This window comes from Kribbella sp. CA-245084, from assembly GCF_050942355.1.
Taxonomy (GTDB): domain Bacteria; phylum Actinomycetota; class Actinomycetes; order Propionibacteriales; family Kribbellaceae; genus Kribbella.
Map to the genome: position 1 here is coordinate 4,402,694 of NZ_CP192053.1, position 224,791 is coordinate 4,627,484.

Sequence of the window (224,791 nt, forward strand, 5' to 3'; positions counted from 1 at the left end):
GCGCCGGGGCCGGCGCGCGTGCCCGCTCGTTGAAGGGCGGCGTCGGCTCGGCCAGCGTACGGCTCGACGACGGCACGACGGTCGGCGTACTCGTGATCGTCAACGCGGCCGGCTCGACGGTCGACGCCGACGGCAACCTGCACGGTGCGCGCTACGGGATCGGTGACGAGTTCAGCCAGCTGCGGACGCCGGTCGAGCCGCCGCCACCCGCCGCGCCCGGTAGGAACCTGATCCCCGGGCCGTCGATGAACACCGTGATCGCCGTGGTGGCGACCGACGTACCGCTCGACAAGGCGGCGACGAAGCGGATGGCGATGGTCGCGCACGACGGGCTGGCGCGGGCGATCGATCCGATCCACACGCTCGTCGACGGCGACAGCATCTTCGCGGTGTCGACCCGGGTCGCCGACGACGATCGGCCCCGGCTGAGCGTCACCGATCCGATGGCGCTCGGGCAGCTCGAGACGCTCTACGCGGCCGGTGCGCGCACGCTGTCGCGGGCGATCGTGCACGCGATGCTGAACGCCGAGTCGGTGGAGACCCCGGGCGGCACGATCCCGAGCTACCGCGACGCCTATCCGTCAGCCTTCCCGGCCTGACGTACGACTTGAGTCGTACGCCGGCCTGCCGAAAGGCGTCGGAAGGCGAGGGCAAGACCGGTCTGCGGGCCGACGATCGCGGGCGTCATACGCGGAAGGCTCTGGGCTATGAACTTCCAGAGTCCCCAGTCGCAGGTCATGCTCTCCGGTCACGGCCTGGTCAAGTACTACGGCAGCGTGGTCGGCCTCGCCGGCGTGGACGTTGCTGTCCGGTCCGGCGAGGCGCTCGCAGTGATGGGCCCGAGCGGCAACGGCAAGACCACCCTGCTGCATGTGCTGGCCGGGATCCTCACGCCGGACCAGGGGGAGGTGTGGCTCGCCGGTGAACGAGTAGACCAGCTGAACGACGCGGCCCGGACAGTACTGCGGCGGCGGCGGCTCGGGTTCGTGTTCCAGGACAACCAGCTGCTCGCCGAACTGCCCGCCGACGAGAACGTCGCGCTCCCGCTGATGGTGGACGGTCTGAGCCGACGGGACGCGATCGGCCGGGCGCGGAACATGCTCGCCCAGGTCGGCCTGGCCGCTGAGGTCGGCCGTCGTCCGGGCGAACTGTCCGGCGGTCAGGCACAACGAGTCGCGATTGCCCGTGCTCTGGTTGGCGAACCACAGGTGGTGTTCGCCGACGAACCAACCGGTGCTCTGGACGCAGCTACCGGCTCCCAGGTGATCGACCTGCTTGTCGGCGCCGCCACCTACCGAGGTGCTGCAGTAGTAGTCGTCACTCACGACAATGCGGTAGCCGCCCGGTGCCACCGCGCCCTCCACATCGTCGACGGTCGAGTCAGCGAGTCGACGGGAGTCGCACGATGAATCCGATGACTGATCTCGGTCTGCGCTTCGTACGTCGTCCCGGGCCGGGCGGGCGAGCTGCCAACCTCGCCGCGCTCGGAGCGACCGCAGTCGTCGCGTTGCTGGTGACCTTCCTGATCGCGGGCTCACTCGGACTGTCGCACCGGTCGGAGCGGATCGGCTGGCGAAGTGCGGACAAGGCCGATCCGGCGACCGCTATCGGTGCGCTGAATCTCGACGACGACCAGCGCGTTGACGGCCACCGGATGTCCGTCCTCGACCTGGCGACGCTCAAGCCCAACGAACTCCCGCCACCGCCCGGCCTCGACCACACTCCCAAGCCCGGCGAAGTCTTCGTCTCGCCGGAGGTCGCCAAGCACTGGTCCAGCCTCAGCACGAAGTACGGCGTCGCGCAGCCGACCGGTGTGATCAGCGCGAAGGGACTGTCCTCGCCAGAGGAGTTCATCGTCATCCGCGGCGTCCAAACGATCCCGGCCGACGAGCACCCGCAGTACGTGAGTAGCTGGCACGAGAAGGTGTGGGACAGCCGCATGCTCGGCCTGCTGATCGCAGTGGCCTTCGGCATCACCCTGGTGCTGTTCCCGATCCTCAGCCTCGTCGGCCAGGCAGCCGGTGTCGCAGCCAAGCGCCGCGAACACAGACTGGCCGCGCTACGCCTCGCCGGCGCCACGCGAACGCAGGTCCTCTGGCTGAGCGCGGTGGAGCAAGCTGTCCTCGCTCTGGCCGGTGCAGTGGTCGGACTGGTCGGCTACACGATCCTCAGCCCACTGATCGCCCGCATCCCGCTCGGCGGCGGACGCTGGTACGTCGGCGACATCACCGTCAACTGGTGGACGGTCCTCGTCGTGCTGGTCGCCGTGCCCGTCTTGTCTGTGGTGAGCGCACTGATCGGCCTGGGCCGCGTCAGCATCACCCCGCTGGGCGTTGTCCGCGGCCAGACTCGTAAGGGCGTCAGCGTGCTGCGCATCGGCCTGCTGGTGATCGGTCCGCTGATCCTGGCGTACTACGGCATGCAGGCAGCCCTATTGCCCTTGCTGATCGGAGTCGGGTTCGCCGCGCTCGCCGTACGCATCATCGGCCCGTTCGCGGTACAGGTGGTCGGCAAGACGATGGCGAACCTGGCAAACGGACCGGTGACGTTGCTGGCAGGTCGCAGGCTTGTCGACGACCCGAAGGGCGCTTTCCGACCGGTGGCGGCGCTGGTGTTGTCGGGCTTCGTCACCGGCTTCATCTCGGTGTTCATGCCGCCCGGTGACGACGACCCGAGCTTCCACGACATGCGGATCGGTGTGGCTCTTCTGCTTTCTCTGGTCTTCCTGACTGTTGCAGCGTCGACCGCAGCCGGTGCGGTCGGTACTGCGCTCGACCAGGCGGCTCCAGCGCGAGCGCTGCGGCGGTCCGGCGTACCCCTGAAGGTGATCGAGCGGTCGGCGCGGGTAGCCGCCGTCGTGCCGGTGATCGGGGTCGGACTGCCTGTCGTCGGGTTCGGCGCGCTGTGCGGGCTGGCGCTGAGCGGCGGCAAGGTCATCACGCAAGGCAGTTCCGGCGTACTGCTGCTGATCGGGCAGGTCGTGGCCGGGCTGATCCTCGTCGCGGTCGCGGGCGCGGCCGGTGCACCGGTACTGCGGAAGGCGAGTGCGAACTGAGCGTGGTTGTCCACAAGGGTCGAACGCTCGGGCTCGCGATCGTGCAAGGATGAGGGCATGCGTGACCTGAATACACCGGAGCTCGCGGACGCATCCGCAGACCTGCGCGAGGCGATCGATCGGTGCGGCTACTACCCCGACGTGGTGACGGATTCGCTCGAGGTGGCGATCGCCGGCGAGCCGATCCGGGCGTATGTGCTGCAGCACGAGCCGACGTTCGACCGGGACGAGGTCCGGCGGCACATCACGATCCTGGCGCTGACCCCGAGCCGGCTGATCGTCGGCCACACCGACGAACACGCCGCCGACGAACTGATCCGCGCGCCGTACGCTTCGACCTCGACCGAGGCGATCCCGCTGCACCGGGTGAACGCCGTCGTCGTGAACCGCGTCGTCCCGAACCCGGCCGGCTACGCCTCCGGCAAGGCCGACCCGGCGGTGGCCGGCGCGGGTGAGGTCGTGCTGACGATCGGCTGGGGCATGGTCAACCGGATCGACCTCGAGCCGGCCGTCTGCGCCGACCCGAACTGCGAAGCCGACCACGGGTACACCGGGTCGGTCGCGGCCGACGACATCTCGCTGCGGATCAGCGCCGCGGCCGACGGTCCGGCCGGGATCCAGCAGGTGCTCGAGTTCGCCAAGGCACTGTCCTTCGCGACCACCAGGTAGCGCCGTGATCGTCCCGGTGTCCCCGCAGTACGGCGGCGGATCGCTCGCCGACGTACTGCCGTCGGTGGCCGGTGCGCTGTCGGTGCCGGGGGAGACGAATGTCCTCGGCCTGCCCGCCGCCTCGCGGTACGCAGTGCTGCTCCTCGACGGCCTGGGGTGGAATCTGCTCCAGCGGTACGCCGAGGCCGCGCCGTACCTGTCCTCACTCATCCCGGCGAGCCGGAGCCTGACTGCCGGTGTGCCGTCGACGACCGCGGTGAGCCTGACCAGCCTCGGCACGGGGTTGCCGCCGGGCGCGCACGGCATCGTCGGCTACACGTCGATCGTCCCGGAGACCGGCGACCTGCTGAACGCCCTGGCCTGGGACGCACCGGTCGACCCGCGACGCTGGCAACCGCACGGCACGGTCTTCGATCGTGCAGCCGCCGCCGGCGTCGCGACTCGCAACGTGAGCAAGGCGCGGTTCGACTCGTCCGGTCTGACGGCAGCCGCTTTCCGGGGGAGTGCGCACCGCGGCGCGGACACCGTTGAGGATCGGTTGGACGCGACCCGATTCGCGAGTCGGGAGGGCAAGTCGTCGCTGGTCTATGTGTACGACTCACAGCTCGACTACATCGGCCATCAGCAGGGCTGCGACTCGTGGCAGTGGCAGAAGGAACTGTCTGCGGCTGACGACTTCGCTTTGCAGGTTCGCTCGGCCCTCCCGCGAGACGCCGTACTGCTCGTCGTTGCTGATCACGGGATGATCGACATCGCGCCCGAGCAGCGCGTGGATATCGACCTCGAGCCGGCGCTGACCGACGGCGTACGCGTCGTCGGCGGTGAGTCCCGCTTCCGCCACCTGTACTGCGTTCCCGGGGCCGAGCGCGATGTCATCGCGACCTATAGCGAACGGCTCGGCGACAAGGCTTTGGTTTTGTCGCGGTCGGATGCCATCGCGCGCGGGTGGTTCGGGCCGGTCGAGGATCGGGTGGCGCCGCGTCTCGGCGACGTCATCGTCGCGTCGCTGGGTCCGGTCGCGCTCGTCGCATCCCGTCGGCATGCCCAAGAGGCGAACCTCATCGGTCTGCACGGCTCGCTGACCGCCGACGAGATGGAGATCCCGCTGCTCGTCGACGCCGCACAGTAGACGCTAGAAGCTCCAGACGTCCCAGTAGAAGCTCGTCTGGGCGGTCTTGGCTTCGCCGTCACGGGCGATCACGGTGACCTTGTAGCGACCCGAGCCGGGCGTCAGCACGCCGGTGATCCAGCCGCGTTCGGGGTCGATGGACAGGCCGGGCGGCAGGCCGGCGGCGGTGTAGCTGATGTCGCCCGAGCCGCCGGTGCCCTTCATCAGCAGCGGGATCGCGGGGATGCCGCCGACGCCGATCTGCTCGCCCGGTTCGGTGATGGCGATCGCGCCCTGCGGTTGCGCGGGCGCGGCGCCGACCGCCTCGGCGGCGTCGACGAGACCCTCACCGTAGAACGAGTTGTTGGCTGTCGGACCGACGCATTCGCCGGTCGCACCGGGCGGACAGGCGAGGTCGTTGGCCTGCTGGGCGAGTCGAGCGCGTACCTCGGCGACCGTCAGCTTGGGGTCGGCGCTTCGGAGCAGGGCCGCGACGCCGGCGACGTGCGGCGACGCCATCGACGTACCCTCGAGGATCTTGTAGCCGCCGCCCGGCACCGTCGAGTACACGTCCTCGCCCGGGGCGGCCAGGTTGATCTTGTTCACGCCGAAGTTCGAGAACTGCGACTTGACGCTGGTCGGGTCGACAGAACCCACGACGACCACGCCCGGCAGCTCCGTCGGCAGGCTGATGCAGTCGTTCGTGACGGTCCGCGGCGCGGCGGTCGAGTCGTCCGGGCTCGAGTCGTCGCCGGACTTGTTCGCCAGGTCGTAGTCCTCGTTGCCCGCCGCGGCCACGTTCACGACGCCCTTGCTGTCCGAGTACGCGACGGCCCGGCGTACTGCCTCGGCGATCGCGTCCTGGTCCTTGTCGCTCGGGCACAGGAACAGCCACGGGTCGACGTAGTAGCTGTTGTTCGTCACCGAGACACCCTTGTCGGCGGCGAACATGAACGCGCACACCGTGTCCTCCGGGAAGAACAACTGGTTGCCCGCCTCTGCGATCCGGATCGACGAGACCTTCACGCCAGGAGCGACGCCGATCATGCCGACGCCGTTCTTCGCGCCGGCGATCGTGCCGGCGACATGCGTGCCGTGCTCACCGACCGGACGCCACGCACCCGGCCGGGTGTCGGCCTTGCCGTACGCGCAGGACGCCGACTTCGACGCGTCGAAGTTCGCCTTCAGATCCGGGTGCTGGTCGTCCACGCCGGTGTCGAGTACGCCGACAGTCACGTTCTTCGAGCCCTGGTTCTTCTGCCAGGCGCGGTCGGCGCCGATCTGCGTCATGTCGGAGCGATCCGTCTCCGGAGCGGTCGTCGCCGTCTCCGGGACCGCGGACGGGATCGCCGGGTTGTCGACATCGGCCGGGAGGTCCGTCGTACGCGTCGCTCCGGCCTTCTGGACACCGGCGACGTCGCGCATCTTGTTGATGAAGTCGGAGGCCGTCGAGTGCGCCACGATCACGCCGATGGCGTCGTACGTCGCGTAGACCGTGCCGCCGTTCTGCGTGACGGCTCCGGTGACCTTTCCGGTCTGGTTCGGTTCGGTGATCACGAAGTACGCACGCAGCCCCGCCTCGGCCCGGACCGGCGTCGCACTGGCCGGCAGAGCGGCGGTGGCGACCGTGAGACAGGCCGCGAGGATGAGGAGCAGAGCTTTGCGCACGATCCATTCAAACCGCACTGGGGCTCAGAACCAAGCCGCACCGAACGACACACCCCGACGTGCGGTGCGAACCCTTGACTTGGCAGGATGATCGCCCGTGGCTGAGCTCCTCTATTTCACCGGGACCATGGACTGCGGCAAGTCGACGCTGGCCCTCCAGATGGATCACAACCACAAGGCGCGAGGACGGCTCGGCCGGATCTTCACCAGCCACGACCGCGCAGGGGAGTCGGTGCTCTCGTCCCGGCTCGGCCTGTCCGCGGAGGCGGTCGAGGTGCGGGCCGAGTTCGACTTCTGGGACTACGTCGTCAACGAGCTCACCCAGGGCGGACGGATCGACTACGCGGTGTGCGACGAGGCGCAGTTCTACAGCGCGCTGCAGATCGAGCAGCTGGCGCGGCTGGTCGACGAGCTGCAGATCGACGTGTTCTGTTTCGGGATCCTGACCGACTTCCGGGCGACGCTGTTCCCGGGCTCGGCCCGGTTGGTCGAGCTCGCCGACCGGATGGAACTGCTCCAGGTCGAGGCCTTGTGCTGGTGCGGTGAACGGGCCACCCACAACGCCCGTACGATCGGTGGGGAGATGGTGACCGAGGGCGAGCAGCTGGTGGTGGGTGACATGGTGACCCGCGACCTTGAGCCGGCATACGAGGTGCTGTGCCGCCGGCACCACCGCCGCCGACTCACCCAGGCCCGCGCCCGCGCCACCCTGTCCCCAGAGGTCCTGCCGTTCGGAGGAGCTGCTTCATGAGCCCGTTGATCACCGTTGACGAACTGCGCGCGCTGTCGCCTGTGCTCGCGGACGTGACGTGGAACCTCGCCGGTCCGCCCGGCAAGGAGGCGTACGACGCCGGTCACCTACCCGGCGCGTACTTCGTCGACCTCGAGACCGAGCTCGCCGGCCCGCCCGGTCCCGGCCGCCACCCGTTGCCTGACGCAACCACCGTCACCGCGACGTTCCAGCGCCTCGGTATCACGTCTGCTGACACTCCGGTCGTCGTGTACGACGCCGCCAACTCCATGTCCGCCGCCCGCGCGTGGTGGGTTTTCCGGTACTTCGGGTTGACCGATGTCCGTGTCCTCGACGGCGGACTCGCCGCCTGGAAGGCCGCCGGTGGAGAGGTCGCGGTGGAGGCACCCGCCGACGGAGCCGGCACGCTCACCGCAACTCCCGGCCACTTGCCCGTCCTCGACGCCGACGGTGCGGCCGAGGTCGCCGCGAAGGGCATCCTGCTGGACGCCCGCGCTCCGGAGCGCTTCGCCGGTGAGGTCGAGCCCATGGACCCGGTGGCCGGCCACATCCCCGGCGCCACTAACGCTCCGACGACGGCGAACGTCGACGAGACCGGCCACTTCCTGGCAGCCGCCGACCTCCGGGCCCGCTTCGAGAAACTCGGCGTCACCCCGGACGCCGACAGCGCTGTCTACTGCGGCTCCGGCGTGACCGCCGCTCACGAAGCCCTGGCTCTTGAATCGGCCGGTCTGCCTTCGAAGGTGTACATCGGCTCGTGGTCCGAATGGATCACCGATCCGACCCGCCCGGTAGCCACCGGATCAGGGGACTAGTACGACGCGCTCGCCGGGTGCTGCCTGCGTGGTCCACGCCTGCTGCACATCTGCGAGCGGGACCGCACGTGGGTTGATCGCGAGCGTTCCTGACGTGATGAGGGCGGCCAGCTCGGGCAGTTCGGCGAGGATGTCGCGGCCGGAGACCGAGCCTTGGCCGCTGCCGATGATCGTCAGCGCGGCGGCCCTCAGCAGGTAGGACGGGAGCGTCAGCTCACGCGCGGCCATCGAGCCGATCTGGATCCAAGTCAGCGGTTGGGCTCGGTCGGAGCGCGCGTGAAGGATGGCGGACATCGCCTGCTCGGTCGGCTCTCCCCAGAGATAGTCGAGGACCACGTCGACCTCGGCGGCGGTCTCGGCGACTGCATCGAGCGTGACCGCTTCGTCTGCTCCGAGCGACGTGAGCAGTTTCAGCCGTTCAGGGTCGCGGCCTGCGCCGATCACTTCGGACGCGCCGAGGTGCTTGGCGATCTGTACGGCGAGTTGTCCCGCGTTCCCGGTCGCGCCGAGGATCAGGACAGATCCGCCGTGGAAGTGGGCGCGGCGCCGGAGCGCGATCCATGACGACATCGCCGGATTCATCCCGGCCGCGGCCGCCACCGGATCGGTGCCCCCAGGCAGTACGACCGCACGCCGGCGATCCACGGCGGTCCGCTGCGCCATCGTGCCGACCGCGTTGTCGTCGGCAACGAAGTACAGCAACTGACCGTCTGCCGTCCGTGCGACTCCGTCGATACCGGGGACCATCGGCAGCGAGCCCTCCGACGTGTAGTGGGTCCCGTTCGCCGCCGATCGCACCCGCGGATGGAGGCCGGCGGCAATGACATCGAGGACCTCGACGACGTCGGGCCCGGTCGGTTCGGCGAACACGTCGTACGTCGGCGGCTCGTCGAACGACCGCACCACGGCTGCGTACATCCAGCACCTCAGAAAGTAGTTTGTCTCGCGTACTACTGTACGACGATAGTTTGTGCCACGTACCACGTCAACTAGACTTCGGAGCATGAATACCGTGGATGCCCTCGTGCAGCTGTCGTTCCAGATCCAGCGGATCCTCGCCGCGGTCGGCGCTGAGCACGACCTGTCGATCATCCAGATCCGGCTGCTCGGGATCCTCCGCGACCGGCAGCCCGGCATGCTCGAGCTCGGCCAGCACCTCGGCCTCGACAAGTCCTCGATCACCGGCCTGGTCTCGCGTGCGGAGAAGCGCGGCCTGGTCCAGCGCACACCATCGCCGCACGACGGTCGCGGCGTACTCGTGGCACTGACGCCGGCCGGCCGTCGCCTGGCCGAACAGGGCGAACTGCAGATCACCCGCCGGATCACCGAGCTGACCAAGGCGCTGAACGCGACCCAGCGGAAGCAGTTCACCCAGCTGGCGTCCGTGCTGGTCAACCCTTGACATAGACGCGCTGCTGCTGGAGAGTCAGAAATCGATTTCCCATCCTCCAACCGCCCCTGGAGACAGCGATGATGAAGCGATCCACGTTCCTCCGCGCCGCGCTCGGTGCCGGCGTACTCGCCGCCGTACCGTCCAGAGCCTTCTCGAGCACCCAGGCCGTGCTGACGAACAAGGTGGCCGACCTGACCGGGCCGGGTCTGACCGACCGGTTCCGGATGGCGGCGACCGACCTCGGCATTCCGGCGCGCACGCCGGACGGGCGGCTGCTGTTCATGTTCGGCGACACGTTCGAGCAGCCGGCTGTCGGCGGGGGATGGTGGCGGTCACCGGTCGCGCTGTGGTCGACGACGACGGACCTGAACGGCGGCGTGCAATGGTCGGGCGCCGTCGGGGGAGACGCAGCGCAGCAGTTGTGGGACTACCCGCACGACAACCCGACGTTCTCGACCGTGCTGCCGTCGGATGTGATCACGATCGGCGGGTCGATGTACCTGCACGCAATGGTGAACAAGGGGCTCGGCAATGTGGTGTGGACCGAGATCTGGCGGTCGGACGACTCGGGCGCGAGCTGGTACCACACCGGCGCGAAGTTCGACCCGAACATCGACGGCGGGCTGTTCCAGCTGCTGACGTGGGGGCTCGGGAACGACGGGTACGTGTACGTCTACTCGACCGGATTCCAGCGTGACAAGCCGATCATCCTGAAGCGCGTCCGCGCCGAGCAGATCGCGAACCCGGCGGCGTACGAGCCGTGGGGGCACCGTGACGGGGTGTGGGCCTGGGGCAACCCGGCGACACCGATCCTGACCGGGAGCTTCGGCGAGATGAGCCTGCGTCCGCTCGGCGGCAAGTGGGTCCTGACCTGGTTCAACGCCGGCGACTACCGCATCGACGGCATCATCATGGACACGCCGACGTCGAACCTCTACACGGCGTACCGCCAGACCCTGATCTACGGCGGCAACTGGGGCTCCGAAGATGACAACCACGTCGCCCAGCTGTACGGCGGCTACGTCATCCCCGGATCCACCTTGTCCGACCTGCACCTGTCCGTCAGCCAATGGAACACCGCCAACGGCTGGCCCTACCGCGTCATGCAGTTCCGCGTCCGCGGCTTCGGCTAGAGCTCGTCCTCGCCTCGGGCGCCCGTTGCGCAAGCGTTATCGCATGAAGGGTGGTCTAGGGCTTGAGTTAGTAACACGCTTGGTTTAACTTACTCGGGACCTGGCCGGTGTGTGGCTCAGAGCACATCGGCGGCATCCGGAAACCTGAGGAGTTCCGATGACGAGTGTGAGCAGGTGGGGCCGGTTTGGGACTGCCCTCGGTGTGGCGGGGCTGATGCTCGCGGCCGGCTGTGCGAAGGGCACGACGCCGTCGGCGTCCGGCGGGGGCGGCGGCGACGTCGACCAGAACGCGCCGGTCACGATCACGATCGGGGACCGCCCGACCCCGGACAAGCCGAACGACATCAAGGCCTTCGACCAGAAGGTCAAAGACTTCATGGCGAAGAACCCGAACATCACGGTGAAGTCGACCGAGACCGCCTGGCAGGCGCAGACCTTCCAGGCCCAGGTGGCCGGCGGCACGCTGCCGACGGTGATGAACATCAGCTTCACCGAGCCGGCCAACATGATCCCGAACAAGCAGCTCCCGGACATCACCGACGAGCTGAAGCTGGTCGACCTGACCAAGGACCTGAACCCGAACGTCCTGAAGATCGTCCAGGACGCCAACGGCCGGATCTACGGCGTACCGATCGACGTGTTCTCGGTCGGCCTGGCCTACAACCGCAACCTGTTCAAGCAGGCCGGTCTGGACCCGGACAAGCCGCCGACGACCTGGGACGAGGTCCGGCAGTACGCCAAGCAGATCCACGACAAGACCGGCAAGGCCGGCTACGCGCAGCTGACCACCAACAACACCGGTGGCTGGATGCTGACCACGATGACCTACAGCATGGGCGGCACGGTCGAGAGCCAGGACGGCAAGAAGTCGAGCTTCAACGACGCGCCGACCAAGAAGGCGCTGCAGCTGCTGAAGGACATGCGCTGGACCGACAACTCGATGGGCAGCCGGTTCCTGTACAACCAGGAGGAGGTCCGGCAGGACTTCGCGGCCGGCAAGATCGGCATGGTCATGCAGGCGCCGGACGCGTACGACATGAGCGTGAAGCAGTTCGGCATGAAGCCCGCCGACTTCGGTGAGGGTGCCCTGCCGCAGGACGGCGGCCCGTACGGCACGCTGACCGGCGGCTCGCTGAAGATGATCAGCCCGAAGGCGACCAAAGCCGAGGTCGTCGCGGCGCTGAAGTGGATCAAGTTCGACCAGTTCGACAAGTACACGACCGAGTCGGTCGCGGTACAGGACGCGAAGACCACGATCGCGGACAAGGGCTTCGTCGGCCGTCCCGGCATCACCCCGCTGAGCCAGGCGACGTACGACCAGTTCAACAAGTGGCGTGAGCCGTACGTGAACGTCCCGGTCAAGCAGTTCCAGGGCTACATCGACTCGACCACGTCGCTGAAGCTGCTGCCCGAGCCGTCGAACAAGGGCCAGGAGGTCTACTCGATGCTCGACCCGGTGGTCCAGCAGGTGCTCACCAAGAAGGACGCGGACATCGACAAGCTGGTCAGCGATGCCGCCTCGAAGATCGACGCGCGTCTGGCGCGGTAGCCCATGTTCCAGCAAAGAACCCAGAAGTCGAGCCGGAGCGTTACCACCTGGTACCGCTCCGGCGGGCTCAGCAGTATCTTCTTCGCCCTGCCCCTGGTGCTGATCTTCCTGTACTTCTCCTGGGGCCCGATCGTCCGCGGGCTGGTGCTCAGCTTCCAGAAGAACAACCTGGTGGCCCCGGCCGAATGGGTCGGGTGGTCGAACTTCAGCTACGTACTGACCGATCCGCAGCTCCCGCAGGCGGCGCTCAACACGCTGTACTTCGCCCTCCTGGCGCTGATCTTCGGATTCCCGGTGCCGCTGTTCCTGGCTGTCTTCATCAGCGAGCTGCGTAAGACCGGCTGGCTGTACAACGTGCTGTCGTACCTGCCGGCCGTCGTACCGCCGGTGGCCGCGATCCTGCTCTGGACGTTCTTCTACGACCCGAGTGGGGCCGGCGTCTTCAACTCGATCCTCGGCTGGTTCGGGATCGGGCCGTTCGCCTGGCTGAACTCGCAGACCCTGGCGATGCCTGCGATCGTGCTCGAGGCGACCTGGGCCGGCGCGGGCGCCACCTCGATCATCTACCTGGCCGCGCTGACCGGCGTACGCACGGAGTTGTATGAGGCCGCCGAGCTGGACGGGGCGGGGATCTGGAGCCGGGTCTGGCACGTCACGTTGCCGCAGATCCGCGGAATCATCCTGATCATGATGCTGCTGCAGCTGATCGGGACGTTCCAGGTGTTCACCGAACCGTTCCTGTTCACCGGCGGCGGTCCGAACAACGCCACGCTGACGGTCCTGCTGCTGATCTACCGGTACGCGTTCATCAACGGCGACTTCGGCGCCGCGACGGCGCTGAGCGTGCTGCTCGCCGGGGTGCTGTGCGTGCTCTCGGTCGTCTACCACTTCGTCACTCGCCGCTGGAGTACGACATGAGCATTTCCGAGCGCGGAATCATCTCGACGGCCGATCGGCAGCGCGGCCTGATCCGCTACGGCCTGCCGGCGATCCAGGTGGTCATCTTCCTCGGCGTCCTGGTCGCCGGCGTCGGCCCGCTGCTCTGGCTGCTGAAGTCCGGCGTCTCCACCAGCCAGGACATCCTCAGCGGCCCGATGCAGCTGTGGCCGTCGGGCATCCAGCTGAAGAACATCCCCGACGCCTGGAACCGCGTGCAGATCGGCGCGTACCTGGGCAACACGGCGTTCATCGCGATCGGCTCGATGATCTCGACGCTGTTCGTGTGTACGACGGGAGCGTTCGTGCTGAGCATCCTGCGGCCGAAGTGGGGCCCGATCATCACCGGCGCCGTCCTCGCCACGCTGTTCCTTCCCGGCGTCATCTCGCTCGTCCCGCTCTACATGACCGTGCTGGACATGCCGCTGCTCCACATCAGCCTGCAGAACACGTTCTGGGCGGTCTGGCTCCCGTCGGCGGCGAGCGCGTTCAACGTCCTGATCATGAAGCGGTACTTCGACTCGATCCCGCGGGAGCTGATCGAGGCGGCCCGGATCGACGGCGCGAGCAACCTGCGGTTGTTCACGGCGCTGATCCTGCCGCTGTCGAAGCCGATCGTCGGCGTCGTCGCGCTGCTGACCGTGATCGGTTCGTGGAAGGAGTACCTCTGGCCGCTGCTCGTGCTGCCGGACCCGACGCTGCAACCGATCTCCGTAGCGCTGCCTCGGGTGGCCAAGACCACAGAGATCTCGCTGCAGATGAGCGCGCTGTTCCTCGCGGTTCTGATACCTGTGGTGCTGTTCTTGTTGTTCCAGAAACAATTCCTGCGTGGTGTGGGAATGGCGGGAGGTATCAAGGAGTGAGGCCAGCGTGAGTGAACTGAACGGCCGGCGCGTGCTGGTCACGGGGGCCGCCGGCCGGATAGGGCTGGTCACGGTCGAGCACCTGAACGACCTGGGTGCGAAGGTGACCGCCCTGTCGAACGTCGAGCACCCGGACCTGAAGGCGGACCGGGTGCTGATCGGCGACACCCGCTCCGAAACGGATGTCGCCCGGGCGCTGGAGGGTGCGGAGTACGTCGTCCACCTGGCGGCGCTGCCGCATCCCTCCGCGGGTACGCCGTACGACGTCTACTCGATCAATGTCGTGTCGACGTTCAACGTGCTCGCGCAGGCCGGCGCGCTCGGCATCGACCGGGCGGTGATCGCGAGCAGCATCAACGCGACCGGCGTCCCGTTCAACCCGCACGAGATCCGGCAGCCGTACTTCCCGTGGGACGAGAAGGCGCCGACCGACGTCGCCGACTGGTACTCGCTGTCCAAGCAGAACGACGAGAACACCGCGCGGATGGCGTGGCGCCGGTGGGGGATCGACGTGGTCTCGTTCCGGTTCCCGCATGTGAACTCGCCGGACGTGCTGGAGCGGATGGCCGAGAATGTCAGGGTGAAGCCGGTCAGCGGACTACGCGAGGCGTGGAGCTACCTGGACACCCGGGACTCGGCGTACGCCGTGGAGCTCGGGCTGACGGCATCGCTGTCAGGCGCCCACACGTTCTTCGTCGCCGCGGACACCACCACCGCGCCGTACGCGACCGAGGACCTGCTCGACGCGTTCGCGCCGGACGTGCCGCGCTCGCGGCGGTTCGTCGGCCGCGAGGTGCCGATCGACCTGACCGCCATCCGGACCGTGCTCGGCTTCCGGGCCAAGCACGAACTCGACCTACCCACTCTTCCTCTGGAGCTTTAATGCCTTCGAACTTCGACCAGCCGTGGCCCGTCCGCGACGACCTCCGGATCCGCGAGGTGAAGGCGATCGTCACGGCGCCGCAAGGCATCCCGCTGGTGGTCGTGAAGATCGAGACCACCGAACCCGGCCTGTACGGGCTGGGTTGCGCCACGTTCACCCAGCGGTGGAAGGCGGTGCAGACGTTCGTCGACGAGCACCTGTCCCGGCTGCTCGTCGGCCGCTACCCGGGTGACATCGGCGACCTGACCCGACTGGCCGGGTACTCCGGTTACTGGCGCGGCGGACCGGTCACCAACAACGCGATCTCCGGTATCGACCAGGCGCTGTGGGACATCGCCGGCAAGCGTGCCGGGATGCCGGTGTACGAGCTGCTCGGCGGCAAGGTCCGGGCCGCCGCGGACACCTACATCCACGCCAGCGGCAAGACGATCGAGGACACCCTCGAGCACGCGCAGAAGCTGATCGCGCAGGGCTGGCGCCACATCCGGCTGCAGATGTCCACGCCGGGCGGCGGCGGGTACGGCGCTCCGCGGGTGCCGACGCTCTACCCGGATTCGCCGTACCACAACGGCTGGTCGGCGCGCGACTACCTGCGGACGACGCCGGAGCTGTTCGCCGAGGCGCGGCACGCGTTGCCGGACAACATCGAGCTGCTGCACGACGTACATTCGCGGCTGACGCCGAAGGAAGCGGTGCTGCTGGCTCGTGCGCTGGAGCCGCACCGGCTGTTCTTCCTCGAAGACGTGCTGGCGCCGGAGCTGTGGGACCGGCTGCCCGAGGTGCGGGCCGCCTCGCCGGTGCCGCTGGCTGTCGGCGAGCTGACGACGTCGTTCGGCGACGCTGTCCGGCTGATCCGCGACGGCGGTGTCGACTTCATTCGATCGCACGTTTCGGACATCGGCGGTCTGACTCCGGCGCGCAAGCTGGCGGACCTGGCCGAGATCTCCGGCGTACGGACGGCGTGGCACGGGCCGGGCGACACCTCGCCGATCGGGGCCGCGGCGAACGTCGCGCTCGACGTGAGTTCTGTTGCCTTCGGCATCCAAGAGGGTCACATCTACGACGACGCCGTCCACGAGGTGTTCCCCGGGACGCTGCGGATCGAGGACGGCTGGCTGCGTCCGAACGAGGCGCCGGGCTGGGGTATCGACCTCGATCTGGAGGCGGCGGCTCGTTATCCCGCGCAACTGTCCGGACACGACGAGTGGGCAGCGGGAGTACGACGCATCGACGGAGCGCTCGAAGCACCGTAAACACGCCTCGGCAAGCACTGTGGGCAGTACGATCGCGGCTACTCGAGGTGAGACGGGGAGGTGGAGATGAACGATTCGGTCGACGACCTGACGGAGCTCGAGGGGCTGAGGCGTGCCGGCGCGAACCAGTACGACCTGGGCTCGTTCAACGAGGCCGTGATCATCGAGACGATCCGGCTGGCCGGCACCATCAGCCGGACCGAGATCTCCCGCCGGACCGGTCTCACCCAGCAGTCGGTGTCGCGGATCCTGCGCATCCTCCTCCAGCAAGGGCTGCTGGTCGAGGAGGCGCAGGAGCGCGCCGAACGACTCGGGAAGCCGCGGACGCCGGTGCGGATGCGGTCGAACGCCGCGCACGCGGTGGGCATCCACATCGACCCGGAGTTGCTGACGGTCGCGGTCGTGGACCTGGACGGCCGGATCGTCCGTCGGGAGACCGTCGATCTCGCGGACGGTCTCGAGGCGGGCAAGCTGATCGATCTGACCGCGGCGACGGTGACCGCGGCATTGAGCATCAGCCAGGTCGATCCCGCCTCGATGCTCGGCGTCGGTGTCGCCGTACCGGGGCCCATTGATACTGACGGTTCGCTGCTCGCGCTTCCGTTGCAGCCTGCTTGGCGCGGGTTGAAGATCCGGAAGTTGCTGCAGGAGCGGTTGAATCACCCGGTGCTGGTGGAGAAGGACGGTACGGCGGCCGCGATCGGCGAGCGCTGGATCGGGCGGTCGGCTCGGGCGCGGGACTTCGCGTATCTGTACCTCGGTACGGGCGTCGGCAGCGGGTTGATCCTGAACGGGTCGATCTATCGCGGCGGTTCGGCGAACGCCGGTGAGTTCGGGCAGATCGCGGCGCTGCGGATGGGGGAGTGGGACCCGGTCGACGGGCCGCGGATGATCCCCGAGTGCAACCCGACGGCGTCGTTGCCGGTGATCGCGAGCGAGTTCGGGTACGTCGAGACCGATCCGGGCGCGACCGACGAGGCCAAGCGGTACAAGGCGGTGTGCAAGGCGGCCGCAGATGGTGATGCGGCTGCGGTGAAGGCCGTCACGCAGGTGGCGAGGGTGGTCGGGCAGGGCGCGGTCGGGCTGGTCGATCTGCTCGATATCGATCTTGTGGTACTCGGCGGACCGGCGTACATGAAGGAGAACTCGGAGATCTTCCTGACCGAGATCGGGCGTGCGGTGAACGCGCATCCGGTGGCTCGGGAGACGCGTCCGGTTGCGGTCGAGGAGTCGATGTTGCAGACCGACGCGGCCGCGGTCGGGGCGGCGTCGACGATCTTCCACGACGCCTTCACCCCTCGCGTGTCGGGCTCCAGCCAGGCACGTAGGCTGCCGAAGTGATCGAAGCCCGCCCGCTGACTCCCGACGTACAACTCCGCATCGCCACCCTCGAGGACGCCGCCGCGCTGGCGGATGCGTACACCCGGTCGTGGGACCACTTGTCGCCGTGGGAGCCGGCGCGGCCCGAGAGTTGGTTCACGGTTGCGGGCCAGCGGGAGCGGCTGACGAGCACGCTCGAGCGCTATAAGAACGGTCAGGTTGTGCCGTGGCTGCTGGTCGAGGCCGACCGCGTCGTCGGTGCTTTCACGCTGCAGGACGTCGTCGCCGGCCCCTTCCGCAGCGCGAGCCTCGGCTACTGGCTGGCCGGAGACGTCACCGGCCGAGGCCTGGCCACCCTCGCCGTCGAGGCAGTCGCCGAGCTGGCCGACTCCGAGTTCAAGCTCCACCGCATCGAAGCCAGCACCCTGAAGAACAACGTCGCATCACAACGCGTCCTCCAGCGCACCGGCTTCAACCAGATCGGCTTCGCCCCCACCTACCTACACATCGGCGGCGTGTGGCAAGACTGCAACCTCTACCAGCGCATCCTCAACAACCGCACCCCCGGCACCTGACCCGGCCCCGCTCTGGTGGGTATGCCCACCAGAGCGGGGGTTGGCCAACCCGTCATCTGGTGGGTGTACCCACCAGACTGTGCGCGTTTTAGTTGGGGGGTAGGCCGATGCCTCGGGAGACTTCTACGTCGTCGTATTTGCCTTCTAGGACGTCTTCGAATTTGACGGGGCGTTGGAGGGTGGAGGCTATGTAGACCGCCCGCACGAGTGCTAGGGCGTTGATGCCGTCCTGGACGGTGATGGCGGGCTGGTTGCCGGCGGCGATTGCCGTGAGGATGTCGTCGTACTGCGCCTTGTGGCCGCCTGGATCGCCTACGTCGACGGATGCCTCGTCCTTTGCGCCGTCGACGTTCAGCCGGCTGAGGAGGTCGTCCTCGATCTCGGCGCCGCCCTTGGTGCCGTGGACCGACACCCGCGTGCGCCCACCGGGGTACGCCGCGGTCGTCGCGTGCAGCGTGCCGACCGCGCCGTTCTCGAAGGTGATTGTCGCGACCACCGTGTCCTCGACCTCGATCGCGTGGTGCGCGGCCCGCAGCGCCTGCGCCTGGACGCTGACCGGGCGGCCCATGAACCACAGCACCAGGTCGGCGGTGTGCACGCCCTGGTTCATCAGCGCGCCACCGCCGTCCTGCGCCCACGTCCCGCGCCAGCCGGCCATGGCGTAGTACTCGTCGCTCCGCCACCAGGCGACCGTCGCGACGCACGACGTCAGCTGCCCGAACCGGCCGGCGTCGATCGCCTCCTTGATCACCGCGCTGCCGGCGTCGAACCGGTGCTGGCTGATCACCGACAGCTGCACACCCTGGCCCGCGGCCCGGGCGGCCGCCGCACCAAGGCGACGGGCCCGGCCGAGGTCGACGTCGATCGGCTTCTCGACGACGACGTGCTTCCGCTCGTTCAGCGCCTCCTCGGCCAGCTCAGCGTGCGAGCCGCTCGGCGTACAGATCGCGACGAGCGAGATATCCGACCCACTCAGCGCCGCGGTCAGGTCGTCGTACTGCTTCGGCTCCGGCTGACCGGCCTCGGTCAGCTGCGCCAGCACCGCCTCCCGGGCGGCGGCGTCCGGGTCGACGAGCGCGCTGACGATCGCGTCCGGCCGTTCCGCGATCGTCGCCGCGTGGCGCTTGCCGATGATGCCGCAGCCCACGATCGCGACTTGCTGTTGTGTGTCAGCCATCTCGCTCCTACTGGAAGTTCGCGGTCAGAACCTGGTCCGTGCTGACGGTGAAGGTGTACGACGGCGCTGTCGACACCACGGTCCCGTTCACGGTCCAACTCTGGAAAACGCTATCCGATGATGGCGTCGCCGTCACGGTCACCTGCGCGCCGACCTCGTACTTCCCCGGCTCGGACTCGTTCCCGGCGATCGTCGCCGTGCCGTTCCCGGCAGCCTGCACCGAGACGCTGCGCTGGACGACGTTGATCACCATCACGTTGTGCAATGTCGCAGTACCGCTGAGCGTAGCGCCGTTGTAGCGGGCGAGGTTCGTCGCCTCGACGTCCCCGCTGACCACCTGGATGGTGTGGCCGTCGGTGCCCAGGTTGTCGGTGCCGAGGTTGAACGCGTCGACCTGGCCCGAGTTCACCACCAGCCCGTCATGGAAGCCGTACGCGAACACGTCGAGCAACGTCAGCCCACGAGCGCCGTCGACGGTGACGATCTTGGCCGTCTTGCGCATGTACTTGTCGATGACGAGCTCGAAGATATTGCCCTCGTTCATCCAGTACGGCTCCTGGTACCCGACCCGCGTGACCGCGTTCCCGTTCGACAGCACGCCCTCGACACGGCCGCCCTGGCCCGCGCCGATCGAGATCGCGTGGTCGAAGAACGCGCCGGCGACCTTGCGTACGACGACGTTGTCGCCGCTGAGGTCGATCCCGTCCCACGCGTTCGGGAAGCCGGCGTTGATCACATAGTTCCCGCCCGCCGTACCGCGGATCGCATACGGATAAGGCACGACGCCATTGGCCGGGTTGTTCTCCGGGTAGAAGACCCGCAGCCCGCGCACACCGGCCCTGCTCTTGAGCGTGATGAGCGCGGCGTCGGTGTCCCGCTCGAAGGCCTGCAGGACGGTGCCGCCGCTCGCACCGCCCTGATCCCGGTTCGGTACGGCGGACGCGCCGCGCAGCTCGACCTTCGCCGGAACCGATAGGTGCGTGCTGATCCGGTACCACCCGGCGGGCAGGTAGACGATGCCACCGCCCTCACGTCCCGCGCGATCGAGCACCCTCTGGACGTCCTGGGTCGCGTCGGCGGCCGGCAAGTACCCGACCCCGTGCGGCGCATCCACGACGTACAGCTTCTGCACCGGCTTGGGCAGTGGCTTCTGGTCGTACGTCGGTGCCGTGCCGGACATCCTGTGGACGATCCCGGAGACCGTGCCGCTGACCTCGGTGCCGGTGATCTTCACGTAGCCGGCCGAGTTGTTGGTGATCCCGCCGTCGACATGTCCGCCGGCCAGGGTCAGGCCCCATCGGTCGTCCATCACGTCGACGAGCAGTCCGGTCCCGGTCCGGCGTACGTCGGGCTGGAGGAAGCTGCCGGTGAACTGCGCCCGCTGACCCGCGACGACGTGGATGCCGACCAGGTAGTCGGAGACGCTGATCCGGTAGAACTGGTCCCACTCGAGGTCGCCGAGGACGAGACCGGTGCCGTTCGCCCGGGTCCAGGTGTCGAGCGCCTGCCGCGACGGCGGCTTGAAGGCCTTCGGTGCGGACGACCAATACGAGTTGCTGAAGGCAACGTTCTCCCAGGTGCCGACGTCGGCGCCGTTGTAGGCACGGGCGCCCTCGAACAGCGCCGTGCCGTTCACGTTGCGGATCGTGGTCGACTCGTGCACCTGACCGGAGCTCGGCGCGTTGCCGTGGTCGTTCGGCATCGTGCTGACGCCGATCCCGCGGTACGAGTTGAGCATGGTGACGTCGGAGACGGTCGACATCATGTAGTTCTCGTTGCCGATCCAGGCGCCGCCGGGGATCTCGAACGTGTAGCCGTACGGGACCGGCTTCGTCGCGCTCTGGTTCGGGTAGTACGTCGTGACGCCGAGAACGCCCGCGCTGCCGCCGATCCGGAACAGGCTCGGCCCGTCGTCGCCGGAGGGCAGATCCGCGATGATCACGGTGCCCGTGCCGAGCTTCTGACCGTGGTCGCCACGGACGCTGCAGAACGCGTGGACCTCGATCGTGTCGGTCACCTTGTACTGACCGGTCGGCAGCCAGACCGTGCCGCCACCCGCGTCCTGGCAAGCGTAGATCGCCTGCTGGATGGCCTTGGTGGAATCGCGTCGGCCGGTGCGGTCGGCACCGTACTGCGTGGCGTCGAAGTCGGCAATGACGCCGTCCTCGGTCGGGTTGCTGGTCTGCACAAGCTTCGGCTTCGGGGTGACGACCGGCGTGAGCCGGAGCTGGAGCTCCTTGACGATGAACGAGTCGGCACCGGTCATCGCGACGCGCACGTACCGGGCGCTCGTGGTCGCGAACCGGGTCCGGCTGACCTGGTTGCCGCCTGGTGAGCCGATCCGGCCGACGCTGGTGAACTTCGTGCCGTCGTTCGAGACCTGGACGCTGTAGTCGGGGGAGTAGGCCTCGGCCCACTCGACCCGTACGTCGTTGACCGGCCGCGGCTTACCCAAATCGATCTGCAGCCACGAGTCCGCGCCGCCGGTCCAGGTCGTCGTGTGGTCCCCGTCGTTGACGGCAGGCGCGGCCCCGTTGCTGGCCGTTGCTGTGCCGGCAGCAGCGAAGTTGGTGTCGACGATTGACGCGGTGAAGGCGTCGAGCTTCGCCTGCAGCGTCGTGAGCGCAGCCTTGACCCGTACGTCGGTGACGCCCGGAGTGGATGCGACCGCCTGAGCGTCATCGATCGCGTCCTGCAGCGTGGCGCGGCTGCCGACCGGGTACTGGCCGTCGCGCGTGCCTTCACGTGCCGCCTTCTCGGTGCGTGTCGCCTGACCGATCAGGTCCACGAGTCCTTCGGTGACGTCGAGCGTGGTCGCGACCTTGGCGACGCGGACCGCGGCCACCTTGAGGTCGACCGATCCGTCGCCGTTGTGGATCCGGAAGTCGCCGCCGTTCGAGCGGTTGGTCATCACCGCGTCCGGCAGCGCGAACGTGTACGTCTTCCAGGTCTTGGTGTCGCCGTACCGGATCACCTCGGAGTTCTTGAACTTGTCCGGGATCGTGTCGCCGGGGGAGTCGTAGTGCAGGCCGAACTGGCCGTTGCCCTCGTCGAAGTAGTCGATGCTGACGAGCACCAGGCTGTGGTTGTCGTACAGGTAGGTGTCGGCGACGTTCATGTAGAAGAAGTTCGTTCCGGGCGACGGCGCGGTGTGGTCGGTCTGCCAGTAGGCGCGACCGTCCTGTACGCCGGTGACCAGGTGCGACGCGTCGTCGCCGGCCCGCGGGCTGATGCCGTTCTGCACCGGCGTCGCGCCGAGCTGGACCGAGGCGCCCGCCGTACTGATCCGCAGGCTCGCGATCGTGATGTCGGCGCTACCTCCGAAGACGCGGACGTCGGCGTCGCCGAGGCGGTTGGTGAACCCGATGCCGGTGAGCGAGAAGACGCCGGTCTTCCAGGTGCCGGTGTTGGTCAGCTGGATGTCCGTGGCGTCCTGCTGCGGGTCGGCCTTCGCGTCGTACTGCAGGTCGAGAGTGCCGGAGCCGCTGTCGAGATAGGTCACCGTCACCAGGACATCGTCCGTGCCGATCTCGTCGACGTAATCGTGGTCGACGTCGAACTCGAGGTAGCCGGTTCCGGCCGCCTGGTTCGTCTGCCAGTAGGTGCGGCCTTGCTCGGTGCCGGTGCGGAGCCCGGCCGGATCGTCGCCGGCGGCGGGCTGGATGCCAAGGGTGGTCGGGGTCGGGCCGAGATCGGCGCCGACCCCGCTGGGATACATCGTGGCGGCGTGCGCTGCCGGGGCAGCGATCACGCTCGCCAGCAGAGTGGCAGGAAGAACCCGCGCAAACAGGCGTCTGAGCATGCTTCTGGGCATGTGGAAACCTCCAGGTGGCGGACCGGAGTACACAGGGGAGAGCAGCTGCGCGGATAAGTTAAACCAAGCGTGTTACTTATTCAAGAGCCCGGCGCCCGGGCAGGAAGAGTGCCGGTACGGCGGCGATCGCGGTGAACCCGATGGCCCACGCGAAGCTGTGCGCGTACGCCGTCGACGCCGAGTGTCCGGTGAGCTGGCTCTGCAGGACCACGGCCAGCGTCGCGGCACCGAACGCACCGCCCAACTGCTGCATGATCCGCGTCGTACTGCTCGCGTGCGGAATCTGCGCCGGCTCGAGATCGCGGAAGGCGCCGACCATCACCGCGAGCATGACCGCGCTCAGGCCGGCGCCGCGGACGACCAGCGCGATCGCCAGCACCCAGTACGCCGTACCGGCGAAGGCGAACGGAATGGTTCCGAGGGTGGTGAGGACGATGCCGACCAGGATGACCGAGCGTGGACCGTAGCGGTCGGTCAGTCCGCCGGCCGTGCGTGCGATCAGGCTGCCGATGCCCTGCGGGACGAGCAACAGCCCGGCGGCCGTGACGGTCTCGCCGCGCGCCTGCTGGTAGAAGAGCGGGAGAAGCAGCATCGCGCCGTACAGCCCGAAGCCGGTGAGGAACAGCAGTGCGGTCGAGGCCGTGAAGGACTTCGTGCGGAATAGCGCAAGATCGATGAGCGGCTCCTTGACCCGCCGGAGGGCGAAGACCGCGAGCAGCACGATCCCCAGAACGAGTGGCACCAGGACGCGGGCGTCGCCGAAGCCGTGATCGCCGACCTGGCTGAGGCCGTAGATGATGCCGGCCAGCGCGGGAGAGATGAGCAGCAGACCCGGTACGTCGAGAGCCGCCGCGGTGGGCTCGGGATCCGGCTTGAGCTCACGTACGGCGAAGAAGATCGCGGCGATGCAGATCGGGACGTTGACGTAGAAGATCCAGCGCCAGTCGAGGTGTCCGACGAGTACGCCGCCGATCACCGGACCGAGGATCGGACCGACCAGCGCGGGGAGCGTGACGACGGCCATCAGGCGGCCGATGCGTTCGCGGCCGGCGGCGCGCAGGAGCAGCGTCTGCAGGATCGGCAGCATCAGTCCGCCGCCGATGCCCTGGATCACGCGGAACACGATCAGCGAGCCGATGTTCCAGGCGGCCCCGCAGAGCATCGATCCGATGAGGAACAGCGCGAGCGCGATGATCCACATGCGTTTGGCGCCGAAGCGGTTCGCCGACCATCCGGTGATCGGGACGGCCATCGCGAGCGCGAGCAGGTACGCCGTACTGACCCATTGGACCGTCGACACCGAGGTGTGCAGCTCGATGCCGAGGGTGTGGATCGCGACGGTGACGATCGTGCTGTCGAGCAGTGGAGCAAGAGCGCCGAGCACCAGCACGGCGGCGAGTTTGAGGACCGCCCGGTCGAGGCGGTCCGTGGTGGGTGTGGTTGTCATCCGAGAGACTCCTTAGAGACGATGCGTCTCTTACGGCTTTTAGAGTAAGCTCGGATCCATAAGAGACGCAATGTCTCTTTTGTTGAGGAGTTGGTGTCATGGAGCGCCGGAGGGGTGCGGAGCTCGAGGCCGTCCTGCTCGATGCTGCCTGGGACGAGCTGATGGAGGCCGGGTACGCCCGGCTGACGATGGAGGCCGTCGCCGCCCGGGCGCACACCGGCAAGCAGGTGCTGTACCGGCGCTGGCGCAACCGGGCCGAGCTGGTGGTCGCGGCGATGCGGCACCGGACCGGCTCGATCGTCGAGAACGTGCCGGACACCGGGAGCCTGCGCGACGACGTGCTCGGCGTACTGCGACTGATGGCCGAGCGATTCGCGACGCTCGGGCCTGACGTGGTCCACGGGTTACTGGCCGAGGCTCCGGATCTGGACCCGGAGATCTACACGCGGATGTCGAGCGTGATGGCGACGATCGTCAAGCGTGCGGCGGAGCGCGGTGAGATCCCGACCGACGACCTGCCCGATCGGGTGCTCACCGCTCCGACCAACCTGCTGCGGCACGAGATGCTGTTCGCCCGCGAGCCGCTGCCGGCGTCCGCGCTCACGTCGCTCGTCGACGACGTCTTCCTGCCGTTGGTCAGCGGAAGGCCTGGACGTTCCGGCTGACCCAGTCGGCGAACGTCGACGCCGGCCGACCGAGCACCTTCGGTACGTCGGGGTTGACCGCCTGCTCGACGGCTGTCGGCGTGCCGAGGACGTCGAGAGTGGCCTCGACCACCGGCTCTGGCATGAAAGTCAGCATCCCCGTCCGCGCCTGGTCCCGGCTCAGTTCGGTGAACTGCACCGGCTCGCCGACGGCCTGAGCAATCACCTCGGCCTGCTGGCGCGGCGAGATCGCAGCCGGTCCGGTCAGCGTGTAGATCGCGCCCGCGTGGCTCGGGTCGCGGAGGGCTGCCGCCGCGACGTCGGCGATGTCGGCCGGGTCGACGGCCGGTAGTGCGACGTCCGCGAACGGCGCGGCCATCGTGCGCTGCGTGCGGATGGAGTCGGCCCACTGGAACGCGTTGCTGTCGAAATTGCCGGGGCGCAGGATCGTCCAGTCGAGACCGGATCCGGTCACCGCGTCCTCGTGGATCGACGGATGACGCTTCGAACCGACTCCCTGGGACGAGAGCAGGACCACGCGCGGGACACCGGCTGCCTTGATCACGTCGACGACGTCGTGGAGGTTGCCGCCGGCAAGGAAGTCGGCAGAGGTGAGGAGGAAAACGGCCTTGGCGCCGTCGAGGGCCGGCTTCAGGGTTTCGGGTTTGGTCAGGTCGACCTGGTGGCCTTCGCCGCGACGCGAGACAGGTACGACATCCTCGCCGGCGGCGATCAGGGACTGGATGAGTGGGCGGCCTACGTTGCCGGTTGCTCCGGTGATCACGATCATGAAGAGGACGCTACTGGTCGTGGGATAGTAGGTACCTAGAGGATAGTATTGGGTTTGTGAGCGAGAACACTGCAGTTGAGTCGGTGCAGGCCTGTCCGATCGCGCCGGTGGTCGACCTGGTCTTCAGCCGCTGGACCACCCCGATCCTGTGGACGCTGAACGAGTACGGTCGTCAGCGGTTCGTCGAGCTCGAACGCCGCATCGGCGTGATCACGCCGAAGGTCCTGACCCAGCGCCTGCGGCAGCTGGAACGCGACGGCCTGGTGACCCGCGAATACCACGCCGAGGTCCCGCCGCGCGTCGAGTACGAGATCAGCCCGCTCGGCCGCAGCCTCGCCCCGCTCTTCCACTCCCTGGCCGAATGGTCCCCCAACCTGGCCGAGGTAGAAGCCGCCCGCCAGCGCTTCGACACCACCGAACCAGCCCACCGCCGCCCCTGACTCTCAGGCGACGCCGATCAGCTCGCGGCTGCGGAGTACGTCGACGAGCGTGAAGAAGTGCGGGAGCGCGTCCGCAAGACGAAGGGCGCCGGCTTCGTGGTGCTGCCAGCCGAACTCGAGCTCACCGTCGATGGCCTGGTCGGACAGCGGTACGGCGTACCGGCTGAGCGTCTCGCGGGCGGGGCCGGTCTGCGGGTGGTGGTCGCCGCAGCCGCACTCCGCGGGGATCATGATCGTGGTCAGCGCGTCGGGGGAGTAGCTGCGCAGGCGGAGCGTCGTACCGCGGGCGGTGAACCTGGCGATCGTTGCGTCAGGCAACTGTACGAGCAGCTCGACCGGTACGGCGTACGAACCGGGAAGGAGCCGGAGACCACGAGACGCGAGCAGGTCGGCGAGAGCCGGGAGATTCATGCGTAGTTCCTGTGAGTGCTGTGTCGGCGGGCGGGCCACGGAAAGGACAGGGCCTCGTGCGCCGGGAGTCGGCGCGCGTCAGCGACAACAGCAACAACACAGCATCTGCATGCGGACGATCATGGCAGGACCGCGGGTCCAGCGGCAAACACCGTCCGCAATCTGGGACGACGGTCCGTGATGTGTCAGTCGGCTTTCTTGCCGAACATGATCTCGTCCCAGCTGGGGACGCTCGCGCGCTTGCCCCGGCGGGCTGCCTTCTTCTTCGGCTCGACCGGAGTCTCTTCCGCGGCGGCAGGCTCGGCGGCCTCGGCTGCGGCAGGCTGCGGAGCCTCGACGACCGGATCGGGCTCGATGTGCGGCGCCGGCTCCGGCTCGCGGGCAGGCTCAGGCCGACGGGCCTCGGCCTGACGAGGCGTCTCAGCAGCTGCCGGTTCGGTACGGCGGGGTTGCGCCGGGGCAGGCTGCTGCGGACGTGGCTGGCGGGCCTCTGCCGGGGGCTCGTCCGGTGCTGCGGGGGAGGCGAAGGCCGGCGGATCAGCCGGGCGCTCGACCGCGCGGACTGCAGGGCGAGGCGCCGGCGGCGGGTCGACCGGCACGTCGATCAGCGTCGGCTCTTCGTCCGGGTTCGGCACCGAGTGCACGCGCCGCGGCCCACGCTCCGGCTCCCGGTTGCTGGGCCCGGTTTCCCGAGGGAAGTCCCGGTGCAGCTCACGCGACTCGCGCACGAAGTCGCGGGTCTCGCGAGCCGGCTCCGCGTTCTCGCGGGAAACCGGGTGGTTTCGGCGGCGCAGGCCGACGGTGTCTTCGAAGCCGGCCTCGTAGCTGTCAGCGCCATGGTCGGGCGCGAGGAGCGGGTCGATGTCCGCGACGGCGGCCAGTCGGCGCTCGCCAGGCTGCGGCTGGACGGGCGTCGGCAGCACCTGCGCCTGCTCGCCGACCAGCCAGCGCGCTTCGTCGTCGTCCGGTACGGCGTACCGCCCGGGGGCGTCGTACGCGAACATGGCGATCTTCTCGACCTTCTGCTCTTCCCCGGAATCGACGCTGTCCTCGGACTCGACGAAGTACGAGACGCGAACGGCCCAGCGACCGTCCTCGCGCCGCCATGCGTCCCACTCGGCCGAGGCCGGGTCGACGTGACGCGTCCGCAGCCGATCGGTCACCCACGCACCGAGATTCCGGGTCGGTGCGTCCCCGCCGCCGCGACGACGCACCGATGCACGCTGCGCGAGGCTGGCGATGTGGTCGCGCTCGGCCAGGACCGGGCCGGCGAACGCCATCACGCGTTCCATCGGCATCTGGGCGATGGCGGCGACCGCCTCGGGACTTTCGCCGGCGCGGATACGAGCCTGGATGTCTCGTGGGCGCAGCGCGCTCTCCATTTGAATCTCCAGCTGGCCGAGTCGGGCACGGTCTCCGCGGAGGGCCGCACGCAACCGGTCGTCGACCGGTACGGCGAACTCCTCACCCGTCTCTGCCATCGCCAGGATGAGCTGTTTCCCATCCTGGCTCAGACCGACGAGCCTCGCCTCGCGCATTGACCTTGTTCTCCTGTGCGGTTCTAGACAGTCTCTCCCGGACGCTGGGCCTGACCAAGACCGGCGCGCCGTGCCGCCCGGTCATTGTGGAGGTTACGTCACGAAATCACATCTTGCCTGGTCACCAGGGTCCTCCTGGTCACACCAGTCACATTAGTCACAACACGGTGTGACAGCTAACTCTTGATCAGTTCCCGAAGGCCGAACGGACCGCAAGCGCACGCTTCAGGTCGTCGGCGAGGTCGCCGACCGACCTGCGGATGCCGGCCGCGACCGCGTCGTCGGCGACCAGGTCGGCGGAACGATCGAGGACACGCTGCTCGACGGTGTAGCGCGGGTACGCGAGTTTGGCCGTGGTCGCGATCACCCAGCCGGAGCGGAGCTTCTCGGTGCCGCCGATCTCGGCGAAGTACCGCTCGACGTACGGCGCCGTGAGCTCGAGCTGCGCCGGGTGCCAGAAGCCCTCGCTGGCGGCGTACAGCTCGTAGTTCGCGATGTCGGCGTGGGTCATGATCCGCGCCCAGGCGCGCTCCTTGGCCTCGGCCGTCGGCAGCGCCGAACGGCAGCGCGCCGCGTGCACGATGCCTTCGGACGACGAGTCCCGCTCGAGCTCGGCGTCGATGTCGGCGTCGCCGATCGCGCCGAGGCGGGCGAGCTGCAGCAGCACGGTCCACCGCAGGTCGGCGTCCATCAGCAGTCCCTCGGGTACGTCGACTCCCGCCAGCCAGCCCTGAAGCCGGTCGGCGTCGTCGCTGTGCCGCACGTACGACCGGCTCGCCGCGAGCTGCAGGCTGCTGCCGGCGGGCGCGGTGCGCAGACGCTCCGCCAGCACGTCGGCCAACCGACCGCGGTACGGCTCGTACGGCAGGCAGACGCCGAGCAGGTTCAATGTCGCCCACGAGGTCATCGAGGACACCGCGATGTCGCTGGTCTCGGTGGGCAGCACCGCGAGCAGCACCTCGAAGGCGAGCTTCGGGTCCAGCTCGACGTCGGCGACCGCGTCCCGGATGCTGTTCAGTACGACGGCGCGCGTCACGCCGCTCTCGATCTTCGGCAGCACCGTCGCGAGGTTGGCCAGGCTGTCGGAGTCGAGCCGGATCTTCGCCCAGCTGTCGTCGCCCGCATCCGGGATGATCACCGCGAACGAGGGGTCGAGGTCGACCTCCACCTCGTCGCCGTCGATCAGTACGTCGACCGTCATGCCGCGGCCGTCCGCGTCGTACCCGCCGACGGTCAGCTTGTGCGGTCGTGAAGCCGGGTAGGCCTCCGGCGCCTTGCGCTGCAGCTTGATGCCGGTCGCGGTCCGCGACGCGGTGATCGTGTCCACACCGGGCGTCCGCAGCCAGGCCTGCGCCCAGTCGTCCAGGCCGACCGCGCCGGCCTCGGTCCACTTCGCGACCAGGTCGGCGAAGGTGGCGTTGCCGAACGCGTTCGCCGCGATGTGCGCGTTCACGCCGGCCAGGAAGACATCGTCACCGAGGTACGCCGCCAGCTGCTTCAGTACCGCAGCGCCCTTCGCGTAGGAGATGCCGTCGAAGTCGTCGAGCGAGGCGAGCGCGTCCTTGACCGCGTCGGCGGCGACCGGGTGCGTCGAGGACCGCTGGTCGGCCTGCAGGCCCCACCACTTGCGGATGTAGGCGAAGTCGATCCAGTTGTCGGTGTACCGGGTCGCCTCGGTCGACACCCGGTGCGCCATGTACTCGGCGAACGACTCGTTCAGCCAGAGGTCGTTCCACCACTTCATGGTCACCGTGTCGCCGAACCACTGGTGCGCCATCTCGTGCACGATCGTCCGTGCTCGCTGGCTGCGCTCGCCGTCGGTCACCGCCGAGCGGAACACCATCGAGTCGCGGAACGTCACGCAGCCCGGGTTCTCCATCGCGCCGGCGTTGAACTCCGGCACGAACGCCTGGTGGTACTCGCCGAACGGGTACCGGTACCCGAACATCTGGTGGTACGCGTCGAAGGACTGCTTGCTGACCTCGAAGATGTCCGCGGCCTCGCGGTCGAGCGCCTCCTTCAGCGACTGCCGCGAGACCACGCTGAGCGCGATGCCGTCGTGGGAGTCGGTGAGCTGGTGGTACGGCCCGGCGACCACGGTGACGAAGTACGTCGAGAGCGGCTTGGTCTCGGCGAGCTCCCAGCGACCGGGGGAGACCTGCGTCGCGGCGCCGTTGCCAAGGACCAGCCACTCCTCCGGCGCGGTCACCGTCATCCGGTACGGCGCCTTGAGGTCGGGCTGGTCGAAGCACGCGAAGATCCGCGGGGCCGCGTCGAGGAACGACATCGCGTACGTGTAGGCGAGACCGTCGGCGGCGTCGACCGCACGGTGCAGGCCCTCACCGTCGTGCGAGTACAGCATCGAGGCGACGACGACGAGTTCGTTCTCCGGCTGCAGGTCGGTCAGCTCGAGCCGTCCGTCGTTCAGGCCGGCCACGTCGACGGCCGTGCCGTTGAGCGTGACCGAGGTCAGCTCGTCCGGTTTCACGTCCAGCCAGGTCGACGGACTCGTCGCCCGGAACCTGATCGTGGTGGTGGATCCGAACGTCTTCTCGCCTTGGGTGAGGTCGAGATCGACGTCGTACGACTGGACGGAAAGGGCGGCGGCCCGAGTGCGGGCGCCGTCGACGGTGAGACTCGGCATGAGGGCCACTGTATGCCGAGATTAGGCTGAGCACATGGGTGATATGGAGTACCGGCAGCTGGGCGACTCGGGCCTGACCGTAAGTGTGGTCGGGCTCGGCTGTAACAACTTCGGCAGGCGGCTCGATGCGGGCCGGACGGACGCCGTTGTGAACGCCGCGGTCGACGCGGGAATCACGTTGTTCGACACCGCGGACATCTACCGTGGCGAGCACGGATTCAGCGAGGAGCTGCTCGGGAAGGCGCTCGGTTCGCGCCGCGACGAGGTCGTGATCGCGACCAAGTTCGGCGGTGACCTGGGCGGCGTGAACGGTCCGGACTGGGGTGTCCGCGGCTCCCGGCGGTACATCCGCAAGGCGGTCGAGTCGAGCCTGCAGCGCCTCGGCACCGACTGGATCGATCTCTACCAGCTGCACTTCCCGGACCCGGTGACGCCGATCGAGGAGACCCTGGCGGCCCTGTCCGAGCTAGTTGCTGAGGGCAAGGTCCGGTACATCGGCAGCTCGCAGTTCGCCGGCTGGCAGGTCGTCGACGCGGACTGGACCGCCCGGTCGAACGGCCTCGAGCACTTCATCAGCGCCCAGAACCAGTACTCGCTGCTCGACCGCGACGTCGAGGACGAGCTGGTGCCGGCCTGCGAGCACGTCGGCGTCGGCATCCTGCCGTTCTTCCCGCTTGCTTCCGGTCTGCTCACCGGCAAGTACAAGCGCGGTACGACGGCACCAGACGGGTCCCGCCTCGCGACCCAGCCCGAGCGGTTGGCGCGGGCGGACTTCGACAAGCTCGAGGCGCTCGAGACGTTCGCGGCCGAGCGCGACCTGACGATGATCGACGTCGCCATCGGCGGCCTGGCCGCGCAGCCTGCGGTCGCGTCGGTGATCGCGGGCGCCACCAAGCCCGAGCAGATCGCGCAGAACGTCGCGGCCGGCAGCTGGGACCCGACCGCCGCCGACCTCGCCGCCCTGGACGAGCTCACGTGACCCTGATTCTCCTGCCGCCGTCCGAAGGCAAGACCGGACGGTCGCGCGGTCGTGCCGTCGCATTCGACACCCTGTCCTTCCCGGAGCTGAACCCGGTCCGCGAGCAGGTGCTCGAGACGCTGGCGAAGGTCTCCGCCTCCGCCGACGCTTTCGACGTACTGGACGTCGGTGCCTCGCTGCAGCACGAGGTCGACCGCAACACCCGCTGGCGCACGGAGCCGTCCGTACCGGTCTCCGAGCTGTACTCCGGTGTCCTGTACGACGCCCTCGGCTACTCGACCCTGTCCTCGGGTACCAAGCGCCGCGCGGCCAATCGGCTGCTCGTCATCTCAGCCGCGTGGGGCGCACTACGACCGGCCGACCGCGTCCCGCCGTACCGGCTCTCAATGGGTACGACGCTGCCGGGTCACGGGCCGCTCGCATCCGTATGGCGTGACCCGTTGAGTGCTGCCCTCAAGGACGTCGACGGCGTTATCGTGGATTGCCGCTCGTCGACGTACGTCGCGGCGTGGCGCCCGACCGGCGACCAGGCGGACAAATGGGTGTCGGTGAACGTCGTCCGCGAACGCGACGGCGTACGCACGGTCGTCTCCCACATGGCCAAACACACCCGCGGCCTGGTCGCGCGGCACCTGCTCGAATCCGGCAAGGACCCGGGTACGCCGAAGTCGCTGCACAAGCTGATCGGCGAACGCTGGAACGCCGAGCTGGACCGCGCATCGTCGGGCTGGACGCTGACCGTCGTCGAACACGACTGACGTTCACTGGACTGTAACTGGTGAGTGGTTTCCTACAGCGCGTGATCGGGGAAGGCTGAAGGGCAGCAACGTCAGGGGGGACCCGCCCTAACCCTCGGAGGCCTGACCGATGCGACGCTCCATCACCGCTGCTCTCACAGCACTAGCTGCGACAGCGGCCTTTACCCTCAGCGCCGGACCGGCGCTGGCGTCCCCGCCGACCCCGCCGTCGGCGAGCACCGCGGCCACTGAGCTGGCCAGCCTGACCGTGAAGACGGAGGGTTCGACGACCGGCTACAGCCGCGACAAGTTCCCGCACTGGATCACGCAGTCGGGCAGCTGTGACACCCGCGAAGAGGTTCTGAAGCGCGACGGAACCGGTGTGAAGGTCGACAGCAGCTGCCAGCCGACCGCCGGCAGCTGGTACAGCGTGTACGACAAGACGACCTTCACCGACTCGTCGGACGTCGACATCGACCACATCGTGCCGCTGGCCGAGGCATGGAAGTCAGGGGCCAGCGGCTGGACGCAGGCCAAGCGTCAGGAGTTCGCGAACAACCTGACGATCTCCCAGCTGATCGCGGTGTCAGCGTCGAGCAACCGCTCGAAGGGCGACCGGGATCCGTCCGAGTGGCAACCGACGAACACCGCGGTGCACTGCATCTACGCGCGGTACTGGATCTGGGTGAAGTACACCTACAAGCTGTCGCTGCAGTCGGCCGAGAAGACCGCTCTCCAGCAGATGCTCGGTACTTGCTAGTCCTCCAGTAGATGACGGCGCTGGGCGTGAATGCCGGCCTGGAACCGGGTCCGCGCGCCCAGCGTCTCCATCAGCTCCGCCACGCGCCGTCCGACGGTCCGGCTGCTCAGCGCGAGCTGCCGGGCGATCGCGTCGTCCTTGAACCCGGCGGCCAGCAACGTCATCAGCCGCGCGTCCGTGGGGTCGGCCTTCGCTGACGGGACAACCGGCACAGCCTGGTCCCACAGCAGCCAGAACATCTCGAGCAACGCATCGAGCAGCGCACACGGATGTACGACGAGCGCGCTGTCGACCAACTGATCCACGGCCAGCGGCAGCAGCGCGATCTTCCCGTCGAACACGGCCAGCTTCATCGGCACCTGCGGATGCACCCGGGACGTCTCGCCGGCATCGGCCGCGCTGAACGCCTCGTCGACGCCGCCCGGGATGTCGAGCGAGTCGGGAGAGTAGATGCCGTGCACGACCACCCCGTCGCCGAGCAGTCCCCGCACCTTGGGATCGGAGTCGCCGGGCTGCGACGCGTACGGCGGCCTGTCGAGGACCAGGAGCTGCTGACCTGTCCCGTTGAGCAGCTGTGCGAACCGAGCCGCGATCGCTTCCTGACCGACGATCACCTCGACCAGGTTCTCCGGACGGTGCTGCTCCTGCGCACGGAGCTCGGTCAGCATGACGCGCGCCTCGGCACGGACCCGGTCGAGCTCAGCCCGGCGTACGGCGACCAGCGCGTCGACCGCGACGTCGGGACGGGTCGGGAGCAGGCGGACCGGGTCGTCGGAGGTGGTGGTCAGCAGGCCGAGCTTCTCGAGCCGGCCAACCGTCTCGGTGAGGTCCTGCTCGTCGCGGCCGAGTTGCTCGGCGAGCTCGCGGACATCGCAACCCGGCGCCGACAGCAGCGCCCGATAGGCCTCCTCATCAGGCGGCTCGACCCCAACCGTCTCCAGCATCCGATCAGGCTATCTCGTCCACTGGACCGTCTCGACCGGTTTGGCGACTTCGCGACATGTCCGGGATACGTCAGGCCCCGGCGAGGTGCGGATACCCCCGCGGTGGGGTATGTCTGACGTGCTGGGCGCGCGCGGATCGGACAGGGGACGTCTGGTCAAGCCTCAACGCGCGCGCCCGCCCTTCTCTTCAGGCGCAGATAACTGCGCCAGATCGTCCGCTGCAACTGCAGCGTCACGACGCCGGCGACGGTCATCCCGGCCAGGTTGATGCCCAACTGGGCAGCCGAACCACCGATCTGGTGCGGTGCCCACAGCGCGATCGACAAGGCGAGGTCACCGGCGGCGGGGACTGTCGTCACCGAGATGAAGACGCCGACCAAAGCGTTCCCACGACCGGCGGTCTGCGACAACACGCCGGCGCATCCGGCCAGGACGGCGACGACTGCCGACCACTTGTCCGGCCGCCAGATGAATCCGGTCAGCGGCCGGGCTGCCGTCACGTTGCTGACGTCTACCCAGCCGACGGCCCGTGCCAGCAGCACCGCCACGACGGTCAAGGCGATCGCGAGCGCGAAACCCTTGACCAGCAGGGACGCCGAACTCACGATCAGCCCGCGCTTGCGAAGGAACAGGCCGACCGCGAGTGCGGCCACCACGCCGAACTCCGGGCCGACGACCATGGCGCCCACCACCAGGATCGCCGAGTCGGTGATCACCGCGATCGAGGCGATCATCGTCGCCAGCGTCAGGAACGCGTAGTACACCCACGAGCCGCCGGCTTCGTTGTAGGCCTGGTCGAGCACCGCATCCCAGATCACCGCGTCGTCCGGCGCGCCGGGCGCTGCCTTCTCCGCCGCGCGGGCGTTGCGTGACGGCGCCGACTCGACCGACGTCAGCGCGACCGCGCCGTCGTCATACAGGCCCTCGGTCTTGAGGAAGGCGAGGATGTCGGAGGTGGCCTCGCGGGTCACGTCGCACTCGATCACGTCGCCCTGGGGCCGCTGGGCGGCCCCGGGCAGCCGGACGATGCTCGTCACCCGCGGATCGGCGAGGACGGTGTCGAGGATCCGCTCGGTGCGGCCCGGCGGGACGATCAGACGGAGGTGCATCACGGCCAACATGCTCTCAGGCCACCGGGCGATTGTTGCCCCAGGCGCGCGCCAGCCCTTCTCAGCCGGCTCTCAGATGCGACCATGGAACCTCGTGACGCACTGATGTGAGGGAGCCACGATGAGTGATACAGCCGTACCGCAGACTGGTGAGCGCCCGGAACTGAAGCGGGTGATGGGCCCGGGACTCCTGCTCCTCTTCGTCGTCGGAGACATCCTCGGCACCGGCGTGTACGCGCTGACCGGCAAGGTGGCCGGAGAGGTCGGCGGGGCGGTCTGGCTGCCGTTCCTGTGCGCGTTCATCGTCGCGATGCTGACCGCGACCAGTTACCTCGAGCTCGTCACGAAGTACCCGAAGGCCGGTGGCGCGGCGGTCTATACGCACAAGGCGTTCGGGATCCACTTCCTCACGTTCCTGCTGACCTTCGCGGTGATGTGCTCGGGTCTGACCTCGGCGTCGAGCGCGTCGAAGGCGTTCGCGGCGAACTTCTTCTCCGCCGCGCATATCGACCCCGACCGCGGGGCGGTGCTGATGATCACCGCGCTCGCGTTCATGACGCTGATCGCGCTCGTGAACCTCCGCGGCGTCGGCGAGAGCGTGAAGGCGAACGTCGTACTCACCTGCGTCGAGCTGAGCGGTCTGCTGATCGTGATCGGGATCGGCGCCTGGGCGCTGATCGGCGGCGACGGCGACACGTCGCGGCTGACCGACTTCAAGGTGCCGGACGGCGAGTCGCCGTTCAGTGCCGTGACGGCGGCGACCGCGCTGGCGTTCTTCGCGATGGTCGGCTTCGAGGACTCGGTGAACATGGCCGAGGAGACCAAGGACCCGATCAAGATCTTCCCGAAGATCATGCTGATCGGCCTGAGCATCACCGGCGTCATCTACGTGCTCGTCGCGATCTCGGCTGTCACGCTGGTCTCCCCGGACGACCTGAACAAGGGCGCGACCCCACTGCTGAAGGTCGTCCAGGCCGGTGCGCCCGGGTTCCCGCTCGAGGTGTTCGCCTGGATCACGATGTTCGCGGTCGCCAACTCCGCACTGATCAACATGCTGATGGCGAGCCGCCTGCTGTACGGGATGTCGCACGAGCAGGTGCTGCCCGGTCCGCTCGGTCGAGTCCTCCGCAAGCGGCGTACGCCGTACATCGCGATCCTGTTCACCACGCTGCTCGCGTTCGTCCTGATCGGGTACGCCGACCTCGCGGCGCTCGGCGGTACGACGGCGTTCCTGCTGCTGTGCGTGTTCGCGATCGTGAACGTCGCCGTGCTGGTGCTGCGGCGGGACAAGGTCGAGCACAAGCACTTCAACGCACCCACCGCGTTGCCGGTGCTCGGGGTCGTGCTGTGCGTGTACCTGGCCAGCCCGTTGTCCGGGCGGGCGTCGGCCGACTACAAGATCGCCGGCTGGCTGATGCTCGTCGGAGTCGCGCTGTGGGCGCTCACGTGGCTGCTGAACAAGTACGTGTTCAAGCGGCACGCCGATTTCGATCCGTCGCATCTTGACCCGCAAGGCCCGGTGAACTGACCGGCAGGAACGCCGCGAGCAGGACCGTCGCGAGGGCCGCGAGCCCGGTGGCGACGGCGATCCAGCCGAGTGCGGGGTAGCCCGCTCCGGCGTCGATCGCCAAGCCGCCGAGCCACGGCCCGATGGTGATGCCGACGTTGAACGCGGAGAAGTTGGTCGCGGTGGCCAGCGTCGGCGCGTCACCGGCGAGGCTGAAGACGCGGGCGTTCAGGGCCGGGTTGGCGGCGAAGCCGAAGCCGCCCAGCAGGGCGATCACCGCGATCGCCAGGGCCGGATTGGACGCTGTGATCGCGAGCAGCGCCGACAGGCCGATGAGCCCGGTGATGCTGATGAACAAGGTGTGAAACGGCAGTGCGTCGGCGAACCGTCCACCCAGGTTGATGCCGATGAACGACCCGAGACCGTAGAGGGCGAGGACTCCAGGAACCGCGCCCGGCGTCAGCCCGGTGGTCTGGGTCAGCAGCGGGGCGAGGTAGCTGAAGACGACGAGGATCGTGGCGGTGACGAGCGCTGTGGTGGCGAAGGCCAGCCAGAGGCGGGCGTTGACGAGGACGCGGAGTTCATCGCCGAGTCGGGGCGCGGTCGCCGGATCGGGGCGGTCACCGGGGACAGTGGCCAGGACGCCCGACATGGCCAAGGTGCAGAGGATGGCGACGGTCCAGAACGCGGAGCGCCAGCCGAGGTGCTGGCCGAGCACGGTGCCGAGCGGGAGGCCGACGATCGTGGCGACGGTGAGGCCGCCGGTGACGATGCTCATCGCGCGGGCGCGGCGATCGGTGTCGACCAGCGCCATCACGGTGACAGCCGCAACCGACCAGAATCCGGCGTACACGAAAGCGCCGACGATGCGGGTGATGAGCAGGACGGTGTAGCTCGGCGTCAGGGCGCCGGCTAGGTGAGTCAGCACGAACACGGCCAGGAACGCGAGCAACGCCGTACGGCGGGACCAGGTGAGCGTGACGACGGCGAGAACCGGCGCGCCGACCAGCATGCCGAGCGCGAACGCGGAGATCAGCAGGCCGGCTTGGGGGATCGAGACCTGTAGATCTGTGGCGAGCTCAGGGAGCAGGCCGGCGAGCATCAGCTCGGACGTCCCCTGCGCGAAAATGCTCAGGCCAAGGACATAGACAGCAATTGGCATCGGTTCCCCTCACTCGGCCCCCTCACCCAAGGCCACTCGGAGTATCTCAGAGATCACTGTCCGCTGTCGCCGCGCCTGTCACAGGCTGAGACTTGGGGGAGTACGGCATGGTTGAGACATGAGCTCGCAGATACCGGCGAAACGCTCCGGGCGGAGTGTGGACACCGCCAAGATCGGCGGCGGGTTGAAGCTGCTGGCGGCGCTGCTCGGTCTGATGTGGCTGAGCGAGGTCATCGACACCGCGACCAACGGCTCACTCGATCAGTACGGGATCATTTCCCGCGAGCCGCGCGGCCTGATCGGCATCCTGACCGCGCCGTTCCTGCACCTCGGGTTCGGCCATCTGATCTCGAACACGCTGCCACTCGTCACACTCGGCGCGATCATCGCGCTCAGCGGCGCACCCCGGCTCTTCCAGGTCACCGCGATCGTGACGCTGCTCGGCGGGTTCGGCACCTGGCTGATCTCACCGCCGAACACGATCACGATCGGCGCGAGCGGGCTCGTCTTCGGGTACGCGTCGTACCTGATCGTGCGGGGGCTGTTCAACCGGCGGCTCGGTCAGGTGGTCGTCGGGATCCTCGTCATCATGGTGTGGGGCAGCGCCCTGCTCACCAGCCTGCTGCCGCAGGACGGGATCTCCTGGCAAGGTCACCTGTGCGGCGGCATCGCCGGTCTGCTCGCGGCGTGGGTGCTGGCCGACGACAAACGACGCGTCAAATAAGCGTGCCGGGGTCTGTGTTCGACCCGCAGACGACCACGACGACCCGCTCGCCGGCTGCTGGTTTGTAGGCGCCCGAGGCCAGAGCGGCCCAGGCAACTGCTCCGCCGTGCTCGGTGGCGAGGTGGTAGTCGTGCCAGAGCTGCTTGCGAGCGGCAACGATCGCGTCGTCCTCGACCAGGACGGACTGTACGTGATGGCTCTGGACTGCGGTGTACGCGAGGTCGCCTAGGCGGCGGGCTCCCAGCGAGTCGGCTGCTACGCCGCCGACCGGGCCGTCGGTTGGCCGGCCTGCCTCGAGTGCACGGTTCATGGTGGGGGCCAGGGCTGGCTCTACGCCGACTACCTGGGCGTTGTCGCCGATCGCGGTCGCGATGCCGGCGATCAGGCCGCCACCACCGACGGCGACCAGGACTGTGTCGAACATGCCTGCCTGTTCGAGGAGCTCGAGGCCGACCGTGCCCTGGCCGGCGACGACCTCCGGCTGGTCATAGGCGTGAACCAGCAGCGCGCCCGACTCGTCTTGAGCCTCGAGCGCTGCTTGGTACGCCTCGGCGTACTCGCTGCCGACCTGGACGACGTCCGCGTCGAGCGTCCGCAGCTTGTTGAGCTTCGCGGCCGGGGTCGTTTCCGGGACGAAGATCCGCGCCGGTACGCCGAGCTCCCGGGCCGCGTACGCCGCCGCGAGACCGTGGTTGCCACCCGAGGCGGCGACGATGCCCTGACCGGTCAGTTCGCCGCTGTCCTTGGCGCTGAGCAGCCGGTTGAACGCGCCGCGCGGCTTGAACGAACCGGTGTGCTGGAGCAGTTCGAGCTTGAACGTGAGGCCGGGCGCGACCTCGATCACCGGCGTACGGCGTACCCGCCCTGCGATCCGCTCCGCCGCCTGCCGCACGTCATCGAGACTTACCGTCATAGCTCAACCCTGCCACGATGGAGAACAGCTGACGGACGGAGGCTATCCAAATGGGCGCGTACGACGAGACCTACCGGCGGAGCCTGGACGACCCGCACGGGTTCTGGCTGGAGGCGGCGGAGGCGATCTCCTGGACGCGGCCGCCGACCCGCGCGATCGACGCCACCGATGCCCCGATCTACCGCTGGTACCCCGACGGCGTACTCAACACGTCGTACAACGCGCTGGACCGCCACATCGAAGCAGGCAACGGCGACCGAACCGCTCTCATCTACGACTCCCCGGTCACCGGCACCGGCGCGACCTTCACATACGCCGAGCTGCGCGACGAGGTCGCTCGATTCGCCGGCGCCCTGGCATCGCTCGGCGTCGGCAAAGGCGACCGGGTCATCGTCTACCTGCCGATGGTCCCGGAAGCAGTTGTCGCCATGCTCGCCTGCGCCCGCCTCGGCGCGATCCACTCGGTGGTCTTCGGCGGCTTCGCCCCGCGCGAGCTGGCCGCCCGCATCGACGACGCAACCCCGAAGGTCATCGTCGCGGCCTCCTGCGGCATCGAGCCGACCCGGGTAGTCGAGTACAAACCGATCATCGACGAGGCCCTGCAGATCTCACAGCATCAGCCCGAGCACACGATTGTGCTCCAGCGCCCACAGGCCGAGGCCACGCTGGGCGAGCACGACCTCGACTGGACCGACCTCACCGCGAAGGCCGAGGCCGCCGATCCGGTCCAGGTCGACGCTACCGACCCGCTCTACATCCTCTACACCTCCGGTACGACGGGAAAGCCGAAAGGTGTCGTCCGCGACAACGGAGGTCACGCCGTCGCGCTCGCCTGGACGATGCGCAACGTGTACGACATCGGCCCGGGCGATGTGTGGTGGACCGCCTCCGACGTCGGCTGGGTCGTCGGCCACTCCTACATCGTCTACGCTCCGCTCCTCGTCGGCGCGACCACTGTCCTGTACGAGGGCAAGCCGGTCGGTACGCCGGATGCCGGTGCGTTCTGGCGGGTGATCTCCGAGCACGGCGCGAAGGCCCTGTTCACCGCCCCGACCGCGATCCGCGCGATCAAGAAGGTCGATCCGGAGGCGGCCGAGCTGGCGAAGTACCCGATGGGCAGCTTCCGGACGCTGTTCCTGGCGGGGGAGCGGCTCGACCCGGAGACCTACCACTGGTCGCACGAGCATCTCGGCGTACCCGTCGTGGACCACTGGTGGCAGACCGAGACGGGCTGGCCGATCGCGGCCAACCCGCGCGGGCTCGAGCCGCTGCCGACCAAGCCTGGCTCGGCGACCGTGCCGATGCCGGGCTGGAACGTGCAGATCCTCGATGCGTACGGCAAGGAACTGCTGCCGCAGCAGGAAGGCGCGATCGCGATCAAGCTGCCGCTGCCGCCGGGCGCACTGCCGACGCTGTGGGGCGACGACCAGCGCTACATCGACAGCTACCTCAAGGAGTACGACGGCTACTACCTGACCGGCGACGGCGGTTTCATCGACGAGGACGGGTACATCTTCGTGATGGGCCGCACGGACGACGTGATCAACGTGGCCGGGCACCGGTTGTCGACCGGTTCGATCGAGGCGGTCGTTGCGGCGAACGCTGCCGTCGCGGAGTGCGCGGTGATCGGCGTACACGATCCGTTGAAGGGACAGCTGCCGCGGGCGCTCGTCGTACTGAAGGCAGGCGCTTCGGTGAGCGAGGAGACGCTGCGGGACGAGCTGGTGGCCGCGGTACGCCGGGAGATCGGGCCGGTGGCGGCGTTCCGGGACGTGTCGATCGTGGACGCGTTGCCGAAGACCCGGTCGGGCAAGATCCTGCGCCGGACGATGCGCGGGATCGCCGACGGGCGCGACGAGCCGGTGCCGTCGACGATCGAGGATCCCGCCGTACTGGACGCGTTACGCCCGGTGTTGCGTCCGATCTTGGGCAGCCAGGAAGGCTAGGACCGCCGGACTCGCGACCGAGCGGAACTCGTGGAAGTAGGCGTGCCGAGCGCCGTCGATGAGTTCGGCGCGCGCTCCCGGGATGCGGTCGGCGAGCAGTTGCGCGTTGGCGGCCGGACTGAAGATGTCGTCGGAGCCGTGCAGGATGAGGGTCGGCGCCGTGATGCTCGGGAGGCCGTCCCACGCGTCGTGCTTGTTGCTGGCAACCAGATGCCTGCCCTTGGCGTACGACGGCATGCTCTGGTCGCCGAGTACGTAGTACGGAGCGGGGTGGTCGGCCAGCCAGCCTGGTGTGTACATCAGCTCCAGCAGCACGCGATCGGTCCGCTTCGGGTCGGCGAGCGCCTTGCGGATCTCCTGGCTTCGCTCGTACCCGTGCGCCGCGCCCGGCGACGTGCAGCCGAGGACGAGTGCGTCGACCCGCTCCGGGTTGTCGATCGCGAGCCATTGCGCGACGCGTCCGCCCATCGAAGTTCCGTAGAGGTCTGCACTGTTCATTTTGAGGGCGTCCAGCACGGCCACCACGTCCTGCGCGAACCCGCGCGTGCTGTAGACCTCGTCGGGTTTGTCGCTCTCGCCTGTCCCTCGCCAGTCCAGGGTGATCGTCTGGTGGCCCTGGAAGTCGGAGCGGATGGGATCCCACCAGGTGTGGTTGTTCGACTGGCCCGCCAGCAACACAAGTGGTTGCCCCTCGCCCCGAACCTGGTAGGCGATCCGTGTCCCGTCAATCGTTGATGCGTGTGGCACAGAGATAGTCTGCGGGTATGCGAGTCGTCATTGCAGGTGGACACGGACAGATCGCGCTGCGGCTGACGAAGCTGCTGAGCGGTGATGGTCACGAGGTGGTCGGGCTGGTACGCAACCCGGACCACTCCGCGGATATCGCCGCGGCCGGCGGGCAGGCCGCCGTACTCGACCTGGAGCAGTCCGACGCGGCGGCGGTGGCGGAGGTCCTGGCCGGCGCGGACGTCGCGATCTTCTCGGCCGGCGCCGGTCCCGGCAGCGGGAACGCACGCAAGGACACGGTCGACCGCGGTGCGGCCGCCCTGTTCGCGGACGCGGCCCAGCAAGCCGGCGTACGGCGTCATATCCAGGTCGGCTCGATGGGCGCGGACCAGGCGCCGTCGCTGACCGACGACGAGACCTTCACCATCTACTTGCGGGCGAAGTGGGCGGCCGAGGAGGACCTGCGCGCGCGGGACCTCGACTGGACCGTGCTGCGGCCGGGCAGCCTGACCAACGACGCCGGCACCGGCAACGTCCTGCTCGCCGACGAGACCGGCCGCGGCCGGATCAGCCGCGACGACGTCGCGCTGGTGCTGGCCGGCCTCTGCGACACCCCGGCCTCGATCGGCCGGACCCTGGAGCTCATCGCCGGCGACACCCCTGTCGACGAGGCACTCAACTCTCTCTGACCGTTGCCACAAGCAACAGAAATGTGATGGATATGGCAGACACACTCCGCCAGGTGACCTTCGAGCGCGTGGCGAACAGCAGCTACGAGGTGCGTAACGCCCGCGGCGGCACGATCCGGGTCGGCTCCGGCGGTGCGGACACCGACTTCACCCCGGTGGAGCTGCTGCTGGCCGCGATCGGGACCTGCTCGGCCATCGACGTCGACATCGTCGTCAGCCGGCGCGCGGAGCCGACCGAGTTCAGCGCGGTCGTGCGCGGGGACAAGGTCCGGGACGCCGAGGAGGGCAACCGGATGGAGAACCTCGCGGTCGAGTTCGTCGTGCACTTCCCCGAGGGCGAGGACGGCGACAAGGCCCGCGAGGCGCTGCCGCGCGCGGTGAAGATGTCGCACGACCGGCTCTGCACGGTCAGCCGGACGGTCGAGCTCGGTACGCCGGTCACGACGACCGTCAACGACTGAGCACTTCCTGGAGCCTGGCCGCGTAGGCCTTTGGATGGCTCAGGTTGCCGTTGTGGCCGCCCGGGAAGAGCTGTAGTTCCTGGTCGAGGACCGCGGCGAGCGCCTCGGCGCACTGGTAGTCGAAGACAGTGTGCGGTGTCGTCGTACCTGCTGCTGGGACGACGCGTGCGGTGACCGTCGTGAGCTCGGCGGGGGCGTCGTCTGCGGCGGCTATGAAGTCGTGGCGGATGAAGTAGTCGAAGTTCGCTCGGCGGTTGGCGTCCATGGGGAAGTCGGAGCGGTTCGGCTCGCCGTTCGACGGGTCGATGCCGAGGGAGCGGGCGATTTCCGGGACGGTCGCCTGCAGGCCGTTGGCGAGGTAGCGGTCTCGCAGTTCGGCTAGCTCGTCGCGATGGGGCGTCGGCTGGGGCAGCAGCCAGGGCGCGATCGGCTCGTGCGCGACCAGGGTGTGGATTTGGCCCGGATGGTCGGCGGCGACGTGCAGTCCGATGACGGCGCCGAGGCTGCAGCCGAGCATCGCCACAGGCTCGTCGGCGAGGTGCGCGAGCAGACGGTGTACGTCGTCCGCGTGGTCGGCCATCGAGGCTGGCTGGTCGAGCCGGCTCCGGGAGAGACCGCGGCGGTCATAGGTGAGCACTGTGTACTCGTCTGTGAGGTGTCCGACCAGGTCGACCGTGCGGTCGGCGTCGCCTTCACCGCTCTGCGAGATCAGCAGCAGCGGGCCGGTGCCTTCGAGTTGGTAGTGCAGAACTGCTCGAGGAACTTCGAGAGTTGTCATGGCCCGGAGATTACATCTAGATGGATGCATCTATCAAGATGTATCTGAGTTGATGTAGATTCCGGGCTGTGAACGGTGTGGAGCTCTTCCTGCTCGGACGGGCGCTGATGAAGATCGGCGAGGACGCGTTACCGGAGCCGCCCGGCGGAGCCGCGAAGTACGCCGGCAGCGCGCGGATGGTGCTGATCGTCGCGAGCGATATCGCCGGCCACCCGGAGAGCGCGGTGGGGGAGATCGCCGCGCGGACCGGTCTGCCGCAGAGCCAGGTGTCGACCGCGATTGCCCGGCTGAAGGAGGCCGGCTCGGTCATCACGACCATCGACCCGGCCGACCGACGGCGAGCACTGGTGAGCCAGGCGCCCGACGTCTCGGACCGGTTGGCCCAGGTTCGCGCCACGACGATCGAGCCCGCACTCGCCGAGGCCCTCGGCACAGACGACCCCGCCCGCGTCGCCGAGGTCGCCCGTGTCCTGGAGCGACTGGCGCACGACCTGCTGCCGAATCGGTCAGACGGTTAGGTGGTCAGCTCGACAGGAGGTGTCCGCCTGGCGGCCCCCGGGTGGAGTCGCCGCAGGCGTGCCATCAGTCGTCGTGGCCGTACACATCCTGTCGAGCTGTCCCGACGCCAAGGAACTCGTTCGCACCGCGGATGCGGGTTCTCAGCGCGGACTGGGTCCGGTGGCAGTCCAGTTGGATGTCCGAGGGCTCGCCGGGCACGGACGGAAGCGCCTCCGGGTTGAGGCCGTCGCGGATCGCGATGAGTTGGCCGAGCTCGAGCCGACTCAGCGCCTCGGGACCGGCGACATGGGTGATGCCGTTGAGGTCGGACATCAGGAGTTCGAGCAGCGCCGAGGCCAGGTCCGAGACGTGGATGGGGCAACGGATGTTGCCGGTGTAGAACGCTCCAGGTTCGCCGGCGGCAAGCCGTCGTACGCGCTGCTCCTCTTCCGAGTGGCCGTCCGACCCGATGATGAGTGACGTACGCGCGATGATCGCATCCGGGGCGATCGCGTGGATCGCCGTCTCCGCGGCGGCCTTCGCGGCGCCGTACGGCGTGATCGGGCACGGCGCCTCGTGCTCGTGGTACGCCGTCTTGCGTGGACCGAACACCGCATCGGTCGACACGAACACGAGCCGCGCGCCGTCCGCAGCCAACGCGACATTGACCGCGCCGAGCGCAGTCGTCGCCCAGTCGTCCTGCCGGTAGGCGGTGTGGATGATGCCGTCCGGACGCACGCTGCGGATCACGTCCCGCACCTGGTCCCGCCGCCGTACGTCGAGCTGCACTCCGCCCGGCAGAGGCTGCGAGTGGTACGCCGGTACGACGTCAATCGCTTGTTTTCCGGCGCAGAGCAGGAGTTCACGCCCCAGGAGACCGGTGGCCCCAGTGACGAGCAACCTCACCCCACAACTCTATGACGTTCCAGCCGCCAGCCGGCAGTCCGGGTGGCGCGTTTGACCTCGCCGACCGTTCGGATCTTCCGCGGCGTCATCCAGGACTGCGATGGCTTGTGCAACATCCACTCGTCGCCGATGGTCAGCGCCGCGTGCTGGACTCGCGACGCCGTGTCGCGCCAGACGAACACAGTGCCGGGTACGTCGTCCCGTCCGCCGGGCTCGGTGTGGTTCGCGAGCCACTCCTCGAACGGCTCCCGCAGCATCCACACGCTCTCCGCGCCCTCGACTCCGCAGGCCGCCATCACAGTCCCGAAGCAGTTCGACCCACTCCCATCCGGAAAGGTCCCCGCCAACTCCCGCACCCGCTCGAACTGCTTCGGCCAGGCGCGAACCTCTGCGTGCCTACTCGGTCCAAGGTCCTCATTGACGATCTCCGGCAGGACCTTGTGCGGCTCGCTCAGCTGGGACTTCCACCAGACGAACCGGTGCCCGTCAGCCTGCTGCCTGATCTCCGGGCCGACCACGCCTGCCCACTTCCGCACCGTCGGCACAGCACCCCGCCCGTAGTTCACCTGCGCCCGCACCAACGTGGCCCGGGTCGCCTGCGGCAGTTCGCCGAACGCCGCTTCGCTCAACCAAACGGTCCGCGCAGCCCGCCGGTCGATGTTGTAGGTCCGGTAGGTGTCACGGTCCTGCGGCGTTGGCTCGCGGTCGTCGGGGGTCGAGCTTCCAGGTGGTCGCCTGCTTCTTCGTGACGAAGAACGGCTGCTCGTCGGGCGCGAGCCAGTCCACCCATCGCTCCAGCAGGTCAGGCGAGACGTCGATCCCCAGGACGGTCAGCACCCGGCAACGCTCTCATTCCCGGGCGGACTCGGCCACCGGCTTTTCCGGTCCGCGGTAGCGCTGTGTCTGCGAGTAGACCAGGTTGGTCGTCGTACTGCCGAAGTCGGTCAGCTCGTTGACGAGCTCCTCCAGGTGCGGCATCGACGCCGCCGCGACCTTCAACGTGTAGCAGTCGTCGCCGGTGGTCCGCAGGCACTCGAGGATTTCGCGCCGTTCGGCCAGCAGCCGGTGCAGCGGCTCGTGCTTGTTGCCCGGGTACTTCAGCCGTACGACGGCCAGCACCGGGTAGCCGACCTTGGTCAGGTCGACCTCGGCGCGATAACCGGTGATGACACCGATCGACTCCAGGCGGCGGACCCGCTCGGTGGTCGCCGACGCGCTCAGGCTGACCCGCCGGCCGAGCTCGGTCAGCGAGATCCGGGCGTCCTCCTGCAGTTCGCTGAGGATCGCCCAGTCGGTCGAATCGAGAGTCTCGGTCACATGCCAAATCTACCGGCGATTCCCCGGCGGGATGCGTCGTACGCCGGGAGGAATCTCTTCAGAACGTGGTGGCTGCCTGGATAGCCTGAGGGCGTGGAACTTGGAGTGAACGTGCCGAACTTCGGCCCGGGGACGAATCCGGCGCGGCTGCGGGACTGGGCTCGCGTGGTCGAAGGACTCGGGTACGACCTGCTGATGGTGTCCGACCATGTCGTGATCACGCCGGATGTGGCGGAGCAGTACCCGGCGCCGTTCTACGAGCCGTTCACGACGCTGAGCTGGCTGGCCGGCATCACCGAGCGGGTCCGGCTCGGGACGACGGTGCTGATCGCGCCGTACCGGCATCCGTTGCTCGTGGCAAGGATGGCGGCGAACCTCGACCAGCTCAGCGGCGGCCGGCTCGTGCTCGGCGTCGGTGTCGGCTGGGCGCGCCAGGAGTTCGAAGCGCTGGGCGCTGACCATGCCCGGCGCGGACGCGACACCGACGAACTGCTGGCGGAACTCCGGCGCGCGTGGGCCGATACAGCGGACTACGGCGGCTGCGACATCCCGATCTGGGTCGGTGGGAGTAGCGCCGCGGCACTTCGCCGTACCATACGGTTTGGTATGGCGTGGCATCCGCTGCGTCAACGCATCGACCAGATGCGCTCGGGGCTGGATCAGCTCCGGACCATGGCGGCGTCGCTCGACCAGCCGGTTCCCGGGTTCGCGCCGCGCATCCTGCTCCGGCTGACGGACAAGCCCCTACCGGACGACGATCGCGTCGCGGGGGAGGGCACGGTCGAGCAGGTGATGAGTGATCTTGAGGTACTGCGGGAGCTCGGCGCGCAGAGCGTCGTACTCGATCCCTATCAGGGCGACCCCGCCGAGACGGAACGGCCTGAGACGGCCTGGCAGGCACTCGCGACAACTAGAGACTCTTGGAGACGACGTGACACCTGAAGCAGAAGGATTCCTGCGCCGCGCGATCGCACTGGCCGCGACCGCGCGCGAAGGGGGCGACCCGCCGTTCGGCTCGCTGCTGGTCGGCCCGGACGGGACCGTGCTGGCCGAGGACCACAACACGACGATCAGCGAAGGCAACATCAGCTTCCACCCGGAGCTGAAGCTCGCCGTCTGGGCCGCACAGCACCTGTCGCCCGAGGCCGCGGCCGACACGACCATGTACACCAGTTGCCAACCGTGCGGGATGTGCTCCGGCGCGCTCGCCCGTTCCGGGCTCGGCCGAGTGGTCTACGCGCTCTCCGGCGAGCAGCTCGACGGATTGAAGCCCACCGGCAGCTTCCCCGCCGTACCACAGGAAGGACCTGCGCTGTACGACGAGGCACGCGTGCCGGTGGACGGGTACTACGTCTGAACTGCTACTTCACCGGGGTGAGGCAGAGCGTGTACTTCGTCGAGCCCTGCTCATAGACGTACGACGCCTCGGCGCCCTCGAACTGGTCACACTGGCTGTCGTCGGTCGAGTCGTCGATCTTGCCGACGATCTTGTACTCGGCCTCGGACGACGTGCAGTCGACGACCTTCACGTCCGGGCTGCTCGAGGTGCCGTTGTTCACCACGCACGCGCCGACGTTGGCCTTCGCCTCGGTCGAGTTCAGGTTGGCGAACACGATCAGCGCGATCACCGCGACCGGCGCCAGCAGCATCAGGATCGCCGGACGCTGGAACAGCGGCTTGCCCGGGTTCATCGGCCGGCCCGGGCCCGGCTGCGGCTCCGGCAGGCTCTTGAACTTCTGCATCGGGCCGATGTTCATCAGCATCGTGATCGGGTTGATGATCGACGAGCCGACACCCCACCAGCCCTGCCACAGGCTCTTCGAGGTCATGTCGCGGACCGACGCGATCCCGCAGGTGCGGCAGAACGGACCCTGCAGCTTCAGGAAGCGCATCAGGATGATCAGGCCCTGGTGCCCGCGCACGGTCGCCTCGACCGCCGGGTACCCACCGCAGAACCGGCACGCCATCTGGCCCTGCGGCGCGAACGACTGCTGAGCGCCCTGCTGCGGGAACGACTGGCCGAACTGCGGCTGGTTCGGGTACTGCCCGGGCGGGAACTGACCCTGCTGCTGGGGCTGCTGCGGCTGCTGGTACGGCTGGCCGTGGTACTGCTGCTGGCCCGGCTGCTGATCCTGCTGACCCGGGTACTGGCCCGGCTGCTGCTGGTCAGGCTGGGTGTACTGCGGGAACTGCTGCGGGGGCGGACCGTAGCCGGCCGGCTGACCTGGGTACGGGTTCTGCGGCGGCTGGGGAGGGGATGTGGTCACGAATGGTTCCTGAGGCTCGGTCGGGACACGCTGAACCATGGCACCTTACTCACACCAATGGTCCATTCAGCCGTTCATATGCCACAGTGCCCCGCATGCTCACCATCGGCCCCCTGACCTCTACCGACCGTGACACCTGGCAGGAACTGTTCGCCGGCTACAACGAGTTCTACGGCCGCACGATGCCGGACGAGTTCTACGACCAGGCATGGACCAGATTCCAGCAGGACACCGAGATCCACGCACTCGGCGCCCGGCTGGACGGACGGCTCGTCGGGATCACGCACTTCCTCACCCACGCGAGTACGACGGCACCCGACTCCTGCTACCTCCAGGACCTGTTCACCGCTCCCGAGGCACGCGGCCAGGGTGCGGCACGAGCGCTGATAGCGGCCGTTACCGACTGGGCCCGCGAGCGAGGCTGCGGCCGGGTCTACTGGTCGACGCACGAGAGCAACGCGACCGCACGCCGGCTCTACGACCAGGTCGCCGAGAACCGCGGCTTCATCCTCTACCTGATCCCGCTGTAGCGATCGGTGAGCTCGCGGCCGAGACGAGCCAGTTCGGCCTGGACCTCAGGCGGGTCGAGCACCTCGATCGACCCGCCCCAGCCGGCCAGTTCCTGGGCGATCATCAGTGGAGTGGGTGCGGTGATCTTCAGCCGGACCCGATCGCCGTCCGTCCCATCGACCTCGCAGTTGCGGCCGAAGCGGTCCTGCATCACCCAGACGTGCCGTTGGTCCATCAGGACCGTTGCCGTCAGCCCCGATCGCCGTTCCTCCATCCGCTCGACGATCTCGCCCCAGGCTGTCGAGAGGTCGAACCCGTCCGGTCGCTCGAACGTCTCGTCCGTTGTCTGAGCCGCGACCACGCGGTCGATCCGGAACGTTCGCTGGCCCCGATCGGTCCAGGCAATCAGGTACCAGACGTCGTCCTTGTCGACGAGCCCGAGCGGATCGACCATCCGCTCCGACGTCTCGTGCCCGCGGCCGGAGTAGACCAATCGCACCCGGTTCCGTCGTACGACGGCATCTTGAAGGCTGCGTACCAGCTCGGGCTGCTCCTTCACGTGGGCACCCCAGCGCGCCGGATCGATCACGACCGCCTCGGCCGCCGCCTGGGCGTGCTCGCGGAAGGTGTCGGGCAGCGCGCGCACCAGCTTGCGGAGCGCCGCCTTCGCCTCCGGTGCGATCGACGCCGCAGGACCGACGAGGAGGAACAGCGCCTGCGCCTCCGTTGCCGTGAGCCCGCTCAGGTCCGTGCGAGCGCCGCCGACCAGTTGCCAGCCGCCGTTGCGGCCGGGTTGTGGATAGACCGGGATACCGGCCGTCGACAACGCCTCGAGATCCCGGCGCGCGGTCGCGACCGAGATCTCCAGCTCCTGCGCGACGTCGGCTGCGGTCACGCGGCCGCGGGCCTGCATGAGCAACAGCACCGCCACTAATCGATCTGCGCGCACACTCCGATCGTCGCAGACAAACTGCTCAGGTCATGAGCACTACTGTCTTTCTGTCGGACGTGCGCGCTAGCCTCAGTTCCGGACGGACACCTTCCGGAATGGTGAGCGATGGCGTACGACGTGAGCCCGACAGCCCGGACCTTGATGGTCCTGGAGCTGATCCAGAACAGCCCCGGCATTACCGCCGACCAGTTGGGGGACAAGCTCGGCGTCTCCGAACGGGCGGCCCGCCGGTACGTCGCGATCCTGCGCGAGGCCGACATCCCGATCGAGTCCGTCCGCGGCCCGTACGGCGGCTACCGCGTCGGCCGCGGACTCCGCCTGCCGCCGCTGATGTTCAGCACGACCGAGGCGCTCGGCCTGGTGATGGCGGTGCTGGAAGGACCGCGCGGCGCCGCGGACCCGGTCGAGAACGCGCTCGGCAAGATCATCCGCGTGCTGCCCGAGCAGATCGCCCGCTCCACCGACGCGATCCGCCGGGTCAGCGCCCGCGGGCCTGACCCAGGCGCCCGTACGCCGGAGCCCGAGATCACCGCCGCCCTCGTGTCGTACAGCACCGAGTGCCGGCAGGTCCGCATCCATTACCGCCGCCACCACGACGAGTGGCCGATGGAGGTCGACCCCTGGGCAGTCGTCGTACGCCGAGGCCGCTGGTATCTCCTGTGCTGGTCCCACGCCAAGGACTCCCAACGCGTCCTCCGCGTCGACAAGGTCACCAAGGTCGAGCCCCTCACCCAGGACTTCACCCCACCACCCGACCTCGACCCCCTGGCCGCCGTCGAGGAACACCTGGCCCTCGGCTGGAAGTACCCCATCGAGGTCCTGATCGACGCCCCCCGAGCCGACGCCGCCTGCTGGATCCCACGCTCGATGGGCCGCCTCGAGCCCATCGACGAAACCCACACCCGCCTCCTGGCCAGCACCGACGAACCCGACTGGTACGCCGCCCACCTAACCGCCATCCAAGCCCCCTACCAAATCCTAGGCAGCCCCGAAATCCAAGCCGCCTCCCAAGCCCTAGGCCAACGCCTAATCACCGCAAGCACCCTCGAGGCGTGATGGACGAGGTCGAGTTTGCTGGGGAGATTTGGTATTGGCGGGGGCCGGCGCCTTGGTACTTCATTACGGTGCCGGATGAGGAGTGTGCGTACTTCGAGGCTGAGTCGAGCTTTGTCAGTTATGGGTGGGGGATGATCCCGGTCGTCGCGGAGATCGGCGGGACGGCGTGGGATACGTCGATGTTTCCGAAGGACGGGCGGTATCTGCTGCCGGTGAAGGCTTCGGTGCGGCGGGCCGAGGATCTCGACGACGGTGACGTGCCGACCGTGCGGTTGCGGCTGCGGACCTGAAACTGTCGGCGGTCGGGTCTAGCGTTCGCCGTACGTCAAAGATGCGGAGGTAGCGGGCATGTCAACGCTGGCTGATCGGCCGAACACGGCCTTGTTGGTGGTCGACGTACAGAACGGTGTCGTGGCCGAGGCGCACGAGCGCGACCAGGTCGTGGCGAATATCAGCACGCTGGTCGGCAAGGCTCGCGCCGGCGGCGTGCCCGTCGTGTGGGTCCAGCACTCGAGCGAGAACCTCGTCAAGGACAGCGACCAGTGGCAGTTCGTCCCGGAGTTGTCCCGCGACGGCTCGGAGGTGCTTGTCCACAAGACGTTCCCCGACTCCTTCGAAGCGACCGACCTCGAGGACGTCCTTGCCCGCGCAGGCATCGGCCACCTGATCGTGAGCGGCGCCCAGACCGACGAGTGCATCCGCTCCACGATCCACGGCGCCTTCGTCCGCGGGTACGACGTCACGCTGGTCGGCGACGCGCACACGACCGAGAACCTCTCGGAGTACGGCGCTCCGACGCCCGACAAGGTGATCGCCCACACCAACCTGTACTGGCAATACCACCAGGCGCCGGGCCGCACCGCGGCCGTGCAGAGCACCGACGAGGTCACCTTCTAGGCGATGCCGGGGCGACGCTTGCCGCCGCCCCGGCGCACTGACTCAGCCCGAGACGGCGTCGAGTACGACGAAGTCGTCGGGGGAGAGGGTGATGCCGCCCGCCATCAGGTTCTCCTCCAAGTGGTGCCGACTTGAAGTGCCCGGAATCGCGAGGACGTGCGCGCCTCGGCTCAGCGTCCACGCCAAGCGGATCTGCGCGGGCGTCGCGCCATGGCGATCCGCGACCTCCTGCACGGCCGCCGACTCCGGCACCCCGCCGGCCTCCCGCGACTCCGCGGTCAGCGTGAAGAACGGCACGAACGCGATCCCCAGCTCACCGCACACGCCCAGAATCTCGTCGTTCACCCGCCCGAATCCCACGCTGTACCGGTTCTGCACCGCAACCACCGGCGCAATCTCCCGCGCTTGTTGGAGATGCTGCACCCGCACATTCGACACACCGAGGTGCCGAATCATGCCCTTCGCCTGCAGTTCGGCAAGAACGCCGAAATGCTCCGCGATCGACTTCATCCCGTGCTGCCGCAGATTGACCAGATCCAGCACGTCCACTCCGAGCGCCCGGAGGTCACGCTCCACCAGCGCCGGCAACTCGTCCGGCCGCGCCAGTCCGTCCTCCGTCGGCCCGACCTTCGTCGCGAGCACAAACTCGTCCGGGTACGGCGCGAGCGCGCGGCGGATCACGTCGTTCGCCCAGTCGAGGCTCTCGAACGACGTCTGTCCCGCGGCGCCGTGACTCGGGTAGAACGCCGCGGTGTCGATGTGGTTCACGCCCAGCTCGACCGCGTGCCGCAGCAGCGCGACCGCTCGCTCCTGCAGGTCGGCCTCGTCACCGCCGGCTCCCGCGAGCCGCTTCGTGCCGAAGCCGATCCGCCGTACCGCAACGTCCCCGAGCTGCCAGAATTCGTCGGACTTGCTTTCCGCAATTCCCGATGATAGGTTTAATGGTAGAGACGTATTTACCTGTGAATTCTGCATTCGGCCAGGATAAATCCTCGAAGGACATTCGTCCACCTTTCCCGCAGTTTTTCTGCGTTATTCTGCGCGCGTGGGACTCACTGACAGACAACAAATTCTCCTTGACGCCTGGCTGCCGTCGGCCGAGCTCGTCAAGGACCACAGCTGGGGTCTGATCGGCACGCTCGTGCTCGAGCTCAGGCTCGACGGCGAGCGCTACATCGCGAAGGCCGGCGACGAGGCCGATCACCACCTCGCGCGCGAGATACGGGCCCACCGCAACTGGCTGACCCCGTGGACCTCGCGCGGGAGAGCGCCCCAGTTCGTCCACGCCGACGACGACGCCAAGCTCCTCCTGACACGGTTCCTGCCGGGAGAGCTGGTCCAGGGCACGCCTGCCGAATGGGCTCCCGCGACGTACGACGAGGCCGGCGAGCTGCTGGCGCAGTTCCACCAGCAATCCGCCGTACCCGACGACGGCTATGAATCCCGCGAGAACCGGCGAACGCTCGCCAACCTCGGCAAGCAGCACCGAATCGCGCCCGAGCTGACCGAGCGTCTGCGGGCAGAGATCGCCGGGTGGCCAACGCCGCCGGCGATTCTCGTACCTACCCACGGCGACTGGCAGCCGCGCAACTGGCTCACCGACAACGGCACCATCCGCGTCATCGACTTCGGCCGAGCCGACCTCCGCCCGCCGTACACCGACCTCGCCCGGCTCGCCGCCCAGCAGTTCCGCTCGAACCCCGAGCTGGAGACTGCCTTCCTGAGCGGCTACGGCTCGGACCCACGCGAGCCGGACGTCTGGCACCGGGCCCAACTCCGCGAGGCCGTCAACACCTGCATCTGGGCTTACGAGGTCGGCGACGAGCCCTTCGAGCAACAGGGCCACCGCATGATCGCGGAGGCCATCAGCTAGCCGATCTTGGCGACCCACTCGTCGATCGACACGACATCGGCCTGCCGCGGGAACACCTTCTCGGTGAGCACGCGGTGGACCTCGGGATCGGAGTCGCGACAGCCGTCCTCGAGCACCGTCAGCCGGAAGTCCAGGTCGGCCGCCTGGCGCAGCGTGGACAGTACGACGCCGCTGGTGGCCAACCCGGTGAGGACGAGACTGTCGATGTCGCCCGACCTGAGCACCACGTCGAGGTCGCTGCCCGTGAAGGCACTGACCCGCTTCTTCGTGACCACGATGTCGCTGGGCAGCGGGGCGACGTCCGGGTGGATCGCGAGGTTCGGATCGTCGTCGGCCATCCCGTGGCCGCTCGAGATCGCGCTGAACGACTTGTTGCGGGGGCTGATCTCCGGATGGCCGGCGCGGAAACCGACGACCACGTAGATCACCGGGATCTGCGCTGCGTGCGCCGCGTCGATCGCGCGACGCAGGCCGACCAGATAGTCGGTCTCACCGGCGATACGCGCCACGATCACCTGCTGTACGTCCATCACGAGAAGAGCTGTGTTCGCCATATTCGACGGTCCTTTCAGGCTTCATGGCGTCAATGGTGGTGTTCGACAATGCGGCCCACTTGTAGCGCGGGTCGGTCCTGCTGTCCTGCTGGGTGGTCACAGCCGCTCCGAGAGCCGCTCGAGCAACGTCATCAGTTGCTGCAACTCGCGGCGCTCCGCTTGGCTGAACTCTTCCTCGATGGCCTTGGCCAGGCGTTGGCCGGAGACCGAACGCCGATCCGCAGCCATCTTGCGGCCCGTGGCCGTCATCGCGATCACCGCGCGACGGCGATCGGCGACATGCGGCTCGCGGCTCACCAGTCCGCGTTCCTCGAGAGCTGCGAGAGTGACCGCCATGGCCTGAGGGCGCACCCCCTCCTGCTCGGCCAGTGCGCTGGGGGAGGCCGGGCCGTCGCTCTCCAGCCGGGCCAGCACGGAGGACTCGGACAGAGCCAGGTCGCCCACGACCTTCTTCGCGGCGCGGAGCTTGCGGGCGATACGGCCCACGATCAGCCGGAGCGCGGCCGCGTCCTCAGCAGGTGTGGTCACAGGTGCTTACGGTACATTAATTAATTCGTCGTAACTACCTGGGTTGAGAAACTCCGTTGTCGGCGCTCCGGGACGCTGGCATCGTCACCCCATGTCCTCCGCACTCGATGCGCTCACCCTCGACCGGTATCCGCGGTCGAACACCTATGACCCGCAGTGGATCGTCGACAACCTCATGGGCCCGCATCCGCTCTGGAGCGCGGAGGGTCTGATGGAGGCGATGACGCTCGAGCCCGGCATGCGGGTCCTGGACCTCGGCTGCGGTACGGCGCTAACGTCGATCTTCTTCGCCCGCGAGTACGACGTGGAGGTCTGGGCGACGGACCTCTGGGTCGACCCGACCGAGAACTGGCAACGAATCCAGGACGCCGGCGCCGCCGACCGCGTCCACCCGGTCCAGTCCGACGCGCACAAACTCCCGTTCGCGCACGACTTCTTCGACGCGATCGTCAGCATCGGCGCCTTCAACTACTTCGGCACCGGCGCCGACTACCTCGCCTACGTCACCCAGTTCCTCCGCCCCGGCGGCACGCTCGGCGTCGTCGTCCCCGGCATCCGTACAGCGCCCGCCCTCACGCTCCCGCCGTACCTCGAGACCCGCTGGGGACCCGACCTCTGCACCTGGCTCCCACCCGACTGGTGGCACCAACTCTGGCAACGCACCAACCTGGTCACCGTCCAAACCGCCGACTTCCTCCCCAACAGCTGGTCCGACTGGCTCCTCTGGCTAAAAACCTGCGCCGAACTGGACCGCGGCTACAAACCTGACGAACAACTACTAGAAGCCGACCAAGGCAACCTACTCGGATTAACCCGCCTGGTCGCCCGTCTCAATTAACTCGGTTAGACGGCTCTGTAGATCTGCCGGATAAATGTCGTCCAGATCTCGCGCATCGACCCAGCGCAATTCGAAATGATTGGTCGGACAATGCTCGACAGCCTCATCACCGGAAAGTCGCGGTACGCCGCTCACGCCGGTCGCGAGGAAGTAGTACGCCGGCCGCCCGTTGTGCGTCCCCGTCCACAGCAGCCGAGCCGCGCTCGCGGTAAGTGTCGTCTCCTCCTGCAGTTCACGGATGGCGGCGTACGCGGCAGACTCACCCGGCTCGACGTGACCGCCGGGCAGTACGGCGTACCGATGGCCGTCGCACTGCGGTCCAGGGACGTCGGCGTACTCGCACATCACGCACTCGGCGGAGCTCTCGAGCCGCAGATAGCGCTTCACGACCAGGACCTTGCCGGCCTCGACGACGACCGCGGCACCTCGTGGGATCTTCATGAGGCAGCAGTGTGGTCGCCGCCACCGACATATTCGCGCCAGTGAAAGGATCCGTCGCATGCCAAGCACGATGATCGAGGTACGCCGGGAGTACTCCGAGGCGGACGAAGTCGCACTGATCGACGCCGTGCACGACGCCGTCGTCACCGGCTTTCAGATTCCACCGCAGGACAAGGATGTCCGCCTCGTCGTTCACGCCCCACACCGCTTCGCCTGCTCGCCGCGGTTGACTCAGCCGGAGTACTTCACCCTCATCACCATCGACTGCTTCGCCGGCCGTTCACTCGACGCGAAGCGCACGCTCTACACCCAGATGATCGCCAACCTGAAGCCCCTCAACATCCCCGCAGATCACGTGACAATCCTCATCCGAGACCACCCCACCCACAACTGGGGCCTCCGCGGTGGCCACCCAGCCTCCGACCTGGACCTAGGCTTCAACATCAACGTCTGACCCAGATGACGCTACGAGCGACCCGCCACCTGACGTCGGTCTTCCTGGTTCGTCAGGGGAGGGCTCTTCTGCTGTATCGCCGTGGATCCCGCGCGATTGCGGACTCCTGGGTCGGCATCGGCGGCCACGTGGAAGCGGGCGAACTTGACGATCCGGCAGCGGCCGCGCTCCGGGAACTCCACGAGGAGATCGGGATCGCCGCTGATCACCTCGACAACTTCAGCCTCCGGTACGTCGCGATGCGGGACACCAGCACCGAGCTGCGTACGACGTACTACTTCACCGCCGACCTGCGCCCCGAATCACCCATCCCCACCGAATGCACCGAGGGCGATCTCCGCTGGTTCGAGCTGACGATGGACCCCTCGACGCTCGAGATGCCACCGACGGCCGCAGTCGCCTTCACCCACTGGCTGGCCGCGGGCCGACACGATCAAGACCTGCGGTTCATCATGATCGACGCCGCCGGACACGTGACAGGACCGCTCTGATGATCACCCTGCATTTCCATCCCAATTGGCCGCATGGGAATCAGATGGTGATTGAGTCGATGGGGGGCGATGGGTTTTATCGGTCGCAGTTTGTTACCGGGGTTTCTAATGGGGGATTGACGGCCTTCGAAGGCGGTGACCGGTGGCGGTGGGAGAGCCGGTTGTTCGCGCGCGAGTACGACAAGCAGGATCCGGTGGCGCGGCCCGTTTATGGAGTGTGGAATCGGCGGGAGGATGTTTACGGCGGCGGGATCCGCTTCGGGTCGTCGTACTTTCGACTGAAGCCTGAGGCGGTCGACCGGTCGACGTTCTGCTTTCCGGATTCTGCACGGGATCCGGAGCACTTCGGCGACAAGAGTCTGCTGGAGCATTTGTGCCGGCTGGCAGACGAGTCCGGCAGCGACGACCTTGATGATTACGTCGAAGCGCACGTCCACGGCGACGTACGCTTCGACACCCATGTGGACGCATTAGTCCTCGACCCGTCCTTCATCGGCACACGGGTCGAGGAGACCGCACAAAGGCTCGGTTGCGCGGTCGAGTATCACCCGGGATTTCGCGCCACAGCCGACGACTTTGACCCGGCGTACCGCGGCCAGCACATTGTCGACCTCGCGCGCACGCTAGGCCCGGAGTTGACGCCTGAGCTACTCGGGCACGCCGGACACCATGGGCAACCCATCAAGCAGGTCTGGCATTGCTTAGCTCGCTTCGGAAGGGCCGGTGGCTAGCTGGTCGCGGCGGCGGGTGAGGTACGCCGTTTCGGCGGTGTTGCCGGCCAGCTCGATCGCCTTGTCGTACGCCGCCCGCGCCTGCTGGCTCTGACCCATCCGCCGCAACAGATCCGCCCGCGTCGCGTGGTACGCGTGGTACCCGTCCAACTTCTCCGACAGCCGGTCAACCGTCGCCAACGCAACTTCCGGCCCGTCCAGCTCCGCCACCGCGATCGCCCGATTGAGCTCGACGATCGGCGACGGATCCACCCGAACCAGCTGCCCGTACAGCGCAACCACCTGCGACCAGTCCGTGTCACGCACATCCCGTGCAGACGTGTGTACGGCGTTGATCGCCGCGAGGATCTGGTACCGCCCCGGAGCGACCCCGGCCGCCAACCGTTCGCGCACCAGCCGATGCCCCTCGGCCACCATCGCCGCGTCCCACGAGCCACGATCCTGCTCGTCCAAGGACACCAGTTCGCCGCTCGCGGATACCCGCGCCGTACGACGAGCCTCGGTCAGCAGCATCAACGCCAGCAACCCGGCCACCTCACCGTCGTCCGGCATCAGAGCGCGAATGAGCCGCGTCAGCCGGATCGCCTCCGACGTCAGCTCGTGCCGCACCGGATCCGTATCCGGGCCAGTCGCCAGATAGCCCTCGTTGAACACGATGAACAACACAGTCAGTACGCCGGACACGCGCCGGGGGAGATCCTCCGTATCGGGAACGCGATAGGGGATCCGCGCCGCCTTGATCTTGGCCTTCGCCCGCGTGATCCGCTGCCCCATCGCGGTCTCCTGCACGAGGAACGCACGCGCGATCTCGGGCACGGTCAGACCGCCAACCATGCGCAGCGTCAGCGCGACCCGGGTCTCCATCGAGAGCGCCGGATGGCAACAGGTGAAGATCAGCCGCAGGCGTTCGTCATCGATCACACCGAGAGGCTCGGGCGGGTCGTCGTACGACATCTGAGCCTCCTTGTGTTTGTCGTCGCGTTTGTTCTCGCGACGGAGCCGGTCGATGGCCTTGCGGTTGGCGGTGGTGGTCAGCCACGCGCCCGGGTTCGGGGGTACGCCGACGTCCGGCCAGCGCTCGACAGCGGTCGCGAACGCTTCGGCGGCGGCCTCCTCGGCGACGTCGAGGTCGCCGAAACGCTTGGTCAGGGACGCGACCACCCGCGCCCACTCCTCGTGGTGGACCCGCGTGATCGTCTCCTGGACATCGCTCACAGGAACGGCCGCACCTCGAGCCTGCGGTTGCACACCTTCGACGCCTCGGTCACGAGCTCGCGGGCCGCGTCGAGGTCAGCCGCCTCCATGATCCAGAGGCCGGCGATGTACTCCTTCGACTCCAGATACGGCCCGTCGGTGAAGATTGCCTCGCCGCCGCGGTTGTCGACGACCGTGGCCGCGCTCGGCGCCGCGAGACCGCCGGCGAAGACCCAGTTGCCGTCGGCGATGATCCGCTCGTTGAACTCCGTGATGGCGGTCATCTCTTCCGGAGTGGCCGAATTGCTCTTGTCGTCGAGCACAGAAACCAGAAACTGCATCACACATCATCTCCCGTGGTGAATTCTTCGGAAACGGTATCCGGTCCGCGATTCATTCGTCGGCGAACGGGCGTACTTCGAGCTTGCGGTTGCAGACCCGTGACGCCTCCGCGGCGAGCTTGAGCGCGACGTCGAGGTCCGGCGCCTCGACGATCCAGAGCCCGCCGAGGTACTCCTTCGACTCCAGGTACGGCCCGTCGGTGAAGATGGCCGCGTCGCCGCGGTTGTCCACGACGGCGGCTGTCGCGGGGGAGTCGAGGCCGGCCACGAACACCAGGTACCCGTCGGCCCTGAGCCGCTCGTTGAACGCGCCGACGTCGCCCGAACCGTCCGCCGCGTCCGCGGTGCTCTCGTCGTCGATCACAGAAATCAGGTACTGCATCCCGCATCAGCTCCTCAGTCGTGGCGCTCGTTCACCCCTTCCACGAACGTCTGCACGCCGATCCGACAATCTTCGCTGAAGAAACTTTCCGGGCCGCCGGGGGAGAGGTAGGTTGCCCGCCATGACCGACCCCATCAGAACCGAGCGGCTTGTACTGCGTGAACCCGTGGCCCGGGATCGTACGGCGGTCATCGAACTCTTCACGTCGCCCGACGTCGGCACGTACATCGGCGGCCCCAGAGACCGCGACGAACTCGAACGCGCCGTCCCCGAGACGCCCGAGACGCGCCCCGGCCTGTTCGTCGTCGAGCTCGGCGGACAGATGATCGGCATGGTCACGCTGGACCCGCGCGACCCGAGCCGACCGGGTGCGGCGTCCACGGAGCTCGGCTACCTGTTCCTGCCCACCTCCTGGGGCCACGGGTACGCCGCCGAGGCCTGCGCCGCCGCGCTCGACTGGTTCGCCACCACCCGTCCCGGCGAGACCGTGGCACTGACGACCCAAACCGCCAACGCCCCGTCCCTGCGTCTCGCCGAGAAACTCGGCTTCAGCGAAATAACCCGCTTCCACGAATACGACGCCGAACAATGGCTGGGGGTGTGGTCAGCCCCTCATTACAGTGGCATTGACTTCTACTGCGATGTGGCGATTCCTGATCCGAGCCGGCTCAACGTCGTACACGAGGATGAATTGGTATTGGCGTTTCATCACACGCGGCCGTTCTGGGAGACGCACATCGTCATCGTGCCGAAGCAGCACATTGCGTCGTTCACCACAGTGGATTCGTCGGACGAGCAGGTAATGCGCCGGTTATTCAAGGTTGTTCAATCGATCGCGGGGGAGACCGAGAGAACGACTGGGGCAGCCGCGGTATTGACGAACCTCGGTGAATACCAGGATTCCAAACACCTCCACATTCACGTCCACAGCGGGGGTCTCCGGTAATCCGTCCGCACGGTCGCGACTAAGGTCTGTCTCATGGCGATGGCAGACGACTCACAGGTGGACGCTCCTGCAGACCCGAGCCAGCCGTGGCTCGAACTTTCTCCGGACTACGAGCGCGCCCGAGCCAGAGAGAACTCGCTGGATCGGCTTGTCGAGTGGCCTGCGCAGCGAAACCTCCTGGGTGATGTCGCCGGACGATCAGTGCTCGACGTCGGTTGTGGCAACGGCGGCAAGCTGGCTGAGTTGGTCGGAGACGGTGCGACGGCCTCCGTAGGTGTCGATCTCAGTGGCAACTTCCTCAGTGACCCGCCGCCTGGCTTGGAGTTCATTCGAGGAGATCTCTCTGAGCTGGATTCTCTGCCTGGGCTCGCCGGTCGCAGGTTCGACCGGATCTTGTTCCTGCAGTCTTTCGGATACGCGAAAGATCCGGTCCGCACCCTGCAGGCAGCGCGCGCAATGCTGACCGACGACGGATTCATCCTGTTGACCAGGACGCAGCCAATCCGCTACGCCGTCGAACGGTCCGAACAGAATGGCACCTCCCTGGGCGAAGAGTATTTCTCGACCGCCCCGTTCTCCTACCTGAGCGGCTGGAACAACCAAATCACCCTCACCAAGCGCGCCTACACAATCTCCGACCTGATCAACGAGTTCAGCGCGGCCGGGCTATGGATCGACACCGCGCTCGAGCCCCAACTACCCGAGGACACCCGACGCCGCTACCCCCACAAGCAGGCGTGGATGAACAAGCACCTCGGCATCCTAATCTTCAAGGTCCGGCCACTTCCCAGCCAATAGGCACGTCCGGGATGAGCTGCCGTCTCAGTACAACGCCGCAATGGCTCGTGCTGCTATTCGCTGGTTGCGCTCGCTGCGGTCGACATCCCAGGATGGCCAACCGTCGTCCAGAGTCGGAGTGTGCCCGCTGCGGACAGACTCCCGATACTGGATGCACGCAAGCCACAGCGGCTTCATGCTGAGGATCCCAGGCAGCCTGTGAATCTCTTCGCCGGTGAGCTGGACACGCTCGGAGTAGCCACGCGCCGCCGCATCGACGAGGCTCAGGTCGCCCTCTGCCGCGGTCGTCAGCAGCCAGGCGAGTGCTGGTAGTCGTGAACCGCGGCCGGACCCGGCCCAGCCGACAATGACGAGATTTCCCGGCGTACCAACGGCGGACCAGGCGTGATAGCTGCCATGGGTCAGAGCCTGGGGGAGTCCTTCCGCGTCATCGGCGGTCTCTACACGATCCCTCAGCAATTCGAACCCTTCCCGGCCCTCGGGGGCGACATCGTCCTCGACGCTGACCAGGAAGCTCATGGCTGCGGCGAGATTCTCTTTGGGTCGTCCGACCTGGAAGGCGCCGCCGGATTCGTCGGACCCACCGTCCCGGGCGACTGCGCCATCACCTGCGGGGAGAGCGTGCAACCGCCCGAGCAGACTCCCGAGTTCGTGTTGTACTGCGGCGCCCGCATCGGGACGTTCACCGTCGACGAACTTCGTCACGATCACGCCGCTGCCGTTGAACACCGACACCGGCTCCTCATGCGCCACGCGTTCGGCCGGGAAGTTGTGCGCAGCCAGGAATCGCAGGATTTCCGCGTCGCCCTCGACACGGCTGACCTGGTCCGCCGGCGAGGAGAAGATGCGCGCAATCCAGGGCGGCCCGTCCTGGCGCTTGACGAGGAGCGTCCCGGGGTAGTGACCGGGCCACGAGTCGCGAGGGCGAGTTGTGGGGTCGTCGTCGATCGACGCCAATGAGGTGATGCGGATCCCGTACTGCGCCTCGAGGTGCGCAGTGAGCGCGGCGTGCTCGAAGGGCCGAGCGTGGACGAACGGCTGCCTTGCCGCGAGCTCCATGTCGGCGCGCGCTTCGGTATACCGCTGCCCGCTCCTGCGCGCATGCTGCCGTACAGCCCGCTTGAAACTGCCTTGCTTGGTCATGACAAGCCTCCTCGATATGTCATCGCCCCCCAGCAGCGCGACATTCGATACAGGCCTGGACTCAACAGCGACCTTGAGGGCAGATTCCCCTTCGCCATCACGAGGACCCAGCTGGGGCAGACCCTCAGAGGCTCGGCGTCAGCCACCGCCGTAAGCGTCATGCTGCTGCAGCCCACACAACCATGTCAACCGGGTGGCCGAGCGGATCAGCTCGCGCTATCCGCGGGCATGCGCGGACGGGTTGTCCTTGCGAAACCTATTGGTGCCCGGCTCGCTCCGCTGATGGACTGACGTCCCACCGTGAGTCTGCCGCGTGACGGAGGTAGTGGTTGTGACGGGTTATGACGTGCTTGCCGAGGTGTACGAATGGCTCATCTCGGATGCAAAGTTGCCTCCGGCCGAGTTCGCTGCGTCGTTCGATGACGTCCTCGGTCTCCTGCCGTCGAACGCTCACGTCCTCGACTGTTCGTGCGGAACCGGACAGCTGGCGGTTGGCCTCGCCGGTCGTGGCATGCAGGTTGTCGCAACTGACGCCAGCGAAGCGATGGTTCGTCGGACTACAGAGTTGTCTGAGGAGTTCGGGGCATCCGTCCGGGCTGTGCGGGCGAACTGGGAAGAGTTGCCCGACCATTTCGAGGACGGCACGTTCGACATGGTGTTCTGCGTTGGCAACTCGCTTCACCATGCCGCGGGCGCGACAGGCAGGGGTATTGCTCTGCAGTCGATGGCACGCCTTCTGCGCCCTGGCGGGCGCTTGGTACTCACATCCCGCACCTGGGAACTCGTGAGGGCCCGGGGTTCCCGGCTCGACATCAGTGACCGACTCGTCCGCCGGAACGGTCGCGATGCCGTCGTGGTCTACCGCTGGGAGATTGCGCCGCATTGGGAGGAGGAGCACCACATCGAGATCGCGATCGCGCAAGTTGATGCGACTGGATCGGTTCTTGTCCGCTCGGAACTGCTGTCCTGCTGGCCCTACCGGTACGAGGAACTCGAAGCCGAGCTGCACCGGGTCGGACTCCAGACGGAACTGAGCACGTTCAATCTTGAGGCCGAGAACTACATGGTCATCGCGAGCAAGGTATAGACACCGGACTCACAGTGTTTCCGCAGTTAGACAGCGGTTCGTTGTTGGCCGCGGGGTAGTGGATAAGCCGTAGCCGCCGTGATTCATCTGATGCGATACGCAGACCACCAGTTGACATAATGTCCATTATCGGCGATCAAAGGTGGGCCACTCACAGCAGATGCGGCGCTCCAACTCTACGTCTGCGAGCCGGACTGAGGTGTCCAGACGAACCGGACCGACTGGTAGGAACTGTCTATGCCTTCCACACAGGACCCCGAGCCCGATCAGTACGACGCGTTCGCTGTCGCGTACTCCTCAGCCAACGACAGCAACCTCTACAACGCCTACTACGCGCGGCCAGAACTGCTTCGGCTCGCAGGTGACGTGTCAGGCCTCCGTGTGCTCGACGTCGGATGTGGCGCCGGCCCGTTGACCAAGCAACTACAGGACAAAGGTGCTGACGTCTCGGGCTTCGACGGTAGCGCTGCGATGATCGATTTGGCCCGGCGACGCCTGGGCGACGACGTCGATCTCAGAGTTGCAGACCTAGCCGCCCGACTCCCCTACGGCGACGGCGAGTTCGACCTAGCGGTTGCGTCCCTCGTCCTGCACTACATCAAGGACTGGGCGCGGCCGCTCGCCGAATTGCGGCGGGTCCTGAAACCAGGAGGGCGGCTGGTCGTGGCGACCATGCATCCCACCGTGTACGCCGTGGTCCATTCGGACGCCGACTACTTCGCGCTCACCCAGTACTCCGAGGACTACGAGATGGCCGGCCAGACAGTGTGGATGACCTACTGGCACCGTCCCCTGCACGCCGTGTTCAACGCCTTCGTCGACGCAGGCTTCCACATCTCGAAGGTGAGCGAGCCGCCCCCGGCGGCCGACACTCCCCCGGAGCTCCTTCCCAACGAGGACGGGCGCTCGTTCATCTGCTTCCTCTTCCTCGAACTTACGTCTGCGTGACTCGACTCCCGTCTCTTCGCTCGACGGGCGCAGTCAGATGCTCGCCCGCCGCTAGTTGATTGAGATCAAGCCGGCGCGTCTCCGCCGACAGCCGCGCGTACGGCTTCGAGGAGGCGCCCGGCGGCCTCGATGTCGGTTACGGCGCGTTCTGCCAGCGCCTCGAACTCAGGCGGTGCCTGCGGCAACCTCGCGGCGGAAGCGACGATCCCCTTCTCGTTGACTGTCCAACGATGCGCGCGGCCATGCAGCGCTTGAGCCATCACACCGATCGCGCGGAACAGGCAGCCTGCGACGTACACCATGTCTCGCGGCACCTTCCGAGCGCCGCGAATCGAGAACTCTGCCTCCCACAACCCTTCAACCAGCGCATCCCCCAGCGCACCTGGGTAGTGCCGGGTGTCTTCCTGCAGTTGGGTGAATTCACCAGTCGGATCGACGAGCACCTGGCATAGCGCGACTTCGCCGGCGTAAGTGTGGCTGTAGTAGCCGAGCGGATGGCCGACCTGGCGTTCGATCGTAAAGCGACCAGCACGGCACTCGTCCCATACGCCGTTCACGCGATCCAGATCCCGGTAGATCCAATCGACGGCGCGCCCGTCGATCGTGAGCCAGGCGCCGCCGTCCACCCATGGTCCCCAGTCGCCCAAGCCGAACACCTCGTGTTTCGAGGCAACTTCGGCCGCCAGCGCTCGTAACTGATCGATGTCCAGGCGACCTCGGTAGTAGATTCCGAGATCTGTGTCGCTGTCGGGACGGTGCTCACCACGAGCTCGGCTTCCGCCGAGGACAACAGCTACGACGCCTGGAACGACAGCGAGCCGTTCGACCAATTCATCCATCACGAAACGAAGCCTTCCACATCCCGGAATTTGCACCATGGCAAGATCGATCGGGTGATCACTGACGTGTGGGACCGCGAGAACACTGGAACTGGTCGCTACAGCCGCGGGGACGTCGTACTGCGGCGGTCGCGCCGCGGTCGGGTCGTTACTTGGGTACAAGCCACGCGTGTCGTACGCGATGACGAGAACGGCCTGCTGTTGTGGCTGCCGGCGGGCTCGGGATTCGGGCACCGGGCTGACGATCAGGGACGGGCGACGCGCGAGGAGCCGATCGACGTCGTCGCGGCGCGCCCGCTGGTGGCAGACCAGTGGAAGCACAACAGCGTGTTGATCTGGAATCCGGCCGGTGCCGCGCACTCGTTGTGGTGGTTCTTCGCTGCGGAAGGTTTCACCGGCTGGTACGTCAACCTGGAGGTTCGCGGACCGCGCTGGAGCGACGGTCAGCGCCGTGGCATAGATGTCGCTGATATGGGCCTCGACGTCGTCGTCGACCCTGACCGAACCTGGTGCTGGAAGGACGAAGACGACTTCGCCGCTTTCACCGACGCGCCGGGCTACTGGACCGCCGCACACGCAGTTGCCGCCCGCGCTGAGGGGCGTCGTGTCATCGCACTGGCCGAGGAAGGCAGGTTCCCCTTCGACGGGACGTACTGCGACTTCGCCCCCGATCCCACCTGGTCGCTGCCGCAGCTACCGACGGGCTGGGACATCCCGCCTAGTTAGCCGATGCACGGATCTACGGCAGGTGTACGAAGCCGACGTAGTCTGCGCCGGCTGGGCCCGGGCGGGAAGTTCCGTCGCGGGTCCAGCCGTGTTGCTTGTAGAAGCGGATGGCGCGAGAGTTTCGCTCCCAGACATCGACCTCGCCTACAGCGTGGGCCTGGCGTGTGATGGAGATGAAGCGTGTCATCAGGGCGCTGCCAACGCCGCTCGACCACTGGCCTGGCTCGACGAAGATCCCGACGAGCCGGACGCGCGTCTCGTGAGGCGCGTTGGTCGGGAACACTCCGTTGGCATCGAGCGTGATCACACCGACGATGTCATCGCCCAAGACGGCTACCAGGACGGCGAGTTGAGCATCCGCCACCATCTTGCGCCACGCCTCGCGGTACTTCTCGTCGGGAATCGCAGCCACCTCGTGGCCGCCGGCGCCGTAGTACACAGCACGCGACCGGGCATGCAGCTCCGCGAGCGCATCGCCGTCGCCGGGTGCTGCGTCTCGAATGCGGACTACCTGAGTTGGCATCTAGACGACGCCGGTCACGTTGATGACTACGGTGTGGCCGTGTGGCTGGAACCTCGTGTCGGGGGCCAGTTCACCGGTACCGATCTCGAATCGGAGCGATCCCTCACTCAGCATCCGGTGTTGGCGGACGTACGTGACGCTCTCGGCGAACGATCCGATGAGCGCGAACACGGCCGCTCGTGCGTGTCCCACGCTTGTCGGTTCGCCGCGCCACTCAAGGTCGAGGACGAAGGTGTGGTCGTCGGTCGAGGTGGTTCGCACAGCAAGTCGCCCGTCGTCCTGACACCATCGTTCGACGTGCGGCAGCAGATGATCCTCGGGTTGCTCAGCGACCCACAGTGGCTCCTGGAAGGCCGCGAGCAGATCACTCGCACCAGGCACCAACCACTTGGCGTCCCCCAGGCCGCGTCCGGTTTCGTCGTCCTCCCATCGGGCCCGCATGTGAGGACGGTACCCCAGTCCTCAGTATCCGCGGGCGCCGTCCAGCTGCTCGCGCAGAATGTCCAGGTGGCCAAGGTGGCGGGCCGTCTCCTCGATCATGTGCGTCAGGATCCATCGCACCGATACCGGGGCGAACTGTGGTGGCGTGAAGTGCTGCATCGTGTCGAGAGGCAACCGAGCAACGATGCGCCTCGATTGACCACACTCGGCGTCGTAGCCGCTCAACAGGTCGGCGATCACGCGACCACCGGTAGCCCATCCCCCGTCCTGGTCCCGCTCGAACGGTTCATCCGCAAGAGAGGGAAAGCTTCCAGCAAACCAGTCGTGCTCGGTCTGCCGGAGATGCGAAACGACCCCGGCAACAGTCATGCGCGGGGACGTCTCCAGGAGGGCTCGATCGGCCAGTTCGACCGGTAGACCGTCCACCTTTCGGTGCACTGTTGCTCGTTGCCAATCGAGGAACCCGGTCAGCACCTCACGCTCGTCGGCGGCGCCCGCAGGAAAGATACGCTCCACGCTCAGTACGCCTCGAGGGTGAAGAAGATGAAGCTCAGGAACCTGGTGATGTCCTTCAGGTGGTCCGGGAGGATTTCGCTCGGTGTGTCTGGGGCGATGGGTGGCTCGCTGATGACGGAGATCCGGAAGCCTGCTTCGGTGAACGCGTCGGACATTGCCTGGAGCGGCCGGTGCCAGTTCGTGTAGACGATCGTGCGGCCGGCGTGCTCGGCGTCGTACGAGAACGCGGTGCCGTCGAAGTAGTCGGCGTCGGGGTTCAGCGCCGTGTAGACGATCGGATGGTTCACCGACATGATCAGGCGGCCGCCTGGCTTCAGCACCCGGTGGAGTTCTGCGAGCGGCTTGGTCCAGTCCTCCAGATAGTGCAGGACCAGAGACGCCACGACGTCATCGAAGGCAGCGTCGGCGTACGGCAGCGGGTCGGCCAGATCGCCGACGATTAGGTCGGCGTCCTCGCCGAGCCGTCGGCGGGCCAGCTGGATCATCTCCGCGCTCTGGTCGAAGCCGGACATGATCGCGCCCTTGTCACGCAACGCGGCTGACAGCGGACCGGCGCCACAGCCGACGTCGAGGATGCGACGACCGTCCACGTCACCGGCAAGATTCACCATCGCCGGCCGTTCGTAGTGACCGTTGAGCAGATTGACCTCGTTGTCCGCGGCGTACGCCTCAGCGAACTCGTCGTAATCCATCGTCGGCACTAGCGCTCCTTCTGTCGTCAGCGGATCTGGCGATCTGTACGACGCCGCGAGTGGAGATTGTGTTCAGGGTTCCATCTGCAGAAGTTGGCGGGACGAGGCGAAGCCGAGCCGCTCGTACACCGGCACAGCCTTGCGGCCGGAGTGGACAGTCACGCGACCGGCTCCGAGCTCCAACGCGTGGTCGGCCGCGGCTTGTACGAGCGCCGATCCGACACGATTACCGCGAAACTCCGGTACGACGTACACGCTCTGGATGTCAGCCGAACGCCGCGCCGTCGTGCCCGGCCTGGGCACCCGCGGGACGATCGCCAGCCACGCCATCCCGACGAGCTCAGACTCGTCCATGCGAGCGACGAACGCGAAATGCGAGTCGTTGTCGGTCCACCAGGACGCCAGATCGGCAGCGAACTCGTCGACGGATTGCTCGGCGCGTTGCGAGGGTGCGGCGTTCAGCCAGAGAAGTCGAGCCAGCTGTGCCACGTCGGCCTTACCTGCGAGGAAAATATCCACCTGGCCAATACTCCCCCAGCTCCCCGCCGCTGGAAAACCGTTTCCTGCTTAGCTCATGAGCTCTTGGAGTCGCTCGGCGCTGGTCGTGTCGGCCGGCAGGAAGGTCTCGATGGCGAGGCTGGCGGCTGTCACTTCCAGTGGAGCGCCCATGGTGGCGATCAGGGTGAAGAGACGGACCGGTCCCAGGCGGGTCTTGAGATCGAGGGTGACCATCGGCTGTTGGGCGGCGGCTGTCGGCGGGGCGTCAGGTAGGTACGGCTCGACCTCGTCCAGCAGTTCGGCCAGCGCATCGTCGGCGGTCTCGCGGCTGCGGCGTTTCAGCTGGTGGATGAGCGGGAGACTGCAGGCGGCCGTCATTGACGAGATGCTCGGCAGACCGCCTGGATGCACCGACAGCCGCAGCATGTTCATCGGCGGCTTCAGGAGCTCGGAGGCGACGCCGGCCCACAGCAGCGACGCCGCGGCATTCGCGTCGATCAGGTTCCACAGGCCGTCGACAATCAGCGCCGGGTTGGGAAGATGGGCGTCGAGCAGCCGCCCGAGCGATTCGCGCAGCGGCTGCATGGCCGCGGAGTTGTACGGCTGATCGAGGTAGATCGGCGCGAACCCGGCCGCGAGCAGCAACCGGTTGCGTTCGGCGATCGGCAGGTCGAGATGGTTCGAAAGATGGACCAATAGCTGACGGCTCGGCTGCGCACGGCCCGTCTCCACGAAGCTCAAGTGCTTCGTCGACACCTCGGCGTCGAGCGCCAACTCGAGCTGACTCAGCCGCCGGTGCACCCGCCAGAATCGCAGCAGCTCGCCAGCGGTCTGTGGCTCCTCCAAGACGGTCATAACAACTGAAGGGTACGGCGGACCGCGGCCAGCCAGCCATTACCCGCGAGGTAACTGCACCAAGGAGGTAATTGAACCTCTCCCCCGCCGCCCCGGATCGTTGACGCCATGAACCCCACATACACAGCAGTCGCAACCACATCCGGCCGCGAGTCCCGCGCCGTCACCGCTGACGGGCAGCTCGACGTTCAGCTCGCCTTCCCCAAAGAGATGGGCGGAACCGGCGACGGCATCAACCCCGAACAGCTCTTCGCCGTCGGCTGGGCCGCGTGCTTCTCCACCAGCCTCGACCGTGTCGCCCAGGCCCGCGGTATCGACGCCTCGGACGTCGCCGTCACTGCGGAGGTCAGTCTCGTTCCCGCTGACGGGAGGTTCGAGCTGGCCGCCGTACTGCGGGTCGAACTCCCCGACCACCTCCAGGGCGAGCCTGGCAAGAAGTTGCTCAAAGCAACAGAAGCCGTCTGCCCGTACTCCCGCGCCGTGCAGGGCAACATCTCGGTGCAGATCGTCACCGAATGACGCCATGCTCGGCGAGGAGCGCCTCCAGCGTGTCGTGACCCTGAGTGAAGTCCCACAGCTCGGCGTGGAGCCCGGCGGTGCGAGCGCCGGTGATGTTGCGGGAGGTGTCGTCGATGAACAGGATCGTCGACGGGTCGGCGCCGATCCGGTCCGCGGCCCGCGTGAAGAACGCAGGATCCGGCTTGGCCACGCCGAGGTCGTACGAGTAGCAGCTCACGTCGAACAGATCGTCGTACCCGAGCGCCGTCCGCATGTGCTCGCCGCGGTAGCACTCCTGATTGGTCCCGAGATGTACGCCGTACCCGCCGCGCTTCAGAGCTCGCACGATGTCGAGCGACTCCTCGATGAGCACGATGTTCTTCCACACCGCGTCGTACACCTCGGTCGCCGGCGTGCTCACGCCGTACCGCGTCAACGACGCCTCGAGCACCGGCAGGTAGTCGCCCTTCCCCGCGAGCATCGGCAGCTCGTCGGACCAGGTCTCATGCAGAAAGTCCCGCGCCCGCTCCCCCACATACGGCTCCATCGCCGCATACCACCCACCCGGCAGATCCTGCAGCACCCCATCCGCATCGAACAACACATGCCGAACCCGGGAATCAGCCATGCGAGCGATTCTGCACGAGTTTCAACTGATGAGCCTCCGGGTTGTTCGCGATCTGGGCGGAGGTGAGGCCGATCCGGACACCGGCGGCTTCGACCTCGACGTGTTGGATCGGGCCGGTCGCCGGTGCGCGGAAGGCTTCGGTCAGGCCGAGGCGGGTGTAGAAGGCCAGGCAGGCGTCCACGTCGGCGCAGAACAGGTTGACCTGGAGTTGGGCGATCACACGAGTGAGCTTAGGACCAGGATCGGTTCGAGGGCTTCGTCGGACGGAGTCTCCTCAGGCACTGCCTCTGATTCGGTTGGGTCCTGTTGCTGTACGTCGCCGTAGATGGCGGCGACGTACAGCTTGGGGATCAGGCACATCAGGACGGGTCTTGCAGGATGCCGAGGACGTTGCCGTCGGGGTCGGTCAGGGTGGCGACCAGGCGGCCGCCGCCGACGTCCTTGGGGGCGTCCTTCAGGGTGCCGCCGGCGGCGGTGATGTCGGCGATCTTCGCCTCGATGTCGCTGACGTGCCAGTACGCCGTCGGCGAGGTCAGGTCGCTGTTCGGTACCAGGCCGATCTGCTGACCCTCGGCCTCGAACCCGACGTAGTACGGCGAGTCGGCCATCGGCTCCAGACCGAGCAGCGCGGCGTACACCGGCTTGGCCTTCTCCAGGTCGGTGACCGGGTGCAGGATCGTCTTGACGCCTTGCGTGGAAGTCATTTCAGCATCTCCAAACTCGGGTTTCGCTTACTGACTGTCACGTTAGTCGTGCCGACTCGCCGGTGCTTCTTGATTCCTGACCGGTTATCCGACGTACTCCGCGAGGTGCTTGCCGGTCAGCGTCTTCGGCTTCTTGACGAGCTCCGCCGGAGTGCCCTCGAAGACGATCTTGCCGCCGTCGTGGCCCGCGCCCGGGCCGAGGTCGATGATCCAGTCGGCGTGCGCCATGACGGCCTGGTGGTGCTCGATGACGATGACAGACTTGCCGCCGTCAACCAGGCGGTCCAGCAAACCGAGCAGCTGCTCGACGTCGGCCAGGTGCAGACCGGTGGTCGGCTCGTCCAAGACGTAGATCCCGCCCTTCTCCCCCATATGCGTCGCCAGCTTCAGCCGCTGGCGCTCGCCGCCGGAGAGCGTGGTCAACGGCTGCCCGAGCGACACGTATCCGAGCCCGACGTCCGCGAGCCGCTCCAGGATCTTGTGCGCCGCTGGGGTCGCAGCCTCGCCCTCAGCGAAGAAACCCACCGCCTCGGACACCGGCATGGCAAGCACCTCAGCGATGTTGCGACCGCCGAACGTGTACTCGAGCACAGCAGCCTGGAACCGACGACCCTCGCACTCCTCACACGGAGACTCGACCGTCGCCATCACGCCGAGCTCGGTGTAGATCACGCCCGCGCCCTTGCAGGCCGGGCACGCACCCTCGGAGTTCGCGCTGAACAGCGCCGGCTTCACCCCATTGGCCTTCGCGAACGCCTTCCGGATCGGCTCGAGCAGTCCGGTGTACGTCGCCGGGTTGCTCCGCCGGGACCCCCGGATCCCGCCCTGATCGATCGCCACGACGCCTTCACGATCGGCGATCGACCCGCGGATCAACGAGCTCTTCCCGGAGCCGGCCACACCAGTCACCACGACCAGCACACCGAGCGGTACGTCGACATCCACGTCCTGCAGGTTGTTCAAGGAAGCTCCACGCACCTCCAACGCGCCCGACGCCGAGCGCACCGACGACTTCACCGAGGCCCGGTCGTCGAGATGCCGTCCAGTCAACGTCCCACTGGCACGAAGCTTGTCGAGCGTCCCCTCGAACACCACCTCGCCACCGCCGGACCCGGCACCCGGCCCGAGGTCGATGACGTGGTCGGCGATCGCGATCGTCTCCGGCTTGTGCTCGACGACCAGCACTGTGTTGCCCTTGTCGCGCAACTGCAGCAGCAGGTCGTTCATCCGCTGGATGTCGTGCGGGTGCAGCCCGATCGTCGGCTCGTCGAAGACATACGTCACGTCGGTCAGCGACGACCCGAGATGGCGGATCATCTTGGTCCGCTGCGCCTCACCGCCGGACAGCGTCCCCGCGGGCCGCTCCAGCGACAGGTACCCGAGGCCGATGTCGACGAACGAGTCGAGCGCCTCGCCCAGCGCCTTGAGCAGCGGTGCGACCGACGGCTCCTTCAACGCGCGGATCCACGCGGCCAGGTCGGTGATCTGCATCGCGCACAGGTCCGCGATGTTCTTGCTCTTGATCTTCGAGGACCGCGCCTCGGCGCCGAGCCTGGTCCCGTTGCAGTCGGGGCAGGTCGTGAACGTGACCGCACGCTCGACGAACGCGCGGATGTGCGGCTGCATCGCGTCGACGTCCTTGGACAGGAACGACCGCTGGATCGCCGGGATGATGCCGTTGTAGGTGAGATTGATGCCCTCGACCTTGATCTTGGTCGGCTCCCGGTGGAGCAGGTCGTGCAGTTCCTTCTTGGTGTACTTCTTGATCGGCTTGTCCATGTTGAAGAAGCCGGAGCCGCGGAAGATCCGCCCGTACCAGCCCTCCATGCTGTAGCCGGGGATCGTCAGCGCGCCCTCGGCCAGGGACTTGTTCTCGTCGTACAGCGCGGTCAGGTCGAAGTCGGTGACCGAGCCCATGCCTTCGCAGCGCGGGCACATGCCGCCGGCGTACACCTGCTCGCGGACGACCTTCTTCTCGCCGGCGCCCTTGTCCGCGGTCATCGACCCGGTCGCGGTCCGCTTCGGCACGTTGAACGAGTACGCCGTGGGCGGGCCGACATGCGGTGTCGCGATCCGGCTGAACAGGATCCGGAGCATCGCGTTCGCGTCGGTCGCCGTACCGACCGTGGAGCGGGGGTTGGCGCCCATCCGCTCCTGGTCGACGAGGATCGCGGTGGTCAGACCGTCGAGTACGTCGACCTCGGGGCGGCCCAGCGTCGGCATGAAACCCTGCACGAACGCGCTGTACGTCTCGTTGATCAGCCGCTGCGACTCGGCCGCGATCGTGCCGAACACCAGCGAGCTCTTGCCCGAGCCGGACACCCCGGTGAACGCGGTCAGCCGGCGCTTCGGGATCTCGACGCTGACATCCTTCAGGTTGTTCACCCGCGCCCCGGTGACCCGGATCATGTCGTGGCTGTCGGCAACGTGTTCGTCGCGGCTCATGCGTATGTCTCCTCTGGAAAGACGAGTTCAGGAGGCTTGGTTGATGCGGATGTGGTTCCCGGCCGGGTCCCGGAACGCGCAGTCGCGGACGCCGTACGGCTGGTCCATCGGCTCCTGGATCACCTCGGCGTCGGTCGCCTGCAGCCGCTCGAACAGACCGTCGAGGTCGTCGCTCTGCAGCACGAGAGTGGCGTACGTGCCCTTCGCCATCATCTCGCCGATGGTACGGCGCTCGTCCTCGGTGAGCCCGGGATCGACGGCCGGCGGCGTCAGGACGATCGAGGTGTCCGGCTGCCCGGGCGGGCCGACCGTGATCCAGCGCATGCCCTCGTACCCGACGTCGAGGCGGATCTCGAAGCCGAGGAGGTCGCGGTAGAAGGCTACGGACGCCTCGGGATCGGTGTGCGGCAGGAAGCTGGCGTGAATCTTGATGCCCTCGTTGTTGGCCATGGCGTCAAACTACGTGCCGGACGACGGAGATGCTTCTCGATTCCTGATCGGTCGCGTTACCTGTTTCGCGACACACGACGGGATGCCGAGGGTGGCGTCGCCCGCGCGGTCCTTGTAGACGCTCGGCGGCATACCGACCAGCTCGGTGAAGCGGGTGCTGAACGTGCCCAGCGACTGGCAGCCGACCGCGAAACACACGTCGGTGACGCTCATCCCGCCGCGCCGCAGCAGCATCATCGCCCGCTCGATCCGCCGCGTCATCAGATACCCGTACGGCGACTCTCCGTAAGCGCGCTTGAACTCGCGGCTCAGGTGCCCCGACGACATGTGCGCACCACGGGCGAGCGCGTCGACGTCCAGCGGCTGCGCGTACTCCCGGTCGATCCGGTCCTTCACCCGCCGCAGCCGCGCCAGATCCGCCAGGCGCTGCTGGTCCGTCGTTCCGCTACTCACGGTGTAGATCCTGCCAGGTCAGGCAACCGAAGTCATCCGCCCAGCTAGCGAGTCACAGGTGACGTCTCTTTCGCCGTACCGGCAGCCGGCCCGCCGCTCGCCGGACGTCCGGCAGTACCGTCGGCCCGCTCGCCGGGCTGAGTCACTCGCGGCGCGGCCTGAGCCCCGAGGGTGTGCTGAACGCTCCGCGCAAGCTCGGCGTCGGGACGCGCGGCGATGCCCTCGTTGACCGCCTTCACGCCGGCGTCGGCCGTCGCGTACCCGAGGCGGTAGGCGAAGTTCTGCTCGTCCACCTCTACCGCAGGCGCGCTTTCGTAGCGGCCCTCGAGCAGGCGCTGGCTCATCGCGTTCCGCACCTCGGCGACCGTGTCCGGGTCCGGCGAATGCCACTTCGAACCGCGCTCACCCGGATCGGCAGACGTGACGATCGAGGTGGCCGCGGACTCGAGCGTCTGGTCGATGTCACCGCGGGCCATGTTCGCGCGCACGTTGGGCAGGAACTCGGTGGTGTCGATGTGGTAGCCGACGTTGTCGTCGCGGATGTACTCCTCGGCGAGCCGTTGAGCGAACCCGTCGGCCAGGTTGCCCAACGGACCCTTCGGAAGGTCGGCCCAGCGTTCGTTGTTGTGACGCCATCCCATACTCGCCGCGGCGCTCGCGTTCATCACGGCGTCGGACCAGGTCACCTCTTGCCCGTTCTGCTCGTAGGCATGAAGCTGCATGGCGGCTCCAGTGGCATCGAGCGCCCGGCGCCACCAGGCGTCGTCGGACGGATTGCGGTACGAGCCTGGCTCGACGTGCGGCTGCGACATCGGCATCCTTCGGTTGTCCCAGATCGGCGACGACAAGATGTCACACCGGGTGGGTCAGCGGCCGGTGGTGCCGTCGAGTTGTTCGCGGATGATGTCGGCGTGGCCCGCGTGGCGGGAGGTCTCGCCGATGACGGCGAGGACGGCCCAGCGGAGGTTGTGGGTCTTGCCGTTGCGGGTCACCGGAGATTCGGGGTCGCCGAGCTTGGCGATGATCTCGTTGGAGGCGGTGCAGGCGGCCTTGTACTCGGCGCGCAGCATCGTGAGGGACACGCCGGGGTCGACCTGCATGGACCGCTTGCCGCGCGAGGCCTTGCCGCCGGCGGCGATCTCCTCGATCCAGAGGGATTCGACGAAGGTCAGGTGCTGGATCAGGCCGGCCACATTCGTCCCGGACCCGACCGTACTGCGGCGTGCATCCTCCTCGCTCAGGCCGGCCAGCTTCTTCAGTACGCCGGCCCGCAGCCCGTCGAGCGTCTCCAGCAGTTGTTCGAGTTCGGTCATGGTTTGCACGGTCCGATGGTTGCGACGAGGCCATGGTGATCCGACTTCGGGACCTGGAACCAGCCCGTGTCGTCCGAGCACCAACTGGGCTTCATGAACAGTTGGTCGATCCGGACGAACAGCGGCGCCCACCTGCCGATCTGCGACGGCCGGCCCCACCCGTTCAGCATCGCGTCCTTCAGCGGATCGGCCAGCACGCGGTAGTCGCGACCGCGGTCCGTCGTGTTCATGTCGCCGGAGATGACGACCGGGTGGTCGTCGCGTGCCGCGCGCATCGCGACCTGCTCGATCAGCCGGTGATGATTGGCGACGGTCGTCTCGTACGGAACCGTGTCGGCAGGCGCGTTGTACGACGACCCGCCGGACGAGTACCAAGGCTTCGGCACATGTACGGCGATCAGGTCGAAGTCACCCGACGGCGCATGGATCCGGAGCATGTACCCCGGAAGATCCGGCCCCGGTTCCTCGAGCACCGTCATCGGCCAGCGACTGAAGACACCGACAGCTGGACCGTTCCAATAGGCCACGTGCTCCGGGTACGCCTCGGACAGTCGCTCCGTCAGCGGCTGCCCGATCTCGGAGATCACGAGTACGTCGGCCTTCTGCGCGATCAGGCTGTCCGCGCCCTCGAGCTCTCCGGCGCCGATGTTCGCCGCAGCGAACCGCACCCCGCGACTCGGGTCGACCGTCCCCGACCCGTGCGGGATCCACGGCCCGACCGTACCGACGATCCCGACCACCAGCGTCGACACCGCGAACGCCACAGCCGCACGACGACGGCGCCCGAGCACCCCCACCACCAACGCCACGATCAGCGCCAGCATCGGCAACAGGATCGCCAGTACATCCGTGACCACGCCGAGCCGGTCCCGCACCAAGAACCATGCCCACGGCAACAATCCGGCGACCACGATCCCGGCGTACCGCCCCGTTCGAGACGGAGCACCCCCCACCCCTACCTCAGTCCCCTCCACCCCACCAGGCTATGCCACACCCGAAAGCCAGGCCCGAAACTAGCGGGCCCAGTTGAGGTAGGCGACATTGGCAAGGAGCCAGCCGAAGCCGATGGCCTGCTGGCCGTCGCGTTCCGGAGTCGGCTCGTAGCGGTTGTAGAGGGCGAGACACTTGGCGTGGACCTGCGGGTCCCACGCGTTCGCCTGCATCCAGCGCGGCGCCTGCTGCGCGACCGAGGGGGCGCCGACCGTCGTCCCGGCGACCGTGGTGTGGATGACGGGCAGCCCGTCGGCATCGGTGGTCACGACGTTCTGGGTGAACGTCCGGGCGATCCGCGCCATGTCCCGCGCCGTGAACGCGAGCCGCGCACGAAACGCCCGTACGGCGAACTCGACGTCGATCGCGCCGTGGCTGATGTCCTCGAACCCTCGGGCGGGGCCGGCGGACGGCGTGAAGATCGAGATGTCGGTCTCCGGGTCTCCGGTCTTCACGAACCCGTCGTAGATGTGACCGCCCGTCGGCCAGTAGCGCCACAGGTAAGCGTCACCGGCATCAACCGTGAACTGGCCCGCGAGCATCTGGCCCATCGCGGCGACCTTCCGCTTGTACTCGCGGTCGCGTGTGATCAGCGCGAGTTCGACCAGGGTCTGACCGAGACCGACCGATTGGTTGAGCGGCTGCTCGCACCCGTCGTACGCGAGCGGCTGGGTCTTCGGCCAGATCAGGTACCCGCCGTCGCGGTACTCCCAGTCGTGGACCGCGACCGCCTGCCGGCAGGCGACCAGGTACTCAAGCGCCTTCCGCAGATACCGCCGCCGCAAGGTCGGTGAGCTCAGCACGATCCGCACGAAGCTCGCGATTGGATACGTAATCATCCCGGTGTGGACGGCGAAGATCACCGGCTCGCAGTGCATCGCGTACGAGCCGGGCTGGGGTACGTCGCCTGCGCGCGGCGATGCCCGGCGATCGATCGCGGTCAACTGGAGAGGCCCGGGCGCCGCCGCGTAGATCCGGCTGACCGCGTAGTCGGGGCTGGCCGGATCGAGGGACAGGTCCGTGTGTGTGACTGCGCGGTTGTTGAATGTGTTGACGAGTTCGACCGAGAACGTGTCCGCGCGCGTCCCGGCTGTCACGGTGATCGTGGTGTCCTCGGCGTACGACAGGGCTTCGCGGAGATCGAGCAGCGGCTGACCGTTGCCGTCGGCAAGCGTTGCGTAGCCGGTGGTGTAGGGGTGGTCGGAGCGCCAGGCGGGTAGCGACAGGCCGCGATAGTCCTTGACGCCGCGCTCGCTGTCCCGGACCGACAGCACCTGGTCGACGTTGTCGATCAACCGATCCAGGTAGTGCGTATCGCGGTATTTCTCGTACATCCGGACCAGCCCGAGGAGCACGTACGACTGGCTCCACGCGAGCATCCCGGAGCGACCGTCGCGGTTGCTGTTGTCGTTCGGCTGATCCGGCTGACCGGGACCGCCTTGCTGGAACAGGCGATCCCAGTCGTCGAAGGTCTGACGAGCGGTGTAGTCGATCTCATCGGCGTACGCCGGGAGCGTGGTCAGGCCGGTCGCGGCGACAGCACCGGCTGCTGTCAGGCGGAGAACGGCACGACGGGACGGACGGATGTCGGGCAGAGCGGGCAGAGTGGGCAGAGTGGGCAGAGTGGGCATGGCGGGCAGAGCGGGCATGGCGGGCGGCCTCCAGCTGATGATGGGCGGTCAGCAGGGGACCTACATTCTCCCGCAGGGAATCGATTTACGGCAGGTCGAGCGTGAGTGGTAAATCATTGAGGAAGTCGACGGCGTCGAACATCGCACCGGCGGATGCCACCCCTTGCACGTGGCTGGAGCCGTCCAGGATCCGCCGTACGGCGCCGACCGCGAGCGGTGCCGAGATCGCGTAGATGTCCTGCCCGCTCGCTGTCGCCCGCCGCTCCTCGCCACCGGTCCGGACCCGCACGTCGACGATGAACGTCTGATCCGATCGGCCCGCGTCGTCGACCGCGACCGGCGCCGGGGTGTCCGCATCCATGAGATCGCCGGCGGCCTCGACCGTCATGTAGGTGCGGACCTCGGGGACGGCGAGGTGGCTCGGGATCGTGACGACGTCGGCCATCGTGAACTCCGGGATCACGCGACGCCGCCCGAGCGGCTCCGGGAACGTCCAGTCCTCCAGCGCCGGCTTGTCGTCGTGGTGCTGCAGGGCGCCGTCGGTGAACCGCAGCCGGCGGCCGTTGCGCCGGTCGTGCGAGACCTGACCGGCGGCGCGCGTACCGGGGGTCGGATGCCAACTCGTCAGTCCGTACGCGACGTGCACCTCGTCGGCGCTCGTCCGCTCCCCCAGCGCCGCGGTCGTCAGCAGGTCGCCGAGGCCGCCGTAGAACGCCATCGCCGGCACGACCGGGGTGTCGCTGTGCCTGGCGTACGTCGACACGTTGGCCTCGATCTCCGCGGCCACGTCGACGTACGGGATCCCGGCGCGGATGGCTGCGTCGATCATCGGGTCCGCGGTGGCGGCGAACGGGCCGGCGCAGTTGATCACCGCGGCGGCGCCCTTCAGTGCCTGGTCGAGGGCGTGCGGATCGTCGACCGCGGCCGGGCGGATCTCCACGTCCCACAGCGCTTCGAGTGCGCTCGAGTTCCGGCCGGATGCGATCACCGGCAGACCTTGGCGCAGCAGTTCCTCGACGACGAACCGGCCGGTGCGACCGGTTGCTCCATAGACCACGACAGCGTTCATACGTCGAGTCTCGCCGTACCGGATGAGACAGCGTGAGAGTCCGGAACGACACTGTTCGTACACTTTCGGACATGCATACTGTCGCACTGGCGACCGCCGGGCACCTGCTGCACTTCGAGCTCGGCATCGCGTACGAGATCTTCGGCAACCCGCCGCTCGGGTCCGACGAGTGGTACGACGTACGCCTGTGCGGGCCGGGACCGGTCCGGGTCGGCCCGTTCACCGTGGAGCCCGACGACAACCTGGACTTCCTCGCGCAGGCAGACACCGTCATCGTTCCCGCCTTGGCCGACGTCGACGAACCTCTACCGACCGAGCTTGTCGACGCCGTCCGGTCCGCCTACGAGTCGGGGGCAAGAATCGCATCCCTCTGCACCGGCGCGTTCGTCCTCGGCGCTGCTGGATTGCTCGATGGTCGACGCGCAACCACGCACTGGGGACACGCGGACGCCCTCAGCGCCAGGTATCCCGAGGCGACCGTCGACCCCGACGTCCTTTACACCGACAACGGCAACGTCCTCACCGCGGCCGGCAAGGCAGCCGCGGTCGACCTGTGCCTCCACCTCATCCACCGCGACCACGGCGCGACGGTCGCGAATACCGTCGCCCGGCGTCTCGTCGTACCGCCGCATCGCGCCGGCGGCCAAGCGCAGTTCGTGTCGACGCCGGTCCCGGTGAGCGGCGATCACACACTCGCGGAGCTGCTCGCCTGGGTGCAGGAGCGGTTGGACCAACCGTTGACCGTGACCGACCTGGCCCGACGTGCGAACACCAGCCCGCGCCACCTCGGTCGCCAGTTCCGCGCGGTGACCGGCCAGACACCACTCCAGTGGCTGCTGACCCAACGGGTCCGCCGTGCCCAGCAGTTGCTCGAGGCCACCAACCACAGCATCGAATCCGTAGCCACCGCGACCGGCCTGGGCACAGCCACCACGCTCCGGCGTCAGTTCAAACGGGTGGTAGGCGTCCCGCCCAACACCTACAGAACCTCCTTCCACAGCCCGTAAGGTGACCGGCATGGAGAGCTATCCACGGCGGATGCACACCGCGCTGGATGCGGTGGATTCGCGAGGTCTGGCCGAGTTCTACCGGGTGCTGCTCGGGCTGCGGTACCGGCCCGGCGACGAGGCGCCGACTGACGGATCCGAGGACGACGCCAGCTGGCTCGTGCTCGTCGACGAGGACGGGAACAGGCAGCTCGCCGTACAGCAGGTCGACCAGTTGACGCCGTCCACCTGGCCGTCGGCCGTGGTGCCGATGCAGTTGCACATCGACTACGCCGTACCGTCGCTGGAGGAGCTTCACCGGCATCGCGAGCGGGCCGAGCAGCTCGGCGCACGGTTGCTGTACGACCGCGAGGCGGAGGAGGACGAGCCGCTCTACGTCCTCGCCGATCCGGCGGGGCATCCGTTCTGTCTACTGGTCGGACACGTCTGACTCGTCATGGACCAGGCATTGGCGGAGTTGCGTGAGCTGATCGTCGGCGCGGTCGGGCGCGAAGGAGCAATCGACGGGTTGTTGTTGTCGGTCGTCGACGCGCCCACGCCGCCGACGGCCGGGCTCGCGTCGCCCACGTTTGCGTTGGTGGCGCAGGGTCGGAAGCGGCTGGCGCTCGGCGAGCAGGTGTTCGAGTACGGCGCCGGCGACTACGTGATCGTGTCCGTGGACCTGCCGGTGACGGGACACTTCGTCGAGGCGTCGAAGGACGCGCCATGTCTTGGCGTCGGGCTCGAGCTGCGACCGGAGTCGATCGCCTCGCTGCTTCTCGACGCGAGCGAGAAACCCGGCGGCGCGGTCCGCGGCCTCACCGTCGACCACGCACCGGCCGAACTGGTCGACGCGATGATCCGCTTGCTCCGGCTGGTCCATGAACCCGCTGATGCACCCGTACTCGCGCCACTTGTGCAGCGCGAGATCCTCTGGCGTCTGCTGCGCAGCCCGCAAGGCGCCGCGGTCCGCGGGATCGGGCTCGCCGACAGCAGCCTGTCGCACGTCGCGCGTGTCATCGGCTGGATCCGCACGCACTACACGGAGCCGTTCCGGGTCGAGGACCTGGCCGCGATGGCGGGCATGAGTCCGTCGGCCTTCCACCGCCACTTCCGCACAGTCACCGAGCTCACCCCGATCCAGTTCCAGAAGAAGATCCGGCTGCACGAGGCGCGGCTCCGCGTGGTCGGGCTCGGCGAGGACGTCACAAGCGCCGGGTACGCCGTGGGCTACGACAGCCCGTCCCAGTTCAGCCGCGAGTACCGTCGCGAGTTCGGTACGCCGCCGAGCCGCGATCGAGCAGGATCAGGCAAGTTAGCGCCAGAATTGATCTAACGAAATCGCAGTCACAGCACGTCTACTGGTGTGGAACCTGTTCCTGACCCAGTAGGAGTTGTGCACGATTATGCAAGTAGCTGTGATCACCGGCGGAAGTTCCGGCATCGGCCAGGCCGCGGCGTTCGAGCTCGCAAAGCGCGGTACGGCCGTCGTCGTCACGTACCACGGCAGCCGCGAACGCGGCCTCGACACGGTCGAGCGGATCGAGAAGGACGGCGGTACGGCGGTTGCGCTGCCGTTGGACGTCTCGCGGCCGTCGACGTTCGCGGAGTTCAAGGCCGCGCTGACCGACGTACTCGCGCAGTGGGACCGGACGACGTTCGACTTCCTCGTCAGCAACGCCGGGGTCGGGCAGCCTCCGGTGATGTTCGAGGAGACGACCGAGGAACTGTTCGATCAGATGGTCGACGTCCACCTCAAGGGTCCGTACTTCCTCACGCAGACGCTCCTGCCGTTGATCGCCGACAACAGCTCGATCGTCTACACGACCAGCACGTCGGCTCTCCAGTCGGCGCGACCGTCGCCCGGGTACTCGGTCTACGCGAGCGTGAAGGGCGCGCAGATCGTGCTCACCCGGTATCTCGCCAAGGAGCTGAGCGTTCGCGGGATCCGGGTCAACGCCGTTGCTCCCGGCGTGACCCGGACCCGCCTCGGTGGCGACGCGTTCTCCGAGCATCCCGAGTGGATTCCTCCGATCGCGGAACGGACCGCGCTCGGGCGGATCGGTGAGTCGGACGACCTCGGCAAGGTGATCGCGTTCCTCGGATCGCCCGACTCGGGCTGGATCACCGCTCAGACCGTGGAAGCGTCCGGCGGTTATGAGCTCTGAGTCCAGGCGTCTCCCCAGTTGGTGCCACGGGCGGCGCGGTAGGCATCATCCGACTTGGGCACGATGAGCTGTTGTGCGGTGCCGGCTGACATACAGAGTTCGAGAATGACGCGGCCTTTCGGTCTGGCCGGCCTGCGGATCACGCGCGCCGGCGCAGGCCGGACCGGAGCGCGCGTTGCGACGACGTAGCTGAATCTCTCTTCCTCGTAGTTGCGGGTGCCGTCTTTCAGGACGCGGTGGAGTTCGGTGCGGGGCAGACGCGCGGCGAAGTGGCACCAGTCGGTTGGGCACTCGCGTTGATGTGGGCAGGGAGCCGCGATCGTGAAGCCTTGGTCGATCAGCTGATCACGGGCTTGGAGCGTACGGCGGTGGCCGTGGGGTGTGCCTGGTTCGACGATCACGATCGTCTTCGCGGCCCGGGTTGCGGCGTGGATCACGAGGCGCCGGGTCTCGGCGGACAGCTCATTGAGCACATAGCCGATCGTGATCAGATCCACCGACCGGCCCGACCGGCCCGACCGGCCCGACCGGCCCGACCGGCCCGACCGGCCCGACCGGCCCGACCGGGCTGACCGGGCTGACTCGCCGGGCTCGGCAAGCTCGGCGGGCTCGGCCGGCACGCCGGGCTCGCCGGACTCGGCCGGCACGGCGGGCTCGGCCGGACCGCCGGAGTCGGCAGGCTCGGCTGCGTCGGCAGCCTCCGCAGGGTCGCGCGGATCCGGCGCGCTCCGGCCGGGGTCGGGGTCGGGGTCGGGGAGTTTGCTCCAGTGGTTCAGGTCTGCGGTTGTCCAGCGCCAACTGTTGCCTGCGGCAAGTTGTTGGCCTAGGCGGATGGCTGCCGGCTGGCGTTCGATGATTTCGGTGGTGATGTGCGGCCAGAGAGACTCGGTGGCCCAGGCGGCTGCGCCGGTTCCGCCGCCGAGGTCGAGGTGGGTGGTGAACGATGCGTCGATGTGACGCTCGGCCGCGGAGAAAGCGGCGTACAGCGCGCGAAACGTCGCCGGCATGCGGATGACGGCGTACGCGAGGGCATCGAGGTGATCGCGCACAGCGGGAGCGGTGTCGTCGACCTGCTCGGTGCGGTAGCGGTGCGAGAGCGCGTCGACCCGGCGGCGTAGTTCGTGGTGCGGGACGCCGTCGAGGGCACGTGCGAGGGCAGCATGAAGTTGGGTGTCCACGGAGGACATGCGGAAGCTCCGGTTCGATCGGCACGGAGTACGCGCTGGGTGAACTCAGCGCACACGTGATCCGCGGCCAGACGCCGCGACGCACCAATCGGTCCGAAGAGAAGCTGTCTGCGACCTATCAGCAGGCAACGGAGGAGGGAATGGCGCGGAACCGGATAACCTTGCAAGCCATCACACACCTCCTAGGATTCAGCCCGACCGTAGCAGAGCCGCTCTCGTCGCGCGGCCTATTTATCGGCCCTCCGACGTGCACAGGCAGACCTTGTTGCCCTGCGGGTCCGCGAGGACGGTGAACGCCGGCGCCTCGTCGTCGTACACGACCGTGCCGCCCGCGGCGAGACCGGCCTTGATCCGATCCGGCACGACCTCCGGCGGCAGCCAGAGGTCTAGATGAAACCGTTGTCGTGGTGCCGAATGCGGAGAGGTGCCCTGGAACCAGAGGGTCGGGACGCGGCCCGTCGGGTCGAAGATGTCGTTCCCTTTGAACGCGTCCGTGCTCCCGGTCAGCACCGCCGCCCAGAACGGCCCGACCTCGGCGAGGTCAGCCGTGTCCAGTGCGATCTCCAACTGCGCCACAGCGGTCGGATCTGCGGTGAGACCGTGCTCCGCTGCGATCGCGCTGATCTGCGCCGCCACACCTTCATCCCGGGTGGACACGTCGACGTACGTCGCTCCGAGCCGCAGCTCAGGCACCTGATCGGCGTCCGAGCAGGCCACGCCGACCGCTTGGACGAATCGCGCTCCTTCGGCCAACGAGGCGGTCACGAACCTCGCCTGCTGCGCCTGCACCATCTTCCGCCAGTCCGCGAGCACCATGTCGAACCTCCAATCCAGGACGAGGCTAGAACACGGCGCCGACAGTTCTATCCACGCAGTACGGCGAGATCGCGCTCGGCGTACATCCGGTGCTGTCACTCCTCGCTCAGGATGCAGCCGAGACACCGGCTCACCTTGAAACTCTGCGACTCCGGATACCCCGGTTCGGTCACCGGCACGGTCATCTCGCCCAACTGCTCGTCGGTCAACCCTGCCAAGACCTCCCGCACCGTCGCCATCCGATCGGCCCGCAACGCGAGCACCTCATCGAGCGACGGCCGTACGGCGCGATCGCGCGGAACACCCGGTACGTCGGTCATCTCGTCGTGGGGCAGATCGAGCGGGTCCCACGGAGCCGGATCGCCGAGCACGGCACGGCGTACCCAGGCATCCGTCGCGAAGACGAGGTGCCGCTGCGTCTCGATGAACGACCACTCGCCGTCGACCGACTCGTGCAGCGACTCCTCCGGCAGCGCCCGGGCGCGCTCGACGGTCTCGGCCCACAACCGCTCGAGCAACTCCCACGCCTCGCGGTAGCCGTCCGCGTCGGTCGGGCTCATCTTCGCTCGGTCGGGATGCCGGCGGTTGAGCTCGGCATCGATCAGCGGTACGACGTCCACGCCCCACACCCGCAGGTTGTGGATATCTCCGTCGATCGAGACGTCGACCACCCGAGCACCGCGGATCGTGACACCGGTCAGGTCGACGTTGTCGAACACCGCGCCACGAAGGCGCACGTCCTCGAACCGCGCCCCGCTCAGGTCCTGCTCCTTGAACTCGGTCACCGGACCACCTTGGCCCGAGCCTGCCCGGGGTCACAAGATGTCCGGTGTTACCGGGTCCGTGATAAACCTGCTGGCGGTTGTCGGTACGACGACACCTTCTGATCGGAACGGAGCGGCATGTACCGCAGGCTCGTGCTCAAGCTGTCCGGGCAGGCGATCGCCGGCCCCGACGAGTTCGGTTTCAACAGTGATCGGCTCACGCACCTCGCGAACGAGGTGATCGCGCTGCGTGCCACCGGCGTCCAAGTCGCGGTGGTGGTGGGCGGCGGGAACGTGTTCCGCGGGAACCGGGCCGACGACTGGGGTATCGACCGGGTCGAGGCGGACAACATCGGCATGCTCGGCACGGTCATCAACGCGGTCCTGCTCCGCGGGCGGCTGGCCGCGCTCGGGGCACACGGCGTACGGCTGATGACCGCGCTCCCGATCGACAACCTGGCCGAGCCGTACATCCGCCTTCGTGCGCTGCGGCACCTGGAGAAGGGCTCGATCGTCCTCCTTGCTTGCGGCAACGGCCAGCCGTTCACCACGACCGACTACCCGTCGGTCCAGCGCGCCGTCGAACTCGAGGCCGACGCCCTCCTCGTCGCGAAGAACGGCACCGACGGCGTGTACGACGCGGACCCGAACAAACACCCCGACGCAAAACGCTTCGACCACCTCACCTACACCGAGGTCATCGATCGCGGCCTAGGCGTCATGGACCAATCCGCCTTCATCCTCGCCCGCGACCACCACCTCCCCCTCCATGTCTTCGACATAGACCGCACCGGCGCCGCCTCCTCCATAGTCAACGGCACCCAACTCGGCACCCTCATCAAGTGAGCTCGCGGCTGATCATGTCGAGGTGCGGCTGGAACCAGTCGCCACCTGCCGCGTGCTCAGCTTGCAATGCCATCAGCGACCACAGCACGCGGTAGAGCGAGAGTGTCCGCTCGGGTACGTCGACTGCGCCGTACCCGTCCATGAACGCCGACATTGCGGACGCACCAGCCATCGAGAAGCGGGCCAGATCGAACAGCGGATCGCCGTACGTCGCGTCACCCCAGTCGAGGATCCCGGTCAGCTGGTCGCCGACGGCGTACAGGTGCCGAGGGTGAAGGTCGCCGTGCAACAGCACAGGCTCGACGTCGGCAACGCCCTCAATGAACCCAGGCAGGACGTCTCGTACCTGCACGGCGAGCTCGGCCGGCAGCACGCTCAGGTCGCCGAGCGTCAGCCGCAGCTGCTGCCCCCACGACGCTGACGGATTCCCGAGCGTGTGCACCCGCCGCAGACCCTCACCAGCAGCCCGAAGAACACTGTGGGGAGGCAGATCCGCGAGTGGCCGGCCAGGCAGTTCGGCGGTGATGAGGTGTGGGTGCGGGGTGAGGTTCAGCGCGACGACGTCTGGGGCTGGAACGCCCACGGAGTGTGCTCGTTCGCAGGCCTGGGCTTCTTCGGCGGCCGTGGCGCTCGACTTGAGGTAGTAGATGCCTGCGGGTGTGTGCAGGCGGTACGTCTGGTTGCCGACGAAGCCGTTGACCGGCTCGGCCCGGACGATCGGGCCGGTGTGTGGGGAGGCGAGCGTGAGTGGGTCGAGCACGGGAGGCAGCTTAGGGAAGTTGTAGGGATGCGCTAAATGGTTTGTGGTGGGTCGGAGTGGGTTGGTGTACTCGGGGTGTACGAGCAGGTGTCTAGTAAGGAGTCCGTCATGCGATCTCGCTTCATGTCTGTTGCTGATCGGACTGTCACCTGTTCAAAGGACATGAAGCTGCGTGGAAGTACTGAATCTTGGGATCCTGGCGCATGTTGACGCCGGAAAGACCAGCCTGACCGAGCGGCTGCTGTACGCCGCCGGAGTCATCGACGAGGTCGGTAGCGTCGACGACGGGAACACTCAGACCGACTCGCTCGCGCTCGAACGGCAGCGTGGGATCACGATCAAGTCCGCGGTCGTCTCGTTCGCGATCGGCGACGTGACGGTGAACCTGATCGATACCCCGGGCCACCCGGACTTCATCGCCGAGGTGGAGCGTGCGCTCAGCGTGCTCGACGGCGCGGTCCTGGTGATCTCGGCCGTCGAGGGTGTCCAGGCGCAGACCCGCGTCCTGATGCGCACGCTCCAGCGCCTGCGCATCCCGACCCTGATCTTCGTCAACAAGCTCGACCGCCCGGGTGCGCAGTACGACGGTGTGCTCCGCCAGATCGCGACGAAGCTGACCCCGGCGATCGTCCCGATGGGCGAGGCGACCCACCTCGGCACGCCCGAGGCGACGTTCAAGCCGATCCTCCAGGAGACCACCCTCCTCGAGGTGCTGACCGAGCGCGACGACGACCTCCTCGAGCGGTACGTCGACGGCGAACCGCTCGCACTGGACGAGGCGCTCAGCACTCAGACCCACCAGGCGCGAGTCCACCCGGTGTACTTCGGATCCGCGATCACCGGCGCAGGGACGGAAGCCCTCACCGACGGCATCCGCGACCTGCTCCCCCGCGCCCGCACGACCGACGGGCCGCTCGACGGCCGGGTGTTCAAGGTCGACCGCGGTCCGGCGGGCGAGAAGATCGCCTATGTACGCATGCTCGACGGGACGGCGCATGTCCGCGACCGGATCCGCTTCGGCGAGAACGAAGCGAAGATCACCGCGCTCGAGGTATTCGGCGGCCCCGCGCAGTCGAACACGGTCCGGGCCGGCCGGATCGCGAAGCTCTGGGGTCTCGCCGAGGTCCGGATCGGCGACCGCATCGGCGATCACCGGAACATTTCCGCCAACCGGCGACCAGAAGCTTCCGATGAAGCGGCCTTCTTCGCGCCGCCCACGCTCGAGACGGTGATCTCCGCGCGGAAGCCGTCCGACAAGGGCAACCTGCGCGTCGCGCTGACCCAGCTCGCCGAGCAGGACCCGTTGATCAACCTGCGCCAGGACGACCTCCGCCAGGAGACCTACGTGTCGCTGTACGGCGAGGTGCAGAAGGAGGTCATCGAGACGACGCTGGCGACCGAGTTCGGGATCGAGGTCGACTTCCGTGAGACGACCACGATCTGCGTCGAGCGCCTCGTCGGCACCGGCGCGGCGGTCGAGTTCAAGAAGAAGGACCTGAACCCCTTCCTCGCCACCATCGGCCTGCGGGTCGAGCCCGCGCCGGTGAACGCCGGCGTGACCTTCGAACTCGAGGTCGAGCTCGGATCGATGCCGTACGCGTTCATCAAGGCCGTCGAGGAGACCGTCCGCGAAACGCTGCACCAGGGTGTCCACGGCTGGCAGATCCTCGACGCGCACGTGGTGATGACGCACTCCGGCTACTCGGCCCGCCAGAGCCACGCCCACGCGGTGTTCGACAAGAGCATGTCCAGCACGGCCGGCGACTTCCGCAACCTCACGCCGCTGGTCCTGATGACGGCGCTCCAGCAAGCGGGTACGACGGTGCACGAGCCGATGCACCACTTCCAGCTGGAGATCCCGACCGACACCACACGCGCCGTACTCGCGGCCCTCGCCCGTCTCCGCGCGATCCCGCAGGTACCCGCGCTCGCCGCCGAAACCTCAACCCTGGAAGGAGAAATCCCCGCGGCGGCCGTGTACGAGCTCGAGCAACAACTCCCCGCCCTCACCCGCGGTGAAGGCGTGCTGGAGTCCGCGTTCGAGCGCTACCACCCCGTCACCGGCCCGATCCCGGAACGGCCCCGCACCGACCACGATCCGCTCCACCGCCGCGAGTACCTGCTGCACATTCAGCGGCGGGTATAGATGCCGTGCACAACGGTCGCGCCGAGGTCGTCGTCCTCGACGATCTCGGCGGCCAGGCCGTGCTCGACCATCACCGCACACGCGACCGGAGCCTGGCGTTCACTCGTCTCGACGAAGAAGTGACCGCCAGGCGCCAGCCAATCCGTTGCCTCCGCAGCGACCCGCCGGAATGTCGCCAGCCCATCCGGTCCGCCGTCCAGCGTGACGTGCGGTTCGTACAGCCGGGCCTCCGGCGGCAGCAGGCGAATCTCGTCCGTCGGCACATACGGAACGTTCGACAGCAGTACGTCGACCTGCCCGCGCAGCCGATCCGGCAACGCCGTGAACAGATCGCCCTCAGACACGATCCCGCCGTACGCGAGCAGGTTGCGGCGCGCGCACTCGACCGCAGCCGGCTCGATGTCGGCGGCGTACAAAGTCACGTCGCGCTGGGCAGCGACGGCCGCGCCGAGAGCGCCAGTGCCGCAGGCGAGGTCGACCACGACCGCCCCCGCAGCGGTGACCCGCAACGCCTCCGCCACCAAGAACTCGGTACGACGCCGTGGAATGAACACGCCGGTGTCGACGGCGATCCGCAAACCGCAGAACGACGCCCAGCCCACGACGTACTCCAACGGCAACCCGGCCACCCGCTGGTCGACCATGGCCGCCAACTCGGCCTCGTCCCGCGCGGACTCGGCGATCAGCGCCGCCTCATCCTCGGCGAACACAGACCCCGACGCGCGCAGCCGCTCGACAACAGAGATCACAAGGCAGGTTAGCCGAAGGCGTTCACTCCGGTGAGCTCCGCCGACACCGTCCACAACCGCGCCGCCGAGGCCGGGTCGATCGCATACTGCCGTACGCCGGGAGCGTCGTCGGTCGACACTTCCGCGATCTCGCAGTCCTCGCAGAACACGCCGCCGAGACCGTCGAGCTGCGGCGACGTCGCGGCCCACACCTGCGTCGCGGCGCCCTGCTCCGGCGTCTTGAAACCGACGACCGGATTGCCGTCCTCGTCGAGCCAGCCGTAGCCGGCCATCTCCTCGCGCGTCAGGTGCCGCTGCAGCGGCGTCATGATGCCGCCCGGGTGCAGCGCGAACGCCCGCACGCCGGAATCCTTGCCGAGGGCATCGAGCTGGACCGCGAACAGCACGTTGGCCGTCTTCGCCTGCCCGTACGCCTGCCACTTCTCGTACCCGTTCCGGAACTCCAGGTCGTCCCATCGGATGTCCGACCGCCGATGTCCGGTCGACGACACCGACACGACCCGCGCACCGCCGTCGGCCACGAGCGCCGGCCACAGCCGGTTCACCAGCGCGAAGTGCCCCAGGTGGTTGGTCGCGAACTGCGCCTCCCAGCCCGGACCGACCCGCGTCTCCGGCGAAGCCATGATCGCCGCGTTGTCGATCATGATGTCGACCGACCGACCCGATGCCAGGAACCGATCCGCGAACGCCTTCACGCTCTCCAGGTCACCCAGATCCAACTCGTCGATCTCCACACCGTCGACGCCGGCCAACGCCTCCCGCGCCGCGTCCGGCCGCCTGGCCGGCACAACCACGTGCGCGCCCGTGCGAGTCAACGCCTTCGTGGTCGCCAGACCGAGACCGGAGTATCCGCCGGTGACGATCGCGAGCTTGCCGGTCAGGTCGATCCCGGCGAGGACCTCGTCCGCAGTGCTGTCGTGCCCGAACCCCGAGCCGATCTTGTGCTGTTCGCCCATGGTCAGCAGCCTATGAATTCGAGTGCACTCAAAGTCAAGCCCCGAGGCGCGGATCCTGCCGCAACGACTCCGCCAACCGCTGCAGCGCTGGGTTGGGACTGTCGGGACTCCAGCACGCGTGCAGCGTCACCGAATGCGCATCGGCCGCATCCAGCTCGCGGTACCGGACGCCCTCGACCCCCATCGCCATGATCGACCGAGGGATCAACGCGCATCCCAGGCCCGCCCGCACGAGCGCGAGCATCGTCGGCACCTGTGACGCGAGCTGGCTCACGGCGTACCGGTCCATCCCGATCATCGCCGCGCAGATGTCATGCAGGTACTGCGAACCCTCCGGGCTGTACCCGATGTAGCCGTCGGTCGCATCGACCAGCGCGACCGGCCCGTCCCGGTCGGCCAGCGGATGGGATGCCGGCACGGCGAGCACCAGGTCCTCGGAGTGCACCAGCATCGACTCGAACTGCTCCGGAATCGGCGGCCGCACGAGGCCGATATCGATCTCCAGGTTGGCCAACGCCTCGAACTGCGCCGGGCTCACGAGTTCGGTCAGTTCCGCGGTCACCCCGGGCGTGCGTTTGCCGACCATGGTCAGGAAGTCCGCGAGTACGGCGTACGCGCCGATCGCCGTGAACGCGAGGCGCAGCGTCCCGGTCGTCCCGTCAGCCGCGCGGCGAGTCGCTTCCGGGGCGACTTCGAGCAGGGCCAGGACCCGGCGGGCGTGCTCGAGGAAGACGCCACCGGCTGCCGTCAGCCGGACGCCGCGGCCGGTGCGGTCGAAGAGGCGGACGTTCAGCGTTCGCTCCAGGCCCTGGATCTGGCGGGTGAGCGGCGGCTGGGTCAGATTCAGGCGCTCGGCGGCGCGGCCGTAGTGGAGTTCCTCGGCGACCGCGACGAACCCGCGGAGCTGCTGCAGGGACAGATCCATGCTCACACGGTATCGGTTCATACAGAAATGGGCTTGGACCTGCATAACGGAACGCGCTTACCGTCGGTGCCATGCCAAAACTCGCCGCCCTCTTCTCGCCCGAACGTGCCGCCGATGTCATCGACGCCAGGACCCGACAGCTGCTCGAGGACCGTTTCGAGGTGGTCTGGGCAACGTCGGAGCACACCACCGGCGCCGGATCCGCGGCGAAACCGCCGGCGCTCGACCCGGCCGCCGTACCCGAGCTGGTCAAGGGCGCCGATGTCCTCCTCACCAGCTGGGGTACGCCGCACCTCGGCAAGGAGCTGTGGTCGGACGGAAACGGCCCGAAGGTGGTCGCGCACGCGGCCGGCACGGTCAAGAACCTGATCGACCCGGTCATCCTCGACCAGGGTGTCGCGGTGTTCTCGGCCGGTCCGCGGATCGCCTGGTCGGTCGGCGAATACTGCCTCGCGTCGATGCTCACGTTGGCGCGCCGTCTGCCCCGCTTCGACGGTGCCGTCCGCGCAGGCGGGTGGAAGCAGACGGAGTACCGCGGTCATGAACTGGCCGGCGCCAAGGTCGGCATCATCGGCGCGAGCAGTACGGCGCGGGCGCTGATCACCCTCCTGAAGCCGTTCGGCTGCGACCTGGCTGTCTACGACCCGTACCTCAGCGCCGAGCGCGCCGCCGAGCTCGGCGTGCGGAGCACCACCCTCGAGGACGCGGCCACCGCACGGTTCCTGAGCATCCACGTGCCGAACGTGCCGGAGACGAAGGGCATGATCACCCGCGCCCTGATCGAGAATCTGCCGGACGGCGCGGTCGTGGTGAACTCCTCGCGCGGTCCGGCGATCGACCAAGAGGCTCTGCTGGAACACGCGCTGGACGGACGGATCTACGCGGCGCTCGACGTGTACGACCCCGAGCCGCCGAAGTTCGACGAGAACGTGCTGAAAGCCCAGAACCTGTTGCTGACGCCGCACATCGCCGGAGACACCGCCGAGGGACACCTCGCGCTGGCGGGCTACGTGCTGAAGGACGCACTCCAATGGCTCGAGGACGGCATCCGCGGACCGAGCTTCGTCGATCCCGCCTCGTGGTCGATCGCCGCGTGAGAGGAACGGCCATGTCACGCATTACCCAGGTTGAAGTCTTCCCCGTCGCCGTGCCGTTCGCGCGCCGGTTCGTGCTCGGCAGCGGCGCCGTCGGCTCCCCCGACGCGGCGCCCGACCAGGCCGGCGCGGTGATCTTCGTGAAGCTCACCACCGAGGACGGCGTCGTCGGCTGGGGCGAGCAGCGCGCGCTGCCGAGTTGGAGCTACGAGACCGCCGAGACGATGGCGGTCGTGATCCGGCGGCATCTCACGCCGATCCTGCTCGAGCTCACGCCGTTCGATGTCGAGCTGTTCCACCAGCGCGCGGCCAAGCGGCTCAGTCCGGCGGTGTCGAACGGATTCCCGTTCGCCCGGGCAGCGATCGACGTCGCGATGCACGACGCGGCCGGCAAGCTGGCCGGCGTACCCGTTCATGCCCTGCTCGGCGGCAAGATCCACGACGAGATCCCGCTCTGCTCGGCGATCGGGGTCGGCGACCAGGACGCCGTACGCGAGCATGCGATCCAGTCATCGGACTATGCGGCGTACAAGGTCAAGATCGGCGGGGATCTGGATGCCGACACCGCTGCCATCGAGACCGTCGCAGAGGTTGCCGACGGCAAGCCACTGTGGCTCGACGCGAACCAGTCCTACCGTCCGAGTGCGCTCCGGCAACTGCGCGACCGGACCTCGGGCATCCACACGATTCATTGCATCGAGCAACCGGTGCCGAGTACGGACACGCTGGCGATGGCCCGGCTGCGCGAGCTGATCGACCTGCCGATCGCGATCGACGAAGGCAGCTTCTCGGCCCAGGACCTGGCGCGGGCGATCCGCCTCAACGCCGCCGACCTGGTCGTGGTCAAGGTCTGCAAGTCGGGTGGACTGCGCAACGCGCTCAAGACCGCCCAGACCGCCCTCGCCGGCGGCCTGGAGATTCTCGCCAGCGGCCTGACCGACTGCGGAATCGCCTTCGCCGCCGCGCTGCACGTGTTCAGTCAGCTCGAGCTCGCACTGCCCGCCGAGCTCAACGGGCCGGAGCTGCTGACCGATCTGTACGTCGAGGGGCTGAGCATCACCAAGGCCGTCGCAACGGTCCCCACCGCCCCTGGACTGGGCGTTCAGGTCGACGAGGAGCGAATCCGCGCCGAGTCGATCGACCTGCTCTACCGGTGAGGAGAACCATGTCAACAAACCTGTCCCGCCGCAGGTTCCTCGGGATGACCGGGTTTGCCGGGCTCGGGGTCGCCGCGGCCGGAACCGTGGCCGGCTGCTCGTCCGGCCCGCCGTCCGGCGCCGCTACCTGGTCCATGTGGTCCAGCAGTGCCGCCGAGAAGAAGGTCTGGGAGGACTTCGGCAAGTACGTCGAGCAACAGCTCAAGGTCGAGTCCGTCGCCAGCCTGACCCCGTCGACCGGCTACCCGACCAAACTCGACCTCCAACTCGTCAGCGGTACGGCGAGCCTGGTGACCGCGCTGAATGGCACGCTGATCCCGACGTACGCCGCCCGTGGCGCGCACCGGCCGCTCGACGACCTGATCGCCGCCGACCCGGACTTCTCACTCGACGACTTCTACGACACCAGCCGACGGATCGGTAGCTTCAACGGCAAGACGTACGCGATCGGCTTCGACGTCGCGCCGACGGTCATGTACTACAACAAGGACCTGCTGAAGAAGCAGGGCATCCCGCTGCCGTCCCGGACCGAACCGATGTCCTGGGCAACGTTCCGCGACCTGTGCAAGCAGCTCACCAAACCCGGGCAGCAGTACGGCTTCACCTGCGCACCGGCCATCGACGACCTGGTGTCCTGGATCTACTGCGCCGGCGGCAACGTGATGAGCGACGACGCCAGCCGCAGCACGCTGGGAGATCCCGAAGCGATGGAGGCCTTGCAATACGTGATCGACCTGTTCGTCAAGGACCAGGTCACCCCGCCGATCAAGAACCTGGTCACAGAGAGCTCGCTGTCGAACTTCATGCAGGGCAACGTCGCGTTCATGCAGAACGGTCCGTGGCAGGTCGTCAACGCGCGCAAGGCGAAGTTTGACTGGGACATCATCCCGTTTCCGGCGGGCGCGGCCGGCAGCAAGCCGCGGGTCTCGGGCTCCAGCTTCGCGATTCCATCGGGGGTGCGGGAGGGAGCCGAGCTCGACCTCGCGTGGAAGCTGATGAAGACCCTCACCAGCACCGGCGCACTCGACATCTACGCCAAGGCCGGCCGTAACAACCCGGCCCGGCTCAGCGCCGGCAGCGCCTTCCAGCCGCCGCCCGACAACCTCGGCATCGTCCAGGAGATCCTGGCCGGCAAGCTCGCCGGCGGTCACGCCTTCGACGTCACCACGAACTGGAACCAGGTCAAGCAGTTGCTCGGCCAGGACCTGCCGCGCACGTTCCTCGGCCAGGTCAGCGTCCCGGACGCGATTAACGGGCTCACCCCGCGTCTCGACATCCTGATGCGCCAGCACCTCGACACCGTCCGCCAAGCCACCGCCAGGAAGGGGTGAACAGCATGGCTCTTTCGACAGCAGATACCGCACCCGCGGTCACCAGTCCCACACCAACCCGACCGACGTCCAAACCGACTCCGCGCTGGCGCAGTCGCGAGGCGCTCACCGCCTGGCTGTTCATCCTGCCCAGCCTGATTGGCTTCCTGATCTTCACCGCCGGACCGGTCGTTGCCGCAGGCGTCATCTCGCTGCTGAACTGGAACCTGTTCAGCGCACCGACCTGGGCCGGCCTGCACAACTTCGCCCGCCTCGGCCCCGACCCGACGTTCTGGTCCGCCCTCGGCAACACGGCGTACTTCACGCTGGTCAGTGTGCCGCTGACGATCATCGTCAGCCTCGCTCTGGCGCTGCTGCTCAACCAGGGCGTACGCCGGGTCGCCGTGTTCAGGTCGCTCCTGCTGTTGCCGTACGCAACCATTACGGTCGCGGTGGCGTTCGTCTGGATCTGGCTCTACATCCCGCACGACGGCCTGGTGAACGCCGTGCTCGGCTGGTTCGGCATCAGCGGCCCGGCGTGGCTGATCTCCGACAACTGGGCGATGCCCGCGCTGATCCTGATGAGCGTCTGGAAGAGCTTCGGCTTCGGCATGGTCGTCTTCCTCGCCGGTCTCCAGGCGATCCCCCAGCAGCTCTACGAAGCCGGCCGCGTGGACGGTACGTCGCCGTGGAACAGCTTCCGCCACATCACGCTGCCGATGCTCTCCCCCGCCCTGTTCTTCGTCATCGTCACCTCGGTGATCGGATCGTTCCAGGTCTTCGACCAGGCACTGATCATGACGAACGGCGGTCCGGGCACCCGCACCACCACGCTGGTCATGTACATCTACCGGACCGGCTTCGAGAACTACGACCAGGGGTACGCCGCGGCGCAGTCGCTGGTGCTGTTCGCGTTCATCGTGGTGATCACCGCCGGTCAGTTCCTCTTCCAGCGGAGGCTGGTGCACTATGACAACTGAAGCGATGCCGCTGGCATCCAACAAGGCCCTGCAGCGGAAGCTCATCGTCTTCGCGTGCTTCCTGGTCACCGCGCTGACGCTGATCCCGGTCGTGATGATGATCCTGGTCGCGTTCCAGTCCGACGCCGAGTCGATGGCGGCCAAGCCGTCGTTCTGGCCGAGCAGCTGGCACCCGGAGAACCTCACCCGCGCCTTCGAACTGGTCCCGCTGGGTAAGTACCTGCTGAACACGATCTACTTCGCCGCCGGTACGACGATCCTCGAAACGGTCACCGCTGCGCTCGCGGCGTACGCGTTCGCCCGGCTGCAGTTCCCCGGCCGGACCTGGCTGTTCGGGATCTACCTGGCCACGCTGATGATCCCGTCGCAGGTGACGCTGATCCCGCAGTTCGTGCTGGTCGCGAAGCTGCACGGCATCGACACCTGGCCCGGGATGATCCTGCCGCACGCGTTCACCGCGATCGGGGTGTTCCTGCTGCGGCAGTTCTTCCTCGGCATCCCGCGCGACTACGAGGAGGCCGCCCGGCTGGACGGTGCGAACCGCTGGCAGGCGTTCGTCCGGGTGATCGTGCCGCTCGCGGTCCCGGCGATCGCGACGCTGGCCGTCTTCAAGTTCATCGGCCAGTGGAACAACCTGCTCTGGCCGCTCGTCATCTCCAACAGCGACGCGACGCGTACGGCGTCGGTGGGCCTGCAGGTCTTCCAGGACACCAACGGCACCCAGTGGAACTTGTTGCTGATGGCAGCGACCGTCACCACGATCCCGTTGATCGTCCTGTTCTTCCTCACCCAACGCTGGTTCGTCCGAGGCATCACCATGAGTGGTCTAGGAGGCCGCTGAACAATGACCTATCTCTGGTCCGTATTCACCAAACCCTGGGCCGGCCTTCCCGGCGACGAGCTCGGCCGGCTCGTTGCCGGGATCGGGTTCGGCGGCGCCGAGATCCCGGTCCGCGACACGGCGTACGTCACCTCGGCGAACGCCGGTGCCGAGCTGCCGAAGTTCACCGCACAATTGCGGGCCGAGGGCATCGAACCGATCAGCGTCGCCAGCGACCTGTCCGAGCAGGTGTTCGCCGCCTGCGCCGAGGCCGCTGTGCCGATGATCCGGATCATGGCCGAGCTGGGTCCGGACGGGTACGCCGCCTCCCTGCAACGCAACCGGGCGATGCTCGAGCTGGCCGTGGTCCTCACGGAGCGGTACGACGTGCAGGTCGGCGTACAGCCGCATCACGGGCGGTTCGTGTCGTCGACGCTCGGCGTACTGCAACTGCTCGACGGACTGCCCGATCGGTACAAGCTCGTGTGGGACGCGGCGCATGATGCGCTGGCCGGCGATCATCCGGCGGTGACGCTCGAGCTCGGCGCGGACCGGCTCGGGATCGTGAACCTGAAGAACGTCCACTACCTCCGCACGGACGCCGGCTGGAAGACGAACTTCGTCGAGGCCGAGGAAGGTCTCGCTGACTGGTCTGCCGTCTTCGCCGCGCTGCAGAAGATCGGGTACGCCGGCCCGATCTGCCTGACAGGTCAGTACTCCGACCCCGCCGTACCGGTCGAGGAGCGGCTCGAAAAAGATCTGCGGTTCGCTGTCACATCGGCCGCGCAGCATCCGTCAAGGCAGTGAAATCAACACACTCACGAACCTGATGGAGAACCTCCCATGCAAGCACGGATGACGAACCCCGCGGAGATCCTGCCGGACGCCACCAAAGGCATCCAGAACATCTACAAGGCGATCGGGCAGTCCGGAACGGACGGCAAGGTCCTGGAGCTCGTGCACCTGCGGGCCAGCCAGATCAACGGCTGCTCCCCGTGTGTGTTCGGCGGGATCAAGTCGGCGCTGAAGAACGGCGAGACCGACGAGCGGCTGCACCAGGTCGCCGCGTGGCGGGACTCCGACCTGTTCACCGACGCCGAGCGGGCCGCACTCGAGATGGCGGAGGCCGCGACCCGGCTCGCCGACAACCCGACTGCGGTCAGTGACGAGATCTGGGCCGACGCCAGTGAGCACTTCGGCGACAAGGAACTGTCCGCGATCGTGCTGATGATCGCGCTCACCAATATGTTCAACCGGATCAACACCACCGTGCGCCAGCCCGCCGGCGCCACCTGGTAGTCGCTAACGTGTGAGCCCCGGATGTCGAGAAGATGTCCGGGGCTCCGACGTACCCGGGTGAATGGAGGAACGCGATGAAATACATGCTGCTGATCTACGGGAACGACGAGACGTGGAACACCCTGCACGCCAACGGCATCGACGAGGTGATGGAACAGCACCGCAAGCTGACCGCGGAGCTCGAGGCGAGCGGCGAGTTCATCGACGGTCTCGGCCTCACCACGGCGAACGCGCGGGTGGTCAGGGTGGTCGACGGGGTGCCGGCGGTCACGGACGGACCGTTCACCGAGGCCAAGGAGGTGCTGGCCGGGTACTACGTCGTCGACTGTGCCGGCCTCGAGCGGGCGGCGGAGATCGCCGCGCGGCTGCCGGAGGCGCCGTACTCGCCGATCGAGATCCGGGAACTCATCGATCCCATTCCTGACTAGATCACGCTGCCGGGTGCGGTCGGCAGGGAAGCGGGTCGAACAACTTGCCGGCCTCAGCTGGGCGTCGACACCTGAGACCGGCGAGTCACTGACTCAGACTGTTGACGTCCGGACAAGCTCGCGGGACGCGAGGATGACCCCACCTGAGGCAGGCTGGTCACCCATGCCCCGGCCACCTTGGACGAAAACAGTGCTACCAGGCGCAGGCAGCGTGACACCCTCGCCGAGTCGCAGCGTGGTCGTCATTCCGTTGCTCAATCTGAGCATCGCCACGCGTCGCGGTCGCACTGGGCTGATCGACGAGGTCACCTCGTGGATGCCGGTGCAGACCGCCGGTTGGATCGCGGCTCGGCCGAGCCCTGCATTGCCGTGACTCCTCACATCACGGCACCGCTCGGCGAGCCTTCTCATCGCTGACACACTTCCCCCTTCTCATCGTGAACTGCCCCCGAGTGGCGGTGGACGCGGTCACAGGACCGCACACTCCCCGTCCTCCCCGCACCCGGAAACGACGCGGAAGTGATCAGGCAACCCTTGCTGAGAGTGACGACGTTTTCAAGGGATCGTGATCGGAATCCCGCGTACCGAAACTTTTGTCCACCCCTTGTGCTACAGGCAACTACCGACCACCGAAGCCACTGGTAGCAATGCCTTGATCGCGGCGTACAACCAACGTTTGCCCCACCACGTTGCGGCCAGGACCGAAAGTACCGGCAGCGCGCCGTCAGCGTTCGGTGCTGGTACGGGCGATTATGCGATGGGGGATCATCACCCTGCGTGGCGGGGCATCCTTGTCGGTCATTCGTTCGCCGAGCAGGTCGAGCGCGGCCGCGACGAACTCGCGCCGATCGAAATCGATCGTGGTCAGCGGCGGGATCATGAACTGGCTCTCGAGGATGTTGTCGAAACCGGCGACCAGCGTCTGCCGCGGTACGGCGATGCCGGCCTCCCACAGCGCCGACAGTGCGCCCGAGGCGAGCGAGTCGGTGAAGCAGAAGAACGCGTCGGGCAGCTCATGGTCCGCCAGGTACTTGCCGACGACAGTCGCCGCGCCCTCCGGACGCCAGCGGTCGAGGCTGATCTCGAGCGACGGATCGATCGGTACGCCGGCCTCCTCGAGCGCCTGGTGGTAGCCGGTCGTCCTGAGGCGGGATGCCGCCGTACCAGGGCCTTCCGCGGAGCCCGCGAGTACGCCGGCGCCTGATGATCCGCGCGGGATTTCCGGCGTACCGACGACTGCGATCCGGCGGCAGCCGCGAGACAGCAGGTGCTTGGTCATGTCACGCGCGGCAGCGACGTTGTCGATCGCGACCTGGCTCACAACATCCTGGTCGACATCACCGATCAGCACGACCGGCGGCAGCGGACCGGCCGACATCACCGCGCTGTCGTCGAGGTTGACCGGGTTCAGGATCAGGCCGTCGACAAGGTACGCGCGGGCCTTCGAGATCAGCTCGAACTCGCGCTTGGGCTCGGCCGCGGTCTGCTCGATCTGCACACCCCAGCCCCGCTCGTGGGCCAGCTCGACGACCAGGTGGACGATCTCGGCGGAGTACGGCCGGAGCAGGTCGGGCAGCGCGAGGGCGATCATGCCGGAGCGGCCGTTGCGCAGGCCGCGGGCACTCATGTTCGGCACGTAGTCGAGCTCGGCCAGGGCGCTCTCCACCCGGGCGCGGGTCTCGGGTCGCACGAAGACGACGCCGTTGATCACGTTCGACACCGTCTTCGGCGACACCCCGGCCAGCTTGGCGACATCTTTGACGGTGGGACGCATGTCGCCCATTGTCACACCTGGCACACGTTGTCACGCAGCGTGGATGTGCATCTCGACAGGACGTATATCTCTACTGCCCGCCGCGGCCACGCTCAGCGGCGCGGCCGATCGGGCGCAGTGGGCGTATACGTCCTGTTCTCGTGCCGAAGCTACCGGGTGATCAGGGCGCCGCCGTTCACGTGCAGGACCTGGGCGGTGAGGTGACGGGCCGCCGGGGAGGCGAGGAAGTGGATGGTGCCGGCGATGTCGTCCACGTGACCTTCGCGCTTGGTTAACGTTGCCTGGAGCAACGTCTGGCGACGCTGGTCGGTGAGGCGGTCTTGGAAGAACTCGGTGTCCGCGGTGAAGCCGGGCGCGACGACGTTCGACGTGATCCCGCGCGGGCCGAGCTCGGCGGCGATGTCGGCGTTCCACAACGCGAGCGCGGCCTTGGAAGCGCCGTACGAACCGGGTCCGCGGGCGCCGGCGATCGAGCCGAGATGGACGACCGCGGTGGTGAGTCGCGGGGCGAGGGCGGTGGTGGTGAGGACGGCGCTGATCAGGTTCGCCTCGAGGTTGGCGAGCCAGTTGGCCTTCAGTTGCTCAAGATCCCCGTCCGGCCGGCCGAAGTCGGTGTTGCCGCCGGCGTTGTTCACCAGCACGTCGACCTGCTCCGGCAACTCATGGATCAGGCGTTCGATCTGCGCCGGGTCCGTCGCGTCGCAGACCACTCCCCTGGCTCCGAGATCCGCCGCCGTTTTGGCTAGCACGTCGGCGCGGCGACCCGTGATCACGACCTCGTCGCCGTCGGCCCGGAACCGCTCCGCCGTCGCCCGCCCGATCCCGGTCGCTCCCCCGGTCACCACGATCGTCCTCATCCGACACCTCACGTTTAGATCTAAATGTTTAGGTCTAAACGTAGCATGGCTCTCGTGGCAGACAACTACCCGCTCGATTCCCCCAGTCCGTACCCCGCGGCGGAGATCGCCCGCGCTTGGCAGCGTGAACGCCCCGGTACGCCGACGGACTCGATCGAGATCGTCACCCCGCTGTGGAGGCTGGCCAAGCTGTTCGCGGACGATCGGCGCCGGGTGCTCGCGGATGCCGGCGTGGATCCGGCGACGCTCGACTTACTGAGCGTGCTGCGGCGCGCGGGCTCGCCGTACGAACTCACCACCCGCGAACTGTCCCGCCGCACCCTCGTCACCGCCGGCGCAATCTCCCAACGAGTCGCCCGCGCCGAAGACAGCGGACTCGTCACCCGGCGCGGCGCCGACGACGGCACTCGCGCGGTGCTGGTCGCACTCACCCCCGCCGGCCACGACCTCATCGAACGAACCGTCGACCAGGTCCTCACCCGCGAATCCGAACTCGTCGCATCCCTCTCCCCCACCACCCGCACCCAACTAGCCGCCCAACTCCAAACCCTCCTCGACGAGGTCAGCAAAGCAACCGGTTAGCCGACCTTCCAATCGGGGTCGTAGCACCCTCTAGCTACTGGGCCGGTTGAGTGGCGAGGGATTCGATCAGGTCGCGCCAGGCGGTGAGGTCGTCCGCGGTGGCGCCTGTCTGGGTCAGCTCCAGGCGGGCGCCGCCGTTGCCGTCGCGTAGAGCCCACGTCACGACGCCGCCGGTCGAGCTGTAGCTGAGGCGGACCGGCTCCTCGAGTTCGCCGACCGGGCCGGCATCGATGCCCTTGGCAACGAAGCCGTCCGGCGGCGGGCTGCCGACGGCCGCGGTCTGCGCGCCGGCCAGCAGCTTCCACACCGCCTCCTTCGGCTGCGTCAGTTGGCGCTCGAAGCGCAGCTCACCGTCTTCGGAGACGGCACCCTGATCAAGGCCGAAGACCTTCGCGAAATGTTCATGGAGTTCGCGGTAGTCGCGCTCTGGGACGGTATCGCCGAGTACTCGCTCGAGGGCGTCGAAGCAGAGCGTCCAGCCGCCGGCGAAGCTGGCCGAGCCGGCGCGATCGTCGTAGGTGGCCGTCAAGTGGAGGGTGCAGCCGGCCGGGGTGGACTGAAGTTCCCAGCGGAGGACCTCCACGCCCCAGGTGTATTCGATCAGGTGAGGCGGTTCGTACGCGCGGATGACGCCGCTGCTCTGCTCGTCGACGGGAGCGCCAGGGTCCTGCTCGAACGTGAACTTGACCGGCCCGTCGAGCCTGAGATCCAGCTCGACAGCAGCCGGGAACCACCCGGCCAGCTGGGTCGGGTCGGTGATTGCTCGCCAGACCTTCTCTGCCGGATGCCGCAGGTCCCGCCGCATCCGCAGGACGGTCCGGCCGTTCTCAGAGCTCAGCGTCTCGGTCATGCGTCTATATATACCCGCTCCGGCATATACGATCAACCGGCGAAGCGCGCCAGGTCCCTCAGTTCGGCGGAGAGGTCCGGCCGATCGTCGAACACGTCTACCGTCAGGTCGGCGTGCGTCCAGGAGCCGATCGCTCGGCCGGCTTCGATGATGGCCGGGCGGAGCATGCCGCCGCCGGGAAAGATTGCGGCGGGCAGTTGCTGGAAGCGGTTCTGGTAGCCGAGGAGATACGCGTCGAACTCCCCCAACATCCGGACATCACCACAGCCGGGCAGATCGTCGACCGCAGCCACCTTTCCAGAATCGACTTCGAAGGATCTCGTGGCGACCGCCTCCACCGCCCGGCGGGCGGCAGGCACGGGCAACCCGGACCAGGTCGCGAAGTCGCGGGCGGTCGCGGGGCCGTAGGCGGTCAGGTAGCGGCGGGCCAGATCCTCCACGTCACCCGACAGTTCGAGAGGCTTCCCGAGCCAATCGCGTATGGCGACCCACGTCTCCCCCGGCCCGTAACACACCCGGCCGAGCAGCCCGGCGTACCGGATCAGCGCGTAGACAGCCTGCCCCTTCGGCTCCGCGATCAGTCCGGCCGCAACCAGTACGTCGGCCAGCTCGGCGCGGTTGGACGGACCGTTCGCCAGCAGGTGCTCCTCGAGCACGTCGGCCGCACGAGCGCGGACCCGCGCAGGCAGGCCGAGTTCGCCGTACCGGCGTTCCGTGTCCTTGATCAGCTTCGCACCGAGCAGGCCCAGCAGCGGACCCGCGTCCTCGACGGCGACCAGTTGCAGCGTGCCGCGCATGAACCAGCCGCGGACGACCGAGCGGTCGGTCTCCTGCGCGTGTGTGACGTCGGCGAGCGTGGTCGCGGTCGATCGGGCACGTACGGCGTACGCGGCTCCGCGCCAGGTCTGCGCCTGGAGGCCCCCCGTCCGGCGTACGACGTCGGCCACCCCTCCGGGGCCGGCCTCGTTCACCGGACGCGCCAAACAGTTCGCCTGCATCCTGGCCGCCAGTAACCAGTCAACAGACCTCTGCGCCACTCCAGCATGACACCACGAACCGGACGTGTCCGCATCCCGAAATACGAAACCGCCCCGGTTCGTACCGGGGCGGCCCGCAAAAACACCGCAAAAAGCACCGCAAAGGCACCGAAAAGCGCGTCAGAGCGCCGGCTGGACCAGATCGGCGAAGGCCGCCTGGCCGGTGACGTTCGGGTGGTACGACTCGCTGACCGGGTTCGACAGGCCGTTGATCCACTCCGGGCTGCCGCACACAGAGTGACCGATGAACTTCGTCGTCGGGTTGACGAAGGTGAACCCGGCCGCGCTCGCCGAAGCCGACAGCTTGGAGTTGAGCAGGTCGGCGGTCGCGTTCAGCCGGGTCATCTCGTCGGGGCTGAAGAACGTGCCGGCGTTGCAGTCGGTGCCGTTGAACAGTCGCGGGTATCCGACGACCACGACGTGCGCCGACGCGGCGCGGCTCCTGATCGAGGAGTACAGCGTGTTCAGCCGGCCGGGCAGCGTGTTGTTGATGATCGTCTGGGCGCCGGCCACCGCGCTGGTGCAGTCGCCGAGCCACGACGGCTTCGCGCACTCGGTGATGACCGACGAGAAGCCGGCGTCGTTGCCGCCGACCTGGACCGAGACGATGTTGGTCGAGCCGGTCACCGACGGCAGCTGGTTCGCAGTGACGTCGGCGACCTTCGCGCCGGAGCAGGCCACGAACGTCAGGTTGGCGCCGATCCGGGCCGCATCGATGTAGGAGTAGGCCTTGGTGGACCGCTGGCAGGACCCGCTGCTCGAGATGTAGGTGCGGGTCCCGACACCGGAGGCGTACGAGTCACCGAGTGCGACGTAGTTCGGAGCCGCCGCATGCGCGACTCCCGGGCTGAGAAGCATCGCTGCGCCGAGGGCCGCAGCGGACAGCAGACTGGCGATGGACTTCATGGGCGGACCGCCTTTATAAGCGAGGGGTGGCGACTGAAGTACTCAACGTCACCTTCGCTGACTGGCGAGTAACACACAAGGTCCTGGTAACAAATTCACCGTAGATTCCCGGTGCCGGTGACCTTCTAGCCGTTCCAGGAGGACAACCCGGGTCCGGTCGGCAACGGATAACACCCGTCTTCCAGTTGGACGCCGGAAGGCAGCAGCCCGCTCTCCACGTAGATCGTGTTCGGCAGCGCGGCGAGCACGTGGATGTGTGCCCCGCCGCCGTGCGACGCGTACGGCACCCCGAACCCGGCCGCCATCAGCCCGATCTCCAGACAGTCGGTCAGCCCACCGGCCCGCCGCAGATCCGGCTGTACGACGCCGACGCCACCCCGCGCGATCAAGTCCCGGAAGGCTGCCTGCCCGTACCGGTTCTCCCCCGTTGCGATCGGGATGTCCAGCTTCTCGGCCAGCCGGACATGAGCGTCGGTGTCCCCGGCCGGCAGCGGCTCCTCGAACCACCGGCAGTCGAGCTCCTCGTACACCCGGCCGCGTCGCAGCGCCTCGGAGTACCCGAACGCCTGGTTCGCGTCGACCATCAGCGGCGCGTCCGGCCCGATGATGTTACGGACCGCCTTGATCCGCTGCACGTCCTCGGTGAGCGGCCCGCCGCCGACCTTCATCTTCACGCCGCGGAAGCCCTGCTCCATCGCCTTCGCGGACACGCTCTCCAGCCCCGCGACGTCCAGCTCCAGCCAGCCGACCATCGCGTACGTCGGAATCGCGGACCGCTGCGCCCCGAGCAGCTTCCACACCGGGACGTCGAGCGACTTGCCGAGCAGGTCCCACAACGCCAGGTCGATCGCCGAGATGCCGTACGACGACAGCCCGGCGGTCCCCTGGTAATCGGTCAGTGTCTGGAGCTTCGTCCGGATCCCGCGGATCATCGCGGGATCCTCCCCCACGATCACCGGCGCCAGCTGGTCGGTGATCAGGTGGGCCAGCACCGCGGGTGAACTCTCGACGCGACCGAAGTAGGTCGTACTGACTCCGCTCACGCCTTCGTCGGTGTCGATCTGCACGCGGGTGCGGCCGTTGCGGTCCAGCAACTGGATCGCGTCGCGGACCGCGTGTTCCTTCGGTTCGGAGGTGACTTCGACGCTGATATCGGTGATCTTCATCCGGTCATCCCTTGCCTGCGAGAACGTCTTCGACTTTCTGCTTGACGCTACCCAGCGCCGCTTCGGCGGTCTTCTTACCGCTCCACACGTCGTCGAGCACCGGCCGGTAGATGGTCCGGGCGCGTTCGATGTAGCGGCTGAAGTTCTCGTTCACCGCGTTGTCGAGCGCCTGCGTCACCAGCGCAAGGTTCGACGGCGACTTGTCGTCGGGTACGAACAACGACGACGAGCTCTTCGCCACCGGCATGAACCCGCGGGACTGCGCGAGCAGCTTCGCCGCGTCCGCGCCGGCGCAGTACTTCAGGAAGCTCCAGGCGGCGTCCGGGTCCTTCGAGGCCTTCGGAACGGCGAGGACGGTCAGCGTGTTGACGGTCGTCCGGCGTACCTTCATCGGCGTCGGGAAGATGTCCCACTTCACCTTCGCGTTGGTGCGCAGGTACGGGATGCCGCTCGTCAGCGAGAGCAGCATCGCGACCTTGCCGGTGCCGAGCTGGGCCAGCGCCCAGTTCGGGGTCTGGCGGCCGGCCGTGACGGTGGCGAAGTCCGGGTGCACCTTGTGGACGAGGGACAGGTCGGCAACCCACTGGATCGCCTCGGCGCCCTGCGGCTCGGCCAGCGTGAACCGGGTCGCGTCCTTGGAGTAGATGCCGTCGCCGCCGTTGCTGACCGGGAAGACGGTCTCGAGCGAGGTGTCCGGGAACACCAGCGCACCCCAGCGCTCACCGTTCGGCTTGGTCAGCTTCTTCGCGGCGTCGACGAAGTCGTCCCAGGTCCAGCCGCTCTTCGCCCAGTCCTTCGGCGGCAGCTCGACGCCGGCCTCGGCGAACGCGTCGGTGTTGCAGTACAGCACGCCGGGGTTGGTCATGATCGGCCAGGCGGCGTGCGCGCCGTCGGGCTGCTTGGCGAAGTTGTAGGCGACCGGGAAGTAGTCGTCGGGCTTGATCCCGTCCTTCTCCAGGTACGGGCGCAGGTCGAGCAGCGAGCCCTCCGCGTAGTAGCCGCGGACGTAGTCGTCGTTGATCCGGATCGCGGTCGGCGCAGCGCCGGACGACAGCACGGTCCGGAGCTTGGTGTCGTAGTCGTCGCCGGGGATCGACTGGATGTCGAGGGTCTTGCCGGCCTGCTTGGCCCAGTTCTGCGCCACCGTGTACATCGGGGTGCCGCTCTCGGTGTCCCAGGTCATCCAGGAGGCGTTACCACCGCCTCCACCTCCCCCGCTGCCGTTGCTGCCGCAGGCGGCGAGTGGGATTCCGGCGGCGAGCGCGCCGCCGCCGATGCCGAGGGCCCGGAGTACCGACCGACGGGAGATCTCTGATGCGGGCATGGTCGTTCCTGTTCTCTGAAGTTAATTGGTCCGCAGTTTGGCGACCGCGTCGTCGTCCAGCTCGATGCCCAGACCGGGCAGGTCCCACGGCGTGATCTCGCCGTTCACCGGGACGAGCGGGTTCTTCCAGATCGGTACGTCGTCGAGGATCGGGTTGTGCTCGATGTTGTACTCCTGCGGGTAGACGCACGACGGCGTACTGACCCACAGGTGCGCGTGTGCCGACGTACCGATCGTCTGTTGCGTGTTGTGCACGGTGATCGGTTTGGTAAAGGTGTCGGCGAGCACCGCGATCTTCTTGAACTCGGTGATGCCGCCGCACTTGATGACGTCGGGCTGCAGGATGTCGACCTTGCCGTCCAGGATCAGGTCCCGGAACTGCCAGGTGGTGTACTCCTGCTCGCCCGCCGCGATCGGGATGTCGACCGCGTCGGCCAGCCGTCCGTACGCCGCATAGTCGTGGGCGGCGAGCGGTTCCTCGAAATGCCACACGCCGAGGTCCTCCAGCGCGTGGGCCAGCTTGATCGCGGTGTGTTCGTAGTACGCGTTGTTGACGTCGACCAGGATCGGGAAGTCGTCCCCGACGAGCTTGCGCACCGCGGTCACGGTGGCGATGGTCTGGTCGAAGCCGTCGTCGTGCATCCACGGCGTCGACGAGTGGATCTTGTAGCCGTGGAAGCCCTTCTCCTGGAAGGACTGCGCGCGCTCGGCCTCCTGGTCCGGTGTCATGCTGCGCGACATCGAGCTCGCGTAGACCTTCGCGCTCTGCCGGTACTTGCCGCCGAGGAGCTGGTACGTCGGCAGCCCGGCCGCCTTGCCGAGCAGATCCCACAGCGCGATGTCGATCCCCGCGATCGCGTTCAGCTGCGCGCCGCCGGGACCGAGCTTGTACGGCTTGGTGTAGAGCCGGCGCCACAGCCGCTCGATATCGGTCGCCTCCTCGCCGATGAGCAGCGGCGCCAGCGCCTGCTCGATGACGCTGTGCGAGACGTGGGCGTTCATCGGGCTGACCTCGCCGACACCGACCAGACCCTCGTCGGTGTGCACCTTCACGATGTGCAGCTTGTCGAGCAGGATGATCGACTCGATGTTCGTGATCCGCATACTTATCCTTTCAGGCCGGACATCGTGATGCCCTGGACGAAGTACTTCTGGGCCAGCAGGAACAGCAGCAGCGGCGGCAGGATCGTCAGCGTCGCGGCGGCCATCATGAGGTTGGTCTGGGTGAAGTACTCACCCTTGAACAGCGCGAGCGCGATCGGCATGGTCTGCAACCGCGTCGAGTTGAGGAAGATCAGCGGGCCGAAGAGGTCGTTCCACGAGCCCATGAAGGTCAGTGCGCCGACCGCGGCCAGGGCCGGCTTCACCTGCGGCAGCATGATCCGCCAGAAGGTGCCGAAGATCGACGCGCCGTCGAGCTTGGCGGCCTCCTCCAGCTCGATCGGTATGCCGCGGAACGCCTGCCGGAGCAGGAACGTGCCGAACACCGGCGTCAGCACGTTCGGGACCCAGAGCGGGTAGTGGGTGTCGATCCAGCCCATCTGGCGGAACAGCATGTACTGCGGAACCAGGTAGACGATGCCCGGGATCATTGCCGTCGACAACAACAGTGCGAAGGCGAGGTTCTTGAAGGCGAAGTTCAGCCGGGCGAACCCGTACCCGGCCAGCGACGCGAACAGCAGCAGGAAGCCGACGTTGAGTGCCGCGAGCTTGCAGCTGTTCAGGAAGAACGGCAGCAGGCCGTGGCCGGCTTGCGAGTAGTTGCCCCACTGGAACTCCGACGGGATGAACGTCGGCGGCGACTGCAGTACTTCGTTCTCCGGCTTGAGCGACGCGCTGATCATCCAGAGCAGCGGCATCGCGAAGACCACGGCGAAGAACAGCAGGACGACGATCAGCACGACGCGACGCGGGATGTGCCGGGGTGGCCGGTTGAAGACCCGGATGGCCTCAGTTGTCATAGTGCACCCACCGCTTCTCCATCCGCCACTGGATCGCGGTGACGACACCGACGATGACGAACAGCACCCAGCCCATCGCAGAGGCATAGCCCAGCCGGCCGTGCCCGAAGGCGGCCTCGTAGATCTGGAAGATGAACACCGAGGTGGCGTTGTTCGGCCCGCCCGACGTCATCACGTAGATGATCCCGAACACCTGGAACGAGGTGATGAACTGCGTGATCGTGAGGAAGAACAGGCTCGGCGTCAGCAGCGGGAAGACGACCGCCCAGAAGCGCCGCCAGGCCGACGCTCCGTCCACTGTCGCCGCTTCGATCAGCGACTGGTCGATGCTCTGCAACCCGGCCAGCAGGATCACCATCGGGTAGCCGACGCCTTGCCACAGCGCGACGATCATCACCGCGATCAGCGCGGTCTTGGTGTCGGACAGCCAGGCCGGTCCGTGGATGCCGATCGTCTTGAGCGTGGAGTTGAACAGGCCGCTGTCCGGGTTGTACAGCCAGAACCAGACGAAGCCGATCGCGACGACGTTGGTGACCGCGGGCGAGTAGTACAGCGTCCGGAAGATTCCGATGCCCTTGATCTTCTGGTTGCACAGGACGGCGAGGCCGAGCCCGATGAAGATCGTCAGTACGACGACGACCACGGTGAAGATCACGGTGTTCTTCAGCGACGGCCAGAACGTGTCGTCGGCGGTGAACAGCTCCTTGTAGTTGTCCAGGAAGAGGAACTTCGGGGAGTTGAGCCCGGTCCAGTTGGTCAGCGACACCACCAGGGAGGCTGCAACCGGGGCGAGCTGGAAGAACAGGACCCCGAAGATCACCGGGCCGACGAACAGCCAGCCGGCCAGGTTCTGCCGCTTCGGCTTGTGCTTCGGGCGCTTGCGGACCTCCGGCCGTCCCGCTTCAGCAGGCGGCGAGACCGTGGGCAGGACAGTGTTGACCATCGCTCACACCTCGATCCCGATGTACTTCTCCTCGAGGAATTCGAGGATCCCCTCGGAGCTGCCTTCCCGGCCGAGACCGGACTGCTTGGTCCCGCCGAACGGTGCCGCCGGGTCGCTGAGCACGCCCCGGTTGACCGCGACCATCCCGGAGTCGATCCGCTGCGCGACCGCGAGCGCCTGCGCAGGATCGCCGTACACGTAGGAGATCAGGCCGTAGATCGTGTCGTTGGCCATCGCGACGGCTTCGTCGACCTCGCTGAAACCGACGATCGCGGTGACCGGTCCGAAGATCTCGGTCTGGTTGATCTCGCTGCCGTGCTTGACGTCGGTGAGGACAGTCGGCGGGTAGAACGCGCCACCGGTCGACGTCTCACCGCCGAGGGCCAGATTGGCGCCCTCGGCAACGGCCCGGTCGACCAGCCCGGCGACCTTGTCGCGCTCCTCCGGCGAGACCAGGGCACCGAGTTCGTTCGACCGGTCGGCGCCCGGTCCCATCGTGACGGCCTTCATCGCCGCGGTGATGCGAGTGCTGAACTCGTCCACCAGCGAGTCGTGGACGTAGAACCGGTTGGCCGCCGTACAGGCCGAGCCGCCGTTGCGCATCTTCGCGACCATCGCGCCCTCGACCGCAGCGTCCAGGTCGGCGCCGGGCAGGACCACGAACGGCGCGTTTCCGCCGAGCTCCATCGACGAGCTGACGACCTGGTCGGCCGCCTCGTGCAGGAGCACCCGTCCGACCTCGGTCGATCCGGTGAAGGACAGCTTGCGTACGGCGGGATGGTGCAGCATCGCGCTCACTGCGGGGCCGGCCGGCACCGGCGTCACAAGGTTGACGACACCGGCCGGTACGCCGACGCGTCGCAGGACGTCGACGACGTACGCCGCGGTGAGCGGGGTCTGGCTGGCCGGCTTCAATACGACGGAGCAGCCGGCCGCCAGGGCGGGCGCGATCTTGCGGGTGGCCATCGCGGCAGGGAAGTTCCACGGCGTGACGAGGATCGAGACGCCGATCGGATCCCGGCGTACGACGATCGTCTTGTCGCCCGACGGTGAGAGGCGGAAGTCGCCGCCGATCCGGACCGCCTCCTCGGAGAACCAGCGGAAGAACTCGGTCGCGTACGCCGCCTCGCCGATCGCGTCGGCGTACGCCTTGCCGTTCTCGGCGGTGATGAGAGCGGCGAGCTGCTCGCGCTCCTCGGTCAGTACGTCGAAGGTCGCGCGGAGCAGCTCGGAGCGCTGCCGCGGCGGGGTTGCCGACCAGCCGGCCAGGGCATCGGCGGCCGCGTCGACAGCCGCGAGGCAGTCAGCCTCGGTGGCCGCGGCGAACTGGGCCAGCTCGGACCCGTCGGCGGGATCGTGGACTGGGAAGCGCCGGCCGTCGGCGGCCGGGCGCCACTGTCCGTCGATGAACAGATCGTGCGGAGAAGTCATCTGATGGCTCCGGGTTTCAGAACGGGTCGGTTCGGTCGCCGGCGTACGCGGCACGAGTGATCTCGAGCAGCGCGTCGACATCGAGCGGGCGGGGGTTGTTGTCGATCAGCCGGGCCGATTGCAGGCCCAGTTCGGCGACGTACTCGAGCTGGTCCTCGGCGAGGCCGAGCTCTTTCAAGGTCGGCGGGATGCCGATCCGATCCAGCAGCGCGTCGACGGCCTCGATACCCGCGAGGGCCTGCTGCTGGGTGTTCCCTGCTTTCGGTACGCCGAAGAGCTTGGCGATCTCCGCGAACTCTTCAACGCGAGCGGGAGCGTTGTAGCGCATGACGTACGGCAGGAGTACGCCGACGCCGACGCCGTGCGGGGTATGGGTCAGGGCTCCGAGCGGGTACTGCAGCGCGTGCGCGGCCGCGGTGCCGGCGACTCCCAGCGCGTATCCGCCGGCGTTCGCGGCGAGCATGACCGCGGATCGCGCCTCCTGGTCGTCCGGGTGCTCGAACGCGATCGGGAGTGCGGTCGCGAGGAGCCCGAGACCCCAACGTGCGTAGGAGTCGCTGATGACGTTCTTGCCGATGAACACGCGACCCTCGGCGAGTGCCGACGGCGGGCGCTGGATCGCGGTGAACGACTCGACCAGGTGCGAGACCGCGTCGGCTCCTGCGCTGGCGGTGAGGCTGGGCGGGCAGGAGTACGTCAGCTCGGGATCGCAGATCGCCACCGACGGGATCAGGTACGGCGAGGAGATGCCGGCCTTCAGTTCCCGCCGGCTGTCGCTCAGGACGCAGACCGGCGTGACTTCGGACCCGGTGCCTCCAGTGGTCGGTACGGCGATGATCGGGAGCACCGGGCTCGGTACGGCGTTCTCCCCGTAGTACTGATCGATCGGGCCGCCGTGGGTGAGCATCAGCGCGACGGCCTTGGCGAGGTCCATGCAACTGCCGCCGCCGATCCCGATGACCACGTCGATACCGGCGTACTCCATCGCGTCGAAGCAGGCGTCGATGTCGGACATCGGCAGCTCCGGAGAGGTGTCGCTCCAGACGTGGACCTCGAGACCGTTGTCCTCGAGATCGGTGAGCAGCTGCGCGAACTCGGGCGACGCGGCCAGCCGCTGATCGGTGCAGACAAGGGCTGAGCTGCCGTACTCCGCGGCGTGCCGTCCGAGCAGAGCGCGCTGGCCGGCGCCGAAGACAACCGTGCGCGGTGCTCGTTGCACGCCGAAGGCAGGGGCGGTGATCGTCATATTCGTGGTCCTTGTCCGGTCGTAGGGCGGGATCAGTCGGCCAGCACGGCTTCGCGCCGCGCCGTATCCCGTGCTGTGTCCAGCCGGGTCAGCTCGCGCCACAGGTCGTCGGCGATCTCGATGCCATCGGCAACCGACTCCTGGTACCGCGCGCGGGCGCCGTCACCGGGCACCGCGACCGGCGTGGCCGGGTCGGCCCGGCGGCTGCGGCGTACCTGATCGAGGTAGTCCGTCGCGGAGTGACGGCCGCCGCTGAGCAGGATGAACAGGTCGCCCTTGTTGCTCAGGTGGTCGTCGTCGAGCGTGCCGCCGACCGCGGTGCCGTACGCCGCCCCGGTGAGGAAGGTGACCATCGCGCCCAGACCGAGCCCGAGGCCGTACCCCTTCGCTCCCCCGAACGGCGCGATCGATCCGTCCTTGGCCGCCACCGGGTCGACAGTCTCGTTGCCGCCGGCATCCAACGCCCAACCCGGCTCTAGGGGTACGCCGCGCAACGCGTGGTCATGCACCTTGCCCATCGAGATCTGCGAGGTGGCCATGTCCAGCACGAGCGGCGGCCGCGCCGGGACCGCGAGCGCCAGCGGGTTGGTGCCGAGCATCGCCTCGGTGCCGCCCCACGGGTGCACGAGCGCCTCGCTGGTGGTGATGCCGAGGCAGACCAGGCCGCGGTCGGCCATCCGGCCCGCGTAGTACCCGAGCATGCCGAGGTGGTTGTTGTTCGTGATCGAGCAGACCGCGACGCCGTACTGCTCGGCTGCCGGGATGATCGCTTCCAGTGCGCGGACGGCGACCACCGGGCCGAGTCCTTGCTGACCGTCGACAGACAGGTAACAGGGGCTCATCCACGTGTGGCAGCCGTTGCTGGTCGGGCTGGCGGTGCCGTTCGCCAACCGCCGCAGCAGTCGCGGCAGGCGCAGCAGACCGTGTGACGGCATCCCCTTCGCCTCGGCGACGACAAGGAGCTCGGCCTGTTGGGCCGCCGCGTCCGTCGGCACACCGGCGGTGAGCAGGAGTCGTTCGGCCAGTGCTTGGGCCGTGAGCAGATCTGTGTGCATGTCGACCATCCCAGGGTGGAGTCGCTGCATTCGTATTCATCGCCCGATGTCTTGGGAGGCTAGATCAGATCGGATACGATTCGCAATGGTCTGTGAATACGAATCCATGATTTCTGCCGACGGATGGACAACAGATGAGCCAGCGCACCACGGTGACTACCGGGCGTTCCGGACGGCCCCGGATGAGTGACGTCGTCTACGAGCGACTGCAGGAGTTCCTGCTGGATGGCCAGATCCAGCCGGGCGAACGGATCCGCGTCGACGAGCTCAGCCGCCGTCTCGGGGTCTCCCAGACCCCGGTCCGGGAGTCGCTGAACCGGCTGGAGGCCGAGGACCTCGTGACCAAAACACATCTGATCGGATATTCCGCTACACCAAAGCTGACGCCGCAGCGGTTCGAGGATCTGTTCGAGGCCCGGTTCCTGATCGAGCCGTACTGTTCAGGCCTCGCCGCCGGCCGGCACCGCGGCGACGAGGTCGAACAACTCGCGCAGATCGCCGCCGAGATGCGCGGCCGCTACCAGGCCGGCACGATGTCGTACGGCGCCTTCGCCCGGGCCGACGCCGACTTCCACGAAGCCGTGATCGCTGCGACCGGCAACAGCTACTTCGGCGAGATCTTCGCCAAGCTCCACTGCCACCTGCAGCTGTTCCGCCTCCTCCGCGACTCGCGGGTGACCGAGGACGCGCTGGACGAGCACGACCTGATCGTCACCGCCATCCGCCGGCGCGACACCGAATCAGCCGACCGGGCCATGCACGCCCACCTCACCGCCTCCCGCGGTCGCCTCCGCTCAGCCTTCGAAACCACCCCCACGCCCCCCGCCGCACCCGCCGCCCCCGCCACCGCCACCGCCACCGAGCCTGCCGCCGCATCCCCAGCCGCACCCGGCGACGTCACCCCCGGGGTGTGAACAGCTCCTGGGGACTGTAGATAGGCAATTGCCTATCCCCAGTCCCCATTGGGTGTTACAGGACCATCAGCGTTCGGGGCCGGAGACCGAGAGCGGGTCGAAGCCGTAGGGCAGCTCGAGGCGGTGGGCGCGCATGAGGTCGGCGTCGCCGAGGAGGTCGCGGGTCTTGCCGTCGGCGACGATGCGGCCGTCGTCCATCAGCAGGCTGCGCTCGCAGAGCTGGAGCGCGTACGGGAGGTCGTGGGTGATCATCAGCAGCGTGACGTCCAGGCCGGCGAGGATGTCCGCTAGCTCTCGACGAGCCGCAGGGTCGAGGTTGCTGGACGGCTCGTCGAGGACGAGTACTTCGGGGCGCATCGCCAGCACCGTGGCGACGGCGACGCGGCGGCGCTGGCCGAAGGACAGGTGATGCGGGGCGAGGTCTGCGTGGTCCTGCATCCCGACCTGGACCAGTGCCTCGTGGACGCGGTCGTCCAGCTCGGCGCCGCGGAGGCCGAGGTTGGCGGGACCGAAGGCGACGTCGTCGCGGACGGTCGGCATGAAGAGCTGATCGTCCGGGTCCTGGAAGACCAGACCGACCTTCCGCCGGATCTCGCCGAGGTGCTCCCGGTGCAGACCGGTGCCGCCGATCTGGATGCGGCCGCTTCCGGTGCCACCGGCAACCGAGCCGAGGATGCCGTTCAAGTGCAGGACGAGCGTGGTCTTGCCAGCGCCGTTCGGCCCGAGCAGAGCGACGCGCTCCCCACGCTCGACAGTGAAGTCGACGCCGAACAGCGCCTGCCGCCCGTCCGGATAGGCGAACACCAGCCGCTCGACCTGAATCGCAGGACCGCTCACAGCCCGACCACCCTCATCGCCTGAGCACTCACGAGCTCACCATCCTCGCCGCAACCGCGACAACGACCGCGGCCACCGAGATCGCGACCCCTTCCATCCACTGCCCGCGCGACGCACCCTGCACACTCAGCAGCGGCATCCGCCCGGTGTAACCACGCGACCGCATCGCCAGATGCACCCGCTCCCCGCGCTCGAAGCTCCGCACGAACAAGGCCCCCACTCCCCCGGCCACCGCCTTCAAATGACCAACTCGGCCGCCCATGTATCCACGGGACTCGCGAGCGACCCGCATCCGGTGCAGATCATCCGACACGACGCTCAGGTAGCGGACCATGAACGACAAGATCGCCACGAGCGTCGCAGGCAACCGCAACCGCTCCAATCCGGCGAGCAGCTCCCGCGGCGCAGTCGTTGCCGACAGCAAGATCGCGGCGATCACCCCGAGCGTCCCCTTCGCCAGCACATTCCACGCCCCGAGAACACCCGACTGCGACAACTCCAGACCAAGCACGGACACCTGCGGACCGGTCGCCACGAACGGCAGGAGCAACGCGAACACGATGAACGGCGTCTCCACCGCGAGCCGCCTCGAGACCACAGGAGCCGGCACCTTGGCCACGGCAACAGCGGCCACGAGCATCCCGGCGTACACGCCGAAGGCCCAGAAGACGGCGGCCGGTGTCGACACCACGGCGAGCACGAAGACGAAGAGGGCGACGAGCTTCACCTGCGCCGGGATCCGGTGGACCGGACTGTCCACCGCCACGAGGAGACCGTCGCCGGTCACAACCGTCACGATGCCTTGTTCGCGCGGAGCGAGGCGAGCTTCGCGATCGCCAGGCCGACGACGATCGTCACCAGTACGCCGATGATCCCCGCCAGCGCGCCGGACACCTGGGCGTTGCCGATCCCGTGGACGCCGTAGTCGGCGAGCGGGCTGGCCGCCACGGCCGAGTCCTTCGCGGCGCCGTCGAATCCGAGCTTGGCGCCCACGAACTCCAGACCGTCCGGATGAGCGCTCGCGAACAGGCTCAGCCCGCCGGCAACAACGAGCGTGACCGCGACGCCGATCCCGAGCGACCGCCCAGCTGGCTTCGCGGCAATCGGCTTGTCCGGCGACACCGTCGAGGTGTTGCCGTCCGCATCGACCAGGACGAGGTCCTGCTGAAGGTGGCGGGCGGCGTACACCAGGTCGGGCCGGGTCGCGACGACCGCGCTCAGCACGGCTGCGGTGATCACCGCCTCGCCGATCCCGACCAGGATGTGCCAGCCGACCATCGCCGTCGCGAGCTTGCCCAGCGGGATGTCGACCGCGCCTCCGATCGCGTACAGCCCGGTGAAAGCCAGCGCCGCGACCGGCACCGAGACAAGCGCACCGACAGTCGCCGCCGGTACGACGCTGCCCACCCGCCGAGGCATCACCTTCAGCAGCGCCCGCGTCAGGAAGTACCCGACCAGGACCGTGATCAGCCCCATCAGTGTGATGTTCGTGCCCAGCGCGGTCAGACCGCCGTCGGCGAACAGCAACCCCTGCACAAGCAGCACCGTCGCCATCACCAGCACGGCGGTCCACGGCCCGACCAGCGCGGCCGCGAGCGCACCACCGAGCAGGTGACCGCTCGTCCCGGCGCCGACCGGGAAGTTCACCATCTGCACCGCGAACACGAACGCCGCCGTCAGACCTGCCAGCGCCGGACCGGTCTCACGAAGCTCCCGGTTCGCCCGCTGGAGGCTGAAGCCGACCGCCCCGGCCGCGATCAGGCCGGTGGCGACGGACGTGGGCGCATTGAAGAAGCCATCAGGAACATGCACACGCACATTCTCGATCTAGTTGCGACTGATTCGCAACAAGCTGGACTACAACGCCTTGAGTGCTTCCCCGATCGCACGGTGGAACGTCGGGTATGCGTAGATCATCTGTCGCAGCGTGTGCACAGGTACGGCGGCGTGCACCGCAACCGCAAGCGCACTGAGCACTTCACCACCGGTCGGCCCGGCGCTCGTCGCGCCGACCAGCACCCCGCGGTCGGCGTCCATCACGACCTTGATGAAACCTTCGTTGCCGGCCTTGTGGATCCAGCCGCGCGTCGAGGCCGGGATCGGGGTCGATCCGGTCCGCACGTTCAGCCCGTTGCCCCGGGCCTGCTGCTCGGTCATCCCGACCGCGCCGATCTCCGGATCGGTGAAAGTCACCCGCGGCATCGCGTGGTAGCTCGCGGTCGGCGCGTCCGGCTCCTGCAGGATGTCGCGGACCGCGATGTCGGCCTGGTACATCGCGTTGTGGGTGAACACGCCGACGCCGGTGACGTCGCCGATCGCCCACACCTTGTCGCCGGCCCGGACGTGCTCGTCGACCTCGATCCGGCGCGCCTTCGGGTCGAGGCCGACCTTCTCCAGCCCGAGGTCCGCCGTCGCGATCCGGCGACCCGTTGCCACCAGCAACTTCTCGCCGGTGGCCGACGCGCCGTTCGCGAGCGTGACGGTGAACGTGTCCCCGGCGTACGCGATCTGCTTGGCGTGCGCACCGACCTTGAACGTGACGCCGTCGCGCTCCAGCGCCTCGCGCGCCAGCACCCCGGACTCCGGCTCCTCCATCGACAGCACCTGGTCGGCGCCCTCGATCACGGTCACCTTCACCCCGAAGCGGGCGAAGACCTGGGCCAGCTCCATCCCGATCGCGCCGCCGCCGAGGACGAGCAGCGAAGCGGGCAGCACCTCGACCTCGATCGCCTCCCGGTTCGTCCAGTACGGCGTACCGGCGAGCCCGTCGATCGGCGGGACGGACGGGATCGTGCCGGTCGCGATCACGATGCCGCGGGTCGCATCGAACTCGCGATCGCCGGCCTGGACCGTGCTCGGTCCGGTGATCGTCGCGCGGTCCTTGATCACGGTGGCGCCCTTGTTCACCAGGCGGTCGACAGCGACCTGGTCGTTCCAGGTGTCGGTCGCCTCCTCGCGGATGCGCTTGGCGACCGGAGTCCAGTCCGGCTGCACGGTCGACGTACCGGCCATGCCCTCGACCCGCCTGGTCTCGGCGATCAGGTTCGCGGCCCGGATCATCATCTTGCTCGGAATGCACCCGTAGTACGGGCATTCGCCGCCCACCAGCCGCGACTCGATGCCGATCACCCGCAGGCCTGCCTGCGCCAATCGTCCGGCCGTCTCCTCGCCGCCGACCCCGAGCCCCACCACGACCACGTCAACCTGTTCACCCATGCGCACAATCTTGCAGAGCGACCCGACCCGGCCAAGTCTCCCCCCGGCGCGTCACCACTCCGTAAGCGGCCGTTCACCGCCGCGCACTAGCGTCCTGTACTCGTAGAAGTGAGGACAAGGTTGTTCGATTTCTCTGGTTTCGGCAGCATCAACATCGAGACAGTCATCGCCCTCGTCACACTGATCGGTACTGCGATCGTGTGGCTGCTCGACCGATACGTGTGGCGCCGCAAGCGGCTCGTCTACCGGGTCCAGGTGGACGCGCAGATCGGGGTGCACCCCCGGCAGAACCGCGCCAAGGAAATGGTCGACATCGAGGTCGTCCACCAGGGCAAGGCGGTCCACGACCCGAGCATCGTGCTGCTGCGGGTCGACAACACCGGCACCGACATCGAGGCCAAGGACATGCAGGGCGCTGTGAAGTTCACTTTCCCGGGCCGCAAGATCGTCCGGATGAAGGTGGTCGAGTCACACCCGCCGGACATCGGTGAGCTGCTCGAGGCCGATATGAAACCGGTCGAGTACGTCGACAAAGACGCGATCACGGTGCCGAAGCTCGCGATCAACCGCGGCGACCACTTCAAGTTCCTGCTCGTGCTGTCGGGTAAGGGCAAGGACGTCACCCACTCCGGGTACCTGGCCGGCGGCGCCAACGGCGGCGTCTACCACGAGCCGCGGCCGCGCGGCCCGGGCCGGCGTACGTTGATCTTCGGCGCGACGACGCTGGTGCTGGTCGGCGCTCTGGTCGCGTTCTTCCTCGTCGACGTGCTGCAGCCGCCGCGGAACTGCGCATCGGGCGAGTTGCGGGTGATCGGGTCCACGGCGGTCGAGCCGACGATGACCGAGTTGCGGAGCGCGTACGTCGCCGAGTGCTCGAACGCGGACATCACGATCGCCGCCAATGGCAGTCGCAGCGGTGTCAGCGATCTGAGCGTGCTGGGTGCCAAGGACGGGAGCGCGGCGAGCAAGGTGATCGCGATGTCCGACGGGCCGGCCGTCGACGCACCGGGCCTGAGCGGCGAGGCGGTCGCGGTCGTCGTGTTCGCCGTCGTCGTCAACCGGGCCGCAGATGTGAACGGCCTGACCACGTCCCAGCTGCGCGACATCTACAACGGCAAGGTCACCAACTGGTCGCAGGTCGGCGGGCGGAACCTGCCGATCCGGATGGTCAGCCGCGTCGGCCCGGCATCCGGCTCGCGGCTGGTGTTCCGCGAGAAGGTGCTCGGCGGCGACCAGGAGCTGGGCATCACCTCGGACGACTGCCGGCGGGACGACGACGCCGCGACAACGACGTACCACCGCTGTGAGGTCGGTACGACGGAGGAGCTGCTGACCCGGGTCAACGAGATCGACGGAGCGATCGGGTACGCCGAACTGGGGAGCGCCCGGAAGTACCCGCAGCTGACGCCGGTGACGATCGACGGCGTCGTACCCGACACGTCCAAGGTGGCCGACCGCTCGTACAAGTTCTGGGAAGTCGAGCACGCTTACACCTACAAGGCACCGGCCACGAAGTCGCTGACCGCGGCGTTCCTCGACTATCTGCGCTCGACACAGGCGCGTCCGGTGCTCGATCGAGGCGACCTTGTTCCGTGCAGCGATCTCCCCGCGGGGTTTTGTGGATAATGCCAGCGGGCCGAGACGATTCGGCAGATAATTTCAGCCATGTACGTCATCGCGCACCTCAGTGACCCCCATCTCGACGGCTCCGAAGAGGCGCGGTCGAGGCTGCAGAAACTCACGTCGTACCTGCGCGAGTTCCGACGGCCGGTCGACGTCGTGCTGGTCAGCGGCGACCTCGCGGACCACGGCCTGGAGTCCGAGTACGCCGAGCTCGCCGCGGAGCTGAAGCTGGATGTGCCCGTGCTGGTGTTGCCGGGCAACCACGACGTCAGCGCGCCTTTGCGCGCCGGTCTCGCGTCGTTCGTCGAGTCCGCGGGTGAGGGGCATCCGGTGCATCAGCTGCACGACGTCGGCGGGGCGCGGTTCGTCCTGCTCGATACGTCGGTGCCGGGTGAGGACCACGGGCTCCTCTCGGCGGAGTCGCTCGCGTGGCTGGACGGCGTACTTGCTGAGCCGGTCGACGGTCCGTTGTTCGTGGCCTTCCATCATCCGCCGTTCCCGCTGAACCATCCTGTCCTCGACCAGTGGCTGCTTCGCTCCGGGCCGGAGCTCGAGGCCGTTCTCCGCGACAAGCCGATCACTGCCATCCTCGCCGGGCATGTGCACAACGGTCTCGCGACCACGTTCGCCGGGCTGCCGTTCCTGGTTGCGCCGGGCGTCCGCTCGACCCCGCCGCTTCCCTTCGAGCCTCCGGCGCCGGGCGGCGGTCTCGTCGACAACACCACGGCGCACCCCGGCCTGGCGCTCCACATCTACAACCCGGGTGCCCCGCTCCAGACCCTCTTCCGCCACCCTGCCTGACCAGTACTGTGCTGACATGTACGTGATCGCGCACCTCAGTGACCCGCATCTCGACGGCTCGGAGGAGGCGCGATCACGGCTGGGGCTGATCGCGTCGTACGTCCGTGCTTCCTCGGTGGACGTCGTGCTGGTGAGCGGGGATCTCGCCGATCACGGTCTGGAGGCGGAGTACGCCGAACTCGCCGGCGAGCTGGCCTTCGACGTACCCGTGCTGGTCATGCCCGGCAACCACGACGTCAGCGCGCCGCTCCGGGCCAGGCTCGCGTCTCTGGTCGAGTCGCCCGGCGAGGGCCACCCGATCCACCAGGTGCGCGAGGTCGGGCTCGCCCGCTTCGTGCTGGTCGACAGCACGGTCCCGGGCGCGGGTCATGGTCTGCTGTCGAAGGACTCGCTGGTCTGGCTGGACGGCGTACTGCGGGAGCCCTTCGACGGACCGGTGTTCGTGGCGATGCATCATCCGCCGCTCGCGCTGCATCACCCGGTGATGGACCAGTGGATGCTGGAGGAGCAGGACGCGCTGGCCGAGGTCCTCACCGGCAAGCCCGTCACAGCGATCCTCACCGGCCACGTGCACAACGCGATCGTCACCTCGTTCGCCGGCCACACCGTCCGCGGCGCCCCCGGCGTCCGCTCGACCGTCCCGCTCCCCTTCGAACCCTCCAAGGCGACCACCGGCCGCGTCGTAGACCCCACCGCCCACCCCGGCCTGGCCTTCCACGCCCACACTCCGGGCGAGCCCCTCCAAACCATCTACAGGTACCCGCGATGACTTTCGAACTGCAGCAGGTAGCCCGCGTCGAGTCCAGTCTCCGCGATCTCGCAGACGCTCCACGTCAGGGTGACGAAGGCGCACCCGATGCCTGGGTCGTCTTCGACGAGTCGGTCCGCGCCGCACTCGCCGACATCAAGCCCGGCGACGAACTCATCCTCATCACCTGGTTCGACCGCGCCGACCGCGCCGTACAGAAGGTCCACCCCCGCAGCGACCCAACCCGCCCACCAACAGGCGTCTTCAGCACCCGCTCCCCCGACCGCCCGAACCCCCTAGGCCTCCACCGAGTAACCGTCCTAGCCGTCGACAACCTCCGCCTCCACGTCAACAACCTCGAAGCCCTCGACGGCACCCCCATAGTCGACGTCAAACCAGTCATCGGCGACATCAGGGACAGATGAGCAAGGAGCACGGGGATGAGTGATGAAGAAGTTGTGCCGGAGAGCAACGGCGTTTCCGTGGTGGAGCTTGCCTCGGTCGACCTGGGAGTAGAGCTGCCGGGCATGGATGGGAAGCGGCTTCGGATGCGGATGGTGACGATCGCGCCGGGCGGGGTGTTCGGGCCGGTTCACGATCACGTGGGCAGGCCCGGGACCGTGTATGTCCTGGAGGGGACGATCACCGATCACCGCGAGGGGATCTCGACCGACTACGGGCCGGGGCTGGGCTGGCCCGAGGACCGGAAGACGCTGCACTGGTTGGAGAACAAGGGAACCGTGCCCGCGGTGGAAATCTCCGTCGACATCGTCGGCGAATAGACATCGGGCGCCGGCGGGAGAACCCGCCGACGCCCGATCAGTCCGATCAGAAGTTGATCATGTGGCCTTCGAGGCCGTGGAAGACCTCTTGGAGGGCTTCGCTCAGGGTGGGGTGGGCGTGGACGTTGCGGGCCAGTTCCTTGGTGGTGAGGTCCCACTTCTGGGCCAGCGTCAGCTCCGGGAGGAGCTCGGTGACCTCGGGGCCGATCAGGTGTGCGCCGAGCAGTTCGCCGTACTTGGCGTCGCTGATGACCTTCACGAAACCGGTCGGGTCGCCGAGGCCGTGGGCCTTGCCGTTCGCGGTGAACGGGAACTTGGCGACCTTGACGTCGAAGCCCTCGAGGCGGGCCTCTTCCTCGGTCCACCCGAAGCTGGCGATCTGCGGCTGGCAGAACGTCGCCCGCGGGATCATCTTGTAGTCGAGCTCCATCGTCTCGTGCCCGGCGATGGTCTCGGCCGCAATGACGCCCATCGCCTCGGCCGCGTGCGCGAGCATCAGCTTGGCGGTCACGTCGCCGATGGCGAATATGTTCGGCACGTTGGTCCGGCAGAAGCCGTCGATCCCGATCGCGCCGCGCTCGGTCAGCTGGACGCCGATCTTGTCCAGGCCGTAGCCGTCGACCCGCGGCTGGAAGCCGATCGCCTGCAGGACCTTGTCGGCCTCGATCGTCTTCTGGGCGCCGTCCTTGCCCGTCACCGTCACCTTCACGGAGGAGCCGGAGTCGTCGATCGAGTCGACCCGGGTGCCGGTCAGTACGTCGACGCCGAGCTTCTTGTACGCCTTGGCGAGCTCCTTGGAGACCTCGATGTCCTCGAGCGGGACGACCCGGTCGAGGAACTCGACGATCGTCACCTTCACGCCGTAGTTCGCCAGCACGTACGCGAACTCGACGCCGATCGCGCCGGCGCCGGCGATCACGATCGAGCCCGGCAGCTCCTCGGTGAGGATCTGCTCCTCGTAGGTCACCACGCGCTCGCTCAGCTGGGTCCCCGGCAGCAGCTTCGTCGTCGCGCCGGTGGCCAGGATGCAGTTGTCGAACGTGACGGTCTCCGAGGAGCCGTCGTTCAGCGTCACGTCGAGGGTGCTGGCGTCGGTGAACGAGCCCCAGCCGTCGAACTCGGTGATGTTGTTCTTCTTCATCAGGAAGTGGACGCCCTTGACCCGGCCGTCCGCGACCTTGCGGCTGCGCTGCACCGCGGTCGGGAAGTCGAAGGTCACCTCGCCGCTGATACCGAAGGTCTTCGCCTCCGTCCGGAAGATATGCGACAGCTCGGCGTTCCGCAGCAGCGCCTTGGACGGGATACAGCCGACGTTCAGGCAGACACCGCCCCAGTACTTCTTCTCGATGATGGCGGTCTTGAGGCCGAGCTGGGCTGCGCGGATCGCCGCGACGTACCCACCCGGACCCGCGCCGAGGACAACAACGTCAAAGTGCGAGGCCATGCAGTGAACTTTAATAGGTCGCCCCAGCGGATCCGACACGAAGGTCGGCACTGTGGCCTGACTCATGGTCACGCTGTGTGTACCGGGGTTCCGTAAGGACCGTCCGACGCCTACGCTGGGGGCGCGCGTGAGGCTATGTCATGGGGGACCGATGGATCTGGGGAGACGTCGGGGGTTGCGATTCGCGGCTTTCGGCACACTGCTGGCAGTTGTCGCACTGCCGGCGTACGCCGACGACCCCACCCCTCCGCCACCCGCCTCCGTGACCGACGTCAACCGGTCGCTCGAGCAGCTCCAGGCCGAGGCCGCCGCCGTCCAGGCGGACTTCGCCAAGGCGACCATCGCCTACACCAAGGCGCTGAAGGACGCGCAGACCGCCGAAGCCGCCGCGAAGAAGGCGGAAGCCACCGCCACGGTTTCCAAGGGCAAAGCCGAGGAGGAGCGCCGCCAGCTCGGCCTGCTGACCGCGCAGGCGTACCAGTTGGGCATCCCGACCGTGATGGGCACCGAGTCCATGCTCTGGTCCCTCGCCCCGGTCGCGGAGAACCTTCAGGAGATCGCCGACCGGCAGACCGCCATCACGCAGCTCGGCAGCACGCAGGTCTCGCAGTACCGGACGGCGATGGAAGCCGAGAACGAGTCGAACCGGCTCAAGTCGGAGGCGGCCACCAAACGGCAAGCCGCGAACGACGCCGCCGCCAAGGCGCAGGATCTCAGCAAGCAGGTGCAGCAGAAGGCAGCGGATGCGTCAGCGGCGATGGCCGACCAGACCGCCGACCTCGACGTCGCCTCCGCACTGTCCAAGCAGCTGCAGTCGGTCCGCAACCAGCAGGCGCTTGCGCGCTGGCAGACGTACCTGACCGAGTTGACGTCCGCGAAGATCACTCCCCCGGCAGCCGCCGTACTCAAGAACCCTGCCAAGCTCCCCGCCGGACTCGCGCCGCTGACCCGTCGCGGTACGCCGGTCCCGGGTGTCGCGTCAGCCGCGGTCGCCGGCCGCACCGTGCGGGTGATGTCCGCCGAGACCATCCGTGCGGTCAACCAGGCCTTCAGCCTCGTCGGCAAGCCGTACGGCGTGGCAGCGACGGGTCCGGACAAGTACGGATGTCTCGGCGCAGCCCGGGTCGCATGGCAGCCGTACACAACTCTGCCGAACCTGGTCGGCAAGGTGTACCCCGACTACCAGGCCGTCCCCAACGCCTGGATCCAGCCGGGCGACCTACTTGTTATGGGCAGCAAGTCGCTCGGCCTCGTCCACATCGGCATCGCGCTCGACAACGGCGAGATGATCGCCGCCGACGAGGCCAAGGGGTCGGTCGTCGTCACCGCCGTCCCCGACAACCTGTACGCCGCCCTCCGTCCGACCCTTGGCGCGCCGGCGAAGCCGCAGGTCGCCCCGGTCGGGACGTCCGACGCGTACGCGTTCCGCTGCGGCAACACCGCGACGTCGTACAACGTCGGCTCCGGCGCCTGGACGTGGCCGCTGCCGGACGGCACCTACGAGATCGGCACGCCGTTCGGTCAGTCCGGGTCGATGTGGGAGACCGGAATCCACACCGGCCAGGACTTCCCCGCACCGGTCGGTACGACGGTCCGCGCGGTGACGTCAGGCGTGGTCTCGGTGGAGCACCCTGCGTGGGCCGGCAACCTGGTGCGCATCGACCACGGGAACGGTCTCGAGACGTTGTACGCGCACCTGAGCCGGATCGATGTGGCCAGCGGACAACAGGTGAAAGCCGGACAGCAGATCGGTGCCGTCGGCAGCGAGGGCAACGCGACCGGCCCGCACCTTCACTTCGAGGTCCGGCTCGGCGGCGATCCGGTCAACCCGATGCCGTTCCTGGCGACCGGTTCGGCCAGCACCGGCTGGGGTGGTTACAGCAACGGCATGATCCCGGCGAGCAAGCTGTGCGGGATCGGCGGCGGGCACATGCTCCGCTGCGACGCCTCCGCGGCGTACCTGCAACTGTCCAGCGCCTACCGCGCCCAGTTCGGCAAGTCGCTGTGCATCACCGACTCCTACCGCTCGTACGCGTCCCAGGTGGACCTGTACGCGCGCAAGCCGTCGCTGGCTGCTCTCCCCGGCACCTCGAACCACGGCTGGGGCGTGGCCGTCGACCTCTGCGGCGGGATCGACAAGTACAACACCACCCAATACCAGTGGATGAAGTCGCACGCCCCGTCGTACGGCTGGGTCCACCCGGGCTGGGCCGAGCAGGGCGGCAGCCGCGAAGAGCCGTGGCACTGGGAGTTCGGCAACCCGGCCAGTTCGTAGCTGCCCGGTAGGCTGAGGTTGTGGCCGAGCATGAGAGTCCCGACCGCACCGATCACAACATCACGTTGGATGCTGCGGACGACCGGTGGGAGTGGCGGCGGAGGATTCGCCAGAATCCGCGCAAGCTGCTGTTCTACCGGATCGGCGTGGGCCTCCTCGGCGGCCTGCTGATCATCGCCGCCCCACTCACCGGCTGGCTGCCGGGCCCGGGCGGGATCCCGCTGTTCATCGCTGGTCTCGCCGTGCTGGCCAGCGAGTTCGAGTGGGCCCAGCGGCTGCTGTACCGGGTCAAGGACTGGGTGAAGGCACTCACCGCCTGGACCGGCAAGCAGCCCGCCTGGCTGAAGACGCTCGGGACCCTCGCGCTGCTCCTCTGCGTGCTCGTCGCGATCTGGCTCTACATGGCCGTGCTCGGCGTCCCGGGCTGGCTACCCGACTCGTGGGAGTCATTCCTGTACAAGCTTCCCCTCCTGCCCTGAGCCCGCGCCGATCGAGTAGTCCGGCAGCTCGATCAGTTCGCTCATCTTCTGCGCCATCTTGATCATCTGGTTGTTGAAGAACGGGATGTCCAGGATCCGGTTCCGCGCCGTCAGCCCGAACCGGGTGGCCGGCGCCATGAACGACCCCGCGCGGCTACCGTCCTGGGTCGTCGACACCGACTTCCGCAGCCGCGCCTCGTACCGATCGAACGCAGTACGGAAGTCGTTGCCTGCCTGAGCCAGCTCGCCCGCCAGCACATAGGCGCCGACAACCGCCGTACCCGTCCCGAGCGCTCCGAAGGTCGCGCCGTACCCCGCGTCGCCGAGCAGCACGATCCGGCCGGTGGACCAGCGATCCACGCTCACCCGGCTGATCGAGTCGAAGTACAACTCCGTTGCCGCCGGCAACCCCTTCAGCAGCTCCGGCACATGCCAGCCCAGACCGGTGTACTGCGCGCGCAGGATCGCCTTCTGCTGGTCGAGGTCGCGCCGGTTGTAGGTCAACTCCTTCGACTTGAACACGAACAGCGTCTGTGCCAGCCCCGGGTCGCGACGGTCCGCGCCGACGCTCGCCAGCTTCCCCGGCACGTTGTACATCAGCGTGTCCCCACTGATCCCCAGCGTGTTCGGGACCTCCCAGCCGCCCACGTAGTAGTCCAGGTGGCGCTCGACCACCCGCTCCTTCGACCACGCCAGCCGCCGTACGACGGAGTGCATGCCGTCCGCTCCGATGACCAGGTCGTACGTGTCCTCGAGCCCGCTCTCGAACCGCACATCCACGCCGTCCGCGTGCTCCTTCAGACTCGCGATCGAGTCCCCGAAGCGGTACGTCGCCTGCGCCCGGCTGTGCTCGTACAGCACCCGCGACAGATCCGCCCGCAGTACCTCCAGCTCCCCGCCGGCGAACTCGGCCGGCAACCGCATCAGCTGGCGACCCGACGCGTCGACGAACCGCATCGCGTTGCCACCGGTCTGCAGCGACCGCAGCTCCGACAGCACCCCCATCCGCTCGAGCACCGTCGTGAATACCTCGCCGCGGAAGTCGACGGCGTACCCGCCATGCCGCAGCGCCGGGGCGATCTCGACCACCGTCACGTCATGTCCCGCCCGACCGAGCCAGAGCGCCACCGACGGCCCCGCCACGCTCGCACCCGATACCAGAACCTTCATCGTCATCCTCCTGAGTAGTAATTGTGTCTGCCGGACACAGTAAAGTGTATGGTAGACACAGTTCAAGTCGGTTTCAGTTCGAAAAGGATCGAAGGATGTCTGACCTGCTCTGGAGCAAGCCCGCGGCGCCGAGCCGCGGCCCGAAGCCGGCGGTGACGCTGGCCGGTATCGCCGAGGCGGGCATCCGGATCGCCGACGCGGAAGGCCTCGACGCGGTCTCGATGCAGCGGATCGCCGGCGAGCTCCCGGTGACGAAGATGGCGCTCTACCGGTACGTTCCGGGCAAGACCGAGCTGATCGCAGTCATGAGCGACCTGGCCATGGGCGCCCCGCCGGACCGCCCTGACCTACCGTGGCGTGAGGCGCTCTACACCTGGACCATGGACCTGTACGACGGCTTCATGCGCCACCCGTGGCTGCTGCTGTCGACCGTCGGCCGCCGCCTGCTGGGACCGAACGAGCTCACCTGGATCGAGCGCGGCCTGGCAGCGCTCACCGACACGGACCTGACCGGCGGCGAGCAGATGGACTCGATCCTGGTCATCACCAGCCACGTCCGGAACATCGCCCAGCAGTCCACGACGTTCCCCGGTCACTCCACCGGTCTCACCGAAGAGGACATGCAGGAGTCGCTGACCCAGATCCTCGCCACCGAGGCCGACCGCTTCCCTCACCTGACCACCGCGATGCATACGGCGTCCGGCAGCGAGAACCAGGGGCTGGAGTTCGGCCTGCAGCGAATCCTGGACGGTCTCGAACTGCTGATCAGCGGTAGGAAAGTGTCGACTTCACAGCATTGAAACGTTGCCGATAGGCCGATGCGGACAGCCCGTAGTGCGACTTGAACCGCCGGGCGAAGTAGTTCTGGTCCGGCCAGCCGACCGACTCCCCGATCCGGCTGATCGGCAGGTCGGTGTGCAGCAGCCGGTCGGCCGCGAGCTCGACGCGATGACGAGACAAGTACGCCATCGGCGGCAGCCCGGTCACCGACTTGAACAATCGAACCAGATACCCGGGCGCGAGGTGCAGTTCGCCGGCCAGGTCGGTCAACGTCCAGTGCCTCGCCGGATCGGCCTCCATCAACCGCATCGCATCGAGTACGGCGGGATGGGTGAGCTCGCTTCGGTCGTCGCGGTCTGTCACGGACCGCGCGACGCAGCTCAGGTACAACGACAGCCAGCCGATGATCTCGCCGCGATTCCGGCTGAGCGGCTGGTCCCGCAGTTGACGCAATCCGTCGAGGTGCCCGACGGCCTCCTTGAGCGTGTCCGGCTCGAGGTGCGTGGAGAGCATTCCGCGGCGCTGCGCGGAGAACGGACCGGTCCACAACAGGTAACCCAGTAAGGGATCTTCGCGTGCCCAGGCCAGTTCGCGGCGGACCAGATCGGCCGAGAAACAGCAGTTGTAGACCTCGAGCGCGTCGCAATCGACGTACTCGTGCCAGACGCCCGGGCGCAGCAGGATCGCGTCGCCGGCCTGGAGTCTCTGTCGTCCGGCGAGGCTGTGGTGGGTGCCCTCACCGCCTGTGACGAGCAGCAGTTCGAAGAAGCTGTGCGTGTGCAACGGGTGGGACTTTTCGTGCACGTGTGGACCGGCGTGCACAACCGTCCCTTCGACGAAGTGCAGCACCGTTCCACGGGTCCTCACCGGCTCGTCGGCCATGGTTCACGATACGGGCCAAGGTGCAGATAGTGCTAGACCGAGTGCACTTCGGGCTACTCGCGGGCGACTGCCGGGCACAGGATCGGGGAACAGGCGAAACGTCCCGCCGACAATCAACTGAAGAACGACCCCGCTGTGTCAGCGCACCCAATGAATCGTTTCACTCGCGACTTGGAGCCTCATGTCGAACCTCGCCGCACCGACCGCCCTCCGCTTCGAGCATCGACCCGCCCCCGCCGTCGGGATCGGTACCGCGACGCCCCGGATCTCCTGGCAGGTCCCGGCCGCGGACGCCGGCTACGCACAGACGGCGTACGAGCTCGAGATCACCACCGGCACGACCCAAGCGTTCACGGTCCAGTCGCCCGATCAGGTCCTGGTCCCCTGGCCGGCTGAACCACTCGGCTCGCGTCAGTCGGCGCAGGTCCGCGTCCGTGTGCGCGGCAACAATGACTGGAGTGAGTGGAGTGAGCCCGCGACCGTCGAGGCCGGTCTGCTCTCCGCCGACGACTGGACCGCGCGGTTCGTCAGCCCGCGGGAGAACCCGCACGGCTCCCCCGCTCCCCTGATCGCGGGTGTCACGACCCTTCCGGAAGGCGTCGTCAACGCTCGCCTGTACGCGACGGCGTACGGGATCTACATCCCCGAGCTGAACGGGCAGCGCGTCGGCACCGAGGAGCTTGCCCCCGGCTGGACGGCGTACCAGTACCGGCTGCGCTACCAGACGTACGACGTGACCGAGCTTGTCCAACCTGGTGAGAACAAGCTCGAGTTCCTCGTCGGCAACGCCTGGTATCGCGGGCGGATCGGCTTCATGCACCAGAAGCAGCTGTACGGGGAGCGCCTCGCCGTACTCGCCCAGCTCGAGGTCACCACCGAGGACGGCCAGGTCCACACGTTCGGCAGCGACGGCTCCTGGACGTCCCGCGAGAGCAACGTCCTCGCCGACGACCTGTACGACGGCCAGACCACCGACCTCCGCAAGCAGCTCGGCGAGCCGACGCCGGTCGACGTACTCGACGCAGACCTGAACCTGCTCGTCGCTCCCGACGGGCCGCCGGTCCGGATCACCGACGTCCTGCCCGCGATCGAGATCAGCACCTCGCCGTCCGGCAAGACGCTCGTCGACTTCGGGCAGAACCTGGTCGGCCGTATCCGGCTCAAGGTCCGCGGCGGCGCCGAGGGCGACGAGATCGTCGTACGCCATGCCGAGGTCCTCGAGAACGGCGAGCTCGGGGTTCGCCCGCTTCGCACCGCGAAGGCCACCGACATCTACTTCCTGGCAGGGCCGGACGAGGTCGTGCTCGACTCGCCGCTCACGTTCCACGGCTTCCGGTACGCCGAAGTCACCGGCGTGAACGCTCTCGCCAAGGAGGACCTCGAGGCGATCGTCGTCGGGACCGACCTGCAGCGGACCGGTTGGTTCGACTCGTCCAACGAGCTGCTCAACCAGTTCCACCAGAACGTCGTGTGGGGTATGCGCGGCAACTTCGTCGACGTACCGACCGATTGCCCGCAGCGCGACGAGCGACTCGGGTGGACCGGCGACATCCAGGTCTTCTCTCCCAGCGCGAGCTTCCTGTTCGACACGGCCGGCTTCCTGACGAACTGGCTCGCCGACCTGGCGGCCGAGCAGCAGAAGGACGGTTCGGTGCCGTACGTCGTACCGGACGTCCTGCGGCACGAGGGTCCGGCCACGGCGGCATGGGGTGACGCGGCAACGATCGTGCCCTGGGTGATCTACGAGCGCAGCGGCGACGCCGGACTGCTCGCCCGGCAACTGGCGAGCATGCGGGCCTGGGTCGACAAGATGGCCGACCTGGCCGGCAGCGACCTGCTCTGGTCCGGCGGCTTCCAGTTCGGTGACTGGCTCGACCCGACCGCTCCCCCGGAGAATGCCTTCGCCGCCAAGGCAGACCCGGACGTGGTTGCGACGGCGCACCTGGCCCGCTCGGCGGAGGTGGTCGGCAAGGCGGCCGAACTCCTCGGCCATGACGATCTGGCCCGCGAATACACCGACCTGGCTGCCCGCGTGCGGCAGGCGTTCGCGACCGAGTACGCGACCGACGGCGGCCGGGTATTGAGCGACGCGGCAACTACTTACGCGCTCGCACTGCAGTGGGCCTTGCTGCCGACCGATACCCAGCGGCAGCGGGCCGGCGAACGCCTCGCCGACCTGGTCCGGACGGCGGGCTTCCGGATCAGTACCGGATTCGTCGGTACTCCGCTGATGGCCGACGCACTGGCCGATTCCGGACATCCTGACCTGGCCTACCGCCTTCTGCTACAGACAGGTTGCCCCTCTTGGCTGTACGCAGTGACGATGGGAGCCACGACGGTCTGGGAGCGCTGGGACAGCATGCTGCCCGACGGCAGCATCAACCCCGGCCAGATGACGTCGTTCAACCACTACGCGCTCGGTGCTGTCGCCGACTGGATGCACCGCCGGGTCGCCGGCCTCGCGGCGGCCGAGCCCGGATACCGCACGATCGACGTACGGCCGCTGTTCACCGAGCAGCTCACGAAGGCATCCGCCAAGCACCTCACGCCGTACGGCGAGGCGTCGGTCGCGTGGACCCGCGCCGACGGGCAGGTCACGCTGTCGGTGACCGTGCCGGTCGGGTCCCGCGCCAAGGTCGACGTACCGGGGCAGGGTCTCGTCGAGGTCGAGCATGGTACGCACGAATGGACCGCTGACGACCCGTACGCCGACCTGCCCGAGCTGGCCGCGGACGCCACGATCCGGCAACTGATGGACCACGAGCCGACCTGGACCGCACTCGCGACGGCGGCCGCCGAGACCGGGGTCGTCACCGACGACGCCGAACTGGCCGCCCGCCTCGAGCGGTACCTCGACCAGCCGGCCGGCGGACTGGTCGAGGCGATCAGCCCGCGTGGATTCACCCCGAGCGCCGAGGCGCTGAAGGCAAAGCTCGAAGCCCTGCTCAACCACTGATCCAGTCCCCCCGACCGACCGCCCCGCTGCTTCTGAACAACATCCCTTGGAGGTCAAGATGAGGTTCCGCCCAGGAACTAGCGGACTCGCGCTTCTCGCCGTGAGTTCGCTCGTACTCACCGCGTGCAGCGCGGGCAGTCTCGGATCCAGTAGTGACTCGGGCAGCAAAGGCTCGGTCGAGATCACGTACCTGATCGGCAACCAGGATCAGGACGTCAAGGAAGCCAACCAGCTGATCAAGGACTTCACCGCGAAGAACCCTGGTATCACGATCAAGACCGAGACCCGCCCGGCCGGCACCGAGGGTGACAACATCGTCAAGACCCGGCTGTCCACCGGCGACATGCCCGACGTCTTCGGCTACAACACGGGGTCGCTGTTCCAGGCGATCGCGCCGCAGAAGAATCTGGTGTCGATCAGCGACCAGCCGTACATCGGCGACCTGGACGACAACTTCAAGAAGACCGTGACCGCCGACGGCCAGGTGTACGGCGTACCGGTCGGCGGGTTCATGGGCGGCGCTGTGCTCTACAGCATCCCGGTCTACCAGAAGCTGGGCCTGAAGGTCCCGACGACCTGGGCCGAGTTCATGGCCAACAACGCCAAGATCAAGGCCCAGGATCCCGGTGTCGCTCCGGTGATCCAGACGTACGGCGAGACCTGGACCTCGCAGCTGTTCGTCCTCGGGGACTTCCACAACGTGTCCGCCGTCGACCCGTCGTTCGCCGACGACTACACCGCGAACAAGGCGAAGTACGCGACCAACCCGGCCGCGCTCAAGGGCTTCGAGCACACCGAGGCCGTCCACGACGCCGGCTACGAGAACAAGGACTTCGCCTCGGCCAAGCTGCCGGACGGGTTGAAGATGCTTGCCACCGGCAAGGGTGCGCACTACCCGAACCTGTCCGGAGTGGTCGCGAACATGGTCGCCACCTATCCGGACGCGGCCAAGACCGTCGGCCTGTTCGCGTTGCCTGGTGACGACGCGAGCAAGAACGGCCTGACCCTGTGGACGCCGGGCGGGCTGTACATCCCGAAGACCACGACCGGCGACAAGCTGGACGCGGCGAAGAAGTTCCTCGCCTTCGTCGCCAGCCCCGACGGCTGTGCCTCGCAGACCACCGCCGGCGCACCGACGGGTCCGTACGCCGTCAAGGGCTGCACGCTCGGCAACGACGTACCGCAGGCGATCAAGGACATGCAGCCGTACCTCGACAAGCCGGGGTCGTCCAGCCTGGCGCTGGAGTTCCTGTCGCCGGTCAAGGGCCCGTCGCTCGAGCAGATCACCGTCGAGGTCGGCTCCGGCATCCGCAAGGCGAAGGACGGCGCCGCGCGGTACGACGAGGACGTCAAGAAGCAGGCGCAGCAGCTCGGTCTGGCAGGTTGGTGAGGTCCGTGACTGTGTCGATCACACAGGAGCGCACCAAGACCGCCCCGGTCACCTCGACGACCGGGGCCAAGGTCTACCGGCCCTATTCGAACTGGTTCTATCTGCCGACCGCCGTCATCTACGGCGTGCTGTTCCTGGTCCCGACCTTCGCCTCGCTCTACTTCAGCCTGACCCGGTGGAGCCTGTTCGAGTCGAAGTTCATCGGGCTGGACAACTTCAAGCTGTTCTTCCAGGAGCCGGCGCTGGTCAAGGGCTTCACCAACACGCTGATCTACGCCGTCATCACGTCCGGGTCGAAGGTCGTGCTCGGGCTGCTCCTCGCGGTGCTGCTGACGTCGCAGATCGTTGCCCGCGGCTACCTCCGGTCGGTGGTGTTCTTCCCGGTGCTGGTCTCGACGATCGGTGTCGGGCTGACCTTCACCGTGCTGATGAACCCGGAGAAGGGCCTGATCAACGAGTCGCTCGGGCTGCTCGGGATCAACGGTCCCGGCTGGCTGACTGATCCGAAATGGGCGCTGCTCTCGGTGGCGGCCGTCGACGTGTGGAAGGGCGTCGGGCTCGCGACGCTCATCTACATCGCGGGCATCGTCTCGATCCCCCGCGAATACATCGAGGCCGCCCGGGTCGACGGTGCCACGTCGTGGCAGCAGTTCTGGAAGATCGTCCTGCCGCTGTCCCGGCCGGCCACCGTGACCGTCATCATCTTGTCGCTGATCGGCGGGCTGCGGTCCTTCGATCTGATCTGGGCGATGACCCGCGGCGGGCCGGGGTTCACCTCGGATGTGATCGCGTCGGTGATCTACAAGCAGTACCAGGCCGGGTTCTACGGGCTGTCGACCGCGGGCAACGTGGTCCTGTTCATCACCGTCACCGCGATCATCCTGCCGCTGTCGTGGTTCCTGAACCGCAAGGAGGTGGACCTGTGAGTACGGCGGAACTCGTCAACCACCGCCCGGCGCGGAAGTGGATCCTCAGCACGGTCGCCATCGTGGTCTCGCTCGTGGTGTTCGTCATCCCGTTCGCGTTCATCGTGCTGACCGCGGTCAAGGACCGGACCCAGTCGGCCGACCTGAGCTTCTCCTGGCCGCACCAGTTCCGCTTCGTGCAGAACTTCATCGAGGTCGTCAAGGCCCGCGACTTCATGCTGGTGATCGCTTTCATCAACAGCACGATCCTGACCGTGGCCAGCGTCACCGGGATGGTGGTGCTCGCGGCCATGGCCGGGTTCGTGCTGCAGCGGCGGAAGAGCCGCTGGAACGGGTTCATCAACTTCCTGGTGCTGGCCGGCCTGATCATTCCGCCGGCCGTCGTACCGACGATCTGGGTGCTGCAGAAGATCGGGCTGTTCAAGACGATGCCGGGGCTGATCCTGATCGAGATCGCCTACGGGTTGTCGTTCTGCATCCTGTTGTTCCGGGCGTTCGTCGCGACGATCCCGCGGGAGCTGGACGAGGCGGCGATCATCGACGGCGCCGGGCCGTTGCGGCTGTTCTTCCAGGTCGTGTTCCCGCTGCTGAGATCGGTGATCGTGACCGTCGTGGTGGTGCAGTCGGTCAACGTGTTCAACGACTTCGTGAACCCGTTGTACTTCCTGCCCGGCGACCAGAACGCGACCGTGCAGCTGACCTTGTACAACTTCTCCAGTCAGTTCACGACGCAGTACAACCTGCTGTTCATGGACATCCTGCTGATCACGATCCCGCCGCTGATCATGTTCCTGTTCTTCAACCGGCAGATCGTGGCCGGCCTGACCTCCGGAGCGATCAAGGGGTAGCGGGTTTGCGGACCAGGTGCGCCGCCTGTGCCTTGTCCTTCTCGCCGGGCATCGCCGCGCGCGTCAGGGTCGCCACCTCGGCGAACCCGGCGCCGGCGAGCAGCCCGGCGACGTCCGCGGGGTCGTAGCTGTAGACCTCGAGGTCGAGGTCGTGACCGTAGGCGTTGCTCAAGTGACGACTGCCGCCGCCGACCTTGAAGCCGTGCACGAGGTAGCCGCCGGGCCGCAGCACGCGGTAGAGCTCGGCGAACACCGCCGGCAGGTCCTCGCGTGGAGTGTGAACGAGCGAGTACCACGCGAGGGCTCCGGCGAGCTCGCCGTCCTTCAGATCCAGGTCGAACAGCGACCCGACCTCGAACCGCAGCTCGGGATACTCCCGGCGCGCCACCTCGATCATCCCCGGCGTCAGGTCGACCCCGAACACATCCAGACCCCGCCCGGCCAGGTAGGTCGTGATCCGCCCGGTCCCGCAACCCAGGTCGCCGACCGGCCCGCCCTCGACCAACTGGGCGAAGTAGTCGAGCGCACCCTTCTCGAACGGATCGTCGTGGTGGTAGTCCCGCAGGATCGCGTGGTAGTCGGCGGCGGCAGTGTTGTATGACCCTTGGATGTCGTTCACGCGAGGACTCTAGAGAGCCCTTCCGACAGTTTCTGGTAGTCCGCGACCGAGTTGTAGGCATGCGCCGACAACCGGATGAACTTGCGGTCCTCGAATCCGGTGAACGTGATCTCGGCCTTCAGCTCGCGTGAGATCCGCATCTTCAGCGCATCGCCGCCGGACAGGTCGACCGAGGACGGCAGCTCGACCAGGCGCATCGTCGTCGGCGGGTGAACGACCTCAGCGACACCGGTCCCCAGCGACTTCGCCAGGATCCGCGCGCCCTCCTCGACCAGCGAGGTGAGCTGCGGACGGCGGGTCGGCCAGTCCAGCTCGGCCAGGACACGCAGCGACTCGGGCGCGGCGATCCACGGCACGTAGTCGTACGTGCCCTGCATGTCGAAGCGCTCCGGCATCCGCTCGTCGTACTCCGACCAGGAGACGATCAGCGGCATCGTTGCCGTGCGCCACCGTTCCGCGACGACCAGCCCGGCGGTCGCCCGCGGCGCGGCCGGCCACTTGTGGAAGTTGCCGGTCCAGAAGTCGGCGCCCGCGGCGGCCGGGGCGTCGATGAGCGCCGGGGCGTGCGCGCCGTCGACCACGATCGGTACGCCGTGCGCGTGCGCCGCCTCGACCAACGCGTCGACCGGCAGCACCTTCGCCGTACCGGAGGTGATCTGGTCGACGATCAGCACGGAGGCGTTGTCGAGCCGGGCCGCGATCAGCGAGACCACGGTCTCGTCGTCGGCCTCGAGCGGGATGTGGACGATGACGATCTCGGCCTGGTGCGCCTTGGCGAACCGCTCGGCGGCGTAGCGGACCGCGCCGTACGTGTGGTCGGTCAGCACGATCCGGCTGCCTGCCGGGATCGGCAGCGTGGCCAGCGCGACGGTGACGCCGGCGCTTGCGTTCGGGACCAGGGCGAACCCGGCACGGTCTACGTCCAGGAACGCCGCCAGCGCCAGCCGGCTCGTGGTGAGCCGGTCGGCCACGGTACGGAACCAGACCATCGGGTTGGCGTCCATCTCCACCCTCAGGGCGGCCATCAGGTCCTGGGTCCGGCGCGGCACAGCGCCGTACGAACCGTGGTTGAGGTGGAGGACGCCTGGGTCGAGGGTCCACAGGTCGGGGCGGGGGCTGAGTACCGTCACCACCCAAACGGTACATACTTCCTGTCGTGTATCCCTACCTCGACCACGACGGCCCGATCGCGATGGCTCATCGAGGCGGCGCGAAACACCCCGACAACATCGGCTACGAGAACTCGCTGCACGCGTTCCAGCACGCGGTCGACCTCGGGTACACCTACCTCGAGACCGACCTGCACGCGACCAGCGACGGCGTCGTGATCGCGTTCCACGACGACAAGCTCGACCGGGTCACCGACCGGACCGGCGTGATCGCCGAGCTGCCCTGGTCCGAGGTCAGCAAGGCCAAGATCAACGGCCACGAACCGATCCCCCGCCTGGACGAGCTGCTCGAGCACTTCCCGGACATCCGGTTCAACCTCGACATCAAGGCCGAAGGCGGGCTGGAGCCGGCGGCCGGCGTGCTCAAGGCCGCGAACGCGGTCGAGCGGGTCTGCGTCTCGTCGTTCTCCCAGTCCCGGGTACGCCGGATCCGCAAGCTGCTCGGTCCGCGTCTGTGCACCGGGTACGGCGAGTTCGAGATCGTGCTGATCCGGTTCCTGCCCTTCGCGCTGCCGGCGGCCGGCGCCTGCCTGCAGATCCCGCAGGCCTACGGGCCCCTGCGGGTGCTCACACCTGGGCTGATCAAACGAGCGCATGCCAGGGGCAAGCAAGTGCACGTCTGGACGGTCGACGATCCCGCTTCGATGCGGACGATGCTGGACGCGGGGGTGGACGGCATCATCACCGACCGGACCGATCTCCTGAAGGATGTCCTGACCGAGCGGGGTCAGTGGCCATAACGGGCACTGAAGTGTTATCCGCGGGTACCCCGGATCGTCCCGCGAACCTGACACACTTCCGCGCATGGGACTTCTCTCCGCCCCGGCCGGTGTGGACAAGCGTGAGTACTGGGGGTTCAGCCTCTACGACTGGGCGAACTCCGGCTATGTCACCACGGTCGGCACCGTCCTCTTCGCGCCGTACCTGACCTCGGTCGCCGAGCAAGCAGCCTGCGGGTACTCCGGGACGACGGACCACCCGTGCCACACGAACCTCGACGTACTCGGGCTCGGCATCTCCCCCGGATCGCTGGCGTTCTACGTCGTGACCGTGGCGACGCTGGTGTCGGCGCTGTTCCTGCCGGTGGTCGGCGCGATCGCGGACCGGATGGCCCGCAAGAAGCTCCTGATGTGCGCGTTCGCGTGGGCCGGCGCGCTGGCGGCCTGCTGCATGGTGTTCGTCGGCGGCGGCCGCTGGGCGCTCGGGGCACTGCTGCTGTTCCTCGGCAACCTGTGCCTGGGCTCATCGCTGGTCGTGTACGACTCGATCCTGATCGACATCGCACCACCGGATCAGCGCGACGCGGTCTCGTCCCGCGCGTGGGCCTTCGGGTACGCCGGTGGGTTCATCCTGCTGCTGATCAACCTCGCCGTCGTCACGGCCCACGACGCACTCGGGATGAGTCAGGGCACCGCCGTACGACTCAGTCTGCTCAGCGCGGGGCTGTGGTGGGGGTTGTTCACGTTCTTCCCGTTCCTGCGGCTACGAGATCGTCCACCGACCAGCGTCGTACAGGTCCGCAGCGGCAACCTGGTGCGGCAGAGCTTCGGTCAGCTGGCCGCGACGCTCAAGCACCTGCGTACCTACAAGATGACGATGCTGTTCCTGATCGCGTACCTGTTCTTCAACGACGGCATCCAGACGGTCATCTCGGTCTCCTCGACGTACGGCGAGAAGCAGCTCGGGTTCGAGACGCAGGTGCTGATCGCGACGATCCTGCTGGTGCAGTTCGTGGCGTTCTTCGGCGCGATCGTGTTCGGTCGGGTGGCGGCGCGGTACGGCGCTCATCGCACGATCGCCGGCGGGCTGGTGATCTGGATCCTGATCGTGATCGCCGGGTTCCTGCTGCCGGCGCACCAGATCGTGCCGTTCCTCGCGATGGGTGCCTCGATCGGGATCGTGCTCGGCGGGACGCAGGCGCTGTCGCGGTCCGCGTTCAGCCAGCTGATCCCGAAGGGGCGCGAGGCGGAGTACTTCTCGCTCTATCAGGCGGGCGAGCGCGGTACGTCGTGGCTGGGCACGCTCGTCTTCGGCCTGGTCCACCAGATCACCGGGTCCTACCGCCCGGCGATCGTGGCGCTCGGCCTGTTCTTCGTGGTCGGGCTAGTGCTGCTGGTCCGCGTCGACATGCGCCGCGGGATCACCGAGGCCGGGAACGCCCAGCCGAGCATCGTCTAGACCACGGAGGCGACGAAGGCTCGTACGTCGTCGGTTGTCGGGCGGACGCCGGTGCGGTCGGCGAAGAGCAGGTGCGCGGAGCCGATCAGCGTGAGGCCGAGGGAGTTCAGGTCGGCGTCGGCACGGATGCGGCCGAGGTCCTGCTCTGCGGTCAGGTAGTCGAGGATGATGCGACCGGCGTCGGTCAGGATCGGTACGCCGGTCGGCACGGCCTCCCGCAGCCGGGCCCGCAGGCCGTCGCGCGAGATCGTCAGGCTGACGATCGCCACCGCAACCGAGCCGAACAGGTCGGTCAGCATCGTCGTCAGGTTGTCGACGACGGTCCCCTGTCCGACGGCGTTCCGCAGTACCTGCGCTTGGTCGTCGAGGCGGCGGATCCGGTCCAGCACGAGCTCGGCGAGGAAGCCGTCGAAGTCGGTGAAATGCTTGTGCAACACGCCCTTCGCACACCCCGCCTCGGTCGTCACTGCGCGGCTGGTCAGCGCCTCAGGCCCGTCCCGCAGCAACACCCGGTCCGCCGCATCGAACAACAGCTCCCGCGCATCCCGCATCGCGACACCGGTCGGCACGAACCGCTCCCTTGACATGAGTGGGCACCCGCCCACTACCGTGGGCACATGCCCACTCTATCGTCGAACGACCCCCATAGACATCGTGAGATGGCCGAGTCGTTCGGCTCCGATGCGGAGCTGTACGACCGGGCTCGGCCTCGTTACCCGGATGCTCTGATCGACGCGATTGTTGCCTCGGCGCCTGGTCCTGCAGTTCTCGACGTCGGGTGCGGGACAGGGATCGCCGCGCGGCAGTTTCAGGCTGCCGGTTGTCAGGTGGTCGGTGTCGAGGTGGATGAGCGGATGGCAGCGTTCGCGCGTAGTACCGGCGTCGAGGTCGAGGTGTCGTCCTTCGAGACCTGGGATCCGGCCGGCCGCACCTTCGATGCGCTCGTCGCCGGTATGACCTGGCACTGGATCGACCCGAGCGTTGGTGCCGCGAAGGCAGCCGACGTACTCAAGCCGGGCGGCCGGTTCGCGGTCTTCTGGTATGTACTCCAGCCGCCGCCCGACCTAGGCGCCGCCTTCGCCGCAGTCCACCGCGAGGTCCTCCCCGACAGCCCAGTCAATTCGCGGGTCGCCGCCTCGCCGCTCGGGGCGTACGAGCAGTTTCTCGACCGCGCCACCGACAGCCTCACCGCGACCGGCGCGTTCACCGACCTCGAGCGTCCGACGTACCCGTGGAGCCGCTCCTACACCCGCGACGAGTGGCTCGACCAACTCCGTACGAGCGGAATCGCCAAAGCACTCGCCGACGCCGGCAAGCTCGACGAGATGCTCAAGCGAACCGGCGCTGCCATCGACGCCGCCGGCGGCAGCTTCACCCTCGACTCCACCGCGGTAGCCCTCACCGCGACCCGAAACTAACGTGCGCCCGGCCGGGGTGCTGGCCGGGCGCACGGTCTGTGGTGGATCAGCGCGACGACGGGGTCGCGCTCGGGTTGCGGCCGCCGAAGCCGCCGAGGGAGCCCTGGCGGACCGAGTTCGCGGTGATGGTCCCGTTCGCGGTCTGGCCGGTGACGACGACCTGCTCGCCGGCCTTGAGATCGGCAGCGGTCCCCTTGGAAGTGATCTCGTACGTCGTATCGCCGTTGAGCTTCACCGTGACGTTGCCGGTCTGCGTCTTCACGACCAGCTCGGAACTGTTCGACGAGACGACAGTACCGACCGTGCCGCCGCCACCCGGGAACTGCCGCTGCCCCTGGCCCTCCCCGTTCTGACCGGTCCCTCCCCCGCCGTTCTGCCCGCGGAAGCCGCCGTACCCGCCGGCGCCTCGCCCGGCCTGCGGCTGGTTCGACGAGCTGTCCGACGAGAACGCCGCATGCAGCCCGGCCCCGCCGGCGAGCCCGACCGCGAGCACGACGACCCCGGCCAGGATCGCGGTCGCGAGCGGCAGGGCGAGAGTCTTCTTCGGCTTGAGCGCCGAGTCGACCTCCTCGTCGGACCCGATCTGGGCGAACTCGTCGGGCGTCTGGTTACTCATTGAAGGCCTCTCACTCGTGTCGTAGTGCGTCGATGGGACGGAGTCCGGCGGCTCGGTGCGCCGGCATGCTGCCGAAGAACAGGCCGACCGCCGCGGACACGCCGAGCGCGAGTCCGATCGACGACGGCACCAGCGCCGGCTGCACACCGGCCAACTGGAAGCGGGTGACGATCAGCGCGACCCCGACGCCGACCGCGCCACCGAGGAGGCTGAGCAGCGTCGCCTCGATCAGGAACTGCCCGAGGATCGTCCGCCGCCGGGCGCCGAGTGCCTTCCGGATCCCGATCTCACGGGTCCGCTCGGTGACCGTGACCAGCATGATGTTCGTGACGCCGATCCCGCCGACGACCAGGCTGATCGCGGCGACCGTCGCGAGCAGCGCGGTGAAGGTCGCGGCGGTGTCCTGGCTCGTCTGGAGGATCTGCGCCGAGTTCGTGATCCGGAACGGCGAGGTCTGATTCGTCGGCACCTGGTGACGAGCGGTCAGCAACTGCGTGACCTCGGCCTGTGCGGTGTCGACCCGATCGGTGTCCTTGGCCTGGACGACGATCTGGCTGAGTGCGCCGTACCCCGCCTGCGTCGCGCGGAGCGTGCTGATCGGCACGATCGCGGTCGCGTTCGGGTCGTTGAACCCGGTGCTGTCCTTGCTGGCCAGCACCCCGCGGACGACGAAGTCCACGGCGCCGAGCTTGATCGTCTGGCCGACGGCGCTCGCGGGCCGGGTGAACAACTCGGTCGCGGTCGTCTGCCCGAGCAGGATGACCCGCTGCGAGGTGTCGACGTCCTCCTGGGTGAAGGACGCCCCGATCCCGACCGGCGTGTTCGTGGCCGGCATGTACGCCGGCGTCGTACCGATCACCTGGCTGACTGTGTAGCTGGTGTCGCCGTTGGTCGCCGTACTTCCGCTGCTCGTCATCACCGGGGCGACCGACGAGACGTCGGGCGCGAGCCGAGTGTCGGCCAGCGCGGCCGCATCGTCGAGGGTCAGGCTGTACTGCTGCGACGCCGGTCCGGCCTGGCCGCGCTGGAAGCCGCCACCGCCACCGGTCGTGGAGACCGTCAGCAGGTTGGTACCCATCGCCTCCAGCCGGGCCTGGACCGCCTTGCCGGAGCCGTTGCCGACAGCAACCAGGACGATGACCGCGCCGACCCCGATCGACACGCCGAGGACGGTGAGCAGGGATCTGAGTTTGTTCGCCGTGAGGCCGCGGAGCGCGGCCCCCATCAGGTCGCGGGGTGACATCAGCGCGTCACCTCGTCGGAGACGATCCGGCCGTCGGCGACCTGTACCAACCGCCGGGCGCGCGCGGCGACGTCGTGCTCGTGGGTGATCACGATGATCGTCCGGCCGTCGTCGTGCAGACCGTCGAACATGCCCAGCACCTCTTCGGTCGAGTGCGCGTCCAGGTTTCCGGTCGGCTCGTCGGCGAGCAGGATCCGCGGCCCCGTCGCGAGCGCCCGGGCGATCGCGACCCGCTGCTGCTGACCGCCGGACAGCTGGTTCGGCCGGTGCCCAGTGCGGTCCGCGAGACCGACGAGCTCCAACGCGCGGTTGGCGCGCCGGCGGCGCTCGGCCCTGCGCAGGTGTGCGTAGGTCAGCGGCAACTCGACGTTCGCCAGCGCGGTGGTCCGAGGGATCAGGTTGAACGACTGGAAGATGAACCCGATCTTGCGGCCGCGGACGAGCGCCTGCTGGTCCTCGCTCAGCCGGGCGACGTTGCTGCCGTCCAGCCAGTACTCGCCGCGCGACGGTACGTCGAGGCAGCCGAGGATGTTCATCAACGTGGACTTGCCGGATCCGGAGGAGCCCATCACCGCGACGTACTCCCCCGCGTCGACCCGCAGCGACACACCCTGAAGAGCGTGTACTGCGGTCTCCCCGTGGCCGTACGTCTTGGTGACCTCCCGGATGTCGATCAGGGCGTCAGCGGCCACGGAAGCCACCACCACCAGCACCGCCGGTACCAGCGCCGCCACCCCCGCCGAAGCCGGCTGGGAACTGTCCCGTTCCGGTGCCTTGCCCCTGCCTGCCGTTCTGGGTTGTGCTGCTGCCGATCGCGCCCTGCAGCAACTCGATCTGGTCGCCCTCGTTCAGGCCGGACGTGATCTGCGTGAAGCTGTCACCGCGTACGCCGACCTCGACGTCCCGCGTCCCGCTGCCGTCAGCCATCGTCACGGTGTACGTCGTACCGCTCGTCGCGATCGCCGTACTCGGGACGTAGAGCGCGTTGGCGGCCTTCGCCGTCTGGACCGTGACGTTCGCGGTCTGGCCGATCCGGGCGTTCGCGGGGAGCTTGGCGAGGCTGAAGGTGGCCGAGTACGAGACGACGCCGTTGGTCGTGGTCGGGGTCGGCGAGACGGACGCCAGCGACGCGGTGAGCGTCGTACCGGGCTCGGCGTTCAGGGTCACGGTCGCGGACTGGCCGGCCTTGATCTTGATCGCGTCCGCCTCGGCGAACGCGGCGATGACCTGGAGGGCCTTGAGGTCGGCCATGTCGACGAAGCCGGTGCCGGACGTGGACGACGTGGTCGAGCTTGACCCTGTACCTGAGGTTGAGCCTTGACCGCCGGTGCTACCGCTCCCCGACGTACTGCCTGAACCCGAGCTCGACCCGCCGCTGGACGAGCCGACCGAACCGTTGATGGCGGTGATGGTGCCGGCGATCGGCGCCTTCAGCGTGGTCGCGTCGACCGTGGCCTGGGCGCCCTCGACGTTCTGGTCGGCCTGTTCCTTGTCCGCCTTGGCCTTCGCCAGGCTCGCCTCGGCGTTGCTGACGGCAACTTGCGGACTCTGACTCTGACCCTGACCTTGAGACTGGGTCTGCTGTTGTTGCTGTTGACCGTTCGTCGCGGTCGGCGTCGGCGACGGAGAGGCGGAGGCCTCCTCGGCCGCTTCGAGCGCGTCCTCGGCGTCGCTCAGTGTCTCGTCGGCCGCGCTGACCGAGTTCTCGGCGGCGATTTGGTTCTGCTGGGCGATCACGAGCTGGCGGTTGGCGTCCGACGGGTCGATCTTCGCGATCGCGGCGCCCTTGGCCACCACCTGACCGACCTTCACCAGGACCTGGGTCACGGTGCCCGAGGTCTCGAACTGCGGCGACGCCGTCTGGGAGCTCTGCAGGGTGCCACTGGAGCTGACGCTCGCGGTCACCTCACCGCGCTGGACCGCCACCGTCGGCCGGGTCGCGCTGGCGGCCGGCGGATCCTTCTTGAAGAACAGGAAGTAGGCGGTGACGGCGATGACGAGCACGATGGCGACCAGCGCCACGTTCACGAAACTGAGGCCACGGATCTTGTGGCGGGGTAGCACCATGGATGCAGACGTTAAGGACAGATGCTGAGGAGGAGATCCTCGATTCCTGGCAACAGGCTGTGAACCGGATATCGATTTGGTGCGTCGTACCTCGGGCGGTTCGCGACACACCGTGATCTGTGAACACCCGACGACAGCCGGTCACGACAGCACTATCACGGGCCGTCAGGTGCGTACATACGGCTCGGACATGCCAAAATGGGAATGATCCGGGCCGGCCGACCGTTGGCACGGATGACGATCTCGGAGGTTTGACATGTCTAATCGCGTACTGCGTGGTTCGGGGCTGGGTGGGGTCAGCTTCGAGGATGACCGTGGTGTTGAGTTCGCTCCCCGCCAGATGATCACGTACGACTGCCCCCGCGGCCACGTGGTCGAGGTCACCATGGCGCATGACGCCGAGGTGCCCGCGGTCTGGGAGTGCCCCCACTGCGGCAGCGAGGCCGCCCGGTCCACCGGCGAGAAGCCGGAGCCGAAGCAGGAGAAGCCGGCCCGTACGCACTGGGACATGCTGCGCGAGCGCCGGAGCATCTCGGAACTCGAGGAGCTGCTGGCCGAGCGGGTCGAATTGCTCCGCAAGGGCGAGATCGGCCCGGCGCACCTGCACCGGACCAAGCGCACGGCCTGACCCCATGTGAGAACCCTCACCGCAACGGCGCGGTGAGGGTTTCTTTCTGCCCCGATTTGCCTAAAGCCTTTAGGTAATTCCATAATGAGTTATGGCTAGAGCAGGGTTGACCGGCGAGCGGCTGGCACAGGCGGGCGCCGAGCTGGCCGACGAGGTCGGCTTCGACCAGGTCACCGTGTCCGCTCTCGCGCGGCACTTCGGCGTACAGGTCGCCAGCCTCTACTCACACGTCCGCAGCTCCGCCGACCTCAAGGCACGCATCGCCACGGTCGCCCTCACCGAGCTGGCCGACCAGGCCGCAACCGCCGTCGCGGGCCGAGCCGGTCGCGACGCGCTGTCCGCGCTGGCCGACGTCTATCGCGACTACGCCCGCAAACATCCGGGCCGCTACGCAGCAACCCGCTTCGTGCCTGATGGCCTGGCTCCTGAACACGTCGACAGTGGACGACGGCATTCGGAGCTCGTCCGGGCCGTTCTCCGCGGATATGACCTCGACGAGCCCGCCCAGACAGACGCCGTACGCCTGCTCGGCAGCACGATCCACGGCTACATCCAACTCGAATCAGCGGGCACGTTCGCCTTCAGCGAGCCGAGCTCCGACGACAGTTGGCCACGCATCATCGACGCCCTCGACACCCTCCTTCGCAGCTGGAGCTGACCTTGATCACGACCCCCATCACCATCGACCTGCTCCGCGGCGCGCTTGAGCTCGAACCCACCGGCCGCGGGTTCCTGCCCCACCGGTTGCCCGCATGGGCGCGCGCGCAGTACGACGACGGCCAGATGACGATGGTCGAGTCGCAGCCCTCCGGCGTCCGCCTCGTCTTCTCCACCCGAGCGACCGTGGTCGAGCTCGACACGCTCCCGACGAAGCGCGACTACACCGGCGCTCCCCCGCGCCCGGACGGCGTGTACGACGTACTCATCGATGGCCAACTCTTCACGCAGCTCACCGCGACCGGCGGCGACGTGATCACCATCAACCTGATCACCGGCACCACCGAGACCCGCCAAGGCGAGCCGCAGACTCTGCACGTCACGGGACTGTCCGCAGCGGCGAAGACCGTCGAGATCTGGCTGCCGCACGACGAGACGACCGAACTCGTTGCCCTGCGCACCGATGCCCCGGTCGAACCGGTCCCGACCTCGCGCCGCGTCTGGCTGCACCACGGCAGCTCGATCAGTCACGGTTCGAACGCGACCCATCCGACCGGCACCTGGCCGGCCCTCGCCGCGGCCCAGGCCGGGGTGGAGCTGGTCAACCTGGGCTTCGGCGGCAGCGCGTTCCTCCAGCCGTTCATCGCCCGGACGATCCGCGACACGCCCGCCGACCTGATCAGCGTCAAGCTCGGCATCAACATCGTCAACTCGGACAGCCTCCGCCTCCGCTCGTTGACGCCGGCCGTCCACGGCTTCCTCGACACCATCCGCGACGGCCACCCCGACACACCGCTGCTGGTCGTCTCCCCCATCCTCTGCCCGATCCACGAGGACACACCCGGCCCGACCGGTTGGGACCTGTCCGCGCTGGCCGCCGGCGAACTCCGCTTCGTTGCCACCGGCAACCCCGACGAGATCCCGGCCGGCAAACTGACCCTGTCGGTCATCCGCGCCGAGCTCGCCCGCATCACCGCCCAGCGCGCCGTCTCCGACCCCAACCTCCATTACCTCGACGGCCTCACCCTGTACGGCGAGGCCGACAACGCCGCCCATCCGCTGACCGACGGCCTACATCCAGGCGCCGAGACCCACGAGTCGATGGCGGCGCGGTTCACCGAACACGCCTTCAAGGGCGCCTTCAGCGCGTGAACCCGGTCAGGCCGCCGTCGTACCGGCTCGGGCGATCGCCTGGACGGCGCGGACCCGCCCGTCGGTCAGGGCCTCGGTCAGGTGAGTCACGCGCTCGCGGAAGGTCGGGACGAACGCGTGCAGTCCGAGCGGGCTCGGTGGTTGAGACTGGATCATCCGCATCATGGCGCCGACCTGGTCGGTGAGATCCGCCCAGTGCGTGACGGTGAAGCCTGCAGCCTCGATCTCCGTACGCAGAACGCTCGGCGGGACCAGGAAGCTGTGCTCGGGGCCGTCCGCCCAAGGCAGCGGATAGTCGAGCTCTCGGCCGTCGCCGGCCATGATGTCCCAGAGCGCGAGCCGCCCGCCATCCCGCAGTACCCGCCTGGCCTCTTGGTACAGACGGTCCTTGCGCGCCACATTCATCTGCACATGCTGGCTGAACACGACGTCGACGGATCTGTCATCCAGCGGCAGCGAGGTCACGTCTCCCTGCCGTACGACGATCTTGTCGTCGAGGCCGACGAGCCGGTTGAGCCAGTGCGCGGTCTCGCAGTACTCGTCGGACAGATCCACAGCGGTCACAGCGCAGCCGAAGCGGTCCGCCAGGTATCGCGCTGTACCGCCGATGCCCGAGCCGTCGTCGAGCACCTCGCTCTCCGGCGTCAGCTCGAGCAGGTCCACCAGTTGCACCGTCGCGAGCCGCCCGCCGGTGTGGTAGTCCTCGACCAATGCGAGATCTTCCGGCTTCAGCCCATCGAGGTCCTTGCCCGCAGCAACCAGAGCTGCGGTGATCCCGTCCCGCACTCTGCCGGTCACGTACTGCGCGGGAACGGTTGAGTCCTTCATACCAATGCCTCCTTGACGCCGTGCTGGCCGGCGAAGCGGGTGATCGCGTCAGCGAGGAGCGCCGGTTGTTCGCTGGTGGTCAGATGGCCGCCGGGGAACGTGACGATCTCGGCGTCGGGCACCCGTTCGCGGGTGACGTCGACCTGGCGGTGCTCGTACGGGTCTTCAACGCTCCCACCGACGGCGATGGGCACAGCGCCCTTCAGCTCGCGGGCAATCGCGGCGAGGTCCCAGCGGCCGGCATTGCGGCGGTGTTCCTTGACGAAGCCCGCGCCCTCATGGAGGAACCTCGCACCGTCGCGCCGTACCAGCGCCGACCACACCTCGGCCATTTCAGCCTCACTCGGCTCGTTGCCCTTCGAGTACAGATTCGCCTGCTTGAAGCCCTGCGCGAGCACCATCGGCGACTTCTGCGAGCCCTTGGCCACAAACGCCCCGAGCGGCGACCTCAGCAGCGGCGTACCGCGCCACGGATGCGAGTGAGCGTCGGCATACAGACCGCCGTTGATCATGAACACCGCAGTGATCACAGGCCCACCCGGCCGTTCCAGTTGCCGGCGCAACAACTCGAGCAACGCCAGCGAGGTGTAGTCGAACGTGACCACGGCGGTACGACGTACGCCGAGGTGCCGCCACCATGCCCCGATCAGATCGGCACGCTCCACGGTCGAGTACGGATAGCCCCTCGGCTTGTCGGAGTCGCCCTGGCCCACCGGTTCGACGTACAGCCGTGGGCCGAGCTCGGCCGGCAAGAGCCGATCGACCTGCGCCCAACCGTATGAGCCCTCGGGGAATCCGGGCAGCATTGTCAGCCACACCGTGTCCGGACTCGCCGCACCGGTCTTCCGGCCGAAGACCCTCATCAACCCGGCCCTCGCCTCTCCCTCCGCGTGAGGCAGCAGACGAGCTGCCGCGGCGTCGTACCAGCGGCGCTCACCGCCGCCGAACCACTCCTCGGCCGTCACAAATGCTGTGCTTTTGTCGTTGTCCTCTTGCCGCTCTGGTTCTGCGACTGTGTTCCCGTCCATCGGACGCCTCCCTATTTAGTGGACACTGTCCACATTAGCGGCCTTGGTGGACAGTGTCCACATTGTTATGCTGAGGGCGTGACGACGGCCGATCCAGCACCGGAAGCTCCGCCCCGACGACGGCGCCCTCGCGGTGACGTGCGCGCCGGCCTGGTCGCGGCCGGGGTCGAGCTGGCTCGCGCCGGCGGTCCCGACGCCGTCGTACTGCGGGAGGCGACCCGCGCGGTCGGCGTCGTACCGAACGCTGCCTATCGGCATTTCGCCGATCGCGACGAGCTGCTCGCCGAGGTGTGTGCCGCCGCGATGCTCGAGCTGGCTGACCGGATGACTGCCGAGATCGCCCGCGTTCGCGGCAAGCGCGGCAACCCTGCGGCCGCTCAGCGTCGCCTGGGGGCGATCGGTACGGCCTACATGCGTTTTGCTCACGAGGAGCCCGGTCTGTTTGCCGCGGCGTACGCCCTTCCTGAGCAGCACGCGTACGGCACCGCGGCGGAGCCTGACCGCACTCCGTTGAGCCTCTTGCGCGCCGCCTTGGACGAGCTGGTTGAAGCCGGGGTCCTGTCGGCTGTGCGCCGTGAGGGGATCGAGTATCCGATCTGGGCCACGGTGCACGGCACGGCGACCCTCACGACCTACGGGCCGCTCCGCGACCTCACGGAGTCGCAGCTCCGCCAAGTTGAGGCGCAGACCCTCGCCTTCATCGGCAACAGCTTCACGCAGTAGCTGTCAGGTCGGCGGCCGTCTGGTCGGCTGCGGTCGTGAGGCCCGGCTGGAGGCGTCGTACGACTTCCAGGTGGTCGGCGGTCCAGAGCATGCGGATCGCGGTCGGCGTTGCCCGGCCGTCCGCGTCGTACAGGTCGCGGCGAACGGCCTCGAGCAGGCGGTGCTTCGTCTCGTGGTCGTACGCGAGCGGCTCGGGGATCTTGCCTTGTACGTCGAGGGCGGCGGCGAGGGTCGTGTACCAGTTGAGCAGGCGGTCCGCCAAGGCGAGCAGGGCCGACTGAGCGGCAGCACGGTCGTCGGACGGCGGCTGGCCGTCGGCGTACCGCTCCCACAACTCCAGTACGGCGTCCGCGGCCAGGCGGACCGCGACGACGCCGGTGACGAGTGCCGTCATCTCGCTGAGCGGGATCGGCTTCGGGCCGCGTTCGGCGAGGTACGTGCGGAAGGCGTCGTCGAGTCGACGGGCTGCAGCGGCGGCTCGGCGGCTGTCTTGTGGTGTGGTCGGACGGGACCCGGGCGCGCAGCAGGAGACGGCGTACCCGACGGCGCCGACGAGGTAGTTCACGCTGTCGACGTACGCCTCCGACAGCGCTTTGCCGACTGCGGCGGATGCTCCTCTTGGCCAGAACAACAGTCCGACCAGGACGCTGACCGCGCAGCCGAGGGCGATGTCCTCGATGCGGAACAGGATCAGCGACCAGCCTTCCGGCGCGGCGATGTTGAACAGGATCACCAGCGTGACGGTGAACGCCGCCTGCCCGGCTGCGAACGAGACCGCTGCGGGCACGATGCCGGCGAACAGCACCGCGATCGGCAGCAGGATCCACAACGCGATCCTGTTCTCGCCGATGAGAGCCAGCAGGCCAGCTCCTAGGACGGAGCCGACGACTGTGCCGCCGATCGCGCGGTACGCGTTCTGGCCGGTGTTGAGCGCGTTCGAGCGGAGTACCGACAGCGCTCCGAGGATGACCCAGAAGCCGTGCGCGACGCCGGTGAAGTTCGCGACGCCGACCGCGATCGCGAGGCCGACGGCGCCGCGGATGCTGTTGTGCAGCCAGACCGAGTGCGGCTCGAGGTGTGCGGCGGCGCGTTCGGCGGCGCTGGCGAAGGGCGCTGTCAGTGACTTCGGCTCGCGGCCGAGTAGGCGATCGGTCCAGCCGCGCTGGTCCGCGACGCGAGCGGTCTCGACGTTCTGTCCGATCAGCAGTACGCCGAACGCGAGCTCCTGCGCCCGGAAGGACACGTTCAGGGCGCCGAAGAAGCTGGCCATCCCTGTGTTTCGTACTGCTGGCAGGCGAGCGACCGCGCCCTTTTCGAGCGCGGTGACGGCATCCCGGAGGAGCGCTGTCGCGGCGGTCAGTTTGTCCGGTGCGAGGGTTGGGTCTTCTAGTAGCTCGGCGCTGAGCTCGAGGACGGTCGCCGCGGCGAAGTGGACGGCTGACGAGTCCGGGTCGTCCGCGGCTCCGCGGGCAGCGGCCGGGCCGGATTCGTTGAGGATCGTGGTCAGCCAGGTGAGCTCGTCGACGAGGCGGACGAGTGCTCTGGAGCCGGTCGAGAGGCCGGTGGGTCGGTAGGGCGTCGCGGTGAACGTACGACGGAGCTCATGGATGAGGGTGGTGGTCTGTTCGGTCCGCATTGTGCAGACATCGACGGTGTCGCTGGCTTCGGCACGCAGTTGCATCGCGGCGGCCCGGCATACTCGCGCTGCTGGAAGGCCGAGCGGGTCGACTGCGGACCGGGGCCAGAGAAGCAGCACGGCAAGGACGGCCGCCAGGCCTGCGATCGCGACACCGGCGAGCCGGTCCGGCAGCATCGACATGGGCGTTGGCGTTGCCACCGAGAGGATGAACGCCAGCAGCAACGAAGTACTCGCGCCAGCCAGCACCGAGCTGACAACACCGGCGAACAGTACGGCGAAAGCCACGACGACCGTGCCGACGATCGCGGACCAGACGGACTGGCCGGCCAACGTACCGAGCGAGACGAGCACGAGCCACGCGATCGCGAGCTGAACCTGCGCCCGCAGGCGCTGGATCGTGCTCCCCGAGAAGTCGACCAGCAACAACATCGCAAACGCCCCGAACGCCGCAAACGTCGCGACGACCGGCGCCCGTAGTACCTCCGCACAAAACGCAAACAACGCCGGCATAACCAACGCCGTCCGCCCCGCCCGCCGAGTAGCAGCCAGCCCACCATCCCGCCCCCGCAACCACCCCACAACCCGCCCAACGCTCGCCACCCCGCCAGTCTCCCCCGCATCCCTCCCCCCGCGCTACGCAGGTGCGGATGGAAGCCCCCCGCGGATTGCTCGCGCTGCTCGCCTGCGACGACAGCGGTTGGCGGGCCGGGGTTGGCGGCAGCGTGGCTGCGGAGATCGTCGGCACGCTCGTGGAGGCGAACTGCGCCGGCTGGATGACCCGGAGGGGCTGGTCAGAGCGCGCCGAGGTCCACCGTGACCGGGAACGGTGCTGTGGCCTTGACTTCGCCGGTGAAGACTTCTGTGTCGCGGTAGCTGCCGACGGCCGGGTCCAGCACGTAGGTATACACCAGTGGGATCCCTGTGGCCGCCTGTTCGACACGCCAATAGAACGCGATCCCGGCCTTCGCGTACTGATCCACCTTGACGACCCTGTCGGTGGTCTCCGAGCCGGGAGACACGACCTCGACGATGAGGAGCACGTGCTGGGGCCGGGTTGGGGAGATATCGATCGTGTCTGCCCGATAAACCACCACGTCCGGCCGGCGGTTCGTCAGCGGGACGTCTTGCAGTCGGACATCAAAGTCTGTGTCGGCATTCCACTCCGGACCTGCCGCGAGGTCCAGCGCGTTCGCAAGGAGGCGCGCGAGTCGATTGTGGCGCTTGGAGGCGCTCGGGGTCACGACGACCATCCCGTCCACGATCTCAATACCAGCACACTGTTCGGCGGACCACGAGTCGTACTGCTCAGCTGTGATCTGCGCATGCATCCACGCCGGAGCGACCATGTCAGCGGTCACGGCATGCCTCCCTCGAGTCTGCAACGGGCACAGCGCTATGGCTGTGAGCATACCTGGGACAGCAGCGGTCAATGCCGGACGTGACCCGACGGACGGGTGCGGAAGAGTGGCGTGGTCACGCGTGTCGGTCGGCGGCTGGTGGGATGGTTGCGCCATCGTGACACCCGGGTTTGCGGGTACGCCGTGAGCCGGGCGGACAGCGGGCCAGGTTGCCCGCCGATGACACGCAGGGTTTAGCTTGCGCCATCACCGTTGCACCTCACCACAGGCCAGGACGCGGGATGTCTTGCCTAGACTTCGCACGCGAGCAGCGCGAGCAAACCGCGGGCGGTAGCCCGCAACTCCCGGCGCTAGCCGGAAGACCCGGCGGCAGCCGGAAGGTTCGGTTGGGCTGCTCTCCCCGGCCGGGCTACTTCTTGTCGGGGTCGATTACCTCGCCCTGGATTATGTCGTCGGAGGATGACGGTCGGGGTGGAGTAGGCCCGCCGCCGGCGCCGGGGATGAAGCCGCCCAGGCCTGCGGTGCCGAGTTGTGTGTTGAGGCGGCGGGTGAAGAACGACGACATCGCCCGGCGAGCTAGCGGTCGGGTGAATGGGAGGACGAAGAAGAAGCCGAAGATGTCGGTGACGAAGCCGGGGGTCAGCAGGAGGGTGCCGCCGACAAGGACGAGGGCGGCGTCGGAGAGTTCGCGGCCGGGCATCTTGCCGGTTTGGAAGGCGGACTGGAGGGCGTTCCAGGCGCGCCGGCCCTCACGTTTGATGATCCAGGCTCCGAGGGCGCTCTCGACCAGCAGCAGGGCGACCGTCGGCCAGCCGCCGATGACCTGGCCGATCTGGATGATCACGTAGATCTCCAGGATCGGCACCACCAACAGCGCCAGCGCGATGAACCACGGCATGTTCTACCCCTTCGAGCGACCCCGCCAAGAGCACAGTCACCCCAGTGTTACAGGTCAGGCCGGGACCTTCTCGCGAGTCCGGGTGGAATCAGGGGCCGGTGGGGGTTCCGGGTCGTCGCCACGCCGGCGACGCCGAGCGATCAGGCCGAGGACCAGACCGACGAGCCCGAGGCCGCTGAGGATCCACTCGGGCCAGCTGCCGATCGTGGTCGCCAGCGTGTGCCCGTCGCGGACCGGCACGGTCGCGACGTACACGTCGGACACGAACTGACCCGACTTGTGCTCAACCGTCCCGTCCGGACGGATGACGCCGGAGATGCCGCTCGTCGACGCGATCAGCACGGTCCGCCCGGTCTCGATCGCCCGCATCCGCGTGATGGCGAATTGCTGCTCGGGCTGACCCGTCCCGCCGTACGTCGCGTTGTTGGTCTGCACGATGAGGACCTGCGCGCCGCCCTTCACCACATCCTGGATGACGTTGTCGTACGCGAGCTCGAAGCAGATCACATCGCCGTACGTGACCCCGTTGATCGGCATCACGCCGGGACCGACGCCCGGCACGGTCTGCGCGCCGATCATCTCCAGCCGCTTGATGTACGGCAGCAGCTGATTGCGGAACGGGATGTACTCACCGAACGGCACCGGGTGTCGCTTCGCGTACCGCTGCCCCGGCCCGGTGACCGGATCCCACACGATGCCCGTGGTCTGCCGCTCGTTCGGACCGGGTCCCTCGGTGACGGCACCGACGAGGATCGGTACGCCGACCGCGCGCACCGCCTCCTCGATGTCGGCCCGGGTCTCGTCGTCCTTGTACGGGTCGATGTCGGTCGAGTTCTCCGGCCAGATCACGAGGTCCGGCTTCATCTCCGTACCGGCCTGGACCCGCTTCTCCAGGTCGAGCGTCGCGTTCATGTGGTTCTTGGTGACCGTACGAGCGCGCCCCAGGAACTCCAGCCCCTTGCCGGGCACGTTGCCCTGCACCATCGCGGCCTTCACGGTCTTCCCGTCGCCCTGGATCGACAGGTGGATCAACGAGCTGCCGAACACGATCGCCAGACCGGCAACGAGCGCCACGGCCCGCAGGCGCAGTCCGCTGGCCCGGCGGAGTACGGCGTACACGAGGACGCCGACGAATGCGACGACGAAGCTCAGCCCGGGGATGCCGACGTACGCCGCCAGCTTGCCCAGCGACGCATCGGAGAAGGCCCACGCGAGCCGTCCCCACGGGAACCCGCCGAACGGCACCGACGCGGTCGCGAACTCGGTCGCCACCCACAGAGCCGGGATCCACAACATCCACAGCTTCAGCTTCAGCACCTGCGTCGCGAACAACCCGAAGACCGCATAGAACAGCCCCTCGAGCACGGCGAGGGCGATGGCCGCGTCGCCGCCGATGATGCTGAGCCACGGCACCAGGACCGCGTAGTACGCGATCCCGAACCCGGCGCCGACGAGGAAGCCGGCCTTCATCGAGATCCCGTCCAGCGCGGCCAGCAGCAGCGGTACGGCGACGATCGTCAGCCAAGGGTGGTCATGCGGTTCGAACGCGAAGCCGAGCAGTGCGCCGGCGGCGACTGCCACCACCACTCTCGGCAGGACCCGCCCCAGAGCCTTCAATCGGTCCACGCCGTACCCCTTGTCCTCACTTACCGACCCGCGCGCCGGTCGCACGACCGTACAACGTCCCGGACACGCAAATGTATCCGGTCAGTAGCCACTGGGCGGCGATCGCGGAAAGTGAAGAAGTCGTCACGTTCAGGAAGGTGGATAGAGGAAAGAGGCTCAGCGTGCCTTCGGACCAACCGCCGATGCGCTGGCTGCGAACCGTCCGGCTGTTGTCTACTGGCCGCCGAGCCTCTTCCACCTCTGCCCCGCGGGGGGCTAACCACCGGCAATCTCAGCCCCCGTCGACTCAAGCCTGGCTCTGACCTGGTCAGCGTCGCGGGATCATCGGTGGCCGAACTTCTTGTGACCGTTGAACAAACGGGATATGACGACTCCCAAAACGATGCTCGCTGGCGGCGACGGTGTCAACCTCTCCCCCGGCTCCTTGAGCCCGTTGTAACACTATCGGCTGCCCTGCAAGGGAAAACGAGGAACTCTCAGCAGGGTCACGTTACAGAGCGGTATCGGCACTCCACGTGATCGTTACCCAGGGCAACCAATCGTCACCCAACCGGTACGACGACCGTTCCCTTTGCGCGCGTGATCACAAGCGGCTCGTCCAGTACTTCGGCGGCCGACTCGGACTGGTCCGGGCGGCCGCGGCAGACGACGTACGCGCTGAACTCGAGGTCGCGGCTGCGGTTGCCGACCCGGGTGATCGTTGCCTTAACCTCGACAACGTCGCCGGCCCGCAGCGGCTGCAGGAACTGCACATCGGAGTACGACGCGAACAGCCCCTCGTCGCCGTCGGACTGGATGCACACCTCGGTCGCGACGTCACCGAACAGCGCCAGCACGTACGCGCCGTCGACCAGGTTCCCGGCGTAGTGGGCGTGACTGTAGGGGACGTACCGCCGATGCGTGGCGGTCAGCCCGATGGTTGCCTTCGACACCTATGCGCTCCTCTTCGCTGGGACCTTCTTCGTCACCAGGGCATCGACCAGGTAGCTGGCCACCTCGCCCGGCGTGGTGCCGCGGCCGAACACCCGGTCGACACCGAGCTCGCCGGCCATCTGCTCGGTGAAACGGGGGCCGCCGGCAACCAATACGGGCCGGGCGTCCTCGGCGTACGCCTCCCGGAAGGCGGCGGACATCTCCTTGGTGTTGAGGACGTGCGCCTCGCGCTGCGTCACCACCTGGGAGACGAGGATCGCGTCGGCCTTGTCGGCCTTCGCCCGGCGTACCAGCTCAGGTACGGCGACCTGCGCGCCGAGGTTCACAACCTTGAGCTCGCGGTAGTACTCCAGGCCCTTCTCGCCGGCGAACCCCTTGATGTTGAGGATCGCGTCGATACCGACCGTGTGCGCGTCGGTACCGATGCAGGCGCCGACCACCGTCAGCCGGCGGCGCAGGCCCTTGCGGATCGCGAGGTTGACCTCCTTCGGCGACAGCAGCGGGTAGTCGCGCTCGATCACCTCGACCTTCGACGTGTCGACCAGGTGGTTCACCGGCCCGTAGACGACGAAGAACGTGAAGTCGTCGCCGATCGGCTTCGAGTGCACGACCAGGGCGGGATCCATGCCCATCTTGTTGGCCAGTTGCACCGCGGCGCCCTCGGCCCGCTTGTCGTGCGGGACCGGCAGCGTGAACGACAGCTGCACCATCCCGTCACCGGTGGTGTCGCCGTACGGCCGGATGATGCTCATCGGGTGCCCTCCTCGAGCAACTCGATCGCCGGGTTGTAGTACTCCGACGACTTCCGCGCGACCCCGTCGAGACCGCGGCCGGCGTCCTGCGGACGCTTCATCAAGCCGAACGTGCCGTCGCCGATCGCGTTGAGCAGACCGTCGTCGACGATCTCCTCCAGCAGCTCCACCGACTCCCCCAGCACCTGCCGCGCCCGCTGGGCGATGAACCCGTTCGGTTCCGGCCGGAAGTCCTCGTGAAGGTTGCCTGCGGCACCCAACACGTAGCGGACGTTCTGCAGCGCCAGGTCGCGGTCGGAGATCCACGGTGTCACGACCGCCTCGGTCATCATGCCGACCAGCAGGATGCCCTGCCCGGTCATCGCGCCGACGAGGTTGAAGAACCCGTCCAGCAGGTACCCGCGGAACACGTCGCCGGTCATGTGCCGGGTCGGCGGCATCCACTTCAGCGGCGCGTTCGGGAACAGCTGCCGGGCCAGCATCGCGTGCGCCAGCTCCATCCGGAACGAGTCCGGCAGGTCCGGGTTGATCTCGAAGGCGTGCCCGAGGCCGAGCTGCCAGTCCTCGAGACCGGCTTCCTTGGCGAAGTACTCGTTCAGGAGCTGCGAGACCGTCACCGTGTGCGCGGCCTCGACCGCGTCGGCCGTGGTCAGGTAGTTGTCCTCGCCGGTGTTGATGATGATCCCGGCGCGGGCGTGGATCTGCCGGCTGAAGCGCTGGTCGACGAACGTCCGGATCGGATTGATGTCGCGGAAGAGGATCCCGTACATCGAGTCGTTCAGCATCATGTCGAGCCGCTCGAGCCCGGCCAGCGTCGCGATCTCCGGCATGCACAGGCCCGACGCGTAGTTCGTCAGCCGGACGTAGCGGCCCAGCTCGCGCGAGGAGTCGTCGAGCGCCGCCCGCATCAGCCGGAAGTTCTCCTGCGTCGCGTACGTGCCCGCGAACCCTTCCCGGGTCGCGCCCTCCGGGACGTAGTCCAGCAGCGACTGCCCGGTCGATCGGATCACCGCGATGATGTCGGCGCCCTCCCGCGCGGCCGCCTGCGCCTGCGGGATGTCCTCGTAGATGTCGCCGGTGGCAACGATCAGGTAGATCCACGGCCGCTGCTTCGGATCGCCGTGACGCTTGATCAGCCGGTCCCGCTCCCGCCGCCGGCCGTCGATCCGCTTCATCCCAGCGGCCGCTGCCTTCCGCGCAGCGGTTCGAGCGCGTACGCCGTCGCGTCCCTCGGGCATCCGGAACGTCACCGAACCGGACGCCGCCTTCTGCGCCAGCACGGCCAGGTCCTCGGCCTCACCACGGATCAGCGCATCCCACACCGGCAACGCGAGCCCGTGCTCGAGCCCGACGTCGGCGCGGACAGTATCGGCGAGCCGGTTCACCCACGGGATGCCCTCGCTGTCCGCACCGGTCAGCCCGGCAAGCCGCAGTACCGCTCGCTCAACAGACACCGTGGTGTGCTGCTGAGCGAGGTTGACGATCGGCTTCCCGGCCTTGCGGGCCAGACTGCGCGCCTTCCGGACGGTGACCGGATCAAGGTCGAGCTTCTTCACTGGGACCATCCCTTGACTTCATAGATGACGCGACCGCCCACGGCAGTCCGCACGCAGGTAGGAGTTCCCTCACTCAGATCCGGCAGCACCGGCACGCCCGCGCGCGGGTCCGTCGACCAAGCGGCGACCCGCTCGTCCGGGGTCTGTACGACGAGGTCCGCGTTGGTCTGCCAGATCGCGTACGTCGCTGCCGTGCTCGGCGCGAGTACGCCGGCGTCGTCGATGCCCGCGGCCCGCCAACCGCCTCGCGTATGCGCCTGGAACGCGGCGCGCACGGTGATCCGCTCGGACTTCTCGTGATGGAACGCGGCCGCGCGGACCGCTTCCCATCCGCCGAGCTCCGTCACGGGCGCATCCGATCCGAACGCCAGTACGACGCCTGCGCGGGCCAGCGAGCCGAACGGGTTCATCCCCTGCCAGCGGTCGCCGACGCGCTCGGCGTACATGCCGTCCGGGCCGCCCCACAGGCCGTCGAACATCGGCTGCACGCTGGCCACGACGCCGCAGCGGGCCAGGATGGCAATTGTTGCCTCGTCGACCATTTCGACATGCTCGAGCCGGTGCCGGGCCGCGACCAGGGCCTGGAGGCCGACCTTCTCGGCGGCGAGCTCGAAGCCGCGGGCGATGTTGTCGAGCGCCTGGTCGCCGATGCAGTGGAAGCCGGCCTGGACGTTGCGCTCGGTGCAGGCGATCACGTGATCGGCGATCTGCTCGGCCGTCAGGTAGGCGTGACCGCGGTGGTCCGCGCGATCGGCGTACGGAGCCTTGAGTGCTGCTGTGCGCGAACCGACGGCGCCGTCGGCGTTGAGGTCACCGGCCAGGCCGGCGAGACCGTAGGTGCCAATGTGCTCGAAGACGCCGGGCTCGCCCCAGTAGAGCGTTGCCGACAGGCCGAGCTCCTCGGCTACTTCGCGGACGATCGGCAGCTCCCACAGCGGCCCGATGTGCGGCGCCGCCATCTCGTGGAAGGCACCGATACCCTTGGCTGCCATCTGCTGCAACGCCGCTCGGATGTCGAGGCGGCGCTGGTCCGCGCCGATCAGCTCGCTCAACGCGTCCCGGACCGCATGGTGCGCGTCGCGCTCCACGCGACCGCTCGGGTCGTAGCCGTCAAGGCGCGCACCCGGGTCAGCGCCTTGCGCCGCGGCGACCAGCGCGGACGAGATCACTCCGGAGTGGCCGTCGACGCGCGACAGGTACACCCGGCGACCGCCGCCGGCGCGATCCAGCTCCTCGGCCGTCGGAGGTCGGCCCTCCGGCCACTTCGTCTCGTCCCACCCCGCGCCGTCGACCACCGCATCCGCCGGTAGCTTGGCAGCGAACGATGCAAGCCGGTCGAGTGCTTCGGTGAGCGACGTCGTACCTGCGAGATCGAGACCTGTGAGGAGCGCTCCGGTCTGCGCGGTGTGCACGTGGGCGTCGACGAAAGCAGGCGTGACCAGCTTGCCGTCGAGGTCGATCACCTCGTCCGCGCCGTCGGCGTACGAGGTCGCGCCGGTGTCGTCACCCAGCCACGTCACCACCCCGTCATCGAAGGCGATCGCGGTGGCGTGAGGGTCGGCAGGCGAATAGACGGAACCGTTCGTCAGAAGTGTGCGCACGAACTAATCCTCCGCCAGCCTGCTCTCGAACAGACCACGGACACCCGGCTCGGCACGCAACAGCTCCAACGCGAAGTCCGCGTGCCCGGGCACATACCCATTGCCGACCAGCATGGTCACGTCGGCAGCAAGCCCTTCCGCGCCGAGGGCCGCGGCCGAGAACGACGTCGCCATCGAGAAGAAGATCACCGTGCCGCCGGCGGCGGTCGACAGTACGGCGCCGTGCTCACAGCCGGGTACGTCTACGCAGACGACGGTGATGTCCGCCGGTCCCCCGGCCTCGGCGACCGCGTTCGCGAGCGCCACCGGATCGCGGGCATCGGCCAGCGCGACGACGTCGGCGATACCGGCCTCGGTCAGCTTGTCCTGCTCGGCCTGGAACGGCACGACCCCGATCGTCCGGGCAGCTCCGGCCGAGCGTGCCGCGGCCAGCGACAACGACCCGGATTTACCTGCGCCGCCAATGACTGACACGACAGGCTTTAGCCCTTTGTCGACATACGAACGGACCACGCGAGCGGTCAGCGCGGGCGCTCCGCAGACGTCCATGACGGCCAGCGAGAGCTCCGGCTTCAGGTCGTCGGGAAGCTTCGCGACGATCGACCGCGCGAACAGGATCGCGTGACCCTGCGCCGGGACCTGCTCGCTCTTGCCGTCCCAGTCGGTCAGTTCGTCGGTGATCTGCAGCGGGGTCAGCGTCAGCGAGACCAGCGTCGCGACGCGGTCGCCCTTCTGTACGCCGAGCGGCGAGTCCGGGCCGGCCTCGTCGACCACGCCGACGAGCATCCCGCCGGAGCCGGTGACCGGGTTCTGCATCTTGCCGCGGGCCTTGACGATGTCCAGGACCGCCCGGCGGATCGCCGTACCGTCGCCGCCGTGCGTCTCGGCCAGCTGGCGGTACGACGCGGCGTCGAGGTTGAGCCGCTCGACCGCGATGCGCACCTCGTCGGGCCAGATCTCGGGACGTGCGTCGAGTCTGTCCGCCGCCTGCGGCAACACGCCCGACGGCGTGAGTACGCGGTGCAGTCCTACTGGGCTCGACGACACATGTCCTCCTCGTTGCGGTCAGGCAAAATACTACTCAGATCACGCCTTGACGAGAATTCTTGCGGCGTACTGTTGGATCTGAGGGAAGTTCTATCGCTATCCTCACATGAGACCGCAACACTGCCGAAGTCCTGCGGAGGGACCCGTGACCGACCTGATCACCCCGGAGCTGGCTCGTTCGGAGCCTGGCGACGGCCAGCCGTACGCGTACCGGCGGGCCGAGCTGGTGGAGCCGGACTGGACCCGCCTGCCCGGCTGGAAGGACGTCACGGCCGAGGAGTGGCGCTCGGTGCAGTGGCAGCGGTCGCACTGCGTGAAGAACGTGAAGCAGTTGCGTGACGTGATGGGCGACCTGCTCGAGGACCGGTTCTACGACGACCTGACCCGCGACCAGGCCGAGCGCGCGACGATGTCGATGCTGCTACCGCCGCAGATGCTCAACACGATCGTGCCGTCCGGTGCTGCCGATTACACAGAGGCGTTCTACGCGGACCCGGTCCGCCGCTACATGCTGCCGGTGTTCAGCGACCGTCGTGCCGACTGGCCGTCGCACCCGCACGCAACCCGGGACTCGTTGCACGAGCACGAGATGTGGGCCACGGAGGGGTTGACCCACCGATACCCGACCAAGGTCCTTGCGGAGATCCTGCCCACGTGCCCGCAGTACTGCGGTCACTGCACCCGCATGGACCTGGTCGGGAACTCGACGCCCGTGATCGACAAGCTCAAGTTCGTCGCCAAGCCGCAGACCCGGCTCGACAACATGCTCGACTACCTGCGCCGTACGCCGGGCGTCCGCGACGTCGTCGTGTCCGGCGGCGATGTGGCGAACATGCCGTGGCCGCGGCTCGAGTCGTTCCTGATGAGCCTGCTCGAGATCGAGAACATCCGCGACATCCGGCTCGCGACCAAGGCGCTGATGGGCATGCCGCAGCACTGGCTCTCGTCCGACGTCCTGGCCGGCGTGGAACGCGTTGCGTCGGTGGCGCGCAACCGGGGCGTGATGATCGCGATGCACACGCACGTGAACGCGGCCCAGTCGGTGACGCCGCTGGTCGCCGAGGCGTCGAAGGCGATGCTGGAGGCCGGCCTGCGCGACGTCCGCAACCAGGGCGTGCTGATGCGCGGCGTGAACGACTCGATCCCGCAGCTGCTCGACCTGTGCTTCGCGTTGCTCGACGGCGCGAACGTCACGCCGTACTACTTCTACATGTGCGACATGATCCCGTTCTCGGAGCACTGGCGGGTGTCGGTGCGCGACGCACAGCACCTGCAGCACGGCATCCTCGGGTACCTGCCCGGCTTCGCGACACCGCGGATCGTGTGCGACGTCCCGTACGTCGGCAAGCGGTGGGTCCACCAGCTCTCGGAGTACGACGAGGTCCGCGGCATCTCGTACTGGAAGAAGAACTACCGCACCGGCATCGAGCAGCAGGACCCGGAAGCGCTGAACCGCACCTACGAGTACTACGACCCGATCGACACCCTCCCAGTCGAGGGCCAGCAGTGGTGGACCCAGCACGCCGGCACCACCCTCGCCGAAGCCGAACAACGAGCCGCCGCCTCCCGCGCGGCCGCCGAGGCCCAGAAGTCCCTGGACCTCTCCTAAAACCCGTCTTCGGTGCCACCAATGCAGGGGGTGGCACCGGAGGCGTCGCAACTTCCTGCAACCCGCACCCCGCGATCCATTAGGTGCGCTCGGCAACCGATAACATCCCGAGTCAGCCGACTTGGGGAGTGCATGTGTGGGTCGTCCGGTCATCTGCGGCACTCGCCCTCTTCGCGCTGGCGGGCTGCGCCGCACTCCCCCGCCCCGACACCGTCGACGCGCTCACCCGCCCGGCCATCTCCGCTGAGGCCGCGGCGGCGGTCGTCAGGCACTACAACTCAGTGAGCGCGAACGCGAACGCCCGTCGATCCGACGAGCTGATGGCCGGCGTGCAGACCGGCGACCTCCTCCGACAGACGGAAGCCGCCTACAAGATCAGCCGACTCCTGAAGAAGCCCGTGACTGCGACGCCGGCGTTCACCGCCGGGTCAGTCGGCGCACCGGAGTACGGCAGCTATCCGATGCATTTCGTTGCCTTGGGTAACCATCGGCTCGGCGTGTGGGAACGACCGTCGGCGGGTGAAGCCTGGCGCCTGATGTATGCGCTCAGTGTTGCGGTGCCCGAGCCGACGGGGCTGCACGATATCGCACCAACCGATGGCGCCGGTCTGGTCGAGTCACCGTCGGTCGCGGCCGCAAAGTTCGCGGAACTCCTGACGGTCGGCGCGAAATCGCCGTACGCGCGGCTCTTCACCGCGGCTCCGAAGGTGGCCAAGTTCCAGAAGAACCTGGCGGCCAGCCATGCGATGGCCGGTCACGACCACATCCTCGCAGTCACGGACACCTTCTCTCTGAACGCGCCACCGACCGCCTTCCGGACCTCGTCCGGCGAGGTGCTTGCGTTCTTCACGCTCACGAACGCGAAGGAGATGCGTCCGCAGTTCGGCGCGATGTGGCCCGTCGGTCAGGACACGGCCGCCTTCAGCACGCCGAACCACCTGTACCGCACCGCGCTGACCACCACCACTTTGCATCAGTTCGCGATCGCGATCCCGGCCGCCAAGGGTGGCAAGATCCGGGTCCTCGGCTTCACGACCCAGCTGGTGGACTCGGGTGGGTACTGAATTGCAACTTGGTGCAATCCTTCGTCCGGTCCGGATGGATGCGCTTGGCAACGGCTAGCATCGTGGATCGTTTGTTGTCCGGTGTGTCTGGGGCATGCCGCGAGCTCGGGAGTTGGTTGTGCGGGTAGTCCGCTCGATAGTTGGTGTCCTGCTGGCTCTCATCGGTCTGATCGTCTCGGTCGTGGGTGGTCTGGCCGCGTTCTGGCTCGTCGGTCCGGACGACACGGTGCATTCCGGTGAGCAGGCGTTGAGCAGCAAGGGGCTGGCGATCGCGAGTACGCCGGATCTGCTGAACCGACACGGTCCCGTGCTGCACGTCGACGTACGGTCCGCGAAGGGGGCGCCGGTGTTCGTCGGAGTGGCGCGGGACTTCGACGTGAGCAGTTATCTGAAGGGCTTCCAGCACACCAAGCTGGTGCAGGTCCAGTTCCCGATCTCGCTCAGCACTCAAGACGAGAAGGGCACAGCCGGTCCGCTCGCCGCACCCAGCACCCTTGACTGGTGGGTCACCAAGTCCAACGGCGCCGGCACCCAGTCCATCGCCTGGCCGATCGAGGACGGTCCGTACGACGTCGTCATCATGAACGCCGACGGCACAACGCCACCCGACGTACAGGCGAACCTCGGCATCGAGATCCCGCATTCCTTCGTGACCGCACTGGCCATCTTCGCCGCCGGACTCATCTTGCTTGCCCTGGGCATCCTCCTGACCCTCTTCCGCCGCCGCCCCGCCAAGCCCACCCCTCCTCCCGCCGGGCCCCAGTACGCCGGGCCCCAGTTCGTACCTACCGCACCCGCGCAACAACCCTCGTCACAGCCCGGTGGTGGGACGGTTCGGCGGATAGTGGCGTTCGGGCTCGTGCTCTCGCTGGCGACTGGCTGCTCCGCGATTCCCGAACGGGACACTGTGGACACGTTGACCCGCCCGGCGATCGCCACCACGGCCGCGGCGGCGGTCATCAAGCACTACAACGAGGTCACCAACAAAGCCAACAGCACCCGCGACGACAAGCTCATCGCCACAGTCGCAGGCGGCAGCGTGTTGCGCAGGAGCCAGGCCGGTTACCTGGTCGGCCGCACCTTCGACAAGGCCGGCAAGGATCCGATCAAGCCGTTCAGCTACACCAAGCCGGTGCTCGGCGCACCCGTCTACGGTGGCTACCCGATGCATTTCGCCGCGTCGTCGGGCATCTCGACCGAGAAGAACTATCGGCACCTCGGCGTCTGGGAGCGGCAGACGGCGGGCAGTGCTTGGCTGCAGACCTTCTCGGTCAACCCGAAGACGACGACGAAGGTGCCGGATATCACCGGTCTCCGCCAGTTGACTGCGGCAGACACTGCCAAGCTCACGGCCGCGCCCCAGGCCGCAGCGACGGCTCTCGCGCAGTACCTCACCGTCGGCGCCAAGTCGCCGCGCGCCGGCGCCTTCGCACCATCGACAGAGGTCACCGCCGTACTCGCGGAGATGGCCACCGAGCAGAAGAACCTCCTGACCACGGAGAAGTTCCTGCGCGCGGTGTCGGACACGTTCACTGTCACCGGGACCCCCGTCGCATTCATGACCAAGTCCGGCGAGGCGTTGGTGTTCGTCAGCCTGACCGACGAGTACGTCGGGTTGGCCGCGTCGAACTACCAGGTCTTCTGGGAGAGCGGTGCCAGCTCCGCCTTCAGCCCGAAGACCTCCGTCTACCAGAGCGCCCTGACCTCGACCGTTCTGTACGACTGCGCTTTCGTGGTCCCCCGCAAGGCGGGAAAGATCCGCGTACTCGGAATGGATCGCCAGACGGTCGCCGCCGGCGGCTACTGATAGTCCGTCAGCTGCGCGAAGGTCTTGATGGTGTCGCCGGGCCAGGCGGGGGCGCTGTTGGCGTGTTCGAGGGTGCGGATGGCGCGCATGCCGAGGGCGGCGGCGCCGGGGAGTTCGTTGTCGTTGCCGTCGCCAACGAAGATGCACTCGGTGGGATCTACGCCTAGGGCATTGCACGCTGTCAGGTAGATGGCCGGCTCGGGTTTCGCGGCGCCGACCTCGGCGGAGAAGGCGGTCGTGTCGAAGTACGGCGCGAGTGGGCTGGTCGGCCATTGGAGTTGGGTTTCGGCGGTGATGTTGCTGACCAGACCGATCCGCCAGCCCGCGCGCTTGAATGCGGCCAACGTGCTGAGCGTCGTCGCGGGCGCCGCGCCGAGCAGGCGTTGGGCGAGGGTACGGCGGAGACTCGTTGCCTCCTGCACCTGTTCGTCGGTCGGGGTGCCACCACACCGTTCCGCGATCACCCGGAGCGTGTTCGGCAGGTCGCCGTACGCACCGGTGAAGCGCTCGTACGACGCCGCGTCGAACGCCTGCTGGAACGCCGCCGAGTCGACGCCGAGCGCTGCGCCCATCCGTGCGTTGACCTGGTCCCGCTCGGCGTCTCCGCCCGGAACCAGGGTGCTGAACAGGTCCGACAGCAACGCCCTCACAGGGCGGGCGGCCGGCGCTCGTACGGCGTGCTCAGCACGATCGTGGTCGTGGTGGAGACGTTGGCGCGCCCGCGGATCACGGCCAGCAGGTTCTCCAGCGCGGCCGGCGAGGCGACCCGGACGACCAGGATGTAGCTGGAGTCGCCCGCGACGGAGTAGCAGGACTCGATCTCCGGTACGTCGCGGAGCCGCTCGGGCGAGTCGTCCGGCTGGGACGGGTCGATCGGCCGGATCGAGATCAGCGCAGTCAGCGGCAGATCGAGCGCGGTGTGGTCGACGGTGGCGGCGTACCCCTGGATGATGCCGCGCTGCTCGAGGCGCTTCACCCGTTGGTGCACGGCCGACGTCGACAGGCCGGTCGCCTTGCCGAGGTCGGTGAAGCTCATCCTGCCGTCGGACGCGAGCAGCCCGACGATCTTGCGGTCCAGGTCCTCCATCCTGGAGACCCTACTGCCGAGACCGCCGGGCATGAAAGCATCTCTCCATGGCTGAGACACCCGAGCGCCTGATGCTGCTCGACACCGCGTCGCTGTACTTCCGTGCGTTCTTCGGCGTGCCGGACACGATGAAGGCCGCCGACGGTACGCCGACCAACGCGATCCGCGGGCTGCTCGACTTCATCGCCCGACTCGCCGAGAACCACCGGCCGACCCACCTGGTCGCCTGCTGGGACGACAACTGGCGGCCGTCCTGGCGGGTCGCGCTGATCCCGTCGTACAAGGCGCAGCGGGTCGAGTTCGTCTCGCCGAAGGGCGAGCAGGTCGAGGACGTGCCGGACCGGCTCGAGGTCCAGGTGCCGTACATCCGCGCCTGCCTCGAGGCCATCGGCATCGCCGTCGTCGGCGCGGCGGACCATGAGGCCGACGACGTGATCGGCACGCTGTCGCACCAGGCGACGATGCCGGTCGACGTGGTGACCGGTGACCGCGACCTGTTCCAGCTGATCGACGACAGCCGCGGCATCCGGATCGTTTACACGGCGGCGCGGGGCGTCGGGCGAGCCGATGTTTATGACGAGAAGGCGCTGCTGGCGAAGTACGAGATCCCGGCTCAGCGGTATGCCGACTTCGCCACGCTGCGCGGGGACGCGTCGGACGGTCTGCCCGGCGTGAAGGGTATCGGCGAGAAGACGGCTGCGGCGCTCGTGACGGCGTACGGCGATCTGGATGCGATCCGCGCCGCCGCGGCCGACCCGAGTACGCCGATGGCGCCCGGGGTGAAGAAGAAGATCCTCGCGGACAGCGACTACCTGGACGTCGCGCCGAAGGTGGTCGCGGTCGCCAAGGACGCGCCGGTCGGGACGTACGACGCGCGGATCCCGCAAGAGATCAAGGATCCGGAGCGGTGGCTCGATCTCGTCGAGCTGCTCGAGCTCGGCGGCAGCGCGCAACGGGTCATGTCGGCGCTCGACCTTGGACCGAAAGCATGACGCGCACTCGTGAGCTGGCCGAGGGGTTCCGGGACGAGATCGTCGCACTTCGGCGGGCGCTGCATCAGGTGCCGGAGTACGACCTCGACCTGCCGAAATCGCAGCAGTTGATCCTTGACGCGTTGGCCGGTCTGCCGCTGGAGATCACGCTCGGCAAGGAGCTGTCCTCGGTGACCGCCGTACTGCGGGGTGGTGGCGGGCCTGGGCCGGTCGTGCTCCTGCGCGGGGACATGGATGCGCTGCCGGTGACCGAGCGGACCGACGTGCCGTATGTCTCCCAGCATCCCGGGATGATGCACGCGTGTGGTCACGACCTTCACGTTGCGGGGCTGGTCGGGGCTGCGAAGGTGCTGTGCGCTTTGCGGGCCGAGCTCGCCGGTGATGTGGTGTTCATGTTCCAGCCCGGTGAGGAGACGTCGGGTGGGGCGCCGATCATGATCCGCGAAGGGGTCCTCGACGCGGCTGGCCGGCGGGCGGATGCGGCGTACGGGCTGCACGTCGGGTCGGCGTCGCAGCCGCTGGGGATGTGGAGCAGCAAGCCCGGGTCGTTCATGGCCGCGGCGGACCAGTTGCATGTGCGGGTGATCGGTTCGGGGACGCACGGGTCGACGCCGTACCGCGGGAAGGACCCGATCCCGGTGCTGTGCGAGATCGTCGGGGCGCTGCAGACGATGATCACGCGGCAGTTCGACGTGTTCGACCCGGTCGTGCTCACAGTCGGGCGGATCGCGGGTGGGACGAAGGAGAACATCATCCCGGACGACGCGCTGTTCGACGCGACGGTCCGGACGTTCTCCCCGGAGACGCGCGCGAAAGTGCAACTAGTGTCAACGCAACTAGTTGAGTCGATGGCTGCGGCCCACGGGTTGAAGGCCGAGGTCGAGTACGTCGTCGGCTATCCGGTGACGGTCAACAACACCGCCGAGTACGAGTTCGCCCGCGACACGATCGTCGACGTGTTCGGCGCCGACCGCTTCCGCGAGCGCTCCAACCCGCGCTGCGGCGCCGAGGACTTCTCGTACGTTCTCGAAGAGATCCCCGGCGTCTACCTCAACCTCAGCGCCTGCCGCTCCACCGACCCGGACGCTGCCCCCGACAACCACTCCCCCTTGGCCGACTTCGACGACTCCATCCTCCCCGACGGAGCCGCCCTCCTCGCCGAACTCGCATTCCGCCGGATGGCACGTTAGAGCGAGACAGGAGGTTGGATGGGGAGCGAGAGCGGCCCCCAAGCGATCGCGGCTGGGTCTTTGAATCTCGCACCGGCGAGGCTGGCGCTCAGCCGCGCGGCGGAGCGCGACTGAGGCCCGAATGCCAGCGCCTCAAATGTCGTTTGGCGGGCCGAGAAGTCTGCGCTATCGAAGGTCGGCGACGCGCCTTCGATACGGAGAAAACCTATCGAGACAGCATCGCCCGAAAACACCGCGTTATCGAATGATGCACGCCGAGAAGCTTTTAGAATCACTCCATCGAACGATGTCGCCTGAGCCCTGAACTTCGTTTCATGGAAGAACACCTTTTCGGAATCGACGACAACGTGATTGAACGAAGCTCGGCTGCCATCGAAAATCGCCTGAGCGAACGACACATACTCGCCTTTGAAAACAGAGCGGTTGAACGAGGTCCGACAATGGAACTCGGTCTCACTAAACGATGTGCGTACCGAGAAGGTCGCATTGAAAGACACAAATTCGCAGGCAAACTTGGTCCGGTCAAATGAAATCCGACGACTGGCCGAAAATGTCGCGCGATCGAACGATGCATTTCCAGCCTCGCACGAGAACACGGCGTCGTCGAAGACGACCACCTCTGCCATCAATTTGGAGTCATCGAAAGATGTCCGTCTGCTGGCGAAGTCGACGCTGCCGAATGTCACCCGATCACCCTCGAAGGTCGCTTCGCCAAACGAAAGCTCTTCGCCCGCGAACGTTGAACGATCAAAGCATGTACGCCGTTCGAAGCTGGCATTCTCGAATGAGATGCGCCCGTTGAACACCGAGCCCAGAAACAATGTGTCCTGGGCCGCGAATACTGCATCCTTGAAGGATGTGTCACCGTCGAACCGAACTCCCACGAAAGATGTTCGGTCACCGCCAAAAGTAGCGCCTTCGAATGAAGCATCGAACAAGACAGCGCGCTCAAGATCGAGATTCAGGTCGCTCCACCTGATGCTGGCAGTCGACCGGAGGTGCTGGGCAATTACACCGACAATCGCACGGCGCACCTGCACCTCCGCCAGCCCGGACTTCGGGGCATATCTTGGCACCGACGGACGTCGACGATAACGCGGCAACCTCCTCGGAACACTTTGACCATCGGGAGTCGGCTCGGCATCCAAGGGGAGCCGGAGGTAACCACACAGGACATCCACGCATTGCTGACGCTGGTTCCGCCACTCGTCAGCCAGTGCAGCAAGAGCATAGACACCGGCGAGCCGCTGTGGCGCATGTTCCCCTCCTAGCTGAGAAGCCGCCGCAACGAAGCGCTCGTTCAGCAGCCGGAGATCTCGCTCAAGGTGCCGTTGCCTTCTGTAGTTGACAACCAGCGCGATCGCTCCTCCGATGGCAGCCACGATAGCGAGAGCCAGCTTAAAGACGTCAGGCTGAGACGGAGCGGTTCCGGAGAGCTCCCACGGCCACCTTCGCGTGAAGAGTTGAGAGAGCAACAACCATGCGATCGCGCCCCCGACGGCGAGCACCAATAGCGTCATCACGACGGCCCAACCCAGGCTCACGCGAACACGCTCTCTCACGGTGCTTGCAGGCCGTGCCGGCACTCGGGGCGGGCTTTTCTCAGTTGCACTTGGATGCGTTTGCTCGGCCATCACACCCTCCTGCGTATGACCTGCTATTCGCAGAGCCTGCGACACCCGGATTGAGCTCCCCGCACGTGGCTCCCAACTGTCGGAGTGCTGGGCACAAACTCGTGATACGTAGGCGAGGTAAGTGGCCACGCCGATCGCCAGGCGGTGGCCGTCGCTCGGGTCGGCGTGCGGGGCCGCCGTACTCGGCGTACCCGCAGTATCACGATCGCCTGGTCGAAGTCGCCCAGACAGATCCGGACCCGGACCGCCAGGAGGACGCCGACCTGATCCTGGAGTCGTTCGACTAGGGAGAATTCCCGATGTCGCGGCCGGTCGCGGGACAGCAGAATCGCGGCATGCCCTTTGTCGATGTGCCCGGCGGATACCTGTACTACGAACAGCACGGAGCCGGCCCGGATGTCGTCCTGCTGAACGGCGGTCTGACCGACACGCGGATGTGGAGCTCGACGGTCGCCTGGCTGGCGGACGTAGCTCGCGTGACGGTGTGGGACTGCCGGGACCGCGGTCTGTCCTCGGTGTCGTCATCGGAGTACGACGAACTCGGCGACCTGGCTGCGGTTCTCGACGCCGCCGGGGTCTCGCGGGCGATCCTGCTCGGGGTGTCCGACGGCGCTCGGCAGGCGCTGGCGTTCGCCCATCGGTATCCGTCGCGGGTTGCTCGGGTCTGTGCGGTCGCCGGCTCGTTCGGGGAGTTCCCGTCGCCGACGCCACCCGAGGCGGGCGCGCGGGTCGTGATGCGGGCGCACTTCGCCCAGCAGGCCAAGATCCTCGAGACGGGCGACATCCCGACCGCCGCGGCGAACGACATCACCGCCTGGTGCCCCGCGGTCGACCTCGACGCTCATCGTTTCCTCGTCGGCCTCGCGATCGCCAATTCCCGCATCATGCTGATGTCCGAGGACAACGCCCGCGAGCTCGATCCCCCGATCAAGCACCGCTTCGCCGAACTCGCCGTGCCGATCTCCGTCCTGGTCGGCGAGCACGACTTCCAAGGCACCCAACTCTGGGCCCACCGCCTGGCCTCCGAAGCCCCGGACACCACCCTGACCGTCCTCCCCAACGCCGACCACATGCCAATGCTCTCCGCCCCCGAACCCTTCCGAACCTTCCTCCTCAACACCCTCACCACGACTAGCCCAGCGCCCGCTCCAGCCATCCCATGAAAGCGGAGTAGTCGGCTGACACCGACATCACGATCTCTGTCCCGGCGTCGCTCTGGCTCATGCGCGCGATCTCGTCGAGCATGACCCGCTCACGTGCGAACCGCACGCCGGGCCAGAGCATCGCGGCCGCCAGCGTCAGTGCGTCGTGCTGCATGGTGCCCGGGTACTTCGCCATCCACCGATCGCAGTGTTCGCGGAGGACGCGCTCGAACGGGCGCGCGTCCGGCTGGGCCCATCGTTGGTAGAGCGGAGAGTCCTTGGTGATCTCGATCGCCGGGTTGAAGGTCACGTCGGACACCACGAACGTCGGCAGCCACGGCTCCAGCGCCGGCACCATCCGAATCGCTGCCTCCGGATCCACCCGGAAGTTGTGCTCCGCCCGTGCCGGATCCCGGTAGTTGATCGCACCACCCATCTGCGTCACGACCAACTGCGATACCAGTTCAGGCTGCTCGGTTTGCAGCATCGCGAGGTCGGACAACGGCCCCATCCCCACCCACCGCACGCGCCCGTCCGTCGCCGCACAAACCTCACTCACCGCCCCGACGACATCGGTCCCCTGCCGTGGCACGTCCACCGGGCACAACCCGTCCATCACCCACATCCGGCTGTTCCCCAGGTCGGACCCCGCCACCACCCGAACATCCGTCCGCCCCACCAGATCCAGCAGGTACCGTGCAAACCGAGCCCGCTCCCCGCCGTACTCATCACTGGTAATCACCAACCGCAACTCAGGCACCAACTGAGCCGCAACCACCAGCGCCACGGTGTCATCCGGATCCCCGCCGATATCCGTGTCAATGATCATCGGCGCCCGCGCAATCGCCGGCACACCGACGCCCGGCGGCGGCCCACCCCGAATCAGCGGATCGGCAAGCTCCTCGAACTCCTCAAAGCTCGCGCTCGTCCCGGCCAGCGCCTCCCACTCGCCCCCGGGATCCGCCTCCCCGCCGCCCATCGCCACCTCCGCTGATTCGCATCGAATTGAACACATTGTCTACGAACACCCTCTTGTCGCTGTCATTCCCGCACCGCTCGTACGCGGTCCAGATCGCCTCCCGGTCCCGCTCCGGCACCTGTCCGCGGTCCAGCGTCTTCTGCAGCGCATCAGCCTGCTGCTTGTCGCCTCGGTGGACGAAAGAGTCGAGGAACTCCGCAAGCCGCGGGTCCGGCGACCGGTCGCCGATCCAAGCCCGGATCTCGCTCCGGAACCGCGTGGACCAGTCGTCCAGCCACGACCGATAGTTGCCGCCGGCATCACGCAGTCCGGCGACATCCCGAGCCAGGTCCGCGACCGCCATCAGATTCACGACCTTGACGCCCTCGCGGACCCGAAGGTCCCGCAACCGCGACGACACCCGCCCCCTGCTCAGGCCTTCCAGGAGCACCGGATGACGGTGTTGGCCGGACTGCTCAGGACCGCGAGCACCGATCCGCACCGGACTCGACATCGGCCCGTCGAGCAACTCCTCGATGCTGTTGAGGGCCAGCTGATGTGCGAACGTCTCCGACTCGTCGGCAGGCAGCTCGTAGAACGGCCGCCCTTCCCGAGACTCCGAGGCAGTCAGGTGCACCTCGTACCCTTTCTTGCTCCCGGGATGCGGGTCGTACGGCGATTCACCGAGGAAGGCATAGCGCCCGGTGAACGCAGTCTCCGGATAGACCGCCGAGAGCAGCTCCTGCACGGTGCCTTTGAAGCTCGTGTCGAAAACGCTCACCCGACTCCCCGGTCGGCCAACCGGCACCCGATTCGCTTGCAGGTAGTCGGTGGACTGCCGAAACCCACCGACCGTATCCGCAGGGTCCACGCGCGGGGCCACCCGCCGGAAGCCGGCCACCTGTGGAAACCGGAGCCCCTGGTGATGCTCGAGATCCTGCAACGCGTTCTCGACAAGCGCACGTGACAGGACCAGATTCGATCCGTGCTGCCGGAAGAACTGCCCGTCGAGCCGAGTCATCGCCAGCGCCAGATGATGTCCGTCGCGCCCGAACGCAACAATCCGATCGGCCGTACTGCTTTCCGGTAGTCCGCGTTGCCGGGCATGGGTGAGGCTCCAGAAAGCCATCCACAGGCATGACGAGGGACGGGGACGCCGGATTGGCGTCCCCGTCTCTTTGCGTTAGCGGGCCATTGGGCGGCCGGCGGGGGTTGCTACCGGGGTGGCCATGGCGGCGGCTTCTTCGTCTATGTCTACTACGGCGCCGCTGAACTGGGCGTTGTAGAGGCGGGCGTAGGCGGCGTCGAGGGCCAGGAGTTCGTTGTGGTTGCCCTGTTCGACGATGGCGCCGTTCTCCATGACCAGGATCAGGTCGGCGTCGCGGATGGTGGAGAGGCGGTGGGCGATGACGAAGCTGGTCCGGTCGGAGCGCAGGGCGGCCATGGCGCGTTGGACCAGGACCTCCGTGCGGGTGTCGACCGAGCTGGTGGCCTCGTCGAGGATGAGCAACTGCGGGTCGGCCAGGAACGCCCGCGCGATGGTGAGCAGCTGCTTCTCACCGGCGCTGACGTTGCTGCCTTCCTCGTCGATCACGGTGTCGTATCCGTCCGGCAGGCTGTGCACGAAGCGGTCGACGTACGTCGCCTTCGCCGCCGCGAGCATGTCCTCCTCGGTGGCCTTCAGGTTGCCGTAGAGGAGGTTGTCGCGGATCGTGCCGCCGAACAGCCAGGTGTCCTGCAGCACCATGCCGATCCGCGAGCGCAGGTCGTGCCTCGTCAGCTCGGTGATGTCGACACCGTCGAGCGTGATCTTGCCGCCGTTCAGCTCGTAGAACCGCATGATCAGGTTGACCAGGGTCGTCTTGCCGGCACCGGTCGGGCCGACGATCGCGACCGTCTGCCCCGGCTCGGCGATCAGGCTCAGGTCGGTGATCAGCGGCTTGTCCGGGTCGTACGAGAACGACACGTGCTCGAACTCGACCCGTCCACGCGAGTCGGTGACCTTCTCCGGCGTCGCGTCGTCCGGGATCTGCTCCTCAGCATCCAGTACTTCGAACACGCGCTCGGCAGACGCCACGCCCGACTGCAACAGGTTCGCCATAGAGGCGACCTGCGTCAGCGGCTGGGTGAACTGCCGCGAGTACTGGATGAACGCCTGCACGTCGCCCAGCGACATCGTGCCGGAGGCGACCCGCAGACCGCCGAGGACCGCGATGACCACATAGTTCAGGTTCCCGACGAACATCATCACCGGCATGATCAACCCGGAGATGAACTGCGCCCCGAACGCCGCCTGGAACAGTTCGTCGTTCTTCTTCGCGAACGAGGCCTCGATCTCCTTCTGCCGACCGAAGACCTTCACCAGCTCGTGCCCGGTGAACGCCTCCTCGATCTGCCCGTTCAGCGCACCCGTGTGACGCCACTGGGCGATGAACCGAACCTGCGAGCGCTTGGCGATCGTCGCGGTCAGGATCATCGTGATAGGGATCGTGACGAGCGCGATCAGCGCCAGCACCGGAGAGATCACGAACATCAACGTGATCACGCCGATCACCGTCAGCAGTGACGTGAGCAGCTGGCTCAGCGTCTGCTGCAGGCTGGTCGAGATGTTGTCGATGTCGTTCGTCACCCGGCTGAGCAGCTCACCGCGCGGCGCACCGTCGAAGTAGCTCAGCGGCAGCCGGTTCAGCTTCGCCTCGACGTCCGCACGCAGCGACAGGATCGTCCGCTGCACGACGCCGTTCAGGATGTAGCCCTGTGCCCAGGAGAGGAAGAACGCACCGACGTACAGCGCCAGGACCAGCAGCAGAATGTTGCGCAGGGCATCGAAGTCGATGCCGACGCCCGGGACCAGGTCGATCCCTTGCAGCAGGTCCGCGAGCCGGCCGTTGCCGGAGGCCCGGGTCTGCTCGATCACCTGCGCCTTGGTCAGACCGCTCGGAAGATGCTTGCCGATGGCACCGGCGAAGATGATGTCGGTCGCGCGACCGAGGATCTTCGGGCCGAGCACCGACAGACCGACGCTGCAGACCGCCAGCAGGACGACGCCGGACACCTGCAGCCGATGCGGGCGCAACCGCGCGAGCAGCCGCTTCGCCGACGGCAGGAAGTTCATGGACTTGTCGCCGGGAATACCTCCGGGCGGACCGAACCCACGACCGGTGGTCGGCCGCTCGGTCGCCTTCACAGCCTTGGGCGCCTGTCCGTTCGGGGACGGCGTGTTCTGCTCGCTCATGCCGCCTCCTCCGCGGAACGCTGGGACTCGACGATCTCGACGTACGTCGGACACGTCTCGAGCAACTCGTCATGCGTGCCGTTGCCGACGATCGCGCCGTCCTCGAGCACGACGATCTGGTCGGCGTCGATGATCGTCGACACGCGCTGCGCGACGATCACCATGCAGGCCTCCCGGGTCACCGGCCGCAACGCTGCCCGCAACCGGGCGTCGGTCGACAGGTCGAGCGCCGAGAACGAGTCGTCGAACAGGTAGATCTCCGGCTTGCGGACCAGCGCCCGCGCGATCGCGAGCCGCTGCCGCTGACCGCCGGACACGTTCGTGCCGCCCTGCGCGATCGGCGCTTCCAGCCCTTCGGCCATCGCCTCGACGAAGTCCTTGCCCTGGGCAATCTCCAGGGCTTCCCAGAGCTCGTCGTCGGTAGCGTCCGGGTTGCCGTACCGCAGGTTGCTGGCGACCGTCCCCGAGAACAGGTACGGACGCTGCGGCACCAGACCGATCCGCTCCCACAGCGCCTCGGGCTCGATCTCCCGTACGTCGATGCCGTCGACCAGCACCCGGCCTTCGGTCGCGTCGAACAAGCGCGGCACCAGCGAGAGCAGTGTCGTCTTGCCGGCGCCCGTACTGCCGATGATCGCGGTCGTCTGCCCCGGCGAGGCGACAAGGTTGATGTCGTGCAGCACCGGCTCGGCGGCGCCCGGGTACTTGAACGAGGCGTGCTCGAACACGAGCTGCCCGCGACCGGTGAAGGTCTTGATCGGCGTGACCGGCGGCCGCACCGACGAATCCGTGTCGAGTACTTCGGAGATCCGGTCCGCGCAGACCGATGCCCGCGGCACCATGATCATCACGAACACGCCCATCATCACCGAGAACAGGATCTGGATCAGGTAGCTCAGGAACGCGGTCAGCGCCCCGACCTCCAGCGTCCCGTTCTCGATCCGGGAGGCGCCGAACCACAGCACCGCCACGCTCGACACGTTCAGGATCAGCATCACGGTCGGGAAGATCAGCGCCATCAACCGGCCGGCTTTGATCGCCGTGTCGGTCAGGTTCTGGTTGGCCTCGCCGAAGCGCTCGACCTCGTGCGGTTCGCGGACGAACGCGCGGACCACCCGGATCCCGGTGATCTGCTCGCGCAGTACCCGGTTCACCCCGTCGATGTTCTTCTGCATCTTCCGGAACTGCGGAACCATCCGGCTCGCGATGAACCCGACGCAGACGGCCAGCAGCGGTACGGCGACGGCCACCAGCCAGGACAGGCCGACGTCCTGGCGGACCGCCATGATGACGCCGCCGATCATCGTGATCGGCGCTGCGACCAGCATCGTCGTGGTCATCACGACCAGCATCTGGATCTGCTGTACGTCGTTGGTGCTACGGGAGATGAGCGTCGGCGCACCGAACTGGTTCACCTCGCGGGCGGAGAACTCGCCGACCCGGTGGAAGACGGCCGCGCGCACGTCGCGGCCGAACAGGGCAGCTGTTTTCGCGCCGAAGTACACCGCGGTGATCGTGCAGATGATCTGCACCAGGCTGACAGCAAGCATCCAGCCCCCGGTGCTCACGATGTAGCCGGTGTCACCCTCCGCCACGCCGTTGTCGATGATGTCGGCGTTGAGAGTGGGCAGGTAGAGGGAGGCGATCGTCCCGACCAGCTGCAGGACCACCACCAAGGACAGGTTTCCCGCGTACGGACGCAAATGCGTACGCAAGACGCGAATCAACATCAATCATCCCCAGGGTCGTGATGGCGGGCGCCGCCGAGCGCGTACTCGACGATGCCCTCGGTGGCCGGTGGCTGACCGGTGTGGTGCTTGCGGAGGCCGTCGAACGCGAAGTCGACGATCTCCTCGGCGGTCAGCACGTGGCCGCCGGAAATCAGTGGGTGGGTGGCCGAGAAGGTGAGCAGCCCGAGATGCCGGACCACGTCCTCGGGCGGCAGCCGCAACTGGTCCGCATCCGGCCGGAGCAGGTCCGCGAACGCCAGGTTCGCCAGGTCCGAGTGCCGCTGACGGCGCGCCTCGTCCATCGGGGTCGCGTGCCGGAACTCCGGTGGCCGGCGGATCCGCAACGCGAACATCAGCTTGAACACCCCGCGCAGCCGCTTCTGGCCGATCTCGACCGCGGCGATGGTCCGCTCCCGCAGCGGCAGTGAGGGGTCGACCCGCTCGATCGCCCGGACCAGGTCCGAGGTGTCGAACACGGTCGCCATCGCGGCCTCGATCAGCGCATCCTTGCTGCCGAACGCACGGAAGATCGTCCCCTCGGCGATCCCGGCCGCCTCGGCGATCTGCTTCGTGCTGACGTCGGCCCCGAACTCCTCCAGCAACGGCAGCGCGGCCTCGACGATGGCCGCGCGTCGCTCCTCGGGTGGCAGTGGGGTCGCTCGTGGTGTCACGGATCAAAGGTAACTGAGTGAGTACTCACTCACAACTACATTTACCCCTCCGGTGCAGACCGGTTGACTACCAGCGCGGAAACGCCGTCCAGGAGGCGTTCCAGACCATATTCGAACGCATGATCGACATCATACGGGGCGTCGAACTCACTCCCGACCGCGGTACCGACCCGTGCCGACAGCGGAAACTTCGCCAGGTCACTGATCTGGTCCAGATGCGGGACGTGCGCCAGCCACCACTCCTTGTCCGTCATACCGGATCGGAGGATCACCTGCCGCGCTTCGACCGCCGTTCGTACGGCGCCGTGCACGTAACCGTTGACGAGCGCGACGGTCGAGTCCATCTCCACATCGCTGAGCCCGATCCCCTCGACGGCACCCAGCTCCCACTCGTACTTCGCCATCACGTTGGGACCGAGCGGCGGGCGGCTGATCGCGACCTGAAGCATCCACGGATGCCGGAGGTACAGCTCGCGGTTCTCGCGGGCGACCTCGTCGAGCTTCGCCCGCCACTCCCCCGGTACGTCGCGGCGCGGCAGCTCGCCGTACACGGTGTCGAGCATGACGTCGAGCAACTCACCCTTGCCCGGGAAGTAGCGGTAGAGCGTCATCGCGCCGACGCCGAGCTCGTCGGCGACCCGGCGCATCGACATCGCGCCGAGGCCGTCGGTGTCCGCGACCTTCAGCGCGGCCGTGACGATCTGGTCGACGGTCAGCGCCGGCTTCGGTCCGCGAGTCGGTTGCGGGCGGCGTCGCCAGAGCAGCTCGAGGCTCTTCGCCGGGTCGCCGCTGCCGCTGTACTCCTGATTCATGTCCGTCGTTCTTCTCGGATCGGCTATACTTCGTACAGTGTACGCAGTTGACCTCAATCTTTGTCGAGGTTCTAGCGTCAGGTTTTGTCGGTGGGGCACGGAATCATCGACGGTCCACGATCGATCGGTTCAGCGGAGCCTGGAGACACAGCTGTGAGTATGGAAATGACCGCGTGGAACTCGCTCTACCACGCGATGCACGCGCAGGACGACAAACGTCCCTTCTCGAAGGCGACCTTGCGGCGGATCCTGGCGTTCGCGCGCCCGCACCGCACGCAACTGATCTGGTTCCTCGTGATGAGCGTCGGGGCGGCGGTGCTCGCGGTCGCGACGCCGGTGCTGGCCGGCAAGGTGGTCAACGCGATCGTCGGCGGCAAGGAGTTCAGCGTCGTACTGCGGTTCGCGGTGCTGATCGCGATCATCGCGATCGCGGAGGCCGGGCTGAGCATGCTGACGCGGTGGTTATCGGCGCAGATCGGTGAGGGGCTGATCCTCGATCTGCGGACGGCGGTATTCGACCACATCCAGCGGATGCCGATCGCGTTCTTCACCCGGACCCGGACCGGCGCGCTGGTCTCCCGGCTGAACAACGACGTGATCGGGGCGCAGCGCGCGTTCAGCGACACGTTGTCCGGCGTGGTCGGCAACCTGGTGATGCTCGTGCTGACGCTTGTGGTGATGCTTCGCGTGTCGTGGCAGATCACCTTGCTCGCGTTGATCCTGCTGCCGGTGTTCGTGGTGCCGGCACGACGGGTCGGGCGGCGACTGGCCGGCTTGCAGCGGGAAGCGGCGAACTACAACGCCACGATGAGCACGCAGATGACCGAGCGGTTCTCGGCGCCGGGTGCGACGTTGGTGAAGCTGTTCGGGCGGCCGGCGCGGGAGTCGCTGGAGTTCGCCGTACGGGCGCGGCGCGTGCGGGACATCGGCGTACGGACGGCGATGGTGCAGTGGATCTTCGTGACGGCGTTGACGTTGGTGTCGGCGCTGGCGCTGGCTGTTGTCTATGGGCTCGGCGGGTTCTATGCGCTGCGGGATCAGCTCGACGCTGGTGCGGTCGTGTCGATGGCGCTGCTGCTGACGCGGTTGTACGCACCGCTGACTGCGCTGGCCAGTGCGCGGCTCGAGGTGATGACGGCGCTCGTCAGCTTCGAACGGGTCTTCGAAGTACTGGATCTGGAGCCGCTGATCAAGGACAAGCCGGACGCTGGCCGGGTGCCTGAGGGGCCTGTGACGGTTGAGTTCTCGGGCGTGAGCTTTGCGTATCCGTCGGCGGACAAGGTCTCGCTGGCTTCGCTGGAAGAGGTCGCGAAGCTGGACACCCGGGGTGGAGTTGAGGTGTTGCATGACGTGTCGTTCAAGGCTGAGCCGGGGCAGATGGTGGCGCTGGTCGGGTCGTCCGGTGCAGGGAAGTCGACGATCGCTCAGTTGATTCCGCGGTTGTACGACGTGGACGCAGGCTCGGTGAAGCTGGCCGGGGCCGACGTACGGGATGTGTCGGCGGAGTCGTTGCGGGCGACGCTCGGCATGGTGACGCAAGACGGTCATCTGTTCCACGATTCGATCCGGGAGAACCTGCTGCTTGCGCGGCCCGAGGCGTCCGAGGAGGACCTGTGGGATTCGCTGGAGCGGGCTCGGTTGGGTGAGCTGATCCGGTCGTTGCCTGATCAGCTCGACACGGTCGTCGGTGAGCGCGGGTATCGGTTGTCGGGTGGTGAGCGGCAGCGGTTGACGATCGCGCGGTTGCTCCTCGCGCAGCCGCGGGTCGTGATCCTGGACGAGGCGACCGCCGCGTTGGACTCGACGAATGAGGCTGCGGTGCAGGCGGCGCTGACGGAGGCGCTTGCTGGTCGTACGGCGGTGGTGATCGCGCACCGGCTGTCGACGATCCGTGCCGCGGACCAGATCCTCGTGATCGAGGCTGGGCGGATCGTGGAGCGCGGTCGGCATGCGGAGTTGCTCGCGACCGGCGGGCGGTACGAGGAGCTTTATCGCACCCAGTTCGAACAACCTGAGGCGGGTACGGCGGTGGTCGGTGTCTAGCTGGTTGCCTGGGGCATCGGTAGCGGGTTGTTTGATGGACAGCGGGATATAGCACGTCAATGGGCAGACATCCCGCCAGTGGGACGGGATCACCTCGGCGTACGGACGGTGGAGCAGGAGGTTGTTGGGTTGGTGGGTACGGGGCAAGAGCTGGCTGGATACGCGGTGGTCTTCCGGCCGGCGGATCCACCACGCACAAGCCGGATAGCGTTCTGGGACCCCGACGGCGGTGAACTTCCACTAGGCGTCGGTGAGCAGGTCGAGCTGCAGTTGGTTGTTGATTCCCAGCTTCAGTCGGTGCGCGCGATCGAGTTGTCGGTCGCGGACGCGGTTCCGGTGCTGGGGCGGATGCGGCGGGCGGTGGGGGCTCATCCGTCGGCGGCGTTCTGGGGTGGAGCCTCGCTGGTGGCGCTACAGCTGGTTGCCCGGGGCAAGCTTCTCCCGGGCGTCTCCCCCGGCGGGTACGACGCCTGGCGGGTCGGCCCACTCGACACCGACGACGTAACCCGCCTCCTAACCCTCGCCGAAGCCATGCCCCCCTCAGCCCGAGCCCTCCCACTCACTCCCACCTCATCTGCTCCATCGGCCTTGGGCGGTGGGGTGCGGGTGGCGGTGGCTGAGGAGTTGGTGCGGGAGTTTCTTGATGCGGTTGCCGATGGGATGCCTCGGTCGCCGGCTGCGGGGAAGGCGCATCAGACGAATCTGTTCACCAGCTCGGCGCCGCAGCGGGCGGAGCGGTTGCGGGGGTGGGCGGATGAGGTTTCTGCGGGGCTCGACAGCGGGGTGCGGATCTCGTTGCGGATCGAGTTGGCGGACTCGCTGGCGTTCAGCGCGGTCGTTCAGCTGCACAGCCTCAAGGATCCGACGCTGGTCAGGGATGCGGACGACGTGTGGGCTGAGGATGTCGCCGGGTTCGGGCCGCGGGCTCGGATTGACGCCACGCTGGCGATCCGTCGGGCCGCGCGGGTCTGGCCGGCGCTCCAGCGGCTGTTGGACTCCGCCATACCAAACCGTATGGAACTGTCGGACGAAGAGGTCGCCGAGCTGCTCGTCGGATCGGCGCAACGGCTGACGGCGGCGGGCGTGGACCTGCATTGGCCGCGGAGTCTCGGGCGCCAGCTCACCGCCCGCGCCGCGATCACCTCCGCGGACGGACCGCCGAGCAGCCTCCCAGGATTCTTCGGCGGCGACAAGACGCTCGACTTCAGCTGGCAAGTGGCGGTCGGCGACGACCCGCTGACCGAGGCCGAGCTCGACCAACTCGCCGAAGCCACCCGCCCGGTGGTCCGGCTGCGCGACCAGTGGATGCTGATCGACCCCGAGCTCGCCCGCAAAGCCCGCGAACGCATCCTCAAGCCGGTCACCCCGATCGACGCCCTCGGCGCTGCACTGACCGGCACCACCGAGATCGACGGCCGCCAGATCACCGTCACCCCGACCAGGTGGCTGGACGATCTCCGCGCCCGCATCGCCGACCCCGACCGAGCCGACGAACCCATCGAAGCACCCGCCGGGCTCCAGGCAACGCTGCGCGACTACCAACTGCGCGGTCTCCGTTGGCTCGCGAGGATGACCTCGCTCGGACTCGGCGCCTGCCTCGCCGACGACATGGGTCTCGGCAAGACGATCACGCTCATCTCCCTGCACCTCCACCGCCAGGAGTCCACGGACACCGCCGGCCCGACCCTCGTCGTCTGCCCGGCGTCGCTCCTCGGCAACTGGGAGCGCGAGGTCCAACGATTCGCCCCCGGCACTCCGGTACGCCGATTCCACGGCACCGCGCGCTCACTCGACGACGCACAGGACGGCTTCGTCCTCACGACGTACGGGACCCTGCGCCGCGACGCCGCACGATTGGCCGACCACCGATGGGGCCTGGTCGTCGCCGACGAGGCGCAACACGTGAAGAACCCCTCATCCGGTACGGCGAAGGCGCTGCGAACCGTGCCAGGACAAGCGCGGGTCGCCCTGACCGGCACACCGGTCGAGAACAACCTGTCCGAGTTGTGGGCGATCCTCGACTGGACGACGCCCGGGCTGCTCGGGCGACTCGGGACCTTCCGCAACCAGTGGGCCGCGCCGATCGAAGCCGACAAGGACGAGGAGGTCGCCGCACGGCTCGCGAAGCTGGTCCGTCCGTTCCTGCTCAGACGCAAGAAGTCCGACCCGGGTATCGCGCCGGAGCTACCGCCGAAGACCGAGACCGACCAGCCCGTCTCGCTCACGCGCGAGCAGGTCGTGTTGTACGAGGCAACTGTCCGCGAGCTGATGGCCGAGGTCCGCGCAAGCAACCAGATGGCGCGACGCGGCCTGATCGTCAAGCTGCTCACCGGCCTCAAGCAGATCTGCAACCACCCGGCGCAGTACCTGAAGGAAAGCGACAAGGCGCGGCTCAGCGGTCGCTCCGGCAAGCTCGAACTCCTCGACGAGCTCCTCGAGACCATCGTCGCCGAGGACGGCGCCGTCCTCGTCTTCACGCAGTACGTCGCTATGGCCCGACTGCTCGAGCGGCACCTCGACGAGCGCGGCATCCAGACCCAGCTCCTCCACGGCGGCACGCCCGTCGCACAGCGCGAAGCGATGGTCGACCGGTTCCAGGCGGGCGAGGTGACCGTCTTCCTCCTCTCGCTCAAGGCCGCCGGCACCGGTCTCAACCTGACCCGCGCCGATCATGTCGTGCACTACGACCGCTGGTGGAATCCGGCCGTCGAGGACCAGGCGACCGACCGTGCGTACCGGATCGGCCAGACCCGCCCGGTGCAGGTTCACCGATTGATTGCCGAAGGCACCATTGAGGACCGGATCGCCGCGATGCTGGCCGCCAAACGCGAGCTGGCCGAAGCCGTTCTCAGTGGCGGCGAGGCCGCGTTGACCGAGCTGTCCGACACGGAGCTCGCCGATCTCGTCGAGCTGCGGGGAGGTCTGCGATGAACGACGCACAAGGGTTCCCAGCCTTCGGGCGGCAGCAGCGGAGTACGCGGGGGCGGTCGTGGTGGGCACGGGCGTGGGTGCAGGCGATGGAGGACACATCGCTCGACTCGGACCAGCTGCGCAAAGGCCGCCGGTACGCGAACTCGGGTCAGGTCGGGACGATCACGATCAGCCCGGGCCGGATCGCCGCCACGGTGTACTCCCCCGAGGACACGTACGAGGCCGTCGTCCGCGTCGACGAGTTGAGTGCCGAGGACTGGCGGCGGTTCAGTGAGCAGGTCGCGGCGCGGGCCGGCCACATCGCGGCGTTACTGGACGGCGAGATGCCGCACGACCTGGTCGAGGCCGCGGCCGACGCAGGAGTCACGCTCTTGCCGGGCATCGGCGACCTCGACCCGAACTGCACCTGCGACGCCTGGGAGCTGCCCTGCCAGCACGCGGCCGCCCTCTGTTACCAGGTCGCGTGGCTCCTCGATGCCGACCCATTCGTCCTGCTCCTGCTTCGCGGCCGTACTCGCGAGAGCCTCGTCGACGGGCTCCAAACGTCAGAGCCGATCGAGCCCGGGATCTCGTTGGCTGAGGTCCTCGCCGCCACCTCCAAAGAACTGCCGGACGCACCCGAACTGCCGAAGAAGGTCAGCCTCGACGAGTTGGCGGTAACGGCTATCGAACCACCGGACGGCATCGGCCCGACTGTCCTCCAACTCCTCGTCCTCGACGCGGCCCGCCGCGCGAGAGCCATCCTCAACGCTCTCCTCCACGGCATCCCGGAGCCGCAACCACTGGACGGGTGGCAAGACACCATCCGGCTCGCGGCCGACTTCCCCGAGCTCGCCACACCGTTGACCGAGGCAACCGGCAAGGACCTTGCCCTCGGCATCCAAGCCTGGCGGTACGGCGGCGCGCCCGGCCTCGACGTACTCGAACACACCTGGACGCCGAACCCCGCGGACCTCAACCGGGCACGGACCGAGCTCCAGGCGGACGTCATCGCCTCACACAACCGGCTGACCATCGGCACCGACACCCAGGTCAGGCTCGACCGCAACGGGCGATGGCACCCGTACAGGCTCGTCAACGACGTCTGGACGCCGGCCGCTCCCCCGTCCACGGATCCCCTCGTCGCCGACTGGTAAATCCGATGCGTCGACACGGTCCGCCCGGTTAGGGTGGCCGCGACTTCGAAGGAGGAGGTGGGTTGATGACTGCGACGTTCCGGGTTGCCGCACGCCCGGTCACTCAACCTCATCCGCCAACCTTCGAAAGGGACCACCGTTGTCCATCACCTGGAACACCCGCGTCGAGACACCGGCCGACGTCGAACTGATCCGCGACATCACCCGGCAGGCGTTCGGCCGCCAGTTCGAGGTCGACTTCCTCGACGCCCATCGCGCCGACCCGGTCGCCTGGCTTCCCGGGTTCATGATCGTCGCGACTACGCCCGAAGATGAGCCGGTCGCCTATGCGGCCCTGACCCGCTGCTACATCGGCGACAAGCCGGTCCTCTCGCTCGGGCCGGTCGCCGTGCTTCCGCAGTACCAGAAGCAGGGAGCCGGTGGTGCGGCCGTGCGGGCCGCGCTGGCCACAGCGCGTGATCGTGGCGAAGGGACGGTTGTCGTGCTCGGCCACGACACCTACTACCCACGGTTCGGATTCCGGCAGGCGACCGAGTTCGGCGTCCATCACCCGCAGTACGACGGGCCGAATCTGATGGCGCTCGCGCTGGGCGACCACGCCGTACCCGGCGGGGACCTGACGTACCCCGTCACCGTCTGACGTCAGGTCGCCGGAGGCCGTGCTCCAGCCTCCGGCGACCTCGACCGGTCGTCGGACTTGAACGTTCCACTGCGAGTACGGCGAGCGGTCGTAAAAGGTTCAGTCAAACTCGCCGAATCACTTGCGCAACCACCTTGTATACATGAAACAGTCGACAGAACCGCCTACTCAGGAGCCCGCGATGACTCGTCGACTTCCGCTCTCGCTGAACCGTTTCACCTTGAGTAACCGCCGCCGGAAGCTGGCCGGGATCGGCGCCGCCGTCATCGCGCTGGCCCTGGTCGGTACGGCTTGCTCCCCCGTTGAGCCTGCCGGGAACGACAGCAGCAGCGGTACGCAGGCACCGACCGGACAGGATGTGTTCGGCGAGCCGGCCGACGCCGCGCAGGTCAAGCAGGGCGGGACGCTGACCGTTGCCCTGTCCGCCGACCCGGACAAGCTCGACCCGACGCTGTCGCGCAGCCTCTACTCGCGGTACGTCTTCCACACGATGTGCGAGAAGCTCTACGACCTCGGCTCGGACGCGAAGGTCGTGCCGCAGCTCGCCACCGCGCTCCCGACGCTCTCCGCCGACGGGCTCAGCCTGACGATCCCGTTGAAGCAGGGCGTGAAGTTCGCCGACGGCGGCACGTTCGACTCGAACGCGGTGAAGATCTCGCTGAACCGCCACCTCACGCTCGCCGGGTCCGCCCGCAAGAGCGAGCTCGGCCCGATCACCTCGATCGAGACGCCGGACCCGAAGACGGTCGTCATCAAGCTGTCGAAGCCGTTCGCGCCGCTGACCGCCGCGCTGGCCGACCGGGCCGGCATGGTGCTGAGCCCGGCCGCGGTCGCGAAGCTCGGTGCGAACTTCTCCAACGCACCGGTCTGCGTCGGCCCGTTCAAGTTCGCCAGCCGCGTCGCGCAGAACTCGATCAAGGTCGTGAAGGACCCGATGTACTACGACGCCGCGAAGGTGCACCTCGACGCGATCGAGTACCGGATCATCACCGACTCGAGCATCCGCTCCGCGAACCTGAAGTCCGGCGACGCGCAGGTGGCCGACTCGTTGTCGACGCAGGACACCCCGGCGCTGCAGAAGGACGACAGCGTGAGCGTGCTGCAGTCGCAGTCGCTCGGGTACCAGGGCCTGACGATCAACATCGGCAACTCGAACGGCGTCGGGAACCCGCTCAAATCGCTCGGGACTCCGATCGCGAAGGACCCGCGGGTGCGGCAGGCGCTGGCGTTGTCGATCGACCGCGACGCGTTGGTGAAGTCGCTCTTCGGCGGACTCAACACCGTTGCCTGCTCCCCGGTATCCCCGAAGAGCGAGTTCACCTCGGACACGGCTCAGGTCTGCCCGGCGCACGATCCGGCGAAGGCCAAGCAGTTGCTCGCCGACGCGGGCGTGACTACGCCGTACAAGGTCGAGATGGTGACGTCGAACAACCCGGACAGCTTGCGGCTCGCGCAGGCGTTGCAGGGGATGGTGAAGGAGGGCGGATTCGACCTGGTGATCAAGCCGGTCGAGTACGCCGCGCTGCTCGACCAGCAGGACCGCGGTGACTTCGAACTGCTGCAGCTCGGATGGTCCGGCCGGGTCGACCCCGACGCCAACATCTTCAACTTCGTCGGCACCACCGGCAGCCAGAACGTCTCCGGCTACAGCAGCCCGGACCTCGACAAGGTCCTGACCGACGCACGTCAGTCCACCGACCAGGCGCAGCGCGTCAAGCTATACGGCGACGTGGTCACCAAGCTCCAGCAGGACGACCCGATCATCTACATGTACCGTCAGCGCAACCTGACCGGCGTCTCCAAGAAGCTGCTCGGCATCCAGGTCTACCCGGACGGCGTGATCCGCACAGCCTTCGCGGGATTCGCCAAGTGAGGCGGTACCTCCTCAACCGGCTGTGGCAGAGCGTGGTGACGCTCGTGCTCGCGACGATCGTGGTGTTCGTCGGCGTACGGGCGTTGCCGGGCGATCCTGCGCTGGCCCTGGCCGGGGAGGATCGGGATCCGGAGTCACTGCGGGCGATCCGGCAGCAGTACGGGCTGGACCAGTCGTGGCTCGTGCAGTTCTGGCAGTTCATCAGTCACGCGGCCCGCGGCGATCTCGGCGAGTCGATCCGGACGGGCACTCCCGTGCGGTCGATGATCTTCAGCGCGTTGCCGGTGACCATCGAATTGTCGGTGCTCGCGATCCTGATCGCCGGCGTCATCGGCGTCGGCGCGGGAGTCGTGGCCGCAGTACGGCGGGGTGAGCCGGCCGAGTGGGCCGCGAACGCCCTTGCACTCCTGGGGTTGTCGGTGCCGCACTTCTGGCTCGGGCTGATGGCGATCCTGTACCTGTCCGTTGCCCTCGGCCTCTTTCCCGCCTCCGGCTTCGTCCCGTTCTTCACCAACCCGGTGGACAACCTCCACCACCTGATCCTGCCCGCGGTGATCCTCGGCACCGGCCTGGCCGCCGTCATCATGCGCCAGACCAGATCGTCGATGCTCGACGCGCTGAGCGCCGACTACATCCGGACGGCGGAAGCCAAGGGGCTCCCGCCCAAGGCAGTGATCGGAAAGCATGCCCTGCGCAACAGTCTGATCGTCGTCGTCACGATCGTCGGACTCCAACTGGGCGCGTTGATCTCGGGCGCCGTCGTCACCGAACGGATCTTCGCGCTGCCCGGCTTCGGCAAGCTCACCGTCGACGCGGTCTTCCAGCGCGACTACCCGGTCATCCAGGCGGTCGTGCTCGTCACAGCGACGGCGTACATCGTGATCAACCTGCTCGTCGATCTGCTGTACTCCGTCATCGACCCGCGGATCCGCGTGCGAGGTGAGGCGTGATGGCAGTCGCTGAAGCGATCGCCCCTCCGCGGAGCAACAGCCGTCGAGTGGTACGCCGGGTCTTCCGCAACCCGCTCGCGCTGACCGGACTCGCAGTACTCACGATCGCCGTCATCCTCGCAGTGTTCGCGAACTGGCTGGCGCCGCACGAACCAACGCAGACGAACCTCGGCAACGCGTTCGCCCCGCCGGGAACGGCCGGGTATCTGTTGGGCACCGACGACCTCGGCCGGGATGTCTTGTCGCGCATCATGTTCGGCCTGCGTGCGTCGTTGCACGTCGGGATCCTCGCGGTCGCGTTCTCGTTGGTCATCGGCGTACCGCTCGGGCTGATCGCAGGGTACTTCCGGACGGTCGACGCGCTGATCTCGCGGCTCACCGATCTGGTACTGGCGTTCCCGTTCCTGATCCTCGCGGTCGGGCTGGCCGCAATCCGCGGGGCGAGCCTCGGCAACGCGGCGATCGCAATCGGCATCGCGCAGATCCCCGGCATGATCCGGATCGTCCGCTCGGAGACGCTCCGGCTGAAGTCACTCGACTTCGTCGCCGCCGCGATCGTCGAGGGCGCCAGTGATGCGTGGGTGCTCGGCCGCCACATCCTGCCGAACGCCGGCTCGGCGGTCATCGTCCAGGCCACGGTCGGCATCCCGGCCGCGATCCTCGGCGAAGCGGTGCTGTCCTTCCTCGGCCTCGGCATCCAGCCGCCGGCGCCGAGCCTCGGCACGATGCTCGCCGACGCCCAGCAGTTCGCGTCCAAGGCGCCGTGGGCCGCCGTCATGCCTGGCGTCGCGATCATGCTGCTGACGCTGGCGTTCAACATCGTCGGCGACAGTCTCCGCGACGCCCTCGACCCGAAGGCGAGCCGCCGATGAGACCTGTCCTTGCAGTCAAAGACCTGTCCGTCACGTTCCGGACCGAGGACGGCCGCTTGTCGGCGGTCGACAACGTCAGCTTCGAGGTCGCGGACGGCGAAGTCCTCGCGGTGGTCGGCGAATCCGGCTGCGGCAAGAGCGTCACCGCGATGAGCATCGCCGGTCTGCTCCCCCGCACCGCGACCGTCGACGGCTCGGTCCAGCTCGACGGCACCGAGCTGATCGGCGCCGACAAACGCACGCTCCGCTCGATCCGCGGCCGCGAGGTCGCGTACATCTTCCAGGAGCCGATGACCTCGCTGAACCCGGTCTTCACCGTCGGCCACCAGATCAGTGAGGTACTGCGAACGCACATCGGCCTGAACCGCCAGGCGGCACAGGCCCGCGCGATCGAGCTGCTCAAGCTCGTCGGCATCCCGTCCGCGGAACGCCGCATCAGTGACTACCCGCACCAGCTCTCCGGCGGCATGCGCCAGCGGGTGATGATCGCGATGGCCGTCGCCTGCGACCCGAAGGTCCTGATCGCCGACGAGCCCACGACGGCGCTCGACGTCACGATCCAGGCCGGCATCCTCGACGTACTGCGGGGTCTGCGCGAACGCCTCGGCACGAGCATCGTGCTGATCACGCACGACCTCGGCGTCGTCGCGGACCTCGCCGACCGGGTCGCAGTGATGTACGCCGGGCGCGTGGTCGAGACAGCGGAGGTGCACGAGATCTTCGCCAAGCCCCAGCACCCGTACACGGTCGGACTGCTCGGTGCGTCTCCGGCCGCCGGACGCCATGCCGAAACGGATCGGCTCAGCGAGATCCCCGGCCTGGTGCCGGTCCTGTCCGAGCAGCCCGACGCCTGTACGTTCGCGGACCGCTGCTCCCGGGCCGACGATTCCTGTACGACGTCCCAGCCCGAGCTCACCGCCGGCGTACATCGGGTCGCCTGCTGGCACCCGGTCCGAGAAGCCGTGGAGGTCTGATGGAATCCCTCGCCCTGGAGGTGGAGGACCTCGTCATGCACTTCGGCCCGGTGCGCGCCGTCGACGGCGTCACGCTCCGGATCAAGCAAGGCTCCGTGGTCGCGCTGGTCGGCGAGAGCGGCAGCGGCAAGTCGACCGTGGGCAGGTGCATTGTCCGGTTGCTGGAGCCCACCGATGGAACGGTCCGGCTGGCAGGAGTCGACATCGCCCATCTGTCCCGTCGTCAGCTCCGCCAGCACCGCCGTGCCGTCTCGATCGTCTTCCAGGACCCGGCCGGATCGCTCGACCCGCGGTTCACTGTCGGCGACATCGTGGGTGAGCCGCTGCGGTTGATGAGGCGCAAGGACGTCCCGGCGAAGGTGCGTGAGGCACTGCGTCGCGTCGGTCTGCGCCCTGAGGTCGCGCAGCGAGCACCACACGAGTTGTCGGGCGGTCAGCGACAGCGGGTCAGCATTGCGCGCGCGCTGATCTCCGAGCCGCGACTACTGGTCGCAGACGAGCCGACCAGTGCGTTGGACGTGTCGGTGCAGGCCTCCGTACTCAATCTGCTCGCCGATCTGCAGCGGGACCTCGGGTTTGCGTGTCTGTTCATCACCCACGACCTGTCCGCGGTCGAGTACCTCGCCGACGAGGTCGCGGTGATGTACCTCGGTCAATTGGTCGAGCAGGGTCCGCGCGCCCGCATCTTCGGCAAGCCGTCCCATCCGTACACACAGGCGCTGCTGTCCGCGGCGCCCGTACCCGATCCAGCCGAGCAGCGTGCCCGACGGCCCGTTCTGCTCGGCGATGACCTGCCGTCGGCGATCGACCCGCCGCCCGGGTGCCGCTTCCACACCAGATGCCCCGTCGCCGTGGACAAATGCCGGACAGTCGTGCCGGAGACGCGCACGATCGGCGAGGCTGGACACCAGGTGGCTTGTCACCTCGTCAACGACGACGGCACCGGACCCGACGTACGACCAACAGAAGGAGCCTCTCGATGACGTTCACCACCCGGCCCACACTGCGCGGCACGTTCGGGATGGTTTCGTCCACGCACTGGCTGGCGTCGCAGTCGGCCATGCGGATCCTCGAGCTCGGCGGGAACGCGTTCGACGCGGGCGCCGCGGCCGGATTCGTGCTGCACGTGGTCGAGCCGCACCTCAACGGGCCCGGCGGTGAGGTGCCGGCGATCATCGCGACCGCCGACGATCCCGCCCCGCGCGTGCTGTGCGGCCAGGGCGTCGCCCCGGCCGGCGCGACGATCGAGCACTACCGCTCGCTCGGCCTCGCGCTGGTTCCAGGCTCGGGTCCGCTCGCGGCGACCGTTCCCGGCGCCGTCGACGCTTGGCTTCTTCTCCTTCGCGATCACGGCACGCTGCCGCTGCGCGTCGTACTGGAGTCCGCGATCGAGTACGCGCGCAACGGTCACCCGCTGGTGCCGCGCATCGCGGACACGATCAGCACGGTGCAGGAGTTGTTCGAGAACCACTGGCAGACGTCGGCCGCGCTCTGGCTCAAGGACGGGCGGCCGGTGAGCGGACGGTTCAGCAACGAGGGGTACGCCGCGACGCTCGAGAGGCTCGTCGTCGAGGGTGAAGCGGCTGGCGCGGACCGGCAAGGCCAGATCGAGCAGGCGCGGAAGGCGTGGCGGGAAGGGTTCGTCGCTGAGGCGGTCGACAAGTTCGCGCGGCTGCCACACCGCGACTCCAGCGGCGAGGACCACGCCGGCCTGATCACCGGCGATGACATGGCCGCGTTCGAGGCGACCTGGGAGGACCCGGCGACGTACGACTGGAACGGGTACACGGTTGCGAAGACCGGTCCTTGGGGCCAGGGTCCGGGCTTGCTGCAGTCCCTCGCCGTACTCTCGGCTCTCGGCGACGTCGACCTGGACAGCGCCGAGGGTGTGCACACAACGGTCGAGGTCATGAAGCTGTCGTACGCCGACCGCGAGGCCTGGTACGGCGACGGCGCCGACGTACCGCTCGAGACGCTCCTCTCACCCGGGTACGCCGCTGATCGGGCGAAGCTCATCGGGTCTGACGCGTCGCTCGACCTGCGCCCCGGCCGTCCGGACGGGCGCGAGCCGCGACTCCCGTCGTTTGCCGTGGGCAACGAAACTGGTGATGCCACCACGGGCGAGCCGACGGTGTCGTCCGGTGGCGTGACGCGCGGTGACACCTGCCACGTCGACGTCATCGACAAGTGGGGCAACATGATCTCCGCGACGCCGAGCGGTGGCTGGCTGCAGTCCTCGCCGACGATCCCGGAGCTCGGGTTCTGCCTCGGCAGCCGAGCGCAGATGTTCTGGCTCGAGGAAGGCCTGCCGGCCTCGCTCGCTCCGGGCAAGCGGCCACGGACCACGCTGACGCCGACGCTCGTACTCCGAGACGGCGAGCCGCTGATGGCCTGCGGATCACCAGGTGGCGACCAGCAGGACCAGTGGCAGCTGCTGTTCCTGCTCCGGCACCTCGGCGCCGGGATGGATCTGCAGGAGGCGATCGACGCGCCGGCCTGGCACACCACCGGCTTCCCGTCGTCGTTCTACCCGCGCGCCACCGAGCCGGGCGGCCTCACGATCGAGACCCGGGTCGGCAAGGACATCCGCGACGAGCTGGTACGACGCGGGCACGTCGTCACCGATTCCGATGCGTGGAGCCTCGGCCGCCTGTGCGCCGTACGGAAGGAAGCCGACGGCGTGCTCGCCGCGGCGGCCAACCCGCGCGGGATGCAGGGCTACGCGGTCGGACGCTGACCGAACGCCGCCTTCGCGGCCGCCTCGACGTGCAAGCGGGCGGCCGTGGTGGCGGCTGCCGCATCGCGCGCTTCGATGGCGTCGACGAGGCGGACGTGTTCCTCGGACGAGTGCGGTGCGCGCTGGGCGGCGCCGACGCGGAACACCCAGTGGACGTGGTAGTACATCGCGGACGAGATCGAGTGCAGCCAACGGTTCTCGCTGACCTCGATCACGGCCCGGTGAAATGCGCTGTTGAGCTCGGCGACCCGGTCGAAGTCCTCGGCCTCGGCGGCTTTGCTCGCGTCGTCGATCAGCCTGCGCAACGCCGCGATCCCCTCGGCCGTCGCACGCTCCGCCGCGAGACCGGCCGCGAGCGTTTCGAGCTGCTCCCGTACGGCGAACAGATCGCGGACCGCTGTCTCGTCGAGGGTCGCGACGACGGCGCCGCGGCGCGGCAGGATCTGTACGAAGCCCTCCGCCTCGACCACTCGGAGCGCCTCACGCACCGGGTTCCGCGACACGCCGAAGTCGTCCGCGAGCCGGGTTTCGGTCAGCCGCTCCCCTTGGCGGTAATCGCCGTCGATGATGCGCCGGCGCAGTTCCGCGAGCACCTGCTCGCGTAGTGCGACATGATCGGCACCGATCGTGCGTATCACCTGGTCTCGCGGGGCCTCCCCGCCCAGTTGCTCCACCCGTGGCTCCTCTCCCCGTTCGCCTCTCCCCGTTTGATCTGCGCGCCACGGTAGCCGATCGACCGACCGGCAGCACGTGATCCCACCAGCGGGTTAAATTGTCGGCTTGAGCATCCGACTGATCCCCCTGACAGATCCGGACCGCCGGCCCTCCAGCTACCGGCTCGCGTGGCTGGCCGCAGAGGACGACGGCACGCCGGTCGGGTCCGCGTTCCTGCGGCTCGACAGCCGGCCCAACTACTCGCATCTCGGTGAGTTCGAGCTCACCGTGCACCCGGCCGAGCGGCGGCGCGGTATCGGGTCGCAGTTGCTCGATGCGGTGGTCGCCGGGGCGCGCGACAACGACGCCGAGACGCTGCTCACCGATGTGAACGTCGAGTCGGTCGGTGACCGGTTCCTCGAGCATCACGGGTTCGAGATCGGGCTGACGCTGATCTACACGCGGCTCGACCTGTCCGGCGCGATTCCCGACGTACCGGAGGTTCCTGGGTACCGGTTGATCTCCTGGGAGGGCGTCGTACCGGATGAGTTGGTGCAGTCGTTCACCGACGCGCGCACCGGGATGGACGATGCGCCGACGGGTTCGATCTCAGTCGGCGCCGATGTGTGGGACGTCGAGCGGACGCGGCACGCCGCGCAGGTGATCGCCCAACGCGGCGACCATCTGTCCGTCGTCGCAGCCCTCGACGAGACCGGGCAGATCGTCGGCTTCACCGAGGTCGTCGTACCGGGCGACGGGAAGGGCGACGCGCAGCTCTACGGCACCGCAGTGCTTCCCGCACACCGCGGCCGCGGTCTCGCCCTCTGGATGAAGGCCGCGCAGATCCAAGAGACCCGCGACCGCTTCCCCGACCTCGACGGCCTCCTCACCGACACCGTCGAGACCAACACCGCGATGCGCCGAACCAACACGCACCTCGGCTACCGCCCAGGCTACGAAGTCAACCGCCGCAAGCTGGACCTCTAGCTACTGGCCGAGGATCCGCTGGACGGCTGCTGTGGTGATCGGGTGGTAGCCGGGACGAGCCTTTGCGAAGACTTCAGCGGCGAAGGCTCGGTCGGTGCCGGCCAGGGCCTGATAGACCGGGAGCACCAGCTTCATCCGGCCCACCTTGGTGAGGAACTCGGCCATTTCGGCGTACGCCGCCTCGTAGCTGCTGGCGGCGACGATCTGGTACCAGCGGCGGGCGATCTCGCCATTCGCCGTACCGGTCAGACCGAACGCACGATCAAGCTGCTGCAGAAGAAGCGGGCTCAGTACGTCGGGGGCCGCGTCGAGGAACCGCAGCCACTCCTGCGTTGTCCACTGACCCGCGCCCTGCGGCAGCTCACCCGTCTTCAGCCAGAGGTCACGCGCCTCGTCAACCGCCCGGAAACGCTGCGACACGGCGCGCGCTGCGAACGCCGGGATGCCCGGCTCGTACAACCAGGCCGCCAGCTCGTCGGCCGTCACCACGTCCGGGTGCTCCGACAGCAGGTGCTCCTGCAGGTGCTCGACGAAGTTGTCGGTGTTGATGCTCCGGAACGCGAACCGGTCGAAGTACCCGCGCAGGAACGGATCGAACACCTCGCGCGAGAACCGCTCCTCCAGCCACGACAGGAACCACGACCCCTTCAGCGGGCCGGTCGACGTCTTCCCGTGGTACTCCGAGCGGTGGTGCAGCCCGGGCAGCTCGACCGCCAGCTCGGCCGGCGTCAGCGGGTCCAGCTTCACGACGGTCGCGTGCTGCTTGATCGCGGTCTCCATCAGCGCGAACTCGGTCCCGTAGACAGCCTCGACGATCCGGTTCTCGACGTACGACGTGAAGCCCTCGTTGAGCCAGATGTCGTCCCAGCTGTCCTGCGTGACCAGGTTGCCCGACCAGCTGTGCGCGAGCTCGTGCGCGATCACGCTGACCAGCGACTTGTCCCCGATCACCACGGTCGGCGTCGCGAACGTCATCCGCGGGTTCTCCATCCCGCCGTACGGGAACGACGGCGGCAGCACGAGCAGGTCGTACCGGCCCCAGCGGTACGGGCCGAACAGCTCCTCGGTGACCCGCATCATCTCTTCGGTGTCGGAGAACTCGGTCGCCGCCTGCCGCACCGTCGCCGGCTCCGCCCAGACGCCGGACCGCTCGCCGAGCGGCTCGAACACCAGGTCGCCCGCCGCGATCGCCAGCAGGTACGACGGGATCGGCTCGGGCATCACCACGTCGTACGAGCCCGTCCGGCGCGACGTCGTGCCGTTGTCGGCGCTCATCAGCACCATCAGCTCCGGCGGCGCGGTCACGTGAGCGGCGTAGCTGAACCGCACGCTCGGGGTGTCCTGCACCGGGACCCAGCTGCGGGCGTGGATCGCCTGCGACTGGCTGAACATGAACGGCATGACACCGCCGGCCGTCATCGCAGGCTCCAGCCACTGCAGACCGGTCGCGGTCGGCGCGGTCCGGTAGCTCACCTTCACCCGCGGATGCCTCGACGTCTGTATCGTCAGCGCGGCGCCGAGCTCCTTGTCCGGAACGGCCAGGCTGTACTCGAGCGGCTCCCAGCCGTCCGCCGTCTGCCCCTCGACCCCCAGCACGGTGAGGTCGCGGGTGTCCAGGACAAGGCGGTCACCGCTGTCTGACTCTGTGCCGGTCCAGGCGAGAGTGTGCGTGGCACTACCAGCCAGCACCTTCTCGTCGAAGTCGAGCGCGAGGTCGAGCTCGAGATGGGTGGTCCGAGCCAGGGCAGGCTCGGCGTAGGAGTGGCGATCGTGCGTCACGGAAGCTCCCCGAGTGAGGCGTCCGGGGAACAGTACCCAGGTCCCAGCCAGATCGGACGTCCGATCTGAGCCAGCCGCACCACCGTGCCAAAACCCTGCTTCGGTCCTGACACAGGTTGCGGAAATGGGGGTGCCACCTAGCAGACTGTGACCATGATGACCCAGGGAAATCCGGATCTGGTGCTGAAGAGGCGGCCGTTCGGATCCTGGCTGCTCGGTCCGGCCGACCAGAGCACGCGGCGGCTGCGTTTCCGCCTGCAGCTCCTGATGACCACGTTCTCGATCGGCACCAACCTGATCGGCGCCCTGGTCGTATTCATCCTCGCGGTCTACGTGCTGCCCGGCCCGTCGCTGATCGATCAGCTCCAGCTCGCCGACGCGATCATCATCCCGGCGTACTTCGTGCTCGCGATCGCGGTCGGATGCGTCTGGAGCACGCGGCTGACCCGCCGCGTCACGCGCTGGGTCGAGCTCGAGCGGCCGGCCACCCGTAAGGAGCAGATCGCCACGCTCCAACTGCCGCTGCGACTCACGCTCATCGAGGTGCTGCTGTGGCTGGTCGCCGCCGTGGTGTTCACCGTGATGACGGTGATCATGCAGCCGGAGAACGCGCTGCGGGTCGCGCTCACGGTCATCGACGGGGCGATCATCACCTGCTCGGTCTCGTATTTGCTGACAGAGTTCGCTTTGAGGCCGGTGGCGGCGCGGGCGCTAGTGGATTCGCCGCCGCCGCGACGGCTGCTTGCTGCGGGGTTGAAGGCGCGGACGGTCTTCTTCTGGGCGGTCGGTTCCGCCGTACCGGTGGCCGGGCTGATGCTGGCCGCCGTGCTCGCGTTGATCGAGGGCGATGTCACGTCGACGCGGCTCTCGGTCGTGATCCTTGCCTTGGGCATCGTGGCGCTCGGCAACGGGTGGCTGCTGACGATGCTGTCGGCGAAGTCGGTCGTGGCGCCGGTCCGGTCGGTGCGGGACGCGCTGAGTCTGATCGGCGAGGGTCGGCTCGACGTGAGCATCCCGGTCTTCGACGGCACCGAGCTGGGTTCGCTGCAGGCCGGGTTCAACCGGATGGCCGAAGGACTGCGCGACCGCGAGCGGATCCGGGACGTCTTCGGACGGTACGTCGGTCCCGGCGTCGTGCAGGAGGCGCTGAGCAGCGACCGGCTCGGCGGCGAGGAGCGGTACGTCGCGGTCCTGTTCGTCGATCTGGTCGGCTCGACCGAGCTCGCGATGAACCGGCCGCCGACCGAGGTCGTACAGCTGCTCAACCGATTCTTCGCGATCGTGGTCGACGAGGTGGACCGGCAGGGCGGGTTCGTGAACAAGTTCGCCGGTGATGCGGCACTGGCGATCTTCGGGGCGCCGGCCGAGCTCGCGGATCCGGCCGGCAGCGCGTTGTGCGCCGGGCGGGAGCTGGCCCGTCGGCTCGACGAGGAGTTGCCGGAGGCAATCGCCGGGATCGGCGTGACGGCCGGGATCGTGGTGGCCGGCACGGTCGGCGACGTACGGCGGCATGAGTACACCGTGATCGGCGACCCGGTGAACGAGGCGGCGCGGCTGAGCGAGCTCGCAAAGTCCGCTCCGGGGCGATTGATCGCCTCGATGGCCGCAGTCGAGGAAGCCACGCCGACCGAGTCCGATCACTGGCTGCAGAGCGACTTGGTCACTGTGCGGGGGCGGTTGCTGCCGACCCGTCTTGCTGTGCCGGACGCGTCTCCGTGATCAGTTGGTACAGCAGGGTGGCGCCGTACAGCATCGCCTTCGTCTGCCGGTCATGGGCGGCCCGGCGCTCGGCGATAGCGGTCCGCAAGGCCTCAGTGCTGCCCGTGCGGCGCAGTCCGTCGAGGACCGGCCTGATCTGCTCGAAGTAGTACCGGCCCTGCCGCAACATGTTGATGATCCGGGCGTCGCGCACCTGCTCGGGACCATAGCGCCGGTACTTCGTGCCCGGCTCGCGCGTCGGCGCCAGCAACCCGGCCGCCTCCCAGACCCGCAACGCCGACGTACGGATGCCTAGGCGATGCGCCAACTCCCCCACCAGCAGCGACGGGCCGGTGAACTCGTCGACCTGCTGAGCGGCCAACGCGGCGAGGGCTTCACTCGCGGCGTCGGTTGCGAGGCGTTGCTCGTGGAGTGCGGCGTGGGCTGCGTCGACTAGGCGGTAGGCGAGCGCTTCGTCGCCGTCGTGGACGGCGCGCATGATCTCGGTGGCGGTCTCTGCGCCGAAGCCCGGCGCGAGCGCGCGGTACGTCAACAGCGCCGAGACGTGCTCCGGACCGTACTGCCGGTAGCCGGTGTCAGACCGCGGCGCCGGCGGCAGGATTCCGGCCGCTTCGTAGTTGCGAACGAGCTGGGTCGACACTCCGGCCCGGCGCGCCAGGTCAACCGGCCGAAGCCCCATGGCTCACCGGCCGCCGGAGACGTCGACCGTCGTCCCGGTCATGTACGACGCGCGATCCGAGGCGAGGAACGCGATCACCTCCGCGACCTCCTCCGCCCTCCCCGGGCGGGCCAGCGGAGGCGTCGCACCGAGGCGATCCAGCCGGCCCGCCTCGTGGATGTCGGTCTCGATCAGGCCGGGGCGCACGCCCAGCACCCGGATGCCTTCCTTCGCGACCTCGTTGCCCAGACCCGTGGTCAGAGCGTCGACGGCTGCCTTGCTCGCGGCGTAGTCGACGTACTCCCCGGCCGATCCGAGCACCGCGGCGCGCGAGGACACGTTGACGATCACGCCGCCCTTCCCGCCGTACGCCGTGGACATCCGACGTACCGCGGCACCGGCGACGAGGAATGCGCTGATCGAGTTGATCCGGAACACGCGATCGAGGCGCTCAGCGTCGTACTCCGCGACGCGGCCGCCGGGTGAGACGACGCCGGCGTTGTTGATCACGGCCCCGATCGGACCGAGCTCGGCGGTCACGGTGTCGAAGAGGCGCTCGATCTGATCCGGCTCGACGACATCAGCCTGTACGGCGATCGCGCGCCGGCCGAGCTCCTCGCACGCCTTGACCACACGGGCGGCCTCGTCGGCCTGCGTCCGGTAGTTGACGCCGACGTCCCAGCCGTCCTTCGCGAGCGCAAGCGAAGCGGCCGCGCCGATCCCGCGACTCCCACCCGTGACGAGCACAACCCCGCGTCCGACAGTCATGGGCCCTACTTTGTCACGCAGGTGGGATGGTGAACTGAAGCTGGGTCTCGGTGTCGTTGAATCCGACCGAGCGGTAGATCCGGATCGCGAGGTAGTCCGGATCCGCGACCATCACCAGCGTCCGCGCGCCGCCCTCGGTCAGCCCGTACGTCGACGCGTGGTGGACGAGCGTGCTGGCCAGACCGCGACCGCGATCCTCGGGCGACGTCTGCACATTCTGGAAACGCGCGACGCCCTTACCGTCGAACATCAACCCAAGCGAACTCTGCAGCCGGTCGCCTTCGAACGCACCGAACCATTGGCCGTGGCCGGCAGCGACCAGCTCGCGCTGCGTGGCCGTCTTGCGCCGGGTGAAGTCCTCGTACGCGGCGTCGACCGTCATGTCCGCGGTGGCGAGGCTCTGATCGAACAGCTGCGTCCAGTCGTCGTCACCGTCCAGGAACCGGTACGTCGCCTCGGTGTTCGGCCGCGGCGGCGCGACGACCCGATCGGCCGTCATCACGACGCTCCGGTCGATCTCGAAGCCGGCGGCGGTCACCTCGTCCTCCGCGCCGACCTCGCCGTCCACGCTGTCGATGCCGAGGGCAACGTGTTTCGCGGCCGGGAACTCGCGGCGGAAGTCGTCCAGGCGGATCTTGGTGTCGTCCGGCGCGAACGGCGTGCGGTACAGCAGGTAGTTGCCCCACCAGAAGCCCGGGTTGGCCGGCGTACGCACGACGACGTACTCGCCGGTGTCGCGGAAGACGCTTCCGCCCAGCTCCAGCAGCAACAGGTCGGTGCGGTAGCCGAGGCTCGTGATGTCCACAGGTCCATCCTCACCGTCGCGTCAATCGAGTTCCCTTGACATGCAGCTCTTTGGCTGCCTATCGTGTTTATGCAGCCGAACGGCTGCATGACTATCGGAGGCGTGATGGACGACGAGGTGTTCCGGGCGCTGGCCGATCCGAGCCGGCGGCAACTGCTCGACATGCTGAACGCCCGCAACGGCCAGACCCTGCGCGAGCTCTGCGCCGGGCTGGACATGGCGCGGCAGTCGGTCAGCAAGCACCTCACGATCCTCGAGACCGCGAACCTCGTCACCACTGTGTGGCGCGGGCGCGAGAAGCTCCACTACCTCAACGCCGAGCCGATCAACGCGATCGCCGACCGCTGGATCACCCAGTACGACCGTCGGCGTGCGCAGATGTTCGCCGATCTCAAGACGGCTTTGGAGGCCGAACCCACCATGAGCGACAACGACTTCGTCTACACGACCTACATCAAGACCACACCGGAGCGGCTCTGGCAGGCGCTCACCGAGCCGAAGTTCACCGAGCAGTACTGGAACCTGTCCCACGAGACCGACTGGAAGCCCGGCTCGGAGATCGTCTGGCACATGGGTGAGGTGTCGATGGCCGGCCCGGGGCAGGTCGTGGTCGAGCACACGCCGTACACGCGGTTGTCGTACGCCTGGCACCACATCACGCCGGAGTTCGCGAAGGCGGTCGATCTGCCGGCCGAGGTGTACGAGAAGACCAGCCGCGAGCCGCTGTCCACCGCGACGTTCGAGCTGGAGCCCGTGGATGACAAGGTGAAGCTCACCGTCATCCACAGCGGGTTCGAGCCGGACAGTGTGCTGCGAACCATGATCCAAGACGGGTGGCCGGCGGTGCTGGCAGACCTGAAATCCTTCCTGGAACTGTCCCCTGTGCACTAGGAGGGCTCGTGCCCCGGCCGAACATCGTGATCATCTACACCGACGACCTCGGCTGGGGCGACCTCGGCTGCTACGGCAGTCCCGACATCCGTACGCCGCACCTCGACGATCTGGCCGCTCGCGGGGTGCGGATGACCGACTGGTACTCGAACTCGCCGGTCTGCTCGCCGTCCCGCGCAGCACTCCTCACCGGCCGGCATCCGGCACATGCTGGGGTCGAGTCGATCCTCGGCGCTGATCGCGGGACGCACGGGCTGCCGGCGCAGAGCACGCTCGCGTCGACGTTGTCGGCGGCGGGTTGGCGTACTGCGGTGTTCGGCAAGTGGCATCTGGGGGTGTCGCCCGGGTCTGCGCCGATGCGGTTCGGGTTCGACCATCACTTCGGGTTCCGGGCCGGGTGCGTCGATTACTACTCGCACATCATGTACTGGGGTGTGCGGAATCCCCTGCACGATCTCTGGTCGGACGACGAGGAGGTCTGGCAGAACGGTTCGTACCTCACGGATCTGATTACCTCTCGCGCGGTGGACTTCATCGAGGGCGCTGACGAGCCGTTCCTCTGTTACGTCGCGTACAACGCACCGCACTACCCGATGCATGCCCCGGCGGACGCGATGGCGCAGTACGCGCATCTGCCGTGGGAGAAGCAGGTGATGGCGGCGATGATCAGCCGGGTCGACGACGGTGTGGGGCGGATCGTCGACGTACTGCGGCGGACCGGGCGGCTGGACGACACGATCATCTTCTTCTCCTCGGACAACGGTCCGTCGGCGGAGGAACGCAACTGGCTCGGCGGCGAGGAGATCGCGTACCCGGGCGGCTCCACCGGCGGACTCCGCGGCCACAAGGGCTCGGTCTACGAAGGCGGCATTCGCGTCCCCGGCATCTGGTCGTGGCCGTCCACGCTCCCGTCCGGCGTGACCAACTCCGAACCCGCGCAGATGATCGACGTCACGCCGACCCTCCTGTCGGCCGCCGACCTCACCTACGCAGACGTCGACGGCGCCGACATCCTCCCACTCCTCACCGGCTCCCCCTCCCCCGAACGAACCCTCACCTGGGAGTACGCCAACCAACGAGCAATCCGCCGCGGCCCCTGGAAGCTCGTAGTCGACCCCGCCGAACACCTAGGCGCCCCCCAACACCCCGGCCACGCCCTCTACAACCTCACCGACGACCCCGCCGAAACCACAGATGTCTCCGCCAGCCACCCCGACATCCTGGACCAGCTGCGACAGGCGGATCGCACCTGGGCGAGCTGTCTCAGCACCTGGCGATCACTCACCACCTGACCCGCGAACCCCTGCCCGCCACCGGCGCATCCGGCACTCGGCGGGTGCTGGCACGCCGAGGCGTCGGCCGGCCCAGCCGCCGTCAGGTCGTGGGCTGCGTCGGCGGGAGCGGCGTGAGCTCGAGCAGCCGGCGCAGATGCTCCGCCTCCTCGACCTCCGGCTATCCCCCGCGCCCGCATCCCGCCGTGGGCGGGATGCGGCTATGGGCGTTTGTGGATGACCAGTGGGAGGACAGCGGATGCGCCTGCCTCGCGGAGTTTGGCGGTGGCTACTGTTACCGGCCATTGGGAGGATGTGGCGTCGACCAGCAGGAGGATCGGGCGGCCGGTGATCTGCTGAGCTGTCGCCGCGTCGACCTGGAGGCCGTCTCGCCAGACTCTTGCTTCTTCGGCTGAGGAGAGGTCGTCGGTGTAGCCGGTGCGGTCGATTGTCAGCTCGGCTCGGTCGAGGCGGCCGACTGTGGCTACGTGGTCGGCGATGGCGGAGGTGAGCTCGGGGTGACCGCCGGCGGCTAGTGGTACGACGACCTCCGGGCGTCCGGACCACGAGCCGCGCCACCGCGACAGCGCAGCCACCGCGCCGGACTTCAACGCCTCCAACGCGTCTGCCTGAGGTGAACCGCCGAATGCGCCCTGCAGGACCTCGCGCCACTCGGGTGCGTCGGCGTACACGATGATGCGGCCGGGCTCGGCCGACAGTGCGGGCGGGATCTTCCCACGGGCTCCGAACGCACCGCCGGGCCACATCTTGCGTGGCTCGAGCACGTGGACCTCGCCGCGGAGCAACCGGACGATCGTCGCCACCGTCTCCGGATCGGGTCGCGCCTCCAGCGGCGACGGCAGCTCCCCCAGACACACCGAGCAGCGCCCGCACGGCTCCGCCGACGGATCGTCCAGCGACTCCTGGAGAAGTTGCATCAAGCAACGATCACCGCGGGTGTACGCACGCATGATGTCGGCCTCACGCCGGCGCACCGACACGATCCCGTCGTAGTGCTCTGCGTCGAAAGACCAGTCCGCCCCGGTCCGCACCCAGCCTCGCTCGACCCGGTCGACCGCTCCGTCGACGGCCAGTTGCTTCAACATCAACTCGACCCGCGTACGCCGCAGACCGGTCTCCGCCTCCAGCGCCGGCGCGGTCGCCGGCTCGTCCGGCCCGTATCCCTCGAGCGCCCGCAGCAGCTGCTGCACGTTCTCCGGCACTGGAATCGTCGCCGTCGCGAAGTAGTCCCACACCCCCGAGTCCGCATCCGACGGCAGCAACGCCACCACCGCATGATCGATCCCGCGCCCGGCACGACCGACCTGCTGGTAGTACGAAACCGGAGACGGCGGCGACCCCACGTGGACCACGAACCCGAGGTCCGGCTTGTCGTACCCCATCCCCAACGCAGACGTCGCGATCAGCGCCTTCAACTGATTCGCCCGCAGCGCATCCTCGAGGCTCTCCCGCTCCCCCGCCTCCAGTTGCCCCGTGTACGCCGCAACGGGCACATCCCGGCCGTGCACCTCTTGAACCACCGAGGCCAACCGCTGCGCATCGGCGACGGTCAACGCGTAAACGATCCCGGACCCCGGAAGCTTCGGCAGCTGATCGACGACCCACGCGAATCGATCGAGCGGAGACAGCTTGTCGACGACGGCAAGCTGCAGACTCGCCCGCGCGAGCGGTCCCCGCAGTACGAGCGTCGACTCCCCCAACTGCTTCGCGACGTCCTCGGTCACCCGCGCGTTGGCGGTAGCAGTCGTCGCAAGCACCGGCGTCTTGGGGTTGAGCTGCTGCAGTACGTCGGACACCCGGCGATAGTCCGGCCGGAAGTCATGCCCCCAGTCCGACACCGCATGCGCCTCGTCGATCACCAGCAGACCGACCTGCCCGGCCAGCCCGTCGAGCACCCGCCGCCCGAACCCCGGGTTGGCCAACCGCTCCGGCGACACCAGCAGCACGTCGATCGCGCCCGACCGCAAGTCCTGCTCGATACCTGACCAGGCATCGATGTTGTTCGAGTTCAGCGTCGCCGCGCGCAACCCGGCCCGGCTCGCGGCCGCGACCTGATCGCGCATCAACGACAGCAGCGGCGAAACCACCAGCGTCGGCCCCGCGCCCTCCGACCGTCTGATCGCGGTCGCTGCCCAGTACACGGCTGACTTGCCCCAACCGGTCGCCTGCACGACGAGCACCCGCGCCGCCGGCTCGCACAGCGCTGCGACCGCGGTCTCCTGATCGGCACGCAGGCGCGCCTCATCACCGGCGATCGCCCGGATCACATCACCGGCGACCTTCGCCCGCGCCTCGGTCAGGCTCGCACTGGAGTCGGGGTTCGCGTTGGTCTCAGCCATGCCGGAAACCCTAGACGCCCGCACCCCCAGTCCGCTGGCCGCGGCCCCGGAGCTGTGGATAACCTCAGGCGCACTTGCCTGGATGACAAGGCTCGCCCTCGTTGTCCATCAGCCGGCGCGGCCCCGGCCCCTTCGCGGCCAACGCGTCGTACGGATTGGCCAGCGCACACCGATCGAGGGACAGGCACCCACAACCGACGCAGTCCTTGAAGTCGTCGCGGAGCTGCTCGAGATGCAGGATCCGGCGATCCAGTTCGGCCTGCCAGCACTCCGAGATGCGCTCCCAGTCGGACCGCGTCGGCGTCCGGTTCTCCGGCAGCAGCTTGAGGATCGCAGCCACCTCAGCGAGAGGTACGCCGACCCGCTGAGCGATCCGCACCAAGGCCACCCGACGCAACGTGTCCCGCTTGTACCGGCGCTGGTTCCCCGACGTACGGCGGCTCAGGATCAAGCCCTGGCGTTCGTAGAAGTGCAGTGCAGAGATCGCGACGCCACTGCGTTGCGACAGCTGCCCGACCGTCAGCTCACCAGGCTCGATGTCCATCGCCCATCCCTCCAACCTCAACTTAAATCGAGGCTAGCGGACAAGGTCAGGCAGTAACGAGTCGGCGTCCTATGCTCGCGGACATCAGCGCGGCCGCCGCGCAGAGTCCGCCGGCCAAGTACCAGGCGAGGTTGTAGCTGCCCTGCGCATCCCGGATCGCACCGGCGCCGGTCGCGGCCAGCGCAGCGCCGACCTGGTGTGACGCGAACACCCAGCCGAACACGATCGGCCCGTCCTGCCCGAACCACTCACGGCACAGGGCGACGGTCGGCGGCACAGTGGCCACCCAGTCCAGTCCGTAGAAGATGATGAAGACCCAGGTGCTCGGTGCGGCGGTCGGTCCAAGCAGCGACGGCAGTACTAGCAGCGAGAGTCCACGCAGCGTGTAGTACGCGATCAGCAGGTACCGCGGGTCCCACCGGTCGGTCAGATAACCCGAGAAGATCGTCCCGCCGACATCGAACAGGCCGACCAGAGCCAGCAACGACGCGGCGGTCGTGGCGGGCATGCCGTGGTCGTGGGCGGCGGTCACGAAGTGCGTGCCGACCAGACCGTTCGTCGAAGCACCACAAATCGCGAAACCACCAGCCAGCAGCCAGAACGCGGGCCGCCGCGCAGCCATCCCCAGTGCGCGCACCGCCCGCATGGCACTGCTGCCAGTCGTCTCGACCCGCTGCCCCGCAGTACTCCCCTCGGGAGCGCCGTACGCCCGCAGCCCGACGTCGCTCGGGTAGTCACGGAGGAACAGCAGCACCAGCGGTACGACGGCCAGCGCAGCACCGCCTGCTACGAGTGCAGGCACCCGCCATCCGTGGTGTGCCGCCAGAGACGCGATCAGCGGCAGGAAGACCAGCTGACCGGTCGCGCCGGCCGCTGTAAGGATCCCGGTGACCAGACCGCGGCGGCGGACGAACCAGCGCCCGGTGATCGTCGCCACGAACGTCATCGACATCGATCCGGTGCCGACGCCGACCAGGAGCCCCCAGCAGAGCAGCAACTGCCACGCAGACGTCATGAAGACGGTCAGACCGCTGCCCAGCGCGATCAGCACCAGTGCACCGCTGACGACCTTGCGCAGACCGAGTCGGTCCATCAGCGCGGCGGCGAACGGCGAGATGCCGCCGTACAGCAGCAGGTTGATCGACACCGCCGACGAGATGGTCGCGTGCGACCACCCGAACTCCTCGTGCAGCGGATCGAGCAGCACACTGGGCACCGAACGGAACCCGGCCGCACCGATCAGGGTCACGAACCCCACCACAGCGACCGCCCAGGCCAGGTGTACCCGGGGAGCCTTCTTCGTCTCGAGAATCTGCGTCACCCGACAAGGGTGCGGGTTCGACCGCCATCGAACTAGTGGCCAGATGGACAACATGTGTCAAAATGTGGCCATGTCTTCACGGAGCCCACGCCACCTGACCTCCGTCGGTCCGCACGTGGTCGCCGTCCTCGCACTCGAGCCGGTGGTCGGGTTCGACCTGACCATCCCGCCGACCGTCCTGGGCGCGGCGACCAAGGCCGACGGCACCAAGCTGTACGACGTCCGCATCTGCGGCCTCGGCGGCCCGGTCCGGGCAGGAGCCGGGTTCAACCTCATCCCGGACTACGGACCCGAGGCGCTGGCCGAAGCCGACACCGTGATCGTCCCCGGCACCTACATCCACCAGCCGCGGTACGACGGCACGCTGCCCGACGACCTGGCCGCTGCGCTCGCGACGATCCGCCCGGGAACCCGGATCGCCTCGATCTGCACGGGCGCATTTGTCCTCGGCGCCGCCGGCTACCTGGACGGCAGGCCCGCGACGACGCACTGGGAGCGGGCCGAGCTGTTCCGCAGCGTCTACCCGCAGGTGAAGCTCGACGAGGACAAGCTGTTCATCGACGACGGCGACATCCTCACCTCGGCAGGCCTGGCCGCGGGCGTCGACCTCTGCCTGCACCTGATCCGCAGGGACTTCGGCAGTGAGGTCGCGAATCGGGCCGCGCGGCACTGCGTCGTACCGCCCTGGCGGGACGGCGGGCAATCGCAGTACATCGAGCGGGCCATTCCGGAAGAAGGCAGTGAAGGTACGTCGCCGACGCGGGCGTGGGCGCTCGCGCGACTCGGCGAGGAGATCAGCCTGGCCGCGATGGCGGCGTACGCGCAGATGAGCGTGCGCACCTTCAGCCGGCGATTCAAGGCCGAGACAGGGCAGTCGCCCGGCACCTGGCTGCTGCAGCAACGCGTGCGGCACGCCTGCAACCTGCTGGAGACGACCGATCTGTCCGTCGACCGTGTCGCCCACGAAGCAGGCCTCGGGACCGCCGCGTCGCTGCGCCACCACCTTCGCTCCGAGCTCGGCGTCTCGCCACTCGCCTACCGCAAGACCTTCCGGGCCGGCTGAACCTCAGAGCACCACGAGGTCGTGCGGCTGGTTGTTCATCGACTCGCCGCCGTCAGCGGTGACCACGACGATGTCCTCGATCCGCGCACCCCACCGGCCCGGCTGGTAGATGCCCGGCTCGACGCTGAACGCCATCCCCGCCTCGAGCGGCAGGTCGTTGCCCGCCACGATGTACGGCTCCTCGTGCACGTCCAGCCCGATCCCGTGCCCGGTCCGGTGGATGAAGTACTCACCGAAGCCCGCCGCCGCGATCACGTCCCGCGCGGCCGCGTCGATCGACTCCGCCGTCGCACCGGGCCGAACGGCATCCACCGCAGCCTGCTGAGCCTGCTGCAGCACGGCGTACGTCGCGGGCACATCGGAGTCGCGCGGCGCCCCGACGGCGTACGTGCGGGTCGAGTCGGAGTTGTAGCCCTCGGCAACGGGTCCGCCGATGTCGACGACCACCACGTCGCCGGCCTCGATGACCCGCTCGGACAGTGCGTGATGCGGGCTGGCGCCGTTCGGACCGCTCGCGACGATCACGAAGTCCGCCTCCGCGTGGCCCTCCTCGACGATCGCGGCGGCGATGTCGGCGCCGACCTCTGCCTCCGTCCGCCCAGGCCGCAGCCACTCGCCGACCCGGGCATGCACCCGGTCGATCGCGGCGCCTGCCTTCCGCAGCGCCTCGATCTCGGCCGTGTCCTTGCGCATCCGAAGCTCGCGGACGATCGGCCCGGCCAACACCTGCTCGGCCTTTGGCAATGCGTCGCGGATCGCCAACACATGCAGCGCCGGCGTGAAGTCGCTCACCGCGACTCGTTCAACGCCACCGAGCCGCTCGGCCGCCAGGTTGTACGGATCGACACCGTCCACCCAGGTGATGACGTCGACGCCGAGCTCCTCCAAGCCGGTGAACCCCGGCGCCTCGAGCTTCGGTACGACGAGCGCCGGGGCACCGTCCGCGGGGATCAGCAGCGCGGTGAGCCGCTCGAACGAACCGCCCGGCTGACCGATCAGGTACCGAAGATCCGAGCCCGGCGCGATGACCAGACCGGTGCCTGCCGCGGCCTCACGGGCGCGATCCAGGCGGGAACGGAGTACGGCGAAGTCGGGAATCGGAGGGAGTGCTGAGCGACGGGCCATGGGTCGACTCTAAAACTGTCGGGAGCGATTGCTAAAACCTCTCTCATGACTCTGCACCATGTGGCCTTCGGCGACGGCGTTCCGGTTCTTGCGTTGCACGGCTGGACTCCGGACCACCGGCTGATGACCGGCTGCCTCGAACCGATCTTCAGCCAACTGACCGGGTACCGGCGGCTCTATCCCGACCTGCCCGCGATGGGCCAGAGCCCGGCCGGTGACATCGACAGCTCCGACGGGATCATGGCCGCGATCCGGGAGTTCATCGGCGAGCAGATCGGTGACGAGCCGTTCCTGCTCATGGGCGAGTCGTACGGCGGATACCTGTCCCGCGGCCTTGTCGCCGAGCGCCCCGAGCAGATCCTGGGTCTGGGGATGATCTGCCCGACCGGCACGCTCCAGCGCGAGGACCGGCAACTGCCGGAGCACGTCGTTCTGCGGACCGAGCCTGGCGTGCTCGAATCGCTGACCGAGGGTGAAGACTTCACCGACCTCGCCGTCGCGCAGACCGCGGCTGCACTGGCTGCCTATCGCGCTGATGTCGCGCCAGGTCTCGCGGTCGCGGATCTGGTCGCGATGGACCGGATCGAGGAGAAGTGGGCACTGACGACGGCGCCGGAGAGCGGACCGGTCTACACCCGGCCGACGTTGATCTTGTGCGGCCGGCAGGACGCCGTCACCGGGTACGCCGACCTGTACGACCTGCTCCCCCACTACCCGCGCGCGACCTACGCGATCCTCGACATTGCCGGGCACAACCTGCAGATCGAGCAGCCCGAGTTGCTCGGCGCGTTGGTCAGGGAGTGGTTGCAAAGGGTCAGCTAGGGGCTCCCGCGCGTGGCTACCAGCGGGTAATGTCGGCGGCATGGTGACTGGGAAGCGTGCGTTCGGGTGGCCGTTGCTTGTCGCACTGACCAACGGGCGCACCAGGATCTCCGACGAGCGCTTGACCGCGGCCGTCCGGGACAAGGTGATCCTGGTGACCGGCTCGTCGTACGGGATCGGCGAGGCGACCGCGCGACGGTTGGCTGCAGCCGGAGCGACGGTGTTGCTCGTGGCGCGGACCGAGGAACAGCTGCAGGTGGTGGCCGACGAGATCCGGGCGGAGGGCGGGTCGGCGTACGTGTATCCGGCGAACCTTGCGGATCCTGCGGCGGTCGAGGAACTTGTGCGGACGGTGCTGGCCGAGCACGAGCGGGTCGACGTACTCGTGAGCAACGCGGGCAAGTCGATCCGTCGGTCGGTCGCGGACACGTACCAGCGGTTCCACGACATCGAGCGGACCAACGCGATCAACTACCTCGGCCCGGCGAAGCTCGTGCTCGAGCTGCTCCCGTCGATGCGCGAGCGCGGGTCGGGGCACATCGTGAACGTGTCGACGGCCGGGGTGCGGACGCCGCCGATGGCGCGGTGGTCGGCGTACCTGGCGTCGAAGAGTGCCTTTGATGTGTGGTTGCGGTGCGTGGCGCAGGAGGTTCGCGGGGACGGGGTGACGACGTCGACCGTCTACATGGGGCTCGTGCACACACGGATGAGTGAGCCGACGCCGCTGCTCAACAAGATGCCCGGGCTGACGCCGGAGCAGGCCGCCGATCAGGTGTGTACGGCGGTGGCGGAGCGGCCGCACAACATCACGCCGCCGTTCGTCCGGCCGGCCGATGCCGTGGGCAACTTGTTGCGCGTGCCGACGGACCGGTTGCTCGAGCAGTACTACCGGCGTACCGGAGGCGGGAAGAAGCGGTGAGAACGATCCGCCCGATCGGACCGATCCGCCCGCCGGAGTGGCTGATCCAGAGCGCGGCCGAGGTCGGCGAACTGTCGGTCGCGCTGATCCGGTCCGGGGTCTGGCGGTCGGCCGGGCCGGCGCAGCTCGTGCGGATCGAGCGCGCGCTGCGGACGTGGGGCCAGTCGATGGCCGCTCTCGGGGTGATCGCGGCGATCCGGTGGCCCGATCGTGCGGCGGTGATCTCGGGTGATCATCAGCTCACGTACGCCGAGCTGGACCGCCGGTGCGAGCGCATCGCGGCCGGCCTGCACGCGCAGTACAACATCGTTGCCGGCAGCAAGGTTGCGGTCCTGTGCCGGAACCACATCGGCTTCCTGGAGGCGACCCTGGCCGCGTCGCGGATCGGCGCCGACGTGCTGTTCGTCAACACGGAGTTCGCTCCGCCTCAGCTCGCAGCTGTCTTAGAGCGGCACCGGCCAGACCTCCTCGTCCACGACGCAGAGTTCGCCGCTCCGCCCGGCCTCCCGGCAGTCGTCTCGAGCCCCGCCGGCCTTCGGCCGGGCAAGAACGGTGCGGCAGGCGGCGAGGGCGGGGGCGACGGCACAGGTGGCGGCACAGGTGGCGGCAGCACGGTGGCTCTCGACGAACTCGCGGAAAGCCGCGCCGCGGGCGCGCCGACGCCGGACAGCGCGGGGCACATCACGATTCTGACGTCCGGGACCACGGGCACGCCCAAGGCGGCGCCTCGAGTGCCCACCGCAGCTGGGCTGGCAGGGCTGACTGCCAGTGCGCTGAGCAGGTTCGGGGTGCGGTCGGGTGAGCCGGTGATCATCGGGCCGCCGTTGTTTCACGGGCTTGGTTTGTTGACGTCGATGTTGGCGTTGTTTCTCGGGGCGCCGTTGGTGTTGCGGCCGCGGTTCGACGCTGCGACGTTGCTGGCAGATGTGGAGAAGAACCGGGCGGGCGCGGTGGTCGCCGTGCCGGTGATGTTGCGGCGGTTGCTGGAGTTGGGGCCGACGGCGATCGCGGAGTACGACCTGCATTCGTTGCGGGCCGTGATCTCCGGTGCGTCGCAGCTCGGCGTGCCGCTGGCCGAGCGGTTCATCGAGCGCTTCGGGCCGGTGCTGTGCGATGCGTACGGATCGAGCGAGGTCGGCATCGCCACGATCGCCAACTCCGCGGACCTGCTCGACGCGCCCGGCACGGTCGGTCGCCCGTGCCTCGGCAGCTCGATCCGGATCCTCGACGACCAGGACCATGAGGTGCCAACCGGCACGACCGGGCGGATCTTCGCGGGTGGCGGGCTCGTGTTCGGCGGGTACTCCGACGGTTCGAGCAAGACCGTGGTCGACGGGCGGATGAGCACCGGTGATCTCGGCCATCTCGACAACGCGGGTCGGCTGTTCGTTGACGGTCGCGAGGACGACATGATCGTCTCCGGCGGCGAGAACGTGTACCCGGTCGAGGTTGAGGAGTGCCTCGCCGCGCATCCCGCGGTCGCCGAGGCGGTCGTCACCGGCGTACCAGACGACGACTTCGGCCAACGGCTCGTCGCGTACGTCGTACTGCGCGAGCCGGCGACCGAGGACGAGCTGATCGCGCACGTCAAGGCAAACCTGGCCCGCTACAAGACCCCGCGCCAGATCGTCATCCTCGACGAGTTCCCCCGCAACGCCACCGGCAAGGTCCTCCGCATCAAACTCACCCCGCCGTGAACAGGCCGTAGAACCGCGTCATCCGCTCGAGCGCCCCGCTCTCGTCCCCGAACGACACCGCGACCGTCTCGGCCCCGGCTTCGGCGAGCTCGTGAGCCATCGCGACGACAGGCGCCGGATCGCCATCGGACCAATCGAGCCGAGTGCCGACCTTCACCTGCCGCTCCCCGAACGACCGCAGCCGCGCGACCGCCGCGCTGAACCCAGCGCCGTCCAGCCCGAGCCCCTGCCACTCGTCGCCGAACCGAGCCGCCCGCCGCAACGCCGGCGTCGTCGTACCGCCGATCATGATCGGCAACGGCGCCCGAAGCCTCGGCTCGAACACCCCGCCCCGGTCGCGCCCTTCGAACAGGTCGCGAAGGACCTCCAGCGACGAGTCCGTACGCCGCCCGCGCTCCTCGAACGGGACCCCGACCGCCGCGAACTCCTCGCGCGCCCATCCGGCCCCAAGCCCGAGTACGACGCGCTCGCCCGACAGCCGGTGCAACGTCGCAGCCTGCTTGGCGACCACGAACGCGCTTCGCATCGGCAGCACCAGCACAGACGTCCCGAACCGGATCCGGCTCGTGCGCGCCGCGAGGTACCCGATCGTCACGAGCGGCTCGTACACACCGCCGTACGTCGAGCCGAACTCACCTGGCGGAAGCAGATGATCGGGCAACCACGCCGTGCCGTAGCCGAGTTCCTCAGCGGCTACGGCCAGCTCGACGAGTCGCTCGGGCGGCATCGCCGCCGACTCGTCCGGGAGGACCACCTGCAGCTCAACCATGCGCTTGACCTTAACCGCTTGTCCGGCGGTGGCTTCGATTGATGGGAGAGTGGGTGCTGTGAAGATTCTCGTCGGATACGTGCCAACGCCCGAAGGTGAGGCGGCGCTGACCGCTGCTGCGACCGAGGCCGAACTGCGCGGCGCCTCGGTGCTCCTGCTGAACACCAGCCGCGGCGACTCCTACATCGACGCCCGCTACGCCGACGCCGACGAGATGGCTGCTGCCGAGGCCAAGCTGCGCGAGCAAGGTGTCGAGGTGACGATCCAGCAGGCCGTCACCGAAGGCGACGTGGCCGGCGCGCTGCTCAAGGCGGCCGCCGCGGAGGACGTCGGGCTGATCGTGCTCGGTCTCCGCCGCCGCTCCCCCGTCGGCAAACTCATCCTCGGCAGCACCGCGCAACGCGTCCTGCTCGAATCGCCCGTCCCGGTCCTCGCGGTCAAGGTCGCGTCGCCGCACGACTGATCGCAAGAACGCGGAACCCGCTCCGACCCACGGGTGAACGGGCGCCTTCGGGGTGCCCTGGAGCGGAAGGAACTGCGGATGTCATATCCCGAGGTTGGCGTCGGGCTGCCGGTGGTCGGGCTGCGCGGGCCGGATGCGGTGGTCGAGATCGCGACGGCCGCCGACGAGCTCGGATTCGCGGCGGTGTCGGTCTTCGAACGGCTGCTGGTTCCGGCGGCGCCCGACTGGGTGAACCACGCCGGGTTGCCGAGGGAGTCGGCGTACGACGCCTTGGAGACGCTGACGTACGTCGCGGCGCGGACCGAGCGGGTCCGGCTGCACACTGCCGTACTCGTGCCGCTGTTCCAGCAGCCGGTCGTGCTCGCACGGCGAGTGGCGACGCTCGATCAGCTCTCCGGCGGGCGGATGGATCTGGGCATCGCGCTCGGTTGGCTGCCGGAGGAGTTCGTCGCTGCGGGCGTGCCGGCGCGCGGGCGGGTTGCGGCGTTCGAGGAGTCGGTCGCCGTACTGCGGGCTTGCTGGGGGCCTGATCCGGTCGAGTTCGCTGGTGAGCACTACACCGTGCCGATGGCGACGCTCGGGCCGAAGCCGGTAGCTGGTTTGATGCTGTACGGCGGTGGGGTCGCGCAGCCGGCGATCGAGCGCGCTGCTCGGATCGCAGACGGGCTCACGCTGGCGCATCGCGACTGGGAGTCCACGTGTGCGGCCGTCGGGTGGTACCGCGAGGCAGGTGGTTCGGGGCCGATCATCCTGCGGGCCGGGCCGATGAAACCGCATCCGATGTTGCAGGGGCCGGTGGGTTTCACTCCCGAGACGATCCTCGACGACCTGCAGCGGGCGGCCGCCGAAGGGATCACCCGGGTCGACTGGGACCTCAACCTCATCGGTACCCCGATCCCCGACCAGGTCGCGGCGTTGAAGGCGCTGGCGGGTCGCCTGCGGTAATCCGGATGAGGGGCTGGGGCCGGACGCCTAAACTGGACTGGTTATGCCTGATGCCCGGACCGAGTCCCCGAGTCCATCCCCAGTTCCCTCCCAGGACCCAGCTGCCAGGCGGCCACGCCGCCGTCGCAAGCCAGGCGCGGGCAACACCCGCACCCAGGGAGCATCCCCCGGCGACAGCCCCACCCAGGGCGACGGTGAAGGGCGCGGTACGTCGCGCGGGGCTCGCGGGCGCCGCGCCTCCTCGGACATCGCTCCCGCCGAGGACGGGGTGAGCCTCGCGGATGCAGTAGCTCGGTTGGAGGACCTGACGGCGTACGACCGGGAGCAGCTTGGGAAGCGGCTCGAACGGGTTCGGACGACCAAGGAAGCCCGGAAGCGTGAGCAGGCGCTGCAGGGGGTGCTCGGGGCGATCGAGCAGGCCGAGCGCAGGGTCGAGGTACGTCGGAGCGCCGTACCGGAGATCACCTATCCGGAAGAGCTGCCGGTCAGTCAGCTGAAGGACGAGATCGCGTCGGCGATCCGCGACAACCAGGTCGTGGTCGTCGCGGGCGAGACCGGTTCGGGTAAGACCACCCAGATCCCGAAGATCTGTCTCGAGCTCGGTCGCGGCATCCACGGCATGATCGGCCACACCCAGCCCCGCCGGCTCGCCGCGCGCACGGTCGCCGAGCGCATCGCCGAAGAGCTCGGCACCGAGCTCGGCGAGACAATCGGCTTCGCTGTACGGTTCACCGACAAGGTCAGCGAGCGCTCGCTGGTGAAGCTGATGACCGACGGCATCCTGCTGAACGAGCTCCAGCGCGACCGCGACCTCACCCGGTACGACACGCTGATCATCGACGAGGCGCACGAGCGCAGCCTGAACATCGACTTCATCCTCGGCTACCTCAGGCGCCTCCTCCCCCGCCGCCCCGATCTCAAGGTCATCATCACCTCGGCGACCATCGACCCGGAGCGCTTCGCCGAGCACTTCGCCGACGCGCAGGGCAACCCGGCCCCGATCGTCGAGGTGTCCGGCCGGACCTACCCGGTCGAGGTGCGGTACCGCCCGGTCAACGACCCCGAGGACCCGGCGACGATCGACCGCGACCAGACGCAGGCGATCCTGGACGCCGTCGACGAGCTCGAGTACGAGGCCGACGGCGACATCCTGGTCTTCCTGTCCGGCGAGCGGGAGATCCGCGACACCGCTGACGCGCTCAACGACAAGTTCCGCGGCGAACGGCGTACGACGGAGATCCTGCCGCTCTACGCCCGGCTCTCGAACGCCGAGCAGCACCGCGTGTTCCAGTCACACTCAAACCGCCGGATCGTGCTCGCGACCAACGTCGCCGAGACCTCACTGACTGTCCCCGGCATCAAGTACGTCATCGACCCCGGTACGGCGCGCATCTCGCGCTACAGCCACCGCACCAAGGTCCAGCATCTCCCGATCGAGCCGGTCTCCCAGGCCAGCGCGAACCAGCGCAAGGGCCGCAGCGGCCGGACCAGCGACGGGATCGCGATCCGGCTGTACTCCGAGGAGGACTTCGAGAACCGCCCGGAGTTCACCGACCCGGAGATCCTGCGCACCAACCTCGCGTCGGTCATTCTGCAGATGACCGCGATCGGGCTCGGCGACATCGCGGCGTTCCCGTTCATCGACGAGCCGGACAAGCGCAGCATCACCGACGGCCTGCAGCTCCTCACCGAGCTCGGCGCGATCGACACCCCGAAGGGCGGACGGCTCACCCCGATCGGCCGTCAGCTCGCGCAGATCCCGCTGGACCCGCGGCTGGCCCGGATGATCGTCGAGGCCGACAAGCATGCGTGCGTCCGCGAGGTCATGGTCATCGCGTCAGCGCTGTCGATCCAGGATCCGCGCGAACGGCCGACAGACGCCGAAGCGCAGGCCCAGCAGGCACATGCGCGGTTCCGTGACCCGAACAGCGACTTCCTCGGGTACCTGAACCTCTGGGGCTACCTGAAGAAACAGCAGAAGGAGCTGTCCGGCAACCAATTCCGCCGGATGTGCCGTAGCGAGTACCTCAACTACCTGCGCGTCCGCGAGTGGCAGGACATCTACGCGCAGCTCCGCCAGGTCGCGTCCCAGATCGGCGTCAAGCTCAACAGCGGCGAGCCGGCCGACCCGCAGAGCGTCCACATCTCGCTGATGTCGGGCCTGCTGTCGCATCTCGGATTGAAGGACCCGGCCAACCAGCATCAGTACATCGGTGCCCGCGGCACCAAGTTCGCGATCTTCCCCGGCTCCGGCCTGTTCAAGAAACCACCGCAGTTCGTGATGGCCGCCGAGCTCGTCGAAACCTCACGGTTGTGGGCGCGGGTGAACGCGAAGATCGAGCCCGAGTGGGCCGAGGATCTCGCTCCGCACCTGATCAAACGGTCGTACTCCGAACCGCACTGGGAACGCAAAGCCGGCGCGGTCATGGCGTACGAGAAGGTCACGCTGTACGGCGTACCGATCGTCGCGCGGCGGAAGGTGAACTACGGCAAGGTCGACCCGGAGGTCTCGCGTGAGCTGTTCATCCGGCACGCGCTGGTCGAGGGCGACTGGGACACGCACCACAAGTTCTTCCACGAGAACCGCAAGCTGATCGAGGAAGTCGAGGAACTCGAGGAGCGCACCCGGCGCCGCGACCTGCTCGTCGACGACGAGACCCTGTTCGCGTTCTACGACGAGCGGATCGGCCCGGAGGTCGTCACCGGACGGCACTTCGACACCTGGTGGAAGACTGCACGTCAGCGCGACCACGACCTGCTCGACTTCGAGCGGTCGCTCGTGGTTCGCGAGGGCGCCGAGGTGCGCGAGGAGGAGTTCCCGCTGCACTGGATGCAGAACGGGATGACCTTCGACCTGACGTACGCGTTCGAGCCGGGGACGGACGCCGACGGTGTGACCGTTCACCTCCCCCTGCTCGTGCTGAACCAGGTCACCGCGGACGGGTTCGAGTGGAGCGTGCCGGGCTTCCGCGAGGAGCTGGTCACCACCCTCATCAAGTCCTTGCCGAAGACCATACGGCGCAACATCGTGCCCGCACCGGATCACGCCCGGCAGATCCTTCCCGAGCTGGACCCGGCGTCCGGACCGCTCACCGACGCGATGGCTCGCGCGCTGCGGGACCTGCGTGGTGTCGTGATCGAGCCGAGCGACTGGGACTGGAGCCGGGTGCCCGAGCATCTGCGGATGACATTCCGGGTCGAGGACGACAAGCGCAAGACTGTTGCTGAGAGCAAGGACCTCGCGAACCTGAAGGAGAAGCTGAAGCCGAAGACCACCGCCGCGATCTCGCAAGTCGCGTCGAAGGCGGTCAGCGGACTGGAGAAGTCCGGTCTGACCGACTGGACGTTCGGTGACCTGCCGCGCAGCTTCTCCGAACGCCGCAACGGTCTGACGGTCGCCGGCTACCCGGCGCTCGTCGACGAGGGCAAGACCGTCGCGATCCGGCTGCAGGAGACCGAGCGCGACCAGGCCGCCGCGATGTGGGCCGGCACGCGCCGGCTGTTGCTGCTCACGATGCCGTCGGTGATCGACGTCGTACAACGTCACCTGAGCAATCAGCAGAAGATGACGCTGATGGCCGGTCCGCATCGCAACGTCGGCGAGTTGCTCGACGACGCGATCGGCGCGGCAGTCGATCAGCTGATGGCGGCCGCCGGTGGTCCGGCGTGGAACCTCACGGCGTTCGCGATCCTGCGTGACGCCGTACGGTCGGATCTCGCGGACACCGTGCTGACGATCCTGCAGCAGGTGGAGCAGGTGCTCGGGCATGCGCGGACCGTGGACAAGCAAATCTCGCGCGCGTCGAGCCCGGCGTTGATCGTGGCGTTGTCGGACGTCCGCGGTCAGCTCGAACGGCTGGTCCACCCGGGCTTCATCACCGAGACCGGCGCCAAGCGGCTGCCGGACCTGGTCCGGTACCTGCGCGGTATGGAGCAGCGCCTCGACAAGCTCGGCGCGAACGCAGCTCGCGACCGCTCCGGGATGGCCATCGTCCAAGGCCTCACCGACGAGTACGAGAAGCACCTCCGCGCCGTACCGACCGGGAAGTACCCGAGCCCGGGGCTGCTCGAGGTGCGGTGGATGCTCGAGGAGCTGCGCGTCAGTCTCTTCGCGCAGACGCTGGGTACGCCGTACCCGATCTCGGACAAGCGGATCCGGAAGGCACTCGCGGACAGCTAAGAGTCGAGCAGGCGGCGGGCGTGGTCGTGGACTGCCGTGCGGAGTTCGGGTGGTTCGAGGATCTCAAACGGCCAGTAGAGGCGGATGACTCCTGAGACGAGGGGTCCCAGGTCGTTCGCGGCGAAGCGGACCTCGCAGGTGTTCGCGTCAACGGGATCGACCACGCCTTGGCTCGGCGGAATCAGCCGGGCGACGGTCGCGGCGTCTGCCTGGACGCGGACCCGGGCGACGATGTCCCACGGCGCCACTCCGGTGCCCTCGGCAACTAGTGTGACCGGGTCGGGCGGGTCCTCGAACCGGTAGCGCGAGCCGGTCAGCGCAGGCTCGCTGATGCGGTCGACGCGGAAGGTACGCCAGGCCTGCCGATCGCGGTCGCGGGCGACGAGGTACCAGCGGCGGCCGGTGTGCACGATCTGGAGCGGCTCGACGCTGCGCTCGGACTCGCTGCCGTCATGGGTTCGATAGCGGAACCGGATCCCTTCGACATGACGGCAGCCGGCGGCCAGCGTGACCAGCACTTCGCCGTCGACCTGCGGCAGCTCCCCCTGCGGCAGCTGCGTGGTGTGCGCGCTGATCGCCGCAACCTGCTCCTGCAGCCGTGCCGGCAGGACCTGATGAAGTTTGGCCAGCGCCGAGACGGCAGCCTCCTCGACACCCGACACGGTCGTGGTCGTCGCGACCCGCAGGCCGACCGCGATCGCGACCGCCTCCTCGTCCTCGAGCAGCAGTGGCGGCAGCCGACCACCCGGACCGAGGCGGTAGCCGCCGCCGATCCCGGCTTCGGCCTCGACCGGGTACCCGAGCGACCTCAGTCGCGTGACGTCCCGGCGTACGGTCCGCGGCGTGACGTCGAGCCTGGCCGCGAGCTCCGTGCCGTCCCACTGCGGGCGCGACTGGAGCAGCGACAGCAGGCGGAGCAAGCGGGCTGCGGTATCCATCAATTTCCATTCTGCCCCGACCTGCGGACCGATCCTGTCCGCGGGTCGTCCTACGGTAGCGACATGACGACGCTTTCGCAGAATCTCCTGGACCTGTCCGACTTCGCCTGGCAACGCCTGCGGGACCGGGTGCAAGGGCTCACCGACGACGAGTACTTCTGGGAGCCGTTCGACGGCTGCTGGTCGGTCCGCAAGACCGAGGACGGGTATGTCCCCGACGGCAGCCGTATCCCGCCGGAGCCGGCGCCGTTCACCACACTGGCGTGGCGGATCACCCACATCGTCGACATCCTGCAGGAGGACCGCACCGCCACCTGGTTCGGCAGCCAGGTCGCCCCGGCTGATGGCCAGCCGCCCGTGCCGGGTTCCGCGGCGGACGCCCTGACCGCCCTGGATCATGCGTACGACGTCTGGCGTCGACGCCTTGCCGCGCTCAGCCAAGACGTCCTCGACCGCCCGATGGGCGAGCCGGCGGGGATGTATGCCGACCACGACGGCACGTCGTTCGCGCTGCACATCCTCGACGAGCTGATCCACCACGGCGCGGAGGTCGGGACCGTCCGCGACTTCTATCGGGGCGAGCACCCCGAGGACCCGTTCGCGGCGGCACTCAACGGCGAGCTCACCCCAGCCGAGCGGCCGGCGCTTCTCGCGGAGGCCGCTGCAGCGCAGCGATGGGAAGTCATCCCGAGGCTCGCTGACCTCGGCTTCGGTATCAACGAGCGCACCTCGGACGGCTTCACCGCTGCACACCTTGCGGCTGGAAACGGCGCGCTGGACGCACTCAAGCTCCTGGTCGAGCGCGGCGCTGACCTGTCGTTGATCGATCCGCGCTTCAACGCCGACGTACTCGGATGGGCGAAGTGGTTCAAGCAGGCGGACGGGATCGCGTACCTGGAATCGCTCTAGGGCACGAACGCGCGCTGCGAGCGTTGGCGGAAGTCGCGGGGTGGGAGCTCGTGGGCCGCGGTGAAGGTGCGGGTGAAGTAGGACTGGCTGGTGAAGCCGCAGCGGGTCGCGATCGCGGCGATCGGGGTGTTGGTTGCCGCTAGCAAGGATGCGGCGTGTTCGAGGCGGAGATCGGTGACGAAGGCGGTCGGCGTGACGCCGTACGCCGTGCGCATCGAGCGGGACAGGTGGGCAGGGCTGACGCCGGCGAGTTCGAGCAGCCGGGGTACGCCGCCGCGGAGGTTCTGCTCGGCGCGCATCGCCGTACACGCTCTCGCCAACCAGTCGGGTACGCCGGGCGCCGCGGCGTCGGCTGGTGCGAGCAGTTCCATCAGATCGATCCAGAAGCGCACGAGGTCGTAGGAGCTCGGGTTGTCCTGGAAGCGAGCCAGCGCCTGTTCGAAGACGGCGATCGCGGGCGGCTGGTGGAAGGTGATCGGGCCGCGGGACGACCAGCTGGCGGTGCGGGTCAGGTCGAGGAAGCCTTGCCAGATCGAGCTCGGGAAGGCGACGTTCACGAACTCGAGTCCGTCGGGCGTCGAGCCGCGGACCGCGTGCCGGTCGCTCGGCCGGACCAGGACCACATCGCCCGGACGAAGCTGCTCGACGCCGGTCGTCAGCAGGTGTTCGCCGCTCCCGGACACGACGCCCATGAACTCGTGGAAGTCCGCGTGGGTGTGCAGCTCGGTGTCGCGAGAGCGGGCGGGGATCCGCACCCGCGCCGCGTGGTATGGCCGCCCGAACGCGTGCGCCTCGAACCGCAGCACCTGAGTCACCTCAACACAGTACAAATTCTCGTCAGCCCATTGCTAGTACGCCGGCACCCCCGAACCGCACGCTGGAAGCATGTTCGAAACAGACGGCTACGTCATCTTCCGCGACGTCATCGACCAAGAGCTGATCAAGGAAGTGAACGATCATGTCGAATGGCTGCAGGCCCGGCATCCCGACGTACGGCCCGAGCAGCTCGGGCATGTGTACCTGCGCGACGACCCGTTCTGGGTGCGGCTGATAAGCGACGACCGGCTCGTCGACATCGCCCAGCGGTTCGTCGGGCCGGATATCGCACTGTTCGCCTCCCACTACATCTCCAAGCCGCCGTACTCCGGACAGCCGGTGCTGTGGCATCAGGACGCTGCGTTCTGGCCGCTGGACCCGATGGAGGTCGTGACGCTGTGGCTGGCCGTCGACCACTCGACACCGGAAAACGGGTGCGTGCGAGTCGTGCCGGGCAGCCATCGATTCGGGGTGGCCGGGACGCGCGCCAACACCGAGGTCGAGAGCGTGCTCGGCCGGGAGATCGCGGCCGAAGTGAACGAGGCCGACGCGGTCGACATGGTGCTCGCGCCCGGCGACGTCGAGGTCCATCACCCGAACATCGTCCACGGCAGCAACGCGAACACCTCGCCAAACCGGCGCTGCGGGCTGACGATCCGCTACATCCCGACGTCGACGCGGATCACCGACCCGGAGACGCCGTACCCGAGCGCGTTCCACCTGCGCGGTGAGCCGGGGGTGAACAGCTACCAGCCGCGGCCGTCGTACGTCGAGGGGCGGCACTTCCCGTTCACCGGCAGCAGCGCCTGGGTCTGAACATGCGAAAGCCCGCCCCGGCCGGGGCGGGCTTTCTCGATGAGCTATTCGAGGCAGATCCGGAACGGGTGGCCCGCCGGGTCGGCGTAGATCCGCCAGCCCCGCGCGTTCTCCGCGGGCGGCGGGTCCAACGGATCGAGCGGCTCGGCGCCGAGGGCGACCACGGTCGCGTGACCGCTCGAGAGGTCCTCGACGATGAGGTCGAGATGGAGATCTTGCGCGTCGGTGCCGGGCCAGGTGGCCGGCACGTACTGCTCCGAGCGCCGGAAGGCCAGCGTCGAGAACTCGAGCAACGTGCCGGGGCCGGTCAGGCTCCGCCAGTCGTCGTCACCGTTCTCGTCGATGTCCAGCCCCAGCAGCGCTGAGTAGAACTGGGCGAGCTCGAGTGGGTCCGGGCAATCCAGCACCACCGAGCCGAGCC

General features: G+C 67.9%; 222 protein-coding genes (2 of these 222 cut by a window edge). 108 read left to right on the forward strand and 114 right to left on the reverse strand.

Annotated elements, in window-relative coordinates:
* From ACQPYH_RS21120 to ACQPYH_RS21140, 5 genes are all read left to right on the forward strand, one after another.
* Positions 1-599, forward strand: the 3' portion of a protein-coding gene (locus tag ACQPYH_RS21120; protein WP_432893881.1) for a P1 family peptidase. 454 nt of this gene lie to the left of the window's left edge; only the last 599 of its 1,053 coding nucleotides appear in the window; its start codon lies beyond the left edge, outside the window; the stop codon is at positions 597-599.
* Between the two features lie 108 nt (positions 600-707).
* Entirely contained in the window at positions 708-1,409 is a 702-nt protein-coding gene (locus ACQPYH_RS21125) for an ABC transporter ATP-binding protein (RefSeq protein ID WP_432893883.1), read from the forward strand.
* A gap of 5 nt (positions 1,410-1,414) precedes the next feature.
* A complete protein-coding gene (locus ACQPYH_RS21130; RefSeq protein WP_432893885.1) occupies positions 1,415-3,055 on the forward strand; it encodes an FtsX-like permease family protein in 1,641 nt (546 codons plus the stop codon).
* Between the two features lie 57 nt (positions 3,056-3,112).
* Positions 3,113-3,724, forward strand: a complete 612-nt coding sequence (locus tag ACQPYH_RS21135; protein WP_130448151.1) for a DUF5998 family protein — start codon at positions 3,113-3,115, stop codon at positions 3,722-3,724.
* Positions 3,725-3,728: 4 nt separating this feature from the next.
* Entirely contained in the window at positions 3,729-4,853 is a 1,125-nt protein-coding gene (locus ACQPYH_RS21140; RefSeq protein ID WP_432893887.1) for an alkaline phosphatase family protein, read from the forward strand.
* Positions 4,854-4,856: 3 nt separating this feature from the next.
* Here the strand turns inward: ACQPYH_RS21140 and ACQPYH_RS21145 are convergent, their stop codons facing one another.
* A complete protein-coding gene (locus ACQPYH_RS21145) occupies positions 4,857-6,500 on the reverse strand; it encodes a S8 family peptidase (RefSeq protein WP_432893889.1) in 1,644 nt (547 codons plus the stop codon).
* Positions 6,501-6,597: 97 nt separating this feature from the next.
* Here ACQPYH_RS21145 and ACQPYH_RS21150 point away from each other — a divergent pair, with 97 nt between their 5' ends.
* Entirely contained in the window at positions 6,598-7,251 is a 654-nt protein-coding gene (locus ACQPYH_RS21150) for a thymidine kinase (RefSeq protein ID WP_432893891.1), read from the forward strand.
* Positions 7,248-8,066 carry a sulfurtransferase gene (locus ACQPYH_RS21155; RefSeq protein ID WP_432893893.1) on the forward strand — a complete coding sequence of 273 codons (819 nt, stop codon included), beginning with the start codon at positions 7,248-7,250 and terminating at the stop codon, positions 8,064-8,066. Before ACQPYH_RS21150 ends, ACQPYH_RS21155 begins: the two co-directional genes overlap by 4 nt.
* On the opposite strand, the gene ACQPYH_RS21160 is transcribed toward ACQPYH_RS21155, so the two are convergent.
* Positions 8,055-8,984, reverse strand: a complete 930-nt coding sequence (locus ACQPYH_RS21160) for a zinc-binding dehydrogenase (RefSeq protein WP_432893895.1) — start codon at positions 8,982-8,984, stop codon at positions 8,055-8,057. The genes ACQPYH_RS21155 and ACQPYH_RS21160 overlap by 12 nt on opposite strands.
* An 85-nt stretch (positions 8,985-9,069) precedes the next feature.
* Between ACQPYH_RS21160 and ACQPYH_RS21165 the strand changes: the two genes are divergently transcribed.
* The 9 genes from ACQPYH_RS21165 to ACQPYH_RS21205 all read left to right on the forward strand — a co-directional run bounded on the left by ACQPYH_RS21165 (position 9,070) and on the right by ACQPYH_RS21205 (position 17,971).
* On the forward strand, positions 9,070-9,468 hold the full coding sequence (locus tag ACQPYH_RS21165) for a MarR family winged helix-turn-helix transcriptional regulator (RefSeq protein WP_432893896.1): 399 nt from the start codon (positions 9,070-9,072) through the stop codon (positions 9,466-9,468).
* 68 nt (positions 9,469-9,536) lie between these two features.
* Positions 9,537-10,592 carry a DUF4185 domain-containing protein gene (locus ACQPYH_RS21170; RefSeq protein ID WP_432893898.1) on the forward strand — a complete coding sequence of 352 codons (1,056 nt, stop codon included), beginning with the start codon at positions 9,537-9,539 and terminating at the stop codon, positions 10,590-10,592.
* 157 nt (positions 10,593-10,749) lie between these two features.
* Positions 10,750-12,141 carry an ABC transporter substrate-binding protein gene (locus tag ACQPYH_RS21175; protein ID WP_432893900.1) on the forward strand — a complete coding sequence of 464 codons (1,392 nt, stop codon included), beginning with the start codon at positions 10,750-10,752 and terminating at the stop codon, positions 12,139-12,141.
* Positions 12,142-12,144: 3 nt separating this feature from the next.
* Complete coding sequence (locus tag ACQPYH_RS21180) at positions 12,145-13,059, forward strand: carbohydrate ABC transporter permease (protein WP_432893902.1); 915 nt, start codon at positions 12,145-12,147, stop codon at positions 13,057-13,059.
* Entirely contained in the window at positions 13,056-13,940 is an 885-nt protein-coding gene (locus tag ACQPYH_RS21185; RefSeq protein WP_432893904.1) for a carbohydrate ABC transporter permease, read from the forward strand. The genes ACQPYH_RS21180 and ACQPYH_RS21185 overlap by 4 nt, the downstream gene beginning before the upstream one ends.
* 7 nt (positions 13,941-13,947) lie before the next feature.
* Complete coding sequence (locus ACQPYH_RS21190; protein ID WP_432893906.1) at positions 13,948-14,823, forward strand: NAD-dependent epimerase/dehydratase family protein; 876 nt, start codon at positions 13,948-13,950, stop codon at positions 14,821-14,823.
* Positions 14,823-16,076 carry an enolase C-terminal domain-like protein gene (locus ACQPYH_RS21195; RefSeq protein ID WP_432893908.1) on the forward strand — a complete coding sequence of 418 codons (1,254 nt, stop codon included), beginning with the start codon at positions 14,823-14,825 and terminating at the stop codon, positions 16,074-16,076. Before ACQPYH_RS21190 ends, ACQPYH_RS21195 begins: the two co-directional genes overlap by 1 nt.
* A gap of 66 nt (positions 16,077-16,142) precedes the next feature.
* Positions 16,143-17,417 carry an ROK family transcriptional regulator gene (locus ACQPYH_RS21200; RefSeq protein WP_432893910.1) on the forward strand — a complete coding sequence of 425 codons (1,275 nt, stop codon included), beginning with the start codon at positions 16,143-16,145 and terminating at the stop codon, positions 17,415-17,417.
* Positions 17,414-17,971, forward strand: a complete 558-nt coding sequence (locus tag ACQPYH_RS21205) for a GNAT family N-acetyltransferase (protein ID WP_432893912.1) — start codon at positions 17,414-17,416, stop codon at positions 17,969-17,971. Before ACQPYH_RS21200 ends, ACQPYH_RS21205 begins: the two co-directional genes overlap by 4 nt.
* 88 nt (positions 17,972-18,059) lie before the next feature.
* Here the strand turns inward: ACQPYH_RS21205 and ACQPYH_RS21210 are convergent, their stop codons facing one another.
* From ACQPYH_RS21210 to ACQPYH_RS21220, 3 genes are all read right to left on the reverse strand, one after another.
* On the reverse strand, positions 18,060-19,148 hold the full coding sequence (locus ACQPYH_RS21210) for a Gfo/Idh/MocA family protein (RefSeq protein WP_432893914.1): 1,089 nt from the start codon (positions 19,146-19,148) through the stop codon (positions 18,060-18,062).
* Positions 19,149-19,155: 7 nt separating this feature from the next.
* Positions 19,156-22,962, reverse strand: coding sequence for a discoidin domain-containing protein (locus ACQPYH_RS21215; RefSeq protein ID WP_432893916.1), 3,807 nt, complete (start codon positions 22,960-22,962; stop codon positions 19,156-19,158).
* A 76-nt stretch (positions 22,963-23,038) separates the two neighbouring features.
* A complete protein-coding gene (locus ACQPYH_RS21220) occupies positions 23,039-24,409 on the reverse strand; it encodes an MDR family MFS transporter (RefSeq protein ID WP_432893918.1) in 1,371 nt (456 codons plus the stop codon).
* 98 nt (positions 24,410-24,507) lie between these two features.
* Between ACQPYH_RS21220 and ACQPYH_RS21225 the strand changes: the two genes are divergently transcribed.
* A complete protein-coding gene (locus tag ACQPYH_RS21225) occupies positions 24,508-25,074 on the forward strand; it encodes a TetR/AcrR family transcriptional regulator (protein ID WP_432893920.1) in 567 nt (188 codons plus the stop codon).
* Here the strand turns inward: ACQPYH_RS21225 and ACQPYH_RS21230 are convergent.
* Positions 25,046-25,843, reverse strand: coding sequence for an NAD(P)H-binding protein (locus ACQPYH_RS21230; protein WP_432893922.1), 798 nt, complete (start codon positions 25,841-25,843; stop codon positions 25,046-25,048). The two genes, ACQPYH_RS21225 and ACQPYH_RS21230, sit on opposite strands and share 29 nt — an antisense overlap.
* A 56-nt stretch (positions 25,844-25,899) precedes the next feature.
* Between ACQPYH_RS21230 and ACQPYH_RS21235 the strand changes: the two genes are divergently transcribed.
* Positions 25,900-26,283 carry a winged helix-turn-helix transcriptional regulator gene (locus tag ACQPYH_RS21235; protein ID WP_432893924.1) on the forward strand — a complete coding sequence of 128 codons (384 nt, stop codon included), beginning with the start codon at positions 25,900-25,902 and terminating at the stop codon, positions 26,281-26,283.
* Positions 26,284-26,286: 3 nt separating this feature from the next.
* Here the strand turns inward: ACQPYH_RS21235 and ACQPYH_RS21240 are convergent, their stop codons facing one another.
* The 3 genes from ACQPYH_RS21240 to pepN all read right to left on the reverse strand — a co-directional run bounded on the left by ACQPYH_RS21240 (position 26,287) and on the right by pepN (position 30,876).
* Complete coding sequence (locus tag ACQPYH_RS21240; protein ID WP_432893926.1) at positions 26,287-26,694, reverse strand: hypothetical protein; 408 nt, start codon at positions 26,692-26,694, stop codon at positions 26,287-26,289.
* A 185-nt stretch (positions 26,695-26,879) separates the two neighbouring features.
* The gene (gene sepH, locus ACQPYH_RS21245; RefSeq protein WP_432893928.1) at positions 26,880-28,232 is read right to left on the reverse strand and encodes a septation protein SepH; all 1,353 of its coding nucleotides are present in this window, start codon (positions 28,230-28,232) and stop codon (positions 26,880-26,882) included.
* A gap of 187 nt (positions 28,233-28,419) precedes the next feature.
* A complete protein-coding gene (gene pepN, locus ACQPYH_RS21250) occupies positions 28,420-30,876 on the reverse strand; it encodes an aminopeptidase N (RefSeq protein WP_432893930.1) in 2,457 nt (818 codons plus the stop codon).
* Positions 30,877-30,910: 34 nt separating this feature from the next.
* Between pepN and ACQPYH_RS21255 the strand changes: the two genes are divergently transcribed.
* The 3 genes from ACQPYH_RS21255 to ACQPYH_RS21265 all read left to right on the forward strand — a co-directional run bounded on the left by ACQPYH_RS21255 (position 30,911) and on the right by ACQPYH_RS21265 (position 33,352).
* Positions 30,911-31,855 carry an aldo/keto reductase gene (locus ACQPYH_RS21255; protein WP_432893932.1) on the forward strand — a complete coding sequence of 315 codons (945 nt, stop codon included), beginning with the start codon at positions 30,911-30,913 and terminating at the stop codon, positions 31,853-31,855.
* The gene (locus tag ACQPYH_RS21260) at positions 31,852-32,613 is read left to right on the forward strand and encodes a YaaA family protein (protein WP_432893934.1); all 762 of its coding nucleotides are present in this window, start codon (positions 31,852-31,854) and stop codon (positions 32,611-32,613) included. The genes ACQPYH_RS21255 and ACQPYH_RS21260 overlap by 4 nt, the downstream gene beginning before the upstream one ends.
* A 109-nt stretch (positions 32,614-32,722) precedes the next feature.
* Positions 32,723-33,352: an HNH endonuclease family protein gene (locus ACQPYH_RS21265; RefSeq protein WP_432893936.1), complete on the forward strand. Its 630-nt coding sequence runs from the start codon at positions 32,723-32,725 to the stop codon at positions 33,350-33,352.
* On the opposite strand, the gene ACQPYH_RS21270 is transcribed toward ACQPYH_RS21265, so the two are convergent.
* Together ACQPYH_RS21270 and ACQPYH_RS21275 are read right to left on the reverse strand one after the other, a co-directional pair.
* Positions 33,349-34,296 carry a transcriptional regulator TrmB gene (locus ACQPYH_RS21270; protein ID WP_432893937.1) on the reverse strand — a complete coding sequence of 316 codons (948 nt, stop codon included), beginning with the start codon at positions 34,294-34,296 and terminating at the stop codon, positions 33,349-33,351. The two genes, ACQPYH_RS21265 and ACQPYH_RS21270, sit on opposite strands and share 4 nt — an antisense overlap.
* A gap of 155 nt (positions 34,297-34,451) precedes the next feature.
* Positions 34,452-35,405, reverse strand: coding sequence for a DUF389 domain-containing protein (locus ACQPYH_RS21275; protein WP_432894449.1), 954 nt, complete (start codon positions 35,403-35,405; stop codon positions 34,452-34,454).
* A gap of 121 nt (positions 35,406-35,526) precedes the next feature.
* Here ACQPYH_RS21275 and ACQPYH_RS21280 point away from each other — a divergent pair, with 121 nt between their 5' ends.
* Positions 35,527-36,933: an APC family permease gene (locus ACQPYH_RS21280; RefSeq protein WP_432893939.1), complete on the forward strand. Its 1,407-nt coding sequence runs from the start codon at positions 35,527-35,529 to the stop codon at positions 36,931-36,933.
* Here ACQPYH_RS21280 and ACQPYH_RS21285 read toward each other — a convergent pair.
* Positions 36,875-38,074, reverse strand: a complete 1,200-nt coding sequence (locus ACQPYH_RS21285) for a Cmx/CmrA family chloramphenicol efflux MFS transporter (protein ID WP_432893941.1) — start codon at positions 38,072-38,074, stop codon at positions 36,875-36,877. The two genes, ACQPYH_RS21280 and ACQPYH_RS21285, sit on opposite strands and share 59 nt — an antisense overlap.
* Positions 38,075-38,192: 118 nt before the next feature.
* Between ACQPYH_RS21285 and ACQPYH_RS21290 the strand changes: the two genes are divergently transcribed.
* On the forward strand, positions 38,193-38,798 hold the full coding sequence (locus ACQPYH_RS21290) for a rhomboid family intramembrane serine protease (protein ID WP_432893943.1): 606 nt from the start codon (positions 38,193-38,195) through the stop codon (positions 38,796-38,798).
* Here ACQPYH_RS21290 and ACQPYH_RS21295 read toward each other — a convergent pair.
* Positions 38,791-39,711 (reverse strand): threonine/serine dehydratase, encoded by a 921-nt coding sequence (locus tag ACQPYH_RS21295; protein WP_432893945.1) that lies wholly within the window; start codon positions 39,709-39,711, stop codon positions 38,791-38,793. The genes ACQPYH_RS21290 and ACQPYH_RS21295 overlap by 8 nt on opposite strands.
* A gap of 50 nt (positions 39,712-39,761) precedes the next feature.
* On the opposite strand from ACQPYH_RS21295, the gene ACQPYH_RS21300 reads away from it, so the two are divergent.
* Entirely contained in the window at positions 39,762-41,657 is a 1,896-nt protein-coding gene (locus ACQPYH_RS21300; protein ID WP_432893947.1) for a propionyl-CoA synthetase, read from the forward strand.
* Here the strand turns inward: ACQPYH_RS21300 and ACQPYH_RS21305 are convergent.
* A complete protein-coding gene (locus ACQPYH_RS21305; protein ID WP_432893949.1) occupies positions 41,613-42,335 on the reverse strand; it encodes an alpha/beta fold hydrolase in 723 nt (240 codons plus the stop codon). The two genes, ACQPYH_RS21300 and ACQPYH_RS21305, sit on opposite strands and share 45 nt — an antisense overlap.
* Positions 42,336-42,421: 86 nt before the next feature.
* Between ACQPYH_RS21305 and ACQPYH_RS21310 the strand changes: the two genes are divergently transcribed.
* Entirely contained in the window at positions 42,422-43,072 is a 651-nt protein-coding gene (locus ACQPYH_RS21310; protein ID WP_432893951.1) for an SDR family oxidoreductase, read from the forward strand.
* Positions 43,073-43,104: 32 nt separating this feature from the next.
* Positions 43,105-43,533, forward strand: coding sequence for an OsmC family protein (locus tag ACQPYH_RS21315; protein ID WP_432893953.1), 429 nt, complete (start codon positions 43,105-43,107; stop codon positions 43,531-43,533).
* On the opposite strand, the gene ACQPYH_RS21320 is transcribed toward ACQPYH_RS21315, so the two are convergent.
* Positions 43,523-44,311 carry an alpha/beta fold hydrolase gene (locus tag ACQPYH_RS21320; protein WP_432893955.1) on the reverse strand — a complete coding sequence of 263 codons (789 nt, stop codon included), beginning with the start codon at positions 44,309-44,311 and terminating at the stop codon, positions 43,523-43,525. The genes ACQPYH_RS21315 and ACQPYH_RS21320 overlap by 11 nt on opposite strands.
* A gap of 68 nt (positions 44,312-44,379) precedes the next feature.
* On the opposite strand from ACQPYH_RS21320, the gene ACQPYH_RS21325 reads away from it, so the two are divergent.
* Positions 44,380-44,829 (forward strand): MarR family transcriptional regulator, encoded by a 450-nt coding sequence (locus ACQPYH_RS21325; protein ID WP_432893957.1) that lies wholly within the window; start codon positions 44,380-44,382, stop codon positions 44,827-44,829.
* 64 nt (positions 44,830-44,893) lie between these two features.
* Here the strand turns inward: ACQPYH_RS21325 and ACQPYH_RS21330 are convergent, their stop codons facing one another.
* From ACQPYH_RS21330 to ACQPYH_RS21345, 4 genes are read right to left on the reverse strand one after another with little or no spacing between them, the layout of a single operon-like run.
* Positions 44,894-45,715 carry an SDR family oxidoreductase gene (locus ACQPYH_RS21330; RefSeq protein WP_432893959.1) on the reverse strand — a complete coding sequence of 274 codons (822 nt, stop codon included), beginning with the start codon at positions 45,713-45,715 and terminating at the stop codon, positions 44,894-44,896.
* On the reverse strand, positions 45,712-46,344 hold the full coding sequence (locus ACQPYH_RS21335; protein ID WP_432893961.1) for a hypothetical protein: 633 nt from the start codon (positions 46,342-46,344) through the stop codon (positions 45,712-45,714). The genes ACQPYH_RS21330 and ACQPYH_RS21335 overlap by 4 nt, the downstream gene beginning before the upstream one ends.
* Before the next feature lie 49 nt (positions 46,345-46,393).
* Entirely contained in the window at positions 46,394-46,552 is a 159-nt protein-coding gene (locus ACQPYH_RS21340) for a hypothetical protein (protein WP_432893963.1), read from the reverse strand.
* A 12-nt stretch (positions 46,553-46,564) separates the two neighbouring features.
* Entirely contained in the window at positions 46,565-47,032 is a 468-nt protein-coding gene (locus ACQPYH_RS21345) for an Lrp/AsnC family transcriptional regulator (protein ID WP_432893965.1), read from the reverse strand.
* 93 nt (positions 47,033-47,125) lie between these two features.
* On the opposite strand from ACQPYH_RS21345, the gene ACQPYH_RS21350 reads away from it, so the two are divergent.
* Together ACQPYH_RS21350 and ACQPYH_RS21355 are read left to right on the forward strand one after the other, a co-directional pair.
* Entirely contained in the window at positions 47,126-47,974 is an 849-nt protein-coding gene (locus ACQPYH_RS21350) for an LLM class flavin-dependent oxidoreductase (RefSeq protein ID WP_432893967.1), read from the forward strand.
* A complete protein-coding gene (locus ACQPYH_RS21355; RefSeq protein WP_432893969.1) occupies positions 47,964-48,389 on the forward strand; it encodes a nucleoside deaminase in 426 nt (141 codons plus the stop codon). The genes ACQPYH_RS21350 and ACQPYH_RS21355 overlap by 11 nt, the downstream gene beginning before the upstream one ends.
* A 4-nt stretch (positions 48,390-48,393) precedes the next feature.
* On the opposite strand, the gene ACQPYH_RS21360 is transcribed toward ACQPYH_RS21355, so the two are convergent.
* Complete coding sequence (locus tag ACQPYH_RS21360; RefSeq protein ID WP_432893971.1) at positions 48,394-49,299, reverse strand: LppU/SCO3897 family protein; 906 nt, start codon at positions 49,297-49,299, stop codon at positions 48,394-48,396.
* A 95-nt stretch (positions 49,300-49,394) separates the two neighbouring features.
* Between ACQPYH_RS21360 and ACQPYH_RS21365 the strand changes: the two genes are divergently transcribed.
* Positions 49,395-49,829, forward strand: a complete 435-nt coding sequence (locus ACQPYH_RS21365; RefSeq protein WP_432893973.1) for an N-acetyltransferase family protein — start codon at positions 49,395-49,397, stop codon at positions 49,827-49,829.
* Here ACQPYH_RS21365 and ACQPYH_RS21370 read toward each other — a convergent pair.
* Positions 49,811-50,734, reverse strand: a complete 924-nt coding sequence (locus ACQPYH_RS21370) for a helix-turn-helix transcriptional regulator (RefSeq protein WP_432893975.1) — start codon at positions 50,732-50,734, stop codon at positions 49,811-49,813. The genes ACQPYH_RS21365 and ACQPYH_RS21370 overlap by 19 nt on opposite strands.
* A gap of 132 nt (positions 50,735-50,866) precedes the next feature.
* On the opposite strand from ACQPYH_RS21370, the gene ACQPYH_RS21375 reads away from it, so the two are divergent.
* From ACQPYH_RS21375 to ACQPYH_RS21385, 3 genes are all read left to right on the forward strand, one after another.
* Entirely contained in the window at positions 50,867-51,817 is a 951-nt protein-coding gene (locus tag ACQPYH_RS21375) for a helix-turn-helix transcriptional regulator (RefSeq protein ID WP_432893977.1), read from the forward strand.
* 68 nt (positions 51,818-51,885) lie between these two features.
* Entirely contained in the window at positions 51,886-52,107 is a 222-nt protein-coding gene (locus tag ACQPYH_RS21380; protein ID WP_432893979.1) for a DUF1905 domain-containing protein, read from the forward strand.
* 58 nt (positions 52,108-52,165) lie between these two features.
* Positions 52,166-52,714 carry an isochorismatase family protein gene (locus tag ACQPYH_RS21385; RefSeq protein ID WP_432893981.1) on the forward strand — a complete coding sequence of 183 codons (549 nt, stop codon included), beginning with the start codon at positions 52,166-52,168 and terminating at the stop codon, positions 52,712-52,714.
* A 42-nt stretch (positions 52,715-52,756) separates the two neighbouring features.
* Here the strand turns inward: ACQPYH_RS21385 and ACQPYH_RS21390 are convergent, their stop codons facing one another.
* The gene (locus ACQPYH_RS21390; protein ID WP_432893983.1) at positions 52,757-53,689 is read right to left on the reverse strand and encodes an aldo/keto reductase; all 933 of its coding nucleotides are present in this window, start codon (positions 53,687-53,689) and stop codon (positions 52,757-52,759) included.
* A gap of 70 nt (positions 53,690-53,759) precedes the next feature.
* On the opposite strand from ACQPYH_RS21390, the gene ACQPYH_RS21395 reads away from it, so the two are divergent.
* The gene (locus tag ACQPYH_RS21395; protein WP_432893985.1) at positions 53,760-54,587 is read left to right on the forward strand and encodes a phosphotransferase; all 828 of its coding nucleotides are present in this window, start codon (positions 53,760-53,762) and stop codon (positions 54,585-54,587) included.
* On the opposite strand, the gene ACQPYH_RS21400 is transcribed toward ACQPYH_RS21395, so the two are convergent.
* Positions 54,584-55,141 (reverse strand): cysteine hydrolase family protein, encoded by a 558-nt coding sequence (locus ACQPYH_RS21400; protein WP_432893987.1) that lies wholly within the window; start codon positions 55,139-55,141, stop codon positions 54,584-54,586. The genes ACQPYH_RS21395 and ACQPYH_RS21400 overlap by 4 nt on opposite strands.
* Before the next feature lie 96 nt (positions 55,142-55,237).
* Entirely contained in the window at positions 55,238-55,669 is a 432-nt protein-coding gene (locus tag ACQPYH_RS21405) for a MarR family winged helix-turn-helix transcriptional regulator (protein ID WP_432893989.1), read from the reverse strand.
* Between the two features lie 91 nt (positions 55,670-55,760).
* Here ACQPYH_RS21405 and ACQPYH_RS21410 point away from each other — a divergent pair, with 91 nt between their 5' ends.
* Positions 55,761-56,507 (forward strand): SAM-dependent methyltransferase, encoded by a 747-nt coding sequence (locus ACQPYH_RS21410; RefSeq protein ID WP_432893991.1) that lies wholly within the window; start codon positions 55,761-55,763, stop codon positions 56,505-56,507.
* On the opposite strand, the gene ACQPYH_RS21415 is transcribed toward ACQPYH_RS21410, so the two are convergent.
* Positions 56,478-56,948, reverse strand: coding sequence for an NUDIX domain-containing protein (locus ACQPYH_RS21415; RefSeq protein ID WP_432893993.1), 471 nt, complete (start codon positions 56,946-56,948; stop codon positions 56,478-56,480). The genes ACQPYH_RS21410 and ACQPYH_RS21415 overlap by 30 nt on opposite strands.
* Before the next feature lie 58 nt (positions 56,949-57,006).
* On the opposite strand from ACQPYH_RS21415, the gene ACQPYH_RS21420 reads away from it, so the two are divergent.
* The 3 genes from ACQPYH_RS21420 to ACQPYH_RS21430 are packed head-to-tail and all read left to right on the forward strand — an operon-like array spanning position 57,007 to position 58,624.
* Positions 57,007-57,402, forward strand: a complete 396-nt coding sequence (locus tag ACQPYH_RS21420) for a tautomerase family protein (RefSeq protein ID WP_432893995.1) — start codon at positions 57,007-57,009, stop codon at positions 57,400-57,402.
* Between the two features lie 5 nt (positions 57,403-57,407).
* The gene (locus ACQPYH_RS21425; RefSeq protein ID WP_432893997.1) at positions 57,408-57,893 is read left to right on the forward strand and encodes an NUDIX domain-containing protein; all 486 of its coding nucleotides are present in this window, start codon (positions 57,408-57,410) and stop codon (positions 57,891-57,893) included.
* The gene (locus tag ACQPYH_RS21430; RefSeq protein ID WP_432893999.1) at positions 57,893-58,624 is read left to right on the forward strand and encodes a DUF3626 domain-containing protein; all 732 of its coding nucleotides are present in this window, start codon (positions 57,893-57,895) and stop codon (positions 58,622-58,624) included. The genes ACQPYH_RS21425 and ACQPYH_RS21430 overlap by 1 nt, the downstream gene beginning before the upstream one ends.
* On the opposite strand, the gene ACQPYH_RS21435 is transcribed toward ACQPYH_RS21430, so the two are convergent.
* From ACQPYH_RS21435 to ACQPYH_RS21445, 3 genes are read right to left on the reverse strand one after another with little or no spacing between them, the layout of a single operon-like run.
* Entirely contained in the window at positions 58,595-59,839 is a 1,245-nt protein-coding gene (locus tag ACQPYH_RS21435; RefSeq protein WP_432894001.1) for an RNA polymerase sigma factor, read from the reverse strand. The genes ACQPYH_RS21430 and ACQPYH_RS21435 overlap by 30 nt on opposite strands.
* On the reverse strand, positions 59,836-60,159 hold the full coding sequence (locus ACQPYH_RS21440) for a YciI family protein (RefSeq protein WP_432894003.1): 324 nt from the start codon (positions 60,157-60,159) through the stop codon (positions 59,836-59,838). The genes ACQPYH_RS21435 and ACQPYH_RS21440 overlap by 4 nt, the downstream gene beginning before the upstream one ends.
* 52 nt (positions 60,160-60,211) lie before the next feature.
* A complete protein-coding gene (locus ACQPYH_RS21445) occupies positions 60,212-60,541 on the reverse strand; it encodes a YciI family protein (protein WP_432894005.1) in 330 nt (109 codons plus the stop codon).
* Between the two features lie 121 nt (positions 60,542-60,662).
* On the opposite strand from ACQPYH_RS21445, the gene ACQPYH_RS21450 reads away from it, so the two are divergent.
* Both ACQPYH_RS21450 and ACQPYH_RS21455 read left to right on the forward strand, forming a co-directional pair.
* Complete coding sequence (locus ACQPYH_RS21450; protein ID WP_432894007.1) at positions 60,663-61,487, forward strand: GNAT family N-acetyltransferase; 825 nt, start codon at positions 60,663-60,665, stop codon at positions 61,485-61,487.
* Between the two features lie 33 nt (positions 61,488-61,520).
* Positions 61,521-62,285, forward strand: coding sequence for a class I SAM-dependent methyltransferase (locus ACQPYH_RS21455; RefSeq protein WP_432894009.1), 765 nt, complete (start codon positions 61,521-61,523; stop codon positions 62,283-62,285).
* A gap of 24 nt (positions 62,286-62,309) precedes the next feature.
* Here the strand turns inward: ACQPYH_RS21455 and ACQPYH_RS21460 are convergent, their stop codons facing one another.
* Positions 62,310-63,428 (reverse strand): phosphotransferase, encoded by a 1,119-nt coding sequence (locus ACQPYH_RS21460; RefSeq protein WP_432894011.1) that lies wholly within the window; start codon positions 63,426-63,428, stop codon positions 62,310-62,312.
* A gap of 313 nt (positions 63,429-63,741) precedes the next feature.
* On the opposite strand from ACQPYH_RS21460, the gene ACQPYH_RS21465 reads away from it, so the two are divergent.
* Complete coding sequence (locus ACQPYH_RS21465; protein WP_432894013.1) at positions 63,742-64,515, forward strand: class I SAM-dependent methyltransferase; 774 nt, start codon at positions 63,742-63,744, stop codon at positions 64,513-64,515.
* Between the two features lie 237 nt (positions 64,516-64,752).
* Entirely contained in the window at positions 64,753-65,463 is a 711-nt protein-coding gene (locus ACQPYH_RS21470; protein ID WP_432894015.1) for a class I SAM-dependent methyltransferase, read from the forward strand.
* Between the two features lie 65 nt (positions 65,464-65,528).
* Here ACQPYH_RS21470 and ACQPYH_RS21475 read toward each other — a convergent pair whose 3' ends face one another.
* Positions 65,529-66,302: a nucleotidyltransferase domain-containing protein gene (locus ACQPYH_RS21475; protein ID WP_432894017.1), complete on the reverse strand. Its 774-nt coding sequence runs from the start codon at positions 66,300-66,302 to the stop codon at positions 65,529-65,531.
* A 54-nt stretch (positions 66,303-66,356) separates the two neighbouring features.
* Here ACQPYH_RS21475 and ACQPYH_RS21480 point away from each other — a divergent pair, with 54 nt between their 5' ends.
* A complete protein-coding gene (locus ACQPYH_RS21480; RefSeq protein WP_432894019.1) occupies positions 66,357-67,028 on the forward strand; it encodes a DUF402 domain-containing protein in 672 nt (223 codons plus the stop codon).
* Positions 67,029-67,041: 13 nt separating this feature from the next.
* On the opposite strand, the gene ACQPYH_RS21485 is transcribed toward ACQPYH_RS21480, so the two are convergent.
* The 6 genes from ACQPYH_RS21485 to ACQPYH_RS21510 all read right to left on the reverse strand — a co-directional run bounded on the left by ACQPYH_RS21485 (position 67,042) and on the right by ACQPYH_RS21510 (position 70,553).
* On the reverse strand, positions 67,042-67,551 hold the full coding sequence (locus ACQPYH_RS21485; RefSeq protein WP_432894021.1) for an N-acetyltransferase family protein: 510 nt from the start codon (positions 67,549-67,551) through the stop codon (positions 67,042-67,044).
* A complete protein-coding gene (locus ACQPYH_RS21490; protein WP_432894023.1) occupies positions 67,552-67,992 on the reverse strand; it encodes a hypothetical protein in 441 nt (146 codons plus the stop codon).
* A gap of 21 nt (positions 67,993-68,013) precedes the next feature.
* Complete coding sequence (locus ACQPYH_RS21495; protein WP_432894025.1) at positions 68,014-68,508, reverse strand: DinB family protein; 495 nt, start codon at positions 68,506-68,508, stop codon at positions 68,014-68,016.
* Positions 68,509-68,510: 2 nt separating this feature from the next.
* Entirely contained in the window at positions 68,511-69,200 is a 690-nt protein-coding gene (locus ACQPYH_RS21500; RefSeq protein ID WP_432894450.1) for a class I SAM-dependent methyltransferase, read from the reverse strand.
* Between the two features lie 72 nt (positions 69,201-69,272).
* Positions 69,273-69,719: a GNAT family N-acetyltransferase gene (locus tag ACQPYH_RS21505; RefSeq protein ID WP_432894027.1), complete on the reverse strand. Its 447-nt coding sequence runs from the start codon at positions 69,717-69,719 to the stop codon at positions 69,273-69,275.
* A 48-nt stretch (positions 69,720-69,767) separates the two neighbouring features.
* Positions 69,768-70,553 (reverse strand): helix-turn-helix domain-containing protein, encoded by a 786-nt coding sequence (locus ACQPYH_RS21510; protein WP_432894029.1) that lies wholly within the window; start codon positions 70,551-70,553, stop codon positions 69,768-69,770.
* 108 nt (positions 70,554-70,661) lie between these two features.
* On the opposite strand from ACQPYH_RS21510, the gene ACQPYH_RS21515 reads away from it, so the two are divergent.
* Positions 70,662-71,072 (forward strand): Ohr family peroxiredoxin, encoded by a 411-nt coding sequence (locus tag ACQPYH_RS21515; RefSeq protein WP_432894031.1) that lies wholly within the window; start codon positions 70,662-70,664, stop codon positions 71,070-71,072.
* Here the strand turns inward: ACQPYH_RS21515 and ACQPYH_RS21520 are convergent.
* From ACQPYH_RS21520 to ACQPYH_RS21570, 11 genes are all read right to left on the reverse strand, one after another.
* A complete protein-coding gene (locus ACQPYH_RS21520; protein WP_432894033.1) occupies positions 71,062-71,679 on the reverse strand; it encodes an HAD family hydrolase in 618 nt (205 codons plus the stop codon). The genes ACQPYH_RS21515 and ACQPYH_RS21520 overlap by 11 nt on opposite strands.
* Positions 71,672-71,899 (reverse strand): VOC family protein, encoded by a 228-nt coding sequence (locus ACQPYH_RS21525; RefSeq protein WP_432894035.1) that lies wholly within the window; start codon positions 71,897-71,899, stop codon positions 71,672-71,674. The genes ACQPYH_RS21520 and ACQPYH_RS21525 overlap by 8 nt, the downstream gene beginning before the upstream one ends.
* Before the next feature lie 139 nt (positions 71,900-72,038).
* Positions 72,039-72,383 carry a VOC family protein gene (locus ACQPYH_RS21530; RefSeq protein WP_432894037.1) on the reverse strand — a complete coding sequence of 115 codons (345 nt, stop codon included), beginning with the start codon at positions 72,381-72,383 and terminating at the stop codon, positions 72,039-72,041.
* Positions 72,384-72,467: 84 nt separating this feature from the next.
* Entirely contained in the window at positions 72,468-74,828 is a 2,361-nt protein-coding gene (locus tag ACQPYH_RS21535; RefSeq protein WP_432894039.1) for an ATP-binding cassette domain-containing protein, read from the reverse strand.
* A gap of 27 nt (positions 74,829-74,855) precedes the next feature.
* Positions 74,856-75,278: a VOC family protein gene (locus ACQPYH_RS21540; RefSeq protein ID WP_432894041.1), complete on the reverse strand. Its 423-nt coding sequence runs from the start codon at positions 75,276-75,278 to the stop codon at positions 74,856-74,858.
* A gap of 9 nt (positions 75,279-75,287) precedes the next feature.
* Positions 75,288-75,731 (reverse strand): helix-turn-helix transcriptional regulator, encoded by a 444-nt coding sequence (locus ACQPYH_RS21545; protein WP_432894043.1) that lies wholly within the window; start codon positions 75,729-75,731, stop codon positions 75,288-75,290.
* Positions 75,732-75,775: 44 nt separating this feature from the next.
* Positions 75,776-76,543 carry a hypothetical protein gene (locus tag ACQPYH_RS21550; protein ID WP_432894045.1) on the reverse strand — a complete coding sequence of 256 codons (768 nt, stop codon included), beginning with the start codon at positions 76,541-76,543 and terminating at the stop codon, positions 75,776-75,778.
* 54 nt (positions 76,544-76,597) lie between these two features.
* Entirely contained in the window at positions 76,598-77,044 is a 447-nt protein-coding gene (locus tag ACQPYH_RS21555) for a DinB family protein (protein ID WP_432894047.1), read from the reverse strand.
* Positions 77,041-78,018: an endonuclease/exonuclease/phosphatase family protein gene (locus ACQPYH_RS21560; protein WP_432894049.1), complete on the reverse strand. Its 978-nt coding sequence runs from the start codon at positions 78,016-78,018 to the stop codon at positions 77,041-77,043. Before ACQPYH_RS21560 ends, ACQPYH_RS21555 begins: the two co-directional genes overlap by 4 nt.
* A gap of 39 nt (positions 78,019-78,057) precedes the next feature.
* A complete protein-coding gene (locus ACQPYH_RS21565; protein ID WP_432894051.1) occupies positions 78,058-79,665 on the reverse strand; it encodes a hypothetical protein in 1,608 nt (535 codons plus the stop codon).
* Between the two features lie 85 nt (positions 79,666-79,750).
* On the reverse strand, positions 79,751-80,734 hold the full coding sequence (locus tag ACQPYH_RS21570) for an NAD(P)H-binding protein (protein ID WP_432894053.1): 984 nt from the start codon (positions 80,732-80,734) through the stop codon (positions 79,751-79,753).
* Between the two features lie 71 nt (positions 80,735-80,805).
* Here ACQPYH_RS21570 and ACQPYH_RS21575 point away from each other — a divergent pair, with 71 nt between their 5' ends.
* The 4 genes from ACQPYH_RS21575 to ACQPYH_RS21590 all read left to right on the forward strand — a co-directional run bounded on the left by ACQPYH_RS21575 (position 80,806) and on the right by ACQPYH_RS21590 (position 83,888).
* Positions 80,806-81,741, forward strand: a complete 936-nt coding sequence (locus tag ACQPYH_RS21575) for a helix-turn-helix domain-containing protein (RefSeq protein WP_432894055.1) — start codon at positions 80,806-80,808, stop codon at positions 81,739-81,741.
* Positions 81,742-81,751: 10 nt separating this feature from the next.
* Positions 81,752-82,171 carry a VOC family protein gene (locus ACQPYH_RS21580; RefSeq protein ID WP_432894057.1) on the forward strand — a complete coding sequence of 140 codons (420 nt, stop codon included), beginning with the start codon at positions 81,752-81,754 and terminating at the stop codon, positions 82,169-82,171.
* Between the two features lie 6 nt (positions 82,172-82,177).
* Positions 82,178-83,056, forward strand: a complete 879-nt coding sequence (locus ACQPYH_RS21585) for an AraC family transcriptional regulator N-terminal domain-containing protein (protein WP_432894059.1) — start codon at positions 82,178-82,180, stop codon at positions 83,054-83,056.
* Between the two features lie 70 nt (positions 83,057-83,126).
* Positions 83,127-83,888 (forward strand): SDR family NAD(P)-dependent oxidoreductase, encoded by a 762-nt coding sequence (locus ACQPYH_RS21590; protein WP_432894061.1) that lies wholly within the window; start codon positions 83,127-83,129, stop codon positions 83,886-83,888.
* Here the strand turns inward: ACQPYH_RS21590 and ACQPYH_RS21595 are convergent.
* The 3 genes from ACQPYH_RS21595 to ACQPYH_RS21605 form a co-directional block, all read right to left on the reverse strand.
* A complete protein-coding gene (locus ACQPYH_RS21595) occupies positions 83,876-85,075 on the reverse strand; it encodes a small ribosomal subunit Rsm22 family protein (protein WP_432894063.1) in 1,200 nt (399 codons plus the stop codon). The two genes, ACQPYH_RS21590 and ACQPYH_RS21595, sit on opposite strands and share 13 nt — an antisense overlap.
* Positions 85,076-85,306: 231 nt before the next feature.
* A complete protein-coding gene (locus tag ACQPYH_RS21600) occupies positions 85,307-85,891 on the reverse strand; it encodes a VOC family protein (protein WP_432894065.1) in 585 nt (194 codons plus the stop codon).
* Positions 85,892-85,986: 95 nt separating this feature from the next.
* Entirely contained in the window at positions 85,987-86,676 is a 690-nt protein-coding gene (locus ACQPYH_RS21605) for a DinB family protein (protein WP_432894067.1), read from the reverse strand.
* 117 nt (positions 86,677-86,793) lie between these two features.
* On the opposite strand from ACQPYH_RS21605, the gene pyrH reads away from it, so the two are divergent.
* Complete coding sequence (gene pyrH, locus ACQPYH_RS21610) at positions 86,794-87,501, forward strand: UMP kinase (protein ID WP_432894069.1); 708 nt, start codon at positions 86,794-86,796, stop codon at positions 87,499-87,501.
* Here pyrH and ACQPYH_RS21615 read toward each other — a convergent pair.
* Positions 87,494-88,261: a phosphotransferase family protein gene (locus tag ACQPYH_RS21615; RefSeq protein ID WP_432894071.1), complete on the reverse strand. Its 768-nt coding sequence runs from the start codon at positions 88,259-88,261 to the stop codon at positions 87,494-87,496. The two genes, pyrH and ACQPYH_RS21615, sit on opposite strands and share 8 nt — an antisense overlap.
* A 172-nt stretch (positions 88,262-88,433) precedes the next feature.
* Here ACQPYH_RS21615 and ACQPYH_RS21620 point away from each other — a divergent pair, with 172 nt between their 5' ends.
* Positions 88,434-90,407, forward strand: coding sequence for a GTP-binding protein (locus ACQPYH_RS21620; RefSeq protein WP_432894073.1), 1,974 nt, complete (start codon positions 88,434-88,436; stop codon positions 90,405-90,407).
* Here ACQPYH_RS21620 and ACQPYH_RS21625 read toward each other — a convergent pair.
* From ACQPYH_RS21625 to ACQPYH_RS21635, 3 genes are read right to left on the reverse strand one after another with little or no spacing between them, the layout of a single operon-like run.
* Positions 90,392-91,156 carry a putative protein N(5)-glutamine methyltransferase gene (locus tag ACQPYH_RS21625; protein ID WP_432894075.1) on the reverse strand — a complete coding sequence of 255 codons (765 nt, stop codon included), beginning with the start codon at positions 91,154-91,156 and terminating at the stop codon, positions 90,392-90,394. The genes ACQPYH_RS21620 and ACQPYH_RS21625 overlap by 16 nt on opposite strands.
* Positions 91,157-91,164: 8 nt before the next feature.
* On the reverse strand, positions 91,165-92,112 hold the full coding sequence (locus ACQPYH_RS21630) for an SDR family NAD(P)-dependent oxidoreductase (RefSeq protein ID WP_432894077.1): 948 nt from the start codon (positions 92,110-92,112) through the stop codon (positions 91,165-91,167).
* 34 nt (positions 92,113-92,146) lie between these two features.
* On the reverse strand, positions 92,147-93,037 hold the full coding sequence (locus tag ACQPYH_RS21635) for a LysR family transcriptional regulator (RefSeq protein WP_432894079.1): 891 nt from the start codon (positions 93,035-93,037) through the stop codon (positions 92,147-92,149).
* Between the two features lie 71 nt (positions 93,038-93,108).
* On the opposite strand from ACQPYH_RS21635, the gene ACQPYH_RS21640 reads away from it, so the two are divergent.
* The 8 genes from ACQPYH_RS21640 (at position 93,109) to ACQPYH_RS21675 (ending at position 100,125) form a co-directional block, all read left to right on the forward strand.
* A complete protein-coding gene (locus ACQPYH_RS21640; RefSeq protein WP_432894081.1) occupies positions 93,109-94,134 on the forward strand; it encodes a hydroxyacid dehydrogenase in 1,026 nt (341 codons plus the stop codon).
* A gap of 11 nt (positions 94,135-94,145) precedes the next feature.
* The gene (locus ACQPYH_RS21645; protein ID WP_432894083.1) at positions 94,146-95,288 is read left to right on the forward strand and encodes a mandelate racemase/muconate lactonizing enzyme family protein; all 1,143 of its coding nucleotides are present in this window, start codon (positions 94,146-94,148) and stop codon (positions 95,286-95,288) included.
* A gap of 8 nt (positions 95,289-95,296) precedes the next feature.
* A complete protein-coding gene (locus ACQPYH_RS21650; RefSeq protein WP_432894085.1) occupies positions 95,297-96,619 on the forward strand; it encodes an ABC transporter substrate-binding protein in 1,323 nt (440 codons plus the stop codon).
* A 5-nt stretch (positions 96,620-96,624) separates the two neighbouring features.
* Positions 96,625-97,578, forward strand: a complete 954-nt coding sequence (locus ACQPYH_RS21655; RefSeq protein WP_432894087.1) for a carbohydrate ABC transporter permease — start codon at positions 96,625-96,627, stop codon at positions 97,576-97,578.
* A complete protein-coding gene (locus ACQPYH_RS21660; RefSeq protein WP_432894089.1) occupies positions 97,568-98,419 on the forward strand; it encodes a carbohydrate ABC transporter permease in 852 nt (283 codons plus the stop codon). The genes ACQPYH_RS21655 and ACQPYH_RS21660 overlap by 11 nt, the downstream gene beginning before the upstream one ends.
* Before the next feature lie 3 nt (positions 98,420-98,422).
* Positions 98,423-99,205 (forward strand): sugar phosphate isomerase/epimerase family protein, encoded by a 783-nt coding sequence (locus tag ACQPYH_RS21665; protein ID WP_432894091.1) that lies wholly within the window; start codon positions 98,423-98,425, stop codon positions 99,203-99,205.
* Between the two features lie 36 nt (positions 99,206-99,241).
* Positions 99,242-99,697, forward strand: coding sequence for a carboxymuconolactone decarboxylase family protein (locus ACQPYH_RS21670; RefSeq protein ID WP_432894093.1), 456 nt, complete (start codon positions 99,242-99,244; stop codon positions 99,695-99,697).
* A gap of 74 nt (positions 99,698-99,771) precedes the next feature.
* Positions 99,772-100,125, forward strand: a complete 354-nt coding sequence (locus ACQPYH_RS21675) for a YciI family protein (protein ID WP_432894095.1) — start codon at positions 99,772-99,774, stop codon at positions 100,123-100,125.
* A gap of 724 nt (positions 100,126-100,849) precedes the next feature.
* On the opposite strand, the gene ACQPYH_RS21680 is transcribed toward ACQPYH_RS21675, so the two are convergent.
* Complete coding sequence (locus ACQPYH_RS21680) at positions 100,850-101,899, reverse strand: LacI family DNA-binding transcriptional regulator (RefSeq protein WP_432894097.1); 1,050 nt, start codon at positions 101,897-101,899, stop codon at positions 100,850-100,852.
* A 149-nt stretch (positions 101,900-102,048) separates the two neighbouring features.
* A complete protein-coding gene (locus ACQPYH_RS21685; protein ID WP_432894099.1) occupies positions 102,049-102,756 on the reverse strand; it encodes an SDR family NAD(P)-dependent oxidoreductase in 708 nt (235 codons plus the stop codon).
* Positions 102,757-102,810: 54 nt separating this feature from the next.
* On the opposite strand from ACQPYH_RS21685, the gene ACQPYH_RS21690 reads away from it, so the two are divergent.
* Positions 102,811-103,338 carry a MarR family winged helix-turn-helix transcriptional regulator gene (locus ACQPYH_RS21690; protein WP_432894101.1) on the forward strand — a complete coding sequence of 176 codons (528 nt, stop codon included), beginning with the start codon at positions 102,811-102,813 and terminating at the stop codon, positions 103,336-103,338.
* Between the two features lie 34 nt (positions 103,339-103,372).
* Here the strand turns inward: ACQPYH_RS21690 and ACQPYH_RS21695 are convergent, their stop codons facing one another.
* From ACQPYH_RS21695 to ACQPYH_RS21745, 11 genes are all read right to left on the reverse strand, one after another.
* On the reverse strand, positions 103,373-104,188 hold the full coding sequence (locus ACQPYH_RS21695; RefSeq protein WP_432894103.1) for an SRPBCC family protein: 816 nt from the start codon (positions 104,186-104,188) through the stop codon (positions 103,373-103,375).
* A 32-nt stretch (positions 104,189-104,220) separates the two neighbouring features.
* The gene (locus ACQPYH_RS21700) at positions 104,221-105,159 is read right to left on the reverse strand and encodes a winged helix DNA-binding domain-containing protein (RefSeq protein WP_432894105.1); all 939 of its coding nucleotides are present in this window, start codon (positions 105,157-105,159) and stop codon (positions 104,221-104,223) included.
* Between the two features lie 186 nt (positions 105,160-105,345).
* Positions 105,346-106,131: an SGNH/GDSL hydrolase family protein gene (locus ACQPYH_RS21705; RefSeq protein WP_432894107.1), complete on the reverse strand. Its 786-nt coding sequence runs from the start codon at positions 106,129-106,131 to the stop codon at positions 105,346-105,348.
* A gap of 125 nt (positions 106,132-106,256) precedes the next feature.
* Positions 106,257-107,297: a mandelate racemase/muconate lactonizing enzyme family protein gene (locus ACQPYH_RS21710; protein WP_432894109.1), complete on the reverse strand. Its 1,041-nt coding sequence runs from the start codon at positions 107,295-107,297 to the stop codon at positions 106,257-106,259.
* Positions 107,298-107,301: 4 nt separating this feature from the next.
* Complete coding sequence (locus tag ACQPYH_RS21715; RefSeq protein ID WP_432894111.1) at positions 107,302-108,621, reverse strand: ABC transporter substrate-binding protein; 1,320 nt, start codon at positions 108,619-108,621, stop codon at positions 107,302-107,304.
* Between the two features lie 21 nt (positions 108,622-108,642).
* On the reverse strand, positions 108,643-109,725 hold the full coding sequence (locus ACQPYH_RS21720) for a mandelate racemase/muconate lactonizing enzyme family protein (RefSeq protein WP_432894113.1): 1,083 nt from the start codon (positions 109,723-109,725) through the stop codon (positions 108,643-108,645).
* Between the two features lie 2 nt (positions 109,726-109,727).
* Positions 109,728-110,582, reverse strand: a complete 855-nt coding sequence (locus tag ACQPYH_RS21725; protein WP_242000839.1) for a carbohydrate ABC transporter permease — start codon at positions 110,580-110,582, stop codon at positions 109,728-109,730.
* Positions 110,572-111,525, reverse strand: a complete 954-nt coding sequence (locus tag ACQPYH_RS21730; protein WP_432894115.1) for a carbohydrate ABC transporter permease — start codon at positions 111,523-111,525, stop codon at positions 110,572-110,574. Before ACQPYH_RS21730 ends, ACQPYH_RS21725 begins: the two co-directional genes overlap by 11 nt.
* Before the next feature lie 3 nt (positions 111,526-111,528).
* The gene (locus tag ACQPYH_RS21735) at positions 111,529-112,956 is read right to left on the reverse strand and encodes an NAD-dependent succinate-semialdehyde dehydrogenase (protein ID WP_432894117.1); all 1,428 of its coding nucleotides are present in this window, start codon (positions 112,954-112,956) and stop codon (positions 111,529-111,531) included.
* A gap of 16 nt (positions 112,957-112,972) precedes the next feature.
* Positions 112,973-114,202: an iron-containing alcohol dehydrogenase gene (locus ACQPYH_RS21740; RefSeq protein WP_432894119.1), complete on the reverse strand. Its 1,230-nt coding sequence runs from the start codon at positions 114,200-114,202 to the stop codon at positions 112,973-112,975.
* 32 nt (positions 114,203-114,234) lie between these two features.
* Positions 114,235-115,257, reverse strand: a complete 1,023-nt coding sequence (locus ACQPYH_RS21745) for an Ldh family oxidoreductase (protein ID WP_432894121.1) — start codon at positions 115,255-115,257, stop codon at positions 114,235-114,237.
* A gap of 182 nt (positions 115,258-115,439) precedes the next feature.
* Here ACQPYH_RS21745 and ACQPYH_RS21750 point away from each other — a divergent pair, with 182 nt between their 5' ends.
* Complete coding sequence (locus ACQPYH_RS21750) at positions 115,440-116,171, forward strand: GntR family transcriptional regulator (protein WP_432894123.1); 732 nt, start codon at positions 115,440-115,442, stop codon at positions 116,169-116,171.
* Between the two features lie 66 nt (positions 116,172-116,237).
* On the opposite strand, the gene ACQPYH_RS21755 is transcribed toward ACQPYH_RS21750, so the two are convergent.
* Genes ACQPYH_RS21755 through ACQPYH_RS21770 form a run of 4 tightly spaced genes read right to left on the reverse strand, consistent with a single transcriptional unit; the run spans position 116,238 to position 120,224 of the window.
* Positions 116,238-117,008: an energy-coupling factor ABC transporter ATP-binding protein gene (locus ACQPYH_RS21755; protein ID WP_432894125.1), complete on the reverse strand. Its 771-nt coding sequence runs from the start codon at positions 117,006-117,008 to the stop codon at positions 116,238-116,240.
* A gap of 28 nt (positions 117,009-117,036) precedes the next feature.
* A complete protein-coding gene (cbiQ, locus tag ACQPYH_RS21760) occupies positions 117,037-117,804 on the reverse strand; it encodes a cobalt ECF transporter T component CbiQ (RefSeq protein WP_432894127.1) in 768 nt (255 codons plus the stop codon).
* Positions 117,801-118,820 carry an energy-coupling factor ABC transporter permease gene (locus tag ACQPYH_RS21765; protein WP_432894129.1) on the reverse strand — a complete coding sequence of 340 codons (1,020 nt, stop codon included), beginning with the start codon at positions 118,818-118,820 and terminating at the stop codon, positions 117,801-117,803. The genes cbiQ and ACQPYH_RS21765 overlap by 4 nt, the downstream gene beginning before the upstream one ends.
* 45 nt (positions 118,821-118,865) lie before the next feature.
* Positions 118,866-120,224: a dihydrolipoyl dehydrogenase family protein gene (locus tag ACQPYH_RS21770; RefSeq protein ID WP_432894131.1), complete on the reverse strand. Its 1,359-nt coding sequence runs from the start codon at positions 120,222-120,224 to the stop codon at positions 118,866-118,868.
* A gap of 108 nt (positions 120,225-120,332) precedes the next feature.
* Here ACQPYH_RS21770 and ACQPYH_RS21775 point away from each other — a divergent pair, with 108 nt between their 5' ends.
* The 5 genes from ACQPYH_RS21775 to ACQPYH_RS21795 are packed head-to-tail and all read left to right on the forward strand — an operon-like array spanning position 120,333 to position 124,178.
* Positions 120,333-121,850, forward strand: a complete 1,518-nt coding sequence (locus tag ACQPYH_RS21775; protein ID WP_432894133.1) for a PstS family phosphate ABC transporter substrate-binding protein — start codon at positions 120,333-120,335, stop codon at positions 121,848-121,850.
* A 39-nt stretch (positions 121,851-121,889) separates the two neighbouring features.
* The gene (locus ACQPYH_RS21780) at positions 121,890-122,648 is read left to right on the forward strand and encodes a metallophosphoesterase (RefSeq protein ID WP_432894135.1); all 759 of its coding nucleotides are present in this window, start codon (positions 121,890-121,892) and stop codon (positions 122,646-122,648) included.
* 16 nt (positions 122,649-122,664) lie between these two features.
* Complete coding sequence (locus ACQPYH_RS21785) at positions 122,665-123,417, forward strand: metallophosphoesterase (RefSeq protein WP_432894137.1); 753 nt, start codon at positions 122,665-122,667, stop codon at positions 123,415-123,417.
* A complete protein-coding gene (gene tsaA / locus ACQPYH_RS21790; RefSeq protein ID WP_432894139.1) occupies positions 123,414-123,821 on the forward strand; it encodes a tRNA (N6-threonylcarbamoyladenosine(37)-N6)-methyltransferase TrmO in 408 nt (135 codons plus the stop codon). Before ACQPYH_RS21785 ends, tsaA begins: the two co-directional genes overlap by 4 nt.
* A 15-nt stretch (positions 123,822-123,836) precedes the next feature.
* Positions 123,837-124,178, forward strand: coding sequence for a cupin domain-containing protein (locus ACQPYH_RS21795; protein ID WP_432894141.1), 342 nt, complete (start codon positions 123,837-123,839; stop codon positions 124,176-124,178).
* Positions 124,179-124,224: 46 nt separating this feature from the next.
* Here the strand turns inward: ACQPYH_RS21795 and lpdA are convergent, their stop codons facing one another.
* Complete coding sequence (gene lpdA / locus ACQPYH_RS21800) at positions 124,225-125,622, reverse strand: dihydrolipoyl dehydrogenase (RefSeq protein ID WP_432894143.1); 1,398 nt, start codon at positions 125,620-125,622, stop codon at positions 124,225-124,227.
* Positions 125,623-125,797: 175 nt separating this feature from the next.
* On the opposite strand from lpdA, the gene ACQPYH_RS21805 reads away from it, so the two are divergent.
* Both ACQPYH_RS21805 and ACQPYH_RS21810 read left to right on the forward strand, forming a co-directional pair.
* Entirely contained in the window at positions 125,798-127,897 is a 2,100-nt protein-coding gene (locus ACQPYH_RS21805; RefSeq protein WP_432894145.1) for a peptidoglycan DD-metalloendopeptidase family protein, read from the forward strand.
* A 20-nt stretch (positions 127,898-127,917) separates the two neighbouring features.
* Complete coding sequence (locus ACQPYH_RS21810) at positions 127,918-128,376, forward strand: PGPGW domain-containing protein (RefSeq protein WP_432894147.1); 459 nt, start codon at positions 127,918-127,920, stop codon at positions 128,374-128,376.
* Here the strand turns inward: ACQPYH_RS21810 and ACQPYH_RS21815 are convergent.
* Positions 128,344-129,546, reverse strand: a complete 1,203-nt coding sequence (locus ACQPYH_RS21815) for an FAD-dependent monooxygenase (protein ID WP_432894149.1) — start codon at positions 129,544-129,546, stop codon at positions 128,344-128,346. The two genes, ACQPYH_RS21810 and ACQPYH_RS21815, sit on opposite strands and share 33 nt — an antisense overlap.
* 95 nt (positions 129,547-129,641) lie before the next feature.
* Here ACQPYH_RS21815 and ACQPYH_RS21820 point away from each other — a divergent pair, with 95 nt between their 5' ends.
* Positions 129,642-130,346, forward strand: coding sequence for a TetR/AcrR family transcriptional regulator (locus tag ACQPYH_RS21820; RefSeq protein WP_432894151.1), 705 nt, complete (start codon positions 129,642-129,644; stop codon positions 130,344-130,346).
* Here the strand turns inward: ACQPYH_RS21820 and ACQPYH_RS21825 are convergent.
* Entirely contained in the window at positions 130,312-131,208 is an 897-nt protein-coding gene (locus tag ACQPYH_RS21825; protein ID WP_432894153.1) for an AraC family transcriptional regulator, read from the reverse strand. The genes ACQPYH_RS21820 and ACQPYH_RS21825 overlap by 35 nt on opposite strands.
* A gap of 181 nt (positions 131,209-131,389) precedes the next feature.
* Between ACQPYH_RS21825 and ACQPYH_RS21830 the strand changes: the two genes are divergently transcribed.
* The 4 genes from ACQPYH_RS21830 to ACQPYH_RS21845 are packed head-to-tail and all read left to right on the forward strand — an operon-like array spanning position 131,390 to position 137,328.
* Positions 131,390-134,164, forward strand: a complete 2,775-nt coding sequence (locus ACQPYH_RS21830) for a family 78 glycoside hydrolase catalytic domain (RefSeq protein WP_432894155.1) — start codon at positions 131,390-131,392, stop codon at positions 134,162-134,164.
* Positions 134,165-134,222: 58 nt separating this feature from the next.
* Positions 134,223-135,554 (forward strand): ABC transporter substrate-binding protein, encoded by a 1,332-nt coding sequence (locus ACQPYH_RS21835; protein ID WP_432894157.1) that lies wholly within the window; start codon positions 134,223-134,225, stop codon positions 135,552-135,554.
* 5 nt (positions 135,555-135,559) lie between these two features.
* A complete protein-coding gene (locus tag ACQPYH_RS21840) occupies positions 135,560-136,480 on the forward strand; it encodes a carbohydrate ABC transporter permease (RefSeq protein WP_432894159.1) in 921 nt (306 codons plus the stop codon).
* Entirely contained in the window at positions 136,477-137,328 is an 852-nt protein-coding gene (locus ACQPYH_RS21845) for a carbohydrate ABC transporter permease (protein ID WP_432894161.1), read from the forward strand. Before ACQPYH_RS21840 ends, ACQPYH_RS21845 begins: the two co-directional genes overlap by 4 nt.
* Here the strand turns inward: ACQPYH_RS21845 and ACQPYH_RS21850 are convergent.
* On the reverse strand, positions 137,318-137,947 hold the full coding sequence (locus tag ACQPYH_RS21850; protein ID WP_432894163.1) for a methyltransferase domain-containing protein: 630 nt from the start codon (positions 137,945-137,947) through the stop codon (positions 137,318-137,320). The two genes, ACQPYH_RS21845 and ACQPYH_RS21850, sit on opposite strands and share 11 nt — an antisense overlap.
* Complete coding sequence (locus tag ACQPYH_RS21855; RefSeq protein ID WP_432894165.1) at positions 137,944-139,077, reverse strand: aminotransferase class V-fold PLP-dependent enzyme; 1,134 nt, start codon at positions 139,075-139,077, stop codon at positions 137,944-137,946. Before ACQPYH_RS21855 ends, ACQPYH_RS21850 begins: the two co-directional genes overlap by 4 nt.
* A gap of 26 nt (positions 139,078-139,103) precedes the next feature.
* Here ACQPYH_RS21855 and ACQPYH_RS21860 point away from each other — a divergent pair, with 26 nt between their 5' ends.
* Both ACQPYH_RS21860 and ACQPYH_RS21865 read left to right on the forward strand, forming a co-directional pair.
* Positions 139,104-139,856, forward strand: coding sequence for a glycerophosphodiester phosphodiesterase (locus ACQPYH_RS21860; protein ID WP_432894167.1), 753 nt, complete (start codon positions 139,104-139,106; stop codon positions 139,854-139,856).
* A 64-nt stretch (positions 139,857-139,920) separates the two neighbouring features.
* Positions 139,921-141,294 (forward strand): MFS transporter, encoded by a 1,374-nt coding sequence (locus tag ACQPYH_RS21865; protein ID WP_432894169.1) that lies wholly within the window; start codon positions 139,921-139,923, stop codon positions 141,292-141,294.
* Here the strand turns inward: ACQPYH_RS21865 and ACQPYH_RS21870 are convergent.
* The gene (locus tag ACQPYH_RS21870; protein WP_432894171.1) at positions 141,291-141,881 is read right to left on the reverse strand and encodes a TetR family transcriptional regulator; all 591 of its coding nucleotides are present in this window, start codon (positions 141,879-141,881) and stop codon (positions 141,291-141,293) included. The two genes, ACQPYH_RS21865 and ACQPYH_RS21870, sit on opposite strands and share 4 nt — an antisense overlap.
* Positions 141,882-141,953: 72 nt before the next feature.
* Between ACQPYH_RS21870 and ACQPYH_RS21875 the strand changes: the two genes are divergently transcribed.
* Positions 141,954-142,712 carry a class I SAM-dependent methyltransferase gene (locus tag ACQPYH_RS21875; protein WP_432894173.1) on the forward strand — a complete coding sequence of 253 codons (759 nt, stop codon included), beginning with the start codon at positions 141,954-141,956 and terminating at the stop codon, positions 142,710-142,712.
* 46 nt (positions 142,713-142,758) lie between these two features.
* Here ACQPYH_RS21875 and ACQPYH_RS21880 read toward each other — a convergent pair whose 3' ends face one another.
* The 4 genes from ACQPYH_RS21880 to ACQPYH_RS21895 are packed head-to-tail and all read right to left on the reverse strand — an operon-like array spanning position 142,759 to position 146,638.
* On the reverse strand, positions 142,759-143,328 hold the full coding sequence (locus ACQPYH_RS21880; protein WP_432894175.1) for a hypothetical protein: 570 nt from the start codon (positions 143,326-143,328) through the stop codon (positions 142,759-142,761).
* A 10-nt stretch (positions 143,329-143,338) separates the two neighbouring features.
* Positions 143,339-144,571, reverse strand: coding sequence for an ABC transporter permease (locus ACQPYH_RS21885; protein WP_432894177.1), 1,233 nt, complete (start codon positions 144,569-144,571; stop codon positions 143,339-143,341).
* Complete coding sequence (locus ACQPYH_RS21890) at positions 144,571-145,263, reverse strand: ABC transporter ATP-binding protein (protein WP_432894179.1); 693 nt, start codon at positions 145,261-145,263, stop codon at positions 144,571-144,573. The genes ACQPYH_RS21885 and ACQPYH_RS21890 overlap by 1 nt, the downstream gene beginning before the upstream one ends.
* A complete protein-coding gene (locus ACQPYH_RS21895; RefSeq protein WP_432894181.1) occupies positions 145,253-146,638 on the reverse strand; it encodes an efflux RND transporter periplasmic adaptor subunit in 1,386 nt (461 codons plus the stop codon). The genes ACQPYH_RS21890 and ACQPYH_RS21895 overlap by 11 nt, the downstream gene beginning before the upstream one ends.
* 256 nt (positions 146,639-146,894) lie before the next feature.
* Here ACQPYH_RS21895 and ACQPYH_RS21900 point away from each other — a divergent pair, with 256 nt between their 5' ends.
* The 3 genes from ACQPYH_RS21900 to ACQPYH_RS21910 all read left to right on the forward strand — a co-directional run bounded on the left by ACQPYH_RS21900 (position 146,895) and on the right by ACQPYH_RS21910 (position 149,075).
* Positions 146,895-147,266, forward strand: a complete 372-nt coding sequence (locus ACQPYH_RS21900) for an RNA polymerase-binding protein RbpA (protein ID WP_130448290.1) — start codon at positions 146,895-146,897, stop codon at positions 147,264-147,266.
* Positions 147,267-147,357: 91 nt separating this feature from the next.
* A complete protein-coding gene (locus tag ACQPYH_RS21905) occupies positions 147,358-147,924 on the forward strand; it encodes a TetR/AcrR family transcriptional regulator (RefSeq protein ID WP_432894184.1) in 567 nt (188 codons plus the stop codon).
* A 2-nt stretch (positions 147,925-147,926) separates the two neighbouring features.
* Positions 147,927-149,075, forward strand: coding sequence for a GDSL-type esterase/lipase family protein (locus tag ACQPYH_RS21910; protein WP_432894186.1), 1,149 nt, complete (start codon positions 147,927-147,929; stop codon positions 149,073-149,075).
* 6 nt (positions 149,076-149,081) lie between these two features.
* On the opposite strand, the gene ACQPYH_RS21915 is transcribed toward ACQPYH_RS21910, so the two are convergent.
* On the reverse strand, positions 149,082-149,903 hold the full coding sequence (locus ACQPYH_RS21915; RefSeq protein WP_432894188.1) for a class I SAM-dependent methyltransferase: 822 nt from the start codon (positions 149,901-149,903) through the stop codon (positions 149,082-149,084).
* A complete protein-coding gene (locus ACQPYH_RS21920; RefSeq protein WP_432894190.1) occupies positions 149,900-150,931 on the reverse strand; it encodes an alpha/beta fold hydrolase in 1,032 nt (343 codons plus the stop codon). Before ACQPYH_RS21920 ends, ACQPYH_RS21915 begins: the two co-directional genes overlap by 4 nt.
* Positions 150,932-151,069: 138 nt before the next feature.
* Here ACQPYH_RS21920 and ACQPYH_RS21925 point away from each other — a divergent pair, with 138 nt between their 5' ends.
* Entirely contained in the window at positions 151,070-151,654 is a 585-nt protein-coding gene (locus ACQPYH_RS21925) for a TetR/AcrR family transcriptional regulator (protein ID WP_432894452.1), read from the forward strand.
* Here ACQPYH_RS21925 and ACQPYH_RS21930 read toward each other — a convergent pair.
* The 9 genes from ACQPYH_RS21930 to ACQPYH_RS21970 all read right to left on the reverse strand — a co-directional run bounded on the left by ACQPYH_RS21930 (position 151,644) and on the right by ACQPYH_RS21970 (position 163,064).
* Positions 151,644-153,803, reverse strand: a complete 2,160-nt coding sequence (locus ACQPYH_RS21930) for an FUSC family protein (RefSeq protein WP_432894192.1) — start codon at positions 153,801-153,803, stop codon at positions 151,644-151,646. The two genes, ACQPYH_RS21925 and ACQPYH_RS21930, sit on opposite strands and share 11 nt — an antisense overlap.
* A 281-nt stretch (positions 153,804-154,084) precedes the next feature.
* A complete protein-coding gene (locus ACQPYH_RS21935; protein WP_432894194.1) occupies positions 154,085-154,543 on the reverse strand; it encodes a Uma2 family endonuclease in 459 nt (152 codons plus the stop codon).
* 517 nt (positions 154,544-155,060) lie between these two features.
* On the reverse strand, positions 155,061-155,549 hold the full coding sequence (locus tag ACQPYH_RS21940) for an FxsA family protein (protein ID WP_432894196.1): 489 nt from the start codon (positions 155,547-155,549) through the stop codon (positions 155,061-155,063).
* A gap of 54 nt (positions 155,550-155,603) precedes the next feature.
* Positions 155,604-157,175: an apolipoprotein N-acyltransferase gene (lnt, locus tag ACQPYH_RS21945; RefSeq protein WP_432894198.1), complete on the reverse strand. Its 1,572-nt coding sequence runs from the start codon at positions 157,173-157,175 to the stop codon at positions 155,604-155,606.
* Between the two features lie 542 nt (positions 157,176-157,717).
* Positions 157,718-158,107, reverse strand: a complete 390-nt coding sequence (locus ACQPYH_RS21950) for a hotdog domain-containing protein (RefSeq protein ID WP_432894200.1) — start codon at positions 158,105-158,107, stop codon at positions 157,718-157,720.
* The gene (locus ACQPYH_RS21955; protein ID WP_432894202.1) at positions 158,108-158,860 is read right to left on the reverse strand and encodes an OAM dimerization domain-containing protein; all 753 of its coding nucleotides are present in this window, start codon (positions 158,858-158,860) and stop codon (positions 158,108-158,110) included.
* Complete coding sequence (locus ACQPYH_RS21960; protein WP_432894204.1) at positions 158,857-160,416, reverse strand: lysine 5,6-aminomutase subunit alpha; 1,560 nt, start codon at positions 160,414-160,416, stop codon at positions 158,857-158,859. Before ACQPYH_RS21960 ends, ACQPYH_RS21955 begins: the two co-directional genes overlap by 4 nt.
* The gene (locus tag ACQPYH_RS21965; protein ID WP_432894206.1) at positions 160,413-162,017 is read right to left on the reverse strand and encodes an amidohydrolase; all 1,605 of its coding nucleotides are present in this window, start codon (positions 162,015-162,017) and stop codon (positions 160,413-160,415) included. The genes ACQPYH_RS21960 and ACQPYH_RS21965 overlap by 4 nt, the downstream gene beginning before the upstream one ends.
* Before the next feature lie 3 nt (positions 162,018-162,020).
* Positions 162,021-163,064, reverse strand: a complete 1,044-nt coding sequence (locus ACQPYH_RS21970; protein ID WP_432894208.1) for an L-erythro-3,5-diaminohexanoate dehydrogenase — start codon at positions 163,062-163,064, stop codon at positions 162,021-162,023.
* A 145-nt stretch (positions 163,065-163,209) separates the two neighbouring features.
* Between ACQPYH_RS21970 and ACQPYH_RS21975 the strand changes: the two genes are divergently transcribed.
* The 3 genes from ACQPYH_RS21975 (at position 163,210) to ACQPYH_RS21985 (ending at position 167,544) form a co-directional block, all read left to right on the forward strand.
* Complete coding sequence (locus ACQPYH_RS21975) at positions 163,210-164,673, forward strand: KamA family radical SAM protein (RefSeq protein WP_432894210.1); 1,464 nt, start codon at positions 163,210-163,212, stop codon at positions 164,671-164,673.
* A gap of 134 nt (positions 164,674-164,807) precedes the next feature.
* The gene (locus ACQPYH_RS21980) at positions 164,808-165,737 is read left to right on the forward strand and encodes a hypothetical protein (RefSeq protein ID WP_432894212.1); all 930 of its coding nucleotides are present in this window, start codon (positions 164,808-164,810) and stop codon (positions 165,735-165,737) included.
* A gap of 118 nt (positions 165,738-165,855) precedes the next feature.
* Positions 165,856-167,544, forward strand: coding sequence for a hypothetical protein (locus ACQPYH_RS21985; RefSeq protein ID WP_432894214.1), 1,689 nt, complete (start codon positions 165,856-165,858; stop codon positions 167,542-167,544).
* On the opposite strand, the gene ACQPYH_RS21990 is transcribed toward ACQPYH_RS21985, so the two are convergent.
* Positions 167,538-168,194: an HAD family hydrolase gene (locus ACQPYH_RS21990; protein ID WP_432894216.1), complete on the reverse strand. Its 657-nt coding sequence runs from the start codon at positions 168,192-168,194 to the stop codon at positions 167,538-167,540. The two genes, ACQPYH_RS21985 and ACQPYH_RS21990, sit on opposite strands and share 7 nt — an antisense overlap.
* The gene (locus ACQPYH_RS21995; RefSeq protein WP_432894218.1) at positions 168,191-168,631 is read right to left on the reverse strand and encodes an Lrp/AsnC family transcriptional regulator; all 441 of its coding nucleotides are present in this window, start codon (positions 168,629-168,631) and stop codon (positions 168,191-168,193) included. Before ACQPYH_RS21995 ends, ACQPYH_RS21990 begins: the two co-directional genes overlap by 4 nt.
* A 71-nt stretch (positions 168,632-168,702) precedes the next feature.
* On the opposite strand from ACQPYH_RS21995, the gene ACQPYH_RS22000 reads away from it, so the two are divergent.
* The gene (locus tag ACQPYH_RS22000; protein ID WP_432894454.1) at positions 168,703-169,623 is read left to right on the forward strand and encodes a 5'-3' exonuclease; all 921 of its coding nucleotides are present in this window, start codon (positions 168,703-168,705) and stop codon (positions 169,621-169,623) included.
* Positions 169,620-170,813 (forward strand): M20 metallopeptidase family protein, encoded by a 1,194-nt coding sequence (locus ACQPYH_RS22005; RefSeq protein ID WP_432894220.1) that lies wholly within the window; start codon positions 169,620-169,622, stop codon positions 170,811-170,813. The genes ACQPYH_RS22000 and ACQPYH_RS22005 overlap by 4 nt, the downstream gene beginning before the upstream one ends.
* Here the strand turns inward: ACQPYH_RS22005 and ACQPYH_RS22010 are convergent.
* On the reverse strand, positions 170,810-172,357 hold the full coding sequence (locus tag ACQPYH_RS22010; protein WP_432894222.1) for a pentapeptide repeat-containing protein: 1,548 nt from the start codon (positions 172,355-172,357) through the stop codon (positions 170,810-170,812). The two genes, ACQPYH_RS22005 and ACQPYH_RS22010, sit on opposite strands and share 4 nt — an antisense overlap.
* Before the next feature lie 425 nt (positions 172,358-172,782).
* Between ACQPYH_RS22010 and ACQPYH_RS22015 the strand changes: the two genes are divergently transcribed.
* Complete coding sequence (locus ACQPYH_RS22015) at positions 172,783-173,610, forward strand: alpha/beta fold hydrolase (RefSeq protein ID WP_432894224.1); 828 nt, start codon at positions 172,783-172,785, stop codon at positions 173,608-173,610.
* Here the strand turns inward: ACQPYH_RS22015 and ACQPYH_RS22020 are convergent.
* The 6 genes from ACQPYH_RS22020 to ACQPYH_RS22045 form a co-directional block, all read right to left on the reverse strand.
* Complete coding sequence (locus tag ACQPYH_RS22020; RefSeq protein ID WP_432894226.1) at positions 173,579-174,568, reverse strand: nucleoside hydrolase; 990 nt, start codon at positions 174,566-174,568, stop codon at positions 173,579-173,581. The genes ACQPYH_RS22015 and ACQPYH_RS22020 overlap by 32 nt on opposite strands.
* Positions 174,501-175,328, reverse strand: coding sequence for a hypothetical protein (locus ACQPYH_RS22025; RefSeq protein WP_432894228.1), 828 nt, complete (start codon positions 175,326-175,328; stop codon positions 174,501-174,503). Before ACQPYH_RS22025 ends, ACQPYH_RS22020 begins: the two co-directional genes overlap by 68 nt.
* Positions 175,329-175,730: 402 nt before the next feature.
* Positions 175,731-177,782 (reverse strand): ABC transporter ATP-binding protein, encoded by a 2,052-nt coding sequence (locus tag ACQPYH_RS22030; RefSeq protein ID WP_432894230.1) that lies wholly within the window; start codon positions 177,780-177,782, stop codon positions 175,731-175,733.
* A complete protein-coding gene (locus tag ACQPYH_RS22035) occupies positions 177,779-179,512 on the reverse strand; it encodes an ABC transporter ATP-binding protein (RefSeq protein WP_432894232.1) in 1,734 nt (577 codons plus the stop codon). The genes ACQPYH_RS22030 and ACQPYH_RS22035 overlap by 4 nt, the downstream gene beginning before the upstream one ends.
* Positions 179,512-180,183 carry a TetR/AcrR family transcriptional regulator gene (locus ACQPYH_RS22040; protein ID WP_432894234.1) on the reverse strand — a complete coding sequence of 224 codons (672 nt, stop codon included), beginning with the start codon at positions 180,181-180,183 and terminating at the stop codon, positions 179,512-179,514. Before ACQPYH_RS22040 ends, ACQPYH_RS22035 begins: the two co-directional genes overlap by 1 nt.
* Before the next feature lie 41 nt (positions 180,184-180,224).
* Positions 180,225-180,995, reverse strand: coding sequence for a TetR/AcrR family transcriptional regulator (locus ACQPYH_RS22045; RefSeq protein WP_432894236.1), 771 nt, complete (start codon positions 180,993-180,995; stop codon positions 180,225-180,227).
* A gap of 165 nt (positions 180,996-181,160) precedes the next feature.
* Here ACQPYH_RS22045 and ACQPYH_RS22050 point away from each other — a divergent pair, with 165 nt between their 5' ends.
* From ACQPYH_RS22050 to ACQPYH_RS22095, 10 genes are all read left to right on the forward strand, one after another.
* Entirely contained in the window at positions 181,161-183,038 is a 1,878-nt protein-coding gene (locus ACQPYH_RS22050; RefSeq protein ID WP_432894456.1) for an ABC transporter ATP-binding protein, read from the forward strand.
* Between the two features lie 132 nt (positions 183,039-183,170).
* Positions 183,171-185,969: a DEAD/DEAH box helicase gene (locus ACQPYH_RS22055; RefSeq protein ID WP_432894238.1), complete on the forward strand. Its 2,799-nt coding sequence runs from the start codon at positions 183,171-183,173 to the stop codon at positions 185,967-185,969.
* A complete protein-coding gene (locus ACQPYH_RS22060) occupies positions 185,966-187,105 on the forward strand; it encodes an SWIM zinc finger family protein (RefSeq protein WP_432894240.1) in 1,140 nt (379 codons plus the stop codon). The genes ACQPYH_RS22055 and ACQPYH_RS22060 overlap by 4 nt, the downstream gene beginning before the upstream one ends.
* 139 nt (positions 187,106-187,244) lie before the next feature.
* Complete coding sequence (locus tag ACQPYH_RS22065; protein ID WP_432894242.1) at positions 187,245-187,745, forward strand: GNAT family N-acetyltransferase; 501 nt, start codon at positions 187,245-187,247, stop codon at positions 187,743-187,745.
* A 181-nt stretch (positions 187,746-187,926) separates the two neighbouring features.
* Complete coding sequence (locus ACQPYH_RS22070) at positions 187,927-189,618, forward strand: ABC transporter substrate-binding protein (protein ID WP_432894244.1); 1,692 nt, start codon at positions 187,927-187,929, stop codon at positions 189,616-189,618.
* Positions 189,615-190,568 carry an ABC transporter permease gene (locus ACQPYH_RS22075; protein ID WP_432894246.1) on the forward strand — a complete coding sequence of 318 codons (954 nt, stop codon included), beginning with the start codon at positions 189,615-189,617 and terminating at the stop codon, positions 190,566-190,568. Before ACQPYH_RS22070 ends, ACQPYH_RS22075 begins: the two co-directional genes overlap by 4 nt.
* On the forward strand, positions 190,568-191,440 hold the full coding sequence (locus tag ACQPYH_RS22080; protein ID WP_432894248.1) for an ABC transporter permease: 873 nt from the start codon (positions 190,568-190,570) through the stop codon (positions 191,438-191,440). The genes ACQPYH_RS22075 and ACQPYH_RS22080 overlap by 1 nt, the downstream gene beginning before the upstream one ends.
* A complete protein-coding gene (locus tag ACQPYH_RS22085) occupies positions 191,437-192,414 on the forward strand; it encodes an ABC transporter ATP-binding protein (protein WP_432894250.1) in 978 nt (325 codons plus the stop codon). The genes ACQPYH_RS22080 and ACQPYH_RS22085 overlap by 4 nt, the downstream gene beginning before the upstream one ends.
* Positions 192,414-193,397, forward strand: coding sequence for an ABC transporter ATP-binding protein (locus tag ACQPYH_RS22090; protein WP_432894252.1), 984 nt, complete (start codon positions 192,414-192,416; stop codon positions 193,395-193,397). The genes ACQPYH_RS22085 and ACQPYH_RS22090 overlap by 1 nt, the downstream gene beginning before the upstream one ends.
* Positions 193,394-195,151 carry a gamma-glutamyltransferase family protein gene (locus ACQPYH_RS22095; RefSeq protein WP_432894254.1) on the forward strand — a complete coding sequence of 586 codons (1,758 nt, stop codon included), beginning with the start codon at positions 193,394-193,396 and terminating at the stop codon, positions 195,149-195,151. Before ACQPYH_RS22090 ends, ACQPYH_RS22095 begins: the two co-directional genes overlap by 4 nt.
* On the opposite strand, the gene ACQPYH_RS22100 is transcribed toward ACQPYH_RS22095, so the two are convergent.
* Positions 195,133-195,825 (reverse strand): GntR family transcriptional regulator, encoded by a 693-nt coding sequence (locus tag ACQPYH_RS22100; RefSeq protein WP_432894256.1) that lies wholly within the window; start codon positions 195,823-195,825, stop codon positions 195,133-195,135. The two genes, ACQPYH_RS22095 and ACQPYH_RS22100, sit on opposite strands and share 19 nt — an antisense overlap.
* Positions 195,826-195,931: 106 nt before the next feature.
* Between ACQPYH_RS22100 and ACQPYH_RS22105 the strand changes: the two genes are divergently transcribed.
* On the forward strand, positions 195,932-196,792 hold the full coding sequence (locus ACQPYH_RS22105) for a GNAT family N-acetyltransferase (RefSeq protein WP_432894258.1): 861 nt from the start codon (positions 195,932-195,934) through the stop codon (positions 196,790-196,792).
* On the opposite strand, the gene ACQPYH_RS22110 is transcribed toward ACQPYH_RS22105, so the two are convergent.
* Positions 196,793-198,571, reverse strand: coding sequence for a M1 family metallopeptidase (locus ACQPYH_RS22110; protein WP_432894260.1), 1,779 nt, complete (start codon positions 198,569-198,571; stop codon positions 196,793-196,795).
* A 153-nt stretch (positions 198,572-198,724) separates the two neighbouring features.
* Between ACQPYH_RS22110 and ACQPYH_RS22115 the strand changes: the two genes are divergently transcribed.
* Positions 198,725-200,290: an adenylate/guanylate cyclase domain-containing protein gene (locus tag ACQPYH_RS22115; protein ID WP_432894262.1), complete on the forward strand. Its 1,566-nt coding sequence runs from the start codon at positions 198,725-198,727 to the stop codon at positions 200,288-200,290.
* Here the strand turns inward: ACQPYH_RS22115 and ACQPYH_RS22120 are convergent.
* Genes ACQPYH_RS22120 through ACQPYH_RS22130 form a run of 3 tightly spaced genes read right to left on the reverse strand, consistent with a single transcriptional unit; the run spans position 200,232 to position 202,521 of the window.
* Complete coding sequence (locus ACQPYH_RS22120; RefSeq protein WP_432894264.1) at positions 200,232-200,969, reverse strand: MerR family transcriptional regulator; 738 nt, start codon at positions 200,967-200,969, stop codon at positions 200,232-200,234. The genes ACQPYH_RS22115 and ACQPYH_RS22120 overlap by 59 nt on opposite strands.
* A gap of 3 nt (positions 200,970-200,972) precedes the next feature.
* Entirely contained in the window at positions 200,973-201,716 is a 744-nt protein-coding gene (locus ACQPYH_RS22125) for an SDR family oxidoreductase (RefSeq protein WP_432894266.1), read from the reverse strand.
* Positions 201,717-201,729: 13 nt separating this feature from the next.
* The gene (locus tag ACQPYH_RS22130) at positions 201,730-202,521 is read right to left on the reverse strand and encodes a GNAT family N-acetyltransferase (RefSeq protein ID WP_432894268.1); all 792 of its coding nucleotides are present in this window, start codon (positions 202,519-202,521) and stop codon (positions 201,730-201,732) included.
* Between the two features lie 105 nt (positions 202,522-202,626).
* On the opposite strand from ACQPYH_RS22130, the gene ACQPYH_RS22135 reads away from it, so the two are divergent.
* Together ACQPYH_RS22135 and ACQPYH_RS22140 are read left to right on the forward strand one after the other, a co-directional pair.
* Entirely contained in the window at positions 202,627-203,412 is a 786-nt protein-coding gene (locus ACQPYH_RS22135) for an ArsR/SmtB family transcription factor (protein WP_432894270.1), read from the forward strand.
* 8 nt (positions 203,413-203,420) lie between these two features.
* On the forward strand, positions 203,421-204,704 hold the full coding sequence (locus ACQPYH_RS22140; protein ID WP_432894272.1) for a sulfatase-like hydrolase/transferase: 1,284 nt from the start codon (positions 203,421-203,423) through the stop codon (positions 204,702-204,704).
* Between the two features lie 200 nt (positions 204,705-204,904).
* Here ACQPYH_RS22140 and ACQPYH_RS22145 read toward each other — a convergent pair whose 3' ends face one another.
* The 3 genes from ACQPYH_RS22145 to ACQPYH_RS22155 form a co-directional block, all read right to left on the reverse strand.
* Positions 204,905-207,043, reverse strand: a complete 2,139-nt coding sequence (locus tag ACQPYH_RS22145) for a RecQ family ATP-dependent DNA helicase (RefSeq protein WP_432894274.1) — start codon at positions 207,041-207,043, stop codon at positions 204,905-204,907.
* A 64-nt stretch (positions 207,044-207,107) separates the two neighbouring features.
* A complete protein-coding gene (gene soxR / locus ACQPYH_RS22150) occupies positions 207,108-207,587 on the reverse strand; it encodes a redox-sensitive transcriptional activator SoxR (protein ID WP_130448331.1) in 480 nt (159 codons plus the stop codon).
* A 46-nt stretch (positions 207,588-207,633) separates the two neighbouring features.
* On the reverse strand, positions 207,634-208,908 hold the full coding sequence (locus tag ACQPYH_RS22155; RefSeq protein WP_432894276.1) for an MFS transporter: 1,275 nt from the start codon (positions 208,906-208,908) through the stop codon (positions 207,634-207,636).
* 70 nt (positions 208,909-208,978) lie between these two features.
* On the opposite strand from ACQPYH_RS22155, the gene ACQPYH_RS22160 reads away from it, so the two are divergent.
* Positions 208,979-209,971 carry a GlxA family transcriptional regulator gene (locus ACQPYH_RS22160; RefSeq protein WP_432894278.1) on the forward strand — a complete coding sequence of 331 codons (993 nt, stop codon included), beginning with the start codon at positions 208,979-208,981 and terminating at the stop codon, positions 209,969-209,971.
* A 3-nt stretch (positions 209,972-209,974) separates the two neighbouring features.
* Here ACQPYH_RS22160 and ACQPYH_RS22165 read toward each other — a convergent pair whose 3' ends face one another.
* Positions 209,975-211,096, reverse strand: a complete 1,122-nt coding sequence (locus ACQPYH_RS22165; protein WP_432894280.1) for a M24 family metallopeptidase — start codon at positions 211,094-211,096, stop codon at positions 209,975-209,977.
* Between the two features lie 45 nt (positions 211,097-211,141).
* On the opposite strand from ACQPYH_RS22165, the gene ACQPYH_RS22170 reads away from it, so the two are divergent.
* Genes ACQPYH_RS22170 through ACQPYH_RS22180 form a run of 3 tightly spaced genes read left to right on the forward strand, consistent with a single transcriptional unit; the run spans position 211,142 to position 214,534 of the window.
* Positions 211,142-211,918 (forward strand): alpha/beta fold hydrolase, encoded by a 777-nt coding sequence (locus tag ACQPYH_RS22170; RefSeq protein ID WP_432894282.1) that lies wholly within the window; start codon positions 211,142-211,144, stop codon positions 211,916-211,918.
* Positions 211,919-211,958: 40 nt separating this feature from the next.
* Entirely contained in the window at positions 211,959-212,837 is an 879-nt protein-coding gene (locus ACQPYH_RS22175) for an SDR family NAD(P)-dependent oxidoreductase (protein WP_432894284.1), read from the forward strand.
* Positions 212,834-214,534 carry an AMP-binding protein gene (locus tag ACQPYH_RS22180; RefSeq protein WP_432894286.1) on the forward strand — a complete coding sequence of 567 codons (1,701 nt, stop codon included), beginning with the start codon at positions 212,834-212,836 and terminating at the stop codon, positions 214,532-214,534. The genes ACQPYH_RS22175 and ACQPYH_RS22180 overlap by 4 nt, the downstream gene beginning before the upstream one ends.
* Here ACQPYH_RS22180 and ACQPYH_RS22185 read toward each other — a convergent pair.
* A complete protein-coding gene (locus ACQPYH_RS22185; RefSeq protein ID WP_432894288.1) occupies positions 214,521-215,303 on the reverse strand; it encodes an LLM class flavin-dependent oxidoreductase in 783 nt (260 codons plus the stop codon). The two genes, ACQPYH_RS22180 and ACQPYH_RS22185, sit on opposite strands and share 14 nt — an antisense overlap.
* Before the next feature lie 58 nt (positions 215,304-215,361).
* Between ACQPYH_RS22185 and ACQPYH_RS22190 the strand changes: the two genes are divergently transcribed.
* From ACQPYH_RS22190 to hrpA, 3 genes are all read left to right on the forward strand, one after another.
* Positions 215,362-215,766: a universal stress protein gene (locus ACQPYH_RS22190; protein ID WP_432894290.1), complete on the forward strand. Its 405-nt coding sequence runs from the start codon at positions 215,362-215,364 to the stop codon at positions 215,764-215,766.
* A 78-nt stretch (positions 215,767-215,844) separates the two neighbouring features.
* The gene (locus ACQPYH_RS22195) at positions 215,845-216,711 is read left to right on the forward strand and encodes a TIGR03619 family F420-dependent LLM class oxidoreductase (protein ID WP_432894292.1); all 867 of its coding nucleotides are present in this window, start codon (positions 215,845-215,847) and stop codon (positions 216,709-216,711) included.
* A 268-nt stretch (positions 216,712-216,979) separates the two neighbouring features.
* Positions 216,980-220,891 carry an ATP-dependent RNA helicase HrpA gene (gene hrpA, locus ACQPYH_RS22200; RefSeq protein ID WP_432894294.1) on the forward strand — a complete coding sequence of 1,304 codons (3,912 nt, stop codon included), beginning with the start codon at positions 216,980-216,982 and terminating at the stop codon, positions 220,889-220,891.
* Here the strand turns inward: hrpA and ACQPYH_RS22205 are convergent.
* Positions 220,888-221,829 carry a helix-turn-helix transcriptional regulator gene (locus ACQPYH_RS22205; protein ID WP_432874476.1) on the reverse strand — a complete coding sequence of 314 codons (942 nt, stop codon included), beginning with the start codon at positions 221,827-221,829 and terminating at the stop codon, positions 220,888-220,890. The genes hrpA and ACQPYH_RS22205 overlap by 4 nt on opposite strands.
* Before the next feature lie 63 nt (positions 221,830-221,892).
* On the opposite strand from ACQPYH_RS22205, the gene ACQPYH_RS22210 reads away from it, so the two are divergent.
* Positions 221,893-222,738 (forward strand): DinB family protein, encoded by an 846-nt coding sequence (locus ACQPYH_RS22210; protein ID WP_432874478.1) that lies wholly within the window; start codon positions 221,893-221,895, stop codon positions 222,736-222,738.
* Here the strand turns inward: ACQPYH_RS22210 and ACQPYH_RS22215 are convergent.
* Positions 222,735-223,553: an AraC family transcriptional regulator gene (locus ACQPYH_RS22215; protein WP_432874480.1), complete on the reverse strand. Its 819-nt coding sequence runs from the start codon at positions 223,551-223,553 to the stop codon at positions 222,735-222,737. The two genes, ACQPYH_RS22210 and ACQPYH_RS22215, sit on opposite strands and share 4 nt — an antisense overlap.
* A gap of 70 nt (positions 223,554-223,623) precedes the next feature.
* On the opposite strand from ACQPYH_RS22215, the gene ACQPYH_RS22220 reads away from it, so the two are divergent.
* Positions 223,624-224,370 carry a phytanoyl-CoA dioxygenase family protein gene (locus ACQPYH_RS22220; protein ID WP_432874482.1) on the forward strand — a complete coding sequence of 249 codons (747 nt, stop codon included), beginning with the start codon at positions 223,624-223,626 and terminating at the stop codon, positions 224,368-224,370.
* A 44-nt stretch (positions 224,371-224,414) separates the two neighbouring features.
* Here the strand turns inward: ACQPYH_RS22220 and ACQPYH_RS22225 are convergent, their stop codons facing one another.
* A protein-coding gene (locus ACQPYH_RS22225; protein ID WP_130448344.1) for a VOC family protein crosses the window boundary here: on the reverse strand, positions 224,415-224,791 show its 3' portion. The gene runs 40 nt beyond the window's last position; the window shows 377 of its 417 coding nt (coding positions 41-417); the start codon falls outside the window, past its right edge; the stop codon is at positions 224,415-224,417.

What these genes read in the sequence shown, in the direction of transcription:
- ACQPYH_RS21125 (WP_432893883.1), top strand. Translation starts at nt 708, where the DNA reads ATGAACTTCCAGAGTCCCCAGTCGCAGGTCATGCTCTCCGGTCACGGC.
- ACQPYH_RS21130 (WP_432893885.1), top strand. Translation starts at nt 1,415, where the DNA reads ATGACTGATCTCGGTCTGCGCTTCGTACGTCGTCCCGGGCCGGGCGGG.
- ACQPYH_RS21135 (WP_130448151.1), top strand. Translation starts at nt 3,113, where the DNA reads ATGCGTGACCTGAATACACCGGAGCTCGCGGACGCATCCGCAGACCTG.
- ACQPYH_RS21155 (WP_432893893.1), top strand. Translation starts at nt 7,248, where the DNA reads ATGAGCCCGTTGATCACCGTTGACGAACTGCGCGCGCTGTCGCCTGTG.
- ACQPYH_RS21160 (WP_432893895.1), bottom strand. Translation starts at nt 8,984, where the DNA reads ATGTACGCAGCCGTGGTGCGGTCGTTCGACGAGCCGCCGACGTACGAC.
- ACQPYH_RS21165 (WP_432893896.1), top strand. Translation starts at nt 9,070, where the DNA reads ATGAATACCGTGGATGCCCTCGTGCAGCTGTCGTTCCAGATCCAGCGG.
- ACQPYH_RS21170 (WP_432893898.1), top strand. Translation starts at nt 9,537, where the DNA reads ATGATGAAGCGATCCACGTTCCTCCGCGCCGCGCTCGGTGCCGGCGTA.
- ACQPYH_RS21175 (WP_432893900.1), top strand. Translation starts at nt 10,750, where the DNA reads ATGACGAGTGTGAGCAGGTGGGGCCGGTTTGGGACTGCCCTCGGTGTG.
- ACQPYH_RS21180 (WP_432893902.1), top strand. Translation starts at nt 12,145, where the DNA reads ATGTTCCAGCAAAGAACCCAGAAGTCGAGCCGGAGCGTTACCACCTGG.
- ACQPYH_RS21185 (WP_432893904.1), top strand. Translation starts at nt 13,056, where the DNA reads ATGAGCATTTCCGAGCGCGGAATCATCTCGACGGCCGATCGGCAGCGC.
- ACQPYH_RS21195 (WP_432893908.1), top strand. Translation starts at nt 14,823, where the DNA reads ATGCCTTCGAACTTCGACCAGCCGTGGCCCGTCCGCGACGACCTCCGG.
- ACQPYH_RS21200 (WP_432893910.1), top strand. Translation starts at nt 16,143, where the DNA reads ATGAACGATTCGGTCGACGACCTGACGGAGCTCGAGGGGCTGAGGCGT.
- ACQPYH_RS21210 (WP_432893914.1), bottom strand. Translation starts at nt 19,148, where the DNA reads ATGGCTGACACACAACAGCAAGTCGCGATCGTGGGCTGCGGCATCATC.
- ACQPYH_RS21215 (WP_432893916.1), bottom strand. Translation starts at nt 22,962, where the DNA reads ATGCCCAGAAGCATGCTCAGACGCCTGTTTGCGCGGGTTCTTCCTGCC.
- ACQPYH_RS21220 (WP_432893918.1), bottom strand. Translation starts at nt 24,409, where the DNA reads ATGACAACCACACCCACCACGGACCGCCTCGACCGGGCGGTCCTCAAA.
- ACQPYH_RS21225 (WP_432893920.1), top strand. Translation starts at nt 24,508, where the DNA reads ATGGAGCGCCGGAGGGGTGCGGAGCTCGAGGCCGTCCTGCTCGATGCT.
- ACQPYH_RS21230 (WP_432893922.1), bottom strand. Translation starts at nt 25,843, where the DNA reads ATGATCGTGATCACCGGAGCAACCGGCAACGTAGGCCGCCCACTCATC.
- ACQPYH_RS21240 (WP_432893926.1), bottom strand. Translation starts at nt 26,694, where the DNA reads ATGAATCTCCCGGCTCTCGCCGACCTGCTCGCGTCTCGTGGTCTCCGG.
- sepH (WP_432893928.1), bottom strand. Translation starts at nt 28,232, where the DNA reads ATGCGCGAGGCGAGGCTCGTCGGTCTGAGCCAGGATGGGAAACAGCTC.
- pepN (WP_432893930.1), bottom strand. Translation starts at nt 30,876, where the DNA reads ATGCCGAGTCTCACCGTCGACGGCGCCCGCACTCGGGCCGCCGCCCTT.
- ACQPYH_RS21255 (WP_432893932.1), top strand. Translation starts at nt 30,911, where the DNA reads ATGGGTGATATGGAGTACCGGCAGCTGGGCGACTCGGGCCTGACCGTA.
- ACQPYH_RS21265 (WP_432893936.1), top strand. Translation starts at nt 32,723, where the DNA reads ATGCGACGCTCCATCACCGCTGCTCTCACAGCACTAGCTGCGACAGCG.
- ACQPYH_RS21270 (WP_432893937.1), bottom strand. Translation starts at nt 34,296, where the DNA reads ATGCTGGAGACGGTTGGGGTCGAGCCGCCTGATGAGGAGGCCTATCGG.
- ACQPYH_RS21275 (WP_432894449.1), bottom strand. Translation starts at nt 35,405, where the DNA reads ATGCACCTCCGTCTGATCGTCCCGCCGGGCCGCACCGAGCGGATCCTC.
- ACQPYH_RS21280 (WP_432893939.1), top strand. Translation starts at nt 35,527, where the DNA reads ATGAGTGATACAGCCGTACCGCAGACTGGTGAGCGCCCGGAACTGAAG.
- ACQPYH_RS21285 (WP_432893941.1), bottom strand. Translation starts at nt 38,074, where the DNA reads ATGCCAATTGCTGTCTATGTCCTTGGCCTGAGCATTTTCGCGCAGGGG.
- ACQPYH_RS21290 (WP_432893943.1), top strand. Translation starts at nt 38,193, where the DNA reads ATGAGCTCGCAGATACCGGCGAAACGCTCCGGGCGGAGTGTGGACACC.
- ACQPYH_RS21295 (WP_432893945.1), bottom strand. Translation starts at nt 39,711, where the DNA reads ATGACGGTAAGTCTCGATGACGTGCGGCAGGCGGCGGAGCGGATCGCA.
- ACQPYH_RS21300 (WP_432893947.1), top strand. Translation starts at nt 39,762, where the DNA reads ATGGGCGCGTACGACGAGACCTACCGGCGGAGCCTGGACGACCCGCAC.
- ACQPYH_RS21310 (WP_432893951.1), top strand. Translation starts at nt 42,422, where the DNA reads ATGCGAGTCGTCATTGCAGGTGGACACGGACAGATCGCGCTGCGGCTG.
- ACQPYH_RS21315 (WP_432893953.1), top strand. Translation starts at nt 43,105, where the DNA reads ATGGCAGACACACTCCGCCAGGTGACCTTCGAGCGCGTGGCGAACAGC.
- ACQPYH_RS21320 (WP_432893955.1), bottom strand. Translation starts at nt 44,311, where the DNA reads ATGACAACTCTCGAAGTTCCTCGAGCAGTTCTGCACTACCAACTCGAA.
- ACQPYH_RS21365 (WP_432893973.1), top strand. Translation starts at nt 49,395, where the DNA reads ATGCTCACCATCGGCCCCCTGACCTCTACCGACCGTGACACCTGGCAG.
- ACQPYH_RS21375 (WP_432893977.1), top strand. Translation starts at nt 50,867, where the DNA reads ATGGCGTACGACGTGAGCCCGACAGCCCGGACCTTGATGGTCCTGGAG.
- ACQPYH_RS21385 (WP_432893981.1), top strand. Translation starts at nt 52,166, where the DNA reads ATGTCAACGCTGGCTGATCGGCCGAACACGGCCTTGTTGGTGGTCGAC.
- ACQPYH_RS21390 (WP_432893983.1), bottom strand. Translation starts at nt 53,689, where the DNA reads ATGCAGAATTCACAGGTAAATACGTCTCTACCATTAAACCTATCATCG.
- ACQPYH_RS21400 (WP_432893987.1), bottom strand. Translation starts at nt 55,141, where the DNA reads ATGGCGAACACAGCTCTTCTCGTGATGGACGTACAGCAGGTGATCGTG.
- ACQPYH_RS21410 (WP_432893991.1), top strand. Translation starts at nt 55,761, where the DNA reads ATGTCCTCCGCACTCGATGCGCTCACCCTCGACCGGTATCCGCGGTCG.
- ACQPYH_RS21415 (WP_432893993.1), bottom strand. Translation starts at nt 56,948, where the DNA reads ATGAAGATCCCACGAGGTGCCGCGGTCGTCGTCGAGGCCGGCAAGGTC.
- ACQPYH_RS21420 (WP_432893995.1), top strand. Translation starts at nt 57,007, where the DNA reads ATGCCAAGCACGATGATCGAGGTACGCCGGGAGTACTCCGAGGCGGAC.
- ACQPYH_RS21425 (WP_432893997.1), top strand. Translation starts at nt 57,408, where the DNA reads ATGACGCTACGAGCGACCCGCCACCTGACGTCGGTCTTCCTGGTTCGT.
- ACQPYH_RS21430 (WP_432893999.1), top strand. Translation starts at nt 57,893, where the DNA reads ATGATCACCCTGCATTTCCATCCCAATTGGCCGCATGGGAATCAGATG.
- ACQPYH_RS21440 (WP_432894003.1), bottom strand. Translation starts at nt 60,159, where the DNA reads ATGCAGTTTCTGGTTTCTGTGCTCGACGACAAGAGCAATTCGGCCACT.
- ACQPYH_RS21445 (WP_432894005.1), bottom strand. Translation starts at nt 60,541, where the DNA reads ATGCAGTACCTGATTTCTGTGATCGACGACGAGAGCACCGCGGACGCG.
- ACQPYH_RS21450 (WP_432894007.1), top strand. Translation starts at nt 60,663, where the DNA reads ATGACCGACCCCATCAGAACCGAGCGGCTTGTACTGCGTGAACCCGTG.
- ACQPYH_RS21455 (WP_432894009.1), top strand. Translation starts at nt 61,521, where the DNA reads ATGGCGATGGCAGACGACTCACAGGTGGACGCTCCTGCAGACCCGAGC.
- ACQPYH_RS21460 (WP_432894011.1), bottom strand. Translation starts at nt 63,428, where the DNA reads ATGACCAAGCAAGGCAGTTTCAAGCGGGCTGTACGGCAGCATGCGCGC.
- ACQPYH_RS21470 (WP_432894015.1), top strand. Translation starts at nt 64,753, where the DNA reads ATGCCTTCCACACAGGACCCCGAGCCCGATCAGTACGACGCGTTCGCT.
- ACQPYH_RS21475 (WP_432894017.1), bottom strand. Translation starts at nt 66,302, where the DNA reads ATGGATGAATTGGTCGAACGGCTCGCTGTCGTTCCAGGCGTCGTAGCT.
- ACQPYH_RS21485 (WP_432894021.1), bottom strand. Translation starts at nt 67,551, where the DNA reads ATGCCAACTCAGGTAGTCCGCATTCGAGACGCAGCACCCGGCGACGGC.
- ACQPYH_RS21490 (WP_432894023.1), bottom strand. Translation starts at nt 67,992, where the DNA reads ATGCGGGCCCGATGGGAGGACGACGAAACCGGACGCGGCCTGGGGGAC.
- ACQPYH_RS21500 (WP_432894450.1), bottom strand. Translation starts at nt 69,200, where the DNA reads ATGGATTACGACGAGTTCGCTGAGGCGTACGCCGCGGACAACGAGGTC.
- ACQPYH_RS21510 (WP_432894029.1), bottom strand. Translation starts at nt 70,553, where the DNA reads ATGACCGTCTTGGAGGAGCCACAGACCGCTGGCGAGCTGCTGCGATTC.
- ACQPYH_RS21515 (WP_432894031.1), top strand. Translation starts at nt 70,662, where the DNA reads ATGAACCCCACATACACAGCAGTCGCAACCACATCCGGCCGCGAGTCC.
- ACQPYH_RS21520 (WP_432894033.1), bottom strand. Translation starts at nt 71,679, where the DNA reads ATGGCTGATTCCCGGGTTCGGCATGTGTTGTTCGATGCGGATGGGGTG.
- ACQPYH_RS21530 (WP_432894037.1), bottom strand. Translation starts at nt 72,383, where the DNA reads ATGACTTCCACGCAAGGCGTCAAGACGATCCTGCACCCGGTCACCGAC.
- ACQPYH_RS21535 (WP_432894039.1), bottom strand. Translation starts at nt 74,828, where the DNA reads ATGAGCCGCGACGAACACGTTGCCGACAGCCACGACATGATCCGGGTC.
- ACQPYH_RS21540 (WP_432894041.1), bottom strand. Translation starts at nt 75,278, where the DNA reads ATGGCCAACAACGAGGGCATCAAGATTCACGCCAGCTTCCTGCCGCAC.
- ACQPYH_RS21550 (WP_432894045.1), bottom strand. Translation starts at nt 76,543, where the DNA reads ATGTCGCAGCCGCACGTCGAGCCAGGCTCGTACCGCAATCCGTCCGAC.
- ACQPYH_RS21555 (WP_432894047.1), bottom strand. Translation starts at nt 77,044, where the DNA reads ATGACCGAACTCGAACAACTGCTGGAGACGCTCGACGGGCTGCGGGCC.
- ACQPYH_RS21565 (WP_432894051.1), bottom strand. Translation starts at nt 79,665, where the DNA reads ATGCCCACTCTGCCCACTCTGCCCACTCTGCCCGCTCTGCCCGACATC.
- ACQPYH_RS21570 (WP_432894053.1), bottom strand. Translation starts at nt 80,734, where the DNA reads ATGAACGCTGTCGTGGTCTATGGAGCAACCGGTCGCACCGGCCGGTTC.
- ACQPYH_RS21575 (WP_432894055.1), top strand. Translation starts at nt 80,806, where the DNA reads ATGCATACTGTCGCACTGGCGACCGCCGGGCACCTGCTGCACTTCGAG.
- ACQPYH_RS21580 (WP_432894057.1), top strand. Translation starts at nt 81,752, where the DNA reads ATGGAGAGCTATCCACGGCGGATGCACACCGCGCTGGATGCGGTGGAT.
- ACQPYH_RS21585 (WP_432894059.1), top strand. Translation starts at nt 82,178, where the DNA reads ATGGACCAGGCATTGGCGGAGTTGCGTGAGCTGATCGTCGGCGCGGTC.
- ACQPYH_RS21590 (WP_432894061.1), top strand. Translation starts at nt 83,127, where the DNA reads ATGCAAGTAGCTGTGATCACCGGCGGAAGTTCCGGCATCGGCCAGGCC.
- ACQPYH_RS21595 (WP_432894063.1), bottom strand. Translation starts at nt 85,075, where the DNA reads ATGTCCTCCGTGGACACCCAACTTCATGCTGCCCTCGCACGTGCCCTC.
- ACQPYH_RS21600 (WP_432894065.1), bottom strand. Translation starts at nt 85,891, where the DNA reads ATGGTGCTCGCGGACTGGCGGAAGATGGTGCAGGCGCAGCAGGCGAGG.
- pyrH (WP_432894069.1), top strand. Translation starts at nt 86,794, where the DNA reads ATGTACCGCAGGCTCGTGCTCAAGCTGTCCGGGCAGGCGATCGCCGGC.
- ACQPYH_RS21630 (WP_432894077.1), bottom strand. Translation starts at nt 92,112, where the DNA reads ATGGGCGAACAGCACAAGATCGGCTCGGGGTTCGGGCACGACAGCACT.
- ACQPYH_RS21635 (WP_432894079.1), bottom strand. Translation starts at nt 93,037, where the DNA reads ATGGATCTGTCCCTGCAGCAGCTCCGCGGGTTCGTCGCGGTCGCCGAG.
- ACQPYH_RS21640 (WP_432894081.1), top strand. Translation starts at nt 93,109, where the DNA reads ATGCCAAAACTCGCCGCCCTCTTCTCGCCCGAACGTGCCGCCGATGTC.
- ACQPYH_RS21645 (WP_432894083.1), top strand. Translation starts at nt 94,146, where the DNA reads ATGTCACGCATTACCCAGGTTGAAGTCTTCCCCGTCGCCGTGCCGTTC.
- ACQPYH_RS21650 (WP_432894085.1), top strand. Translation starts at nt 95,297, where the DNA reads ATGTCAACAAACCTGTCCCGCCGCAGGTTCCTCGGGATGACCGGGTTT.
- ACQPYH_RS21655 (WP_432894087.1), top strand. Translation starts at nt 96,625, where the DNA reads ATGGCTCTTTCGACAGCAGATACCGCACCCGCGGTCACCAGTCCCACA.
- ACQPYH_RS21660 (WP_432894089.1), top strand. Translation starts at nt 97,568, where the DNA reads ATGACAACTGAAGCGATGCCGCTGGCATCCAACAAGGCCCTGCAGCGG.
- ACQPYH_RS21665 (WP_432894091.1), top strand. Translation starts at nt 98,423, where the DNA reads ATGACCTATCTCTGGTCCGTATTCACCAAACCCTGGGCCGGCCTTCCC.
- ACQPYH_RS21670 (WP_432894093.1), top strand. Translation starts at nt 99,242, where the DNA reads ATGCAAGCACGGATGACGAACCCCGCGGAGATCCTGCCGGACGCCACC.
- ACQPYH_RS21675 (WP_432894095.1), top strand. Translation starts at nt 99,772, where the DNA reads ATGAAATACATGCTGCTGATCTACGGGAACGACGAGACGTGGAACACC.
- ACQPYH_RS21680 (WP_432894097.1), bottom strand. Translation starts at nt 101,899, where the DNA reads ATGCGTCCCACCGTCAAAGATGTCGCCAAGCTGGCCGGGGTGTCGCCG.
- ACQPYH_RS21685 (WP_432894099.1), bottom strand. Translation starts at nt 102,756, where the DNA reads ATGAGGACGATCGTGGTGACCGGGGGAGCGACCGGGATCGGGCGGGCG.
- ACQPYH_RS21695 (WP_432894103.1), bottom strand. Translation starts at nt 104,188, where the DNA reads ATGACCGAGACGCTGAGCTCTGAGAACGGCCGGACCGTCCTGCGGATG.
- ACQPYH_RS21705 (WP_432894107.1), bottom strand. Translation starts at nt 106,131, where the DNA reads ATGAAGTCCATCGCCAGTCTGCTGTCCGCTGCGGCCCTCGGCGCAGCG.
- ACQPYH_RS21710 (WP_432894109.1), bottom strand. Translation starts at nt 107,297, where the DNA reads ATGAAGATCACCGATATCAGCGTCGAAGTCACCTCCGAACCGAAGGAA.
- ACQPYH_RS21715 (WP_432894111.1), bottom strand. Translation starts at nt 108,621, where the DNA reads ATGCCCGCATCAGAGATCTCCCGTCGGTCGGTACTCCGGGCCCTCGGC.
- ACQPYH_RS21720 (WP_432894113.1), bottom strand. Translation starts at nt 109,725, where the DNA reads ATGCGGATCACGAACATCGAGTCGATCATCCTGCTCGACAAGCTGCAC.
- ACQPYH_RS21725 (WP_242000839.1), bottom strand. Translation starts at nt 110,582, where the DNA reads ATGACAACTGAGGCCATCCGGGTCTTCAACCGGCCACCCCGGCACATC.
- ACQPYH_RS21730 (WP_432894115.1), bottom strand. Translation starts at nt 111,525, where the DNA reads ATGGTCAACACTGTCCTGCCCACGGTCTCGCCGCCTGCTGAAGCGGGA.
- ACQPYH_RS21735 (WP_432894117.1), bottom strand. Translation starts at nt 112,956, where the DNA reads ATGACTTCTCCGCACGATCTGTTCATCGACGGACAGTGGCGCCCGGCC.
- ACQPYH_RS21740 (WP_432894119.1), bottom strand. Translation starts at nt 114,202, where the DNA reads ATGACGATCACCGCCCCTGCCTTCGGCGTGCAACGAGCACCGCGCACG.
- ACQPYH_RS21745 (WP_432894121.1), bottom strand. Translation starts at nt 115,257, where the DNA reads ATGCACACAGATCTGCTCACGGCCCAAGCACTGGCCGAACGACTCCTG.
- ACQPYH_RS21750 (WP_432894123.1), top strand. Translation starts at nt 115,440, where the DNA reads ATGAGTGACGTCGTCTACGAGCGACTGCAGGAGTTCCTGCTGGATGGC.
- ACQPYH_RS21770 (WP_432894131.1), bottom strand. Translation starts at nt 120,224, where the DNA reads ATGGGTGAACAGGTTGACGTGGTCGTGGTGGGGCTCGGGGTCGGCGGC.
- ACQPYH_RS21780 (WP_432894135.1), top strand. Translation starts at nt 121,890, where the DNA reads ATGTACGTCATCGCGCACCTCAGTGACCCCCATCTCGACGGCTCCGAA.
- ACQPYH_RS21785 (WP_432894137.1), top strand. Translation starts at nt 122,665, where the DNA reads ATGTACGTGATCGCGCACCTCAGTGACCCGCATCTCGACGGCTCGGAG.
- tsaA (WP_432894139.1), top strand. Translation starts at nt 123,414, where the DNA reads ATGACTTTCGAACTGCAGCAGGTAGCCCGCGTCGAGTCCAGTCTCCGC.
- ACQPYH_RS21795 (WP_432894141.1), top strand. Translation starts at nt 123,837, where the DNA reads ATGAGTGATGAAGAAGTTGTGCCGGAGAGCAACGGCGTTTCCGTGGTG.
- lpdA (WP_432894143.1), bottom strand. Translation starts at nt 125,622, where the DNA reads ATGGCCTCGCACTTTGACGTTGTTGTCCTCGGCGCGGGTCCGGGTGGG.
- ACQPYH_RS21815 (WP_432894149.1), bottom strand. Translation starts at nt 129,546, where the DNA reads ATGAAGGTTCTGGTATCGGGTGCGAGCGTGGCGGGGCCGTCGGTGGCG.
- ACQPYH_RS21820 (WP_432894151.1), top strand. Translation starts at nt 129,642, where the DNA reads ATGTCTGACCTGCTCTGGAGCAAGCCCGCGGCGCCGAGCCGCGGCCCG.
- ACQPYH_RS21825 (WP_432894153.1), bottom strand. Translation starts at nt 131,208, where the DNA reads ATGGCCGACGAGCCGGTGAGGACCCGTGGAACGGTGCTGCACTTCGTC.
- ACQPYH_RS21830 (WP_432894155.1), top strand. Translation starts at nt 131,390, where the DNA reads ATGTCGAACCTCGCCGCACCGACCGCCCTCCGCTTCGAGCATCGACCC.
- ACQPYH_RS21835 (WP_432894157.1), top strand. Translation starts at nt 134,223, where the DNA reads ATGAGGTTCCGCCCAGGAACTAGCGGACTCGCGCTTCTCGCCGTGAGT.
- ACQPYH_RS21865 (WP_432894169.1), top strand. Translation starts at nt 139,921, where the DNA reads ATGGGACTTCTCTCCGCCCCGGCCGGTGTGGACAAGCGTGAGTACTGG.
- ACQPYH_RS21870 (WP_432894171.1), bottom strand. Translation starts at nt 141,881, where the DNA reads ATGTCAAGGGAGCGGTTCGTGCCGACCGGTGTCGCGATGCGGGATGCG.
- ACQPYH_RS21875 (WP_432894173.1), top strand. Translation starts at nt 141,954, where the DNA reads ATGGCCGAGTCGTTCGGCTCCGATGCGGAGCTGTACGACCGGGCTCGG.
- ACQPYH_RS21880 (WP_432894175.1), bottom strand. Translation starts at nt 143,328, where the DNA reads ATGAGTAACCAGACGCCCGACGAGTTCGCCCAGATCGGGTCCGACGAG.
- ACQPYH_RS21885 (WP_432894177.1), bottom strand. Translation starts at nt 144,571, where the DNA reads ATGTCACCCCGCGACCTGATGGGGGCCGCGCTCCGCGGCCTCACGGCG.
- ACQPYH_RS21895 (WP_432894181.1), bottom strand. Translation starts at nt 146,638, where the DNA reads ATGGTGCTACCCCGCCACAAGATCCGTGGCCTCAGTTTCGTGAACGTG.
- ACQPYH_RS21900 (WP_130448290.1), top strand. Translation starts at nt 146,895, where the DNA reads ATGTCTAATCGCGTACTGCGTGGTTCGGGGCTGGGTGGGGTCAGCTTC.
- ACQPYH_RS21905 (WP_432894184.1), top strand. Translation starts at nt 147,358, where the DNA reads ATGGCTAGAGCAGGGTTGACCGGCGAGCGGCTGGCACAGGCGGGCGCC.
- ACQPYH_RS21915 (WP_432894188.1), bottom strand. Translation starts at nt 149,903, where the DNA reads ATGAAGGACTCAACCGTTCCCGCGCAGTACGTGACCGGCAGAGTGCGG.
- ACQPYH_RS21920 (WP_432894190.1), bottom strand. Translation starts at nt 150,931, where the DNA reads ATGGACGGGAACACAGTCGCAGAACCAGAGCGGCAAGAGGACAACGAC.
- ACQPYH_RS21930 (WP_432894192.1), bottom strand. Translation starts at nt 153,803, where the DNA reads ATGCCGGCGTTGTTTGCGTTTTGTGCGGAGGTACTACGGGCGCCGGTC.
- ACQPYH_RS21935 (WP_432894194.1), bottom strand. Translation starts at nt 154,543, where the DNA reads ATGGTCGTCGTGACCCCGAGCGCCTCCAAGCGCCACAATCGACTCGCG.
- ACQPYH_RS21940 (WP_432894196.1), bottom strand. Translation starts at nt 155,549, where the DNA reads ATGCCGTGGTTCATCGCGCTGGCGCTGTTGGTGGTGCCGATCCTGGAG.
- ACQPYH_RS21955 (WP_432894202.1), bottom strand. Translation starts at nt 158,860, where the DNA reads ATGAGCATCATCCGGCCGTACGGCGACACCACCGGTGACGGGATGGTG.
- ACQPYH_RS21995 (WP_432894218.1), bottom strand. Translation starts at nt 168,631, where the DNA reads ATGGAGGACCTGGACCGCAAGATCGTCGGGCTGCTCGCGTCCGACGGC.
- ACQPYH_RS22000 (WP_432894454.1), top strand. Translation starts at nt 168,703, where the DNA reads ATGCTGCTCGACACCGCGTCGCTGTACTTCCGTGCGTTCTTCGGCGTG.
- ACQPYH_RS22005 (WP_432894220.1), top strand. Translation starts at nt 169,620, where the DNA reads ATGACGCGCACTCGTGAGCTGGCCGAGGGGTTCCGGGACGAGATCGTC.
- ACQPYH_RS22015 (WP_432894224.1), top strand. Translation starts at nt 172,783, where the DNA reads ATGCCCTTTGTCGATGTGCCCGGCGGATACCTGTACTACGAACAGCAC.
- ACQPYH_RS22020 (WP_432894226.1), bottom strand. Translation starts at nt 174,568, where the DNA reads ATGGGCGGCGGGGAGGCGGATCCCGGGGGCGAGTGGGAGGCGCTGGCC.
- ACQPYH_RS22030 (WP_432894230.1), bottom strand. Translation starts at nt 177,782, where the DNA reads ATGAGCGAGCAGAACACGCCGTCCCCGAACGGACAGGCGCCCAAGGCT.
- ACQPYH_RS22035 (WP_432894232.1), bottom strand. Translation starts at nt 179,512, where the DNA reads ATGTTGATTCGCGTCTTGCGTACGCATTTGCGTCCGTACGCGGGAAAC.
- ACQPYH_RS22045 (WP_432894236.1), bottom strand. Translation starts at nt 180,995, where the DNA reads ATGAATCAGGAGTACAGCGGCAGCGGCGACCCGGCGAAGAGCCTCGAG.
- ACQPYH_RS22050 (WP_432894456.1), top strand. Translation starts at nt 181,161, where the DNA reads ATGACCGCGTGGAACTCGCTCTACCACGCGATGCACGCGCAGGACGAC.
- ACQPYH_RS22060 (WP_432894240.1), top strand. Translation starts at nt 185,966, where the DNA reads ATGAACGACGCACAAGGGTTCCCAGCCTTCGGGCGGCAGCAGCGGAGT.
- ACQPYH_RS22070 (WP_432894244.1), top strand. Translation starts at nt 187,927, where the DNA reads ATGACTCGTCGACTTCCGCTCTCGCTGAACCGTTTCACCTTGAGTAAC.
- ACQPYH_RS22080 (WP_432894248.1), top strand. Translation starts at nt 190,568, where the DNA reads ATGGCAGTCGCTGAAGCGATCGCCCCTCCGCGGAGCAACAGCCGTCGA.
- ACQPYH_RS22085 (WP_432894250.1), top strand. Translation starts at nt 191,437, where the DNA reads ATGAGACCTGTCCTTGCAGTCAAAGACCTGTCCGTCACGTTCCGGACC.
- ACQPYH_RS22090 (WP_432894252.1), top strand. Translation starts at nt 192,414, where the DNA reads ATGGAATCCCTCGCCCTGGAGGTGGAGGACCTCGTCATGCACTTCGGC.
- ACQPYH_RS22095 (WP_432894254.1), top strand. Translation starts at nt 193,394, where the DNA reads ATGACGTTCACCACCCGGCCCACACTGCGCGGCACGTTCGGGATGGTT.
- ACQPYH_RS22115 (WP_432894262.1), top strand. Translation starts at nt 198,725, where the DNA reads ATGATGACCCAGGGAAATCCGGATCTGGTGCTGAAGAGGCGGCCGTTC.
- ACQPYH_RS22120 (WP_432894264.1), bottom strand. Translation starts at nt 200,969, where the DNA reads ATGGGGCTTCGGCCGGTTGACCTGGCGCGCCGGGCCGGAGTGTCGACC.
- ACQPYH_RS22125 (WP_432894266.1), bottom strand. Translation starts at nt 201,716, where the DNA reads ATGACTGTCGGACGCGGGGTTGTGCTCGTCACGGGTGGGAGTCGCGGG.
- ACQPYH_RS22135 (WP_432894270.1), top strand. Translation starts at nt 202,627, where the DNA reads ATGGACGACGAGGTGTTCCGGGCGCTGGCCGATCCGAGCCGGCGGCAA.
- ACQPYH_RS22145 (WP_432894274.1), bottom strand. Translation starts at nt 207,043, where the DNA reads ATGGCTGAGACCAACGCGAACCCCGACTCCAGTGCGAGCCTGACCGAG.
- soxR (WP_130448331.1), bottom strand. Translation starts at nt 207,587, where the DNA reads ATGGACATCGAGCCTGGTGAGCTGACGGTCGGGCAGCTGTCGCAACGC.
- ACQPYH_RS22160 (WP_432894278.1), top strand. Translation starts at nt 208,979, where the DNA reads ATGTCTTCACGGAGCCCACGCCACCTGACCTCCGTCGGTCCGCACGTG.
- ACQPYH_RS22165 (WP_432894280.1), bottom strand. Translation starts at nt 211,096, where the DNA reads ATGGCCCGTCGCTCAGCACTCCCTCCGATTCCCGACTTCGCCGTACTC.
- ACQPYH_RS22170 (WP_432894282.1), top strand. Translation starts at nt 211,142, where the DNA reads ATGACTCTGCACCATGTGGCCTTCGGCGACGGCGTTCCGGTTCTTGCG.
- ACQPYH_RS22175 (WP_432894284.1), top strand. Translation starts at nt 211,959, where the DNA reads ATGGTGACTGGGAAGCGTGCGTTCGGGTGGCCGTTGCTTGTCGCACTG.
- ACQPYH_RS22185 (WP_432894288.1), bottom strand. Translation starts at nt 215,303, where the DNA reads ATGGTTGAGCTGCAGGTGGTCCTCCCGGACGAGTCGGCGGCGATGCCG.
- ACQPYH_RS22195 (WP_432894292.1), top strand. Translation starts at nt 215,845, where the DNA reads ATGTCATATCCCGAGGTTGGCGTCGGGCTGCCGGTGGTCGGGCTGCGC.
- ACQPYH_RS22205 (WP_432874476.1), bottom strand. Translation starts at nt 221,829, where the DNA reads ATGGATACCGCAGCCCGCTTGCTCCGCCTGCTGTCGCTGCTCCAGTCG.
- ACQPYH_RS22210 (WP_432874478.1), top strand. Translation starts at nt 221,893, where the DNA reads ATGACGACGCTTTCGCAGAATCTCCTGGACCTGTCCGACTTCGCCTGG.
- ACQPYH_RS22220 (WP_432874482.1), top strand. Translation starts at nt 223,624, where the DNA reads ATGTTCGAAACAGACGGCTACGTCATCTTCCGCGACGTCATCGACCAA.